This window comes from Pseudorhodoferax sp. Leaf267, assembly GCF_001422405.1.
GTDB lineage: Bacteria > Pseudomonadota > Gammaproteobacteria > Burkholderiales > Burkholderiaceae_C > Pseudorhodoferax.
In genome coordinates, this window is record NZ_LMMV01000012.1 from 568,236 (window position 1) to 790,481 (window position 222,246).

The following is a 222,246-nucleotide window of genomic DNA, read 5'->3' on the forward strand; positions in this document are numbered from 1 at the left end:
CCCCTGGGGCTTCAACGGCTTCTTCAGCAAGAAGAACGGCGGCGGCTTCCTGACCGAGCACTTTCCGCAGGCGCAGAAGTCGATCTGGGACTTCCACGGCATGTTCACCACTTCGCGCCACATCCCCGGCGTGAAGTACGCGGGCCTGATCCACCCCGGCCTCATCGGCTGCCTGCCCGACCCGGCCATGCTGGAGACCTGGAACACGCGCGAACAGGCGCTGATCGATTCCGACCCCGCCACCAGCGGCCTGGCCAACCCGCCCTTTGCGGGCACGGCACACATGGGCAAGCTGACCGGCGACGCCGCCGCCAAGGCCGCGGCCACGGGCGCGCGCACCGTGCCACCGCGCGAGCACGGCGGCAACTGCGACATCAAGGACTTGTCGCGCGGCTCCAAGATCTTCTTCCCGGTCTACGTGGACGGCGCGGGCCTGTCGGTGGGCGACCTGCACTTCAGCCAGGGCGACGGCGAGATCACCTTCTGCGGCGCGATCGAGATGGCCGGCTGGGTACACATGAAGGTCAGCCTGATCAAGGGCGGCATGGCCATGTACGGCATCAAGAACCCGATCTTCAAGCCCAGCCCCATCGTGCCGACCTACAACGACTACGTGATCTTCGAAGGCATCAGCGTGGACGAGAGCGGCAAGCAGTACTACCTGGATGTGAACGTGGCCTACCGCCAGGCCTGTTTGAATGCCATCGAGTACCTGAAGAAGTTCGGCTACTCGGGCGCGCAGGCTTATTCCATCCTGGGCACTGCGCCCGTGCAGGGCCATATCAGTGGCGTGGTCGACGTGCCCAACGCCTGCGCCACGCTGTGGCTGCCGACGCAGATCTTCGAGTTCGACATCAACCCTAGTGCTGCTGGGCCTACGAAGTTCATCGATGGGTCGGTGCAGATGCCGCTGTCGCCGGATCTGAGCTGACTCCGACCCTGCTCCACGGGCGCCGCTGTCGTGCTCCCCTCCCCCCTCGCGGGGGAGGGGCCGGGGGAGAGGGGGCCGCAGAACAGGCGCAGTGCTTGCGGCCGATGCCGACCCCCCTCTCCCCAACCCTCTCCCGCGAGGGGAGAGGGAGCAAGACAGGCCCGGGTCTCAACCGCCACGGCATGATCTGCGCCCATGCCCCGGCCCCACTACCACGTCTACGTCGTCCAGCTTGCCGACCCGGTGTGGAACAGCGCGCGCTTTCGGCGCGCCAACCCCGGCTACCAGCTCGGCAAACCCTTCGTCTACGTCGGCATGACAGGCCTGGACCCGGACATCCGCTTCGACAAGCACAAGGCCGGCATCCAGGCCAACCGCTTCGTGATGCTGTATGGCGAACGCCTGCTGCCCACGCTGTACGAGCGCTACAACCCCATGGCCTACGAGCCCGCGCGCGAGATGGAGGTGGAGCTCGGCATCCGGCTTCGTGCGCTCGGCTACGGCGTCTGGCAGGGTTGAACTACGTTGTTTGACGTAGTGCCTGTCGCCGCCGTACTGCGCAGAATGTTCCTGACTTCCCCACAGAACTGGACCTGCCGATGCCCACTTACGACTACGACTGCCCCGGCTGTGGCGGCTTCGACGCCATCCGCAGCCTAAGCCAGCGCAATGAGCCTGCCGCCTGCCCGGATTGCGGCGCGGCTTCCCTGCGCGTGTTCGTGAGCGCGCCGCGCCTGGCCCTGATGGACGGCGGCACGCGCGCCGCCATCGGTGTGAACGAGCGCGCGCGCCACGAGCCCAAGAGCTCGCGCGACTACCAGCGCATGCGGCATCCGGCCGGATGTGGCTGCTGCAGCACCAGCGGCAAGCGCTCGGCCACGGTGACGGCGCCGAGCGGGGCCAAGGCGTTCCCGAGCAAGCGGCCCTGGATGATCAGCCACTGAGCGGCTGCGCGGGCCTGGCGGCTTGTCCCTGGCCCGGTAGGGTGCAATGGCGCGTTGCCTATGATGTGCGTCGGGTGGCGTGCCATGTCGGCGGGTCAGGTTCATGCGAAGGTCGGGCCGCCTCGCGGATCGTTGACGCCCGACCCCATGGAACACACCACCATCCAGACCATCGCCGCGACCCTGTTCGCGCTCGCCCTGGTCCACACCTTCGCCGCCAAGCAGTTCGAGCGGCTGTCGCACCGTTACCCCCGCCATGCCGGCCTGTTCCACCTGCTCGGCGAGGTCGAGGTGGTATTTGGCTTCTGGGCCATCGTGCTGGTGCTCGCCATGGCCGTGGTGGCAGGAGGTGGGCCGGCGCTGCAATACGCCGAGTCGCGCAACTACACCGAGCCGCTGTTCGTCTTCGTCGTGATGGTGGTGGCCGCGTCGCGGCCCATTCTGCTGACCGTGGTCGCCGTGGTCGACCGGCTGGCGCGGCTGTCGCCGTTGCCCACGCCGCTGGCCACGGCCTGGCTGGGCCTGGCGGCCGTGCCGCTGCTGGGCTCGCTGATCACCGAGCCGGCGGCCATGACCATCGCTGCGCTGATGCTGGCGCCGCAGATCTTCCGCCCGCAGGTGCCCGAGCCCGTGAAGTACCTGGCGCTCGGCGTGCTGTTCGTGAACGTGTCCATCGGCGGCACGCTGACCTCGTACGCGGCGCCGCCCGTGCTGATGGTGGCCCAGACCTGGAACTGGGACAGCGCCTTCATGTTCGCGCAGTTCGGCTGGAAGGCGGCCATCGCAGTGCTCATCAACGCCACGGTAGCGGCGTGGGCGCTGCGTCAGCACCTGGCCGGTGTGGCGCTGCCCAAGGATTCGTCCCCGGCGAGCGGCATGCCGTTGACGGTGGTGGCGGTGCACATCGCGCTCCTGGCCGGCATCGTGCTCATGGCGCACCACCCGGTCGCGTTCCTGGCGCTGTTCCTGATGTTCATGGGCTACACGCAGGCCTACGACAAGCACCAGAGCCCGCCGATCCTGAAGGAGGCGCTGCTGGTGGCCTTCTTCCTGGCCGGTCTGGTGGTGCTGGGCGGCATGCAGGCGTGGTGGCTGCAGCCGCTGGTCTCCAGCCTGGAGCCGCTGGCGCTGTTCTTCGGCGCGCTGGGGCTGACCGCCATCACAGACAACGCCGCGCTGACCTACCTGGGCTCGCTGATCGTCGGCATTTCCGACGAATCCAAGTACATGCTGGTGGCTGGTGCCGTAGCCGGTGGCGGCCTGACCGTGATCGCCAACGCGCCCAACCCGGCGGGCGTGGCGCTGCTCAAGCGCGGCTTCGCCGACGAAACGGTCAGCGCCGGCGGGCTGCTGCTGGGCGCGCTGGGACCGACGCTGGTGGCGGCGGCGGCGTTCATGTTGCTTTGAAGGCCTGCCAGCCGTACGCCACCTGGCGTATAGGCCCGCCACCGGGTTCTCCCTAGGATCACCCCTGTCCGTCAGACACCGCCCACAGCGCTGTAGGACGAACCAGATCCATCCAACCACCGGGAGCTTTTCCAGATGCAACGTCGCTTCACCCTCAAGGCCGTCACTGCGGCTGCCGTCTTCGCTGGCTTTGCCGCCGTTCCCGCCTTCGCCCAGGACACGATCAAGGTCGGCGTGCTGCACAGCTTGTCGGGCACCATGGCGATCTCCGAGACCGTGCTCAAGGACACGGTGCTGATGGCCATCGACGAGATCAACGCCAAGGGCGGCGTGCTCGGCAAGAAGCTCGAGCCCGTGGTCGTCGACCCCGCCTCCAACTGGCCGCTGTTCGCCGAGAAGACCAAGCAGCTGCTCGGCCAGGACAAGGTGGCCGTGATGTTCGGCTGCTGGACCTCCGTGTCGCGCAAGTCCGTGCTGCCCGTCGTCGAGGAAATGAACGGCCTCTTGTTCTACCCCGTGCAGTACGAGGGCGAAGAGCTGTCCAAGAACGTGTTCTACACGGGCGCAGCCCCCAACCAGCAAGCCATCCCCGCGGTGGACTACCTGATGAGCAAGGCCGGTGGCGGCGCCAAGCGCTGGGTGCTGCTGGGCACCGACTACGTGTACCCCCGCACCACCAACAAGATCCTGCGCGCGTACTTGAAGAGCAAGGGCGTGGCCGACAAGGACATCGACGAGAAGTACACCCCGTTCGGCCACAGCGATTACCAGACCATCGTGGCCGACATCAAGAAGTTCTCTGCCGGCGGCAAGACGGCGGTGGTCTCCACCATCAACGGCGACTCCAACGTGCCGTTCTACAAGGAACTGGGCAACGCGGGCCTGAAGGCCAAGGACGTGCCGGTCGTCGCCTTCTCCGTGGGTGAAGAAGAGCTGCGCGGCGTGGACACCAAGCCGCTGGTGGGCCACCTGGCCGCCTGGAACTACTTCCAGTCGATCAAGAACCCCGAGAACACTGCCTTCATCAAGAAGTGGAGCGACTACGCCAAGGCCAAGAACATCGCCGGCCACAAGGACAAGCCGCTGACCAACGACCCGATGGAAGCCACCTACATCGGCGTCTACATGTGGAAGCAGGCCGTCGAGAAGGCCAAGTCCACCGACGTGGACAAGGTCATCGCCGCCATGGCCGGCCAGACCTTCAAGGCACCGTCGGGCATCGTGTCCAAGATGGACGAGAAGAACCACCACCTGCACAAGTCGGTGTTCATCGGCGAGATCAAGGCCGATGGCCAGTTCAACGTGGTGTGGAAGACGCCCGGCCCTGTGCAGGCCAAGCCCTGGAGCCCGTACATCGAAGGCAACGACAAGAAGAAGGACGAGCCAGAAAAGAAGTAACACCCCCCAGGCGGCTCCGCCGCTCCCCCCTCCTGCTGCGCGAAGGGGGGCACACCCAGCGGCCTGGCAGAGCCAGTTCCGCGGGTGTCCACGAACGGGCTTCGCTGCGCTCGCCTTGGACGGTGTGTTCATGGCAGCTGCTGGCGATTGCGCGTCGCGGAGATGGCATCGCACGGCACGAAAAGGGGCTTTGCGCCCCTTTCTCACAACAGGGAGTACTTCAATTGCGACGCTGGACACGAAAGCTATGCGCCGGGCTGGCGCTGTGGGGGGCGGCCATGCTGCCGGCCCACGCACTGACGGATGCGCAGGCCCATGCGATGGCGGCCGGCGAAGCCGAGACGCGCATCGAGGCCATCGCCAAGGCCGTGACGGCCGCGGTGGAGCAGGCCGACGAGAAGACCGCCGCCTTCCTGCAGGCGCTGTCGGACGACGCGGTCAAGACCACGGCGGACAAGGCCATCGTGCTCAAGGACGACAAGGGCTATGACCCCGTGACCGGTGCCGAAGTGAAGGTGCCCGACGACGCCGAAGACGTCATCAACAACAACCTGATGCGCAGCGAGCTCGAAGTCGCGCTGGCCGCGCTGCAGATCGTGAACCCCGACGAGCAGGTGCGCGGCGACGCCGTGAACGCACTGCTGAAGGCGCCATCCGAGGCGCGCCTGCCGCTCATCGAGAAAGCCCTGGCTGCCGAGAAGAACGCCGCGATCCGCGCCAAGCTGGAACTTGCCCGCTCGGCCTCGCAGCTCGGCAGCGCCGACCCGGCCAAGCGCCTGATCGCTGCCAAGGCCCTGGCCGACAGCAAGACGCCCGACACCAAGCTGCTGCTCAACGAGCGCATGGCCGAGGAAGAGGACGCGGCCGTCAAGAAGCAGCTCGAGGCCTCGATCAGGAGCATCGACGAAGGCCTGGTCTGGGGCGAGCGCCTGGGCCAGGCGTTCACGGGCATCAGCCTGGGCAGCATCCTGCTGCTGGTGGCGCTGGGCCTGGCCATCACCTACGGGCTGATGGGCGTGATCAACATGGCGCATGGCGAGCTCATGATGATCGGCGCCTACGCCACCTACCTCATGCAGGGCGTGTTCCAGCGCTGGCTGCCCGAGTCGGCGTTCGGCTGGTACCTGGTGGCTGCGATCCCGGTGTCGTTCCTCGCGTCGGCCCTGGTGGGCGCGGCGCTGGAGCGCAGCGTGATCCGCTTCCTGTACGGCCGCCCGCTCGAAACACTGCTGGCCACCTGGGGCATCAGCCTGATGCTGATGCAGCTGGTGCGCAACCTGTTCGGCGCGCAGAACGTCGGCGTGGAAAACCCCGCCTGGATGAGCGGCGGCATCCAGCTGCTGCCCAATTTGATGCTGCCCTGGAACCGCGTGCTCATCATCCTGTTCGCGGCCCTGGTGCTGGCCGGCGTGGCCTTCCTGATCGGCAAGACGCGGCTGGGCCTGTTCGTGCGCGGCGTCACGCAGAACCGGCCCATCGCCTCCTGCATGGGCGTGAATACGGCGCGCATCGACACCTATGCGTTCGCGCTGGGCTCGGGCATCGCCGGGCTGGCCGGCTGCGCGCTGAGCCAGGTCGGCAACGTGGGGCCCGACCTGGGCCAGAGCTACATCGTCGACTCGTTCATGGTCGTGGTGGTCGGCGGCGTGGGCCAGCTGGCCGGCACCGTGTACGCGGCCATGGGCCTCGGAATCCTGAACAAACTGTTCGAAGGCTGGGCCGGCGCCGTGCTGGCCAAGATCGCGGTGCTCGTGTTGATCATCGTCTTCATCCAGAAGCGCCCGCAGGGCATCTTCGCGATGAAGGGCCGCAGCGCGGAGGCATGAACACCATGGACACATCGACTTCCTCCCTCGAAAAAGCCATGGCCGCCGAGGCCGGTGCCGAAGTGGCCGTGGCACCACCGGAGCGCATCGAGCGGCCCGCCGGTGTCTCCGGCGCCGCGGCGCGCGCCAACCTGCCGCAGCGGCCCCCGCTGCTGAGCGGCAAGGGCTGGGCCGGCTTCCTGGTGGCGCTGATCGTGATCTGCGCCGTGGCGCCGCTCATGAACCTGGTCGTGCCCGCCGGCAGCCCGCTGCACATGAGCGACTACGCGGTTGCCCTGGTCGGCAAGATCATGTGCTTTGCCATCGCCGCGCTGGCCATGGACCTGATCTGGGGCTACACCGGCATCCTGTCGCTGGGCCATGGGCTGTTCTTCGCGCTGGGCGGCTACATGATGGGCATGTACCTCATGCGCCAGATCGGGCTGGACGGCAACTACAAGAGCGAGCTGCCGGACTTCATGGTCTTCCTGGACTGGAAGGAACTGCCCTGGCACTGGACCTTCAGCGGCTCCTTCGTCGCCCAGATGATCCTGGTGGTGGCGGTGCCGGGCCTGCTGGCCTTCGTGTTCGGCTTCTTCGCGTTCCGCTCGCGCATCAAGGGCGTGTACTTCTCCATCATCACGCAGGCGATGACGTTCGCGGCCATGCTGCTGTTCTTCCGCAACGAGACGGGCTTTGGCGGCAACAACGGCTTCACCGACTTCAAGCGCATCCTCGACGTGCCGATCGCCACGCCCCACATGCGCATGATCCTGTTCGTGACCACGGGGCTGGTGCTGCTGGGCTTCTTCCTGTTCGCGCGCTGGCTGGTGCAGAGCAAGTTCGGCCGCGTGCTGCAGGCCATCCGCGACGCGGAAACGCGCGTGATGTTCTCGGGCTACAACCCGGTGGCCTACAAGCTCACCATCTGGACCATCTCGGCCATGATGTGCGGCGTGGCCGGCGCGCTGTACGTGCCGCAGGTCGGCATCATCAACCCCGGCGAGATGAGCCCGCCCAACTCCATCGAGATCGCCATCTGGGCCGCCGTGGGCGGGCGCGCCACGCTGATCGGCCCCATTCTGGGTGCCTTCATCGTCAACGGCGCCAAGAGCTGGTTCACGGTCGCGTTCCCCGAGTACTGGCTGTACTTCCTGGGCGCGATCTTCATCGGCGTCACGCTGTGGCTGCCGCAGGGCGTGGTGGGCCTGATCCGCAAGATCGCGGCCCGTGGCAAGACGGGAGAGCGCGCATGACGCCGGACCTGATGGAAGAGGGCGCGCGGCGCCTGTCGCGCACCATGGCGCCCGAGCAGGGCAAGACCGAATCGGGCGGCCGCGAGGCCGGCTTCTCGCGCATCGCGGTGCCGGGCGAGGTCGACGTCACGCACGGCCGCATCCTGTACCTGGAAGACGTGCACCGCTCGTTCGACGGCTTCAAGGCCATCAATGGCCTCTCCCTGGACATCGCCCCCGGCGAGCTGCGCTGCATCATCGGCCCCAACGGCGCCGGCAAGACCACGATGATGGACATCATCACTGGCAAGACCCGGCCCGACAAAGGCACGGTGTTCTTCGGCAGCACCATCGACCTGTTGCGCCACAACGAGCCCGAGATCGCTCAGCTGGGCATCGGCCGCAAGTTCCAGAAGCCCACGGTGTTCGAGCAGCTCACGGTGTTCGAGAACCTGGAGCTGGCGCTCAAGACCGACAAGCGCGTGAAGCCCTCGATGCTGCACCGGCTCGACTCGGCGCAGAGCGACCGGCTGGCCGAGATCCTGCACACGATTCACCTGGCCGACAGCGTGCGCCGCATGTCGGGCAATCTCAGCCACGGCCAGAAGCAGTGGCTGGAGATCGGCATGCTGCTGATGCAGGACCCGAAGTTGCTGCTGCTCGACGAGCCCGTGGCCGGCATGACGGATGAGGAAACTGCACGCACGGCCGAGCTGTTCCTCACGCTCAAGGGCAAGCATTCGCTGATGGTGGTGGAGCACGATATGAGCTTCATCCGCACCATCTCGGAGATCGTCACCGTGCTGTGCGACGGCGCGGTGCTGGCGCAGGGCACGCTGGACGAGGTGCAGGCCGATGAGCGTGTGATCGAGGTGTACCTTGGCCGCTGAATTTTCTTGTTCCCTCTCCCGCGAGCGGGAGAGGGCTAGGGTGAGGGCTCTTCCATGCTGAATGTCAACAACGTCAACCAGTACTACGGCGGCTCGCACATCCTGCGCGACGTGAGCCTCAAGGCCGAGCTCGGCAAGGTCACCGTGCTGCTGGGCCGCAACGGCGTGGGCAAGACCACGCTGCTCAAGTCGCTGATGGGCCTGGTGCCCATCAAGACCGGCAGCATCCAGTTCGACGGCAAGTCCATCGAGCGCACCACGCCCTACGAACGCGCGCGCGCCGGCATCGGCTTCGTGCCCCAGGGCCGCGAGATCTTCGCGCGCCTCACGGTCGAGGAAAACCTGCGCATGGGCCTGGCCTACAAGAGCGGCAGCACGCCCGTGCCGGCCGAACTGTACGAGCTGTTCCCGGTCCTGAAGCAGATGCTGAACCGCCGAGGCGGCGACCTCTCGGGCGGCCAGCAGCAGCAACTGGCCATCGCGCGCGCCCTGGCGCCCAAGCCCAAGCTCTTGATCCTGGACGAGCCCACCGAAGGCATCCAGCCCAGCATCATCAAGGACATCGGCCGCGTGATCCGCATGCTGGCCGACTGCGGCGACATGGCCATCCTGCTGGTGGAGCAGTACTACGACTTCGCCGAGGAACTGGCGGACGAGTACCTGGTGATGGAGCGTGGCGTGTTCATCGCGCGTGGGCCGGGGAGTGAGATGCAGGAGAAGGGGATTCGGCAGCTGGTGGCGATTTGAGGGGGTGCTCTGCCAGTTCGTGTCACGGCCCGCGTTCGCGTTTGCCTGGTGACCTGAGCCGACCCGCTTCGGGATTGACCACCACGCACGCGCGATAGCGAAGGCCGACGCATGGCTGTGCAGGGCGGCTCTGCCACACAGCGCTAGTCATGGCCTGCGCGCCTGCTGCCGCGTTGAAGCCACACGCAACTGACGATCTGCTGTCTGTCGGCGGCGCAGGTCGTGCGTGCGCTACGCAGGGAGCTGCGTGCGTTCGAACGCGCGCAAGAACAGCGCGAGGTCTGCCCGCTTCTGCACCGCATAAGAGCCCTCGAAGCGAGCAATTCGAAACGTTGGCTCTGCACGCAGCATTCTTGCGGCCAAGGTGCAGGCCTCCTGCTCTCGACCGCCATGCACAAGAGCCGTGATGAGCATGCGATGCCCGGCAGTGAAGTTCGGGTTGACCTGCAACATCCGTTGCCCCCACTGCACCGCGCTGTCGAACCTTCGCCCGAGCAGGTTCGCCAGCGTCAGTGATGCACAAACATACATGTTGGCGTGCGGATCGGTCGAGCCGACTTTCAGCGCCAGACGGCTGCTCTTCAGCGCTGCTTCGGGGTGCCCGCTGTAGCACTGCGCCAAGCCCATGACACTCCATCCAAGCATCGATGCGGGATTTTTGTGGAGAGCCCGACCCATTAGGTCCATGGCGAGTTTGCTGTCACGGAGCAAAAAGCCGGTCACATGTCCCGAGATCGTCAACGCGAGAGGATTTCCAGGATCGTGATCCAGGGCCTTGTCAATCAACCGACTGGCAGCAGCCGTATCGGCTGCGGGGTTGGGCGACATGCCCTGGCCTACCTTGAGCAAATACCACCAGGCGTGCCATGCATACGCGTCTGCGCAAGCTGGATTCAATTTGTACGCTCGGCGAAGGAAGGTCGGCGCGGACAGGAACTCCCTCGTGGTGAGTTTCTGGATCAGGGGCATGGCTCGGACAATGCAGTCCTTGGGTTCCAGTTCGTCGAAAGGCCGTTGCACCACTCGGGCCCGCTCGGCGCCTTGGATGACTGACTGGATAACGCGTGTCACGCCGCGCACGATCTTGTCCTCCAGGCCGAACGGGTCGTCGAAGTGCCCTTCGAACGTCTCTGCCCAGATGATGCTGAGCGTTCCCGATTCGAAGATTTCCATCGTCACGCGGATGCGTCCGTCGCTGCGCCGCGCAACGCCGCTGATGCCGTACTGGGCGTCCAGACCTTTGAGAAGCGACCAGACATCCGCGGGACTGCTGGGAGCATCGCGCAGCTCCGCCGTGGAGCAGACGCGCAGGTCATGGGCGCGCGACAGCGCAGACGTCAGTTCTGCCACGATGCTCTCGCCGATGGGTTCGAGATCTGCCCCCGCTGCGGCCGATCTGATGCGCACGATCGCAATCCGATGCTTCAGATATTCGTTGGACGCGACACACGAATTCAGTCCAGCATGGACGACTCGCCCGGGCGTGGTTCTGAGTCGAAACACGTGCACGGGACGGGCGAGATTCTTCAGCCGGTGCGGCCCCAGATCTTCGAACCGGAAGGGCAGCAAGCGCTCGGCTTCGTCGCGGACTGGTTTGGAGACCAGCACACCGCCGACCGGCGACAGGGTTTCCAGGCGGAATGCCACGTTCACGCCATGCCCTTCGAACTGCGTGCCAGCCACCAGCGGCACATCGCCCAGATGGATGCCGATCCGCAACTGGATGGAGGGCCCGGTGGAGCGTGTCGCGCTGCCCGCAAATTTCGCCTGGAGGTCAGCCGCACACTGGACCGCATGGACGGCGCTGTCGAACGTGATCAGCAGACCGTCGCCGCGCCGCTCCAGTACCGTGCCGCGGTGTTCGGACACCGAAGCCTCCAGTACTTCGCAGCGCAGCCGGTGCCAGGCTTCGAGCGTGCCCGGCTCGTCAAGTTCGACGAGCTTGCTGTAGCCGGCGACATCGACTGCCATGATGGCGAACAGACGGCGAGGGAAACTCACAATCTTCGCAGCTGTCTCGGGAAGGTTGGCAAGCTGAGTGTTCACCTTTGCATCCCGACAGCTTGACTTTGGGCACATGGTCAACTCTTGAGGCTGGGCCACGGCTTCAAATTCGTCGCCAGGTTGGTTGGCCGGTGGCGCTGAGCCGTGGATCTACACCGGATCGTCGAGCAATTCCTGACGAGCCCGCAGCATGATCTTCGCGATGGCTGGGCATTGCCCAGAATCCGAGATGATCGGCCAAGCTTGACTGGCGAGGTCTTTACCAGCAGTCGTGTCACTTTCGTAGTGCACCCCCGCGACCTGCCTGTTGAAGGCGATCTCCTGTGCTACAGCGAATATTGCCTTCTGCGCATTCGGAAATAGAGAGGTCAAACCATGCGCGATCAGGTGGGACTGCAATGAATGGCCGCTCGGGTAAGCAGGATGCCCGGGCACGGGGATGACGGGCGCAACGCTGGAATCGACGCTGTCGGGACGAGGGCGTTCAAACACGTCCTTGTAGTACATGACGAGGTACCGACCAAGTTCCTTGAGCATGGTCGCCAGTTCATGAACGTTCGTGTGTCGATCTTTCGTGAACGGGACTACGGCTTGAAAAGGAGAAATGATGTCGGTGGCTTGCGCCTTGATGGCATCTAGCCTCGCTGCCCGTTGGGCAAAGAGGCCTTTCATATCGGCAATTTCGGCGCGGGTGTTGTATTTGCGTGGATCAGGCAACCGAAATTTCGTGAAGCCCGCATTCGCTACAAATTGCGAGATGCACAGCCAACGGTATGGTTCCGCTGCCCACGGATATTCTGCGCTTTCGTTCATCGTCATGACATCCTCCTCGAAATTGAACACGGCCCGTCCGCTTTGCGCCAGAGCACAGCCGCGACGGATCGTCCGCCCCCACACGTGTGTCGTCATCATCCGATTTGATGACCAGGTCGCTGGGTACGGCGTCCAGCCGATCGCACGGCGAGTTTTGAGAAGCCGCAGGCCGCCGGCTTGCGCATGCCCAGTCGAAGGTTGCCGGCACGTTCGTTTCGTAACGAGGCCACGGATGCGCCCCGCAGAGCGATGCAGGAAAAGCCATCGTGCAGTCGCTGGCGATCTCACGGCGGCGGTCGCGCCAGCCCTTTACGCCACCGAAAACGCAACCCGGAACAACGCTCTCGCCACCGGATCGAGCGCGGCTGCGCTGCCGATGCGCAGCACCGCGAGCACCGGCTCTGCCGTCGACGCATTCGGCGAACTGCCAGGCAAGCCAGCCCAGGCGGCATCGGCCACCGCCCGCAGGGCCGCCATGTCCGTCGTGCCGTCGCACAGCACGACGACCCGGTCCAGCGGCACCTGCCAGACCAGGTGCGTCAGCTCGAACGCGCAGCCCAGGTTGTCGCGCTGGAAGCCGCGCAGGTCGAGCAGCACGGCGTCCGATCCCTGCGCCAGCTGCATCACCGCCAACGACCACGTGTCGGCGTAGCAGAACACCTCGTTCACCGGGAACCGCAGGTCGCCTTCGAGCCGCGTCCGAAGCCGGGACAAACGGCGTTCAACGTCCGTGGCCGAGCGCAGGAACTCGGCGTCGACCCGCTGCAGCAGGAAGCACTCCAGCATCCAGGAGCCGAGCGTGCGGGTCGCCAGGTCGGTCCCGGCGATGAGGTCCACGCGGCCGATGCGTCGCCACGTGTCGTCCAAGGTGTCCATCACGCGCTCGCTCCTGTTCGTGTTGCCGAACACCCGAAGGAACAGCAGTCGCTTGGGCGCATGGCTTTGTTGCGACATGCGGGCCCGGCGCAGCAAGCCGAACAGCAAGGCAGCGTAAGCCACCATGGCGACCCAGGCCGCGACGCGTGAGCTCGGCTCCAGCAGCCACATGGCATAGAGCGCCAGCACAGCCCAGCACAGATGGAACTGCAGTGCCTGTGTCGACATCCAGCCTCGGCCTTCGGTGGCCACGGTCGTCTTGAACAGGAGCCAGACCACGAAGCACTGCAAAACGGCGCTGGGCAGGGCGTTGGCGAGTGGCCCGAGCGGGAAGCCGGGTTGTGTCCAGTTGTCGATGGCGGCTCCGGCGATGCCGATGGCCGCCAGTGCCCCGATGGCTTCGGGCTTGCGATGGCCGCGCATGATGCGCAGAAAAAGCCAGGCGCCCAGCGGCACCACAGCCAGGCCCAGACCGTACATGACGGGGGCCGGCCAGCGCATGTCGGTCCTGGGCTTGAGCTGATCCAGGTCGGGCGGAAGGATGCCGGCGCCCATCGCCCACATGACGGCAGCGCCTCCGACCGCCAGGAACAGCAGCACCGGCACCACGGCGACGACCAGCGCCCGCAAGCGCGCCTGCATCAGCAGCAGCACGGCGACGGCCGGTGGCAGGTACAGGCTGGCGAGCGACGCGGCTGCGCCCAGCGCCCGCGGGACATCACCGAAGTGCCAGGCCAGCGCCCCCACCGACACGAGGAGGACCACGCCATAGGCCGCCGCGGCCCGCAGCCGGCTGCGCCATGAGCGGGCCACTGCGCTGACCAACACGACCGCGCCGGGCAGCGCCGCCCACAGGGCCCACAGCCACAGGCTGGTGGCGTGCGCGTTGGCCGGGACCGAGAGCACCTGAAGCGCCACCATCGCAGCCCAGAACATGCCGCCGGCCAGCAGGAAGCAACGCTCGTAGCGGCGCGTGGCGTGCAGCGCGTGTTCAAACGCGATCGCGGCTTCGCCCTGCAGCGTGGGGTGGTCGTCAGCGGCCAGCGTCTCGATGCGCAGCAGGGGCCGCGTGTCGGCGCGAAGCGGCTGCACAGGAGCCGGTGCGGGGACCGCAACCGAGGCGCCGCGTCGCATCATCGAGGCCTGGACGGCTCGCCGGTAGCGCCGGCCCAGCAGCGTGACGGCGGCCAACATCGTTGCCGGCAAGCCGAGCAGGTAGAGCCAGAGTGTCCAGTCGGTCATGGTATGGCTCAGAGTAGCCACACTGACGGCCGTTTGGGTATGCGCTTGGCAACCGTCGCCGTGCAGGTATTGTCCGGCGCCGCATGCCTGGCCGTGGCAACTCGCCACGGGTGCATCTTTGCCGAAATGGCAACCCGGTACCTGGGGCCGACGCAGGGATCGATCAGGTCAGATGATCGCGGATGACGACCTGGGCCGGCGCGTTGAACTCTTCTACGGCAAGTCAGTTCAGGGCGCGACAACCGACAGACGCGCGACGTAGCTCTTGTACGGCTTCGGGTCCCGCGTCAGCACGCTCAGGTTTGCCACGGCGGCATGCGCGCCAATGAAGAAGTCCGGCAGCGGCTTCTGTCTCGATCCGCCCTGGCGCCGGTACACCCCATACGCCGCAGCGACCAGTGACGCGGACTTCCAGGGCGCAGCGTCTCGTACACATCGAACAGCGTGTGCCATGCGCCGAGGCCAGGGATCAGCAGTTTTGTGTAGATGACGATGTTGATGTGCAGTGGCGATCGCTCGCTGCATGCCTGCATTGCTCCACGGCCCCAGTCGTGCCACGGGCTGTTGGTATCGATGCAGTCGATCCAGATGTTCGCATCGACCAGCGTGCCGGCCGTGCCGTCGTAACGGGCCAGGCTAGCGGCGGCCACGGCGTACGGGGGCCTTGCGGGGGCTCGTCGCCCCTGATGAACTGCATGATCTCGTCGGCGCCGAGGCCACCTCGCTGCCTGGCGTAACGCCCGCGGCTGTCCGGATGTGCTTGGGGATGGTGACCTGTCTCTTCTCGGTAACGAGCATGGCGGCCTCGCAAATAGGAATTGAAAGTAGGAATCTTGGCGCCGCTGCACACCAGTGCGGTGCCGCTGGCGGCACTCGCGAATGAATGGGGTCTGCGAACAGCGCAGCGTTCCAGCGTGCGTTCAAAGGCTGGACCGGCAGTGCGCCGGGGGCCTACCGGCGCGGCGGTGCGTGACCGCGGCCGGTGGGTGCTGCCATCATGGACGGCAGCACCGGGGGCGGGCGTTACAGCGCCGCGTCCTTCAGCTTCTTGAGCGAACGCACCTTCACACGCACGGTGGCGGGCTTGGCGGCGAACTCGCGCTCGACCTTGGTGAAGGGGTCGATGCCGCGGCGCTTCTTCTTCGCGGGGATGGCCTGCGACGTGACCTTGAGCAGGCCGGGCAGCGTGAACTCGCCCAGGCCCTTCTTGTGCAGCGAGGCGACCATGGTGGCTTCGAGTGCGGTCAGCACGGCCTTGACCGTCTTGGGCTCGGCGCCCGACAGCTCGGCCAGGTGCGCCTGCAGCGAGGTCTTGTTGAACGCGGTCTTGATGGGCTTGAGCGCTGCGGGCGCGGCCTTCACGGGTGCAGCCTTCTTGGCGGGAGCGGCCTTCTTCGCGGGCGCCGCCGTCTTGGCGGTGGAGGCCTTCTTCACGGGAGCAGTTTTCTTGGCAGTTGCCATGTCGGGATACTTCTTTCTAATCGGAGATGCGCAACGTCGCGCCGCGCGATTCTAGGAATGTCGGCGTCGTGGCCCGAGAACCTCGGGTTGGCGAGAGGCTGTTGCGCGGCGCCACTGCGCTAGCATCGCCCCGGGCCGGCCCCATTGCCGGCCACGTCGCTCGGACGGTTCCGGGCGCTTACGTGAGAGTTCAACGATGTCAGCATCTGCTGCAGGCAAGCGCCGTTTCGCGCGCATCGACCGCCTTCCCCCCTACGTGTTCAACATCACGGCCGAGCGCAAGCTGGCGGCGCGGCGCGCGGGCGTCGACGTGATCGACATGAGCATGGGCAACCCCGACGGCGCCACGCCGCCGCACATCGTGGCCAAGCTGGTCGAGGCCGCGCAGCGACCCGACACGCACGGCTATTCGGCCAGCAAGGGCATCCCGCGGCTGCGCCGCGCGATCTGCCACTGGTACCAGGACCGCTACGGCGTCGCGTTCGACGCCGACAGCGAGGCCATCGTGACCATCGGCTCCAAGGAGGGGCTGGCGCACCTGATGCTGGCCACGCTCGACCGCGGCGACACCGTGCTCGTGCCCGACCCGAGCTACCCCATCCACATCTACGGCGCCGTGATCGCGGGCGCCGACATCCGCTCGGTGCCCATGGCGCCCGACATCGACTTCTTCGGCGAGTTGGAGAAGGCGATCCGCGGCAGCTACCCCAAGCCCAAGATGATCGTGCTGGGCTTTCCGTCCAACCCCACGGCGCAGTGCGTGGAGCTGGACTTCTTCGAGCGCGTGGTGGCGCTGGCCAAGAAGCACGACATCTTCGTGGTGCACGACCTGGCCTATGCCGACATCGTGTTCGACGGCTGGAAGGCGCCGTCCATCATGCAGGTGAAGGGCGCGCGCGACATCGCAGTGGAGTTCTTCACGCTGTCCAAGAGCTACAACATGGCGGGCTGGCGCATCGGCTTCATGGTGGGCAACGCCGACCTCGTGGCAGCGCTGGCGCGCATCAAGAGCTACCACGACTACGGCACCTTCACGCCGCTGCAGGTGGCGGCCATCGCCGCGCTGGAGGGCGACCAGCAGTGCGTGAAGGACATCGCCCTGCAGTACCAGCGCCGGCGCGACGTGCTCTACAAGGGGCTGATCGAGGCGGGCTGGCAGGTCGACTGCCCCAAGGCCTCGATGTACATCTGGGCGCGCATTCCGGAGCCTTACCGCAAGCTGGGCTCGCTGGAGTTCACCAGGCAGCTGCTGGACAACGCCAAGGTCAGCGTGTCGCCCGGCATCGGCTTCGGCGACCACGGCGACGAGCATGTGCGCTTTGCGCTCATCGAGAACGAGGCCCGCATCCGCCAGGCGGTGCGCGGCATCAAGACCATGTTCAAGGCCGACGGGCTGATGTAGACCGGCGCTGCCAATAGTGAGCATGCGTTATCATTAGAGGCATCAGGGTGGCCTTGTCCGGGGCTGCCCTCGCTTCTTTCTGATCTCGCATCTCCATGAACCTGCTTGGCATCCTGATCGCCACCCTGGTGGCCGGCGTCGGCAGCGTGTGGCTCGCCGCGCTGGTGCTGCGGCTGGCCACGCGCGGCCCGAAGCTGATCGCCGACCGCCGCTACCTGCTGAGCCTAGCGGCCGGCGCGCTGCTGGCCACGGCCTTCATGCACCTGCTGCCCGAGGCCTTCGAGAGCGGCGCCAGGCCCGCAGCCCTGTTCGCCGTGCTTCTGGGCGGGCTGGTCGTGTTCTTCCTGCTCGACAAGGTGGAGCTGTGGCACCACGGCCACGAGCATGCGCATCCGCATGCCCATGGCGATGCGCACGACCACGGCCACCACCACCACGGGCATGCCCACGCCACGCGCCGCGGCGGCGCCTGGGCCGTGCTGGCGGGCGACAGCCTGCACTGCTTCGGCGACGGCATCGTGATCGCGGCCGCCTTCACGGCCGACCCGGCGCTGGGCGTGGTCGCGGCGCTGGCCGTGCTGGCGCACGAGGTGCCGCACCACATCGGCGACCTGGTGGTGCTGGACGCTGCCGAGCGCGCGCCGCAGGCGGCACTGGTCAAGCTGAGCCTGGCTGGCCTCGTGACCTCGCTGGGTGGGCTCATGGGCTGGTGGTTGACGGGCCAGCTTGCCGAGTGGCTGCCGTACTTCCTCGTGGCGGCCGGCAGCAGCTTCGTGTATGTGGCGCTGGCCGATTTGATCCCGCAGCTGCAGGTGCGCATGACCAAGCGCCAGACTGCGGCGCAGGTGGCCTGGCTGGTGGTCGGCATCGCGGTGGTGACGGTGGTGAGCCAGCTCGCGCATGGCGAGCACGACCATGGGCATGCAGGCCACGCGCACGGCGCCGCCCAGGGCACGGACGCCCACGATGACCATGGCCACGACAAGGACCATGACCATGCGCACACGTCGGCCCCCGCCTTCAAGTAGCTGGAACTCTGCGCCGCGCTGGCGGACCAACCCGGCGCGCGATCGTCGCGCCCACCCATCAGGAGTCATTGCATGCACCGTTCGTTTTTCGCCGGCCTCGCGCTGTCGCTGCTCGCTGCCGCCGCGCCAGCCATGGCCCAGGGCCATGCCCACAGCCACGGCCAGCTGTCGCTGGATGTCGCGGTCGACGCCCAGGACATCACGGTGCGGCTCGACGCGCCGCTGCACGACCTGGTGGGCTTCGAGCGCGCGCCGCGTTCGGTGGCCGAGCGCGGCCGCGTGACGGCGCTGCTCGAGCAGCTCAAGCTCGCCGACAAGCTGTTCGTGCTCGACCCGGCCGGCGGCTGCAAGCTGGGCGATGTGCAGATCGCGTCCGCCGTGCTGGGCCTGGGCAGCGCGCCGGCGCCGGCCAAGGACGAGGCCGCGCCCGAGCATGCCGACCTGGACATGACGGTCACCTTCGCCTGCGACAAGGCCGCGGCGGCGCGCTTCATCGATGTGAAGCTGTTCGACGCCTTCAAGGGCGTGCGCAGCGTGGATGCGCAGGTCGCCACGGCCAAGGGCCAGTCGCGCGTGAGCCTGCGCCGGGCGGCCAGCCGGCTGCCGCTGGACGGCTCGGCCCAGTGAGCGAGCCGGTCCTGTCCGTGAAGGGCCTGCGCTTCGCCTGGCCCGGCAGCCGCAGCGACTGCCTGGACATCGCGGCCTTCGACGTGGCGCCGGGCGAGACCGTGTTCGTGCACGGCCCCAGCGGCTGCGGCAAGAGCAGCCTGCTTGCGCTGCTGGCCGGCGTGCTGCTGCCGCAGCAGGGCCAGGTGGTGCTGGCCGGTCGCGACTGGCAGCGCCTGGGCCGCGCCGGCCGCGACCGCTGGCGCGTGGAGCACGTGGGCTACATCTTCCAGCAGTTCAACCTGCTGCCTTACCTCAGCGTGCGCGACAACGTGCTGCTGCCGTGCCGCTTCTCGGCCACGCGGCGCGCGGCGGCTGCGGCGTCGGCCGGCTCGGCCGAGCACGAGGCCGAGCGCTGGCTGGCTGCGATGGGCCTGGCGCCGGCGCTGTGGCAGCGCACGCCGGGCACGCTGTCGGTGGGCCAGCAGCAGCGCGTGGCCGCGGCGCGCGCGCTGATCGGCGCGCCCGCGCTGGTGATCGCCGACGAGCCGACCTCGGCGCTGGACGAAGACCTGCGCAATGCCTTCGTCGACCTGCTGCTGGACGCCTGCGCCCAGGCCCGCAGCGCGCTGGTGTTCGTGAGCCACGACCGGCGCATCGCCGAGCGCTTCGCGCGCCAGGTGGCGCTGCCGCAGATCAACCGCGCCGCCGGCGTGGCGGAGTCCGTTGCATGAGGGCCTTTTTGCTGACGCTGGCGCTGCGCAGCGCCTGGAACCGTCGCTTCACCCTGAGCCTGACGCTGGTGTCGATCGCGCTGTCCACCTTCATGCTGCTGGGTGTGGACCGCATCCGCGGCGACGTGCGCGACAGCTTCTCGTCGGCCGTGTCGGGCACCGACCTCATCGTCGGCGCGCGCACGGGCTCGGTGCAACTGCTGCTGTACGCGGTGTTTCATGTGGGCGCGGCCAGCAACAACATCCGCTGGTCCAGCGTGCAGGCGCTGCGCCAGCAGCCCTCGGTGGCCTGGGTCGTGCCGCTGTCGCTGGGCGATGCGCACCGCGGCTTCCCGGTCATGGGCACGAGCGCCGAGCTGTTCGAGCGCTTCCGGCATGGCGAGCGCCAGCCGCTGCAGTTCCAGGCCGGCAAGCCCTTCGGCCAGTTGTTCGACGCCGTGCTGGGCGCCGAGGTGGCCCAGCGCCTGGGCTATGGCCTGGGCACGCGCATCACGCTGTCGCACGGCGGCGGCGAGCTGCAGGTGGCCGACCACGCCGACAAGCCCTTCCAGGTCGTCGGCGTGCTGGCGCGCACCGGCACGCCCATGGACCGCAGCGTGCTCGTGAGCCTGGAGGCCATCGAGGCGCTACATGTGGACTGGATCGGTGGCATGCCCATGCCGGGCCAGCGCACCGCGGTCGATGCGCTGACAGCCGCGCAGCTGCAGCCCAAGGCCGTCACGGCCGCGCTGGTGGGGCTCAAGAGCCGGGCCGCCGTGTTCTCGGCGCAGCGCTGGGTCAACGGCTACCGCGACGAGCCGCTGATGGCCATCCTGCCCGGCGTGGCGATGGACGAGCTGTGGAGCGTGATCGGCCCGGGCGAGCAGGCGCTGCTGCTGATGTCAGGCTTGGTCGCGCTGGTCAGCATGGCGGGCCTCATGGCCGTGGTGCTGGCCGGGCTCAACGAACGGCGGCGCGAGCTGGCCGTGCTGCGCAGCGTGGGCGCCAGCCCCTGGCATGTGCTGGCGCTGCTCGCGTTTGAAGGCCTGTGGGTCACGCTGGCCGGCATGGTACTGGGCGTGGTGGCGCTCGTGGCCGTGACAGTGGCGGCTGCGCCCTGGCTGCAATCGGCCATCGGCCTCACGCTGCAGCTGGCCGCGCCCACGGCTTTCCAATGGGCGCTACTGGGCGCGCTGCTGGCCACCGGGCTGCTGGCCAGCGTGCTGCCGGGCTGGCGCGCCTACCGCTTGTCGCTGTCCGATGGACTTTCTCCGAGAATCTGACCATGTCGCACACATCCATTTCCCTCGCCCGGCCCACGCGCCGCACCTGGCTGGCCATGGGCGCGGCCCTGGCCCTGCCGCTGCCGGCCCTGGCTGCGCCGTTCAACGAAATCGCCTGGACCGACCTCGTGCCCCAGGGATGGGACCCGGCCAAGAGCATGCGCGACCAGCCTGGCCTGGCCGGCCTGAGCGACACCGACCCGCGCGCGCAGGAGATGCTCGACGAGCTGCGCAAGATCTGGGACAACGCGCCCACCGTGCCGACCATGGCCGGCCGCTCGGTCAAGCTGCCCGGCTACCTGGTGCCGCTGGAGGAGGGCAAGGACGGCATCCGAGAGTTCCTGCTGGTGCCGTACTTCGGTGCCTGCATCCACACGCCGCCGCCGCCGTCCAACCAGATCGTGCTGGGCCGCGCCGCCAAGCCGTTCAAGGGCCTGCGCACCATGGACGCCGTGTGGGCCAGCGGCACGCTGCAGATCGAGCGCGCCGCCTCGTCCATGGGCGTGGCCAGCTATGTGATGCAGGTCGAGCGCGTGGTGAAGTACCAGGGCAGCTGAGCGATGGAGCGCGCGAGCCGGCAACGCGATGCGATCCGCCAGGCGCTGGAGGCGGCCGGCCGCCCCTTGCTGCCCGGCGAGATCCTGGCTGCCGCGCAACGGGAGGTGCCGGCGCTGGGCATGGCCACCGTCTACCGCAACCTCAAGCAACTGGCCGACGCCGGCGAGATCCAGTCCGTCGAGCTGCCCGGCGAGGCGCCGCGCTTCGAGGTGGCAGGCCACCACCATCACCACCACTTCAGCTGCAGCGTCTGCCAGCGCGTGTTCGACGTGCACGCCTGCCCGGGCGACATGCAGAAACTGGCGCCGGCCGGCTTCATGGTCGAGCGGCACGAACTCACGCTGTACGGCCGCTGCGGCGACTGCAGTGCCGCGCCACCACGCCGCGCGCGCCGGGCTGCCGCAAAGACGTCCGCCTGAGACGGGATCGCCCAGCGGTTCAGCATTTGTCCCACAATGGGCCGACGGGCGGCTCGCGACAATGGCGTTGTCCCACAGCCCCGTCCGTTCCCTGGACTGCGACAGACACAGGAGAACCCCATGAACAGCTTGCGATCGTGTGCCGGCCTTGCCGCCCTGCTGCTGGCGGGGACGGCGATGGCCCAGACTTCCGGCAGCCCTTCGCCCTATGACCTGCGCCGCGGTTCCTGGTTGCCCTACACGACCAACGGCTATGCCGGCCTGAGCCTGGGCCGCCCGAGCTACCGGCTCGATTGCGGTGTGGGCGGCTGCGACCAGCCGCAGCTGGCGGGCCGGGCCTACGTGGGCGGCATGTTCAGCCCCTTCTTTGGGGCCGAGGTCGGCTACCTGCACATGGGCGAGGCCGAGCGCGGCGGTGGTGACACGCGCGCCGAGGGCGTCAACTTCAGCCTGGTCGGCCGCGCCGATGTGGGCGCCGGTTTTGGCGTGTTCGGCCGCCTGGGCACCACCTACGGGCGCACGCGCGTCGCGTCCTCGGCCAGCAGCGGCATCACGCCCGGGCGTGCCAGCGGCTGGGGGCCGGCCTATGGCCTGGGCGTGGACTGGGCATTCAGCGACCACTGGTCGGCCGTGCTCGACTGGCAGCGCCACCGTTTCGATTTCGCGGGCGACGACAACGGCTGGGTGCGGTCCACCAGCGTCGGGCTCAAATACCGTTTCTGACTTCTTCCCAACTGATGACGCCCACCAGCATTCTGTACGTCGAGGACAACGACGACCTGCGCGACTCCATTGCCATGGCCCTGGAATCACCCACCCGGGAAATCACCGTGTGCGCGACCGGCGAGGAAGCCTTGACGGCCCTGGCGCAGCGCGACTGGGACATCCTGATGACCGACGTCGGCCTGCCCGGCATCAACGGCACGGATCTGGCGCGCCAGCTCACCACCAGCAAGCCGCAGCAGTGGGTGGTGCTGTGCTCGGGCTACGACATGGGCGCGCAACTGGCGGCGCTGGGCCCGAACGTGCGGGCGCTGACCAAACCATTCGACCTGGACGCGCTCGAGCGCATCCTGGACACCATCGAGGACGCCTTGAAGGCGCGCTGAGGTGGCGCCGGCCGTGCGCGAGCGCTATGCCGACATCTTCGTCGGCACCAGCGAGATGGCGCAGCTGATGCGCGCCCACGACTGGGCCGCCACACCGCTGGGGCCGCCCGAGCACTGGCCCGAGGGCCTGAAGGTGGCCTTGCGCATCCTGCTGACTTCGCGCTTCGAGATGTGGCTGGGCTGGGGGCCGGACATCTGCTTCTTCTACAACGATGCCTACCGGCCCACGCTGGGCCGCAAGCACCCGCAGGGCCTGGGCCAGCCCTGCCACGTGCTGTGGGCCGAGATCTGGGACGACATCAAGGACCGCATGCAGACGGTCTACCGCGACGGCCAGTCGACCTGGGACCGGGCGCTGCTGCTGATCCTGGAGCGCTCGGGCTACCGCGAGGAGACTTACCACACCTTTTCGTACAGCCCGCTGCTGGGCGACACCGGCCAGGTCGAGGGCTTGTTCTGTGCCGTGTCCGAAGAGACGGAACGCGTGCTCAGCGAGCGCCGCATGGCCGTGCTGAGCCGCCTGTCGGCCGGGCTGGCCGCCAGCGGCACGCGCGCGAGTGCCCTGCAGGCCATCGAGCATGGGCTGGCTGGCGCCGCGCACGACCTGCCGTTCGCCATGGTCTACCTGTTCGATGCCCAGGGCCGGGCGCAGCTGGCCTGCAGCGTGGGCATCGCCGCCAGCCATGGCCTGGCCGACGCCGGGCACTGGGGCGCCGAACGCATCTTGTCCGGCCTGGCCGAAGCCCATGTCGCGCTGGACCCGTCGGCCGATGCACCCACCGGCCCCTGGGCCATGGCGCCGCAGACGGCCATGGTGCGCGCCGTCGGCGGCCGCGGTGGCGTGCGGCCCAGTGGCTTCCTGGTGGCGGCGCTGAACCCGCACCGGCCCGGCGACGTACTGGCGCAGGACTTCGTGCGCCTGCTCGCCGGCCCCATCGGTGCCAGCCTGGACAACGCCGACGCCTACGAGGCCGAGCGCCAGCATGCCGAGTCGCTGGCCGAGGCGGTGCAGACGCGCACGGCCGAGCGTGACCGGCTCCATATGCTGTTCCGCCAGGCGCCCGGCTTCATGTGCGTGCTGCGCGGGCCGACCCACGTGTACGAGCTGTACAACGAGTCCTACCAGCAGCTGGTGGGGCACCGCGTGCTGGCCGGCCAGTCGATCGAGCAGGCTTTGCCCGAGCTGGCGGGCCAGGGCTTTCTGGAGCTGCTGGACAAGGTGCGCCGCAGCGGCGCGCCCTTCGTCGGCCGCGGCGTGCGCGTCATGCTGGAGCGCCGGCCCGGCGCCGCGCTGGAAGAGCGCTTCGTCAACTTCGTCTACCAGCCGATCTTCGACGGCAGCGGCCATGTGGACGGCATCTTCGCCGAGGGCAACGACGTGACCGAGCAAGTGCGGGCCGAGCGCGCGCTCAAGGAGCTCAACGGCCATCTGGAGATGCGCATCGCCGAGCGCACCGAGGAACTCGCCAGCACGCTGGACCGGCTGCGCGCCGAGTCGGCCGAGCGCGCGGCGGCCGAGGAGGCCCTGCGCCATGCGCAGAAGATGGAGGCCGTGGGCCAGCTCACCGGTGGCATCGCGCACGACTTCAACAACTTCCTGCAAGGCATCACCGGCGCGCTGGACCTAATCCAGCGCCGCATCGCGCAGGGCCGCATCGACGAGGTCGGCCGCTTCCTGGGCGACGCCGGCAGCTCGGCCCGGCGCGCGGCCGCGCTGACGCACCGCCTGCTGGCCTTCTCGCGGCGCCAACCCCTGGCCCCGCGCGGCCTGGACGTCAACGCGCTCGTGCTGTCGATGGAGGGGCTGATCCACCGCTCGATGGACGAGCGGCTGCAACTGCGGCTGGACCTGGCACCCGACCTGTGGCCCACGCTGTGCGACCCCAACCAGCTCGAAAGCGCGGTACTGAACCTGTGCATCAATGCGCGCGACGCCATGCCCGACGGCGGCGTGCTGACGGTTGCGACACGCAACCTGGCGGCCGATGGCGTGCACGATGGCGACTACGTGCAGATCTGCGTGCAGGACAACGGCCTGGGCATGGCGCCCGATGTGCTGGAGCGGGCCTTCGAGCCGTTTTTCACGACCAAGCCGCTGGGCCAGGGCACGGGGCTGGGGCTGTCCATGATCTACGGATTTGCGCGCCAGTCCGAGGGCTACGCCAGCATCGACAGCACGCCCGGGCAGGGCACGCGCGTGCAGCTGTGCCTGCCGCGCCACCTGGGTCCGGTGGGCCCGGCCCCTGCAGCGCCGGCACCCGCGCTGGCCCCTGGCGGCGGGCACACCGTGCTGGTGGTGGAGGACGAGGAGGTCGTGCGCCGCATGGTGGTGGAGCTGCTGCAGGAACTGGGCTACCGCACGCTGCAGGCGGCCGATGGGCCGGCGGGCCTGGCCCTGCTGACGGGGCCTGAGACGATCGACCTGCTGGTGACCGACATCGGCCTGCCGGGACTGAACGGGCGCCAGGTGGCGGATGCGGCCCGGCTGCACCGGCCGGGGCTCAAGGTGCTGCTGATGACGGGTTATGCCGAGAGCGCGACGCGGGCCGATGGGGTGCTGGACAGCGGCATGGAGTTGCTGACCAAGCCCTTCGCCGTGGACGACCTGCTGGCGCAGGTGCAGCGCATGCTGCCGGCTGGCTGAACGCACCGCGCGGGCCGTGGCGGCCCGGCGGGCTCAGCGGATGTAGGAGAGGTGTTCGACGCTACCCATGGCCTGGTCGCGCAGCTGCGAAATGCGCGACCAGCTCACGCACATGCGTGCGTAGGCACGCACCATGTCGTCGCTGACTTCCTGCACCTTCAGGTCGGCGGCAAGGGGCTGCTGCGCCACGGTCTGGAACTCGCTCGTGGCACTCAGCCACTGGTCGGCCAGCTCACCGTAGCCGGAGTCCTGCAAGACGGTCTTGATGTCGTCGGGCCGGCTTTCTTCCATGCTGGCCAACGCGTGTGTTTGATTCAGGTCCATGTTCGTGTGCTCCGTTGCGCCTCAGATTCAGGGCTGTGCCGGCCGCAGCCGTTCACAACGCGAGCGAATCATCGATGCACAACGCACGCAGCAGTGTAGGAATGCGGCGCGTGCGGCTGTGCGCAGCATCCGGTTCCGTCCTACAGACGCGTCATCCGAGCTGGAAGTGGGGGCGCACCGAAACCGGCACCTGTCGAAAGCGCAGGGCGACGGCGGCGTGGTAGCGGTGCAGGCCGTGGCGCAGCGTCAGGCGCGGCGCGCCGGCCTCCTGAGAGCACCACAGCGGCGCGAGCGGCTGCCCGGTGGCCATGGCGCGCAACGTGTCGACCATGCGCTGCTCGGCGAACGGCGCCGGCGCCATGCAGCCCGGCGGCAGGCCCACCTGGAAGATGCCGACGGTGGCGGTGGGCCATTGCGGTTCATGCGTGTGCGCGTAGCACAGTCGCCGCGGCATGAAGCGCAGCACGCCAGCGGCCTGCAGCCAGTCGTCGGGGATCTCGAAGCGGTACTGCGCGCCGGGATGGAAGAACATCATGGCGGGGCCGCCTCGTCGTGGCCTATCCCGGCTTGACGGCCGTGTATTCCGAGAACAAGCCCTGTTCGGTGTGGCGCTGCATCCGGTCGAAGCCGGCCGTGCGCAACGCGGCGCGCACGCGCTCATGGTCGGGCGTGGTGTCGTCGAAGAAGCGGCGCAGGGTGCGCTGGTGCTCGGCCTCGTATGCGTCGTCGTCGGGTTGCGGCGTGAGGGGTGCCAGCACCTCGGCGCTGGCGGGGCGGGTCTCCTGCATGCCGGCATTATCACGACCCCGCGTCGGGTGGGGCGGGCAGCCAGCGCAGCAGTGTTTCGTACAGCGCCAGCGGGTTGACCGGCTTGGCGAGATGGTCGTCCAGGCCGCTGTCCACGCTGTCGGCGGCGGCATGGCCGGTCATGGCGACCAAGGGAATGCGCAGGCCCTGGGCGCGTAGCGCGCGCGCGGCGGCCAGCCCGTCCATGCGTGGCATTTCGAGGTCCATCAGCACCAGGTCGTAGCCGCCCGCGGCGGCCATGCGCACGGCGTGCTCGCCGTCCTCGGCGACATCGACGCGCAGGCCGGCCAGCGCCAGCAGGTTCCGGGCCACTTCCTGGTTGACCGGGTTGTCCTCGGCCAGCAGCACGCACTGGCCGGCGTGCCGGCGGCGCAGCTGCGCGATGGCTTGATCCAGTGGGTCTGGCGCCGGTGCCGGGGCGGTGGGCAGGGCGGTGGCGTGGTCGGTGGACGTCAGCCAGGCCGTGACCCAGAACGTGCTGCCGCGCGTGGCGTTCGGGCGGTAGCCGGCTTCGCCGCCCATGGCCTGGGCCAGCTGCCGTGTCAATGCCAGGCCCAGGCCGGTGCCGCCGTGCACGCGCGTGGTCGAGCCGTCGCCTTGCTCGAAGTTGTTGAACAAGGTGGCGCGGCGCTCGGGCGCCACGCCCACGCCCGTGTCGTCGACCTCGAAGCGCAGCTGCACACGCGCACCGTCGGTGGCGGCCACGCTGGCGTGCAGCCGGATGCGGCCGGCTTCGGTGAACTTGATCGCGTTGGACAGCAGGTTGCTCAGCATCTGCGACAGCCGTGTTGCATCGCCCTGTACGCGGTCCGGCAACTGCGCGGCCTGCACCTGCATGTCCAGGCCCTTGTGGTGCACGCTGGCCTCCAGCAGCTCGGTCGCCTGGCGCACCACGGCGTGCAGCGAGAACGGCTCGTCATCCAGCCGCAGCGTGCCGGCCTCGATCTTGGACAGGTCCAGGATGTCGTTGAGGATGCGCAGCAGGTGCCGGGCCGCTGTGTCGACCGTGGCCAGCCGGTCGCGCTGGCGGCCGGGGGCGGCGTCCATGGCCATCAAGTGCGTCATGCCGATCACGGCGTTGAGCGGCGTGCGGATCTCGTGGCTCATGTTGGCCAGGAACACGCTCTTGGCGCGGCTGGCGGCCTCGGCGCGGTCGCGCGAGGCCTGCAGCTGCGCGTTGCTGCAGGTCAGGGCGCGCTCGGTCTGCTTGAGCTCCGTGATGTCGAACGACATCAGCAGCGCGCCATGCACCTCACCCTGCGCATCGATGTCGGGCACGATGTGCACCTGCTGGCAGTGCAGTGAGCCATCCGGCAGCACGGTGTCGCGTTCGTAGGACTGCGGCTCGCCGGCCAGGGCGGCGTGCAGCGGGCCACGCAGGCGCTCGTGGTGCGGGCCTGCGATCTCCTGCGTGCTGAGACCGACGACGCTCTCGACCGTGTGGCCGAACCATTCGGCGTACAGACGGTTGGCGAACAGGCAATGCCGGCTGCGATCGAAGTAGGCCACGCGGCCCGGCAAGGCGTCGGTGATCGTCCGGTTGAAGCGCACGGCCCGCTCCAGCGCCTCGTTCGCCATCGTCAGCTGCAGCGTGCGTGCGCTGACCTTGCTCTCGAGTTGCTGCCGGTGGGTCTGCAGGTCCGCCTGCAGGCGCCGCTTTTCGCTCACGTCGCGCGCCACCATCAGCAGGCCGATGAGCTGGCCCGCCTCGTCGAACAGCGGGCTCTTCGTGTATTGCAGCGTGACGCTGCCGTCCGGTGTCGGCATTTCCTCGTCAAATACGGTGGGCTGCAGCGTGCGCAGCACCTGCGCGTCGTCACGCCCCAGGCGCGCGCCCATCTCCGGGCCGAAGATGTCGATGTTGGTGCGCCCCAGGATCTCGTCGGCCTTGCGCCCGAAGGTCTTGGCCGCGGCGTGGTTGTAGAAGGTGTAGCGGCCCTCCATGTCCTTAGCGACCATGAGCTCCGTCGTGCACTGGGCAATGGCCTCCAGCAGGCCCAGCGTGCGCAGCCGTGCGGCCTGAGCCTCCTGCGCCCGGGCGCGCCGGGCCGCGGCCGCGCGCCGCAGGCCCTGGCAGTACAGCAGCAGGGCCGCGGCCAGCGCGCAGGCGCCGGCCAGCGCCAGTGCCGAGAGCGGCGGCGCGGCATCGCCGATGGGTGTCGTCGTCACCTCCACCGTCACCCAGCGGTGCGCGATCAGCATCGCGCAGGGCAGGGCGCCGAGGCACAGCAGTGCAGCGACCAGCCAGGGCTGGGCGCTGCAGGGCAGGCACACGGATTTTCTGCGGGAGGTGGTCACGGGTGGACTCCATTGGGGCGGCCGGCAGCGTGCCGGCACGCGGGAATTATCAGAACGCCGTCAGGGGCGATTGCGTCGCGAGTGTGTCGTTGTGCGCTAGCGGGCGCTGCGGTCGTGAACGGCTTCACGCCGAGGGGCGTCAGGCTGCCGCCGAAGGAGCTGCCTGGCCTGCAGCGGGCGGCACCATGCGCGGGGCGGTCAGCGTCATGAGGATGTCGGCGTACCAGGCCGAGTTCAGGCCCAGCGACTCGTCGAGCACCAGGTCGCGCCCGCCCATGTCCATGCGTGCCGAGTGGACGCCCAGCAGGCGCCAGGGCAGGGTCTTGCCCATGGATTCGTCGCGCCGCACGACGCAGGCGCCGCTGGTGCCGCGGTGCGTGCGCCCGTCCGTCAGGAAGATGCCTTGCCCCTGGAAGCGCACCCCGAACGAGGATGCGATGACGGCATGCCGCACCACCGGCAGGTGGTGCGTGGTGTCGTGGAATCCGAGTGGAAAGCCGATGATCAGCAGCTTGCTGCCGACTTCGACGGCATCGAACGAGGCCTGCAGATGCGCCGGCGTGAAGCAGCGCAGGTCCGCGCCGGCAGGCAGCAACGCGCGCGGGATTTCGATCGCCGCGACGTCGATGTCGCCGCCGGAATCGCCGCCCTGGCGCCATTGGCTCTTGCCGTCCTCGTAAAGCGCCAGCGTGATCTGCTCGGAGCGTGTCAGGTTCACGGCGTCCGTGTGCACCTCGATCGCGATATGCGTGGGGTGGTGCCCCGTGGGCGCGTCGATCACCACATGGCGGCTGGTCACGAAGAACAGCTGCGCGTCGCGCTCGAAGAAGAAGCCACTGGCGCCGGTCAGCAGGCGCCCGCCGTCGAAGGTGGTCACCCGCGCGGTCGTCAAGAGAATCGATTCGGCCATGGGGTTCCCTGGTGATGTGCTGGAGCCCCACTGTAGGCGCCAGCGGGCCGGCAGACCGGATGGATCAGGCCGGCGCGAGCGCGGGGGCCGGCTCGGCCAGCTGGAAGTTCATCGGCGCTTCGCCGCGGCGCGCGGCCTGCACCACGCGGTGGATGAAGTCCAGCTTGCTGACGACGGGCGCGATCACGATGAAGGGGTAGCTGTCGTGCGAGCCCAGGCTGCGGTCCATCGCGTTGATGAACTGCGAGACCGGCAGCCATTGCTCGATCACGGTCGCGCCGATCTGGCTGGCCTGCAGGTCGAGCGGCTGGGCCACCAGGCTCGGGCCCGAGGGAATGGCATGGTCCAGATGCAGACCCCACGCGGCTGCGGTCTCCAGCCCGTCGACCATGTGCAGGTAGTGCGCCCAGGTTTCGGCCCAGTCCTCCCAGGGATGGGAGCTTGCGTAGACGCTGATGAAATTCTGCGGCCAGTCGGCCGGCGGGTTGGCGTAGTGGCGCTGTAGCGATTGCGCGTAGTCGATGGATTCATCGCCGAACAGTGCGCGGCATTCCTGGATCCAGTTCGTGCCGCGGATCAGGCGGTCCCAGTAGTAGTGGCCGATCTCGTGGCGGAAATGGCCCAACAACGTGCGGTAGGGCTCGTGCATGGACAAGCGGATCTGCTCGCGCCGCGCGTCGTCGGCCTCGGCGATGTTGAGCGTGATCACGCCCTCGTCATGGCCCGTGAGCACGCGCGCCTCGGTGCTGGTGTCTTCCAGGAATTCAAACGACAGGCCGTTGGCCGGGTCCTCCAGCTTGTTCGGCACCGGCAGGCCCAGTTCCAGCAGCGTGAAGAACAGCCGGCGCTTGGCCTGCTCCAACTGGCCCCAGTACAGCCGGTTCTCGGGCTTGCTCAGGGCGGGAATGGTGTGCGTGGTACGGCAGGAGACGCAATGCTGGTGCGCGCTGTCGACGGGCACGAGCCAATTGCACACCCCTTCCGCGGTGTTGATGCAGGGGCGGTAGGCCAGCCCATCGGAGCCGGCGCGATTCCAGATGCCTTCCGGTGTGACCTGGAACGCAACCATGGCGCGCTCCTCGGTCGAATAACCCAGCGTGCTCTTGCAGGCCTCGCAGCTCAGGTTTTCGAAAAAGACGCGGTTGCCGCAATTCGTGCAGTTGAAGAGTTTCATGGTGGCGATCGGGATGGGCGGGCTGCGCGCGCTGGCAGCCCCGGGATGTGAGGTGACGATTCTTCCTGCTGGCGCCCCGAGCGATGTCATGTAGTCGCCAGACTTGGCGTAGGCCATGGCGCGCACCTTGTGTTGGTCGCACCGTAGCAAAACATTGCATGGATAGGCCCGTATTGCACACAGATACAAGTTTGCACCATGGATGTGCCGAAAGGCATGCAGACATCGGGCCGCCGGTGTCGAGCTGGCTTACACACCCGAAGCCATACCCATGGTTGAGCCGCCAAACGCTTGTTTAGTAAGGGAAAAGCTGGATGGCGCAGATCGTGCTTGGTGTTACGGATTCAAAGGAACCGGCCATGCACAAAACATATCGTTCGACCCATGCCGCAGCTCTCGCGGGCTTGCTGCTCGCCGCAGCTTTCCTCTGCCAGGGCGCTCAGGCGTCCGTCATCTCTCTCGGTGGCGCGGAGCGCGATCCGATTCCCATGGGCCTGAACTACCAACCTCTGGCACAGCTGGAGGCCCTGCACGGCCAGTTCCAGCGTTCGGCCGCGCAGTGGACCACGGTGCCGACCGCGTTTGTCCAGACGCCTTACGGCAACGCGGGCCGGTCCAACATCTGGACCAGCCAGGATCGCCAGACCACACCAGCGTGGACATCGAACAGCACGGCGCTCCAGGTGCTCATGGGCCTGGCGCTGTGTGCGGTGGTCGTGCGCCGCCGACGCCACCGCATCTGATCCTGCCGGGCGCCTCAGTGCGCTGGATACACGCGGTTGCGGCCGTTCTTCTTGGCTTGGTACAGCGCAGCGTCCGCGGCCTTCAGTAGCGCATTGGGCGTGTCTGCAGGCCCGGGCATGCAGGCCGCCACCCCCAGGCTGACCGACACCTTGCCAAGCGCGGTGGCCACATGGGGAATGTTCTGGTCCACCACGGCACGCCGGGCGGCCTGCGCGAGCAGCACCGCGCCGGCTGCATCGGTTCCTGGCAGCAGCAGCACCATCTCCTCGCCACCGTAGCGTGCGACCAGGTCGATCGGCCGTTGGGCCGTTGCACTGAGGGCCTCGGCGACGCGCTTGAGGCATTGGTCGCCCTCCACGTGGCCGTAGTGGTCGTTGTATTTCTTGAACTCGTCCACATCCACCATCACGACGGCAATGCAGCTGCGCTCGCGCTGCGCCTGTTTGAAATACTTGATCAGGCGTGAGTCGAAGTAGCGCCGGTTGGGCAGGCCGGTCAGTCCGTCGTACTGCGCCATGTGGGCCAGCCGCGCATTGGCCTGCGCCAGCGCGTCGCGCGTCGCGCGCAACCCGGATTCGGCCTTGAGGCGGCGGCGCATGGAGCGGTTGACGTAAAGCCCTGCCAGCCCGAGGACCAGGCACAGGAACAGCGCCCAGCCGGTCTGCAACATGGACGCTGTCCGCCAGCTGCGCAGCACCTCTTCCTTGCTGACGGCCACCGTCACGAGGATCGGATAGTTGCGCGTGCGTTCGAAGCTGATCAGTCGCCACACGCCATCCAGCGTCGAACGTGCGTCCGCCGTGCCGGCCGGGGTGGCGTCGAGCAGCGCCTTGAGCGGCGTCTGCGGCAGGGGGCTGCCCAGGTCGGTCTCCTTGAATGGCCGGCGCACCATGATGCGGTCGGCCAGGAACAGCGCGATGGCACCTTCGCCGCCCACATCGAACTTGTCCAGCAGGTTGCGCAGGTACTGCAGCCGCAATGTGACCAGGGCCACACCCACAAAGTCGCCATCGGGATCGTTGAGCCGGCGCGAGACTGGCACGACCCATTCGCCGGAGGATCGGCTCACGATGGGCGCGCCGATCAGCGCCTTGGCGCTGGGGTTGCTCCGGTGGTGCTTGAAGTAGGGGCGGTCCGCATTGTTGGCGGCGGGGTCCCAGGTGGGCTCGGAGCTTGCGATCCATTTGCCCTGGGCGTCGTAGATGAAGATGCCCTTGATCTGCTCGACGGCGGCTACGTGGTGCACCAGGATGGGCTGCATACGTTCGAGCACCCTGGGCGTGAGGTCGGAGCGCTCCAGTTCGAACACGATGCCATCGAGGATGTGCTCAATCTCGGAGACCGTTCCCTCCACGCGTTCGGTCACGGCACGCGCCAGATTAGTGCTCGCCAGCGCGGCCTGGGCGATCGCGTGCGCCCGCGCGTCGACGATCAGCCAAGCATTCGTCGCGAGCAAGGCGAGGCAGACGAACACCACCAGCCACCGGGCCCTGCGGATCGCATCGGCCTTGGGCCGCCTGTCCGGTGGACTCTGCGACAGGGCCACGTAGTCGCTAAACGAGACGGACAGCGCCGACTCGGCCGCGCCACCGGGGCGTTCTGGCGGTTGGTCTTCAGGGCTGCCACTGCTGCGCATGCCCGATTCTGAACTGCACGCTCGCAGAGGATGGCGATGCACGTGGCATTCCACGGTCAAGCGCGTGGAGCAGCCGGACTGGGCGTGGTCCTTGTCCCACAGTGCAATGGCATGAATGGACCCTTGGTCGCCCATGGCTGGCACGCAGAATGCTGCATTGCAACATTTCTGGAGTTCGGTGCATGAAGCCCAACGACATCCCTGACTTCATCGCCCGCGCCCTCGAGGCCTCGGGCTTGTTCGGGTCGAGCGCTGCCGCACCCGCTCGGCGCGACACCCTGCCACCTGCGCCGGCCAGTGCCGCGTTGTTGCTTCTCGAACCGCTGGGCGCCTTCGTCGAGGAGACCTTCGAAAGCGCGGCCGGGTCGCGCAACTACAAGCTGTACGTGCCGCAGCGTACGGCCGATAGGCCGTTGCCACTGGTGCTCATGTTGCACGGGTGCAAGCAGGACCCCGAAGACTTCGCCGTGGCAACGCGCATGAATGCGCTGGCCGAAACGCACGGCTTCCTGGTGGCGTATCCGGAGCAGACCTTCCGCTCGAACGGCGCCAATTGCTGGAACTGGTTCGAGTCCGGCCAACAGGTGCGCGAGGGCCAGGAGCCGTCGATCCTGGCGGGCATCGCGCTGGCTATCGCCGGCCGCTACGCAGTCGACACGACGCGCATCTTCGTGGCCGGGCTGTCGGCCGGTGCCTCGATGGCGGTGATCCTCGGGCAGGCCTACCCGGATGTCTTCGCCGGCGTGGCGGCGCATTCCGGCCTGGCGCGTGGCGCGGCGCATGACATGTCGAGCGCGTTCGACGCCATGCAGGGCAGGACGCGAGTTGACGGGCGCTCCAGGGCCTCGCGCGCTGAGACCGCCGTGCGCACGCTGGTGATCCATGGTGATGCCGACAGCACCGTGCACGTGGACAACGGGCGGGCCGTGACGCGGCAGGCCGTCAGTGCGTTCAAGCGCGCCGGCATATCCTTGGCGCGCGGCCCCAAGCGCACGCCTGCCGTCACCGAGTTCCGCGACGCGAGTGGGCGCGTGATGGTGCGTGAATGCATCGTCTCCGGCGGCGCGCACGCCTGGCTCGGGGGCAGCGAGAAGGGCTCGTTCACGGAGCCCGCCGGCATCGATGCCAGCGCCGAGGTCGTCCGCTTCTTCCTGGCGAGCTGAGCGGCCGCGCCAAAAAGAAAACCCCCGCCATCTTGCGATGGCAGGGGTTGACTGGTTTTGGTGCCGGAGAGATGAATCGAACACCCGACCTTCTCATTACGAATGAGCTGCTCTACCGACTGAGCTACACCGGCGTAAGCCCGCGATTATAGCGCGGCGTAATAGCTCGTCACGCGCTCCACCTCATTTTTTGAGCCCAGTACCACGCTCACACGTTCGTGCAGCTTGGTCGGCTGCAGATCGAGGATGCGCTCGCGGCCATTGGTGGCGGCGCCGCCGGCCTGTTCGATGAGCCAGCTCATGGGGTTGGCCTCGTACATCAGGCGCAGCTTGCCGGGCTTGTTCGGCTCGCGCTTGTCCCAGGGGTACAGGAAGATGCCGCCGCGCGTCAGGATGCGGTGCACATCGGCCACCATGCTGGCCACCCAGCGCATGTTGAAGTCCTTGCCGCGCGGGCCTTCCTGGCCGGCCAGGCATTCGTCGATGTAGCGGCGCACGGGTTCGTCCCAGTGCCGCATGTTGCTCATGTTGATCGCGAATTCCTTGGTGTCGGCCGGCACCCTCACGTGCTCCTGCGTCAGCACGAAGGAGCCCTGTTCGCGGTCCAGCGTGAACATGGCCACGCCGTCGCCCACCGTCAGCACGAGCGTGGTCTGCGGGCCATACACGCAGTAGCCGGCCGCGACCTGCCTGGCGCCGGCCTGCAGGAAGTCCTGCTCGCTCACGCCAGCGCTGTTATCGGGCTTCTTGAGCACGCTGAAGATGGTGCCGATGCTCACGTTCACGTCGATGTTGGACGAGCCGTCCAGCGGATCGAACAGCAGCAGGTATTCGCCTTGCGGGTAGCGGTTGGGCACCACGTAGATGCTGTCCATCTCCTCGGAGGCCATGGCCGCCAGGTGGCCGCCCCATTCGTTGGCCTCGATCAACACCTCGTTGGCGATGATGTCCAGGCGCTTTTGCAGTTCGCCCTGCACGTTCTCGGTCTGGGCAGCGCCGAGGATGTCGCCCAGTGCGCCCTTGTTGACGGACTGGCTGATGTGCTTGCACGCGCGGGCCACGACCTCAAGCAGCAGCCGCAGCTGCGCCGGGATCAGGCCGTCGACGCGCTGCTGCTCGACCAGGTAGCGCGTCAGTGAAACTTTCTGGGACATGGGTTTCCTTGGAAGTGAGAAATCAGTCCAGCGCACGCGTGACGACTTCGCGCACGTCGTTGCTGAGGTCGGGTTTGGCCGCTACGCGGGCCAGCGCTTCGCGCGCCGCCGTGCGGTAGGGCTCGGCCAGCTTCTTCCAGCGGTCCAGCGCACGCGCCAGCCTCGCCGCGACCTGTGGGTTGATGCCGTCCAGCTCGATGACGCGCTCGCTCCAGAACCGGTAGCCGGCCGCGTCCGCGCGGTGGAAGCCGCCCGGGTTGCCGCTGCAGTAGCTGAAGATCACGCTGCGCGCGCGGTTCGGGTTGCGCAGGTTGAAGTCCGGGTGCTGCATGAGCTGCTTGACGGCGGGCAGCACGTTGCCGTTGCGGTCGGTGCGGCCGGCCTGCAGCGCGAACCACTTGTCCAGCACCAGCGCCTCGTCTTTGAACAGCGCGTGGAAGCGCTGCAGCGCCTGTGCGGCCAGCGCGTGCTCGCTCGACACCAGGGCCGACAGCGCGTTGAAGCGGTCGGTCATGTTGCCGGCGTCCTTGAAGCGCTGGTAGGCCTTGCCGGGCCACACGGCGTCGCCGCTCGCGCGCGCTGCCAGGCACAGCTGCGACAGCGCCAGGCCTGCCAGCGCGCGCCGGCCGGACGAGGTCGGGTCGGGCTGGTAGGCGCCGTTGTCCTCGTGCGTGTCGAAGGCCCATTCCCAGTCGGCGGCCAGCGCCGTGGCCAGTTGCGCGCGCATGGCCTCGCGCACGGCGTGGATGCGCTGCGGGTCGACCACCTCGAGCTGCTCGGCCAGGTAGGTCTCCGACGGCAGCGTCAGGACCAGGTCCTTGAAGGCCGCGTCCAGCGTCGGGTGGCGCAGCACGCTGCGCATGGCGTCGATGAAGGCCTCGTCCAGCGGCGGCTGTTCGGGCGTGAAGCCCGCGTCGCCGATGGCCTTCAGCGCACGGCGCAATGCCAGGCGTTGGCCTGCTTCCCAGCGGTTGAACGGGTCGGTGTCGTGTGCCAGCAGGGTCAGCAGCTGCGCATCGGTGTAGTCGATGTCCAGCACCACCGGTGCAGAGAAGCCGCGCAGCAGCGATGGCACGGGCTCGGCGGCCAGGCCATCGAAGTGCAGCTGGTGCGAGGGCTCGGTCATGACGAACAGGGGCGGTACCTGCGTCTCGACCGCGCTGCCATCGGTGGCCAGCAGGCCCAGCGCGACCGGGATCACGAAGGGCTCCTTGTAGCCCTGGTCGGGCGTCGGCGCGCAGCTTTGCGTGAGCGTCAGCGTGTAGCGGCCGGTGCCCGCGTCGAACTGGCCGGCGGCCTGCACGCGCGGCGTGCCGGCCTGGCTGTACCAGCGCTTGAACTGCGGCAACAGGCGCGCCAGTTCCGAGTCGGGGTTCGCGTCGGCGATGGCCTGTGCGAAGTCGTCGCACGTCACGGCCTGGCCATCGTGGCGCTCGAAGTACAGCGTCATGCCCCTGGCAAAGCCCGCGCGGCCGACCAGCGTCTGCATCATGCGCACGACCTCCGCACCCTTCTCGTAGATCGTGACGGTGTAGAAGTTGTTGATCTCGACGTAGCTGTCGGGCCGCACCGGGTGCGCCATGGGGCCGGCGTCTTCGGGGAACTGCGCGGTGCGCAGCACACGCACGTCCTCGATGCGCTTGACGGCACGGGCGGAAGGCTCGGCGCACAGGTCCTGGCTGAACTCCTGGTCGCGGAACACCGTGAGGCCTTCCTTGAGCGACAGCTGAAACCAGTCGCGGCAGGTCACGCGGTTGCCGGTCCAGTTGTGGAAGTACTCGTGGCCGACCACGCTCTCGATGTTCGAGAAATCGGTGTCGGTGGCCGTGGCCTGGTTGGCCAGCACGTACTTGGTGTTGAAGATGTTGAGGCCCTTGTTCTCCATGGCCCCCATGTTGAAGTCGCTGGTCGCCACGATCATGAAGCGCTCCAGGTCCAGTGGCAGGCCGAAGCGGGCTTCGTCCCACGCCACGGACGCCATTAGCGACTGCATGGCGTGCTCGGTCTTGTCCAGGTCGCCCGGGCGCACGTAGACCTGCAGCAAATGGTCGCCGCCCAGGCGCGAGCGGATGCGCTGCTCGCGCGCCACCAGCTTGCCGGCCACCAGCGCGAAAAGATAGCTGGGCTTGCGAAACGGGTCCACCCACTTGGCGAAGTGGCGGTTCTCGTTGCCCTCGCCCGTCAGCGGCCCGTGCTCGACCAGGTTGCCGTTGGACAGCAGCACCGGGTACTTGGACTTGTCGGCGCGCAAGGTGACGGTGAAGCTGGCCATCACGTCGGGACGGTCCAGGTAGTACGTGATGCGGCGAAAGCCTTCGGCTTCGCACTGGGTGAAGAAGGAGTCGTTGCTGACGTACAGGCCCATCAGCTTGGTGTTCTTGGCCGGCGCGCAGGTGGTGAAGATCTCCAGCGAGAACGGGCCGTCTTCCGCCGAGGGTAGGCTCTCCAGGACGAGCTGGCCGCCATCGATGCGGAACGATGCCCCCTGGCCGTTGACCAGCACGCGGGCCAGGTTCAGCTCCTCGCCGTCCAGCCGCAGCGCCTGGGCCGGCACGTCCGGGTTGCGGCGCAGCACCATCTTGTTCAGTACCCGCGTCTTGGCCGGGTCCAGGTCGAAGCACAGGTCGACCGTGTCGATCCAGAACGCTGGCGCCTGGTAGTCCTGGCGGCGCACGGTCACCGGCGGGGCCAGCGCATCACGCGATTGCAACATCGAGCTTCTCCAGAAAATTTGATTGGGCGAGTTCGTGGTAATCGCGCACGGCGGCGACCACGTGCGGGCCGGCGAGTTCTTCAACGGAATGCGTGCTGCACACGGCCACGGCCCGCATGCCACCGCGGCGTGCGGCCTCGATGCCGAAGGGTGCGTCCTCGAAAACGATGCAGCGCTCGGGCGCCACGCCGATGCGGCGCGCCGCCTCCAGGAAGATGGCCGGCGTGGGCTTCCCCGTGAGGCCCTCGTCACCTCCGACGATGGCCAGCGGCAGCGGATCCATGGACAGGCGCGACATCACGAATTCGATGTTGTGCCTGTCGCCGGCCGTGCCCACGGCCAGCTTCAGGCCGTGCGCGGCGGCCTGGCGCGCAAAGGCCGTGAAGCCGGCGACCTCGCTGAAGCGCTCGGCGAACAGCGCGCGGTAGATCTCTTCCTTCTCGTGCACGAAGGCCAGCGCTTCAGCCTCGCCCAGCGTGCGGCCGAACACCTCGGCCATGCATTCGGTGCCGGTGCGCCCCGTAGTGCGCGCCAGGATCTCGGAAGCCTCCATCTGGATGCCGTACTTGCGGCAGAACGCAACCCAGGATTGGGCGTGCCAGGGCATGGAGTCGACCATGGTGCCGTCCATGTCGAAGATGAGAGCTTCTGTTTTCATACGCCTTGCTTCAGGGATGCTTCGATGAATGCGTCCAGGTCGCCGTCCAGCACCTTTTGCGTGGCCGAGATCTCGACGTTGGTGCGCAGGTCCTTGATGCGGCTGTTGTCCAGCACGTAGCTGCGGATCTGGTGGCCCCAGCCCACGTCGGTCTTGCTGTCTTCGAGCTTTTGCTGCTCTTCCTGGCGCTTGCGCATCTCGTGGTCGTACAGGCGCGAGCGCAGCCGCTTCCACGCCACGTCGCGGTTGCTGTGCTGGCTGCGGCCGTCCTGGCATTGCACGACGATGCCGGTCGGGATGTGCGTGAGCCGCACGGCCGAGTCGGTCTTGTTGATGTGCTGGCCGCCGGCGCCGGATGCGCGGAAGGTGTCGGTGCGCACGTCGGACGGATTGATCTCGATCTCGATGGAGTCGTCGATCTCCGGGTACACGAAGATGCTGGCAAAGCTGGTGTGGCGCCCGCCCGAGCTGTCGAACGGCGACTTGCGCACCAGGCGGTGCACCCCGGTCTCGGTGCGCAGCAGGCCGAATGCGTATTCGCCCTCGACCTTGATGGTCGCGCCCTTGATGCCGGCGGTGTCGCCCGGCGACTCGTCTTCCACCGTGGTCTTGAAGCCCTTGCGCTCGGCGTACTTGAGGTACTGGCGCAGCAGCATGCTGGCCCAATCGCAGGCCTCGGTGCCGCCGGCGCCGGCCTGGATGTCGACGAAGGCGTTCAGCGGGTCGGCCGGGTTGTTGAACATGCGGCGGAACTCCAGCGCCTCGACTTCCTTGGCCAGCTTGGCGCCTTCGGCCGCGATGGTCTCGAGGCCGGCGACGTCGCCTTCCTCCTTGCTCATCTCGAACAGCTCGGAGTTGTCCGCCAGTTCACGCTCCAGGCGCTGCAGCGTCAGCACGACGTCGTCCAGCGCCTTCTTTTCCTTGCCCAGTTCCTGGGCCTTCTTCGGGTCGTTCCAGACCGTCGGGTCTTCCAGCGAGGCGTTGACCGTCCTCAGGCGCTCGGCTTTGGCATCGTAGTCAAAGATACCCCCGTAACTCGAGGCTGCGCGCGGACAGGTCCGTCAATTGGGCGCCGATCTGGTTGATGCGTTCTGCTTCCATGGTGTTCTCGATTCAAAAAAGAGGGGCCTTGCGGCGAGCCGGCGATTTTCTCACGCGTTCCCGCGGGCAGCCCGAAGGCGCGCGCCTGGCCCTGGCGCGGCAGGGTGTTGGCTCGCTCAATGAAAAAACTTCTCCAGAAGCTGTGCCACGGCCAGCGGCTGGTCGTGCTGCAGCATGTGGCCGGCATCCTCCACCCGCGCCACCGTGCACTGGGCGATGCTTTCCAGGCGCTCGTGGTATTCGTCCAGGCTGTAGCGGCCCTTCCACCAGCCGGCCAGGCTGTCGTCGGATGCTTCGACGGCGAGCACCGGCGCCGTGATCGCGCCGTACAGCGCCAGCACCTCGTCCACGCGCATGGCCTGGGCGAACACGATCTTGTGCGCCGGGTCGCCCTGGATGCGCCATTCGGTCGTGCCGTCGGCGCGCGTGGTGGCTTGCGCCCAGTGCCGGGCCAGCCAGTCGGCCTTGTCCTGCGCCAAGCGCCTGTTGGTCTTCATGAGCCGGCGCGCGACGCCGTCGGCAGAGTCGTAGGGCGCCAGCCCCATCTCGCCGCGGTGGAACTGCTTGAGCTCGGCCATCCACTTGGCATAGCGGCCCGGCGCTTCGTCGGCCCGGCTGCGCGGCGAGCCGAAGCCTTCCAGGTTGACCAGGCGCCGGATGCGCGCCGGTTGGACGCCGGCATACATCATGGCCACGTTGCCGCCCATGCTGTGGCCGACCAGGTCGACGGGCTGGTCCTTCGCGTAGTGGTCGAGCAGGAAGTCCAGGTCGGCCAGGTAGTCGGCAAACCAGTAGTTGTCCACCGGGTCGGCCGTCGTCTGGCCGTAGCCGCGCCAGTCGGGTGCGATCACGTAACGGTCGCGGGCCAGCGCGTCCACCACGAACTGCCAGGAAGCCGACACGTCCATCCAGCCATGGACCATGACCAGCGGCACCTGGCCCGGACTGGGCTCGCCCCAGACGCGCACGTGGTAGCGCAGGTTGCGGATGGGCACGTATTCGCTGCGTGAGGCGCGGATGGGCTGGTACATGCGGGCGATGGTAGCGAGCGGGCAGGGCGCAGGCCGTCCAGCCGGCGACATGAAAACTGCGAAACTCGTCCGCCTTCCATCTCCCATCCCGACGAACCACATGCGTACTGTTCCCCTGGGCCGCAGCGGCCTGCACGTGACGCCCCTTTGCCTGGGCACCATGACCTTCGGCGAGCAGGTCGATGCCGCCAGCGCCCACGCCATCCTGGACCGCTCGCTGGAGCTCGGCATCAACTTCATCGACACGGCCGAGATGTACGCCGTGCCGGCGCGCGCCGAGACGTATGGCGCGACCGAGACCATCCTGGGCGACTGGTTCGCGGCCAGGCCCGGCGTGCGCCAGCGCGTGCTGCTGGCGACCAAGGCCGCCGGCCCGCCGCGCGGCATGCCGTGGATCCGCCACGGTCGCGACGAGTTCAAGGCCAGCGACATCGTCGAGTCCTGCGAGATGAGCTTGAAGCGCCTGCGCACCGACGTGATCGACCTCTACCAGCTGCACTGGCCGGCACGCAACCTGCCGGCCTTCGGCGCCCGCTATTTCGACCCGACGCAGGACAAGCCCGCGCCCGCCATCGAGGAGCAACTGCGCGCGCTGGACAGCCTGGTGCGGGCGGGCAAGGTGCGCGCCATCGGCCTGTCCAACGAAACGCCGTACGGCGTGCACGAGTTCGTGCGCCTGGCCGAGGCCCATGGCCTGGCGCGCGTGGCGACGGTGCAGAACGCCTACTGCCTGATCAACCGCAGCGTCGAAGAAGCCCTGGACGAGACGCTGCACCGGCTGGACGTGGCGTTGCTGGCCTATTCGCCGCTGGGCTTCGGCCTGCTGACCGGCAAATACGACGCGGGCGGCACGAGCGGTCCGCAGGCGCCGGAGCAGGCCCGCATCGCGCGCTATGCCTCCGTGCGCTCGGGTCGCTGGGGCCGCGAAGCGGCTCTGGCCGCGGCGCGGCGCTACAACGCGCTGGCGCGGCAGCACGGCCTGACGCCGGTGCAGCTGGCGCTCGCCTTTTGCCGCAGCAAATGGCAGGTGGCCAGCACCATCGTGGGCGTGACCAGCGTTGCGCAGCTGGAGGAAGACGTGGCTGCGTTCTCGACCGAGCTGCCGGCCGGTGTGCTGGCCGAGCTGGACGCGATGCACCAGGCGCTGGGCAACCCGGCGCAGTAGGGCGGCCCATGGCCAAGCATGTCTCGGAGACGCCGGCCACGCAGCTGCTGCGCGCGCACAAAGTGGCGTTCACCGAGCATCCCTACGACTACCTGGAACATGGCGGTGCCCAGCACAGCGCCGAGGTGCTGGGCCTGGACCCGTTCACGGTCGTCAAGACCCTGGTGATGCAGGACCAGGACGCCAGGCCGCTGATCGTGCTGATGCACGGCAACCGCAAGGTGTCGACCAAGAACCTGGCGCGCCAGATCGGCGCCAAGTCGGTCGAGGCTTGCACGCCCGAGGTGGCGAACCGGCACAGCGGCTACCTGGTCGGCGGCACCTCGCCGTTCGGCACGAAAAAGCGCATGCCGGTCTACATCGAGGAAACCGTGCTGGCCCTGCCGCGCATCGCCATCAACGGCGGGCGGCGTGGCTACCTGGTCGGCATCGCGCCCGATGTGTGCGTGAAGCTGCTGGGCGCCACACCCGTGCAGTGCGGCCTGCCGCTCTAGCCTCGCAGGCGCGCTGGCACAATGCGCCCGCCCACGGGAGACACCTTGCAGAACCTGAACCCCCTCATCGCCACCGTGCTCGCCTACCTGCTGGGCTCGCTGTCGTTTGCCGTGATCGTGAGCCGCGTGATGGGCCTGTCCGACCCGCGCACCTACGGCAGCAAGAACCCGGGTGCAACCAACGTGCTGCGCTCGGGCAGCAAGCCGGCCGCGCTGGTGACGCTGCTGCTGGACGGGCTCAAGGGCTGGCTTCCCGTGGCGCTGGTCGGCTGGTACGGCAGGCCCATTGGCATGGAGGAGGGCACGGTGGCCCTGGTCGGCCTGGCCGCGTTCCTGGGCCATCTGTACCCGGTCTTCTTCCGCTTCCAGGGCGGCAAGGGCGTGGCCACCGCGCTGGGCGTCCTGTTTGGCGTGGACTGGGTGCTGGGCCTGGCCTGCGCCGCCACCTGGCTGATCATCGCCTTCTTCTTCCGCTACTCGTCGCTGGCCTCGTTGGTCGCTGCCGTGTTCGCGCCGGTTTACTACGTGTTCGGCAACGGCCTGGCCTGGTACATGGACAAGCGCATCGCGCTGATGCTGGTGGTGATGGCCATGCTGCTGTTCATGCGGCACCGCGAGAACGTCACGCGGCTGCTGCAGGGCCGCGAGTCCAGGCTCGGGCAGGGCAAGAAGAAGTAGTCAAGACCCGCGGTGCATGCGCTCGGCGTGCAGGCCCAGGCGCACCAGGGCCTGGTGGTTGAAGCGCCCGTGGTTGCGCACCAGGTCATGGGTCAGCGCGGACTGGATGGTCGGGCTGCCGCTGGCCGTGCGGTGCAGGCGCGGTGCCGACAGCTTGCCGCCCACGCGGTTGGTCACCATGGCCACCAGCGGGTGGTTGGGCTTGGCGCCGCGGCGCAGCACCACGGCCATCTCTCCCGTCTCCATGCGCACGAAGGTTCCGGGCGGGCACAGGCCCACGGCGCGCACGAGAGCGAAGCCGACCGGGTCGCGCAGCCCTTCGGAGCGGGTCATCATCGCGCGCACCGTGTCGGTCACGCTGCGCCCGGCGCGGGTGCGGCGCGGGCTGATCATCGCGGCGTAGCGGTCCACCACCTGCAGGATGTGGGCCAGGCGCAGGGCGGTGGGCAAAGCATCCAGCGCCGCCGATGCCGGCGCCGCCTCGTGGTGCCTGGCGACCACGTCCAGCCAGAGCCGGTCGGCCACGCCGACCTCGGCCAGCAGCCGCTCGCCGTCTGCGGCATGCATCAGCACGCTGTGCCGTTGCACTGCGTCGAGCTTGTCGGGTTGGTCGGCCAACTGGTTCTGCAGTTCGGTCATGGCCGTGTTCATGGTCATGGCCGCGCCCACCAGGCTGTCGCGCTCCGGCTCGGGCAGGGCCAACTCCTGCGCCAGCACATGGCACAGCACGGCGCAGATCAGCGCATGGGCGCTGCTGTAGCCCAGCGAGCGGTCGGCGGCGAGCTGGAACAGCACGTACAGGCCGATGTCGGTGTCCTGGCGCAGCAGGTCCTGCATCCAGCGGTCGTACTGGCGCACCTTGGCCATGAAGTCAGGGATGCGGTGGGGTCGCCGCAGCACGGTGTCCAACCCGGCTTCGAGGTCGGACCACAGGCCCAGCAGGTCCTCGTAGTCCGCGTCCTGCGGTGGGGGGAGGGCGGTCTGCATCGGCGGCCTGCCGTTCAAGGGCGCCGTTCCAGCACCATCTGCTCGTTGCTGCGCGTCATCTGGAAACGGCCCAGGAAGTTGTTGCCCAGCAGCACATAGGGCAGCGGCATCGGCACGACCACGGCTTCCAGGCCGCTCAGTTCGACGTCGCCCACGCGCACGGTGTCCAGCTGCACGCGCCAGCCCTGGGCCACGCCGTTCGCCGTGCTCATGTTCACCGGCTGGCCGTTCCTGTAGGCGATGCCCATGCGTTCGGCCTCCGGTGCGCTGATGGCCAGCGTGGTCGCGCCGGTGTCCACCATGAACTGCATGAGCTTGCCGTTGATACGGCCCTGGCTGATGAAGTGGCCGCGGCTGTCGGAGGTCAGCACGATGCGCGTGGTGCCTGCCGTGCCGCGCGCGCCGACACTGGCCGGCGACTCGCCCATGCGCAGCGTGAGGCGCTTGCCGCCGATCTCCAGATCCGCCTGGTCGCCTCGAAGCGCCACGACCTTGATGCCCTGGTAGCTGTCGCCCACGGCCACGCTGCGCGGGGTGCCGCCATCGACCATCAGCAGCGCGCGCTGGCCCATGACACCGGCCAGCCCCACGGTCTGCGCGGATGCCTGGCCCCACAGCGCCGCCGCCAGCAGGGCCGCGGTGGTAGGGGGCAGGCGCAGAGCCATCAGTCCCGGAAGTTGTTGAACGACAGCGGGACGTCGGCCACGTCCTTGCGAATCAGCGCCATCGCGCCCTGCAGGTCGTCGCGCTTGGCACCGGTCACGCGCACGGCGTCGCCCTGGATGGCGGCCTGCACCTTCATCTTGCTGTCCTTGATCAGGCGCTGGATCTTCTTGGCCAGCTCGGCTTCGATGCCGTTGCGCACCTTGATCACGCGCTTGACCTTGTCGCCGCCGATCTTCTGCAGGTCGCCGAATTCGAGGAAGCGCACGTCCACCTCTTGCTTGGTCAGCTTGTTGCGCAGCACGTCGGCGATCTGGTCGAGCTGGAAATCGGCGTCGCCGATGACTGTGATCTCCTTGTCCTTGAGCTCGATCGAGGCGGACGTGCCCTTGAAATCGAAGCGCGTGCCGATTTCCTTGGCGCTGTTGTCCACGGCGTTCTTGACCTTCACGAGGTCGGCTTCACAGACGGTATCGAAAGAGGGCATGTATGAGTTCCTGGGGTTGTGCTGGCCCGCTGGGGGACCCCTCGGCGCGGACTGCAGGGGCGCCATGGCCAGCATGCGATGCGACAATTCCCGGATGTTAGTCGAGAAGAATGTCCCCTTGCGGGCCTACAACGCCTTCGGCATCGTCGCGCGCGCGCAGACGCTGGTGCGCGTGGCCAGCGAGGCCGACGTAGCCGCGCTGCTGGCCGATCCGGTGCTGGCCGCCGCGCCCAAATTCGTGCTGGGCGGGGGCAGCAACATCGTGCTGACCGGCGACGTGCGGCCCGTGGTGCTCAAGGTCGAGGTCATGGGCCGGCGCCTGGTTCAGGAAACCGACCGGGCCTGGATCGTGGAAGCCGGCGCCGGCGAGAACTGGCACGACTTCGTGGCCTGGACGCTCGCCAATGGGCACCCCGGCCTGGAGAACCTGGCGCTGATCCCGGGCACGGTCGGCGCCTCGCCGGTGCAGAACATCGGCGCCTACGGCGTGGAGTTGCAGGACCGCTTCGAGTCGCTGGATGCAATCGATCTGGCGACCGGCAAGACCTTCACGCTGGACGCCGCCCAGTGCGCGTTCGGTTACCGCGACTCGGTCTTCAAGCATGCTGCAGCCGAGCTGTCGGATTTCGGCCTGGCCGGCCGCGCGTTGATCACGCGGGTTCGCATGCGCCTGCCCAAGCCCTGGAAGCCGGTGCTGGGCTACCTGGACCTGGAGCGCAAGCGCCATGAGACCGGCATCGCCGAGCCGACGGCGCAGCAGATCTACCACTGGGTCTGCGACATCCGGCGCCACAAGCTGCCCGACCCGCGTGTGCTGGGCAACGCCGGCAGCTTCTTCAAGAACCCCACGGTCACGCCCGAGCAGTGCGCCGACATCATTGCGCGCGATCCACGCGTGGTGCACTACCTGCTGCCCAACGGCACCGTGAAGCTGGCGGCCGGTTGGCTCATCGACGCCTGCGGCTGGAAGGGCAAGACGGTCGGCAACGCCGGCGTTTACGACAAGCAGGCGCTGGTGCTGGTCAACCGTGGCGGCGACACCGACCCGGTAACCGGCGGTGAGGTGATGACTCTGGCGCGTGCGATCCAGACCAGCGTCTACGAGCGCTTCGGCATCCGGCTCGAACCAGAGCCAGTCGTCGTCTAGCTGTGAAGTTCCAATAGGTTGTTGCGGGTGTTCACCCGGAGAGGTTCTGAGAGACTGGAAATCGCCAAACCCCCAGTCAACTCAAATTTCCAAACCGAATGAACACCCATAAGAATGCCCGATTGACCTACCTGCGTCGCCTGGAGATGGTCCAAGACCTCATAGAACGTGGCTTGAGCGCATCAGAGGCGGGCGCCAAGCATGGCGTCAGCGCCGTGACTGCACGCAAGTTGCAGGCGCGCTACCTGGCGGACGGGGCCGATGGTCTGCTGGACAAGTCCTCGCGGCCCGAGAAGTCACCGCGCACCATCGAGCCGCATGTCGCGCTTGCCATCGAGGAGCTGCGGCGCAAGCTGTACCTGCAAGCCCATATCGCCGCGTACATGGGCGTGTCCAAGGCAACGGTCAGCCGTGTTCTGCGTCGTGCAGGACTGTCGCGGCTGAGCGATCTGCGGCCCAACGAGCCCGTGCAACGCTACGAGCGCGAGAACCCCGGTGAGCTGCTGCACATCGACATCAAGAAGCTGGGGCGCTTCGAGCAGGTCGGCCACCGCATCACCGGCGATCGGACCCAGCGCGGGCGAAACGTCGGCTGGGACTACGTCTTCGTGGCCGTGGACGATCACAACCGGCTGGCCTTTACGCAGGTCTACCCCGACGAGACGAAGATCAGCGCCGAAGCGTTCCTGCGGGCCGCGGTGGGCTACTTCACCAGCTTGCGTGTGCCCATCCAACGCGTACTGACGGACAACGGCATGTCGTTCCGATCGGCGCTGTTCGGCCAGGCGTGCCTGGAGCTGGGCATCACCCAAAAGTTCACACGGGCCTATCGTCCGCAGACCAATGGGAAAGCCGAGAGGTTCATTCAGTCTGCCCTGCGCGAGTGGGCTTATGGGCACACGTACGAGACCTCACAGCAGCGCTGTGCGGCCTTGCCGCTTTGGACTCATTTCTATAACTGGCACCGACCGCACCACGGGATTGATCTCGTGGCGCCCATTTCGCGTCTCTCGATGCCTCGAAAGAACCTCTTGACACTTCACATCTAGCCGAAGTGGCAGACGTAGTGGTAGGGGCCGGACTCGGCCGTCACGCGGATGTCGAACGTCGTGTTACCCGGCACGCTGAACTTTTCGCCTTCGCCTGACTTCACCCAGGCCTCGCTGCCTGCCAGCCGGTATTCGCAGCTGCCGCCCACGCCTTCCATGATCTCGGGCGCACCGGTGCTGAAGGTCAGCTCGGCCGGCAGGATCACGCCCACACTCTTCCTGGTGCCATCGGGAAAGGTGATGCCGTGGCTCACACATTTGCCGTCGAAGTAGACACTGGCCTTGGTGGTGACGGCCACGCCGTCGATGCTGTTGGTGGTCATGGAAAGTTTGGAGTGAGAGAAGGGAAAGGGTCAGTCGCGCAGCCCGGCCCAGGTGTCGGGCGCGAAGCCGACCGTGAGCTGGCGGCCGTTCCAGTCGACGACGGGGCGCTTGATCACGCTGGGCTGAGCGCGCATCAGCGCGGCAGCGCTGGCGGCGTCGGTCACGCCGGCCTGGTCGTCGGGCGGCAGCTTGCGCCAGGTCGTGCCCTTGCGGTTCAGCAAGGCCTCCCAGCCGGCTTGCGCGATCCAGTCGTCCAACACAGGGGGCACGCCCGACTTCTTGAAGTCATGGAAGGCGTGGTCCACGCCGTGCTCGGCCAGCCAGTTGCGTGCCTTCTTGACCGTGTCGCAGTTCGCAATACCGTACATCGTGATCATGCGGGCGATTATGGCGAGGGCTTTGCGACAATCCGTCGATGCACAGTCTTGCCGAATGGCTCGCGCACTGCGAGCAACTGCACACCAGCGCCATCGCGCTTGGCCTGGACCGCGTCCGCACGGTGGCCGAGCGCATGGGCCTGCGCTTCGAATGCCCCGTCATCACGGTGGCGGGCACCAACGGCAAGGGCTCGACCTGCGCCATGCTGGAATCCATCGCCGGGCATGCGGGTTGGCGCACTGGCGTCTACACCTCGCCCCACCTCGTGCGCTTCGAGGAGCGCTGCCGCATCGCGGGCACGGTGGTGACCGAGGCAGAACTGCTGCCGCACTTCGCCGCGGTCGAGGCCTCGCGTGGCGATGTCGCGCTCACCTATTTCGAGTTCACGACCCTGGCCATCCTGCGCTGCATGGCCGCTGCCGGTCTGGACGTGGCGATCCTGGAAGTCGGCCTCGGAGGCCGGCTGGACGCCGTCAACATCATCGATGCCGACTGCGCCATCGTGACCAGCATCGACCTGGACCACATGGAGTTCCTGGGCCCCGACCGCGAAGCCATCGGCTTCGAGAAGGCCGGCATCATGCGCGCCGGCCGGCCGGCCATCGTCAGCGACCCCATGCCACCTGCCAGCGTCGTGCAGCACGCAGAGACCATCGGCGCCGACCTGTGGCGCTCGGGCGTGGATTTCAACTTCACGGGCGACCAGCAGCAATGGTCTTGGGCCGGCCGTGGCAAGCGTTACAGCGGCCTGGCCTACCCCGCGCTGCGCGGTGCGAACCAGCTCGTCAATGCGGCCGGCGTGCTGGCCGCGCTCACCGCGCTGCGCGAGCGTCTGCCGATCACGGCCCAGGCTGTGCGCACGGGCCTGGCGATGGTCGAGTTGCCGGGCCGCTTCCAGATCGTGCCGGGCCAGCCCGCGCTGGTGCTGGACGTGGCACATAACCCGCATGCCGTCGCCGCGCTGGCCGCGAACCTGGATGCCATGGGCTTCTTCCCGGCCACGCATGCCGTGTTCGGTGCCATGGCCGACAAGGACATCGCAGGCATCCTGCAGCGCATGGCGCCCTTGGTGGAGCATTGGTACTTCTGCGACCTGCCGACGCCGCGCGCGGCGCGCGCCGACGATCTGATGCATGCCTGGCACGAAATCAACACCCGCAAAGACGTGGTCGCCGGCACATATCCCGGCCCCACGCAGGCCATGGAGGCAGCGGTCGCCCAGGCGGCCCCCGCTGATAGAATCCTCGCCTTCGGGTCGTTTCTGACCGTAGGTGGCGTGCTGGAGCAAGGCCTCCCCAAATTGCACGCCAAACACCTCGGTCCCTGAGCTCACTCCATGGCTTTTTTCAAGTTTCGCGCGCGTGGCCAGAAGGGCGAAGACCAAGCGCCGACGCCCGCGGAAACCATCGACGACATGCGCCGCCGCGCGCGGCACCGGCTCATCGGCGCCACGGTGCTGGTGCTGATCGGCGTGCTCGGCTTCCCCCTGCTGTTTGACACCCAGCCGCGGCCGATCCAGGTCGATATCCCGATCGAGATCCCCGACCGCGAAAAGACGCGCCCTTTGGGCGCGGGCGGCAAGATCGGTACGGCGGAGCCCGCGCCGGCAGCCTCGGCAGCGGCCGCGGCTCCTGTGCAGGACAAGGTCACGGCCGATGCCAGCCTGGCCGCCAAGGAGGAAGTGGTGGCCGACAAGAGCGCACGCCATGCGCCGCCCAAGGAAGACAAGCAGCCGGCGCCCGAACACAGGGCAGAACCGAAGGTCGAGCGCAAGGTGGAAGCCAAGGCCGCTGCCAGCACGCCCGCATCGGCCGACGATGGCGCCAAGGCCCGTGCGCTGCTCGACGGCAAGTCTCCCGCGGCCGAGGGGCAGGAGCGTTTCATCCTGCAGGTCGGCGCGTTCGCCGATGCCGAGAAAGCCCGCGAGACCCGCACCAAGCTGGAGCGTGCCGGCCTCAAAACCTACACCCAGGTGGTCGAAACCAAGGAAGGCAAGCGCATCCGCGTGCGCGTGGGGCCGTATGCGCAGCGCGCCGAAGCCGACAAGGCCGCGGCGCAGATCAAGAGCCTGAGCCTGCCCGTATCGGTGCTCACGCTCTGATCGCCGTGCATGCCGACCTTCGACTGGGTACTGCTGGCTGTTCTGGTCTGCTCCATGGTGCTGGGCGCCTGGCGCGGCCTGGTGTTCGAGGTCTTGTCGGTGCTGGGCTGGGTGGTCGCCTTCGTGCTGGCGCAGCGATTTGCCCCCGATGTGGGGCCGCATCTGCCGATCGGGGATGCGTCGGCGACGATCCGGTATGTGGCGGCATTCGCTCTGATCTTCGTGTTGGTCGCCTTTGCCTGCGGGTTGGTCACGGCGCTCGTGAAGCGGCTCGTGCAGGCTGTGGGCCTGCGGCCCGTGGACCGCGTGCTGGGCATGGTCTTCGGCCTGTTGCGCGGCGCCATCTTGATTCTGGCGGCCGGCGTCATCATCTCCAGTACGCCGCTGCAGCGCCAGGCGTGGTGGCAGGAGTCCGCGGGTGCGGACGTCGTGGTCTCGGCGCTGCATGCACTCCGGCAGGCACTGCCTGTCGAGTACGCCAGGTTTCTACCCTGACCTTCGTGGCCTGACGGCCGCGCCAATCTTGCAGGAACAATCCTATGTGTGGAATCGTCGGTGTCGTCAGCAATGCACCTGTCAATCAGCTGATCTATGACGCGCTGCTGCTGCTGCAGCACCGCGGCCAGGACGCGGCAGGCATCGTCACGCAGCAGGAGCGCAAGTTCTTCATGCACAAGGCCAAGGGCATGGTGCGCGACGTGTTCCGCACGCGCAACATGCGCTCGCTGCCGGGCAATTGCGGCCTGGGCCAGGTGCGCTATCCCACGGCCGGAAACGCCTACAGCGAGGAAGAGGCCCAGCCCTTCTATGTGAACGCGCCTTTCGGCATCGTGCTGGTGCACAACGGCAACCTCACCAACGCGCATGCGCTCAAGGCTGAGCTGTTCAGCACCGACCACCGGCACATCAATACCGAGAGCGATTCGGAAGTGCTGCTGAACATCCTGGCCAACGAACTGGAGGGCTCCACGCGCGGGGGGGTGCTCAAGCCGGCCGAGGTGTTCGCCGCCGTGCGCAGCGTGCACAAGCGCCTGCGCGGCTCGTACGCCGTCATCGCCTCGATCGCCGGCCATGGCTTGTTGGCGTTCCGCGACCCCTACGGCATCCGCCCGCTGAGCCTGGGCCGCAATGGCGACACCGTGATGGTGGCCAGCGAGTCCGTCACATTGGAAGGCACGGGCCATGAGTTCGAGCGCAACCTGCAGCCCGGCGAGGCCGTGTTCATCGACCTGGAAGGCCAAGTGCATGCCGAGCAGTGCGCCGACAAGCCTGCCCTGCATCCCTGCATCTTCGAGTTCGTCTACCTGGCGCGGCCCGATTCCGTCATGGACGGTATCTCGGTCTACCAGGCCCGGTTGAACCTGGGCGAGGCCCTGGCCAAGCGCGTGATTTCCACCGTGCCGCCCAAGGACATCGACGTGGTGATTCCGATCCCCGAATCCAGCCGCCCGAGCGCGATGCAGCTGGCGCACCTGCTCGGCATCTCCTACCGCGAAGGCTTCGTGAAAAACCGCTATGTCGGTCGCACGTTCATCATGCCCGGGCAGGAAGTGCGCAAGAAGTCGGTGCGGCAAAAGCTCAATGTGATCGGCAGCGAATTCAAGGGCCGCAATGTGCTGCTGGTGGACGACTCCATCGTGCGCGGCACGACCAGCCGCGAGATCGTGCAGATGGCGCGCGATGCCGGCGCCCGCAAGGTGTACCTGGCCAGCGCCGCGCCGCCGGTGCGTTACCCCAACGTCTACGGCATCGACATGCCGACCAAGGACGAGCTGGTCGCGCATGGCCGCAGCGTGGACGAGATCCGCGCCATCATCGGCTGCGATGCGCTGATCTACCAGGACGTGGACGGCATGAAGAAGGCCATCGGCTCGCTGAACCCGGCCATCGTCGGCTTCGATGCGTCCTGCTTCGACGGTGTCTACGTAACCGGCGACATCTCGGACGGCGACATCGCGCGCCTGAACGAGCGCCGCGTCGGTGGCAGCGAAGAGAACCAGGAAGACAGTTCCCGCCTGGCCTTACCCAACGCCGAAGCCGCCTGACCCCCTGACCTGTCCGATCCGCACCATGTCCACGCCAACCATCCGCACGCGCTTCGCGCCATCGCCGACCGGCTTCATCCACCTGGGCAACATCCGCTCGGCCCTGTACCCCTGGGCGTTCGCACGCGCCACTGGCGGTGTGTTCGTGTTGCGCATCGAGGACACCGACGTGGAGCGCTCCTCGCAGCAGGCTGTCGATGTGATCGTCGAGGGCATGCGCTGGCTGGGCCTGGACCACGACGAAGGACCGTTCTTCCAGATGCAGCGCATGGAGCGCTACAAGCAGGTGCTGGCCGATCTGGTCGCCGCCGGCAGCGTTTACCCCTGTTACATGAGCATGGCCGAGCTCGATGCGCTGCGCGAGCGGCAGACGCAGGCCAAGGAAAAGCCGCGCTACGACGGCACCTGGCGGCCCGAGCCCGGCAAGACCTTGCCGCCTGTGCCTGAAGGCGTGCAGCCCGTGCTGCGCTTTCGCAACCCGCAGACCGGTTCCGTTGTCTGGGAGGACAAGGTCAAGGGCCGCATCGAGATCAGCAACGACGAGCTGGACGATCTGGTCATCGCGCGACCTGACGGAACGCCGACATACAACTTCTGCGTCGTGGTCGACGACATCGACATGGGGATCACGCACGTCATCCGCGGTGACGACCATGTGAACAACACGCCGCGCCAGATCAACATCTTCCGCGCGCTCGGCAAGGAGCCGCCGGTCTATGCCCATCTGCCCACCGTGCTGAACGAGCTGGGCGAGAAGATGAGCAAGCGCAACGGTGCCAAGGCCGTGACGCAATACGCCGTCGAGGGCTACTTGCCCGATGCCATGGTGAACTACCTGGCACGCCTGGGCTGGAGCCACGGCGATGACGAGATCTTCAGCCGCGCGCAGTTCCTGGAGTGGTTCAACCTGGACCACCTGGGCCGCAGCGCCGCGCAGTTCGACGAAGCAAAGCTACGCTGGGTGAATGCCCAGCATCTGAAGGCTATGCCCGACGAGCAGTTGGCACCGCTCGTGGCCGCGCAACTGGAGCGCCGTGGCTTGGTGGCAGACGAGCGGCTGCCGGCGATCTGTGGCTTGTTCAAGGACCGCTGCGACACGACGGTCGCGCTGGCCGAATGGGCTGCAGCTTTCTACGCCGATGTGCAGCCCCGGCCCGAGGAGGTCGCGCAGCACGTGACGGACTCCGTACGACCCGCGATTGCCGCATTGGCCGGCAAGCTTGCCGACACGGCATGGGACAAGCCATCCATTGCAGCAGCCATCAAGGAGACTTTGTCCCAGCACGGCCTCAAGATGCCGCAACTGGCGATGCCCGTGCGCGTCCTGGTGATGGGCACGGCCCAGACGCCATCGCTGGATGCTGTGCTGGCACTGTTCTCTAAAAAAGTTGTGCTCGGAAGATTGAAAACGGACTGAAATTCGTTCTATAATTCGAGGCTCGATGCAGCGCAGGCTAGAGTTGAAAAACGAAAGCCTGACGTAACACCCAAGGGGGTATAGCTCAGCTGGGAGAGCGCTTGCATGGCATGCAAGAGGTCAGCGGTTCGATCCCGCTTACCTCCACCAAGTGAGCATCGAGATGGGAAGTACCAAGGTTTTGACCCTATCGTCTAGAGGCCTAGGACACTACCCTTTCACGGTAGGTACCGGGGTTCGAATCCCCGTAGGGTCGCCAAGTTTGTAGCGCTTGGATCGTCGCAAGACGGTCGAAGCTACCTACCAGGAGTGGTAGTTCAGTTGGTTAGAATACCGGCCTGTCACGCCGGGGGTCGCGGGTTCGAGTCCCGTCCACTCCGCCAAAAAGTCAACGGGTTACGCAAGAAGTTGCGTAACCCGTTTTCCGTTGTGCGTCCGCTTGTGAGCAGCTTTGCTACCGCCCGCTCAGCGGCGGCGCTTGCGGTTGCTGGCTGGCGCCAGCGTCCACAGATCCAACAGGTTGCGCGTGGCCTTGGTGGTAGCGGTCTTGCTGGCACGCTTGACCTGGGCGGTGGCATGGCCGCGTGCCGAGCCGGCAACCGAGTTGGCGGCGCTCAGCCACATGCTCATCAACGGGTTTTTCTTGAGCCAGGGGTTGGACATGGGTTTCCTTTCGTGGCCCCTATTGTTTCGCCGGCTGGTGCGCGGCGGTGTGCAAGTCCAGGGTGTCCTGCTGTCAGCCGAGGCGCTGCGGGCCCAGCGCGGCGCACATAACACCGCTGCAAGCCCACAGCCGTGTAGCACGTGCGCCGACACCGGGCGGCTCCGCGCTTCCGATACTGGTTGCGCGGCCTGCATGGTGCCAAGGCCGACGAGCAACCCAGTAGCGCACCCGGTATAGGAGACGAGATGCGAACAGCCTTGTGGATCGTGGTGTTGGCGCTGACGGGATGCGGCACCTGGACCAAGCCGGGCGTGACCGATGCGCAGGCCAGCGCCGACCAGAAGGAATGCGGGCTGCGCGCGGCCGAGGCGCACCCGCCGCAGATGCTCAATGCACCGGAAATACCGCTAGCGACGGACACGCAATGCGCCAGCATTTACGGCCAGGCCCAATGCGCGCCGCTGGGCCGGCGTGACCGTGCGGCCCAGACCGACATGAACGACGGTGCGCGGCATGTCGCCTTCGAGCAATGTCTGCAGGCCAAAGGCTACCGCTACACGGCCAAGTGAGCGACCCGACCGTCTCGGCCCCGCGTTGCACAGCCGCAGGACCACTCGAGACGGGCACCCGTTGGATTCCAGCACAGGCTGTGGGTTGAGCGGCACCACCGCCACCCGCCCGAAATTTGGCAACCGGCGTCCATGCGACTGCATGTCTGGCGCGTCGGCCGATGTGGTCAACGGCTCGCGCGACGAAGCCGTGTGCGCTTCAATCGCCAGCGGGTGGCGCGCCCCACCGCCGCGACGTCCCGGTGCTCCTGCTCCTCGATGGCGTCACCGCCAGTGTCCTCATCGGGTCACGCCGAAGCGCGCAGCCAGCCCTCATGGCCGGTGGAGGGCGCAGCGCGATGGGCGGACGGTGCCGTGACCACGATCGCGCAGTACTGCTGCCAGACGGGGCCGTCGCTCGTCTCCAGCCAGGCGACGACACGCGCCCAAAGCTTGAAGCGATAAGGGCCAAGTTCGTAGACGGCGAACTCTTGGCCATGGAGAGTACGGACTGCGCGAACGGTCCATTGGTTTGCTTTCATGGCGGCGAGTATCCCGGGACGTATCAATTTGTATGTGTGCAGAAACACGTATGCGCGCGGATTTGGGCGGCTTCAGTGCGGAAGTTGTCAGTCAGACCTGGGCGGTTATTCCTGGGCTGTTGTTTGCCCACCAAAGTCTGCGTGACGTGGGCGCTTTCGGGCCGGGGTAACAATGTTGCTTTTCCGTGGCGCGGCCCCTGTTGCCGCGCCCGTCTTGCAGGAGAAGCCGCCATGAGCACACCCATTCCCGCCACCCTGATCCCGGGCGACGGCATCGGCCCGGAAATCGTCGACGCCACGCTGGCTGCATTCGACGCGCTGGGTGCACCCTTCGCATGGGACCGCCAGATCGCCGGTCTGGGCGGCGTGCAGGCCGCCGGCGACCCCTTGCCCCAAGCCACGCTGGACAGCATCCGCCGCACGCGCCTGGCCCTGAAGGGCCCGCTGGAGACGCCTTCGGGCGGCGGCTACCGTTCCTCCAACGTGCGCCTGCGCGAGGAATTCCAGCTCTACGCCAACCTGCGCCCGGCGCGCACCGTGATCCCGGGCGGCCGCTTCGACAAGATCGACCTGGTCGTCGTGCGCGAGAACCTCGAGGGTTTGTACATCGGCCATGAGCACTACGTGAAGATTGACGAGGACCCGCATGCGGTCGCCATGGCCACGGGCATCAACACCCGGGCCGGCAGCCGGCGCATCCTCGAGTACGCGTTCGAGACGGCGGTGGCAACTGGCCGCAAGAAGGTCACGATCGTGCACAAGGCCAACATCATGAAGGCGCTGACCGGCATCTTCCTGGAGACTGGGCTGGACATCTACGAGCGTAAGTACAAGGGCCGCTTCGAACTGGAGACCATCATCGTGGACGCCTGCGCGATGAAGCTGGTGCTCAATCCCTGGCAGTTCGACATGCTGGTCACGACCAACCTGTTCGGCGACATCCTGTCCGACCTGGTGGCCGGCCTGGTCGGAGGGCTGGGCATGGCGCCGGGCGCCAACATCGGCGCCGACGCGGCCATCTTCGAGGCCGTGCACGGCTCGGCGCCCGACATCGCGGGCAAAGGCGTCGCCAACCCCACGGCGCTGCTGCTGGCCGGCGCGCTGATGCTGGAGCATGTGCAACGGCCCGAGCTGGCACGGCGCCTGCGGCAGGCCATCGACGACACGCTGAACGTTGACAACGTGCGCACCGGCGACCTGGGCGGCAAGGCCGGCACGGCGGCGTTCACGCAGGCGCTGGTGGCGCGGATCCAGGGCGGCGCATGAGCCTGCCGATCCTGTCGCTGGCAGAGACCCGCGTGCTCGGCGTGCTGGTCGAGAAGCAGCGCACCGTGCCCGACACCTATCCGCTGACGCTGAACGCGCTGCTGTCCGGCTGCAACCAGAAAACCAGCCGCAACCCGGTGCTGGAACTGGGTGAGGCGCAGGTCCAGGACGCGCTGGACAACCTGCGCGCGCGCAGCCTGGTGGCCGAAAGCAGCGGCGGCCGCGTCATGCGCTATGCCCACAACGCGGATGGCGTGTTGCGCGTGCCTTCGCAGTCGCTGGCACTGCTCACGGTGCTGATGCTGCGGGGCCCGCAAACCGCCGGCGAGTTGCGCATCGCCAGCGAGCGCATGCACAACTTCGCCGACACCTCCTCGGTCGAGGCCTTCCTGGACGAGCTCGCGGCGCGCCCGGCCGGTGCCCTGGTGGCGCGGCTGGAGCGCCTGCCCGGCGCGCGCGAGCACCGCTGGATGCACCTGCTGTCGGGCGAGGCGCCGCAGGCCGTGGCTGCGCTGGAGGCGTCTGCCGTGGCCAGCGACCCGATGGGCGAGGTGCCGGCGCTACGCGCGCAGGTCGGCCGGCTGCAGGGCGAGGTGGCCGCGCTCAAGGCCACGGTGGCGCGGCTGTGCGCGGAGCTGGGGCTGCCGGCGGATTGAACCTGCGCGTCAGGTCACCGGTCTGTGCGGCGTGCCTGGCCGGTGCAGCCCGTCACCGCCCATGTCCGGCGCCAGAACGACCCGGTCGCGGCCTGCCGACTTCGCCTGGTAGAGCAACTGGTCGGCGCGCTTGTAGAGCGAGGCCGCAGTCTCGCCGCCAAGCAGTAGCGCACAGCCCGCGCTGACGCTCAGGCCGGCGCTGGCCGGCGATGCGGCGTGCTCGATGCCCAGCGACTGCACCGCAAGCGGCAGGCGCGCGAGCAGTTCCTGCACATCGGCTGCCGTGGCGTCGTGCAGGACCAGGGCCATCTCCTCTCCGCCGGTCCGGAACGCCCGGCCGCCGTGCGCGGCGGCCAGATGCTCCAGCGTGTGCGCCACGCGCTGCAGCGCCAGGTCGCCGGCCTGGTGGCCGTAGCTGTCGTTGTAGAGCTTGAAGTGGTCCACATCCACCAGAACCAGGGCGACCGGCTGCCCTGACTGGTGCGCCAGGGGGATCGCGGCGTCCAGCTGCCTGTTGAACTCGCGCCGGTTGAACAGCCCCGTCAAGGCGTCGCGACTGGCCTGCCATTGCAGTTCATGCCGCAGCAGGAACTGCTCGCGCTGGGCGTACTCGCGAATGTAGGCGCCCATCGCGCTCACCGCTGCCGTGGCCAGCAGCACGACCGGCACGGGCAGCACGGTGGCCCGCTGCGGCATCACCGTGCCGAGCAGGACCACCAGGCCGATACAGACCACCGCGAGCGCCAGCATCTGCGCGTACACCAGCCCCAGCGGCAGGAAGATGGCCATCACGACCAGCGCCAGCACGAAGCTGTCATGCGGCACGCCGAGTTCGCGGTAGACCGAGATGGCCACGGTGCCGGCGATGGTCAGCAACAGGAACAGGCCCGGGATCAGCGTCCACTGGCGGTAGGGGCGCGTGCCGGACCACAGCACCAGCGCGCTGACCGCGAGCGCCAGCAGCACCACCACGCGCGCCACCACCAGCTGCCACAGGCTGGGCGACCAATCCGGGAACTGCTGCAGCAAGTCCAGCCGCAGAACGTCGATGGCACAGAACATGAGCCAGATCACGGTGCCGGTCAGCAGCGCAACCAGGGTGGGGTAGGTGCTCGCCTGCAGGGTGGCGGCTCGGAATTCCTGCTCCAGCGCCGGCTCGAAGCGCAGGCGCTTGAAGCCGGCGTGCAGCTGCTGGCCGTAGCGCGTGTCGGTGGCCGCGGGCGGGGTGACTGGCAAGCGCATCGCTCTGGGATGGTAGGCCAGATGGACCGGCTGAAAAAGCCCGCCGGTACAGCGCGGTGCGCCACTGGTCGGGGGCGGGCCGGTCGCGTGCGGGACATGGCCCGCGCAGGCCCGCGGCAGACTGCGGGCCTTCACCGATGCGCCCACCGGGCCGCCCACTTAGGCTCGCCGCTTTACAGGAGACACCGCACCCATGCCCGCTTCTCGCCCGCATCACAAGTTCTGGCCCGCACGGCTGCCGCACGCCATCACCGTGCCGGCCACCTCGCTGTGGCACAACCTGGCCACCAGCGCTGCGCGCTATCCGGACAAGCCGGCCCTGGTGTTCTTCGACCGCGTGCTGTCCTACCGCGACGTGCTGGCGCAGGCCGAGGCCCTGGCCGGCGCGCTGCATGCGCTGGGCGTGCAGCGCGGCGACCGCGTGGTGCTGGACATGCAGAACACGCCGCAGCTGGTCATCGCGCATTTCGCGATCCTGCGCGCCAACGCCGTCGTGGTGCCCGTCAATCCCATGAACAAGGCCGAAGAGCTCAAGCACGCCATCAGCGACTCCGACGCGCGCGTGGCCATCACCACGGGCGACCTGGCGCCCGAGATGGCCAAGGCCAGCGACGCATTGCCGGCCGGCCAGCGGCTGGCGCACCTGGTCGTCACGCAGTTCACCGACGCCTTCGATGTCGCGGCGGCCGACACGCCCGCCATGGCCGCGGCCTGGCGCGACTGGCTGCTCACGCGCCATGCGCTGCCTGCGCTAGAGGGCGGCGAAGTCCATGCGTGGACAGACGTGCTGGCGCGCGGCACGCCCGCGCCCGCGCATGTGGTCGGTGCGCAGGACATGGCGCTGCTGCCCTACACCAGCGGCACCACCGGCCTGCCCAAGGGCTGCATCCATCCGCATGCCACGCTGATGCACAACGCCGTGGCCGGCGCGCTGTGGGGCAGCGCCAGCGCCGACAGCGTGGTGCTGGCCGTGGTGCCGATGTTCCACATCACCGGCATCGTGAGCATGATGCACACCGCCATCATGGCTGGCGCCGCGCTGGTGGTGATGCCGCGCTGGGACCGCGACGTGGCCGGCCACCTGATCTCCAAATGGCAGGTGACGAGCTGGACCAACATTCCCACCATGGTCATCGACCTCATGGCCAGCCCGAAGTTCGCCGAGTACGACCTGTCCAGCCTGAACTACATCGGCGGTGGCGGCGCGGCCATGCCGCAGGCCGTGGCGCAGCGGCTGCTGGAGCAGTTCGGCCTGTCCTACCAGGAGGGTTACGGCCTGACGGAGACGGCCGCGCCCTCGCACAGCAACCCGGCCGTGCACGCCAAGCAGCAATGCCTGGGCATGCCCTTCATGGGCGTGGACGCGCGCGTGGTCGACCCCGACACGCTGCAGGAGCTGCCCGTGGGCGAATCGGGTGAGATCATCATCTGCGGCCCGCAGGTCTTCCAGGGCTACTGGAAGCGGCCCGACGCCACGGCCGCCGCGTTCATCGAATTCGAGGGCAAGCGCTTCTTCCGCACCGGCGACATGGGCCGCATGGACGAGGAAGGCTACTTCTTCATCACCGACCGCTTGAAGCGCATGATCAACGCCAGCGGCTTCAAGGTCTGGCCGGCCGAGGTGGAGCTGCTGATGTACAAGCACCCCGCCATCCAGGAGGCCTGCATCATCGGCACGCAGGACGCCTACCGCGGCGAGTCCGTCAAGGCCGTGGTGGTGCTGCGGCCCACGCACCAGCACACCACGCCCGAGGAGATCATCGCGTGGTGCCGCGACAACATGGCCACCTACAAGGTGCCGCGCCAGGTGCAGTTCGTGCATGCGCTTCCCAAGAGCGGCAGCGGCAAGGTGATGTGGCGGCTGCTGCAGGAGGCCGAGGAAGCGCCGGCGAAGTAGGGCGCCGGCGCGCGGCTCAAGCGGCCCGGCGCGCTTTCAGGTTGGCGACATAGCTCTCGCGCGTGCCGGCCACGTGCACGCGCATCAGGGCGTCGAAGGCCGCGAAGTCGCCATCGCTGAAGTACGCCAGCATCTGCTGATGCTGCTCGTAGCCGGCCGGCCGCAGCACATCGGCCGGCGCCGACAAATGGGTGCGTAGCGCCGCGATCTTGGCGCCGGCCGTGGCATAGGCCGCCTGCAGGTAGCTGTTGCCGCAGTGGGCCACGAACGCCTCGTGCAGGCGCGTGTCGGCGCGGCTGTAGCGCACGCCGTCCTTGCCCTTGCGCGCGGCCGCCATCTCGGCAATGGCCGCCTTGATGTCGGCGATCGCAGCGTCGCGCGCGTGCCGGTAGGCGAGCTCGGCCGCACGCGGCTCGATCAGGCTGCGGAACTCGCACAACGCCTCGACGTCGGTCTCGGTCGCCTCGAACACATAGCTGCCGCGCTGCGGCTTGATGGCCACCAGGCCCAGCAGCTGCAGCTGGTTCAAGGCCTCGCGCACCGGCGTGCGGCTGACACCGAACGAGCTGGCGAGCTGCTCTTCCGGGATCATCTCGCCCAACGCGAACTGGCCATCGACGATGGCATCGCGCAGCCGCTGCGCGACCTGCGTGGCCAGCGAACGGGGGGTCTCGATCTTGAAGCTGGTGCCGTTCACGGCGCGGTCTCCTGTGGATATGCCCGGCAGGGCAGGGCAGCCCGAGTCTCGCAGATCGATCCAAGCGCGCACGGTGCCCGGCTGTATTCTGCCATTGGTATTAGTACTAGTGCCTCAGTACCTTACATACAAGGATACTGCGGCCCATGAACATGACCCCTACGGCGGGAGCCCTCGACGTGCTTTCGGCCCTGCGTGACGAGCTCGGTGCGGCCGCGGTGCTGATCGGTAACCACGTGCCCGAGCGCAACCGCAACGACTGGAGCACCCAGTCGCCCACGAACCCGCTGGCCGTGGTCCGCCCGGTGGACGCGGCCGGTGTGTCGGCCGCGCTGCGCGCCTGCCGCGAGGCGGGCCTGCCCGTCGTGCCCCAGGGCGGCCTGACCGGCCTGTGCGGCGGCGCGCGGCCCGAGGACGGCTGGGTCGCGCTGTCGCTGGAGCGACTGGTGGGCGTGGAGGAGATCGACCCCGACAGCGCCACCATGACGGTGCGCGCCGGCACCCCGCTGGAGGTGGTCCAGCGCGCCGCCACCGAGGCCGGCCTGTACTTTGCGCTGGACCTGGGCTCGCGCGGCTCCTGCGCGATCGGCGGCAACCTGTCGACCAACGCCGGCGGCAACCGCGTGATCCGCTATGGCATGGCGCGCGAACTGGTACTGGGCCTCGAATGGGTGCTGCCCGACGGCACCATCGTGACCAGCCTGAACAAGATGATGAAGAACAACGCGGGCTACGACCTTAAGCAGTTGTTCATCGGCAGCGAAGGCACGCTGGGCATCATCACGCGCATCGTGCTGCGCCTGCACCCGCAGCCGGGCTGCACCATGTCGGCGCTGTGCGCGCTGCCGGACTATCCGTCGGTGGTGCGGCTGCTGGGCGCCGCGCGGCGCGGCCTGGGGCCGCTGCTGTCGGCCTTCGAGGTCATGTGGCCCGACTACTGGGAGGTCGTGACCCAGCGCGTGGGCGTGCGCCCGCCCGTGGCCGGCCAGCACGGCTTCTATGTTCTGGTGGAAGCCCAGGGCACGGACGAGGCGGTCGACGGTCCGCGCTTCGCGGCCTGGCTGGAGCAGTTCGCCGATGGCGGCGGGCTGGCCGATGCGGCGCTGGCCCAGTCCGTGGCCGACACCCAATCGTTCTGGGCCCTGCGCGACGCCTGCTCCGAGTTCTTCCAGGCCCTCGGCCCCCACGTCTCGTACGACGTGGCGCTCGCGGTGCGCGACATGGACGCCTTCGCCGCCCAGTGCAAGGCCGCGCTGCTGGCGCAGATCCCGGGTTGCCAGAGCGTCTACTACGGCCACATCGGCGACGGCAACGTGCACCTGGTGGCCTGGGTCGAAGGCCTGTCCATCGAGCAGCAGCCCAAGAAGCGCATGGACGAGGTGATCTACGGCACCGTGCGTGATTTCAAGGGCAGCATCTCGGCCGAACACGGCATCGGCACGGCCAAGAAGCCCTACCTGTCGTACGCGCGCAGCCCCGAAGAGATCGCGCTGATGCGCACGCTGAAGGCCGCGCTCGATCCACAGAACCTGCTCAATCCCGGCAAGGTGATCTGAATGCACAGACCCCCACGCTCATCGCTCCGTGTATCGCTGCCCCCCGAGGGGACGCATCAACGCCTTCGGGCGGCCGGGCGGCATTGATGAATCGCCTCTTCAAGGCCATCGAGTTCGTGCTGGCCATGCTGCTGCTGGGCATGGTGCTCATGGTGTTCAGCAACGTGCTGCTGCGCTACGCCTTCAATTCCGGCATCCAGGTGTCGGAGGAACTGTCGCGCTTCTTCTTCATCTGGCTCACCTTCATCGGCGCCATCGTCGCCATGCGCGAAGGCGCGCACCTGGGCATGGACAACTTCGTCACCAAGCTTTCGCGCCGCGGCAAGCTGGTCTGCCTGGCGCTGTGCCAGGGCCTGACCCTGCTGTGTTGCGTGATGATGTTCCGCGGCACCTGGGTGCAGCACGAGATCAACGCGACCACGGCCGCGCCGGTGACGGGCATGTCGATGATCTGGGTGTTTGGCGTGGCCTACCTCACCGCCATTGCCATCGGTGCGATGGCATTGCGAACGCTGTGGCGCATCGCGCGCAACGAGATCGCCGACGACGAGCTGGTGGCCATCAGCGAGAGCGAAGAGAACCTGCATCCCACCACCCCGGTGGAGGCCCGCCCATGACGATTGCCGTCTTCACCTTCTCGCTGCTCGGCGCCATGATGCTGGGCCTGCCGATCGCGTTCGCGCTGCTGGTCTGCGGCGCTGCACTGATGGTGGCCCAGGGCCAGATCGACACCACCATCCTGTCGCAAAAGCTGGTGGAAGGTGCCGACAGCTTCCCGCTGCTGGCGATCCCTTTCTTCATGCTGGCCGGCGAGCTCATGAACGCCGGTGGCATCTCCAAGCGCATCGTGAATTTCGCGTTGGCCTGGGTCGGCCACATCCGCGGCGGCCTGGGCGTGGTGGCAATCTTCGCCTCGGTGCTGATGGCCGCAATCTCGGGAAGCGCCGCGGCCGATGCGGCGGCCATCGGCGCCCTGCTGATCCCGATGATGCGCAAGGCCGGTTACAACGTGCCGCGCGCGGCCGGGCTGATCGCCGCCGGCGGCGTGATCGCGCCCGTGATCCCGCCGTCCATCGGCCTCATCGTGTTCGGCGTGATCGCCAACGTGTCCATCGGCAAGCTGTTCCTGGCCGGCATCTTCCCGGGCCTGATGATGGGCCTGGCCCTGCTGCTGACCTGGCAGTGGGTGGCGCGGCGCGACCAGGTGTCCGTGCTGCCGCGCCAGAGCATGGCGGCGCGCGGCCGGGCCGCGTTCGACGGCATCTGGGCACTGCTGATGCCGCTGGGCATCATCGGCGGCCTGAAGTTCGGCGTGTTCACGCCCACCGAGGCCGGCGTGGTGGCCTGCATCTACGCCTTCGTGCTGGGCACCTTCGTCTACCGCGAACTGCCGCTGCGCGGGCTCTACCCGCTGCTGGTGTCGGCGGCCAAGAGCACGGCCGTGGTGGTGTTCCTGATCGCCGCCGCGCTGGTCTCGGCCTGGCTCATCACCACGTCGGAGGTGCCGCAGCAGGTCTCGGCCATGTTGCAGCCCTTCATGTTCAACAAGATCGTGCTGATGTTCGTGATCATGGCGCTGGTGGTCGTCGTCGGCACGGCGCTGGACTTCGCGCCCACGCTGATGATCCTCACGCCGGTGCTGATGCCCGTGATCAAGGAGGCCGGCATCGACCCGGTGTACTTCGGTGTGCTGTTCATCATGAACAACGCCATCGGCCTCATCACGCCACCGGTGGGCATCGTGCTCAACGTGATGTGCGGCGTGGCCAGGATCTCGATGAAAGACCTCATGCAGGGCCTGTGGCCCTTCCTGTGGGCCGAGCTGGCGGTGCTGTTCCTGCTCGTGCTGTTCCCCGACCTCGTGCTCGTGCCGCTCAAGTGGCTGAGCTGACCCATTTCCCCTTTTCCCCTGGAGACATGACCATGCACAAGACTTCCCGCGCTGCCGTGACGGCGGTGGCCGCCGCCACGCTGGCCTTCGCCGCAGGCAGCGCCAACGCCCAGTTCCAGAGCCGCAACTTCCGCGTCTCCAACGGCGTCAGCAAGGAACACCCCATGGGCAACGGCCTGGCCGCCATGGGCGCCTGCACGCTGGAGAAGTCCGGCGGCAAGATGAAGATCCAGGCCTTCTGGGACGGCTCGCTGGGCAGCGACCTGACCAGCACGCAGAGCGTGCGCACCGGCTCCATCGACATGGTGCTGACCTCCACCGCGCCGGTGGTCTCCATCGTGCCGGCGCTGGGCGTGTTCGACCTGCCGTTCCTGTTCAACACCGCCACCGAGGCCGACCAGCTGCTGGACGGCAAGGTGGGCGACTGGTTCTCGGCCAAGATGCCGGCCGTGGGCCTGGTCAACCTGGCCTGGTGGGAAAACGGCTTTCGCCACACCACCAACTCCAAGCGCCCGATCACGAAGTTCGAGGATTTCGACGGCGTGAAGATGCGCGTCATGCAGAACAACGTCTACCTGGACACGTTCAAGACCCTGGGCAGCAACGCCGTGCCCATGGCCTTCACCGAGGTCTACTCGGCGCTGGAGACCAGGACCGTCGATGGCCAGGAGAACCCGTTCACCAACATCGAGAACATGAAGTTCTATGAGGTGCAGAAGTACCTGACCTTGAGCAAGCACGCCTACAGCCCCACGCTGGTGTTGTTCTCCAAGAAGATCTGGGACGGCCTGTCGCCGCAGGAGCAGGGCGTGCTGAAGGACTGCGCCGTGGTCGGCCGTGCAGAGCAGCGCAAGGCCAACCGTGCGATGGAAGCCAAGAGCGTGGACAACCTGCGCAGCAAGGGCATGGCCGTCAACGAGATCAGCCCGGCCGAGACGGCGCGCATCCGCGAGAAGACCAAGGTGATCTACGAGCGCCACGCCAAGGCCATCGGCGAGGAGCCGATCGCGCTGGTCAGCGAGGAACTCAAGCGGATCCGCGGGCAATGAGCGGTTTGCTTGAAGAGCAGGTCGCCTGGGTCACGGGCGGCGGCAGCGGCATCGGCCTGGCCGGTGCGGTGGACCTGGCCAAGGCCGGCGCACGGGTCGTGATCTCGGGCCGCGACGCGGCCAAGCTCGACGCAGCCATCGCCGAGGCCACATCGCGCGGCGCGCCAGCGGGCAGCATCACGGCCAGGCCGCTGGACGTGGCCGATGCCAAGGCCGTCAACGCCGTGGCGAATGCGATCCAGGCCGAGCTGGGCCGCGTCGACATCCTCGTCAACAGCGCCGGGCTCAACTACCCCAAGCGCTATTGGTGCGACACCGACGCCGAGACCTTCGCCGATGTGGTGGGCATCAACCTGAACGGTGCGACCTACTGCACGCTGGCGGTGGTGAAAGGCATGCGCGCGCGCGGGCAGGGCACGGTGATCAACGTGGCCTCGTTCGCGGGCTTCCATTACGAGTACATGACGGGCCCGGCCTACACGGCCAGCAAGGCCGCGATGATGGCGCTCACGCATTCCTTCAACATCGAGGAGTGCGTGAACGGCCTGCGCGCCACGTCGTTGTGCCCGGGCGAGGTGGCCACGCCCATCCTCAAGAAGCGGCCGGTGCAGCCGACCGAAGCCGACAAGGCCCGCATGCTGCAGGAGGCCGACCTGGGCCGCACCATCCGCTTCATCGCCGAGGCGCCCGCGCATGTGTGCGTCAACGAGCTGGTGATCTCGCCGGTGTGGAACCGCACCTATGTGCAGGACCAGCCGCTGGTCCGCAAGAAGCCCGTCGCATGACTGCACCCTTGGTCGTGGCCGTCACCGGCTCGGGCCAGGGCATCGGCTTGGCCGTGGCGCGCAGGTTCGCCGCGCGTGGCGGGCGCGTGGTGGTCTCGGACATCGATGCCGCACGCTGCCAGAACGCGGCCGAGGACATCGGCGCCCTGGGCGTGCCGGCGGACGTGACCGACGCCGCCCAGTGCCACCACCTGGTCGACCGCATCGTCGCCGCGCATGGCCGGCTCGATGTGATGGTCTGCAACGCCGGCATCATGCAGCTCAAGCCCTTCCTCGAACTGGATGGAACCGACTGGGACCGCATGCTGGGGGTCAACGTGAAGGGCTGCTTCCTGAGCCTGCAGGCCGCCGCACGCCAGATGCTGCAGCAGGCGCCGCAGGCCGAGGGGCGGCCGCGCGGCAAGATCATCACCATGGCGTCCATCGCCGGGCGCCCTGGCGCGGGGCCCATTGCCGCCGTGATCCCGCACTACCGCGCGAGCAAGGCCGCGGTGCTGAGCCTCACGCAGTCGGCCGCCGTCGCACTGGCGCCGCAGCTCACCGTCAATGCGATCTGCCCGGGCCTGGTGGAAAGCGAGATGTGGCGCGGCATGGACCGCGACTGGGGCGCGCTGCAAGGCCTGGGCGAAGGCCAGGTGTGGCAACAGCGCATCGCCGGCATCCCTCTGGGCCGGCCGCAGCGGCCCGAGGACGTGGCCGATGTCGCGACCTTTCTCGCGGCGCCGGAATCCGACTACATGACCGGCCAGGCCATCAACGTCGATGGCGGCCTGATGATGAGCTGAACCGATGACACATCCTGCAATCTCCCTGAAACGACTGCTCTCGGCGGGCACCATCGTCCAGGCGCCCGGCGCATACGACGGCCTGAGCGCCCGCCTGGTCGAGCGCGCGGGCTTTGCCGCGGTCTACATGACGGGCTTCGGCGCCACCGCCACGCGGCTGGGCCAGCCCGACATCGGCCTGTTGACGCAGACCGAGATGACCACGCACGCACGCGACATGGTGCGCGCCGTCGGTATCCCCGTGATCGCAGACGCCGATACCGGCTACGGCGGCCCGTCCAACATCGAGCGCACGGTGCGCGAATACGTGCAGGCCGGTGTCGCGGCCATCCACCTGGAAGACCAGGTGGCACCCAAGCGCTGCGGCCAGATGTCCGGCATCCGCCTGATCGACGCGGCCGAGAACGCGCGCCGCCTGCGCTGTGCCGTGCAGTCGCGTGGTGAGGATGCGCTGCTCTTGATCGGCCGCACCGACGCGCTGCCGGCCGCCGGCATCGACGAGGCCGTGTCGCGCGCCCAGCGCTACCAGGACGCGGGCGTGGACCTGGTCTTCGTCGACGGCATCAAGACCGTGGCCGAGGTGGAGGCCGTGGCGCGCCGCGTGGCCGGCCCCAAGGTCGTCTCCATCGTGGACGGCACGCCGGCCGTGGCCCTGACGGCGCCCGAGCTGCAGGCCCTGGGGTTTTCCATCGTGTTCTACGCCGTCACGGCGCTCTTCAGTGCCGCGCGCGCCGTGCAGGAAGCCCTGGCCGCCCTGCATGCCGGCGGCACGCCCGCAGCGCTGGCGCAGCCCGGCCTGTCGTACGCCGCCTTTGCCGACACCGTGGGCCTGCCGCACCACCAGCAGCTGGACGAGCAGTACGGCGCAAGCACATGACTCTCCCCCGTTTGGATGTCTCACTGCGTGTAGACATCCCATACCCCCCAGGGGGCACACCCAGCGGCCTGGCAGAGCCAGTTCCGCGGGTGTCCTGGCACGGCCTGCTTCCCGGCTTTCGGAGCTGTAGACCACTACCCCAACAACAGTTCACCCCAAGGACATTGCCATGACGACCACTGTTCCCCATGCCGGCATCTGGCCCGCACTGCTGACACCCTTGAACGCCGACCTCGGCATCGACATTGCCAAGTTCGCCAAGCATTCCAAGGCGCTGATCGACGGCGGCTGCACCGGCGTCACGCCCTTCGGCACCACGGGCGAGGGCCCGTCGTTCACGGTGGCCGAGCGCCGCGCCGCGCTCGAAGGCCTGATCGCCGGTGGTGTGCCCGCCGAGCGCATCCTGGTCTCGACCAGTTGCGCGGCATTGCCGGACACGCTGGAACTCACGCGCCACGCGCTTTCGGTGGGCGTCACGCGCTGCCTGATCCTGCCGCCGTTCTTCTTGAAGGGCGTGCCCGACCAGGGCGTGATCGACTCCTATCGCTATGTGATCGACGGCGTGGCCGATGCGCGCCTGCGCGTGGTGCTCTACCACATCCCCCAGGTCTCGGGCGTGCGCCTGTCGCACCAGGTCATCGCCACGCTGCGCCTGCTGTACCCCGACACCATCGTCGGCCTGAAAGACAGCGGCTGCACACGCACCGACTCGGTGGCCTACGCCGAGGCCTTCATGCCCGGCATGCAGGTGTGGGTCGGCAACGAACCCGACCTGCCCACCATGGGCGCGCGCGGCAGCCTGGGCGCGGTGAGCGGCATCGCCAACGTGATGCCGCACCTGGTCGGCCGCCTGGCGCTGGCCCAGGGCGAGGAGGCGGCGCAGCGCGACCTGCAACGCGTGCGCGCCTTCCTGGACATCCTGGGGGGCTATGGCATGACGGCTGCGTTCAAGGCCATCATGGCCATCCTGGACGGGGACGCCGGCTGGCGCCGCGTGCGGCCACCGTTGGTGGCGCTGGATGACGCCGAGCTGGCGCGCATCGAGGCGCAGATGGCCAGCTTCGCGCTGGATCGTAGCCAGGATTGAGCATCTGCGCTCTGCTGGCTCAGGGGGCATCACCTTGGCGGGAGCGGGCCTGGATTTGTACAATCGACTTGTACGTTTTTGAGTTCAGGAGCCGACCATGCACACGATCCCCTTCAGCGAAGCACGTGCCCATCTGGCCGAAGCCCTCAGCAGCTTGGATCAAGGTGGTGAACCGGTGTTGATCTCGCGCCGCGGCCAGGCCGCGGCCGTGCTGATGTCGGTGGCCCAGTACCAGCGGCTGGTGGCCGCTGGCGACGGCGCTGCGGCGCGGCTGCGGGACTGGCGCACCGAGCATGCCGGTGTGCTGGCCGAGCAGGGCGACATGTCCGATCCCTGGGCCGATGTGCGTGATCGTCAGCCGACGCGCGCAGTCGATTGGACGCAATCCCCCGCGACCAGGCGTGCCAGGCGCTGACCATGGCCACGCGCCCCATACCGCGCTGGTTACTGGACACCAACATCGTGTCGGAACTGGCGCGCCCGGATCCCTCTATGAACGTGCTGGATGCCTTCGCGGCGCACGCCGACGCGTCGGCGTTGCCGATGATCGTCTGGCACGAATTGCTATTTGGTGTGCTGCGGCTGCCCGACGGGCAGCGCAAGGACGCACTCACCCGCTTCGTCCACGCCGTGCCCGGCGCGTTACCCAAATTGGCGTATGACGAGGCTGCCGCCCGGCGCCATGCCGAACTGCGGGCCGCGCAACAGGCACGCGGTCGGCCGCTTGCAGAACCTGATGCGCAGATCGCTGCGACGGCCCTGGCGCAAGGGCTGACCCTGGTGACCCGCAACACGCGCGACTTTCGCGGCATCGACGGGCTGAAGTTGGCGAACTGGTTCGACGTGCGTGAGGGCTGGCGCGGTTCCTGCTGAGCTTGCTGCATTCGCAGCGAACCAGACCCTCGCCCCAATTCGCGCACCAAGCAGACTCATTCTTTGACTCCATTTGGTGCACCGATGGGGTTAGTCTGTATATACAGGTCTGCTCAAGCGAATGAGACTGCGCGGCGTGCGACCCGTCCCTGGGTTGCCGTCGGCGAAACCCAAGCGTTCAAACCCAACCCCAGGAGTGCCGGATGGCCAAGACTGTTTTCTCCAAGCTCGCAACCCTGTTGGCCGCCAGCGCATGCCTGGCCGGCTTCGCCCAGGGCGCGGCGGCCCAGACCAAGGTGGTGATCGGCATGTCCGGCTGGACCGGCTTTGCGCCGCTCACGCTGGCCGACCGCGCCGGCATCTTCAAGAAGAACGGCCTGGACGTGGAGATCAAGATGATCCCGCAGAAGGACCGCCACCTGGCGCTGGCCTCCAAGTCCATCCAGTGCGCCGCCACGACGGTGGAGACGCATGTGTCCTGGAACACCAACGGCGTGCCCATCACACAGATCGTGCAGCTCGACAAGTCCTACGGCGCCGACGGCATCGCCGTGCGCGGCGACATCAAGTCCTTCGCCGACCTCAAGGGCAAGACCGTGGCGGTGGACGCACCCGGCACGGCCCCGTACTTCACGCTGGCCTGGCTGCTCAGCAAGAACGGCATGAGCGTGAAGGACGTGAAGACCGTCACGCTGGCGCCGCAGCCGGCCGCACAGTCGTTCGTGACCGGCCAGAACGACGCGGCCGTGACCTACGAGCCCTACCTGTCCACCGTGCGCGACAACCCGGCCGCCGGCAAGATCCTGGCGACCACGCTGGACTTCCCGCACATCCAGGACACGCTGGGCTGCGCGCCCGACTGGCTCAAGGCCAACCCGGCCGCGGCCAAGGCGCTGGTGGACTCGTACTTCCAGGCGCTGGAGATGATCAAGTCCGACACTGCCAAGTCCAACGAGATCATGGGCGGCGCGGTCAAGCAGACCGGCGAGGCCTTCGCCAAGTCCGCCAGCTTCCTGCGCTGGCAGGACAAGGCGGCCAACCAGAAGTTCTTCGCCGGTGAGCTGGAGACTTTCATGAAGGAAGCCGCAGTCATCCTGCAGGACGCTGGCGTGATCCGCAAGCAGCCCGACAACTGGGCCGCGATGTACGACGCCAGCTTCATCAAGTAAAGCGCCATGGCCAGCAACACCTCCCACGTCGTGGCGCCGGCCGCGCCCGCCATGTCTGCGCCGCCAGCGCCCGTGCGCCGGCGCCGCGGCATGGCGCCGCTGGAGCCTGTCGGCCCGACCGCCCGCTGGGTGCTGGGCCTGGCCTTCTTCGTGCTGTTCGTGGCCGTCTGGGCGTTCTTCACGCTCGGCGGCTTCGTCTCGCCGACCTTCCTGGCCAGCCCCATCACCATGGTGAAGGAAGCCTGGCTGCTGTTCACCGAATACAACTTCATCCACGACATCGGCATGACGGTGTGGCGCGTGCTGGGCGGCTTCATCCTGGCGGCCGTGATCGCCGTGCCGCTAGGCATCGCGATGGGTGCATACAAGCCCGTCGAGGCCTTCCTCGAGCCCTTCGTCTCGTTCTGCCGCTATCTGCCGGCGTCGGCCTTCATCCCGCTGCTGATCCTGTGGGCCGGCATCGGCGAGACGCAGAAGCTGCTGGTGATCTTCATCGGCTCGGTGTTCCAGATCATCCTGATGGTGGCCGTGACCGTGGGCGGTGCGCGCAAGGACCTGGTGGAGGCCGCCTACACGCTGGGCGCCGACAGCCGCGGCATCGTGCGCCGCGTGCTGATCCCGGGCGCCGCGCCGGGCATCGCAGAGACGCTGCGCCTGGTGCTGGGCTGGGCCTGGACCTATGTGATCGTGGCCGAGCTGATCGGCTCGTCCTCGGGCATCGGCCACATGATCACCGACAGCCAGGCGCTGCTGAACACCGGGCAGATCATCTTCGGCATCATCGTCATCGGCCTGATCGGGCTGGTGTCGGACTTCGTGTTCAAGGCGATCAACAAGCGCCTCTTTGGATGGGCATCGCTGTGAGCAATCAACTTTCCATCCGCGGTGTCTCGCGCACCTTCACCAGCCCTGGTGGCCAATCCACCCAGGCGCTGCAGCCGGTGGATTTCGAAGTGCGCAAGAACGACTTCGTGACCATCCTCGGCCCCTCGGGCTGTGGCAAATCCACACTGCTGCGCATCGTGGCCGGCCTGGACTTCCCGAGCACGGGCCAGGTGCTGCTGGACGGGCAGGGCGTGGACGGCCCCGGCGCAGACCGCGGCATGGTGTTCCAGAGCTACACGCTGTTCCCCTGGCTCAACATCGAGCAGAACATCCGCTTCGGCCTGCGCGAGCGCGGCCTGCCCGAGGCGCAGCAGAAAGAGCGCGCCGATTACTTCATCGCCAAGGTGGGGCTGCGCGGCTTCGAGCAGCATTTCCCGAAGCAGCTCTCGGGCGGCATGCAGCAGCGCACGGCGATCGCGCGCGCGCTGGCCAACGACCCCAAGATCCTGCTCATGGACGAGCCCTTCGGCGCGCTCGACAACCAGACCCGCGTGCTCATGCAGGAGCTGCTGCTGGGCATCTGGGAGGCCGAGCAGAAGACCGTGCTGTTCGTCACGCACGACATCGACGAAGCCATCTTCATGGCCAGCCGCGTGGCCGTGTTCAGCGCGCGGCCGGGCCGCATCAAGACCGAGATCGCCGTGGACCTGCCGCACCCGCGGCACTACACGATCAAGACCACGCCCGCGTTCATGGAACTCAAGGCGCTGCTGACCGAGGAGATCCGCGCCGAGTCGATGGCGGCTGCGGAGCATTGAGATGACGCTGCGCAGCCCCCGCCGTTCTGCTTCCCCTCTCCCGCTGGATGAGGATGGGGTGGAGGGCACGCGCAACGGTCGCGCCCGCAGCGCCGCCGGCCCCTCACCCCAACCCTCTCCCCAGAGGGGCGAGGGAGCCAGTCCAGGCCCGGCCATGGCGCTGTACGAGCAGGTCAAGGAACACATCACGCGCCGCATCCAGAGCGGCGAATGGCCGGCCGGCCACCGCCTGCCGTCCGAGCACGAGCTCGTCGCCCAGTTCGGCATTTCGCGCATGACGGCCAACCGTGCGCTGCGCGAGTTGATGGACCAGGGCCGCGTGGTGCGCGTGGCCGGCGTGGGCAGCTTCGTCGCCGAAGACAAGCCGCAGTCCACGCTGCTGCAGATCGCCAACATCGCCAGCGAGATCCGCGGCCGCGGCCACGACTACGGCTTCCAGCTCATCGCGTCCGAGCGCGTGGCGGCCTCGCCCGACGTGGCTGTGTGGATGGACGTGCGCATGGGCGAGTCGCTCGTGCACTGCGTGTGCCTGCACCTGGAAGACGGCGTGCCCGTGCAGCTGGAAGACCGCTACGTGAACCCGCGCCTGGTGCCGGCCTTTCTGGAGCAGGACTTCTCCAGCGTGCCGCCCAGCGAATACCTGGTGCGCAACGTGCCGTTCGACCAGATCGAGCACCTGGTCGATGCCGTGCTGCCGACGGCCGAGCAGGCCGAGCGCCTGGCCATGGACCCGGCCGAGCCCTGCCTGCTGCTCACGCGCCGCACCTGGACGCGGGGCCAGACGATCACGCTGGTGCGCTGCCTGCATCCCGCGTCGCGCTACCGCCTGGGCAGCCGTTTGCGCAACGACGGCAACCAGGGCCTGGGCTGAGTTTTTTGCGCCCGTACTTGTATAGACAGGAAATGCGATGACCGCTGATTTCGAATCCATCACTCTCTCGCCCGGCCACGTCGGGCTGGCGCAGCTGCGCCACATCCACCAGGGCGGTGTGCGACTGACCTTGGACGATGCCGCCCGCACCGGCCTGCTGGCCGCCCAAGCCACGGTGCAACACATTCTGGACAGCGGGGACGTGGTCTACGGCATCAACACCGGCTTCGGCAAGCTGGCGCAGACCGTGATCCCGCCCGGCCGGCTGGCCGAGCTGCAGCGCAACCTGGTGCTGTCGCACGCGGTCGGCACGGGCGCGCCGCTGGCGGCCGGCGTCGTGCGGCTGGTGCTGGCGACCAAGGCCGTGAGCCTGGCGCGCGGCCACTCGGGCATCCGGCCCGAAATCGTGGACGCGCTGTTGGCGCTGTTCAATGCCGGCGTCGTGCCGCGCATCCCGGCCAAGGGTTCGGTGGGCGCCTCGGGCGACCTGGCACCGCTGGCGCACCTGGCCTGCGTGCTGATCGGGGAGGGCGAGGCCACGCTGGCAGACGGCCGCACGGTGCCAGGCGCCGAAGCCATGCGCAGCATCGGCCTGCAACCCTTCGTGCTCGGCCCTAAGGAAGGCCTGGCGCTGCTGAACGGCACGCAGGTGTCCACCGCGCTGGCGCTGGCCGGCCTGTTCGGCGCCGAGAACGTGTTCGCGGGCGGGCTCATGGCCGGCGCGCTGTCGCTAGAAGCCATCCAGGGCTCGATCAAGCCCTTCGATGCGCGCATCCACGCCGCACGCGGCCAGCCCGGGCAGATGGCCGTGGCGGGCGCCGTGCGTGCCTTGCTGGAGGGCAGCGAGATCATCCCCGGCCACGCCCACTGCGGCCGCGTGCAGGACCCGTATTCGATCCGCTGCATCCCCCAGGTCATGGGCGCGTGCCTCGACAACCTGGCCCACGCCTCGCGCGTGCTCGTCATCGAGGCCAATGCCGCGTCCGACAATCCGCTGGTCTTCACCGACACGGGCGAGGTCATCTCGGGCGGCAACTTCCACGCCGAGCCGGTCGCCTTCGCGGCCGACATCATTGCGCTGGCCGTCGCCGAGATCGGCGCGATCTCCGAACGCCGCATGGCGCTGCTGCTGGACTCGGGCCTGTCCAACCTGCCGCCGTTCCTGGTGCGCGATGGCGGCGTGAACTCCGGCTTCATGATTGCCCAGGTCACGGCCGCGGCGTTGGCGTCCGAAAACAAGTCGCTCGCCCACCCGGCCAGTGTGGACAGCCTGCCCACCTCCGCCAACCAGGAAGACCATGTGTCCATGGCCACCTTCGCCGCGCGCCGGCTCGGCGACATGGTGGACAACACGGCCGTGGTCGTGGGCATCGAGGCCATGGCCGCCTGCCAGGGCATCGAGCTCAAGCATGAACTCAAGTCGAGCCCGCTGATGGAGGCCGAGTTCAACGCGATCCGCGAACACGTGGCCTTCATCGAGCAGGACCGCTACCTCGCGCCCGATGTGGAATCCATGCGGCTGTGGGGCCTGGGCGCCCAAGGCCGCGCCTGGCCAACCGCCGTCACCGCCATCCTGCCCAGCCACGCCTGAACACCGACAAGGAGAACCCCATGAACGCACCCGAGAAGTTCGTCGCCTCGCCCGCCAATGTCGGCACCCGCCACGACCCCAGCCGCAAGATCGCCGCGCCCACGGGCAGCACGCTCACCTGCAAGAGCTGGCTCACCGAAGCGCCGTTCCGCATGATCCAGAACAACCTGCACCCCGACGTGGCCGAGCGGCCCGAAGACCTGGTGGTCTACGGCGGCATCGGCCGCGCGGCGCGCAACTGGGAATGTTTCGACCAGATCCTGGCGTCGTTGAAAGACCTGGACGAGGACGAGACCTTGCTGGTGCAGTCCGGCAAGCCCGTCGGCGTGTTCAAGACGCATGCCGATGCGCCGCGCGTGCTGCTGGCCAATTCCAACCTGGTGCCGCAGTGGGCCAACTGGGAGCACTTCAACGAGCTGGACCGCAAGGGCCTATTCATGTACGGCCAGATGACCGCTGGCAGCTGGATCTACATCGGCGCCCAGGGCATCGTGCAAGGCACCTTCGAGACCTTCGTCGAAGCCGGCCGCCAGCACTACAACAACAGTCTCACCGGCAAGTGGATCCTCACCGCCGGCCTGGGCGGCATGGGTGGCGCGCAGCCGCTGGCCGGCGTGCTGGCCGGCGCCTGCGTGCTGGCCATCGAATGCCAGCAGAGCAGCATCGACTTCCGCCTGCGCACGCGCTACCTGGACAAGCAGGCCAGGGACATCGACGACGCGCTCGCGCTGATCCAGCAACACACGTCGGCGGGCGAGGCCATCTCCATCGGCCTGCTCGGCAACGCGGCCGAGATCCTGCCCGAGCTGGTGCGCCGCGCGAAAGCCGGCGGCATCCGGCCCGACCTCGTGACCGACCAGACCTCGGCCCACGACCTGATCCACGGCTACCTGCCCGCCGGCTGGACGGTGTCGCAATGGCAGGCCGCCATGAAGGACCCGGCCCAGCACGCCACGCTCAAGGCCGCTGCCGCCAAGGGCTGCGCCATGCACGTGCAGGCCATGCTGGACTTCCAGGGCATGGGCGTGCCCACGGTGGACTACGGGAACAACATCCGCCAGGTCGCCAAGGACGAGGGCGTGGCCAATGCCTTCGACTTCCCCGGTTTCGTGCCGGCCTACATCCGCCCGCTGTTCTGCGAGGGCAAGGGCCCGTTCCGCTGGGTCGCACTCTCGGGCGATCCGGAAGACATCTACAAGACCGACGCCAAGATCAAGGAGCTGTTCCCCGACAACCACCACACGCACCGCTGGCTGGACATGGCGCGCGAGCGCATCGCGTTCCAGGGCCTGCCCGCGCGTATCTGCTGGCTGGGCCTGGGCGAACGGCACCTGGCGGGCCTGGCTTTCAACGAGATGGTGCGCACCGGCGAGCTCAAGGCCCCGATCGTGATCGGGCGCGACCACCTGGACACGGGCTCGGTCGCCAGCCCCAACCGTGAGACCGAAGGCATGCGCGACGGCACGGACGCCGTGAGCGACTGGCCGCTGCTCAACGCGCTGCTCAACACCGCGGGTGGCGCCACCTGGGTCAGCCTGCACCACGGCGGCGGCGTGGGCATGGGCTACTCGCAGCATGCCGGCATGGTGATCGTGTGCGACGGCACGGAGGCAGCAGACAAGCGCCTGGCGCGCGTGCTCATCAACGACTGCGGCTCGGGGGTGATGCGCCATGCCGACGCGGGCTACGAGTTGGCCGTGGCCACGGCCAGGAAGTTCGGCCTCAAGCTGCCCATGGTGAAGTAAGGCCATGGCCGCGCTGCCCGACACCCCCACGCTGCGCGCGCGTGTGAACGAGCGCGTGGACGCGGCCACCATCGCGCAGTTCCAGCGCGACGGCGCCTGCGTGATCCGCCAGTTGCTGACGCCCGAAGAACTCGCGCTGCTGGCTGACGGCATCGAGCAAAACCTGGCCGCGCCGAGCCCGCGCGGCAAGGTCGCAAGCCGGCCCGACGACCCGGGCCGCTTCTTCGAAGACTTCTGCAACTGGCAGCACATCGACGCCTACCGCCGCTTCATCCACGAGACGCCGCTGGCCCTGCTCGCGCAACGCCTCATGGGTGCGCAGACCGTGCGCCTGTACCACGACCACCTGCTGGTCAAGGAGCCCGGCACGCGGCAGAAGACACCCTGGCACCAGGACCAGCCCTACTACAACATCGACGGCCTGCAGAACGTGAGCATGTGGATCCCGGTCGACCCCGTGCCACGCGCGTCCACCCTGGAGTTCGTGGCCGGCTCGCACCGGGGGCCCTGGCTCATGCCGCGCACCTTCATGGACCACCAGGCCAAGTGGTTCCCTGAGGGCAGCCTCGCGGACCTGCCCGACATCGAGGGTGCGCGCGACAAGTTCGACATCCTGGGCTGGGACATCGCAGCCGGTGACTTCGTGTGCTTCCACATGCTCACCTTGCACGCTGCCGCGGGCGTGCAGGGCACGCAGCGCCGCCGCGTGTTCTCGGTGCGCTTCCTGGGCGACGACATCCGCCATGCGCCGCGGCGCTGGAAGACTTCGCCCGACTTTCCGGGCCTGGCCGATGCGTTACCGGCCGGAGCGCCCATGGACCATGCGCTGTTCCCGCGGCTGGTCGGGTAGGAGCCCGGCCCCGATCCTGCTAGACCACGCCTCCTCACTTCTCAACGGAACACCCCCATGCTTCTTCGCCGTCACCTCATCGCCGTGGCCCTGCTGTCTGCCGCCGTCGGCGCCCACGCCCAGGCCGTGCTCAAGGTCGCCACCGACGCCACCTTCCCGCCCATGGAGTTCTTCGAGAACAACCAGCGCACGGGCTTCGACACCGAACTCGTGGAAGCCATCGGCAAGCAGATGGGCCGCAAGATCGAGTGGGTGGACATCGACTTCAAGGGCCTGATCCCGGCGCTGGTTTCCAAGCGCGTGGACATGGCCGTGTCGGCCATCTACATCACCGACGAGCGCAAGAAGGTCGTCGACTTCACCGTGCCCTACTACGCGGGTGGCTTGGTCGCCATGGTCAAGGCCGACAACAGCAGCATCAAGTCGCCCGCCGACCTGGCCGGCAAGAAGGTCAGCGTGCAGGTGGGCACCAAGTCCGTGGGCTACCTCAAGGAAGCACACCCCAAGGCGCAACTGGTCGAGGTCGAGAAGAACCAGGAGATGTTCAACCTCGTCGACGTGGGCCGCAGCGACGCCGCCGTCACCGGCAAGCCCGCCGCCTACCAGTACGTGCGCACGCGGCCGGGCCTGAAGGTGCTGCCCGAGCAACTGACCACCGAGGAGTACGGCATGGCCACGCGCAAGGATTCGCCCGAACTCACCAAAGCTGTGAACGATGCATTGGCTCAACTGAAGACGAACGGCGGCTACGACGCCATCGTCAAAAAGTGGTTCCCGGCGCAATGAGACATCCCCCCAAGCCGCTTCGCGCCTCCCCCCTTCTGCTGCGCGAAGGGGGGCACATCCAGCGGTCTGGCAAAGCCAGCCCCGCGGATGTCGCTGGCATGGCCTGCTCCGCGGCCTTCGGTCTCGTGGCGTGCCTGCCGCTGCTGGTCGTAAGCGGCGCGAGCTGGATGACGAGCAACTGACATGGAACTGGACTTCTCCCCGGTCTGGAGCGGCTGGCAGCAGCTCGTGCAGGGCACGTTGGTCACGGTCGAGATCACCGTGTGCGCACTGCTGCTGGGATGCGTGCTGGGCCTCCTGGTCGGCATCGGCCGGCTCGATCCGCGACGGCGCTGGCTCTACAGCGCGTGCACCGCCTACGTGACCGTGATCCGCGGCACGCCGCTGCTGGTGCAGCTCTTCATCCTGTTCTTCGGCCTGCCGCATTTCGGGCTGCTGCTGCCGGCCTTCGTGTGCGGCGTGCTGGGCCTGGGCGTGTACTCGGGCGCCTATGTGTCGGAGATCGTGCGCGGTGCGATCCAGTCCGTCGCGCAGGGGCAGACGATGGCCGCGCAGTCGCTGGGCATGACGGCGCCCACCGCCATGCGCCACATCATCCTGCCGCAAGCCGTGGTGCGCATGATTCCGCCGCTGGGCAATGAGTTCATCGCGCTGATCAAGAACTCGGCGCTGGTCTCGCTGTTGACCATCCACGACGTGATGCACGAGGGGCAGAAGATCATCAGCGTGTCCTACCGTTCGCTGGAGGTGTACCTGGCGATCGCCGCCGTGTACTTCGCGCTCACGGGCACGGTGATGCTGGTGCTGCGCCATGTCGAGCGGCGGCTGAGCCAGGGAGGGCTGGTGCGATGACGGCAACAGTCCAGCGTTTCGATGTGGCCGCGCTGCCAGCCACGCCGTGGAAGAACGGCGGTGGCAGCACGCGTGAGGTCGCCTGCTGGCCGGCCGGCGCGGGCTTCGACGAATTCCTCTGGCGCGTGTCCATCGCCAGCATCGCGGCCAGCGGCCCGTTCTCGCGCTTTGCGGGCGTGGACCGTGTGATCACGCTGCTCGATGGCGACGGCGTGCTGCTGCAGGGGCAGGGCGTGGACCACCGCCTCGACCGGCCGCTGGCGCCCTTCGCGTTCCGTGGCGACGTCGCGCTCGACTGCACGCTGCTGGGCGGTGCGTGCAGCGACTTCAACGTGATGACGCGGCGCGGCCGGCTGCGCGCGGAGCTTCAGGTGCTGCATGCTGGTGCCGCGTTGCCCGCCGCACCGCATGGCCTGCTGCTGGCCTGGCGCGGTGCCTGGCGCGGTGCCTGGCGGGCGTCGGGCCAACTGTTGGCGAGTGGCCGGGGCCTGTGGTGGGCCGATGCCCCACAGGCGTGGACCCTGTCCACGAACGACACCGATGCCGCGCTGCTCGCTGTGCTGTGGCATCAGGAGACCCCATGACATTCGATGCATCACCGTCCGCCGACGGCCTGTGGACGAACCTGCGCAGCCTGGACGGTCAGCCCTGCGCCATCGCCGTCGTGGACGGCCGCATCGCCTGGACCGGCGCGCCCGATGCCGCGCCCGCGCACACCACGCGCCACGACGGCCAGGGCGCCCTGGTCACGCCCGGCCTCGTCGACTGCCACACCCACCTGGTCTACGGCGGCCAGCGCGCCAACGAGTTCGCCATGCGACTGGCCGGCGCCACCTACGAAGAGGTCGCCAGGGCCGGCGGCGGCATCGTCTCCAGCGTGCGCGCTACGCGCGAGGCCAGTGAAGACGACCTGTTCACCAGCGCCTCGGCGCGCCTGCAGAGCCTGCTCGCCGAAGGCGTCTGCGCCATCGAGATCAAGTCCGGCTACGGCCTGTCACTCGAACACGAGCGCAAGCAACTGCGTGTGGCGCGCCGTCTCGGCGAAGCCCATGGCGTGACCGTGCGCACCACCTTCCTCGGCGCGCACGCACTGCCACCCGAGTACGCCGGCCGCAGCCAGGACTACACCGACCTCGTGTGCCGCGAGATGCTGCCCGCGCTGCATGCCGAGGGCCTGGTCGATGCGGTCGACGTGTTCTGCGAGCGCATCGCCTTCTCGCTGGCCGAGACCGAGCAGGTGTTCCAGGCCGCGCAGGTGCTGGGCATCCCGGTCAAGCTGCATGCCGAGCAGTTGAGCGACATGGGCGGCGCCGCGCTGGCTGCGCGCTACGGTGCGCTGTCGTGCGACCACATCGAGCACCTGTCGCAAGAGGGCGTGGATGCGATGGCCGCTGGCTGCACCGTCGCCGTGCTGCTGCCCGGCGCCTACTACACGCTGCGCGACACGCATCTGCCGCCCATCGCGGCGCTGCGCGCGGCCGGCGTGCCCATGGCCGTCTCCACCGACCACAACCCCGGCACCTCGCCCGCGCTGAGCCTGCTGCTGATGGCCAACATGGCCTGCACGTTGTTCCGCCTGACCGTGCCCGAGGCCATCGCCGGCATCACCACGCATGCCGCGCGCGCGCTGGGGCTGCAGGCCACGCACGGCGCCATCGCTGTGGGCATGCCGGCCAACTTCGTGCTGTGGACGCTGCAGGATGCGGCCGAGCTGGCCTACTGGTTCGGCCAGAGACCTGTGCGCTGCGTGGTGCGGCAGGGGCGCATCGCGGAGGGCGCGGTGTGACCAATTTGTTCGCCACCGATGCACTGCTTGCCAGTGGCTGGGCCCGCGAGGTGCTGCTGCAATGGGACGACGCGGGCCGCCTCACGGCGGTGCAGGCCGGCGCGGCCCGGCCCGCCGGCGTGGAGGCCGCTGCCGGCCCCGTGGTCCCCGGCACCCCCAACCTGCACTCGCACGCGTTCCAGCGCGCCATCGCCGGCCTGACCGAATACCGCGGCGCGGCAGAGGACAGCTTCTGGAGCTGGCGCACGCTGATGTACCGCTTCGCGCTCAAGCTCGACCCGGCGCAACTCGAAGCCATCGCCTTCGGCCTGTACGTGGAGATGCTGGAGGCCGGCTACACCAGCGTCTGCGAGTTCCACTATGTGCACCACGACCAGGACGGCCGGCCCTATGCGGACGACGCCGAACTCGCACTGGCGCTGCTGCGTGCCGCACGGCGCGCCGGCATCGGCCTGACGCTGCTGCCCGTGCTGTACCAGACCAGCGGTTTTGGTGCCAAGCCACCGGGCGAGGGACAGCGCCGCTTCGTCCTCTCCACCGACTCCATGCTGCGCCTGCTCGAGTGCCTGCAGCCCGCGTGCGCCGCGCAGGGCGCGCGCCTGGGCCTGGCCCCGCACTCGCTGCGCGCCGTGCCGCCAGACGCCTTGCGCGAGGCGCTGGCCGGCCTGACGGCGCTGGACGCGTCCGCTCCCATCCACATCCACATCGCCGAGCAGACGCAGGAGGTGGACGACTGCATCGCCTGGAGCGGCCAGCGCCCCGTGGCCTGGCTGCTGGACCACACGCCGGTCGACGGCCGCTGGTGCCTCGTGCATGCCACGCACATGGAGCCCGACGAGTACCGGCGCGCGGCGGCCAGCGGCGCCGTGGCCGGCCTGTGCCCGAGCACCGAGGCCAACCTGGGCGACGGCATCTTCGACCTGTCTGCCTGGTGCGCCGGGGGCGGCGTGTGGGGCGTGGGCTCGGACAGCCATGTCTGCGTGAACGCTGCCGAGGAACTCATGCTGCTGGAGTACAGCCAGCGCCTGGCGACGCGCCGGCGCAACGTGGCGGCCAACGCCGCGCAGCCGCAGGTGGCGACAGCCATGACGCTGGCCGCGGTGCGGGGTGGGGCGCAGGCCGCGGGCCGGCCGGTTGCCGGGCTGGCCGTGGGGCAGCAGGCGGACTTCGTGGTGCTGGATGCGGCACATGCCTCGCTGGCCGGTCTGGAGCCATCGCAGATGCTCGCTGGCCATGTGTTCGCGAGCCATCGCACGAGTGCGGTGCAGGGCGTGTATGTGGGCGGAAATCCGCGCGTTGTGGCAGGCCGCCATGCCGAGCATGCGCAGGCCGTCGCGGGCTTCATCGACGCACGCAAGCAGTTGCTTCGAGACGGCGCATGAAACACCACCTTGACATGCCCTCGACTTCGTTTTTCCTGTGAGTACATCCCCATGAACTTCACCACCACCGAACCCCCCTTCCGCTTCCGCCAGGGCACCCGCCCTTTGCTGATCTCCATGCCCCACGTCGGCACCCACGTGCCGCCGGCCCTGGCCGCACGCCTGACCGACGAGGCCCGCCACGTGCCCGACACCGACTGGCACCTGGAGCGCCTCTACGCCTTCGCCGACACCCTCGGTGCCTCGGTGCTGGTCGCCACCCACAGCCGCTACGTCATCGACCTGAACCGCCCGCCGGACGGCGCCAGCCTCTACCCTGGCCAGAGCGTCACCGGCCTGTGCCCGGTCGACACCTTCGACGACACGCCGCTCTACGCCCACGGCGACGTGCCGGGTGAGGCCGAGATCGCCGCGCGCCGCAACGCCATCTGGCACCCGTACCACGCCCAGCTGGCCGAAGAGCTGGCACGCATCCGGGCGCAACACGGCATCGCCATGCTGTGGGACGCGCACTCCATCCGGTCCGAGCTGCCGCGCTTCTTCGACGGCAAGCTGCCGGACCTGAACCTGGGCACCGGCAAGGGCATGAGCTGCGACCCGGCGCTGGCCGACCGGCTGCTGTCCATCGCGCGCGAGGCCGAGGGCTACACCAGCGTGCTGAACGGCCGCTTCACGGGCGGCTACATCACGCGCCACCATGGCCAGCCGGGGCAGGGCGTGCACGCCGTGCAGCTGGAGATGACGCAGTCCAGCTACATGCAGGAGGCACTGCCGTTCGACTACCTGCCCGAAGTGGCCGCTGGCGTGCAGCCGCATTTGCAGCGCATGCTGCAAGCCGTGCTCGCATTCGCCGAAGCGCGCGCGTGAGCCTCGCCCGGCCGCCCGAAGAGGCCCAGCACCGCAGCACGCAGTGCGAAGGTGGTCCTGTGCGCAACCTGCTCGCCGACCTGCGCGCCGCGCTCGGCGCCGATGCCGTGGCGAGCGGCGATGCGATCCCCGAGCGCTGCCTGACGGATTGGAGCGGCGTCACCCCCGTGTGGCCGCTGGCCCTGGTGCGCCCGCGCAGCACGGAGGAAGTCAGCGCCACGCTGCGCCTGTGCACCCGACACCGCGTGCCCGTGGTGCCGCAAGGCGGGCTCACCGGCCTGGCCGGCGCGGCCGTGCCCTTGGCCGATGCCATCGCGCTGTCTCTGGACCGCATGCAGGCCATCGAGTCGGTCGACGCCGCCACGCGCACGCTGACGGCGCAAGCCGGTGCGACGGTGCTGGCAGTGCAGCAAGCGGCCGCGGCCCAGGGCCTGCTCTTCGGCGTCGATTTCGGCGCGCGTGGCTCGGCCCAGGTCGGCGGCGCGCTGGCCACCAACGCCGGTGGCAACGGCGTGCTGCGCTTCGGCATGATGCGCGAGCAGACGCTGGGGCTGGAGGTGGTGCTGGCCGACGGCACCGTGTTGCCCATGCTGCGCCCCATGCAGAAGAACAACACGGGCTACGACCTCAAGCAGTTCTTCATCGGCGCCGAGGGCACGTTGGGCGTGATCACGCGCGCGCTCTTCAGGCTGCACCCCGCGCCCGTGGCGCGCGCCACCATGCTGGTCGCCGTCGCGGACTTCGATGCCGCGCTCGCGCTGCTGGGCCGGCTGCAGGCGCGCTGCGGCGCGGGCCTGGCGGCGTTCGAGCTGATGTGGCGCGACTTCATCGAGGCGTCCATGGCCTGGCAGCAGCTGCGCGAGCCCTTCGACCAGCCGCACGCGCTGCTGGCCTTGGTCGATCTCGACGGGCCCGACGAGGCCCTGCTGCGCGCCGCGCTCGAAGACGTGCTGGGCCAGGCCCTGGAGGCCGGCCTGGTGCTGGACGCGGCCATCGCCCAGTCGCAGGCCCAGGCCAGCGCGTTCTGGAAGTACCGCGAAGCCACGGCCGAGCTGCCGGCCCACATGCACCCGCCCGTCAACTTCGACGTGAGCCTGCCCATGGCCGAGATCGGCCGCTTCGCCGCCGCGTGCCGTGCCGCGCTGGACGCGCGCTGGCCCGGCCACACCAGCGTCTTCTTCGGCCATGTGGGCGACAGCAACCTGCATGTGTCCACCGACGCCGCCACGGTCGGCGGCGATGTCCCAGGCCTGGAACACCTGGTCTACGAACTGGTGCGCGACTTCGACGGCAGCATCTCGGCCGAGCACGGCATCGGCCTGCACAAGAAGCCTTACCTGCACGTGAGCCGCACGCCCGGCGAGCTGGCGGCCATGCGGGCCATCAAGGCTGCACTGGATCCCCTGTTCCTCATGAATCCTGGAAAGATCTTCGACCGATGAGCGCCGACATCCTGGCCCTGGCCCGCCCCGAAGTGCCACCGCTGCCCGCCTACAACGCCGGCCTGTCCTCGCAGGCGGTACGCGCCCGTTACGGCGTGGACCACATCGCCCGCCTGGGCAGCAACGAGAACCCCTATGGCCCCAGCCCGCGCGTGGCCGAGGCCCTGGCCGGGCTGGCCGGACAGGTGCTGCATTACTCCGATGCCGACAGCACGGCACTGCGCGAGGCCATCGCCGCGCGCAGCGGCACACAGGCCGGCCACATCGTCATCGGCAACGGCTCCGAGTCCATCCTGCAGATGCTCAGCCTGGCGCTGCTGTCGCCGGGCGACCGCGTGCTCACGCAGCGCCCGGCCTTCGGCCTGCATGAGATCTACCCGCGCATGATGGGCGCCCAGGTCGAGCTGCTGGAGCTCACGCCCGCGCTCGGCTTCGACGTCGACGCCTGGTGCGCGGCACTGGCCCGCGGCCCCAAGATCGCGATGCTGGCCAACCCGTCGAACCCGGTGAGCTGCATGTTCGAGACCGCGGCCTTCGCGCGGCTGCTGGCCGCCACGCCGGCCGGCACGCTGCTGGTCGTCGATGAGGCCTACGTCGAATATGCGCGGCTCACGCCGGGCTTCCCCGACGCCTTGCCCATGCTGCGCGACTGGGGCGGTGCCTGGATCGTGCTGCGCACCTTCTCCAAGGCCTGGGGCCTGGCCGGCTTGCGCGTGGGCTACGGCATCGCCAGCGATGCGGCACTGGTGCAGCTGCTCGACCGCGTGCGCACGCCCTTCGGCGTGAACCTGGCGGCCCAGCTGGCCGCCTGCGCGGCGCTGGCCGACGAGGCCCACATGCGCCAGGGTGTGGCGCGGACCGTGCTGCAGCGCGATGCCATGGCGGCGCAGCTGCAGGCCCTGGGCCTGCGCGTGGCGCCCTCGGCCACCAACTTCCTGTTCGTCGACCTGGGCCGGCCCAACGGCCCGGTGAACGAAGCGCTGCTGGCGCGCGGCGTGATCGTCAAGCCGTGGAAGGAGGCGGGCTTCACGCAATTCCTGCGCATCAGCATCGGCACGGACGACGACAACGCGCGGTGCCTGGCGGCGCTGCGCACGGCGCTCGCCAGCTGACCAGGCCGACGTGCAGCAGGCCACGGCGTTGGCCGGGCTCGAAGGCGGCGGTTGTCGTCGATGCGCAGGATGCGCGCGGCGCGCACATGGGCGCCTCGGCGGCAACGCGCGCGTGCTGCCGTAGCCCCCGTGGATCTGCAGCGTGAGGCCCCAGGTGGACTCGAGCCGCACCTGCGTGTGGGCCACCATCCACTGATGCCCGCCTGTTGGCCAGCGGCGCGCCGCGATGTGGACGTGCTGTGGGCCGAGCCGTTGTTCGAGCGCCTGCTCGCGCGCGCAGAGTGACAACAGCGCGGTTGCGCCGTCATCCTCAGCGTGCACGCCGCGAATACGTAGCGCAGGGGCAACAAGATACAAACGCGCGCTGCCGCGGTGCTAATGTCCCTGCGGCGCGTTCGTTCGAGGGGCCCGTACACGCAACACACCGCCCTGGCTCCTCCCCATCCCAACCTCAAGAAAACCAACATGAAAGCGAACACCAACGCCGCGCTGGCAGCAGCTTGCGGTCTCTTCTTCATCGGAGCGCCTGCGTCCGCGGGCGAGGATTTCCAGATTCGCTACAGCCTGGCCGGGACGCTGGGCGGCGAGATCTTCGCGTCGCCTGATCTGAAAGGGCTGACGGGCGGCATCGCGCTCACGCGCGTCGACGTCCACCGGCTCACGGGCGACGATGGCAACAAGCTGACCCAGACCACGCCCGGCGGCACCGTGCCGCTGCCCGCACCGACGCCCTCGGCCCTGTACCCGACCTACGGGGCCAACCGCGTGCTGGTGCATGGCACCGGCTCGCTGGTGCAATGGAACCTGGGCCTGCTGTATCTGACCGAGACCACGTACAACGGCGGGCGCATCGCGGTCGGCCTCAATCTGCCGTATGGCATCAAGAAGCAAGCCTTTCGCGCCGAAGGTGCGACGCCGGCCTTGCGCTGGAACCCGGCTGTGCCGGCGCCGACGCAGGCCGCTGTCGGTGCCCGTTTCGGCGCGCAGTACCAGTCCACGCTCGCCGCCACGGCAGATGCGGCCAGCGGCGACGTGTCGGGCATCGGCGATGTCGAGCTGAGCCTGGGCTGGCGTCAGGCGACCGAGCAACTGCGCGTGACCGTCGGCGCTTCGCTGGTATTGCCGACCGGCAAGTACAACGACGAGGCCGGCCCGGACATCGGCTTCGGCAATTTCTACACGCTGCGGCCCGCGGCGCAGGTGGTCTATCTGCCCGTCCCTGAAGTCGCTCTGGCCGGCAGGCTGACCCTGGGCTTCAACACCACCAACCGCGACAACGACTTGCGCAGCGGCAACTGGGCCACGCTGGAGACGGCGGCAGGCTACAAGTCCAGGGTGGGCGTGTTCGGCGTGCACCTGCTGCATGCCCAGCAGTACCAGGACGACCGAAACAGCCCCTGGGGCAGCAGCCGCTACCGCTCCACCAACGGCGGCTTTTTCTACACGGCCCGCTTCCCGGACCGGGACGATGGCTTCGTGATTACGCTGCAACGCATGGCGTCGCTGAGTTCGCGCAACGCCAAGCACGGCAGCTACTCGCAGATACGCGTCAGCAAGAGCTTCTGAGCGCTCCCGCCGGCCGCCCAGCGTGGCCAGGCGCGCAGGCCCGTGAACCGTTCCCCATGGGGGCGGCCACGGGCTTCGTTTTTTGGCGACCTAGGGTAAGCACGGGGGCAAGCCCACCCAATGGCGCTTGATCGCGTTCATTTTTTGTATCCAAATAACGAACTCAAAAAAACGACGCAAAAAATCAGCGTTGCACCCGGCTCCACCACCACCTGACCCGAGGAGACACACCATGAGCACAGCCGTCAGTCCCGCCCCCGCCGGGGTCGCCACAGGCCATGCGCCGCACGCGGAATCCAACGCCCTCATCAAGCCGGGCTACCACCCGCGCCTGACCAACGAGGACCTGGCCCCGCTCAAGAAGCAGACCTGGGGCCAATACAACATCTTTGCGTTCTGGATGGCCGACGTGCACAGCGTGGGCGGCTACATCACGGCCGGAAGCCTGTTTGCGCTGGGCCTGACGAGCTGGCAGGTGCTGATCGCCCTGCTCGTGGGCATCTTGATCGTGCAGTTCTTCTGCAACCTGGTGGCCAAGCCCAGCCAGCAGACCGGCACGCCGTACCCGGTGATCTGCCGCGCTTCGTTCGGCGTGCTGGGCGCCAACATCCCGGCCATCATCCGTGGGCTGATCGCGGTGGCCTGGTACGGCATCCAGACCTATCTGGCGTCCAGCGCCGTGATGATCCTGGCGCTGCACTTCTTCCCGCAGTGGGCGCCGTACGCCGATGTCGCGCAGCACGGCTTCGTCGGCCTGTCGGCGCTCGGCTGGGCCGCGTTCATGGTCATGTGGGTGCTGCAAGCCTTCGTGTTCTGGCACGGCATGGAAGCCATCCGCAAGTTCATCGACTGGGCCGGCCCGGGCGTCTACGTGGTCATGGCCATCCTGTGCGGCTGGCTGGTCTGGAAGGCCGGCTGGAGCAACATCGACTTGAACCTGGGCGGCGTGAAGTTCCAGGGCTGGGACGCGGTGCCGGTGATGCTGTCGGCCATCGCGCTGGTGGTCAGCTACTTCAGCGGCCCGATGCTGAACTTCGGCGACTTCTCGCGCTACGGCAAGAGCTTCGACGCGGTGAAGAAGGGCAACTTCTGGGGCCTGCCGATCAACTTCGTGTTCTTCTCGCTGCTGACGGTCGTGACGACCGCGGCCACGCTGCCGGTGTTCGGCGAACTCATCACCGACCCGGTGCACACGGTCGGCAAGATCGACAGCACGACGGCCGTGGTGCTGGGCGCGCTGACCTTCATGATCGCCACGGTGGGCATCAACATCGTGGCCAACTTCGTGTCGCCCGCGTTCGACTTCTCCAACGTAGCACCGCAGCACATCAGCTGGCGCACGGGCGGCATGATCGCGGCCGTGGGCTCGATCTTTCTGACGCCCTGGAACCTGTACAACAACCCGCAGGTGATCCACTACACGCTGGATGTGCTGGGCTCCTTCATCGGCCCGCTGTTCGGCATCCTCATCGCCGACTTCTACATCGTGCGCAAGCAGCGCGTGGACGTGGACGCGCTCTACACCATGAGCGAGCAGGGCGAGTACTGGTACCAGAACGGCTACAACATGAAGGCGGTGTGGACCATGATCCCCGCGGCGCTGGTGCCCATCCTGTGCGTGATCGTGCCGGGGCTGCGCGGCGGTGCCAACTACGCGTGGTTCATTGGCATGGGCCTGGGTTTCATCATCTACACCGCGTTGAACCGCAAGAGCTGAGCCGTGCGCATCCAGGTCATCAACCCCAACACCACGGCCAGCATGACGGCCAAGATTTTTGATGCCGCGCGCGCCGTGGCGCGGCCGGGCTGCGAGATCCTGGCCGTGAGCCCGGCCATGGGGCCGGTGTCCATCGAGAGCCACTACGACGAGGCACTGGCCGTGCCCGGCCTGCTGCAGGAGATCGCGGCCGGCGAGCGCGCGGGCGTGGACGGCACCGTGATCGCCTGCTTCGGCGACCCGGGCCTGAAGGCCGCGCGCGAGCTGGCGCGCGGGCCGGTGGTCGGCATCGCCGAGGCGGCCATGCACCTGGCCAGCATGGTGGGCACGCGCTTTACGGTGGTGACCACGCTGGCCCGCACCATCGGCCAGGCCCGGCACCTGGCAGAGGCCTATGGCATGGACCGCTTCTGCGCCAACGTGCGGGCCTGCGAGCTGCCCGTGCTCGAGCTGGAAGAGCCCGGCTCGAACGCGCGCGAGCGTATCGTCGACGAGTGCCGCCGCGCGCTGGCCGAAGACGGCGCCGACTGCATCGTGCTGGGCTGCGCCGGCATGGCGGACCTGTGCGCGCACATCGGCAGCGTGCTGCAGGTGCCCGTGATCGACGGCGTGGCGGCGGGCGTGCAGCTGGTGGAGTCGCTGGTGACGCTGGGGCTCAAGACCAGCAAACGCGGCGAGCTGGCGCATCCGCTGCCCAAGACCATGGTGGGCCTGCTGGAAGGTTTCACGCTCGCGCGGTGAGGGCATGCAGCGCGGCGCGGGTCATCTGCTAAGCCACAATCTGCGCATGCCCCGCGCGAGCGCCACCACGACCGAAGCCGCCCCGGCCACTGCGAAAGCTAGCTCCATCGAGAGCATTGCGCAGAGCATCGCGCTGGCCATCCTGGAAAGGCGCCTGCCGCCCGGCACCTGGCTGCGTGAAGAAGCCCTGGGCCGCGTCTACGGCGTGAGCCGCACCAAGGTGCGCGCGGCGCTGATCACGCTGTCCAAGGACAAGCTGATCGAGATGATCCCGGACAAGGGCGCCTTCGTCTGCAAGCCCTCGGTGCAGGAGGCGCGCGAGGTGTTCGCCGTGCGCCGCATCCTGGAGAGCGAGGTCGTGCGGCTGTTCATCGCTCAGGCCAGCCCGGCCGACTACGACGTGCTGGAGCAGCACATCCAGATGGAGCGCAAGTCATCGGGCCACAAGACGACGGGCGTGCGCGAGGAGCTGCTGGGCGACTTCCACGTCGCGCTCGCCAAGGCCACGGGCAACCGCACGCTGACCGAGTTGCTGCACGAGCTGGTCGCGCGCAGCTCGCTCATTGCCATGCTGTACCAGTCGTCCAACGACGCGCACTGCTCGACCGACGAGCACTCCGATTTCCTGCGCATCTGCCGCCGCGGCGATGCCGACGCGGCCGTGGCCTGCATGGTCGATCACCTGAACCGCATCGAGAGCAGCCTGGAGCTGGGGGCGGACAAGCCGGCCGGGCAGCTGGATCTGGTGAAGGCGTTGTTGGCTTGAGGGCGGGCCTCAACGCAGTTGCACGATCTGGTTCAAGACAGCCAGTACTTCGACAAAGGCCGTATCCGCAAGACGTTTCATAGGGTGGGGCTTGCCCGTGCGCGTGCGCCAGTCGAAGGATTTGGGTTGATGGCAGAGTACGTAGCTGGTCTTGCCAGTTTTCTGTCCGCCGGCCGCGCCCGCAACGACGGCGAAGGGATTGTCAGCGTTGTAGTCGGCGGTCGTCATGGGCAGGCCGATGACCAGCGAGGTGTGGTCGTTGAAGGCCTTGGGAGACAGCACCAGAAATGGGTGAATGTCGCGCATTTCACGCCCTGCCTGCGGGGTGCAGTCGATCCAGATGATCTCCTGACGATCCGGCACCCAGCGGGTTCGCGCGGCGGCGGGGCGCCGCTGCGTCTTGGCCGTCACCATTTCTCGGCGCCCAGCGGTGTGGTTACCACCATCGCCTCTCCGCCATGGCGGAGAGGGTCGAAGCGCGCCAGCCGTTGCTCCAGCGTCAGCGGCGCATCACGGATCGGCGTGATGACCACGCGCTCGCCTTCGACGGAAATACTGACGCGCTGGTCGACACGCAACCCGGCAGCCCGCGCCACGGCCGCCGGCAGGCGCACGCCGAGGTTGTTGCCCCAGTGCTTGATGTCGAGAACGGTTTCGGACATGGTGTTTTCCAATGAATGTTTATACGGAGTCTAAACATCTTTGAAAAACCTTGTCCAAGGCGCTCAGGAATCGAGAACCAGGTGCGTGAGCAACTGCTGGGCCAAAGCTCCCGTGTCCGTGCAATGGATCGCCCGCCACCCCAGCGCGCGCGCCGCTTCCACGTTCGCGAGCAGATCGTCGATGAACACCGAGCGCGCCGCCTCCAGGCCGTGCCGCGCTGCGAGCAATTGGAAGATCTCGGGCTGCGGCTTGGCCAGCCGCACGTCGCCCGAGAAGATGCCGCCGTCGAACCACTGCAGGAACTCATGCCGGCGCTGCAGCACCCGCGCATACGGCTCGGGCATGTTGGACAGGTAGAACAGGCGCAGCGGTGGCTCGCCTTGCGCCTGCGCGTCGCGGCGGTCGCGCAACTGGCGCAGCAGCGCCACGGTCTCGGGGATGGGCTCCAGGTGCTCGCCCAGCGGCATGACCAGCGCGTGCACGGCCTCGTGCGGCAGGCCCAGGCGTGCGGCCGACAGCGCCACGATTTCTTCGGCCGTATGCAGGCCGCCGTCGAAGCCATGCCAGTCGGCGTGCGAGAACAACCGCCGCGCCAGCTCGGCGCCGGCCTGTGCGTCGGGCGCGTGCTCTGGAAAGTGCTGCTGCACGATCAGCGCGGGCTCCCAGCGGATCAGCACCGCGCCCAGGTCGAAGACCAGATCGATACCGGGCGGCATTACGCTTGCGGCACCACCGACACCCCATGCTGGCCAAGCGCCAGCACGGTCTCGGCGCCCGGCGCCAGCGGCCGCGACAGGTCGGACGACACCACGAACACCGGCCCCAGTGCCGTGTCGAAGCCGTACTCGTAGAAGCTTCCCAGGTAGGAGGCCTTGCGCAGCGTGGCCGGCAGGCCGGCGGGTGCGCCGATCTGCCAGGCCTCGGGCCGCACCGCGACCTTGACGGGGCCGGGCGCGACCGCATAGCGCGGCGTGAGCGTCAGCGGCCCCAGGCCGACTTGGCCGTCCGCATGCGCGACGGCCGGAAAGACCATGGCCTCGCCCATGAAGCCGGCGACGAATTCGCTCTGCGGCCGGCCGTACAGGTCCTCGGGCGCGCCGCGCTGCGCGATCACGCCGTGGTCCATCACGATGATCTGGTCGCTCACGGCCAGGGCCTCGCTCTGGTCGTGCGTGACGTACGCCACGGTGAGCTTCAGGCGCTGCTGGATCGCGCGGATCTCCTCGCGCATCTCGCGGCGCAGCCGCGCGTCCAGGTTGGACAGCGGCTCGTCGAAGAGGAGCACGGCCGGCTCCAGCACCAGCGCCCGCGCCAGCGCCACGCGCTGCTGCTGGCCGCCCGACAGTTCGCTCGGAAGCCGCTCGTTGAAGCCGACCAGGCCCACGCCCTTGAGCGCCTCGGTCGCCCGTTGCGCCGCCTCGGGCTTGGCCACACCGCTCATGCGCAGGCCGTAGGAGACGTTCTCCACCACGTTCATGTGCGGGAAGAGGGCGTAGCTCTGGAACATCATCGAGACATTGCGCTCGCCCGGGCCCAGCGTGGTCACGTCGCGCCCGCCCATGAGGATCTGGCCGGAGGTCGGCGACTCCAGCCCCGCGATCATGCGCAGCGTGGTCGTCTTGCCGCAGCCCGAAGGCCCCAGGATGGTGGTCAGCGTGCCCTGCGGCACCTCGAAGCTGATGCCCTTGACGGCCAGCGGGGCGCTGGCGTCCGTGCCGTAGCGCTTGGTGATGTTGCGAAATTCGATGCCGTTGCTCATGTCGTTCTTTCTCAATGCGCCGCCACGGGGGCGGTGGCCGCGCCGGCCTTGCGCCGCCCCAGCTTGCGTTCGCCGACCAGGAACTGGATCAGCGCGATGGCGGCCGACATCAGCACGATGAGCACCGTGCAGTAGGCCAGCGCCACGCCGTAGTCGCCGTTGCCGACGCGGCCGATGATGTAGGTGGTGGCCAGCTCGTTCTCGGCCGTGACCAGGAAGATCACCGCGCTCACCGTGGTCATGGCGCGCACGAAGCTGTAGACCAGCGCCGCCACCAGCGCGGGCTTCAGCAGCGGCAGCACCACGCGGAACAGCGTCTGCGTGGTGGAGGCGCGCAGCATCAGCGAGGCTTCGTCGAGCGAGCGGTCCAGCTGCTTGAACGCGGCCGTGCCGGCCCGCACGCCCACCGGCAAATTGCGGAACATGAAGCACAGGATGATGATCAGCCCGGTGCCGGTGAGCTCCAGCGGTGGCACGTTGAAGGCCAGGATGTAGCTCACGCCCAGCACCGTGCCGGGAATGGCGAACGCCAGCAGCGCGGCGAATTCGAACGGCCCCTGGCCCTTGAACTCATTGCGCGCCAGCAGCCAGGCGATCAAGAGGCCCAGCGAGGCCGTGATCGGCGCCGAGATGCCGGCCAGCTTCACCGTGGTGATCAGCGAGTTCCAGGCCGTGCCGGCCCAGACCAGGCCGAACTGCCCCCACTCCAGCGCGAACGCGGTGTGGAAGTGCTTGAGGGTGAGCGTGTAGTCGCGGCCCCAGGTCTGCACGAAGCCGCCCGCGAACGCGAACAGGTAGACCACCACCGTGAACAGGATCCACGGGAAGGCCACCGCGTAGATGGTGCGGCGCACGCCGTCGGGCAGGGCCATGGCGATGCCGGCATCGCCCTTGCCGCTGACGGTGGTGTAGTTCTGCTTGCCCAGCACGCCGCGCTGCAGTGCGAACACCGCCAGCGCGAAGATCGTGAGCACCCAGGCCAGCGATGCCGCGCGGCCCGCGTCGTACTGCGCGCCCACGATGGCGAAGAAGATGTCGGTGGACAGCACGCTGTACTGGCCGCCCACGATGACCGGGTTGCCGAAGTCCGCGATGCTCTCGATGAAGCCGACCAGGAAGGCATTGGCCAGCCCGGGCTTGAGCAAGGGCAGCGTGACCGTCATGAACGTGCGGCGCCGGTCGGCGCGCAGCATCTGCGCGGCTTCCTCCAGGCTGGGCGCGATGCCCTGCACCACGCCGCGCATGATCATGAACGCGATCGGCGTGAACGCGAACAGCTGCGCCGTCAGGATGCCGGGCAGGCCATAGAACCAGCGCGTGGGCGCGATGCCGAACCAGCTCTCCAGCACTTGGTTGACCACGCCCGCCCGGCCGAACAGCAGGATCAGCCCCAGGCCCACCACGAAGGGCGGCGTGATGATGGGCAGCAGCGCCATCACGCGCAGCGGGCCCTGCCAGCGCTTGGCGCCACGCTCGGCCATCAGCGCCATCATGGTGCCCAGAATGGTGGTGCCGGTGGCCGTCAGCAACGCCAGCACCAGCGTGTTCCAGGCCACGCCGCAGCTGGTGCCGCCGGTGAGACAGCCGACGCCCCAGATGCGGGCCGTGAACACGCGCTCGAAGAAGGCGGTGAGGGACCAGCCGTCCTCCGTCATGAAGGCACCGGCCAGCGCCTTGCCCACCGGGTAGGCGATGAACAAGGCCAGCAGCACGCCGCAGCCGATCACCGCGCCCGAGACGAACAGGTCGCCACGGAAGAATCCCAGCCGCGCCAGGCCAAAGGCGGCCAGCAGCACCAGCGCCACCAGCGCGACGAAGCCGCCCGCGCCGATGCCGAACTGGTTGACGGCCAGTTCACCGAAGGTTGTGTTGAGCGCTGCCACGCTCCAGCCGCGCGCGCCGATCGTGAAGCCGGCCACCGCCAGCCCCAACGCGCCGATGAGGCCACCGGCCAGCAGCCAGCGGCCCTGGGTGCGGCCCGGCCGCTGCAGCGCGCCGACCGCGCACAGCGCCAGGCCGACGAGGCCGATCAGCAGCCAACTGCGGCCCTGCTGGAAGGCCTGGACCACGCCGTTGGCCGCATCGCCCTCGGCAAAGATGCCGGGCAGGGCCTGGTACCAGCTGGTGTCTTGAATGGCGTACCAGGGCAACAGCAGGTACGCGAGAAAGCCGGCGACGGTGCAGAGCCGCACCGCGCCATTCGGATGACGGACCACGGTGGATTACCGTGGGAGGGAGTTGACGTCCTTCTCCCAGCGCGCGATCAGGCGGCGCCGCTCGGCGCTCGCGCCGTACTTCTTGTAGTCGTAGTCGATCATCTTGATCTTCTTGAAGTCCGGCACGTTCGGGTCGACCACGGTGCCCTTGTTCGACGGCAGCTGGTACTGCTTGGCCGCGGCGCCGAAGGCCTGGGCCGCGGGCGTCAGCGCCCATTCGTAGAACTTCTTGGCCTGCTCCAGGTTGCGCGCGCCCTTGATGATGCTCATGGAGCCGATTTCCGAGCCCGTGCCCTCGCTGGGCGTAGCGGTCTCGACCGGGAAGCCCTGCATGCGCTCTTGCGGTGCATCGTGCACGAAGCTGATCGACACCGCCGTCTCGCCGCGCGCCACGGCCTTGATCGGGCCGGTGCCCGAGCGCGTGTACTGGCCTACGTTCTTGTGCAGGCTCTTCAGATAATCAAACGCTTTGTCTTCGCCCATCAGCTGCACCAGCGTGGCGATCATGGTGTAGGCCGTGCCGCTGGACGCGGGGTTGGCCACCTGGATGTCGCCCTTGTACTCGGGCTTGAGCAGGTCGGCCCAGGCCTTGGGCGGGGCCAGCTTCTTCTTGGCCAGCAGTTCGGTGTTGTAGCCAAAGCCGAGGGGGCCGGAATAGATGCCCACGGTCTTGAAGCCCGACTGCTGCGCCTGCTGCTGCGCCCAGGGGTAGAGCTGCGGCAGGCTGGGCGACTTGTATTCCAGCGACAGGCCCTGCTCGGCCGCCTGCAGGTGCGGGTCGCCGGTGCCGCCGAACCAGACGTCGGTCTTGGGGTTGTCCTTCTCGGCGATCAGCTGGGCCAGGGCCTCGCCCGAGCCCTTCATGGCCACGTTGATCTTGACGCCGGTGGTGCGCGCGTACACCGTGGCGAGCATGTTGCACCAGTCGGCCTGCACGGAACAGATGACATTGACCTGCTGGGCGGATGCGCCGAAGGCGGCTGCCAGCGCGGCGCCGGCGATGAAGGTTTTTGTGGTGAATTTCATGGTGCTCTCACGCCTGCTATCGAAAAAAAGGGCCCTGACGGGCCGGGCGCGGAGCATAACCGTGTGTCAGTTGTGTGACAACGGTGGAACTACTCTCATGGAGTGCATGCAACATGAACGATCGGTCAGCCCCTCGAATGCCGCTTCGTGGCCTGCGGAGCGTCTGGCTCCAGCGGCTGCATGTTGCTGTTGGCCAGCCATTCCCTGTAGGCGCGGCTGGCCCTGGCCTTTTCCTCGCGGCGGCGGCGGCGCTTCAACACCCGCGAGCGGACCGCCAACACCACCATCAGGATGGTGACCGAGACCACCACCACGATGAACGACCAATCCATCTCGAACAGATCCTGCACGGGGAAATCCTTGTACGTTTTCTAGCGCTATTTTTAGCGTATTTGAGCCCATTTTGGGCCGCCGTGTGTACGGGTCGGGCGCTCGACGATGCGGCATCGGCCTACAAACAGGCGGGGGGCAGTCCGCTCGTGGTGCACAAACCACGCCAGGACACTGCCCAGTCAGCCTGGAGCCGTGGGTTTTCCACTTTGGTTCGGGTTGCCTCCGCCATGACCCATCTCGCCGAACAAGACATCCACTTTTTTCGAGAAGGCACGCACACGCAACTGGCCGGAAAGCTCGGCGCTGCCCTGCAGCCCGGTGGTGAGGGTGCCACGTTCGCCGTCTGGGCACCCAACGCCGAAGCCGTCAGCGTGATCGGTGACTGGAACGGCTGGGACCCGGGCGCCGACCGGCTGACCCCGCGCGCCGATGGCAGCGGCATCTGGGAAGGCCTTTGCGCCCAGGCGCGCCATGGCCAGGTCTACAAGTACCGCGTCTTCGCGAGCGGCGGCCATTCCACCGACAAGGCCGACCCCTACGCACTCGCCAGCGAGCTGCCGCCGGCCACCGGCTCGCGCCTGTGGTCCTTGGAACACGAGTGGACAGACGAAGCCTGGATGGCGCAGCGCGCCGCCACCGATGCCAGCCAGTCTGCGATGTCGGTCTACGAGGTCCACCCAGGCTCCTGGCGCCGCGACAACGGCGAGTTTTTGGGCTGGCGTGCGCTGGCCCATGCGCTGGGCGAGCATGTGACCAACATGGGCTTCACGCATGTGGAGCTGATGCCCGTCACCGAACACCCGTTCTACGGCTCCTGGGGCTACCAGACCACGGGTTACTTCGCGCCGACCGCGCGCTATGGCACGCCGCAGGACCTGAAGTATCTCGTCGACCACCTGCACGGCCTGGGCATCGGCGTGCTGCTGGACTGGGTGCCCTCGCACTTCCCGACCGACGCGCACGGCCTGCAGGATTTCGATGGCACGCACTTGTACGAGCATGCCGATCCGCGCCAGGGTTTCCACCCCGAGTGGAATTCCAGCATCTTCAACTACGGGCGCAACGAGGTGCGCAGCTTCCTGCTGTCGTCGGCGCTGTTCTGGCTGCGCGAATACCACTTCGACGGCCTGCGCGTGGACGCCGTGGCCTCCATGCTCTACCTGGACTACGCGCGCAAGCACGGCGAGTGGATCCCCAACATCCACGGCGGCCGCGAGAACCTGGAGGCCGTGCACTTCCTGCGCGTGCTGACCGAAGCCGTGGCGCGCGAGGTGCCCGGCGCCGTCACCATCGCCGAGGAGTCGACCGCCTGGCCCGGCGTGTCGCACCCCGTGGCCGATGGCGGCCTGGGCTTCTCGATGAAGTGGAACATGGGCTGGATGCACGACACGCTGAAGTACTTCGGCCAGGACCCGGTCTACCGCAAGCACCACCAGGGCCAGCTGACCTTCTCCGTGGTCTATGCCTTCAACGAACGCTTCGTGCTGCCGCTCTCGCACGATGAGGTGGTGCACGGCAAGGGCTCGCTGCTCACGCGCATGCCCGGCGACGACTGGCAGCAGTTTGCCAACCTGCGCGCGCTGTTCGGCTACATGTGGACGCACCCGGGCAAGAAGCTGCTGTTCATGGGCGGCGAGTTCGGCCAGCGCCGCGAATGGGCCCACGACGGGGAGCTGGACTGGGCCCAGTCCCGCGAGCCGCGTCATGCCGGCTTGTCGCGCCTGATCGGCGACCTGAACGGCCTGTACCGCGACGAGCCCGCGCTGCACCTGCACGACTTCGACGGCGCAGGCTTCGAGTGGGTCGCCATGGACGACGCCGCCGCCAGCGTGATCGCCTTTCTGCGCAAGGGTGCGCCCGGCGGCCCGCAGTTGCTGGTGGTGTGCAACCTCACGCCGCTGCCGCGCCACGGCTACCGCCTCGGTGTGCCAGCGGCCGGTTACTGGCGCGAAGTGCTGAACACCGACAGCGCCGACTACGGCGGCTCAGGCATCGGTAACCTCGGCGGTGTCGAGGCCGACGACCAGCCCGCGCATGGGCGCCCCTATTCTGTGCCTTTGACGCTGCCGCCCCTGGCCACCCTCATCCTTCGCCTGGAGCCCGATGCCTATGCCGCCTGAGACCACTCCCAAGAAGCGCGCACGCGCAGCCGCAGCGCCCGTCGCGTCCGCGCCGGTCGTGCCGGCCGCTCCAACCGCTTCGGCCGTACCCGTGCTGCCCATGCCCGAGGACGGCCAGATCCGCGCCGTCATCGATGCCGTGCTGCCCCAGGTCGACGCCGGCCGCTTCGCCGTCAAGCGCGTGGTCGGCGAGATGCTGGCCGTCACCGCCCATGTCTTCACCGACGGGCACGACCAGGTGCGTGCGCGCCTGTGCTGGCGGCGCGAGGACGACAGCGCCTGGCAGGAGCTGGAGATGCTGCCGCAGGGCAACGACGTTTGGGGCGCCAGCTTCGCGCCGGAAGCGCAGGGCCGCTGGCGTTACACCGTCGTGGCCTGGGTGGACCACTTCCAGTCCTGGCGTGCCGAACTCAAGCGTCGCATTGACCCGGCCGACCTCCTGCTCGCCGCGCGCGCCGGTGCCGACCTGGCCGACGCCGCAGCCGCCCGCGCCAAGGGCGAGGACCGCAAGCGCCTGACCGCCTGGGCCAAGAACCTGCGCACGCGCGCCGAGGCCGTCGGCAAGACCACCATCGACGCGCTGGACCAGGTGACGAGCGAGATCGCCTCGATCAAGACGCTGGCGCTCAGCGACGACCTGGCCACCGTCGCCGACCTCTACCCCGACCGGCGCCATGCCACACGCTTTGCCGGCGAGCAGGGCCTGCCGCTGGTGGTGGACCGGCTGCGCGCCGCGTTCAGCGCCTGGTACGAGCTGTTCCCGCGCTCGGCCGCTCTGGAGGAGGGCCGCCACGGCACGTTCCAGGACGTGCAGGCGCGCCTGCCGTACGTGGCCGAGATGGGCTTTGACGTGCTGTACTTCCCGCCCATCCACCCGATCGGCCGCCAGCGCCGCAAGGGCCGCAACAACACGCTGACGCCCGAGCCGGGCGACGTGGGCAGCCCCTGGGCCATCGGCGCCGAGGAGGGCGGCCACAAGGACGTGCTGCCGGCCCTGGGCACGCTGGAAGACTTCCGCACCCTGGTGCAGGCCGCCAATGCGCAGGGCATCGAGATCGCCATGGACATCGCCTTCCAGTGCGCACCCGACCACCCCTACGTGCAGCAACACCCGACATGGTTCCGCAAGCGGCCCGACGGCAGCGTGCAGTACGCCGAGAACCCGCCCAAGAAGTACCAGGACATCTACCCCTTCGACTTCGAGACGGAGGACTGGCGCGCGATGTGGGCCGAGCTCAAAAGCGTGTTCGACCACTGGATCGGCTATGGCGTGCGCATCTTCCGCGTGGACAACCCGCACACCAAGGCCTTCGCGTTCTGGGAGTGGTGCATCGCCGCCGTCAAGCGCGAGCACCCCGACGTGCTGTTCCTGGCCGAAGCCTTCACGCGGCCCAAGGTCATGCACCGGCTGGCCAAGCTGGGCTACTCGCAGTCGTACACCTACTTCACGTGGCGCAACACGCGCCACGAGCTCATGGAGTACTTCAACGAACTCGCGCACGGCCCCGGCGCCGACTACTACCGCCCCAACGCCTGGCCCAACACGCCCGACATCCTGAACGAGCACCTGCACGACGCGCCGCGCGCCGTGTTCATGACGCGGCTGGTGCTGGCCGCCACGCTGGCGGCCAGCTACGGCATCTACGGCCCGGCCTACGAGCGCATGGAAGGCCGGCCGCGCGAGCCCGGCAGCGAGGAATACCTGGACTCCGAGAAATACCAGCTGCGCCATTGGGGCGAGTGGCGCGTGGACCGCGAAGACAGCATCGCGGCCTTCATCGCCACCGTGAACCGCATCCGCAACACGCATGCGGCGCTGCAGTCCAACCGCGAGCTGCGCTTCTTCGACACCACCAACCCCTACCTCGTCGCCTACGCCAAGCGCGATGCGGACGGCCGCAACGCCGTGCTGACTGTCGTGAACATCGACGCCACGTTCACGCAGAGCGGCTTTGTGCACGTGGACGCCGGCTGGATGGATGTGGGCGGCGTGGGCAGCTACGTCGCGCATGACCTGCTGACCGACCAGCGCTTCAGCTGGACCGACGGCGCCAATTACGTGAGCCTGGTGCCGTCGCTGATGCCGGCCCATGTGCTCAAGATCCAGCGGAGCGATGCATGAAGAACACCACAAGCGTCGAGACCACGCCCCACCTGCCGGACGCCGGGCAGGGCCCCGTCACACCACGCACCGACGAGGCGCTGTGGTACCAGGACGCGGTCATCTACCAGCTCAACGTCAAGGCCTTCGTCGACTCCAACGCCGATGGCGTGGGCGACTTCAAGGGCGTGACCAGCAAGCTGGACTACGTGAAGGACCTGGGCGTCAACACCATCTGGCTGATGCCGTTCTACCCCTCGCCGCTGCGCGATGACGGCTACGACATCGCCAGCTACATGGACGTGCACCCGCAGTACGGCACGCTGGACGACTTCAAGGAAATGCTGGCCGAGGCGCATCGGCGCGAGCTCAAGGTCATCACCGAGCTGGTCATCAACCACACCTCGGACCAGCACCCCTGGTTCCAGCGCGCGCGCAAAGCGCCACCCGGCTCGCCCGAGCGCGACTTCTACGTGTGGAGCGACACCGAAGCCAAGTACAAGGGCACGCGCATCATCTTCACCGACACGGAGACCAGCAACTGGACCTGGGACCCGGTCGCCAAGGCCTATTTCTGGCACCGCTTCTTCAGCCACCAGCCCGACCTGAACTTCGACAACCCGGCGGTGCTGGAGGCCGTGTTCGAGGTCATGCGCTTCTGGCTCGACCTGGGCGTGGACGGCTTCCGTCTCGACGCCATCCCCTACCTGATCGAGCGCGAAGGCACGAACAACGAGAACCTGCCCGAGACGCACGCCATCCTGAAGCAGCTGCGCGCGGCGGTGGACGCCAACTACCCCAACCGCTTCCTGCTGGCCGAGGCGAACCAGTGGCCCGAAGACGTGCGCGAGTACTTCGGCGACGGTGACGAGTGCCACATGGCCTACCACTTCCCGCTGATGCCCCGGATGTACATGTCCATCGCGCAGGAAGACCGCTTCCCGCTCACGGAGATCATGCAGCAGACGCCGGACATCCCGCAGAGCTGCCAGTGGGCCATCTTCCTGCGCAACCACGACGAGCTGACGCTGGAGATGGTGACCAGCAAGGAGCGCGACTACATGTACAGCACGTACGCGGCCGACCCGCGTGCGCGCATCAACGTGGGCATCCGCCGCCGCCTGGCGCCGCTCATGGAGAACGACACCGACCGCATCAAGCTCATGAACAGCATGCTGCTGTCCATGCGCGGCTCGCCCATCGTCTACTACGGCGACGAGATCGGCATGGGCGACAACGTGTTCGTGGGCGACCGCAACGGCGTGCGCACGCCGATGCAGTGGAGCCCCGACCGCAACGCCGGCTTCTCGCGCGCCGACCCGCAGCGGCTGTACCTGCCGCCCATCATGGACGCGGTCTACGGCTACGAGGCGCTCAACGTGGAGCAGCAGCAACGCGAGCCCGCCTCGCTGCTCAACTGGATGCGCCGCATGCTCGCCACGCGCGGCACCAGCAAGGCCTTCGGCCGCGGCGAGATGCTGTTCCTCAAGCCCGGCAACCGCAAGATCCTGGCCTACCTGCGCGTCTACGAGGACGAGGTGATCCTGTGCGTGGTCAACCTTGCGCGCTCGGCCCAGCCGGCCGAGCTGGACCTGTCCGCCTTCAAGGGCCGCGTGCCTGTGGAGATGCTGGGCCGCACGGCCTTTCCGCCGATCGGCGAGCTGCCCTATCTGATGACGATCGCGGCGCACGGCTTTTACTGGCTGCGCCTGGCGACCGACGTCGCCGCGCCCAGCTGGCACCAGGAGGTGCTGCCCGCCGAAGACCGGCCCGTGCTGGTGCTGTTCGACGGCTGGAACAGCCTGTTCCGCGACCAAGTGGTGCCCTGGCGCATCGGCATGGCCGTCAAGACGCGCCAGCAGTTCGAGAACGAAGTGCTGCCCACGCATGTGCAGGGCCAGCGCTGGTACGCGAGCAAGGGCACGCCCGTGCAGCGCGCGCGCCTGGCCGACCATGCGATGTGGGAGCAGGGTGATGACACCTGGCTGCTGCCGCTGGTCGAGCTGGACGGCCCGGCGGACTCCACCTATTTCGTGCCGCTGGCCATCGCCTGGGAAGACCGCGAGGAAGAGCGCTTTCGCAGCTTCGGCCCCGCCGCCGTCGCCCGCGTGCGCCAGCAGGCCGAGGTCGGCTACATGGCCGACGCCTTCGCCGACGAGCGCTTTTGCCGCGCCGTGATCGCCGCCATCGGCGAGGGCCGCAGCTTCGCGGCCGGCGCCGGGACCATCCGATTCGTGCCCACGAAGCTGTTCAAGGAACTGGCCGGCAGCGATGTCGGCACGCTGGCCATCGAGCGCCCGCAGGCCCAGAGCAGCAACACCATCGTGTCGGTGGACGACCGCCTGTTCCTCAAGGGCTACCGGCGCATCCGCAAGGGCGTGAACCCGGAGTTCGAGGTCGGCCGCTTCCTGACCGAGGTGGCCAACTTCCCGCAGTGCGCGCAGGTGGCAGGGGCCGTCGAATACGTGGCCAAGGACGGCACGAGCAGCACGCTGTGCCTGCTGCAGGCCCATGTCAACAACCAGGGCGACGGCTGGGTCTACGCACTGGGCTACCTGGAGCGCCACCTGGAAGAGCGCCGCACGCCGATTGCCGAGGCCATGCCCGACGACGTGCACGGCGCGCACCTGGAGCTCATGCGCACGCTGGGCCGCCGCACGGCAGAACTGCACCTGGCGCTGGCCACGAGGAGCGGCAACGCCGGCTTCGACCCCGAGCCCCTGAGCGTGGCCGACATCGTGGGCTACCGCCAGCAGACGCTGCAGGAACTGCAGAGCACGCTCACGCAGCTGCAGGCCGCGCTGCCCAAGCTTTCGGGCGCGGCCCAGCAGGACGCCAGGGCCGTGCTGGCCTCCAGCACCGCGCTGTCGCAGCAGATCGAGTCGGCGGGCCTGCCCGAAGGCGAGGGCGTGAAGACGCGCATCCACGGCGACTACCACCTGGGCCAGGTGCTGGTCACGCGCAACGACTTCGTGATCGTCGATTTCGAGGGCGAGCCGGGCCGCGGCTTCGAGGAGCGGCGCGCCAAGCAGTCGCCGCTGCGCGACGTGGCCGGCATGCTGCGCTCGTTCGGCTACGCACGGGCCAGCGCCTTGCGCCATGCCACGCGCAGCCCGGACGAAGCGGCGGCCCTGGCGGCGCCGGCGCAGGAGTGGGAAACGCTCACGCGCAACGCCTTCCTGCGCAGCTACCGCGACACGGTGGCCGGCGGCGCGCTGGCGGTCTCCGACCATGCGATGAGCCTGCTGTCGCTGCTGGAGCTGCAAAAGGCGCTGTACGAGCTGCGCTACGAACTCGACAACCGGCCGGACTGGGTGCAGATCCCGCTGGCCGGCATCCTCGCCTTGCTGGCGCCACCGTCCACCCTGGAGTGACACCATGGAACGAATTGATGTGATGCTCGAGCCCGTACGGGCCTTTCTGATCCAGGTGGGGGCCTTCCTGCCCAAGCTGGCCATCGCGCTGCTGGTGCTGCTGGTCGGCTTCCTGATCGCCAAGGCCGCGCGCTTCGCCGTGGAAAAAGGGCTGCGCGCGATCAACTTCCACATCCTCACGCGGCGCGCCGGGCTGGACGGCTTCCTGCAGCAGGGCGGCACCCACATCGACACCATCGGCGTGCTGGGGCTGCTGAGCTACTGGGTGGTGATCCTGGCCGCGCTCATCGTGGCCTTCAACGGCCTGGGCCTCACGCATGTGACCGAGCTGCTGAGCCGCGTGATGCTGTTCGTGCCGCAGCTCATCGTGGCACTGCTGGTGCTGGCCTTCGGCTCTTACTTCGCGCGCTTCCTGTCCAACGCGATCGCCACCTACTGCAAGGGCGTGGGCATGCGCGACGGCCAGGCGCTGGGCCAGCTGGCCTACTACGCGATCCTGGCCTTCGTGGTCATGATCGCGCTGGACCAGATGGGCATCGGGGGCAGCATCGTGCGCGATGCCTTCCTGCTGATCCTGGGTGGCGTAGTGCTCGCGGTGGCCCTGGCCTTCGGCCTGGGCGGCAAGGACTGGGCCGCCGCCCAGCTCGAACGCTGGTGGCCCTCCAGCGACAAACACGATCGCCTGCCGTGATGCGGTTCGGCGCTGAACTGCAGGAGGCGGGCGGCACGACCTTCCGCCTGTGGGCGCCGGGCGCCTCGTCCGTCATGCTGGCGCTGGAGGGCGGCAGCCAGCACCTGATGCAGGCCTCGCGCGACGGCTGGCACCAGCTGCATGTGCCCGAGGCGGGCGCCGGCACGCGCTACCGCTTCCGGCTGGACGACGGCACGCCGGTGCCCGACCCGGCCTCACGCCGCAACCCCGACGACGTGCACGGCGCCAGCGAGGTCGTGGACCCACGCGGCTACGCTTGGGCAGACGCGGACTGGACCGGCCGCCCCTGGCACGAGGCCGTGCTCTACGAACTGCACGTGGGCACCTTCACGCCCGAGGGCACGTTCGCGGCCGCGCACGCCAGGCTGGCCGAGCTGGCCGACCTGGGCATCACGGCCATCGAACTCATGCCGCTGGCCGACGCGCCGGGCGCGCGCAACTGGGGCTACGACGGTGTGCTGCACTTCGCGCCGGCCGCCCACTACGGCACGCCCGACGACCTCAAGGCGCTGGTGGACCATGCGCACGGGCTGGGCCTCATGGTGTTCATCGACGTGGTCTACAACCACTTCGGCCCCGACGGCAACTACCTGCACGGCTACTGCCCGCCGTTCTTCAACGCCGCGCACCAGACGCCCTGGGGCGCGGCCATCAACTACGACGGCGAGCACAACGAGGCGGTGCGCGCGTTCTACGTGGCCAACGCGCTGTACTGGATCGAGGAATTCCACGCCGACGGCCTGCGGCTGGACGCCGTGCACCAGATCCGCGACGACTCGGCGCTGCACATCGTCGAGGAGATCGCCCAGGCCATCGCCTGCGGCCCGGGCGTGGACCGCTACGTGCACCTGGTGCTGGAGAACGACGCCAACGAGGCGCAGCGCCTGCTGCGCGACGCGGAGGGCGCGCCCATCGCGTCCACCGCGCAGTGGAACGACGACCTGCACCACGCCGCCCACGTGCTGCTGACCGGCGAGACCGACGGCTACTACGCCGACTATGCGCACGAGCCCGCGCAGCAGCTCGCGCGTGCATTCGCCGAGGGCTACATCTTCCAGGGCCAGATGGCCGAGCACCACGGCGCACCGCGCGGCGAGGCCAGTGCCCACCTGCCGCCCGTGGCCTTCATCTCGTTCCTGCAGAACCACGACCAGACCGGCAACCGCGCTATGGGCGAGCGGCTGTCCGCGCTCGCCGAGCCGCACAAGCTCGACGCGCTGTACGCCTGCCTGCTGCTGTCGCCCCACATCCCGATGCTGTTCATGGGCGAGGAGTGGGCGGCGACCACGCCCTTCCTGTACTTCTGCGATTTCGAGGGCGAGCTGGCCGAGGCCGTGTCGAACGGGCGGCGCAACGAATTCAAGCGCTTCGCGGTCTTTGCCGACGAGGCCGCACGCGCCCGCATCCCGGACCCGAACGCCGCCGCCACCTTCGAGCAGTCCCGGCTGCGCTGGGACGAGCGCGAGATGCCGCCGCATGCCGAGCGGCTGGCCCTGGTGCGGCGCCTGCTGGCGCTGCGCCGCCAGCATCTGGCGCCGCACCTGGCCGGGCCGATGCAGGGGGGCCAGTCGCTGGGCAGCGGCGACCTGTTGCGCGTGGTCTGGACGCTGGCCGACGGCATCGGCTGGGAGATCGTCGCCAACCTGGGTGACGGTGCGCAGGTCGCGCCGCTGGGCCGCGACTGGGAATCCGTCTATGCATCGCACCCCCTGGCCAACGACGGCCCCCTGCTGCCATGGTCCGTGCGCGTGGCGGCCAAGCCCGTGCGCGCCTGAGTGCCACCGTCGCCTGCCACCGCATTCCTGAACGAGCCTCCATGACCGCCATCATTCCCCGCGCCACCTACCGTCTTCAACTGCACGAGGAATTCGATCTCGCCGCCGCGCAGGCCATCCTGCCCTATCTGCGCGACCTGGGCGTGAGCCATGTGTACTGCTCGCCGATCACGCGCGCGCGACCCGGCAGCCGACATGGCTACGACGTGGCCGACCCGCGCGAGGTCAACCCCGAACTGGGCGGGCGCGAGGCCTTCGACCGCTTCGCCCAGGCCGCGCGGGCGCTGGGCCTGGGCCTGCTGCTGGACATCGTGCCCAACCACATGGGCGTGATCGGCGCCGACAACCCCTGGTGGTTCGACGTGCTGGAGCATGGCCAGGCCTCGGCCTATGCAGGCTTCTTCGACATCGACTGGACACCTTTCGACGCCGACCTGGCCGGCAAGCTGTTCCTGCCCGTGCTGGGCGAGCCCTATGGCGAAGTCCTGGAGCAGGGCCAGCTGCAGGTGCACTGGGAGGACGGCGGCCGCCTGGTGCTGCGCTACTTCGACCACCGCTTCCCGCTGGACGGTGCGACCTGGGGCGTGGTGCTGCGCCTGGCCGCCGACCAGGCCGAAGATGCCGACACCGCCGAAGGACTGACGCGGCTGGCCGGACAGGCCGATGCGATGCCGGCGCGGGCCGATCTGGGCCCCGCCCGTGCGCGCGAACGCGCGCAGGCCGCCGAGCGCCTGCGCCAGTCTTTCAGCGAACAGGTCGCCGCGCGCAAGGCCACGGCAGGCGCCGTGCAACGCGCCATCGAGCAACTCAACGCCGACACGGACCGCGACACGCTGCACCGGTTGCTGGAGGCACAGGCCTACCGCCTGGGCTTTTGGCGCGTGGCGGCCGACGAGATCAACTACCGCCGCTTTTTCGACATCAACGAGCTGGCGGCCCTGCGCATCGAGGACGAGCAGGTCTTCGAGGCCACCCACGCCCTGGCGCTGGAGCTGACGGCCAGCGGCGTGGTCGACGGCCTGCGCATCGACCACCCCGACGGGCTGCGCGACCCGGCCCAGTACTTCGCGCGTCTGCAGGACGGCCATGCGCGCCGCGTCGGCCAGCGGCGGCCGGGCGAGGCCGCAGCGCACGACGATGCGCTGCCGCTGTACGTCGTGGCCGAGAAGATCACCGCCGCCCATGCCGACCAGCCCGACGACTGGCGCCTGCACGGCACGACTGGCTACCGCTTCGGCGCGCTGCTGAACGGCCTGTTCGTCGACCGCACCCAGGCCGAGCGCATGGAGCGCGTGTGGCGCGGCTTCTCGGGCGTGACCGAGGCCTTCGACGACACGGTCTACGCCGCCAAGCGCGCCGTGGCCATGGGCGCGCTGGGCTCGGAGCTGACGGTGTTGACCACGCGGCTCAAGCGCATCGCGAGTGCCAACCGGCGCACGCGCGACTTCGGCTACAACACCTTGCGCGACGCGATCGCCGAGACCGCGGCCTGCATGCCCGTGTACCGCACCTACGTGGTGGACCGGGCCTCCGACGAGGACCGGCGTTTCGTGGACTGGGCCATCGCCCAGGCGCGCCAGCGCACCGCGATTGCCGACACCAGCGTGTTCGACTTCCTGCGCACCAACCTGCTGGGCGAGCCCGCGCCCGGCAGCGCGCCGGACGCGGCCTTGCCGGTGCTGCGCTTTGCCTGGCGCTTTCAGCAGTTCTGCGCGCCCGTGTCGGCCAAGGGCGTGGAGGACTGCAGCTTCTACCGCTACCTGCGCCTGGTGTCGCTGAACGAGGTGGGCGGCGACCCGGCCACGTTCGGCGTGACCGTGGCGGGCTTTCACGGCGCCAGCGCCGACCGCGCGGCGCGCTGGCCGCACACCATGCTCGCCACGTCCACGCACGACAACAAGCGCAGCGAGGACGTGCGCAACCGCATCGACGTGCTGTCCGAACTGCCCGCGCTGTGGCGCCTGGGGCTCAAGCGCTGGCACCAGCTCACGCGCTCGCTGCAGCGCGAGCTGCCCGAGGGGCCGGCGCCTTCGCGGGCCGACGAGTCGCTGCTCTACCAGACGCTGCTCGGCAGCCTGCCCACGGGCGAGCTGGACGAGGACCAGCTCGCCGAATACCGCGAGCGCATCGTGCAGTACATGACCAAGGCCGCGCGCGAGTCCAAGTCGCGCACCAGCTGGACGCGGCCCGACGCAGCCTACGAGGAGGCCTTGACCGGCTTCGTGCAGGGCGTGCTGGGCCGCCTGTCGCCCAACCCCGTGCTGGCCGACCTGCGCGCGCGCGCGGCCGAGATGGCCTGGTTCGGCGCGCTGAACAGCCTGGCGATGACGGTTATCAAGTACACCTCGCCCGGCGTGCCCGACATGTACCAGGGCAACGAGGTGATCGACCTGAGCCTGGTCGACCCCGACAACCGGCGCCCGGTCGACTACGGTGCGCGCGCGCGGCTGCTGGCCGAGCACCAGGCCCTGCTGGCCCAGCCCGTGGAGCACGACCGCCTGGCCGGCATGGCGCGCATGGCGGCCGACCCGGTGGACGGCCGGCTCAAGCTGTGGGCCACCTGGCGGCTGCTGGCGCTGCGCAGCGAAGACCCGGCGCTGTTCGACGATGGCAGCTACATCCCGCTCAAGACCACGGGCAGGGCCCGCGACCACCTCGTGGCCTATGCACGGCGCACGCGCACCGGGCTGCTGATCGTGGTCGTCGGCCGCCTCTTCGCCCGGCTGCTCAAGCAGACCGACCGCCCGCCGGTCGGCGAAGCCTGCTGGGGCGATGCCAGCGTGGACCTGACGGCCGCGTTCAAGGGCTGGGAGGCCGGCGGCGGCGACATGCTGGCGCTGGACGTGCTGAGCCAGAGCCAGCGCCGCCTGGCCCGCGGCCCGCTGCGTGTGGCCGATGCGTTCCAGATCATGCCGGCCGCGGCGTTCTGGATCGACGGGCGGCTGCCCGCCTCATGACGGCCGCGCCCGGCGTGCCGACAGCTTGAGCAGCAGCCGCTTGAGCGGCTGCTTTTGCCGCTCGGCCCAGTGGCCGGCCAGCAGCACCACCAGCAGCGGCCCCAGCACGATGATGAGGCGCTGCGCGTCCTGTGCCTGCAGACGGTGCGCCATGGCCGCGAAGAACTGCAGCAGCGGGTTGTGGAACAGGTACAGCGCGAACGTGAAGCCGGCCAGGTAGCGCACCGGCGATTCCAGCCAGGCCGGCACCGCCTGCCGCTCGCGCAGCACGCGTCGCGCGCCCACGAAATGCAACGCCACCAGCGCGCCGACCAGGTACTTGCCGAGCAGGTGCTCCGACCAGCCCAGCGCTTCGTTGAGCCCGGGGCCGAACCAGTGCGCGGTCAGCGCGTCCAGCCACGCCTCGGCGTCCAGCAGGCGGTAGGCCAGGTAGGCCGCGAGCGTGGCCACGCACAGCACCAGCGCCGCGCCGGCCGTCAGGCGCTGGGCCAGCGGCGTGCGGTAGGCCCAGACGCCGGCCAGCCACACCGGCAGCAGCAGGGCGATCTTGGGCCCCATGACCAGCGCCACCAACGCCACCGCCAGCGCCCGCCTGCGGCCGGTCAGGTACGTGGCGACGCCGAACAGCAGGTAGTACCAGAACTCGTAGCCGACCGACCAATAGGGCGTGTTGGAGAACGGCTGGATGGAATAGAACCACAGCTCGTTCAGGAACAGCGCGCTGGCCAGCATGCGCGCCACGGGCTGGGAGTATTCGTACAGCGCGAACTCGTACAGGTGCGGCGCCAGCCGCATGCCGATGCCATCGACGAGGGCGGTCAGCAGCAGCGCCGGGATGCAGATGGACCACAGCCGCGACAGGCGCGCGGCCGCGTAGTCCCTGAAATCGTGCTCGCTGCGTGTGGACACGTAGGCGATGACGAAGCCCGACAGCACGAAGAACAGCATCACCGCGTCGTTGCCGAAGATCGAGAAGCGCCACAGCACCGGCAGGCCACCCGTGAAACGGTGGAAGCTGGCATGCAGCACGAACACCGCCAGCGCTGCGAGAAAGCGCAGCAGGTCCAGGTACACCGACAACCCTCGGCTCATCGCAGCCCTGCGTCCGGTGCCACGGCGACGCGCGCGCGGCCCGCCTGCTTGGCCTGGTACAGCGCGGCGTCCGCCGCATGCACCAGCTCTTCGGGCATGCCTTCGGGGTGCGGCACCCGGCTGGCCACGCCGATGCTGACCGTCACCGCGGCGAACGGCGAGGCCGGGTGGGGCAGGGCGGCGGCGGCGATGGCGTCCTCGCAGCGCTGGGCCACGCGCGCGCCGGCCTGCGCGTCGGCGTCGGCTAGCAGCACGGCGAACTCCTCGCCGCCATAGCGCATCAGCCGCTCCACGGGCTGGCGCAGGCAGCCCGACAGGATCTGCGCCACCTGGCGCAGGCAGGCATCGCCCTCGGGATGGCCGAGCTGGTCGTTGTAGCGCTTGAAGTGGTCGATGTCGATCATGAGAAGCGCCAGCGGCTGGCGCTGGCGCAGCCCGCGCGCCCACTCCACGGCCAGGGCCTGGTCGAACTGCCGGCGGTTGGCCACGCCGGTGAGGCCGTCGGTCAGCGACAGGGTTTCCAGCTGGGCGTTCAGCGTCTCCAGTGCGAGCTGCGACTGCTTGGTGGCGGAGATGTCCAGATGCGTGCCAACCACGCGGCGCGGCCGGCCGTGGGCATCGCGCTCCATCACCATGGCGTGGTCCAGCACCCAGATCCAGCGGCCGTCCCGGTGCCGGAAGCGGTGCTCGATGCGGTAGGCCGGCGTCTCGCCGCGCAGGTGCTCGCGCACCACGGCTTCCAGCGCGGGCTGGTCGTCCGGGTGCATCAGCTCGCGCCAGAACGCGGCCGGCAGCGGCTCATGGCGCGGCTCGTAGCCCAGCATCTCCATCTCGCGCGCGTTCGGCGTGACGGTGTCGGTGGCCAGGTCCCACTCCCACAGGCCCAGGTCGGCGCCGCGCAGGCCGAACTCCAACCGGCGCGCGCTTTCGCGTTCGGCCTGGGCGGCGGCCTGTGCGGCGCGCTCGAGCAGGCGGCGCCGGTGCTGGTGCCAGAACAGCCAGGCCGCGCTGGTCGCCGTGCCCAGCGCGAGCAGCAGGGCCTCGAGCAGGGCCTCGGCGCGCCAGGGCTGCAGCACGTCGCTGGTGCGCCGGCTCACGCGCACGACCAGTGCATTGTCCATGCGCAGGTGGGGCGGGGCGATGGTGCGCATGGCCATCAACCGGTGCTCGCCGGTGCCCACCAGCAGCCCGCGCTGCACGCTGCTGGGCTGGCGCGCGTCGACGTGCCGGCGGAACATGGAGCCGGGTTGGTTCAGGTTCAGGCCCGGCGTGGCGTCCTGCAGGGGCGCGCTGACGATGATGGTGCCATCGCCATGCACCATGGTCGCCCGGGCGTCCTGGGCGTAGACGGCCGAGCGCAGCACGGTCTCGAAGTAGTCCGGGTCCAGCGCGGCCACGACCACGCCGGCAAATGCGTCGTCGGCATCGACGATGGCCCGCGCGAGCACGGTGGTGAAGTGGCCCGTGGCGGATTGGAAGGGCGGCGACAGGTACAAAGCCCGGGGGTCGATCGAGGCGCGGGCCGGGGCGATGAAGGCCCGCGTCTGGAAGCTGCTGCCGATGGCGTCGTCGCGGCTGCTGGCGCGCACGGCGCCACGTGCATCGAACACCTGCAGCGCGTAGACGCCCGGCATGGCGTCGGCCAGCAGCTTGAGCCGGGCCGGCAACTGGTCGGCCCGGGCCTGCAGGCCGGCCTGGACCAGCTCGTCGCGCACGCCGGTCAGCGCATTGGCCACGCCTTCGAGCTGGCGCACCAGGTTGTGCTCGATGGCGAGCGTCTGGCCCTGCAGGCGTTCCAGATCCTGCGTGATCAGGCGTTCGCGCTGGCGCCGCAGGTCGTAGGCGGCATAACCCAGCACCGTCAGCCATACCAGGGCCAGCAGCGCCCATTCGCTGATCACGCGGCGGCGCGGCGCGCGGGGCGGTTCGGCAGGGGTGGCAGGATCGACGGTGAACCGCAATGGATGGGCCGGCGGTGGCATGTTGGTGAGGGCGGGCCGGCCAGCAGGCTGCGGCCCGTGCATCCTACCGTCCTGCCGCGTTGCCCCCGGCCCTGGGCGTGACGCCGCGGTGTAACTTTTCTAAAGCCGCAACCAGTCCGGCCCGGTCTCCTCCGCGTCCGTGGCGGCCAGCTCGTCCAGGAAGCTCTTGCACCACCAGTGCACGTCGAACTCGCGGATCTGGGCCATCAGCTCCTGGTGCCGGCGCCGCCGCTCGGCCAGGGGCATCTGCAGTGCGAACTGGATCGCGTCGGCCGTGGCCGTGCTGTCGTAGGGGTTCACGAGCACGGCCTGGGCATGCATCTGCTCGGCAGCACCGGCGAAGCGCGAGAGCACGAGCACACCGGGATCTTCCGGGTCCTGCGCGGCGATGAACTCCTTGGCCACCAGGTTCATGCCGTCGCGCAACGGCGTGACCAGCGCCACGCGCGCGGCGCGGTACAGGCCGGGCAGGCGCTTGCGGGCCATGGTGCGGTGCATGTAGCGCACGGGCATCCAGTCCAGCTCGCCGAAATCGCCGTTCATGGAGCCGGCCAGGCTTTCCAGCTCGCGCAGGATGTCGCCGTAGGCGTTCACGTCCTCGCGGCTGGGTGCGGCGATCTGGATCAGCGTGGCGCTGCGGATGTTGTCCGGGTGCCGGCGCAGCAGCTCACGGAAGGCGCGCAGGCGCTGCGGCAGGCCCTTGGAGTAGTCGAGCCGGTCCACCCCGACCAGCAGCTGGCGGCGCGAGTACTCGTCGCACATGCGGCGGTACATGTCGGTCGCGTCGTGGCCAGTGGCCAGCGCGTCGAACTCGTCCACGTCGATGCCGATCGGGAAGGCCTGCGTGCGCAGTGTGCGGCCGAAGGCGCGCCAGCGCCGGCCGTCGCCGTCGCGGTCCTCGGCGCGCGACTCGGCGGCCGCGTACTGGTTGAAGTGCTGCAGGTCGGCCTTGCTCTGAAAGCCCACCAGGTCATAAGCGAACAGCGCGCGCGCGAGCCAGTCGTGCGCCGGGATGGCGGTGACCATCTGCTGCGGCGGCAGCGGGATGTGCAGGAAGAAGCCGATCTTGTTGCGGCAGCCCAGTGCGCGCAGCTCGCTGGCGAGAGGGATCAGGTGGTAGTCGTGCACCCAGACGATGTCGTCTTCCTTGAGCAGCGGCATGAGCTTTTGCGCGAACAGCTGGTTCACGCGGCGGTAGCCCTCGATGTAGCCGGCCTCGAAGTCGGCCAGGTCGAGCCGGTAGTGGAAGACGGGCCACAGCACGCCGTTGGAATAGCCCAGGTAGTAGGCGTCATGGTCCCACTGCGAGAGGTCGACCGTGGCCAGGGTGACGGGGCCGGCCTGGTGCTGTTGCACCGCAACCGTCTCGGGCGTGGGCCCTTCGCCGTCCAGGATCTTGCCGCTCCAGCCGAACCACATGCCGCCATTGGCCTGCAGGGCGCCCGACAGGGCGACGGCCAGGCCGCCGGCCTCGGTTTTGCGGGGATCGGCAACGCGATTGGAGACACAAACCAGACGGGCCACGCGGTATTCCTTGTTGTTGGAGGTGGAAGGGAAGCGGGAGGCTCAGACAGGGTAGGCGGCGATCCAGTCCAGAAACGCGGCGCGCAGCACGCCAGGGCCGGCCACGCGGTGGTTGGCCAAGGTCGGGCCCTGGCCGACCTTGATGCCGGCCCCGCCCAGGTTCTGTACGACGGAGAAGCCGGGCTCGTCGGTCGTGTCGTCGCCCAGGAACACGGGCCTGCGCCCGGCGAATGGCGGCTCTTCCATGAACGAGGCAATGGCCAGGCCCTTGTTGGCTTGCGAGGACTTGGCCTCGAACACCATCTTGCCGTGCAGCAGGCTCACGCCGGGCGATGCCGCCACGGCCTCCTCCATGGTCTGGCGGCACAGGGCCTCCAGATGCGGCGCCCTGCGGTAGTGCAGCGCCAGCGCACCGCGCTTGGGCTCCACGGCCAGCGCGGGCTGGTCTCGCAACAGCTTGGCGGCTGCGCGCTCCACGGTGTCCAGCGAGGGCGTGGGCAGCAGGACCAGATGGCCGTCCGCGGCGCGGCGCTCACTGCCGTGCACGCCGGCGGCCGGCATGTCCAGCGGATGCAGAAAGGTATCGAGCGCGCTCACGGCCCGGCCCGAGACCACGGCGACGGCGCCGCCCAGCCGCTCGCGCAGCGCCGCCAGCATGGGGACCAGCTCGGGAGGGATCACGATCGCATCGGGCTCCGGCGCCAACTCGACCAGCGTGCCGTCGAAGTCCAGGAACAGTGCGCAGCCGGTGTCCAGCAGACCGTTGAGGTGAAAGTCAGGTGCCTGGGTCATGTGGCTTGGGCTTTTCCTTTGTGGCGGATCTCGAGAACCCCGAACGCCACCACGGCAATGGCCAGTGGCGCGAGGTAGTACAGCACACGATAGGCCAGCAGGGTGCCGATCAAGGTGGCTGGCGCAATTTGCGTGCCCAGCAGCGCCACGAACACGGCCTCCAACACGCCCAGGCCTGCCGGCACGTGGGTCACGACGCCGGCTACGGCCGCCAGCAGCAGCACCGTCAGCACGGTCGGATAGGCCACCTGCTGCTGCAGCAGCACGTAGACGGCACCGGCCATCAGCGACCAGTTCAGGCACGACATGGCCAGCTGCAGCAGCGCCATGCGGCCCGACGCCAGTGTGACGCGGTGCCCGCGAAAATGCAGGCTGCGCCGTTTGGAGAAGGCGCAGGCCAGCACATACCCAACGGCCACGAGGGCCAGCAGGGCGCCAGCGATTTGCAGCACCATGTCGCTGATGTCCCAGTCCGTGGGCAGCGGTAGCGGGAAGAGCAGGAACGCCAGGCCGCCCAGCAAGGCATAGCCCAGCCAGTTGGTCAGCATGCTGAAGGCCATCACGCGCGTGATCGTCAGCTCGCCCAGGCCCAGGCGGCCATACAGCCGGTAACGCGAGGCCACGCCGCCGATCAGCGAGCCCATGTTGAGGTTGAACGCATAGCTGATGAAGGTCACCAGCATCACGGTGGGCGCAGGCAGCTTGTGGCCTGTGGCCTTGCGGCCCAGCAGGTCGAAGGTCGCATACAGCAGATGGCTGGCAAATGCCAGGCCGCCGGCCGCCAGCAGCACGCCCACCGGTAGGGCCAGCATGGTGGCGACGACTGCGTCCCAGTTCAGGGTGCGCGCCTGGTTGAATAGCAGCACGGCCAGCGCCGTAAAGAACGCCGCCCACAGGCCCTTGCGCAGCCAGGGCCACCACGGGCGCGCGGCAAGGCCCTTGGGCGCTGCCGGGGCAGGCGCCATCTCCTGCGGCAGCGCGGGGGCGCTCACTGGGCTGCCCCTTGTGGCGGCGTGGGGCACATCGGCGTCAGCGTGTCGGCGCCGGCGCCGGCAGGCACCAGCTGCGGCACGTGGCGCGGCAGGCCTCCCAGCCAGGCCGGGTAGCGGCGCAGCAAGTGGAACACGAAGTAACTGCGCAGCAGCTGCAGCCGGGTCGGCTCGCCGATCGACTCGCGGTCGATCTGCTTGCAGGCGTGGTCGACCAGGTGGTCCATCTTGGCACGCAAGGTCTGGTTGAACGCGCGGTCGTGGATCAGCACATTGGCCTCCAGGTTCAGCGCCAGGCTCAGCGGATCGAGGTTGCTCGACCCCACCGTGGCCCAGCGGTCGTCCACCAGGGCCACCTTGCCATGCAGCGGGCGCTCGCAATATTCGTAGACCTTCACGCCCGCGCGCACCAGGTGGTGGTAGAGCATCTGCGCGGCGATCTTGACGATGGGCATGTCGGGCTCGCCCTGCAGGATCAGTCGCACCTCGACACCGCGCTGCGCTGCGCGGCGCAGTTCGCGGATCAGCCGGTAGCCGGGGAAGAAGTAGGCATTGGCAATCGTCACGTGCTCGCGTGCGCTGCGGATGGCCAGGCGGTAGTAGCGCTCGATGTCGTTGGTGTGGCGCGTGTTGTCGCGCGTGACCAGCATGCACTGCGCGTCACCGGCCGGCGGCAGGGCCTTGGCGCGCTTGCGCATCAGCGGCCGGTGTCTGAACCAGCGCTTGCCCTGCTGGTGGCGTAGGCCGTCGGCCAGCGCACCGTGGACGAAGCGGTGGATGTCGCCCACCACCGGCCCGCGGATCTGCACCGCGTAGTCCTGCTTGCCCTGCGGGCCGAAGTCGAGCAGGTGGTCGGCCGAGTAGTTGATGCCGCCGACAAAGGCCAGCTTGGCATCGACGACGACGATCTTGCGGTGCATGCGGCGCAGCATGTTGGTGCGCCACTTGAAAATGCGCAGCCCGGGGTCGAACACGTGCACGCGCACACCGGCACGGCACAGCGCGCCGATGTACTCTTCGGAAAGATCGGGCGAGCCGAAGCCGTCGATGGTCAAGTCGATCTGCACACCGCGCTTTGCGGCGGTGAGCAATGCCTCGTTTAACGCCAGGCCTACCTTGTCCTCAAAGAGGATGAAGGTCTCGACGACGACCTCTTGCTCGGCCTGGGCGATGGCCTCAAACACGCGCGGGAAGAACTCCTCGCCGTTTTCCAGCAACTCCAGCTCGTTGCCTGCGGTCCAGCGTGCGTTGTTCATGGTCTTGAGGGCTTCCTGGCGGGTGCTTTTTCGGGACAGACCGAAGGTAGCCCAGGCCTAGGGCCAACCCTGTAGGACAAGGGCGGACGCAGGTGTGTGGCGATGGCGCAACCGGCAGCGCTGCAGCGTCGAGCGCTGGCGCCGGCCCGTGCTGGAACTCAGGCCAGGGCGACCTGCTGCGTGATCCGCAGAAACCGGTCGATGTCTGCCACGCCATGGCAATGCAGCGGCGACACGCGCACGGCGCCGGCCAGGCCAAACGAATCCAGCATGCGCTTGGAGTACAGGCTGGTGGCCACGCGCTCGTAGACGATCACGCCGCGCCGTTCGTACTCGCGCACGGCCTGGGCGTACTCCAGGCCGGCTATGCCGATGGCCAGGATCAGGTCGCGCTTGGCCAGGTCCTCGTAGTCCAGGAACACCTGCACGCGCGGTAGCCGGCGCAGGCCTGGCGTGGCATCGCTGCCGTCCAGCAGGCGCGACAGCAAGGCCCGCTCGTGCAGCTCGATCTTCTCGATGCCGCACACGAACAACGTGCGACGATCGCTGCTGTCGGTGAACTGCCCGCCGATCCAGCACACGTAGTCCACGATCTCGGTCACGACTGCGAACTGCCAGGGCGCAGCGCTGCCCAGGTCCCAAAAGTTGGGCTTCTTGCCGGCCAGCTTGTGGTGCGGCAGCACAGCGGCGCGGTCCGACACCCAGGCCATGCCCGAGCCGCGGCAGCCGAAGAACTTGTAGGGCGCGATGTTGATGCCGTCCACCGGCGTCTGCTGCAGGTCGATCAGCCCGTGCGGCGCGTGCTGCACGGCGTCGACCACGATGTAGAGGTCGGGCTTGATGGCGCGCGCGCGGCGCACGATGGCGGCGATGTCGAGCTTGGCGCCCGAGATGTTGGAGGCGTAGATCACGCTCAAGAGCGTGGTGTCGGCATCGACCAGGTTCACGATGGCGTCCACGTCCACGCCGCCCGTGGCCGGATTGGCGGGCGCCACGCGCAGCTCCTTGCCCAGGCGTTGCGCATAGAGCTGCACGGCGTCGAACGAGGAGGGATGCTCCAGCGCGGTGGTCACCAGGTTGGTGCCGGGCACGTTCTCGGCGATCGCCCGCACCATGTCGAACATGGCGCCGGACGCCGTGAGCGCCGCGTACACGCTGCCGCCTTCGGCGTTGAGGATGGTGCGCAGGTCCTGCGTGCCCCGGGCCTGCACTTCCTGCAGGAACACCGCCACTTCGTGGATGCGCTCGGGGTTGTCGGGCACGGCGTCGATGGCGGCGAAGCGCTCGACCGCGGCCTTCAAGCGGAACGAGCCGCCCGCGTTGTCGAAGAACAGGCGTTCGCGGCCCGTCATGTCGTGGTCCACGTGCAGGAAGCGGGCCTTGATCTGCGCCTGCAGCGCGCCGTCGAACAGTTCACCTTTGGAGGCTGTCATGGTTAGGATTGGTGGAGGAAAAGTGTTGGGTGGAGATGCTGCCGATGATGACCTTCAAGCAACTCGAGGCGCTGTACTGGATCGCCGAGCTCGGCAGCTTCGCGCTGGCCGCGCAGAAGCTGCACACCTCGCAGTCGGCTGTGTCCAAGCGCGTGCATGAGCTGGAGCTGGCCTTCGACACCGCGCTGTTCGACCGCACGCAGCGCTCGGCGCGGCTGACCGACAAAGGCGAGGAGATGTTCATGCTGGCCAAGGGCCTGCTGGACCAGCGCAACGCCGCCATCGAGCAATTCGGCCGTGTCGAGGTCATCGAGCGGCGCGTGCGCATCGGCGTGACCGAGCTCACCGCCATGACCTGGCTGCCGCGCTGGGTCGAGCTGATCCAGGTGCATTACCCCAAGGTCAGCCTGGAGCCCGACGTGGACAGCAGCGTGAACCTGCGCGAGAAGGTGCTGGCTGACGAGCTGGACCTGGTCATCGTGCCCGACGCGTTCGCCGACTCGCGCATCCCGACCCGGCCGGTCGGCCAGGTCGAGAGCGCGTGGATATGCAAGCCCGGCCTGGTGGACGCCAGCCGCCGCATCCGGCTGCACGAACTGGCGGAGCACCAGATGCTGCTGCAGGGCTCGCGCTCGGGCACGGGCCTGTTGTACGACAGCTGGATGAAGAACCTGGGCGTGCAGCCCGCCAGGCCCATCGTGGTCCACAACCTGGTGGCGCTGATCGGCCTGACGATCTCGGGCTTGGGCGTTGCCTACCTGCCCAGGCTGGCCGTGGGCCAGATGCTGGCCGATGGCGCGCTGGCGCAGCTGGACGTGGCACCGGCGCTGCCGGTCGTGCCCTACGTGGCCATGTACAAGGGCGAGCACCGCAGTTCCCTGTTGGCGTCCGTCGTCATGCTGGCGCAGGAGTGCTGCGACTTCTCGCGCATGTTCCAGAGTGACTGATCACACGCCGTCGGCGTTCGGCTTCGCGTAGATCGCCTTCACCGGCTCGGTCATCGGGAAGTTGAGGTTGGCGTTGGTCGGCGGGATGGGGCGCGTGAACCACTTGGCGTAGATCTCGTGGATCGCGCCCGAGGTCAGGATGTCGGTCACCGTCTTGTCGACGAGCGCCTTGAAGGCCGGATCTTCCTTGCGGTACATGATGCCGTAGGGCTCCTGGCGCAGCGACTCCTGCGTGAGGATCTTGAAATCGGCCGCGTTGGGCGAAGTGGCGATGAGCCCGGCGAGCTGCACGTCGTCCAGGATGTAGGCGGCGGTGCGGCCCGAGGCCATCATCAGGAAGCCGTCGGCCGTGTCCTTGGCCGCCAGGTCCTGCACCTCGATGTTGCCGCTCTTGCGGTAGCCGCGCAGCAACTGCACGCCCGTGCTGCCCGCCACGGTGGAGACGGTCTTGCCGTTCAGGTCGGCCAGGGTGTTGATGCCCGAATCCTTCTTGACCGCGGCCGTGATGTTGGTGACGAAGTGGCTGGGCGCGAACGCCACCTGCTGCTGGCGCTGCACCGTGTTGGTGGTGGTTGCGCAGTCCAGGTCGACCGAGCCGTTGGTCAGCAGCGGGATGCGGTTGGTGGACGTGAGGATCATGTAACGCACCTCGATCTTGGGCAGGGCCAGCTGGGCCTTCACCGCATCGACGATCTTCAAGCAGATGTCGTTCGTGAAGCCGGTCGGGTCGCCGCTGCCCGTCGGCTTGTATGAGAACGGGATCTGGCTGTCGCGCGCGCCGATGGTGATCACGCCGCTGGACTTGATCTTCGCCAGCGTGTCGGACTGCGCGGCAGCGGCGGTGCAGACGAGGGCGGCGGCAAGGGCGAGCGTCAGGGAGAGGGGGTGCTGCATGGGGGGCCTTCGGTGGGGTGGAGGGGGCAGGCCATGATTCTGGGAGCAAGCCGTTCGTTCTAAAAGCGATTTAAGTTCATCGAATTGCAATCGGAAAAGAGATGAGTGGCGTGCTGGCGGAGTGCGGGCCGTGAAAGATGGTCATATGGCTAGCTAGCTAGATCCAGGCTTAAAATGCGGTTCCCGACCACAGGAGCGCGCCATGAGCACGATTGCCCTCTTCGACGCCAAGAACCGACTGTCTGAATTAATCGACCGCGTGCAGGCGGGCGAGACATTCGCCATCACGCGGCGTGGCAAGGTGGTCGCGAGCCTGGGCCTGCCCCAGACGGCGCAGGCCAGCCAGGCCGCACTGGACGCCGTGGCCCGCGTCCGGTCGAGCCGGCAGGGCGTGAGCCTCGGGCGTCTCAGCAGCAAGGCCTTGATGACCGAAGGCCGCCGCTGATGGCTGGCGTGGTCGTCGATGCGTCGGTCGCCGCTGCCTGGTTCCTGCCCGACGAAGCGACGCTCTTCACCGAAGCGGCGCTGGAGTTGAGTGTGACTTCCGATGTGTGGGTGCCCGCGCTGTGGATGCTCGAGATCGGCAACCTGTTCATCAGCGCCCAGCGCCGCAAGCGCATCACCGCGGTGCAACGCCAGGAGCTGGTACAGGCCGCTGCCGCGCTGCGCCTGCGGGTGGACCGGGAGCCGGTGGACATGGTGGCATTGGACGCGCTGGCCGCGCAGCATGGCCTCACGACCTACGACGCCACCTATCTGGAACTGGCTGTGCGCCGGTCATTGCCACTTGCCACGCTGGACGCGGCCTTGCTGAAGGCGATGTCCAGCGCTGGCGTACCGCCGTTCAAGCCAGCCGATGGAGCGGCGCGACCGAGCATTGTTGGCGCCGCGCGGCCGGGCCTCTAAGCTGCTCGGCAGGCCGTCACGCGGCGGGCAGGGTCATGACGAACCGGCAGCCAGGTCCCGAGGCCGCCGCGGTGAGTCGCAGGCTTCCACCGTGTTGCCGGGCGATTTCGCGTGCGATCGCCAGGCCCAGACCGCTGCCGCTCTGCCCTTCGGCATGGACCAGACGCCCTCGCTCGAAGCGTTCGAACACGCGCGCCCGGTCGGCGCTCTCGACACCCGGGCCGTCGTCTTCCACCGCACACCAGACCTCGTCCCCGCGCACGCCCCATGCCACGTCGATGCGGCTGCCGGACGGGGTGTAGCGCAAGGCGTTGTCGATCAGGTTGTCCACCGCCGTACGCAGCAACGCGCATTCGCCCGAGACCGATACCGCCGGCCCAGGCACCAGCCCCAGGTTGTGCCCGCTGGCCAATGCACGCGGGGCGTGTTCTGCCACACCATCGGCCAGCAACGCGCCCAGGTCGATGCGCCCTGGTGCATGCCCGGCATGGCCGATGGCGCCTTGGGCGTCCAGGCGGGACAGGGTCAGTACCTTGGACAGCACATCTCCGCCGCGTTGGACACTCTGTTGCAGTTGGGCCAGGGCCTGTGCCTGCCGCCCGGGGTCACGCTCTTGCGACAGCACATGCGCCTGCGCGCCAATGGCCGCCAATGGCGTACGCAATTCATGCGCCGCGTCTGCGAAGAAGCGCTGTTCCTGCTGGCGCAGTGCGGCTTCACGTTCGGCATAGGCATCCAACGCCCATGTGATGGGTTGCAACTCGATGCATTCGTTCTCGCCCTGGCCCACGGGTCGTGCATCACCCGCCTGGCGCTGGCCGATGCGCTCGCCCAGCGCCGCCAAGGGCAGCAACCCGCGCCACGCGGCGATCCACAGCGTCAGCAAGACCACCACCGCGTACACGAGCGGCACGAGCAACGCTTGCCACATCAGCTTGCGGTCCAACTGGCTGTAGAAGCTGCGCGTCTGGCCGGCCACCGCCCAGGCGCGGCGATCGGGGCTGTAGGCTGCCATCAGCAGCCAGTCTCCCCGTTGCTGGCGCACGTGCTCTTCCAATGCGCCAGGTGGAATGGGTGCAAAGGTGTGAGGCAGGCCATCAGCGGACAGCAAGGTGCCATCTGCGCGCCAGATCTGCCAGCCGAAATCACGCTCGGTGCTTTTGAATTCGGTGTTGTCCTTGTTCAGTCGCCTGACCTCCCTGGCACCGCAGTGGCGTGCTCCGGCGTCAGACTGGATGCCGCAAAGCCCGCCAAGGCCCCGACCTGCAGCCGCAAGTCACGGTCGATCCCTCCTGTGCCCGGTGCATACACCTGGCTCCATACGGACCATCCGAAGTTCGCTGCCAGCGCGATGAGCACGATGCCGCACTGCCAGACGAACAGGCGGCGGAACAAGGAGGGGTGCAGCAGTTTGCGGATCATGCCGTGCCGATCACGACTTGGGCAGCAGGTAGCCGACGCCCCGCACCGTGCGGATCAAATCCGCCCCCAGTTTGCGGCGCAGTCCGTGGATCTGGAACTCCAGCGCGCCGGCGCTGGGCTCATCCTCGCCAGGCCAGACCCGTTGCACCAGCTGCGCGCGGCGTACCACCCGGCCCGCCTGACGCGCCAGCTCGTACAGGATGGCGTACTCCTTGGGCGTGACGCCCTGCGCCACGCCGTTCACCGCCACGGCCCGCTGCTGCGGGTCGATCGACAGGCTGCCCACCTGCCAGGCGCTCTAGGCCTGGCCCGCGGCCCGCCGCACCGCGACGTGGATGCGGGCCATCAGCTCGGGCAAGAGAAACGGCTTGATCACGTAGTCATCCGCTCCGCCATTCAACGCGCGCAGCCGGTCGTCCAGGGCGTCGCGGGCGGTCATGACGATCACCGGAACGCTGGAGAACTGGCGGCGCAGCTTCTCCAGGAAGACAAAACCCTCGCCATCGGGCAGGTTGATGTCCAGCAAGACGCAATCGAAATCACCACGCTCCGCCGTCTCGAGGCCATCGCACAGTCGACGCACCCACACGGACTCCAGCCCCGCCTGCTCCAGCGCGCGCTGCAAGGCGGCGCCGAGATCGAGGTCGTCCTCGATGAGCAGGATATTCATGGTCGGTTGCGCCTCCTGGGCTCGATGGATCTGCGCTGCATGCTATCCATCATGAAGTGGCATGGCGGGATTCATCGGCATCTGCCGGCGGCAGCCATGAGCGCAATCAGCGGCACGGCCAGCAACCCTTGCATCTGCTTTTCGTTGGGTTGGCCATAAGCGTCCGGGGTGTCGCGCAGGCAATCCGGGATCACGGCGCTGGCCACGCTTCTCGAAAAGCCTTCGGAAGGCGTCGGTGGTGCGTGGCCGATCTGCGCGCGGGCCACGTCGGCCACGCCCGGTGGTTGGCGGCTTGCCGCTCTGGCAGCGGTGGCCAAGGTGGTTGGCGACAGATCCAACGTCCGGCTGTTCGACTCCAAAGGCGGTTGAGGGGGCATCCCCCTCTCGGGCCCGGCGTTTGTCGTCCATGCGGTCTCGGATGTTTGCTCCGGAACAGTCACAGCATTGCCCATGAGCGCCGTGGCGCGGACAACCGCCCGTGGCCGCGCCGTGTGGCGTCGGGCAGGACGCGGTGGCCTTGGCAACGCATCCAGATGGGAGGGCGGCAACAGTTCGGCGTGCATCACAGGGTGAGAGTCAGCATGGAGCGCGCCGGGCTGCGCGGGAATGGTCCGTGACCAAGGCGAGAAAAATGGCCGTAGCAGCACCGCACCTCCGATGAGGTGCACGACCAAGGAGGCCAGCAACCCTGCCATCACCCGGTACGAACCCATCGTCGTCTTACAGCCGCCGCCTTCTGGCCCGCAATGTTCCGCCAGAGATCATCGTTTGCGCGCCAGGTAGCCGGAATATCGGATCTGCTCCACCCCGTCCACGCGGACCACCCGGAGGCTTTGTCCGCCTTGTGCGAGGTTCTGCAGGACCTCTGCCTGGATGTCGGAGACCGGGTTGACGATGAATGTGCCGTTCTCGCCGCCGCTTTTGCCATTGCTGATTTCCAGCAGCAAACGGCCCCGCGTTTCGAACAAGCGAATTCGGTAGTCCCTGGACAGCGCATCGGCGTTGGTCTGCACATAGTCCCCTAGACGGGCGCGCCAGGCATCGGACAGGGGCGCGGGTGCTCCCAACCGCTCGCCGACCAGCATGTCCTGCCCCGCAGCCGAGCCGACCAGAAGGGCGCGGCCTTCGACGGCGCGCAATGTGAACCCGATATCGCCCAGCACCCCCAGATCGAGCGGCACGAGGCCGAGCAGGGCATAGCGCAAGCCAAACCGGTCGTCTGAACGGCGGCGCAGCGCCAGCGTCTGTCCGGCCACCTCGGCCTGGAGCTTGCCGTTGGCAGCATCTTGCGTGATGCGCACCAATCCGGCAGCGGTGCTGTAGTCGCCCAGCAGGCTTTGCGTGTATTGCGGCGTCGAGGCCGTGTCGTCCCACGGCGGGCGTGTCCAGGGTGCTGGGCGGATGCCCGTCTTGGCCTGCAACTGAAGGCTGAGTGCGGCCAGGGCGATACGGTCCACCGCGCGCGTGGCTGTGCTGGAATTGGCCATCACGATCACGCCCAGCTTGTGGTCGGGCACCATGTACATCTGGCTGCGGTGGTACAGCGTGGCTCCCGCATGGTGCGCCACCGGGCCGGCGCCCTGGATGCGATGGGCGTCCAGGGTGCTGAGCATCCACGCCAATCCGACCTGCAAGCCCAGGTCCAGCGGCACTGCCCCGTTCTGGACCTGCAGCATGCTCGCCACCGATTCGGGCCGCAGCACCTGCAGGCCGCTGCTGCGCCCTTGCGCAAACACCATGCTGATGAAGCGCGCCATGTCGGCTACGCTGGTGTTCAGGCCACCGGCAGGCAGGTCGCGCAGCGCAAGCTCTTCGGCAGGCTGGCGCCCTTCATAAGCCTTCGCCATTGGAGGCGATGTCGAAGGCCCGGCTTCAAAAAGCGAGGTCTGCATCCCTAGCGGGCCCAGCACGGATCGCCGCAAATACTGGGCGAAGGGCATACCGGCCTGCGTCTGCACCAGGTGAGCCAACAGGGAGAACCCCAGGTTGGAGTACGAGAACACTTCGCCAGGCCGAAAGGCCAGACCTTCGTCGTTGAGTAGCGCCACAACGGTACCGAGCGGTTCCACGTGCTCGGCGTACATGCCCTTGAGGCGGTCCCTCGGGAGCCCGGCGTGGTGGGTCATCACCTGGCGCGGTGTGATGTGCGCGGCGTGGGCATCGCTGTCGGTCGAACCCATCGCCTCGCTGGCGGGCCCGGCTGGTTGAAATTCCGGCAGGTCGTTCTGCAAGGGCCGGTCCAGGTCGATGCGGCGCTGTTCGGCGAGCTGAAGCACCGCCGTGGCGGTGAACAGCTTGGAGATGGAGCCTGCCCGGTACAGGGTCGATGGCGTCGCGGCAATGTGCTGCTGCACATCGGACTCACCGAATCCCTGGGTCCAGACCACCTGCTGGTCGTCCACCACCGAGATGCTCAAGCCGGGAATCTTGTTGTGCTGCATCTCGAAGGCGATCAATTTCGAGAGGTAGCTGGAGACGGCCGCGGTGTCTCCGGATGGCAGCACGGTGGGGGGAGACGGCGCGCTGGCGCAGCCTGCGACCAGCGCACCGACGAGCGCCACGGTGCAAAAGCGAGATAGAGATCGCTTCAAGTGATTCAAGTGTTTGTCGTGTGGGTGGAGAAGCCCTTGCATTGAACACAAAGAGGCTTTGGATTGCCTTTGATGCGGCCCCTACAAATCAAGGTGATTGCTGCCTTGCTTCTCCTTGATCAACCGCATCGACTGCAGGTCTGCAAAGAGCGCGATCAATGGCGCAGCTCAACGCCCCTGAAAGCTGCGCGGCGACTGCCCCATCGCCGCCTTGAACATGGCCGAGAAAGCGCTGTCGCTGGCGTAGCCGCTGGCCGCCGCCACCTCGCTCACGGGCGCGCCACCGGCCAGCAACGGCAGTGCATGGGCCAGCGCCACCTGCTGGCGCCACTGCTGGTAGCCCATGCCCAGCTCGTCACGGAAGAGCCGCGCGGCCGTGCGTTCGCTGGCGCCCACGCCGGCTGCCCACTCCGCCAAGGTGGCGCGCTCGCCCGGCGCGCGCAGCACGGCATCACACAGCGCGCGCAATCGCTTGTCGCCGTGCTGGGCATGCGGCAACGGCACGGCCAGGGCCTGTACGTCGGCCTGGGCGATTTCGTCCAGCACCAGCCGGGTCAGCAACTGCTCGCGCGCCGCGTCGGGGCCGGCGTCCAGAGCGCGCACCAGCTCGCGCAGCAGCGGCGAGACCACCAGCATGCGCGAGCCGTCCCAGCCCGGCGGGGTCACGCTGGCGTCCATGTACAGCGTGCGGAACTCAGCCGTCTTGAGCACGTCGATGCAGTGCAGCGCGCCGGGCGCGATCCACACCGCGCGCGAGGGCGGCACGATGTAGGTGACCTCGTCGCGCGCGTCCTCGTGCTGCACGGCGCTCACGCGCACGATGCCGGTCGCGCAGTACGCCAGCTGCGCCCAGGCGTGGCGGTGCGGGTCGAAGTGCGTGTCGGTGGGCATGCTGCGCGCGCGCACGCGCACCGGGCGCGCGGCGCTGGGCGTGAAGGGGTCGGTTTCGCCCAGCGGGGTGGAGATCGGGTGGCGCGTGGCGGGCATGGCGGGTATTCGACGAATCATGGCGCATCCGTGCATTCCGGAAAGGCGGTGCCGATACTACGATGCGCGCCATGACAAATACAACAGCTCCAACGCCCGCAGGCGGCGTGCCCCTGCGTCAGGACGCCGGCGTGATCGGCCTCGTAGGCATCGCGCACATGGTCAGCCACTTCAGCCAGCTGCTGCTGGCGCCGCTGTTCCCCTGGCTCAAGGACGCGTTCAACGTCAGCTATGCGGAACTCGGTTTCCTGATGACGCTGTTCTTCGTGACCTCCTGCGTGGTGCAGGCGACCTCGGGCTTCGTGGTGGACCGCTTCGGCCCGCGGCCCGTCCTGTTCGGTGGGCTGGCGCTGCTAGCAGCGGCGGCGTTCGGCTATGCGGCCAGCACCAGCTACTGGATGCTGGCGATGTTCTCCATCGTGGCGGGCGTGGGCAACGGCGTGTTCCATCCGGTGGACTACACGCTGCTGAACCGCAAGGTCAGCCCCAAGCGCCTGGGCCACGCCTACAGCGTGCACGGCATCACGGGCAGCCTGGGCTGGGCGCTGGCGCCGGCCATGCTCGTGCCGATCACGATCGCCAGTTCCTGGCGTGTGGCGCTGGTCTGCGCGGGCGCGTACGCCGTCGTGGTGCTGGTGGTGCTGCTGGTCAACCGTAGCCAGCTGGCGCTGGGCGCACCGGCGGCCGAGAAGGCGCCTACATCGGGTGCACCAGGGGCCGCGGCCGAGGGCAATTTCGGCTTCCTGCGCATTCCTGCCGTGTGGATGTGCTTCGCGTTCTTCTTTTTCTACGCGATCGCGCTGGGCATCGTGCAGGCCTTCGCGCCGGGCGCCGCGCGCGAGCTACACGCCGTGCTGCTGGCCACGGCAGGGCTGTGCGTGACGGTCTACATGGTCTGCAGCGCGGGCGCCATGGTGCTGGGCGGCTTTCTCGCGGCCGACCCCACGCGCTGCGAGAAGCTGGTGGCCGTCGGCTTCGGCTTCTCGGCCTGCGTGGCGCTGGTGCTGGGCGTGGCCAGCGTGCCGGCCCTGCTGGTGCCGGTCATGTTCGGGCTGATGGGCCTGGGTGCCGGCATCGCCGGGCCGTCGCGCGACATGATCGTCAAGCGCGCCACGCCGCCCAATGCCAGCGGCCGCGTCTACGGCGTGGTGTATTCGGGGCTGGACATCGGCCAGGCGATTGCGCCGCTGATCTTCGGCACGCTGATGGACCACCGGCAGTACAGCGCCATCTTCATCGGCCTGGCACTCGTGCAGGCGGTTCTGATCGGCAGCGCGTTCAACGTGGGCCGCGTGCGGCGCACGGCCCTGGCGCCGATGGCCGCCAGCGCGTGATGCCTGCGCGTTGATTTCGCTCTACCTCTGGGTGGCGGTCGGCGCGGCCGCGGCTGGGTTCGTGCAGGGCCTGTCGGGCTTTGCGTTCAGCATGGTCTCGCTGTCGGTCTGGGCCTGGGCGCTGGACCCGCAGCTCGGCGCCGTGCTCGCCATCTTTGGCGGCTGGGTCGGGCAGGTGATCGCCGCGTTCACGATGCGCCGCCGCGTCGACAAGGGCCTGCTGTGGCCCTTCGTGGCGGGTGGCCTGTGCGGCCTGCCGGTGGGCCTGTGGCTGCTGCCGCTGCTGGACGTGCCGGCTTTCAACGCGGCGCTGGGCCTGGTGCTCGTGGTGTGCTGCCCGGTCATGCTGATGTCGGCCCGACTGCCGCGCGTGCAGCGCGGCGGGCGTGTGGCAGATGCGCTGGCTGGCGCGGCCGGTGGCGTGATGGGCGGCATCGGCGGGCTGTCGGGCGTGGTGCCCACGCTGTGGTGCACCTTGCGCGGCTTCGACCGCGATGCGCAGCGTGCGGTGATCCAGAACTTCAACCTCGCGATGCTGAGCGTGGCGCTGGCGCTGCACGTGGCGGCCGGCCACGTCACGGTGGCCATGCTGCCGCTCTTGGCCATCGTGGCCGCGGCCGTGCTGGTGCCTGTGCTGCTGGGCGCGCGGCTCTATCTCGGCCTGTCGGAACTCGCGTTCCGCAGGCTGGTGCTCAGCCTGCTGACGGTCTCGGGTGTGGCCATCCTGGCGTCGGCACTGCCGGCGCTGCTGCAGCGCTGAGGCGCGTCAGCGCTTCGGCAGCATTCAGGCGGCTGCCAGCGCGTCCACCTGCTGCAGGCTGGCGATGGTCTTCACGCAGGCGTCGGCGGCTTCGGTGCCCTTCACGGCGAAGTGCGCGTGGAAGTACTTGCGGTGCTCCACATGCTCGTGGAAATGGTGCGGCGTGAGGACGGCCGACAGCATGGGCACGCCGGTTTCCAGCTGCAGGCTCATCAGTGTGCTGACGACGGTGTTGGCCACGAACTCATGGCGGTAGATGCCGCCATCGACGACGAGGGCGCAGCAGACCACGGCGGCGTAGCGGCCCGAGACGGCCAAACGCTTGGCGTGCAGCGGGATCTCGAACGCGCCGGGCACGTCGATCACGTCGATGCGCTCGCGCGGCACGCCCTGGCGCTGCATTTCGGCGAGGAAGGCGTCGCGCGCCTGGTGCACGATGTCCGCATGCCACTGCGCCTCGATGAAGGCGATGCGGCGTGCGTCGGTGCCGGCGCGGGAGGTGAGAGGAAGGTCGTTGAGCTGACTCATGGTGTGTCCTTGTGGATCATGAATCAGGGCGCACGAACGCCATGGCCGGCACACATCCTGACCGAATGCATGCGGTTGCGGCGAACGCGCTCTCTTTCATCCGGACTGTGACCGTCGGCTCCGGAATGTCACCGGATCTGCTGACCCTTGCACGCTGCGGTGCAAGGCGCTCGCGGGCTTGTGCGGGTTGCCCCGCCATCACCGCCGGTGGGGAATTGCACCCCGCCCTGAGAACGCTTGTGCGCCGGCCCGTGAAGGCCGGCGCGGGGCGGATTCTAGGTCGGCGCGCTTGACCTTAGGGTGTGGGTGGACGCCTGTGCGACAGGAAGAAGCGCAGCATCTCGGCGCTGGCGTCCACGCCGCCGGGCGCCGTGTAGCTGCCCGCCGCGCTGCCGCCCGACCAGGCGTGGGCGCCGCCATGCAGCTGCCAATACTCGATGGCGGGGCTGCCATCGGCCGCGCGGTGCACGGTGTGTGTGTGGCGCTGGCGGTTCGGCGCCTGGCCTTGCGTGGCCTGGGCGGTGCCTGTCACCTGCTGGGCGCCGCGTGCGGCGTTGACGACGGCTGCGCCGTTGGCATGGTTCACCGTGCTGTCCGCATCGCCATGGAACACGATGACAGGGCGCACGGCCGGGCCGCTCGCCGCGCCGGCCGGCGCGCCACTGCGCATCGCGGCCAGGGCCGAGGGCAGGTCGGCAGCGGCGCCGGCCGCCAGGCCCGAGTGCACCCCCACGGCAGCGAACAGGTCGGGATAGGTGCGGCCCATGATGTCGGCCATGGCGCCGCCGGCCGACAGCCCGGCCACGTAGACACGCGCGGGGTCCACGTCGTGCTCGGCCATCACCTGGCGCGTGAGGCCGGCCAGCAGCGCCGGCTCGCCACGGCCACGCTGCTGGTGCTGGCTCTTGAACCAGTTCCAGCATTTCTGCGCGTTCGCATGCTGGGTCTGCTCGGGGTAGAGCACCAGCACGCCGGCCTCGCGCGCCAGGGTGTTCATGCGCGTGCCCGCGGCGAAGTCGTCCGGTCCCTGCGTGCAGCCGTGCAGCATGAGCACCAGCGGGCGCGGCGCGGTCGTCGCTGTGGTGGTCGGTGGCACGTAGAGCTTGTAGGCGAGCTGGCGGCCCTGGTGCGTGAAGCTGCCGCTGCGCCATTGCTCGGTGGCGCTTGCGGGTGCGGCGCGCGGCGCGGCCGGGGCATCGCCGGCGGCCGGTGCGGCGGGCTCGTCGATCACGCGGGTTTCCGCGTCGATCACGAAGCCGGTGGCGGCGCGCGCGGTTGCAGGGGCTGTGCCTGCTGACGCGGGAGCTGCCTCGCCACGCAGCGCGCGCTGGATCAGCTCGGTGGCGGCCTGCAGGTTGCCGCCTTGGGTGAGGCGCGTGGCCTCGCCGAGCATGTCGTTGAAGAGGGGGTTCATGGTGGGGTTCTCAGGTGATGCGTCCGGCCAGGGCGGCACGGACAGCGGGGCTCGCATGCAGCGCGCCCAGGACGGTGATGGATTCGATGGTGTCCGCCGCAAGCTCGGCAGGAACATCGGGCGCGATGCTGGCCAGCCCCAGCACCCTGATCTGCAGCTTCTCGCCTGCCGCCTGTACCTTGGTGAGGTCTGCCGCCGAGAAGTGCTGTAGTCCGAGCACCAGCATCTTGCGTGCGACCACCTGGCGCAACGCGTCGCCGTGCGTGCCCAGGTGGTTGCGGATGGCGGTGCGGATGAAGTCGCTGCGGTTGGCGTAGAAGCCCTCGGCGACCAGGAGGTCGATCTGCCCGAGGTCGACGTAGCCCAGGTTGATGGTGAGCTTTTCGGACTCGCTGACGCGGGGGAGTGAGGTGGTGGGGGCCATAAAAACATCCTTATGCCATCCATATGGATGGTGGATGGATGTTTTCAAGGGCTGTTGACGTCTTTCTTGTCAGAAACCTGATGCCAGCTGCGGAACGGGCCCACGCAGCGGTGGGCGGCGTTCAGTCTGCCTGCGCAGCCAAGGCGATGGCGCGCGCCCGCGCCACAGTGCGCGCGCGCTCGTGGTGCACCACATACAGCCCAGAGCCCACCAGCAGCGCGATGCCGCACCAGGCCCACAGGTTCGGTACGTCGCCCCACACCACATAGCCCAGCACCACGGCGAACAGCAGGGCCGCGTAGCGGAACGGCGCGGTCAGCGACACCTCGCCCGTGCGCATGCACTGGATGATCAGGAAATAACCGATGGCCAGGAAGACAGCCGCGGCAGCCAGCAGGGCCAGCTCGGCGGCGCCGAAGGGTTGCCAGCCCTGCGCCAGCGACATGGCGCCCGACAGCAGCGTGACGGCAAGCGCGGTCGCCAGCGTGACGACGATGGAGGGGATTGCCGGATCGATGCACCGGGTCATCAGGTCGCGCGTGGCATGCAGCACGGTGCCGCCCAGGCACAGCAGGGCCCAGGCGTTGAAGCCGTCGCTGCGGGGCTGCACCACGCACAGAACGCCGGCAAAGCCCACGGCCACGGCGGCCCAGCGCGCGGCGCCGGGCTGCTCTTTCAGGAACCAGACCGCGAACACCACCATGAACAGAGGTGCGGCCAGGTTGATCGCCGTGGCGTTGGCCAGCGGCAGGTGGAACAGCGACAGCAGATAGATCACCGTGGCGCAGGCATCGACGCACGCGCGCACGGCCACGCGCGGTTGCAGCACCTTGCCCAGTTGCGCGGCGGCGCCCAGCAAGCAGGCCACGCCCAGCACCAGCAGCGTGGCCATGGCGCCGCGCATGAAGATCAGCTGGGCCGAAGGCAGGGTCTGGCTCACGTACTTGACCAGCGCGTCGTTGACGACGAAGCCGGCCATGGCGCCCACCATCATGAGGATGCCGCGGCGGTTGGCGGCTGTTGAGGTGGTGGAGGGTTGCACGGCGCGCGTTATACCGCGCTCTTGTGCCGTTCGATGCAGGTGTCCAGCACTTCGGCGCCGGGGCGCTGCCACCAGTCCAGTTCCGAGAAGATCTCCACTTCAGCGAAGCCCGCGAAGCCGGTCTGCTCGACCCAGCCGCGGATCTTCCTGAGCTCGACCACGCCATCGCCCATCATCCCGCGGTCGTTCAGCAGGTCGCGCGTGGGCGTGAGCCAGTCGCAGACGTGGAAGGCCAGCAGGCGCGACTTCTTCGCGTCGCCCGCGCGGGCGATCTGCTGCTCGAGCTTCGGGTCCCACCAGCAGTGGTACACGTCCATGGCCACGCCCAGCATGCCGGTCTGGCCGGGGTCGAGCTCGTCGCACAGGTCCAGCGCGTGCTCCAGGGTGTTGACGCAGGCGCGCTCGGCCGCCTGCATGGGGTGCAGCGGCTCGATGGCCAGCGGCATGCCGACCTCGCGCGCGTAGTCCAGCGAGGCCGCGATGCCGTCGCGCACTTCGTTGCGGGCGCGGGCGATGTCGGTGTAGGCCGGCTTGCCCTGCAGCGCGCCGGGCAGGGCACCGACCACCAGCACCACGCAGGGCGCATCCAGCATCTTGGCCTCGTCGATGGCGCGGCGGTTGTCGTCCAGCGCGGCGGCCAGGCCGGCCTTGTCGGCGGCTGGGTAGAAGCCGCCGCGGCAGTAGCCGGAGAGGCCCATGCCGTGTGCCTTCAACTGCCTCTGCGTCGCCTCCAGCCCCGCGGCGGCCACCTGGTCGCGCCAGGGGCTGATCGCGCGGATGCCGCGGCGTGCGCACTCGTCGATGATCTGCGGCAGCTGCCATTGCTTGCGCACGGTGGCGGTGTTCATGGAAAGCCACTCGTGGCTGGAGGAGAAATCACGCATGGGAAACCTCAGGAAATCTTGATCTTTTCGCGCCGCAGTTGGCGCACGATGGCGGCGTTGTCGAGTTCGCCGTCGCCGGCTGCCACGGCCGCGCGCATGAGCGCAGCGTGCGTCTGCGACAGCGGCAGGCCCTGGCCGTGCGTGGCAGCGGCGGCCAGCATCAGGTCCACGTCCTTCAGGTGCTGGCGGATGCGCGACTGCGGCGCGAAACGCTCCTCCACCATCATGCGGCCCTTGGCCTCGGCCGCGGCCGAGCGGGCCGGCGTGGCCAGCACCAGTTCCAGGAAGGCTGCGGGCGCGATGCCCAGTCGTTCGGCGAACACCATGCCCTCGGCCAGCACGGCGCGGTTCAGGCCCAGCACCAGGTTGGTGGCCAGCTTGGCGCGCGCGCCCATGCCGGCGCCGCCCACATGCACGCGGGTCTGCGAGATGGCAGAGAGCAGCGGTGTGGCGCGCTCGAAGGTTGCTGCATCGGTGCCGACCAGCATGGTCGCGGTGCCGGCGCCGATCTGTTCGCTGGAGCCGGAGAGCGGTGCTTCGACGAAAGCCACGCCGCGCGCGGCCAGGCGTTCGGACAGCGCTTGCAGCAATTCAGGGTCGCCGGTGGAGCAGTCGATCAGCAGCGAGGTCTGGGGCGCGGGGCCGGCGAGCAGGCTGTCCGCGCCCTCCACACTGTCGATCACACCGGCCGTGTCGAACACGGCCAGCAGGACGGTGGGGGATATGGCGCCGACCTCTTTCGCCGTTGAAGCGATCGCGAAGCCCTGGGCGGCGAAGGCCTCGCGCGCTTCGGCGCGGATGTCGTAGCCCAGCGTGGCGATGCCAGCCGCTTTCAGGCGTTGGGCGATGGCCTGGCCGACGAGGCCGAGGCCGATGAGGCCGACGGGGTGTTGGTCGTGGTCCATGTCATTGATCCCTGGCGCTCAAGGCAGTCGGGCGCGGAGGTCGTGCGTGGGCCGAGGCCACCGGGTAGCTTTCTCCGCGAATGTCCCCCGGCCTGGCGGCCTCCTCCTTGATTTCGCTGCGAAAGCCACCCGATACCCTCGACCCAGGAAGCATCGCGTCGTGCCGGCTGATCAACCGGAGCGCTGAAGGACCGCGACGATGGTGTGCTCTACGCAGCGAAATCAAGGAGGAGGCCGCGCCGGCCGCAGGCCGGCGCGGCCGGGGGACATTCGCTTCGTTCCGTCCACCGTCGGCGTGGTCGCGCCCAAGAGCGTGGCCCGTTGCCATCACAACGAAGCCCCACCGCAAACCCGAATGTCCTGCCCCGTAATGGCCGCCGCAGCAGGCGACAAAAGAAACCCCACCAGCGCCGCAATCTCCTCGGGCTCGATCAAGCGCCCCATGGGAGGCAGCTTGGGCTTCTCAGCCTGGCGAGCGGGGTCGGCCAGCATCCCCGTGCGCGTAGCCGCAGGCGATACCACGTTGACCGTCACGCCACGCGCCACCACCTCGGCCGCCCAGCTGCGCGCCAGCGCGACCATCGCGGCCTTCGTGGCTGCGTACTGGCTGCGGCCTGCGACGCCAGAGGCCACGCGGCTTCCGATCAGCACCACACGGCCCTGACCAGCAGCGGCCATGGCGGGAACCAGATGGTTGGCGATGCGGCTGAGCGCGTCCACGTGCAAGGCCCACATGCGTTGGCCGTCGGCAGCGTCAAGGCCGCCGAGCGGTGCCACGCGCATCACACCGGCTGCGTGGACCAGGGCTTGCGCGCCCACGGCCGCACGGCTTGCCACCTCGGTGGCGTCGGCGTCGGCCAGATCGACAGTGACCGGCGTGAAGCCCGCGTGCACGATGCTGGCCGGCGTGCGATCAAAGCCGGTCACCGCCCAGCCCTGCGCGAGCAAGGTCCTCGCAATCGCCGCGCCGATGCCAGCGCTGCTGCCGGTCACGACCGCGCGCATCTCACTCGGGCTTGATGTTGGCATCGGCGATCGTCTTGAACGCACGTGCCGTGTCGTCCTTCTGGAAGCGCGCGAACTCGTCCGGCGTGCCACCGCCGAGCAGGATGCCCTGCGACGTGAGCCGCTCCTTCATCTCGCCGGCCAGCGCCTTGTTGACCTCGGCGTTGAGTTTCTGCACCACGTCGGCCGGCAGCTTGGCCGGGCCCCACAGCCCATACCAGCTGTAGAACTCGTAGCCCGGGATCGTCTCGCCCACCGTGGGCACTTCGGGCAGCGTGGGCAGCCGCGTCTTGGACGTGACGGCGATGATCTTCAACATGCCGCTCTTGTAGAAGGATGTCGCGCCCAGCACCGGGTCCACGAAGCCGGCAATCTGGCCGCCCACCAGGTCCTGGTAGGCCGGGGCCGAGCCCTTGTACGGCACGATCTGCAGGTTCAGGCCGGCGCTGCTCTTGAGCAGTTCGGTCGAGAAATGCCCGGCCGAGGCGATGGAGCCCACTGCGAAGCTGAGCTTGCCGGGATTGGCCTTGGCATGCGAGACCAGCGACTTCACGTCGGTGATCGGCAGGTCCTTGTTCACCGAGACCGACAGCGGCGCCTTGGCCACCAGCGCGATGGGCGTGAAGTCGGTGAGCGGGTCGTAGGGCGGCGTCTTCAGGAAGTGCGTGGACGTAGTGAACGTGGACGCGTTGAACAGCAGCGTGTAGCCGTCGGCCGGGGCCTTGGCCACGTTGTTCGATCCGATGGTGGCGTTGCCGCCCGGGCGGTTGTCCACGATGAAGCTCTGGCCGGTCTGCTCGCCGAGCTTTTGCGCGAGCAAACGGCCCACGGTGTCCAGCGTGCCGCCGGGCGGAAACGGGATGATGACCCGCACCGGCTTGTTGGGGTAGTCACTGGCCAGCGCGGCCGTGAAGGGAAGGGCCAGGGCAAGGGCCGCCAGGGCCCGGCGCGAAACGTCGTGCATCGTGTGTCTCCTCAAAAGCGGGCCGGTGATGGCCCGCGGGTTTCAATCCAGGCCGTGTACGGCCAGCAGCGCGCGCATGCGCTGCACGGCCAGCTCGGGCTTTTCCAGCACGTTGGCCGCATCGGCCAGGCGGAACAGTTCGGCGAAGTGCTGCAGCGAGCGGGTGCTCTGCTGGCCGCCGACCATGGTGAAGTGCTTCTGGTGGCCGTTGAGCCAGGCCATGAACACCACGCCCGTCTTGTAGAAGCGCGTGGGCGCCGCAAAGATGTGGCGCGACAGCGGCACCGTGGGGCCCAGGATGGCGTGGAACTCGTCGAGCTTGCCCTCGGCCAGCTTGCCCAGGGCGGCGCTGGCGGCCGGCGCGATCGCGTCGAAGATGCCCAGCAGCGCGTCGCTCTGGCCGTGCAGCGGCTGCTCGCCCCAGCCGTCGCCCGCGATCAGCTCGGCGTAGTTGAAGTCGTCGCCCGTGTACATGCGCACGCCCGCGGGCAGGCGCCGGCGCATGGCGATTTCCTTGTCCTTGTCGAGCAGCGAGATCTTGATGCCGTCGACCTTGGTCGGGTTCGCGGCGATGACGGCCAGGGCCGTGTCCATCGCGGCGTCCACGTCGTCGGTGCCCCAGTAGCCGGCGAGGGCCGGGTCGAACATGGGGCCGAGCCAGTGCAGCACCACGGGCTGTTTGACCTGCGACAGGATGCGGCCGTACACGCGCTCGTAGTCGGCCGGGCTCTTGGCCACGCGCGCCAGCGCGCGGCTGGCCATGATGATGAGCTTGCCGCCCAGCTTCTCGATGGCGGCCATCTGCTCTTCGTAGCCGCGGATCACGTCGTCCACGCTTTTCACGGCGTCGATGTCCAGGTGGTCCGTGCCGCAGCCGGAGGCGACGATGGCGCCCGGGTGGTCCTTGGCGGCGTCCAGCGAGCGGCGGATCAGCTCCAGCGAGGTCGGCCAGTCCAGGCCCATGCCGCGCTGCGCCGTGTCCATGGCCTCGGCCACGCCCAGGCCCAGCGACCACAGGTGCTGGCGGTAGGCGATGGTGGTGTCCCAGTCGATGGCGGCGGTCAGCCACGGGTCGACCGCGGCCAGCGGGTCTGCGACCACGTGGGCGGCCGAGTACGCGATGCGGTTGAACTGTGTGCCGGCGGCCGGGCGCGCCAGCGGCGTGCCGCGCAGCGCGTAGGGCGCGATGCCGGTGGCGGTGGGGAGGTTGAGCGACAAGGCCATGGCGCGTTCCTCAGACCGTCAGCGAGGGCACGTCGACCCAGCGGCGTTCCTTGTGCGATTGCAGCGCGGCCTCGACCAGCTGCACACCCTTGGCGCCTTCGGGCAGCGTCCAGGCATAGGGCGCGTCTTCGACCACGTGGCGGATGAAGTGCTCCCACTGGATCTTGAAACCGTTGTCGTAGACCATGGAATCGGGCACTTCCTGCCATTGGTCGAAGAAGTTCATGGTCTGCTTGACGTCGGGGTTCCACACCGGGCGCGGCGTGTTCACGCGGCTTTGCGCGCGGCAGTCCGAGAGGCCCGCCACGGCCGAGCCGTGCGTGCCGTCCACATGGAAGGTCACCAGGTCGTCGCGGCGCACGCGCGTGGCCCAGCTCATGTTGAGTTGCGCGACCACGGGCTCGCCGTTGTGGCCCTTAAGTTCGCAGGTGGCGTAGGCCGCGTCGTCGGCGGTGGCCGTGTAGGGCTTGCCGGCTTCGTCCCAGCGCTTGGGGATGTGGGTGGCGGCCAGGCACGAGACCGACTGCACCTCGCCGAACAGGTTGTCCAGCACATAGCGCCAGTGGCACATCATGTCCAGGATCATGCCGCCGCCGTCTTCGCTGCGGTAATTCCAGCTCGGGCGCTGGATGGGCTGCAGGTCGCCCTCGAACACCCAGTAGCCGAACTCCAGGCGCACGCTGAGCATGCGGCCGAAGAAGTCGGCGCGGCGCAGCATGTCCAGCTTGCGCAGGCCGGGCAGGAACAGCTTGTCCTGCACGGCGCCGTGCTTGAGGCCCGACTTGTTGGCCACCTTGGCGATGTCCAGCGCCTCGGCCAGCGTGGTGGCAATGGGCTTTTCGCAGTAGACATGCTTGCCGGCGCGCAGGGCCTGGGCCAGCAGCGTGGGGCGCATTTGCGTGGTGCCGGCGTCGAAGAACACCGTGTCGTCCTTGTTGGCCAGCGCCGCTTCGAGGTTGGTGCCCCAGCGCTCGATGCCGTGCGCGCGGGCCAGGGCCTCGATCTTCTCGGCGTTGCGGCCGATCAGGATGGGGTCGGGCATGACCTTGTCGCCGTTGGAGAGCGTCACGCCGCCCTGGGCGCGGATCGCGACGATGGAGCGGATCAGGTGCTGGTTCATGCCCATGCGGCCGGTGACACCGTGCATGATCAGGCCGAGACGTTGGGTAGCCATATCAGAAGTCCTGCAAAACGTGGAGGTGGAGGGGTGGCGGCTTACTGCGCGGGCGTGAGGCCGGCGGCTTTCACGAGCTTCGCGTTGGCGGCGATCTCGGTCTTGATGTAGGCGTCGAACTCTTCGGGCTTGAGCGTCCAGGCGTCGGCGCCCAGCTTCAGGAAGCGTTCCTTGACCTCGGGGCTGGCAAGCGCCTTGACGACCTCGTCGTGCAGCCGGTTCACGATGTCGCGCGGCGTCTTGGCTGGGGCCATCATGCCGATCCAGAAGTTGAACTCAGAGCCCGGCACGCCGCCTTCGGCCGTGGTCGGCACGTCGGGCAGCGCGCTGGCGCGCTTGGGCGAGCCCACGGCCAGGGCCAGCAACTGGCCTTCCTTGATCTGGCCGATGACGGGTGCGATCGGCGAGAAGTAGTAGTCCACGCGGCCGGCCAGTACTTCGGTCACGGCCTCGGCCGAGCCCTTGAACGGGATGTTGGTCGCGTCGATGTGCGCGGCCATCTTGAACTTCTCGGCGTTCAGGTGCGTGGCGCTGCCCTGGCCGGCGGAGGCGAAGTTCATCTGACCCGGGTTGGCCTTGGCCTTGGCTACCAGGTCCTGCACCGTCTTGATGCCCTTGGCCGGCGAGATCACCAGCACGTTGGGCGTGCTCGAGATCGGTGTGACGCCGGCGAAATCGGCCACGGTGTCGAACGGCAGCTTGGCGAAGGTGGATGGGCTCACCGTGTGCGACGACGAGTGGATCATGATGGTGTAGCCATCCGGCGCGGCCGTGGCCACGGCCTGCTGGCCGATGGTGCCGCTGGCGCCGCCGCGGTTGTCGACCACCAGCGTCTGGCCGAGGCTCTGGCCCATCTTGTCGGCAATCGCGCGCGCAATGATGTCGGTGGTGCTGCCGGCCGCGAAGGGCACGACCACGCGGATCGGCTTGTTCGGGTAGGCGTTCTGGGCGGCGGCGATCTGGGGCAGCAGGGCCGCGGCGGCCAGCGCGACGGCAAGGCGGGTCAAGGACATGGCAGGTCTCCGGAAGGTGGTTGTTTTCACCATTCGGTGAATTGTCGGATTCTAGGGAGGCTGACGTGCCCGCGTCAACGCGCGCCCGCTTTCAGCTTCTAAGTACATACCCTAGGACGACTTCGCACATGTGGGACAGGCGTTCGTGGAGCGCCTTGGGCGTCATGAGGTCGCGGCCGAACACCGCTGCCAGCGTGTGCTGGTTCGACAGGTAGAAGTACGCCATGCCGGCGATCGACACGTAGAGCTGCAGCGGGTCGACACCGCCGCGAAACAGGCCTTCGGCACGGCCACGCTCCAGGATCTCGGCCAGTGTGTCGATCAGCGGCGAGTTCATCTCGCGCACCTTCCCCGACTGCGCCAGATGCGTGCCGCGGTGCAGGTTTTCGCTGTTGAGCAGCGTCAGGAACTCGGGGTGGGCGAGGTAGTAGTCCCAGGTGAACTCGGTCAGCCGGCGCAGCGCCTGGGCCGGCGGCAGCTCGCTCAAGTGCAACTGCTTCTCGGCCTCGCGGATGTCCAGGTAGCTCTGCTCCAGCACGGCCAGGAACAGGCCGTCCTTGCTGTCGAAGTAGTAGTAGATGAGCCGCTTGTTGACGCCTGCGCGGTCGGCGATGCGGTCCACGCGGGCGCCCGCCAGGCCGTGGCGCGCGAACTCCTCGCGGGCGGAATCCAGGATGATGAGCTGCGAGCGGTCGGCATCGCGGGTGCGCGGCTCCAGGGGGGTGGGGGTGGCGCTCATGGGGCAAATAGTTAACTGAATGGTGAATAAAAGCAAGTGCCAGGGCCTGCGTCAGATAATGGCCGCCGTCTCACAACGCAGCTTCCCACAGGAATTCCATGAGCAAACAGATCGCAGGCCATTTGTTGGTGCAGTGTCTCGTCGAACAAGGTGTCAGCCACGTGTTCGGCGTGCCGGGCGAGAGTTATCTAGCGGCACTGGACGGCTTCCATGCCTATGGCGACCGCATCCAGTTCGTGATCAACCGGCAGGAGGGCGGGGCGGCCTTCATGGCAGAGGCGCATGGCAAGCTGACCGGCCGGCCGGGCGTGTGCTTCGTGACGCGCGGGCCAGGCGCGACCAACGCCTCGATCGGCGTGCACACGGCCTTCCAGGATTCCACGCCCATGGTGCTGTTCGTGGGCGACGTGGCCAGCGACTCGCGCGACCGCGAGGTGTTTCAGGAGGTCGACTACCAGAGCTTCTTCGGCCCCAGCACCAAGGGCTTCGCCAAGCGCGTGGAGCGCATCGACGACGCGCGGCGCATTCCGGAATACGTGGCGCGCGCCTTCGCCACGGCCATGAACGGCCGGCCCGGTCCGGTGGTGCTGGTGCTGCCAGAGGACATGCTGGTGCAGGAGGTCGACGTGGCGCCGCTGGCCCGCGTCGAGCCGGTGCAGGCCTGGAGCGACCCGGGCGCGCTGCGCACGCTGCGCGAGATGCTGCTGGCGTCGAAGCAGCCCTTCGTGATCGCCGGTGGCAGCGGCTGGACGCCGCAGTCGGCCCAGGCGCTGCAGCGCTTCGCCGAGAACTGGAAGCTGCCCGTCGGCAACGCCTTCCGCTTCCAGGACACCTTCGACAACTGGCATCCGCTGTACGCGGGCGACGTGGGCATCGGCCTGAACCCCAAGCTGGCGCAGCGCATCAAGGACAGCGATCTCGTGATTGCCATCGGCCCGCGCCTGGGCGAGATGACCACGGGCGGCTACACGCTGCTGCAGGCGCCCAAGGCGAAGCAGAAGCTGGTGCACATCCATTCCAGCGCCGAGGAGCTGAACCGCGTCTACCAAGCCGACCTGGCGATCAACGCCACGATGAATGCGGCCGCGCGTTCGCTGGAGGTGCTGACCGCGCCGACCGAACTGCCCTGGGAGGAGTGGGCGCGCGCCGCCAACGCCGACTACGTGGAGAACCTGCAGCCGCAGGCGCTGCCGGGCGACATCGACATGCCGGCCATCATCGGCCTGCTGCAAAAGCACCTGCCAGACGACGCAGTGGTGACCAACGGCGCAGGCAACTTCGCAAGCTGGATGCACCGCTTCTTCCGCCACCACGGCCTGGCCAAGGGCCACAAGACGCAGTTGGCGCCGACCAATGGCGCCATGGGCTACGGCGTGCCGGCGGCCATCGCGGCGGCGATCACGACCGGCCGTACGGCGTTCACGATTGCGGGCGACGGCGATTTCATGATGAACGGGCAGGAGCTGGCCACGGCTATGCAATGCGGCGCCAAGAGCATCGTGCTGCTGCTCAACAACGGCATGTTCGGCACCATCCGCATGCACCAGGAGCGCGAGTACCCGCGCAAGGTCAGCGGCACGGCGTTGGCCAACCCCGATTTCGTGAAGCTGGCCCAGGCCTACGGCTATGCGGGCGTGCGCATCACGGCGACGGCCGAGTTCGAGGCGCAACTGCTGGCAGCGCTGGAGCGGCCCGAGGGCACGCTGATCGAGGTGGTGCTGGACCCGGAGGTCATCACCACGCGCGGCACGCTCACGGCCATCACGCAAGCTGCGTTGAACAAGGCCGGCCAGGCATAGCGCAGACGTGAAAAAGGCCGGGAGTGCCGGCCTTTGGATCGACAGCTGGTGCCGTCTTACTTCAGGTGCTTGCCGATCAGGCCAGCCATTTCGAACATGGACACCTGGGCCTTGCCGAAGACTTCCTTCAGCTTGGGGTCGGCGTTGATCATGCGCTTGTTGACGGCGTCCTGCAGCTTGTTCTTCTTGATGTAGACCCACAGCTTGCTGACCACTTCGGTGCGCGGCAGGGGCGTTGCGCCCACGACGGCAGCCAGGGGGCCGCTGGGGGTCAGTGCCTTCATGAAGGCGGCGTTGACGGCGCGCTTCTTGGCGGGCGCTGCCTTCTTGGCCGGAGCTGCAGCCTTCTTTGCAGGTGCTGCCGTCTTTGCAGGTGCAGCGGCCTTCTTGGCCGGGGCTGCCTTCTTTGCCGGAGCGGCAGCCGCCTTCTTGGCCGGAGCCGCCTTCTTTGCCGGTGCCGCTTTCGCCGGCGCTTTCTTCGCAGTTGCCATGATGAATTTCCTTTTTTGGTGTTGACTCTTCACCAGCGAAAGATTGCTTCCTCACTGGCAGAGCGGATGCTAATGGAGAAGAAACGCGTTTCCAAGGGGAAACGGAGCTTTTTTCTCTCTGGAGACACGCTGTTTCTCCTCTGGAGCGCGCCCCTTAGTGCCATGTGTTGCGGGGCCTGTGCATCGCGCGTACCCATGCACGCCGCGACCTGGTGTGAAGACGCCAGGCGCGCAAGGTGGACGGCGAGCGCGCTTTGGCACCAGGAGGATCTTCGTGCGCAAAAGGGATCAGTCTGAAATATCTTGATCCATCGATTTAAACTTGCCAGCTGCTTTGATCCATGAAAGCCGTTTGAATGTTCGCAGAAGCCCATGCGCTCGATGACTATGACGACAGGATCCTCGCGGAACTGCAGCGTGATGCCCGCATGACCATGGCCGAGCTCGGGCGACGTGTGCATCTGAGCCAGCCTGCGGTGACGGAGCGCGTGCGAAAGCTTGAGATCGCCGGCGTGATCAAAGCCTACCGTGCCGAGATCGATCTGTCGCGTCTTGGCTACGGAATCCGCGCGCTGGTGCGCGTTGGGCGCGCCGAGTACGCCCGCGTGGTCAAGCTGATCGAGCAGACGCCGGAGGTCATCAACGCGTTCAACGTCACCGGTGAAGACAGCTGGGTGCTGGAGATCGCGGTGATCGACGTCGCGCATCTGGACGCAGTCGTCAGCAAGTTCTGCCTGCTGGCCGACACCTCGACCTCGATCGTGCTCAATGCGCCGCGCGAGAACGCGCCCGTGCTACCGGCGCGGCAGGAGAACGTGCGGCCGGCGGCGCACCGGCTCACAGCGCGTTGATGTCGCGCCGGCCAGGCATGGTGGCCAGCGCCACGCCCACGAGAGCAAAAGCGAGTGCGAGGATCTGCAGCAAGCCCATGGTCTCGCCGAGCGCCATCACCCCGACCAGTGCTGCACTCACTGGCAGCAAGACGGTGAAGACGCCAGCCTGGGCTGCCGGGATGGACTTCAGGCCTGTCATCCAGAGCCATACCGTCCAGACGCTGGCCGCCAGCGCATAGAAGACCAGCAGCATCCAGGAGCTCGGCGACACGGCGCCGAAGTCGAATGACGCAGCCAGGTACAGGCCGAAGGGCGTAGCCAGCACGAGGCCCCACAGGTTGATCAAGGCGCTGATGCGCTTGGGGCCGAGAGTGCCGGTCAGCTTCTTGCCGATCACGGCATAGGCGGCCTCGCACAGCACGGCGCCGAACAGTAGCAGGTGCCCCAGTACGGCATGGGTTTGCGCGGCCTCGGATGGCCTATGCGCGGGAGCGGACAGACCCAGCAGCCCGATGCCGGACACGGCGCAGGCGACCGCCGCCCAGACGCGTGGGCCGATGCGCTCGCGCAGCAGGGCCCAGCTCGCCACGGCGACCGCGGCGGGGATCGCGGCCATGACAACGCCAGCCGACACGGCGCTGGTCATGCTGACGCCGTAGACCATGCAGATGGAGAACAGGAAGTTGCCCAGGAAAGACTCGAGGAACACCAGGCGGCGCACCGACGAGGCCATGGGCGGCTCGCCAGCCGGCTTGCGCAGCCAGGGCAGCATGGCGATGGCCGCGATGCCGAAGCGCAGCCAGGCCAGCAGCAGAACGGGAAACGCTGCGGCCAATGGCTTGGACAGCGCCACGTACGAGCCGACCAGGGCCATGCTCAGGCCCAGGCAGGCACAGGCGGCAAGTCGGCTGAGAGCGGGGTTCAATAGACTCATGTTTTGTCTTGCAGGGAGCCGACCATCATGCCCCACGCCAATGCAGGCCCAGACGAGGCCGAGCGCCACGTGTTCGTCTACGGCACGCTGCGCCGCGGCGGCAGCAACGACATCACGCGGCTGAGGCCGGCACCGCGATTGGTTGGTGCCGCCGTGGTCGCCGGCGCGCTGTACGACTTCGGCGCCTATCCGGGCCTGGTGCTGGGTGGAGAGGGGATGGTGATTGGCGAGGTCTATGCGATCGAGGAGGCGCTGGAGCGCGTGCTCGACGTGATCGAGGGCATCGGTCCAAGGCCAGTCGGCAAGTACATCCGGCGTGAGGTCGCGGTTGTGGTCGATGGGCGTCGCCTGCGCTGCCTGGTCTACGAAGTCGACCCGCTCTATCTGTCAGTGCAGCAGGTGCCTCGGATCGCGCGGGGCGATTGGCTGGCGTGGAGTGCGTAAAGCTTGTGTTGGGACTTGCTGCACTGCACTGCGCTATCGAAAAAGTGTTTTCGCATGATGGAAGGTTGGAGGGGTTGCGCTGCAGCCCCACATTTTGCGATGCCGATTTTGCTCCTGTATTGTGAAAACAGATGCATATATTATTGATTTAGAAGTAAAAAATTTTTGTCTTATATAAGACTGTTGAAGGCTCTCATGTCTTATAGAAGACTTAGAATTTGGCCATCCAAGCGCTCGCTGCAATGCAGCACAAGCTGCTGGAGCCCCTTCAATCACCAACGGAGTAGTCCATGCCCCAATCCTTGTCCGAACAATTGAGCCGTGAACAGCAGATCGCCGCCCTCGAAAAAGACTGGGCCACCAATCCCCGCTGGAAGGGTGTGAAGCGCGGTTACAGCGCTGCCGATGTCGTGCGTCTGCGCGGCTCGTTCCCGATCGAGCACACGCTCGCACGCCGCGGCGCAGAAAAGCTCTGGGACAAGATCAACGGTGGCGCCAAGAAGGGCTATGTGAACGCCTTCGGTGCGATCTCCGCAGGCCAGGCCATGCAGCAGGCCAAAGCCGGCCTGGAAGCCGTGTACCTGTCGGGCTGGCAAGTCGCCGCCGACGGAAACACCTCCGAGAACATGTACCCCGACCAGTCGCTGTACGCCTACGACTCGGTGCCCACCATGGTCCGCCGCATCAACAACACGTTCAAGCGCGCCGACGAAATCCAGTGGGGCCGTGGCATCGAGCCGGGCAGCAAGGAGTTCATCGATTACTTCCTGCCTGTGGTCGCAGACGCGGAGGCAGGATTCGGCGGCGTGCTGAACGCCTTCGAACTCATGAAGAACATGATTGCCGCCGGCGCGGCCGGTGTGCATTTCGAAGACCAGCTGGCTGCCGTGAAGAAGTGTGGCCACATGGGCGGCAAGGTGCTAGTGCCCACGCATGAAGCCTGCGAGAAACTGATCTCGGCGCGCTTTGCTGCCGACGTCATGGGTGTCTCCACCATCGTGCTGGCTCGCACCGATGCGGAAGCCGCCAACCTGATCACGTCCGACCACGACGCAAACGACAAGCCCTTCCTGACCGGCGAGCGTACGCAGGAAGGCTTTTACCGCGTCAAGAACGGCTTGGAGCAAGCCATCAGCCGCGGCGTGGCCTACGCGCCGTACGCTGACCTGGTGTGGTGCGAAACAGGCGTGCCTGACATCGGCTTTGCCCGCGAGTTCGCGCAAGCCGTGCACGCCGCCTGCCCTGGCAAGCTGCTGTCGTACAACTGCTCGCCCTCCTTCAACTGGAAAAAGAACCTGGACGACAAGCAGATCGCCTCGTTCCAGGAAGACCTGTCGGCCCTGGGCTACAAGTACCAGTTCATCACGCTGGCGGGCATCCACATCAACTGGTTCAACACGTTCCAGTTCGCTCACGCCTATGCTCGCGGCGAAGGCATGAAGCACTATGTCGACATGGTGCAAGAGCCCGAGTTCGCGGCCCGCGACAAGGGCTACACCTTCGTGTCGCACCAGCAGGAAGTCGGCGCCGGCTACTTCGACGATGTGACCACCGTGATCCAGGGCGGCTCGTCCAGCGTCAAGGCGCTGACCGGTTCGACCGAGGAAGAGCAATTCCACTGATCGGTTGAGTGCAAGGCCCCGGCAGTTCTTCTGCTGGGGCCTTTTTCTTTTGCGAAGCTAAAATGCGGGCTTTGCTGCAACGAACAAGGGCGAGAAAGGCATGCTGGTTATGACACCGCGAACTACCAGGGGGATCCCCACCGGCCGCTGAGGCCGCATGTTCGCGCCTGCCTGCATCTCTCCAGACCAAAAGCGCGGACACCTCCGCGCTTTTGTTTTTCTGGCACACCTTTCATCCGCTCTCCACGGGTTCCCACATGATCCACATCACGCTTCCGGACGGCTCGCAGCGCGAGTTTCCCGGCCCGGTCTCGGTCGCCGAGGTCGCGGCCTCCATTGGCTCCGGCCTAGCCAAGGCGGCACTGGCCGGCAAGATCGACGGCAAGGTCGTCGACACCAGCCATGTCATCGCGGCCGACAGCCCGCTGTCCATCGTGACGGCCAAGGACGCCGACGGCCTGGACGTGATCCGGCATTCGACGGCGCATTTGCTGGCCTATGCGGTGAAAGAGCTGTTCCCAGAGGCGCAGGTGACGATCGGCCCGGTGATCGAGCACGGCTTCTATTACGACTTCTCGTACAAGCGCCCGTTCACGCCGGAAGATCTGGCCGCAATCGAGAAGAAGATGGCCGAACTCGCGGCCAAGGACGAGACCGTGACGCGCCGCGTGCTTCCGCGCGACGAGGCCGTGGCGTACTTCAAAAGCCTGGGCGAGCACTACAAGGCGGAGATCATCGCCAGCATCCCGGCCAACGAAGATGTGTCGCTGTACCGCGAAGGCAAATTCGAAGACCTGTGCCGTGGCCCGCATGTCCCCAGCACGGGCAAGCTGCGTTTCTTCAAGCTGATGAAAGTTGCGGGAGCCTACTGGCGCGGCGACCACCGCAACGAGATGCTGCAACGCATTTACGGCACGGCCTGGGCCAGCAAGGACGAACTGCAGCAGTACCTGACGATGCTGGAAGAAGCCGAGAAGCGTGACCACCGTAAGCTGGGCCGCGAGCTGGACCTGTTCCATCTCGACGAATACGCGCCCGGCATGGTGTTCTGGCACCCCAAGGGCTGGACGCTGTGGCAGGAGGTCGAGCAGTACATGCGCCGCGTGTACCGCGACAACGGCTACCAGGAGGTCAAGGGGCCGCAGATCCTCGACAAGGCCTTGTGGGAGAAGACGGGTCACTGGGATAAGTACCGCGAGAACATGTTCATCACGGAATCGGAAAAGCGCGACTACGCGCTCAAGCCGATGAATTGCCCCGGACACATTTTGATCTTCAAGCAGGGCATCAAGAGCTACCGCGACCTACCGCTGCGGTTCGGCGAGTTCGGCCAGTGCCATCGCAACGAGCCCACGGGAGGGCTGCACGGCATCATGCGTGTGCGCGGCTTTACGCAGGACGACGGCCACATCTTCTGCACTGAAAACATGATCCAGAGTGAAGTGGCGGCCTTCACGACGCTGCTGCAAAAGGTCTACAAGGACTTCGGCTTCACGGAAATCCTCTACAAGCTGTCCACGCGCCCCGAGAAACGCATCGGCACCGAGGAAAGCTGGGACAAGGCCGAAGCCGCGTTGGCCGAAGGCCTGCGCGCATCGGGCTGCGAGTTCGAATATCTGCCGGGGGAGGGCGCGTTTTACGGCCCCAAGATCGAATACGTGCTGAAGGACGCGCTTGGGCGCCAATGGCAGTGCGGCACGATGCAGGTCGATCCGAACTTGCCGGAGCGTCTGGATGCCGAGTTCGTCGGCGAAGATGGCGCGCGCCATCGCCCCGTGATGCTGCACCGCGCGATCGTCGGCAGCCTGGAGCGTTTTATCGGGATTCTGATCGAGCAGCATGCCGGCGCACTGCCTGCCTGGCTCGCGCCAAAGCAGGTTGCTGTGCTCTGTATCACCGACGCGCAGGCGGAATACTGTCGCGAACTTGCCAAAACGCTGGTGGATCAAGGGCTTAGGGTGGAGCTTGATCTGCGCAACGAGAAGATTACCCGTAAAATACGCGAGCATTCGATGCAAAAGCTTCCCTATATCCTCGTCGTTGGTGACAAGGAGCGCGAAGCAGGTGCCGTCGCAGTGCGTGCCCGAGGCAATGTCGATCTCGGTGTGATGCCGCTTCAAGACTTCCAGTCGAGAATTGCCAGCGACATCGCTTCCAAGGCTTGAAGTTCGGATCTCCAAAGATCTTGATCCTGCCGTGGCCCGCGCGCATGTTGCGGTTTTAGCTATTTAATGGATAGCGCTTGATGTTGAAGGATTTGAGCCATCGCTACTGATTTTCGTGACCGTCGTCACCGCGAAGAACGCAAACACCGCCTGAACCGTGAAATCATGGCGCCCGAAGTCCGTTTGTCGGGCCCGGAGAATGAGCCTTTGGGCATCGTCAGCCTGATGGAGGCTCTGCGCATGGCCGGGGAGTTGGACGTCGACTTGGTGGAGATCGTGGCCACGGCCAATCCGCCGGTGTGCCGTCTGATGGACTACGGCAAGTTCAAGTACCAGGAACAGAAGAAGGCGGCCGACGCGAAGGCGAAGCAGACGGTCATCGAAATCAAGGAAGTCAAATTCCGGCCTGGTACTGACGACGGCGACTACAACATCAAGATGCGCAACATCAAGCGTTTCCTGGCGGACGGCGACAAGTGCAAGATCACCTTGCGTTTCCGCGGCCGCGAGATCACGCACCAGGAAATCGGCATGGCGCTGCTGCAGCGCATCCGCAATGACCTGCAGGATCTGATCATCGTCGAGCAGTTTCCGAAGCTGGAAGGTCGGCAGATGATCATGATGATCGCGCCGGCCAAGAAGAAGCCGGCTGCGAAGCCGGCAGCGGAGGCCGCGCCGGCAGCAGCTTCCTGATGCAGGCGGTTTGAGATTTGCGAAGCACGGGTCGGTCACCTGTGCGTCGTGATGGCGAGGGGCGCAAGCCCTTCGCCGATTGGGAGCCTGAGAGGCTTCCATGACAGAAGTGGCTCGGGGCCAACAAGTCCGGGATCGGTTTCCGGCGCCTCACGAGCACAAACAAGAAGGAGCATGCACATGCCCAAAATGAAGACCAAGAGCAGCGCGAAGAAACGCTTTCGCGTTCGTCCCGGTGGCACCGTCAAGCGGGGTCAAGCCTTCAAGCGTCACATCCTGACCAAGAAGACCACCAAGAACAAGCGCCATCTGCGTGGTGCGGTTGCTGTGCACGAGACCAACATGGCCTCGGTTGCGCAAATGCTGCCCGGCCGTGGTATCTGATCTCAAGACGAACAAGGAGTAATACATGCCTCGCGTCAAACGTGGTGTAACCGCCCGTGCCCGTCACAAGAAAGTTCTGACCCTCGCCAAGGGTTTCCGCGGTCGTCGCGGCAATGTCTTCCGCATCGCCAAGCAGGCGGTGATGAAGGCCGGCCAATACGCCTACCGGGACCGTCGGACCCGCAAGCGGGTGTTCCGTCAGCTGTGGATCGCCCGTATCAACGCGGCTGCACGTGAACTGGGCCTGACCTACAGCCAGTTCGCCAACGGCCTCAAGAAGGCGTCGATCGAGATCGACCGCAAGGTGCTGGCCGATATCGCCGTGCACGACAAGCTGGCTTTTGCCGGCATCGTCGAGCAGGTCAAGGCCAAGCTGGCGGCCTGAGTTAGCAAGCGCTTCGACCTGCGAGGGTCGAAGCTGCTTCGCATCGGCTCAGGACATCGGAGGCCGAGACTTCCCACGAAGTCTCGGCCTTTTTTCTTTTGCCACGAGTTTCTATGAACGATTTGGATGCCATCGTCGCGCAGGCGCAAGCTGAGCTGAGCACTGCAGCCACGCCGGCCGACCTCGAGAACGCCAAGGCCCGTTTCCTCGGCAAGTCCGGCCGCATCACCGAGTTGATGAAGGGCATGGGCGCGCTCAGCGTGGACGAGAAGAAGACGCGTGGCGCTGCGATCAACCAGGCCAAGCAGGCCATCGAAGCTGCACTGAATGCATCGCGGCAGGCCCTGGCCAATGCCGAACTGGCACTGCAGCTGAAGGCCGAGGCGCTGGACGTGAGCCTGCCGGGTCGCCAGCGCGGCGCAGGCGGCCTGCACCCGGTCTCGCGCACGCTGGAGCGCATCGAGGCCATCTTCGCCAGCATGGGTTTCGATGTGGCCGACGGGCCTGAGATCGAGAGCGACTGGCACAGCTTCACCTCGCTGAACAACCCGCCGAACCACCCCGCGCGTTCGATGCAGGACACGTTCTACGTGGACATCCAGGGCGAGGACGGCATCGCCTACAACCTGCGGCCCCACACCAGCCCCATGCAGGTGCGTTATGCACATCAGCACGTGGCCCGGCACGCGGCAGCGTTTGCGGCCGCGGCAGCCGACACTACCGGCACGCTGAAGGCGCCGGAGATTCGCGTGATCGCGCCCGGCCGTACCTACCGCATCGACAGCGATGCCACGCACTCGCCGATGTTCCATCAATGCGAAGGCCTGTGGCTGGGCGAGAACGTGAGCTTCAAGGACCTGAAGGTCGTGTTCACCGATTTCTGCCGCCGCTTCTTCGAGAGCGATGACCTCGTGCTGCGGTTCCGGCCGAGCTTCTTTCCATTCACCGAGCCCAGCGCCGAAGTCGACATCCAGTTCCAGAGCGGCCCGCTGGCTGGCCGTTGGCTTGAAGTCGCCGGTTCCGGCCAGGTGCACCCGAACGTCGTGCGCAACATGGGGCTGGACCCTGAGCGCGTGATCGGCTTTGCCTTTGGCATGGGCCCCGACCGACTGACCATGCTGCGCTACGGTGTGAGCGACCTGCGCCAGTTCTTCGACGGGGACCTGCGCTTCCTGTCGCAGTTCCAGTAATCCGCCGTCAGCCGATCGAATAGACGAGACCCAAGAGATGCAATTCCCCGAGTCCTGGTTGCGCAGCTTCTGCAACCCGCCGCTCAGCAGCACTGAATTGGCCGAGACCCTGACCATGGGTGGCCTGGAAGTCGAAGAGCGGCGCCCCGTCGCGCCGCCGTTTTCCAAGATCGTCGTCGGCGAGATCAAGGAGGCCGTGCAGCATCCCAATGCCGACCGCCTGCGCGTCTGCCAAGTCGATGCCGGGCAGGGCGCCTTGCTGAACATCGTGTGCGGCGCGCCGAACGCGCGGGTGGGCATCAAGGTTCCGTGTGCGTTGGTGGGCGCCGAATTGCCGCCCGGCGAGGACGGCCAGCCGTTCAGGATCAAGCTCGGCAAACTACGCGGCGTCGAGAGCCAGGGCATGCTGTGCTCGGCACGCGAGCTCAAGCTCAGCGAGGACCACGGCGGGCTGCTGGAGCTGGCGGCCGATGCACCGGTGGGCACGGACATCCGCACTTGGCTTGCGCTGGACGACGCGCTGCTGACACTCAAGCTCACGCCCAACCTGGCCCATGGCCTGAGCGTGTTCGGTGTGGCGCGCGAGCTGTCGGCGCTGACGGGCGCGCCCTTGGCCATGCCGGCAATCGCTGCCGTCACGCCCAGCCTGACGGATCGCTTGCCGGTGACGGTCGAAGCGCCCGACCTGTGCGGGCGCTTCTCCGGTCGCATCGTGCGCGGTGTGAACACCCAGGTGGCTACGCCGGCCTGGATGGTGGAGCGCCTGGCGCGATGCGGCCAGCGCAGCGTGACGCCGCTGGTCGACATCTCCAACTACGTGATGTTCGAATACGGCCAACCCTCGCACATCTTCGACCTGGACAAGATCCACGGCGGCCTGGTCGTGCGCTGGGGCCGCGAGGGCGAGCAGCTCAAGCTGCTGAACGGCAACACCGTCACGGTGGACGCCAAGGTCGGCGTCATTGCCGATGCGCAGCATGTCGAATCGCTCGCCGGCATCATGGGCGGTGACGCCACGGCCGTGTCCGACGCCACGCGCAACATCTACATCGAGGCTGCCTTCTGGTGGCCCGAGTCCATCCAGGGCCGCTCGCGCCGCTTCAATTTCTCCACCGATGCCGGCCACCGCTACGAGCGTGGCGTGGACCCCAGCCGCACCGTCGAGATCATCGAACGCATCACGAAATTGGTGCTGGACATCTGCGGCGGCGCAGCCGGCCCGATCGACGACCAGACACTGCAGTTGCCGGAGCGCAAGCCGGTCACGCTGCGTGTGGCACGTGCCGCGCGCGTCATCGGCATGCCGTTGACGCAGGCCTCATGCGCCGCTGCCCTGCGCCGTCTGGACTTCCCGGTGCAAGAAGGCGAAGGCGTGCTGACCGTCACGCCGCCCGCGCACCGGTTCGACCTGCTGATCGAGGAAGACCTGATCGAAGAGATCGCGCGTCTGATCGGCTACCAGCAGTTGCCGACCACGCCGGCGCTGGCGCCCGTGGCGGCGCGCCTGCGGCCCGAAGCGCAGCGCAGCCGTTTTGCTGTGTGCCACCGCATCGCTGCGCTGGGCTACCAGGAAACCATCAACTTCAGCTTCGTCCAGGCGCAGTGGGAGCATGCGCTGCACGGCAACGCGAACCCGATCACGCTGCTCAATCCCATCGCGAGCCAGATGAGCGTCATGCGCTCTTCGTTGATCGGCTCTCTGTTGCAGGTGCTCAAGTTCAACCTCGACCGCCGCGCGCCGCGCGTGCGTGTGTTCGAGATCGGACGAGTCTTTCTGCGCGACGAAGCAGTGGCCGCGACCGACGCCACCGTCAAGGGCATTCATCAGCCGATGCGCGTGGGCGGCCTGGCGTTCGGCGATGCCGACGACTTGAACTGGTCGCACAAGGGCCAGCGCGCCGATTTCTTCGACGTCAAGGGCGATGTCGAGGCGCTGCTCGCGCCTCTGCAGGCGAGCTTCGAACCCGTCGAACACCCGGCTTTGCACCCCGGCCGCGCTGCGCGCGTCGTGCTGGACGGACGTGCCATCGGCGTCATCGGCGAACTGCATCCGCGCTGGCGCCAGAGCTGGGAGCTGCCGCAGGCACCCGTGCTGTTCGAACTCGATCTGGACGCTGTGCTGGCACGGCCGGTGCCCCAGGCTCAGCCCATACCGCGCTTCCAGGGCGTGGAGCGCGACATCGCCGTCGTGGTCAAGGAGTCCGTCGCGCACGACGCGCTGATGAGTGCGATCCACGCGGCCGACACCGGTGGCGTGCTGCGCGATGCCGTGCTGTTCGACGTGTACCGTTCCAAGCCCGGCGCTGCACCCAGTGCCGCACTGGCATCGGACGAGAAAAGTCTGGCGGTGCGCCTGCTGCTCAATGCCGACGATGCGACACTCACGGAAGAGCAGATCGCGGCGGCGGTGCAAGCCATCCTCGCGCAGCTGACGGCACGAGTGGGGGCGCGCCTGCGCGCATGACGCCCGCGGGGGCGACAGTACAACGTAGCGATGGACGGAGGAACGCGGTGAAGATTGCAGTGGAAAGCTTGGAGACCCCGGCGTTGACCAAAGCGCAACTGGCCGATCTGCTGTTCGAGCAGATCGGGCTCAACAAGCGTGAGTCCAAGGACATGATCGATGCCTTCTTCGACCTGATCACGACCAGCCTCGTGGACGGGACGGACGTCAAGATCTCCAGCTTCGGCAACTTCCAGATTCGCGTGAAGGCGCCACGCCCGGGGCGCAATCCGCGCACGGGCGAGTCGATCCCGATCAAGGCCCGCCGTGTCGTGACCTTTCACGCCAGCCACAAGCTCAAAGAGCAGATCCAGGGCTGAGTTTGCGGCTTGAAAAAGCAGCCCGCGGCGGGCGGTGTTGGCTTGGCGCATTGAGGCTCTTGGGGTAACCTGCCGGACCCTTTCGCAGCCCACTCCCGACCCCCATGGGAAATTCCCTCCCTTCGATCCCCGCCAAGCGCTACTTCACCATCGGTGAAGTCGGCGACCTGTGCGGTGTGAAGCCGCATGTGTTGCGGTATTGGGAGCAGGAGTTCACACAGCTGCGCCCCATGAAGCGCCGCGGCAACCGGCGCTACTACCAGCACCACGAAGTGCTGATGATCCGCCGGATCCGCGACTTGCTGTACGACCAGGGTTTCACGATCAGCGGTGCGCGCAACAAGCTGCAGGAACTGGTACAGATCGAGCGTGACAAGCGCCGCAATGGTGAGGTCATGTTGGATGGCGTCGATGCCATCGAGGCCATTGATGACCACGAGGACATCGCCTTCGACGAGTTCGAACACATGCTGATCGGCGACGACGATGCCAGCGCGGCGCAGAAGCTGGTGCATGTCCGGCGCGAGCTCCACGCAATTCGTTTGCTACTTTCCGATAACGCGTAAACCGCACGCTATAATTGCGGGCTTCGGTGTGTGGCGCAGCCTGGTAGCGCACTTGCATGGGGTGCAAGGGGTCGAAGGTTCGAATCCTTTCACACCGACCAAAAACAAGAAGCAGATCAACGGGTCAGGACCACAAGTCCTGACCCGTTTTTCGTTGGCGAGGCTGCAAGCGCAGGCGCTGGGCCGAGCCCGGTTTCAACAGGTCACGCCTCCGTCGATCACCAGGCTTTGGCCGGTCATGAAGGCGCCAGCCTGCGAGGCCAGGAACACGGCGGCGCCGGCGATCTCGTCGGGCTCACCGATGCGGCGCAGGGGTGTCGTTTCGGTGCGGCGCTTCAGGTTGTCGGCGTCTTCCCAGAGCGCACGCGCGAAGTCGGTCTTGATCAGGCCCGGGGCGATGCAGTTCACGCGGATGTTGTGCGGCCCGTATTCGACGGCCAGGTTGCGCGCGAGCTGGAAGTCAGCCGCCTTGGACACGTTGTAGGCGCCGATCACGGGCGAGCCGCGCAGACCGCCGATGGATGACACGATGATGATGGCGCCGTCCCTGCGCTCGATCATCTGCGGCGCGGCGAAGTTGATCAGCCAGTGGTTGGCGATCACGTTGTTCTCCAGGATCTTGCGGAATTGCTCGTCCGCGATGCCCGCCAGCGGGCCATAGTACGGGTTCGACGCCGCGTTGCAGACCACGATGTCGACGCGGCCCAGCTGCCGCGTGGTCTCGGCCACCAGGTGCTGCAATTCGTCCTTGGACGAGATGTTGGCCGGGATCGCGATCGCCGCGCCCTCGCCATGCTGACGGTTGATCGCGTCGCGGACCTCGGCGCAGGGCTCGGGCTTGCGCGACGAGATCACGACCCTTGCACCGTGTTCGGCCATGCGTTGCGCGATGGCCCGGCCAATGCCGCGCGAAGAGCCCGTGATGATGGCCACTTTGCCGGCCAGCGAGAACAAGGACATGGAAGTCTCCTTTGGATGTTGTGTGCGAATCCGGCGCCGGTGCTGGCGCCGGGCGCCGCGCACGATAGCAGGTGGACCCCGCATCGCGCTGGCCAGGCACGCGCATTCGATCGCGCTCCATGCAAGATCTTGTGGTGTTGGTGTTCATTTCGTGCGCAGGCCAGGAGGCACAGTCGCCCGGTGGATGGGCGCGGTTTGCGGACTAAGATGCCGGCACCTGCGTTCCACCATGCGTCTTGCAGCCGTCAGCGCGGCCGTCGGCCTGCAGGGCTTTCTTCCCCCGTTTCCTCCAGGAGAACCCTCATGAAGTCAGAACTTGGAACCGCCACCTTGCTGGGCCTTGCGGCCCTGATGCTCGCCGGCCAGGCCAGCGCGCAGGAGCAGGTCATCAAGATCGGCCACAGCGGCCCGCTGTCCGGCGCCAATGCCTATGCCGGCAAGGACAACGAGAACGGCGTGCGCCTGGCCACGGAAGACCTGAACGCCAAGAAGATCGTGGTCGGTGGCAAGACGCTGAAGTTCGAGGTTGTGTCCGAAGACGACCAGTGCGACCCCAAGCAGGGCGTCAGCGTCGCGCAGAAGATGGTGGACAGCAACATCAAGTACGTGATGGGCCCGTACTGCTCGGGCGTCGCGATCCCGGCCTCGCGCATCTACGACAGTGGCGATGTGGTGATGTCCACGGTCGGTACCAATCCCAAGGTCACGCAGGGCGGCTTCAAGAACCTGTTCCGCATCATCGCCAGCGACAACCAGATCGGCTCGTCCATGGCGGTCTACGCGGCCCAGGTGCTCAAGGTCAAGAAGGTCGGTGTGATCGACGACCGGACGGCCTTCGGCCAGGGCGTGGCGGACGAGTTCGTCAAGGAGGCCACCAAGCAGGGCCTGACCATCGTGGGCAAGGAGTTCACGACCGACAAGGCCACCGACTTCTCGGCCATCCTGACCAACCTGAAGGGCAAGGCGCCCGAGGCCATCTTCTATGGCGGCTACGCGCCCCAGGCCGCGCCCATGACGCAGCAGATGAAGCGCCTGGCCTTCAATGCCAAGCTGTTGGGCGGCGACACGTTGTGCAGCCCCGAGATGGGCAAGATCGGCGGCGACGCCGTGAACGACACGGTGTTCTGTGCGCAGGCCGGCGCCATGGCTAAGGAAGGCAGTCCCGCAGCGGCATTCAAGGCCAAGTACAAGGCCCGCTTCAACCAGGACCCGGACGCCTATGCAGCCGCGTACTACGACCAGGTCATGCTGATCGGCGACGCCATGCAGAAGGCTGCGTCGACCGACTCCACCAAGGTCGGCGCCCAGATCCACAAGTCCAACTACACCGGCGTGGCCGCGACCTATGCGTACGACGCGCAGGGCAACATGCAAAAGGCCCCCGTCACGGTGTCGACCTTCAAGAACGCCACGCTGACGCCGCTGGCCAGCTACTGAGCAGGCAGGGAGCCGCAGCATGCAGCGCATCCAGGTCATCGATTCGCACACCGGCGGCGAGCCCACGCGGCTCGTGGTCGCCGGCTTTCCCGACCTGGGCCGCGGCAGCATGGCCGAGCGCCGCGCCGTGCTGGCTGCCCAGCACGATGCCTGGCGCGCCGCCACCGTGCTGGAGCCGCGCGGCAGCGATGTCGTCGTCGGCGCCCTGCTGTGCGAGCCGCAGGCCGCCGATGCGGCGGCCGGGGTGATCTTCTTCAACAACACCGGCTACCTGGGCATGTGCGGCCACGGCACCATCGGCCTGGTCGCCACGCTGGCCTACATGGGCCGCATTGCCGCCGGCACGCACCGCGTCGAGACGCCCGTGGGCACGGTCCAGGCCACACTGCACGAGGACGGCGCGGTCAGCGTGCGCAACGTGCCGGCGTATCGCCTGCACCGGCAAGTGGCGGTCGATGTGCCGGGCCATGGCCGCGTGCTGGGGGATGTGGCCTGGGGCGGCAACTGGTTCTTCCTGATCGGCGAGCATGGCCAGCGCGTGGACGGCGGCAACCTGCCCGCGCTCACCGCCTACACCGGTGCCGTGCGCCTGGCGCTGGCCGCGCAGGGCGTGACCGGCGCCGATGGTGCCGAGATCGACCACATCGAGCTCTTCGCCGACGATGCCGTGGCCGACAGCCGCAATTTCGTGCTGTGCCCCGGTAATGCCTACGACCGCTCGCCCTGCGGCACGGGCACCAGCGCCAAGGTCGCCTGCCTGGCGGCCGACGGCAAACTGCAGCCCGGCCAGGTCTGGCGCCAGGCCAGTGTGATCGGCAGCCAGTTCGAGGCCAGCTTCGAGCCCGGCGAGGCAGGCCAGGTGATCCCCACGATCCGCGGGCGCGCGCACATGAGTGCCGAGGCCACGCTGCTGATCGAGGCCGATGACCCGTTCGCCTGGGGCATCCGGCTTTGAGTGTCACGCGCTCACGTGCGGGCCTGGGCGTGCACCCGTGACCATGGACGCCGACGTGCTGGTCATCGGCGCCGGCATCGTCGGTGCCGCCTGCGCCCACGCGCTGGCGCAGGCCGGCCTGGACGTGCTGGTGCTGGACGACCGGCGCGGCGGCGCCACAGGTGCCGGCATGGGCCACCTGGTCGTGATGGACGACAACCCGGCTGAACTGGCGCTGAGCGGTGCCTCGCTGGCGCTCTGGCGCGAACTGGCGCCCCAGATGTCCACGGCCTGCGACCACCACCCTTGCGGCACCTTGTGGATCGCCGCCAACGACGCCGAGATGGACGAGGCGCAGCACAAGCAGCAGCGCCTGCAGGCGGCCGGTGTGGCCAGCCAATGGCGCGATGCGCCGGCGCTGCACGCGGCGGAACCGGCGTTGCGGCCGGGCCTGGCCGGCGCACTGGAAGTGGCCAGCGACGGCGTGGTCTACGCGCCGGCTGCCGCCGAATGGCTGCTGTCGCGCGGTGGCGCCCGCGTGCGCGTGGAGCAGGCCCGCGTCGTCGCGATCGAGGGCACGGCCTTGCGCCTGTCCGACGGCGGCCTGCGCCGTGCACCGCAGGTGGTGCTGGCCAGCGGACTCGGCGCCACGGCGCTGTGCCCTGGACTGCCGCTGCGCCCCAAGAAAGGCCATCTGCTGATCACCGACCGCTACCCCGGCACGGTGCGGCACCAGCTCGTGGAGCTGGGCTATGTGACCAGCGCGCACCACAGCGAAGGGGACTCGGTCGCCTTCAACGTGCAGCCCCGGCCAACCGGGCAGCTGCTGGTCGGCTCGTCGCGCCAGTTCGACACGGTGGACCCGCAGGTCGAGCCAGCCATGCTGGCGCGCATGCTGCGCCGTGCCGTGGAGTACCTGCCGGCGCTGGGCCAGCTCCAGGCGATCCGCAGCTGGACCGGGTTCCGCGCCGCGACACCGGACGGCCTGCCGCTGTTGGGCCCGCATCCCACGCAGCCAGGCCTGTGGCTGGCGCTCGGGCACGAGGGTCTGGGGGTGACCACCGCACCCGGCAGCGCCGAACTGATCGCCGCCCAGCTGCTGGGCCGTGCGCCGCCCATCGACCCTGCGCCGTATCTGCCGGCGCGCCTGCTGCAGGCCGCATGACGACGCATCTGAACCTGACCGTCGACGGCACGGCCGTGCAGGTGCCGGCCGGCATCACCGTCGCGGCTGCGCTGCGCCATGCAGGCACAGGGCACACGCGTCAGGCCGTCGGCGGCGCGCCCCGCGCACCGCTGTGCGGCATGGGCGTCTGCCACGAGTGCCGTGTGTTGGTGCACCAGCGCCGCGTGCTGGCCTGCCAGACGCTGTGCCAGGACGGCATGGTGGTGCAGACCGGCCTCGAGCCGCGCGCAGGGGGCAGCCCATGACGCCCCCGCCCGCAAGCGAATCCTGCGACCTGGTGATCGTTGGGGCAGGCCCTGCGGGCCTGGCGGCGGCCCAGGCGGCGGCGGCCAGCGGCGCGTCCATCGTTGTCATCGACGACAACATCGCCCCCGGCGGGCAGATCTGGCGCGACGGGCCGGGCGTGGCCCTGGCGCCCGCAGCCCGTCGCCTGCGTGATGCCGTCGCCGCGTGCGCCAACGTGCGGGTGTGCAGCGGCACGCGCGTGGTGGCCGCGCCGGGGCCGCGGCAGCTGTTGCTCGAAGACGCGCAGCGCGGCTGGCTGCTGCGCTGGGACACGCTGATCCTGTGCACCGGCGCACGCGAGCTGCTGCTGCCGTTCCCGGGTTGGACCCTGCCCGGCGTGACCGGTGCCGGCGGCCTGCAGGCCCTTATCAAGGGCGGCATGCCCGTGGCCGGCGAGCGCATCGTGATCGCCGGCAGCGGCCCGCTGTTGCTGGCCGCGGCGGCCACGGCGACCCAGGCAGGCGCGACGGTCGTGCGCATTGCCGAGCAGGCTGCGTGGCGCAACGTGGCACGCTTCGCCGCGCAGCTGGGCCGCTGGCCGGCCAAGGCAGCGCAGGCCCTGGCGCTCGGCCATGCCGCGTACCGCGCTGGCAGCCACGTGCTGTCTGCGCAGGGCGATGGCGGCGTACGGACGGTATGGCTGCACCGTGGCCAGCGCAGGGTGGAAGACATCGCGTGCGATCGCCTGGCCTGCGGGTTCGGCCTGGTGCCGAATACGGAACTGGGCTGGCTGCTGGGCTGCGAGGTCGCGGCGCGCGACGGCAGCCTGGCCCTGGCCATCGACGCAGGGCAGGCCACCAGCGTGGCAAACGTGTACGCCGCCGGCGAATGTACGGGCATCGGGGGCAGCGAGCGCGCGTTGCTGCAAGGCGCGATGGCGGGCCATGCCGCGGTCGGCCAGGCAGCGCAGGCGGCGGCCTTGCGCAGACCCTTGGCGCGCTGGGATCGGTTCGCCGCGCTGGTGCAGCGGCATTTCGCGCTAGCGCCGGGAGTCCGGCAATTGACGGCGCCCGACACACTGGTCTGCCGTTGCGAAGACGTGCCGTGCAGCGCATTGGTCGGGCGCGCTGGGTGGGTCGATGCCAAGCTGCACACGCGCTGTGGCATGGGCGCGTGCCAGGGCCGCATCTGTGGCGCAGCCACGCAGCAGCTGTTCGGCTGGACACCGACGACGCCCCGGCCGCCGCTGTCGCCCGTGCGCATCGAAACGTTGGCGGCGCTGGCGGCGGACGCGGCTGAAAACTGAAAAAGGCTGCCGAAGCAGCCTTGGGAGGAGCGGGTGGGATCAGCCTGCGCTCTTGTCCTTGAGCTTTTCACCGCCGCGGCGGACGGCGTCACCGGTCTTTTCCATGCCCGTGCCGACGGCATCGCCTGCCTTCTGCGCGCCGTGCTTGATGGCCTGGCCGGTGCGCTGCGCACCGTGCTTGACGGCCTCACCGGTGCGGTGGGCGCCATGGCGCACCGAGTCACCGGCATGGCGCGCGCCGCGCTTCATCGATTCCTCGGCACGTGCCGCCGGGCCGGGCTGCGGGTTGCGCGCCGTGCCGTCGCGGTAGGTCTGCAGTGCCTCGTTCATGCGCTGCTCGCGTGGGGGTGTGTTGTCCTGCGCCATCGCGACCGAGCCGGCGGCGAGCGCAGCGGCGATGACGATGAGCTTGAGAGAGTGGTGTGGCATGTGGTGCTCCTGGATCGATGACGGGAGACCAGACCTTATGCCGTTGGCTGCTTTGAGTCGGCCGGCGTTCGTGCCGACCGCGTGTGCGCCGCGTCCCACGGGGAGTGAGGCGCCAGGTTGCGCCGGCACGCCGAGTTCTCCCTGCCCCTTGGGGACAACTTTGGGGAAAACCCAGGGGGCATCTGCGGGGATCGTTGCTGGGCGCGGCCTGCGTCACGATGCCTGCGAAAGAGGCATGTGCAAAGCTTGCACGCGCTAACTGAGAAAATGCACGTAATTCGCTCGCTCCTGGACCCCTGATGGCTGAAAAAAGTCAATCCGCTGTGGTAAGTGCAGAGCTCCACGTCAGCGTCGCACCGATGCTGGACTGGAGTGACCGCCACTGCCGCTACTTCCACCGTCTGCTGTCGCGCCGCGCCCGCCTGTACACCGAGATGGTGACCACCGGCGCGCTGCTGCATGGCGACGTGGCGCGGCACCTGCGCTTCGATGACACCGAGCATCCCGTGGCCCTGCAGCTGGGCGGCAGCGAGCCCGGCGACCTGGCCCATTGCGCCAGGCTGGGCGAGGCGTGGGGCTACGACGAGATCAATTTGAACTGCGGCTGCCCGTCCGAGCGCGTGCAGCGTGGCGCGTTCGGCGCCTGCCTGATGGCCGAGCCGCACCTGGTGGCCGACGGTGTCAAGGCCATGGTCGACGCGGTCAGCGTGCCGGTCACCGTCAAGCACCGCATCGGCATCGACCGTGGCGAAGACTACGGCTTCGTGCGCGACTTCGTCGGCACCGTCAGCCAGGCCGGCTGCAACACTTTCATCGTGCATGCGCGCAATGCCTGGCTCAAGGGCCTGTCGCCCAAGGAGAACCGCGAGATCCCGCCGCTGCGCTACGCGCTCGTGCACCAGCTCAAGCGCGACTTCCCGCACCTGCAGATTGTGATCAACGGAGGCCTGAAGACCACGGCACAAGTGGGCGAGCAACTCGCATTGCTGGACGGCGCCATGCTGGGCCGCGAGGCCTACCACAACCCCTGGTGGCTGGCCGAATGGGACAGCGCCTTCTTCGGCCTGCCCGAAGAGCCAGCGCGCACGCGCGAATCCGTCGAGGAGCAGATGCTGCGCTACATGGAGCGCGAGGCGCGCGAGCACGGCACGCACTGGCATGCGATCGCGCGCCACATGATGGGCCTGCGCCATGGCCTGCCTGGCGCGCGGCGCTGGCGCCAGGTGTGGAGCGACCACCGCATGAAGAGCCTGCCGGCGGCCGAGGTGGCCGCGCTCGCGCACGCGAACGAAACCGCCGTTGCGCTCTGAGGCGGCCACGCCGTTCACAATCGATGGCGCTCCGCCGTCCTTCGTTCCATCCAACCTTCGCACCATGACCCAACCTCGCATCCTCCAACTCGGCCGACTCCTTCCCTACCTCGAGCAGACCCTGGCGCAGCGTTATGACGTGCACCTGCTGGCCAACGAAGCGGACCCCAAGGCCTTCCTCGCGCGCGAGGGCGCAAGCTTCAGTGGCGCGGTGACCAACGCCGGCCTGGGCATCGATGGCGACACCATTGCGGCGCTGACGAACCTCAAGGTGATCTCCAGCTTCGGCGTGGGCTTTGACAAGGTCGACCTGCCGGCCGCCCGCGCGCGCGGCATTCCCGTGGGCTACACGCCCGACGTGCTGAACGACTGCGTGGCCGACACCGCTTTCTCGCTGGTGATGGACGTGGGCCGCGGGTTCACCGCGTCCGACCGCTACCTGCGCCGCGGCGACTGGCTCAAGGCCCCGTTCCCGCTGGCCACGCGCATCAGCGGCAAGAAGCTGGGCATCCTGGGCCTGGGGCGCATCGGCAACGTGATCGCGCGCCGCGCCAGCGGCTTCGACATGGAGGTGCGCTACCACAACCGCCGCCCGGTCGAAGGCAGCCCCTACGGGTACGAGGCCTCGCTGGAAGGCCTGGCGCGCTGGGCCGACTTCCTCGTGATCGCCGCGGCCGGCGGTGCCGATACCAAGCATCTGGTGTCGCGCGAGATCCTGGCCGCGCTGGGCCCCAAGAGCTTCATCGTCAACATCGCGCGCGGCTCGGTGATCGACGAAGAGGCCCTGATCGAAGCGCTGGAGAACAAGACCATCGGCGGCGCCGGCCTGGACGTCTACCAGGACGAGCCCCGTGTGCCCGAGCGCCTGATCGCCTGCGAGAACGCCGTGCTGTACCCGCACCTGGCCAGCGCCACCCACGAGACGCGCAAGGCCATGGCCGACCAGGTGCTGGCCAACCTGGCGAGCTTCTTCGAGACGGGCAAGGTCGCGGTCGCCGTGCCCTGAGCCTGTGACCGGCTAAGCTGCGGGAAGCGGGCGCTCGGCGCCCGCATTGCATTGCCCTTCAGGAGATCCCGCAGATGCCCAACAACAAATTCCCCGGCGCGCTCGCGGCCGCCGCTCTGGTTGCGCTGGCCGGTTGCGCCAGCACCGGTGGCGCGCCCTCGGCCACCACGCTCAAGAAGGCCGAGCTCGACCAGCTCGCCGCCAGCCTGCAAGGCCGCGCGCCCGGCAGCTTCAGCGCCTTCCTCGACCATGCCGCCCTGCAGCGGCCCACGCTGGCGCCGCTGGTGCAGCGCTACAAGGCCAGGCAGCCCCTGGCCGGCGACGAGCTCGCCACCCTGAGCCGGCTGCTCGGCCTGCACAACCGGCTGTCCAATCAGGCCGGCGTGATCGACGCCACCGCGAAGATGGTGGCGCTCCCCACCGTGCGCGGCAGCGGCCCGCCGCATGAGGATGCGAACATCATCGCGCTGGGCCGATTGGTCGCCGGCATGGCCAGGGACTTCGGCCTGCAGTACCGCAACGTCGACAACCGCGTGTTCGAGGTCAAGCTGCCCGGCACGGGCAAGGACGAGTTCGGTATCCTGACCCACGGCGACGTGGTGCCCGCCGTCGCCAGCGAATGGGTGCTGGACGACGGCACCAAACTCGACCCGTTCAAGCTCACGCGCGTGGGCGGCCTGCTGTACGGGCGCGGCAGCATTGACGACAAGGGCTCGATCGCCACCGTGCTCTACGCCATGAAGGCCGTGAAGGACAGCGGCCTGCCGCTGGACCGCACGATCCGCCTCATGATCGACACCACCGAGGAGACGGGCGGCGATGCGATCCGCTACTACCAGCAGCAGACCACGCTGCCGGCCTACAACATCGTGCTGGACAGCAAGTACCCCGCCGTCGTGGCCGAGAAGGGCACGGGCGCGCTGCGCGCGGCCTTCATGCTGGCGCCGCGTTCGGCCGCGGCGCCCGGTGCCGTGACCATCGGCGCGATGACGGGCGCAGCCTCTGCCAATGCGATCCCCCAGACGGCCACGGCGCGGCTGCAGGCGGCAGACCCCGCGGCACTGGCTGCGCGGCTCAACGCTGCCAAGGACGCGTTCGTGCGCCAGCACAGCGCGCAGGGCGGCCCCTTCACGATCGACGTGGCCAACGGCGCGGCGGGCGTGGACGTGAAGGTCACCGGCTCCTCGGCCCACGGCTCGCGGCCCGAGGAGGGCGTGAACCCGGTGCCGCGTCTCGCGCTGTTCCTGCAGAGTGCAGGCCTGCCGCTGACCGACAACGGCTACGCCCAGCTCACGCGCTACGTCGTCGACCTGTTCGGGCTGGACTACCTGGGCAATGCCATGGGCCTGGCCTACGCGGACGCCTTCATGGGCCCGCTGACCGCATCGCCCACGCTGATCCGCGAAAACGCCGGCAAGGTGGAGATCACGGCCAACGTGCGCATGCCGCGCGGCAACACGCCCGAGGCGCTGAGCGCGGCCACGCAGGCCAGGGTGCGAGCCTGGGGCGCGGCCGCCGGCATCCCGGTGGAGGTCGCCCACACGCAGGGCAACTGGATGGCGCGCGACCCCAAGGGCGCCTGGCTGGCCACGCTGCTCAACATCTTCGGCGACACCACCGGCCTGCCGGCCGAGCCCGTGTCCACCGCCGGCAGCACCACGGCCAAGCAGATGCCCAACGCCATCAACTTCGGCCCCGCGATGCCAGGCAAGAAGTACACGGCGCACAACGCCAAGGAGTTCAAGGAAGTCGCCGATCTGGATGCCGACATGCAGATGTTCACCGAGATGCTGGTGCGCATCGGCAACCTGCCGCAGATGCAGTAAGGACGGCGCTTGTCACGGTCGGGACGGCCGCGCGCGGGTGCGGCTGCGAACATGGTTTCCATCACAGGGAGGTTCCAAGCGACATGAGCATCCAACGCAAGGCCTGCATCGTCGGCGCCTACGAGCACCCGACGCGCAAGGCGCCCGACAAGACCGTGGCCCAGCTCCACGCCGAATGCGCGCGCGGCGCGCTGCTGGACGCGGGGCTCACGCTGGCCGACGTGGACGGCTACTTCTGCGCCGGCGATGCGCCCGGCCTGGGCGCGCTGAACATCGCCGACCACATCGGCCTGCACCCGCGCCATGTGGATTCGACCGACATGGGCGGCTCGTCCTACCTCGCGCACGTGGGCCATGCCGCGCAGGCGATTGCGGCCGGCAAGTGCAACGTGGCGCTGATCACGCTGGCCGGGCGTCCGCGCTCGGAAGCCTCCAGCGGCACGCAGCCGCGCAACTGGGGGCCCAACCTGCCGGACCAGCCCTTCGAGGCGCCGTTCGGCCCGGTCACGGTCAACATGTACGCCATGGTCGCCATGCGCCACATGCACGACTGGGGCACGACGCCCGAGCAGCTGGCCTGGATCAAGGTCGCCATGTCGCACCACGCGCAGCACAACCCGCATGCCATGTTGCGCGACGTGGTGACGGTGGAGGATGTCATCCACTCGCCCATGATTTCCGATCCGCTGCACAAGCTCGATTGCTGCGTGGTCAGCGACGGCGGCGGTGCCCTGGTCGTCGCGCGGCCCGAGATCGCGCGCAGCTTGAAGCGCCCCATCGTCAACGTGCTGGGCGCGGGCGAGGCGCTGAAGGGGCAGGAGGGCGGCAACATCGACCTGTCGTACTCCGGCGCCGTGTGGTCCGGCCCGCGCGCGTTCGAAGAGGCGGGCGTGGCGCCGGCCGACATCCAGTACGCCTCGATCTACGACAGCTTCACGATCACGGTGCTGATGCAGCTCGAAGACCTGGGCTTTTGCGCGCGCGGGCAGGGTGGGCGTTTCGTGGCCGATGGCAACCTGATCTCGGGCAGCGGCAGGCTGCCCGTCAACACCGACGGTGGCGGGCTGTGCAACAACCACCCCGCCAACCGTGGCGGCATCACCAAGGTGATCGAGGCCGTGCGCCAGTTGCGCGGCGAGGCGCACCCTGCGGTGCAGGTGAAAAATTGCGGCCTGGCGCTCGCGCAGGGCACGGGCGGTCTGCTGGGCTCGCGCCACGGCAGTGCCACGCTGATCATGGAAAGGGCCTGAGAAATGAAATCCCCACGCTCATCGCTTCGCGTATCGCTGCCCCCCCAGGGGGCGCGTCAGCAGCTTCGGAACGGGCGGGCGCTGCTGACATGACGACGCTTGCACAAGACCGCGCCTGGCCGGCGCCCGTGGTCTACCCCGACAACACGGAGTTCTGGGCTGGCACCGCTGCGGGCCAGCTGCTGGTGAAGCATTGCGAGGAATGCGGCAAGCCGCACTGGTATCCGCGCACGCAGTGCCCGTTCTGCATGTCGGACCGCACGGTGTTCAAGCCGTCGGCGGGCAAGGGCGAGATCTACAGCTTCACGGTGTGCCGCCGTGTGGGGCTTGTTCCGTTTGCGATGGCTTACGTGCGGCTGGATGAGGGCGTGACGGTGATGACCAACATTGTGGATTGCGACCTGGATGGGTTGGCGATCGGGCAGCGGGTGGAGGTGGTGTTCAAGGCTGCCGAGGGTGGTGCGATGCTGCCGATGTTTCGGCCTGCTTGAAGGCTCTGGCTCGTGCGGGGGCGCCCGGCCTGGGGCACCCGCCGCGGCCGCCCGGTGTACGCGCCCCTGCGCTGGCGTTGGCTTAGACGCTCTAGAGATCCAGCACCAACACCGCGCTTTTCGCGCGTGAGCAGCAGGGGGTGAACTGGTCGTTGGCGGCCTTTTCCTCGTCGGTGAAATACAGGTCACGGTGCTCGCACTCGCCCTCCAGCACGCGCGTGATGCAGGTGCCGCATACGCCTTGCTCGCATGAGGTCAGGATCTCGATGCCGTGCGGCAGCAGGGCCTGCACCACGCTCTGGTCCTTGGGCACGGTGTAGGTCTTGCCGCTGCTGGCGATGCGTACTTCGAAAGAGCCGTCGCTGGCCGTGTCCTGCGGGGCGGCGCCGAAGTATTCGAGGTGGACGTTGTCCTTGTCCCAGCCCTGGGCCTGGGTGGTGCGCACCACGTGGTCGATGAAGCCGGTCGGGCCGCAGATGTAGACGTGCGTGCCGGCGTCGGGCGTGGCCAGCAGGCGGGCGGCGTCGAGCTTTTGCGCGGCGTCGCCGTCATCGAAGTGGAAGTGCACGCGGTTGGCGAAGGGCGAGGCCGCGATCTCTTCACGGAACGCCGTGCGCTCGGGCGAGCGCGTGCAGTAGTGCAGTTCGAAGTCCGCGCCCACGGCTGCGAGGCGCTGGGCCATGCACAGCAAGGGCGTCACGCCGATGCCGCCTGCCAGCAGCAGCGTGCGTTCGGCGCGAGCCAGGGGAAAGTGGTTGCGCGGCGTGCTGATGGTCAGCACGTCGCCCGCGTGGACCTGCTCGTGCATGCCCTGCGAGCCACCGCGCGAGGCCGCGTCGCGCAGCACGGCGATGCGGTAGCGGTGCGACTCGTTGTCGTCGTTGCACAGCGAGTACTGGCGCGTGATGTTGCCCGGCACGTGCACGTCGATGTGCGAGCCGGCACTGAACGCGGGCAGCGGCGCGCCGTCCACACGGGCGAGTTCGAAGCTGGTGATGTCCTGCGCTTCGACGGTCTTGCGCACGACCTTGACGGCCATCGTGTCCATCGTCATGCCGCCTGCGCCACGGGTGCCGCAGCCTGCTCGGCCGCCAGCATCTTGTCCAGCAGCTTGCGCGACTGCACGCCGCCGGCGTCGATGTTGAGCAGCAGCAGCTTGCGTGTGGGGTGCAGCGACAGGTTGCGCTGCTGCGCTTCCAGCACGGCCGTGTCTTCGGCGAACACCTTGGCCTGGCCGTCGCGGATCTGCGCCGTGAGCGCCTTGTCCTTCACGTTGAAGTTGCGCGCCATGCCCCAGAAGTACCACATCGAGGTCTCGGTCTCGGGCGTGAGGAAGTCCACCACGATGCTGTAGACCTTCTGGTCGGCCGGCGCGTCGATGCCGCCCTTGCCGGCCAGCGCCACGCCCACCTCGATCATGATGTGGCCGGGCGGCGTGAAGCGGCACACCTGCCAGCGGTCCACCGGCTGGTCGTCGGGCAGGTGGTTGCCGCGCAGGTTGGCGCGCCAGAAGGGCGGGGCCATCACGTTCTCCATGGTGCGGCGCGTGACGACCTGCTCGCCTTCGGTCTTGGTGGACACGGGCGTCTCGTCGATCTCCTTCTGGCCGATGCTGGTGCTGTGCACGTAGGTCTCGTGCGTGAGGTCCATCAGGTTGTCGACCATGAGCCGGTAGTCGCAATCGACGTGGTACAGGCCGCCGCCGTAGGCCCACTCGGGGTTGTCGGCCCATTCCAGGTGGTGGATGGCGGCCGGGTCGGCCAGGGCCGCGTCGCCCGTCCAGACCCAGATGAAGCCGTAGCGCTCGACCACGGGGAAGCTGCGGATCTTGGGGAAGCCGCCCACGCGCTGGCCGGGCATGGAGATGGTCTTGCCGTCGCAGCCCATCGTGAGCCCGTGGTAGCCGCAGACCAGCTTGCCTTCGCACACGCTGCCCAGCGACAGGCGGGCGCCGCGGTGCGGGCAGAAATCTTCCAGCGCGGCCACCTGTCCATCATCCGCCCGGTAGAACACGATGTGCTCGCCGCAGATCTGGCGGCCCAGGGGTTTCTCGTCGATTTCGTCGGGCGTGCAGGCGACGTACCAGGTGTTGCGCGGGAACATGGATGGGGCTCCGTGGGGTGTCTTTTGGCCTTGAATGTATACCAAGGGCCGTGTTTTTGGCTCAGAAGTGCCCCTGATTGCGCCATTCAGGCCGTTTGATGTATACATCGACCATGGTCAAGGAACTGGAATTGCTGGACTCGGGTGGCTCGCAGGCCGTCAAGGCGCAGCTGCGCTTGCGCGAGCTGATTCTGGCGGGCGAGCTGCCCGCGGGCAGCCGCATCGCCGAGCTGGCGATCGTCGAGAAGGTGGGCGTCTCGCGCACGCCGATCCGCGCCGCGCTGATGCGGCTGGAGCAGGAGGGCCTGCTGCAGGGCCTGCCCGGCGGCGGCTATGCCGTGCGTGTGTTCTCCGAGCGCGAAGTCGCCGACGCCATCGAGCTGCGCGGCACGCTGGAGGGCCTCGCCGCACGGCTGGCAGCCGAGCGGGGCGTGCCCGAGGATCTGCTCGCCCAGGCGCGTGACTGCCTCGCCCCCATCGACGAACTGCTGCGCGCGCCGGCGCTGGACGACGAGGCCTTCCAGCGCTATGTGGAGTGGAACGGCCGCTTCCACCACCTGCTGCATGCGCTGGCCGGCAGCGAGGTGATCGCGCGCGAGCTGGAGCGCGTGGTGCGCCTGCCTTTCGCCTCGCCCTCCGGCTTCGTGGTGCAGCAGGCCAACTCGCCGCAGGCGCGCGACATGCTGATCGTGGCGCAGGACCAGCACCGCCAGGTGCTCGATGCCATGGCGCAGCGCGAGGGCGCGCGGGCCGAGGCCATCATGCGCGAGCACTCGCGGCTGGCGCAGCGCAACCTGCGCGAGGCCATGGCCGCGCCGGACGCCGAGCGCATGCCTGGCGTGCGGCTGATCCGGGGCCGCGGATGACCGTGGCGTCCCCAACGACCGCCATGCCGAAGTGCGCGAGCGCCTAAGCCCAACTACGCATAGGCGCAGGGTGCGACCCGCATTACAGTGGCGCGCCTGCGGCGGTCCACCAGCCGGTGCACCAGCGAAAGAACACAACCCTAGGAGATGATCCCCATGACTTTCACCCTTCCCCGACGCGCCGCACTGGCCGCACTGGCCACCCTGGCGGCCTGGCAGCCCGCGCTGGCACAGGACAACGTGTTCAAGATCGGCCTGGTGCTGCCCATGACGGGCCAGCAGGCCACCACCGGCCGCCAGGTCGAGGCCGCCGCGCGGCTCTACATGGCGCAGCACGGCGACACCGTGGCCGGCAAGAAGGTGCAGCTCATCGTCAAGGACGACACCAGCCTGCCGGACCAGACGCGCCGCCTGGCGCAGGAGCTGATCGTGAACGACAAGGTCAACGTGCTGGCCGGCATGGGCATCACGCCCTCGGCCATGGCCGTGGCGCCGCTCGCGACGCAGAGCAAGACGCCGCTGGTGGTGATGGCCGCGGCCACGTCCAGCATCACCGAGGCCTCGCCCTACATCGTGCGCTCCAGCTTCACGCTGCCGCAGGTGTCGGTGGCGCTGGCCGACTGGGCGCCCAAGAACGGCATCAAGACCGTGGTGACGCTGGTGTCCGACTACGGCCCCGGCATCGACGCCGAGAAGTTCTTCAACCAGCGCCTCACGTTCAACGGCGGCAAGGTCACCGAGTCGCTGCGCGTGCCGCTGCGCAACCCGGACTTCGCGCCCTTCCTGCAGAAGGTGCGTGACCTGAAGCCCGACGCGCTGTTCGTCTTCGTGCCCTCGGGCGCGGGCGCGGCCGTGATGAAGCAGTTCGTCGAGCGCGGCATGGACAAGGCCGGCATCAAGCTCATCGCCACGGGCGACGTGACCGACGACGACCAGCTCAACGACATGGGCGACGGCGCGCTGGGCGTGGTCACATCGCACCACTATTCGGCCGCGCACCCGTCCGAGCTCAACAAGAAGTTCGTCGACGCCTTCCAGAAGGCCAACAAGAACCTGCGCCCCAACTTCATGGCCGTGGGCGGCTACGACGGCATGCGCGTGATCTACGAGGCGCTCAAGGCCAGCAAGGGCCAGGGCGGTGGCGACGCGCTGCTGGCCGCGATGAAGGGCCAGATCTTCGAGAGCCCGCGCGGCCCGGTGTTCATCGACGCGCAGACGCGCGACATCGTGCAGAACGTCTACCTGCGCAAGGTGGAGCGCAAGGACGGGCAGCTATACAACGTGGAGTTCGATGTGATCAAGGACGTGAAGGATCCTGGCAAAACCAAGTGACCTGACAGAACCCTCTCCCCCGCGGGGGAGAGGGCAGGGTGAGGGGTCTCTGCGGACGCGCGCAGCCCTCACCCCAACCCTCTCCCCGCAAAGGGAGAGGGAGCCAAGACCAACGCACTACCCATGCTCACCATCCTCTTCGACGGCATCGCCTACGGCATGCTGCTGTTTATCCTGGCCGTGGGCCTGGCCGTGACCATGGGGTTGATGAACTTCATCAACCTGGCGCACGGCGCCTTCGCCATGGTGGGCGGCTACACCACGGTGCTGTTGATGCAGCGTGCCGACTGGCCCTTCCTCGCCGCGCTACCCATGGCCTTCGTGGTCTCGGCGCTGCTGGGCGCGGTACTCGAGCGCACGCTGTACCGCCCGCTGTACCACCGCCCGCACCTGGACCAGGTGCTGTTCTCCATCGGCCTGGTGTTCATGGCCGTGGCCGCGGTGGACTACTTCGTCGGCTCCACGCAGCAGAACATGCAGCTGCCCGAATGGCTCAAGGGCCGCACCGAGATCGGCAGCGGCGCCTGGACGCTGGGCATGGGCCACTACCGGCTGTTCATCATCGCCGTGTGCGCCGCGCTCACGCTGGCGCTGCAGTTCATCCTGGCGCGCACACGCTTCGGCAGCCGGCTGCGCGCGAGCGTGGACGACCAGCGCGTGGCCGCCGGGCTGGGCATCAATGTGAACGTGGTGTTCCTGTCGACCTTCGCCGTGGGCTCGGGCCTGGCGGGCCTGGGCGGTGCGCTGGGGGCCGAGGTGCTGGGGCTGGACCCGCAGTTCCCGCTCAAGTTCATGGTGTACTTTTTGATCGTCGTGGCCGTGGGTGGCACCTCGTCCATCACCGGGCCGCTGCTGGCCGCGCTGCTGCTGGGCGTGGCCGACGTGGCGGGCAAGTACTACATCCCCAAGATGGGGGCCTTCATCGTCTACAGCCTCATGATCGTGATCCTGATCTGGCGGCCGCAGGGCTTGTTCGTGCGGAAAGGCGGAAAGTGATGGACACGCGCGCTTCGATCCTCAACCTCAGCCGCTGGAAGCCATGGGAGCCCGTGCTCTGGCTCGCGGCCTTCGCCGTGCCCTGGCTGCTGCCCGGCCATGCGCTGATCGCCAACGAGATCGCCATCGTGGCGCTGTTCGCCATTTCGCTCGACCTGGTGCTGGGCTACACCGGCATCGTGTCGCTGGGCCACGCGGCGTTCTTCGGCATGGGTGCGTATGCGGCGGCGCTGTTCGCCAAGCATGTGATGCCCGACCCGCTGGTGGGCCTGGCCGTGGGCACCGCCGCCGCCACCTTGGTGGGCGCCATCGCCTCCCTGACCGTGATGCGCGGCACCGACCTCACGCGGCTCATGGTCACGCTGGGCGTGGGCCTGATCCTCATGGAGCTGGCCAACAAGCTCGACTGGCTGACGGGCGGCGCCGATGGCCTGCAGGGCGTGATGATGGGCCCGCTGCTGGGCCGCTTCGAGTTCGACCTGTACGGGCAGACGGCCGCGTGGTATTCGCTCGCCGTGCTGTTCCTGTGCTTCCTGCTCGCGCGCCGCCTCGTGTTTTCGCCGCTGGGCGCTACCTTCAAGGCGATTCGCGACAACCGTCAGCGCGCGGGCGCCATCGGCATCCCCGTCACTTCGCGCATCGCCGTGGCCTACACCATCGCCGCGGCGCTGGCCGGAGCGGCGGGTGCGCTGCTGGCGCAGACGACAGGATTCGCCTCGCTCGACGTGTTCGAGTTCCACCGCTCGGCTGACGTGATGCTGATCCTCATCATCGGCGGCACGGGCTGGCTGTATGGCGGCGTGGCGGGGGCCATCGTCTTCAAGCTCATGCACGACCTGCTGTCGTCCATCACGCCGCAGTACTGGACGTTCTGGCTCGGCCTGTTCCTCGTGGTGCTGGTGCTGGTGGGGCGCGAGCGGCTGCTCAAGCCCTGGACCTGGTTCGGCAAGAGGAGCGCACCATGACCAAGGTCGTGCTCTCCGCGCAGAACCTGGTCAAGCGCTTCGGCGGCATCACGGCCACGAGCAACGTCACGCTGAACCTGGCGCATGGCGCGCGCCACGCGCTGATCGGCCCCAACGGGGCCGGCAAGACCACGCTCATCAACCTGCTCACCGGCATGCTGGAGCCCTCCGAGGGCCGCATCGTGTTGCAGGGCGAAGACATCACGCGCCTGGCGCCGCACCAGCGTGTGTGCCGCGGCATGGTGCGCACCTTCCAGATCAACCAGCTGTTCAACAGCATGACGCCGCTGGAGACGCTGGCGCTGGTGGTTTCGCAGCAGCGCGGCCTGGGCGCACGCTGGTGGCAGCGCCTGGGCGCGCAGGGTGGCGTGGCCGAGCGCTGCGACCAGTTGCTCGAGCAGTTCCACCTGACCGACGTGATGCGCCAGCGCACCGAGCATCTGCCCTACGGCAAGCGCCGCCTGCTGGAGATCGCCATCGCACTGGCCTGCGAGCCGCGCGTGCTGCTGCTGGACGAGCCCGTGGCCGGCGTGCCGCCCGGCGAGCGCGAGGAGCTGCTGCAGACGGTAGCCGCGCTGCCGGCCGATGTGTCGGTGCTGCTGATCGAGCACGACATGGACCTGGTGTTCGACTTCGCCAAACGCATCACCGTGCTGGTGAACGGTGCGCTGCTGACCGAGGGCACGCCGGACGAGATCGCCCGCGATCCGCAGGTCAAGGCCGTCTACCTGGGGCATGGAGAAGAAGCACATGGCTGAGCTGTTGACGGTCGAGAACCTGAGCGCCGGCTACGGCGAAGCGGTCGTGCTGAACGGCGTGAACCTGTCCTTGCCCGAAGGCCAGACGCTGGCCCTGCTGGGCCGCAACGGCACCGGCAAGACCACGCTCATGAACACGCTGGCCGGCGCCACGCGCCAGCATGGCGGCAGCATCCAGCTCGGCGGTATCACATTGCACAAGCTGCCCGCGCACGAGCGCGCCGGCGCGGGTATCGGCTGGGTGCCGCAGGAGCGCAACATTTTCAAGTCGCTCACCGTGCACGAGAACCTCACGGCCGTGGCCCGGCCGGCGCGCGCCGGCAAGCCGGCCTGGACGCCCGAGCGCGTCTACCAGATGTTCCCGCGCCTGGCCGAGCGCAAGACCAACCTGGGCACGCAGTTGTCGGGGGGCGAGCAGCAGATGCTCGCGGTAGGCCGCGCGCTGGTGCTGAACCCGCGCCTCTTGCTGCTCGACGAGCCGCTGGAGGGCCTGGCGCCCATCATCGTGGAGGAGCTGCTGAGGGCCATCCGCCGCGTGACCCGCGAGGAGGGCCTGTCGGCCATCATCGTGGAGCAGCATCCTCAGGCCATCCTGGCCATCTCCGACCTGGCGGCCGTGCTCGACCGTGGGACGGTGGTGCACAGCGGCACGGCGCCCGAGCTGCGGGCACAGCCGGCCGTGCTGGACCAGCTGCTGGGCGTGGTGCGCTGACCGGGTGAGGTGCGCGCTGGCGCAGCCGTTGCCCGTGCGCGTGTCAGCGTCTGCCGACGCCGCTTCAGCCTGCAGGCCGGCAGCGCAAAAAGACCGCCGCGGCAACGCTCTCGTCGGCCCGACGGCACCCCGCCGCACCTTACCAAGAACGACATCGATGAACGACCACAAGCCTGCGGGCAGCCTTGCCTCTCCTTCCGATCTCACACCCGAGGCCGAGCTGTCGCGCAGACGTTTCATGCGCGGCGCCATGCGCCTGGCCATGGCGGTCGGCGCCGGTGGCGCCTTGTCGGCATGCGGCGGCGGTGGCGGCGACGACGCGGGCGACGCCCCGCCACCCTCGGAAACGGCGAGCGAAGCCTTCGTGCACGGAGTGGCCAGCGGCGACCCGCTGTCCGACCGCGTGATCCTGTGGACGCGCGTCACGCCCAGCGCTCCCGGCAACTTCTCCGTGGGTTGGGAAGTGGCGAGTGACGCCAGCTTCGGCGCCATCCTGGGCCGCGGTACCGCGACGACCGGGCCCGCGCAGGATTACACCGTCAAGGTCGATGTGGCCGGGCTGCTGCCAGCCACCGTGTACCACTACCGGTTCACCTATGGGGCGGAGCGCTCGGCCATCGGCCGCACCAAGACGCTGCCCACCGGCAGCGTCAGCCAGGTCAAGCTGGCCGTGCTGTCGTGCGCCAACTTCCCTGCCGGCTACTTCAATGTCTACGCAGACGTCGCCAAGCGCGGCGACATCGACGCGGCATTGCACCTGGGCGACTACATCTACGAGTACGGCCTGCTGGGCTATGCCTCGCAGACGGCGTTCATCACCGACCGGGAGTCCAGCCCGCGGCAGGAGATCCTCACCCTGGCCGACTACCGGCAGCGCCATGCGCAGTACAAGAGCGATCCCGACCTGCGCGCGCTGCATGCGGCCATGCCGCTGATCGCCGTGTGGGACGACCACGACGTGGCCGACAACACGTGGTCGGGCGGCGCAGGCAACCACGATGCGTCCAGCGAGGGGAGCTTTGCGGCGCGCCGTGCCGCTGCGGTGCAGGCCTGGCAGGAGTGGCTGCCGGTCCGCGTGCCCGATGCGGCCAACCCCTTGAAGATTTACCGCAGCTTCGACTTCGGCACGCTGGCGTCGCTGCACATGCTCGACACGCGCCTGATCGGGCGCGACGAGCAGCTCAAGCTGCCCGATTACCTGGAAGGCGTGGGCCTGGGCGAGGGGCGGCAACTGCTGGGCCTGGAGCAGTCGGCATGGCTGACTGCGCAGATGACCGCTTCGACGGCCACCTGGCAGGTGCTGGGGCAGCAGGTCTTGATGGCGCGGATGGAGATCCCCCTGTCGATCGCCTCGTCGTTCACCCTGGAGACCCTGGCCGAATACACGCTGGCGAAGTCCACGCCGGAACCGCTGCGCAGCGATGCGCAGCGCGCGCTGGTGGACCAGCGCCGCGCGCCGTACAACCTGGACGCGTGGGACGGCTACCCCGCGGCGCGCGAATCGGTGCTGGCCACGGCACGCAGCCTGGACAAGAACCTGATCTCGCTGGCCGGCGACACGCACAACGCCTGGGCCAGCGACCTGACGGATGCCGCCGGCAGCCCGGTGGGCGTGGAGTTCGCCACCGCGTCGGTCAGCTCGCCCGGCTTCGAGCGCGTGCTGCCGCTGATCTCCAGCGCCGTGCTCGAGGACGCGTTTCCCGACATGGTCCCTGACCTGCGCTATGCGGAATGCAGCCACCGTGGCTATGTGGTGCTCACGCTCACGCCCAGCGAGGCACGCGGCGAATGGGTGCAGATCGACACCGTCTGGAGCCGTGACTACCAGGCGCGGACGGTCAAGACGCTGCGCACGCTGCCAGGCGGCAGCAACAGAAAGATCCTCGACGCCTGAGGGCGCGCAGGCCGGCCCTGCGCCAGTCGTCGGGCAGGCCTGCGCGTGGCATTGCACTGCGGCGCGGCGCCCGCGCGGCACAGTTCGGCGCAGTTGCGTGCGCCACAATCCCCGGGCTTGGCGCAAGGAGACGGCGCGCCACCACCACGAAAGGGATTCATGGCCATGTGGACCAAACGAGAACTTCTGGCGGCCGGGGCCGCAGGCGCTGCGGCGATCCTGCTGCCCGGCCCTGCGAGCGCGCAACGCTTTCCCAGCAAGCCGCTGCGCCTGGTCGTGCCCAATGCCGCGGGCGGCGCGGCCGACCTCACGGCGCGCACCGTGGGCGAAAAGCTGGCCGCCACGTTGGGCCAGGCCGTGGTCATCGACAACCGGCCCAGCGCGGGCGGCGTGGTGGCCGGCGAGATGGTCGCGCGCGCCCCGGCCGACGGGCACACACTGCTGCTGGTCTCCAGCGGGACGGCGGTCAGCGCGGCGCTGTTCGCGTCGCAGCCCTTCGACGCAGCCAGGGATTTCACGCCCGTCTCCACGCTCGCCACGTTCGACCTGGGCATCGTGGTAGCCGAGAACAGCCGCTTCAAGACACTCGGGGAGCTGGTGGCCTACGGCAAGGCCAACCCGGGCAAGCTGAACATCGGCACGCCCAACATCGGCACCACGCAGAACCTAGCGGCCGAGCTGTTCAAGAGCACGGCCGGCATCGACGCGCAGGTCGTGCCCTTCAACGGCACGCCGCCCGTGATCACGGCGCTGCGCGGTGGGCAGCTCGACGCCATGGTCGACATCCTGGGCCCGCTCATGACGCAGATCACCGGCAAGGCGCTGCGACCGCTGGCCGTGCTGGGCGGCAAGCGTGCGCCGCAACTGCCAGCCGTGCCGACGGTGCGCGAGACCGGTGGCAGCCTGGCGGGTTTCGACGTCGCGTCATGGAACGGCCTGGCCGTGCCGGCGGGCACGCCCAAGGAGGTGGTGGCGCGGTTGAACAAGGACATCAACGCCGCGCTGGCGCTGCCGGAGGTGAAGCACAAGCTGCTGGAACTGAACCTTGTCGCGCAGGGCAGCACACCAGAGCAGCTGGCCACGCAGCTGGCAGGCGAGATCAAGCGCTGGGGCGAGGTGATTGCCAAGGCGAATATTCCAAAGCAGTGACTTCGAACCCATGACGATTTCCATCCGCCCCGCCAGCGCCGGCGACGCCGCGCTGATCCTGCATTTCATCCGCGAACTGGCCATCTACGAGAAGGCCGAGGACCAGGTCGAGGCCACGGTCGAGACGATCGGCAGCAGCCTGTTCGGCCCGGGCAGCCCGTCGCGCGCGCTGATCTGCGAACAGGACGGCCAGGCGGTTGGCTTCGCGGTCTACTTCTTCAACTACTCGACCTGGCAGGCGAAAAAGGGCCTGTACCTGGAAGACCTGTTCGTGCTGCCCACGGCGCGCGGGCAGGGCGCCGGCAAACGGCTGCTGCAGCACCTGGCCGGCATCGCGGTGCAAGAGGGCTGCGGACGCTTCGAGTGGAGCGTGCTGGACTGGAACCAGCCGGCCATCGATTTCTACGACTCGATCGGCGCCAAGCCGCAGGCCGAGTGGGTGCGCTACCGCATGACGGGCGCGGCGCTGCGGGACTTCGTGGCCTGAGCCGCTGCGCCACGGGCCGCAGTGCCCGTCGCATCGGTGGCAAGGGCTGCCCTCACTTGGTCTCGTAGGCCTCCAGTGGCTTGTCGCTGGGGTTGGCCCAGGCGGCCTGCGTCAGCGCATTGGCGGGCAGGCCCACGGTCTGGCCACTCGGCGGGATGGGCTGTGTGAACCACTTGGCGTAGAGGCTGGCGGCCTCGCCACTGCGCGCCAGCCTCTGCACGCTCTGGTCGACCAGGGTCTTCAAGGCGGCGTCGCCCTTGGGGATCATGATGGCGATGGGCTCCACGCTCAGCACCTTGTCCAGCAGCGTGTACTGCGCCGGCTCGCGGCTGCGCGAGATCAGCGTGGCCAGGATCTGGCCGTCCGCCACGAACGCGTCCACGCGGCCCGACTCCAGAAGCAGGAAGCCTTCGCTGTTGTCCTTGGCCAGCACCTCGCTCATGCCGGTGACGCCCTCCCGCTGCAGCTTGCGCAACTGCTGCACGGCCGTGCTGCCGGTCGTGGCCGCGACGGCCTTGCTGGCCAGTTGCGCCGGGCTGGCGATGCCGGAGGCCGTCTTCACGGCCACGCGTACGCCTTCCACATACAGCGTGGGCGCAAAGGCCACGTCCTTCTGGCGCGCCGCGTTGTTCGTGGTCGTGCCGCACTCCAGGTCGACGGTGCCGTTCTGCACCAGCGCGATGCGGTTCTGCGGCGTGACCAACTGGTACTTGACGGCCAGCTTGTCCAGCTTCAGGGCCTGCTGGATGTCGGCCACGATGCGCTCGCACACCTCGACATGAAAGCCTGTGTACTGGTTGCCGCGCACCGTGAACGACATGGCGCCCGAGGCATCGCGCACACCCATGGTGATCGTGCCGGTGTCCTTGATCTTCCTGAGCGTGTCGGTCTGGGCATGGGCCGGGCCGGTGAACACGCCGAGGGTGGCGGCTGCGCCCAGTGCCGCGAGCACGCGGACCTTGAAGGCTGCGCGCTTCATTTGGCGAACAACGAAGACAGGTCGGCGAAAGACTTCATCTCGATGGCGTTGCCCGATGGGTCCAGGAAGAACATCGTCGCCTGCTCGCCGGGCTCGCCCTTGAAGCGGATGTAGGGCTCGATGATGAAGTCGGTCTTGTGCGCCACGAGCGCGTCGGCCATCTTCTGCCACTGGTCCATGGGCAAGATGGCGCCGAAGTGGCGCACCGGCACGTCGTGGCCGTCGACGGCGCTGCTCTGCTTGTGGCCACATTCGTCGGGCGCCAGGTGCGCCACGATCTGATGGCCATAGAAGTCGAAGTCGACCCACTCGGGTGCGCTGCGGCCTTCGGGGCAGCCGAGCAGTTCGCCGTAGAAGGCGCGCGCTTCGGCGATGTCGCGGACGGGGAAGGCCAGGTGGAACGGGATGCGTGGGGTGGCGGTCATGGGGTGTTGCCTTGGGTCGATGGGGTACGCAAACTTTAGCCATGGCATCCATCAAAGAAAATCAATTTATATTGGAGTCATTCATCACCATTGGTTGTCATTGGTGAGCACTTGCCTGGAGGACGGCAATGATCCGTGAGTTGAAAACCTTGATTGCCGTGGCGCGCGAAGGCACCTTTGCCGCGGCCGGTCAGAAGATCGGCTTGACGCAGGCCGCGGTCAGCGCGCAGATGCAAAGGTTGCAGGAAGAGCTGGGGTTTGCGCTGTTCGACCGAACGGGGCGCACGGCGCAGCTCAACGCGCGCGGGCACCAGACCTTGCAGCAGGCGCAGGAGCTGGTCAGCCTGTATGGCGAGCTGGGCTCACGCCGCGGCGGCAAGAACGAGGCGGTGTTCCTGACGCTGGGCGCCATCGCGTCCGCGCAACGGTCGTGGCTGCCCAAGGCCATCGCCAGGTTCCACCGCGCCTGCCCCGGTGCGCGCACGCGCATCCTGCCCGGGCTGTCGATGGACTTCGTGAACCAGGTGGATGCGGGCGAAATCGACATGGCCATCGTCATCAAGCCGCCGTTCGGCCTGCATGCCGACCTGCGCTGGACCACGCTGGCGCGCGAACCCTTCAGGCTGCTCGTGCCGCGCGATGCGCCGCAGCTGAGCTGGGCCGAGTTGATCGGCAGCCAGCCCTTCGTGCGCTACGACCGCGCGTCCTTCGGGGGGCGGCAGGCGGACCGGTTCCTGCGTTCCATGCACATCGCCGTGCAGCAGGTGTGCGAGGTGGACGAGCTGGACGCGATCGTGCAGCTGGTGGCGCATGGCGTGGGCGTAGCCCTGGTTCCACAGACTGTGAACCATCGTCGCTGGCCGGCGGCGGTGCGGGCCGTCGGCCTGGGAGAGCACACCTTCTACCGCGACATCGGCCTGATCCACCGCCGCGCGCGGACCATGAGCGAGCATGGCCGCCAGCTGGCCGGCTTGATCGTCGATGCGCATGCGGCCGCATCGCAAGGTGCGGCGGATGCAACCGCGTGAGCCTTAGCCTGCGATGTTGCATTCCCGGCGCAGCAGCGCCAGCGCGTCTTCGTAGGCCTGCACGCGGTCGCTGCGCAAGACAGGCTCGGCCTCCGCCATGAAGGCGTTCCACAGACGCAGGTAATCGCTGCGCAGTGCGACGGGCGCGTGTTGCGCGATGAACTGCCGGGGCAGCTCGGCATCCAGGCCCGACTTGCGGATCTTGCGGACCAGGCTGGCGGCGGCTTTCTCGGTCAGCAGCGTGGCGTGCGTGCCCTGCGTCGCGATGCGCAGGAACAGCGTGAGCAGCGAACTGTCGTCGCTGTGGCCCTCGGTGGCCTTCTCCCAAAGGGCGCTGTTGCTGCGCTCGAAATGCTCCAGGTCGGCCATGGCATCTTCAGTCCAGAAATAGCGGCCCAGGAAGGCCGGCGTCTGGTCGAAGAGCTTGCGCACGCTGATCGTGGCGTCCAGGATCCTGGGCAGGTCCTGCACGACGGAGGCCTGCACGGTCTGTACCGCGTCCACGAACTCTGCCGGTAGGTCCCTGGGCAAGTCCAGCGGGACGTGCGCGGCCTGGCCAACGGCGGGCTGCGCGTACTTCTTGCGCAGGCCCAGCACCATCTTCTCGAAGCCTTGCCAGTCCGGCATGGCGCTGCGCCGGCTGGCGCGCACCAGCAAGGCCGTGCGCACGACGGACTCCGCGTCCTTGCCGGCATCTTCCAGATCGTCGGCATCCAGCCCCAGCTGCGCCGCCATCCATACGGCTGCGTCCACCAGGGTCGTGGCATGGCTGCGCGCGGCGCGCTCGGTCTGATATTCGGGCAGGCTGCGCAGGGACCACTTGGCCAGCAAGGGGATGTGCTTGTCCTCGAACACACCGTGCTCCTGCATGCCGAAGTGGCTGCTCTGCGGCATGGCGATCAACGCCTTGAGCATGTCCGAGCCGCCCTTGGAGCGCGACAGCAGGCTATGGTCGCGCAGAGCCTGGGCGGCCAGGTCCAGGTCACCACCGCAGGAGTGCTCCAGGTACAGGCTCACGAGGTTGACCAGGCGCGCCCGCGCCATCTCCAGGTCGGGGCGCAGGTACTCGGTGCCGAAGTAGCGCGCGATCTGCACCATGCCCTTGGGCGCCTCCACGCGCATCGCGGCCAGCTTCTCGGGTGGAATGATCCCGTGGCGCACGCCATGCTGCAGGGCCTTCTCAAAAAAGGGCCGCTCGTCGAACAGCGCGACGGCCTGGGCGCCCTGGTCGGGGTGGTCCATCAAATCGCCGACTCTTCGTCGTCCTCGCGCGCGGCGGGGGTGCTGCGGCCACGGTCGGTGTCGCTGGTCTCCACGCGCACATCTTCCTCGACCTCTTCTTCCTCGTCCTGCACGCCCAGGTGGTGGGCGCGCGCCTGGGCCCGCATGACCAGCAAGGTTTCGGTGAACAGGTCCGGGCACTCGTAGCGCATGCGCCAGGCCAGCTCCATCCAGTCCTGGTCGGCCACTTCCTCCAAGTCGATCCGGGGGCTGGCGTAGGCCGAGGCCAGCAGCGCCGTCTCCGACAGCATCTCGCCGTCTTCCTCGACGGTATCGAAGGTGCCGCTGCGCGCGAAGGCTTCGATGCGGGCCCACTTGTCGGCGAAGTAGTTGGCCATGGCTTCGCTGCCGCCTTCCATGTCGCCCACGGCGTTCAGGAATTCCACCGGGTCGGCGTCCTCACGGAAGACGATGGCGTTCACCATGCCACGCAGGTGCGTGTGGGTGAGGTCCTTGTAGCGCTTCTCGATGACGATGGCGTGCGCGAATTGCTGCGGGGTGACCAGCAGGCTCACGACCGATTCGCGCGATGGGTCGTACTCGCGCATCACGGCCAGGATGTCCTTGGGCGCCAACTGGTCCAGCACCACCATGAGCGCGCGGTCGCCCTCGGTGTCCGCCAGTTCGGTGAGGGCGGACTCGGCGCCGGCGATGTCGCCTGCGGCAATCAGGCTTTGGGTCTTCGCGATCAGGGCGAGGTGGTTCATGGCGTCAGGTCCTTTGCCCGTTCAGTCTTTGCGGTCGAAGCCTTGCTCGGCCATCCAATCGGCGCGGGCGTCCTCGCGGCTCTGGGCATCGGCGTCGTCCAGGTCGTCGGCCGAGAGGGTTGGTTCGTGGTCGTCGCTGTCGCGGTCGGCATCGGCGTCTTCCGATTCGTCGCCGTCATCCACGCCTGCGCTGGCATGCCGGGCGCTGCCGGCCATGTACTCCAGCGCGGCGGCCACGCAGAGGAAGTGATCGCCGGCCGCTTGCTGGCGCAGCATCTGCACCGTGGCCTGGGCCCAGGGCGCCACCGTGATGCTGTGCTGCAGGCTGTCCCACGCGGGCAGGTTGTCGGGCTCGCAGGCCAGCAATTGGTCAATGGCCGGCGCGGACGTGAAGTGGAAGGCCTTGTGCAGCACCACCGCCACCATCTCGGGGCTGAGCTCCAGCATGTGCACCAGGAAGCCGAGCTCACTGCGCCGCTCGGCCAGCCGCCGGTCCAGCACGAACTGGCCCTCCGAGTCGTGGCGCATGTCGTCGAGCTCGGCCATGTAGGCGGTGCGCAGGTTGTGGAAGAAGGGGGATACGTGCATCGGAGCCTAAATCAGCTTGCGGAAATAGTCGCCCCAGATCTCGCGCGCCGTTTCCAGCGGGTCGTCGAGCAGGTTGCGCTTGCGGTTGTGGTCGTAGGCCTCGCGCCTGGCCGCGTCGCCCAGGATGTCGTAGGCCTCCTGGATGGCGCGAAACCGCGTGGCGGCGTCGGGCGCGGGGTTGCGGTCCGGGTGGTGCAGGGCCGCCTGGTGGCGGTAGGCCTTCTTGATGTCCGCCAGGCTGGCGCCACTGCTGACACCCAGGGCGAGATAGTGGTTTTGCATGCGCTGCCTTGCTGCGGTTCGCGTGGGTCACGGCGAACCGCGAAAGGCGGCGATTGTAGGAGGCGGCGCGTGAATCCCGCGCCTGCGGCCCGCAAGGCCTCGGCTGCCGCCAGGGCGATCAGACCGGCGTCAGCACCGGCCGGCCGTTGAAGAACGCGTCCAGGTTGCCCAGCACCAGCGTGACCGAGGCCTGCACGGCCTCGGGCGAGCGCCCCGCGATGTGCGGCGTGATGACCACGTTGGGCAGGTCCAGCAGTTCGGCCGGCGGCGCGGGCTCGCTCTCGTAGACGTCGATGCCGGCCGAGGCGATGCGGCCCTCGCGCAGCGCCGCGGCCAGCGCGGCCGTGTCCACCACGCTGCCGCGTGCGATGTTGACCAGCGTGCCCTGGGGGCCCAGCGCGTCCAGCACCTGGGCGTCGACCAGGTGCTTCGTCTCGGCACCGCCCGGGGTGGCGACGACCAGGCAGTCGCACCACGCGGCCAGGGCGCGCGCGCTGTCGAAGTATTCGAACGGCAGGTCGGCCTTGCGGCTGCGGCTGTGGTAGCCCACGGGCATGTCGAAGCCGGCCGCGCGCTTGGCGATCTGCTTGCCGATGCCGCCCATGCCGAGCAGGCCGATGCGCTTCCCGCTCACGGTGGGCGTGTAGAACTGCAGCTGGTCGCGCCACAGGCCTTTGCGCACGCCGGTGTCCAACTGCACGATGCCGCGCACGGCCGCCAGCAGCAGGCCGAAGGCGTGGTCGGCCACGCAGGTTTCGTTGCTGCCGGCCGCGTTGGCCACGGCGATGCCGCGCGCCTTGGCCGCGGCCACGTCCACCAGCTCGTAACCCACGCCCAGCGTGTGCACCAGCTCCAGCGCGGGCAGGGCCGAGATCTCGGTGGCCGTCAGCCCGATGGTGCCGATCGTCAGCACGGCGCGGATGCGCGGGCCGTGCTCGGCGATGGCCTGGGCGCGGCGCGCATCGTTGTCGCCGACGATGACGTCGAAGCGGTCGCGGAACTGCTGCAGGTAAGCAGCTTGCAGCGGGCACAGCACGAGCAGGGGGATGGAGGCGGTCATCTGTTGAGGAGGGTAGGCGCGAAGCGGGCCAGTCTAGCAAGCACCCCTGCAGGCTTCAGGCGTAGGGAGCGATGGCGCGCAGCACCACGTCCTGCACCAGCTGGCGCGCGATCTTCTGCGTCTCGGTGGCGGGCCGGCGCGATGAGCGCACCAGCATGAGCTGGCTCATCAATCGCGGCTGGTGGATGCTGCGCACCTCGAACGGCTCGGCGTTCTCGAAATTGCTGAGCGTGTAGGCCGGCAGCACGGCATGGCCGAAGCCTTCCTTGACCAGGTTCAGGATGCCGTTCAGCCCGTCTACCTCCAGCGTGACGCGCAGCGCGCAGCCGATGCGCATGGCCTCGTCGTCGATGAGCAGGCGAAACGCGTTGGGCCGGCTGGGCAGGATCAGCGGCAGCGCGGTGACCTCCTTCAGCGTGATGCGCTCGCGGCCTTTGGCCGGTGTCTTGGTCCCCGGCCTGGCCGCGGCCTTGCGCGCTGGCCTGGCCGCGTCGCTGGGCGAGATCAGCACCAGCTCTTCCTCGTGCAGCGTGGCCAGTTCCATGTCGGGCGAGCGCTCGGGGTTGTACAGCACGGCCATGTCCAGCTTGCCCAGCCGCAGCCCGTCCACCATGCTGACCGAGAAGCCCTCGGTCAGCGTCACCTGCGCCTGCGGCAGCTGCGCGCGAAAGGCCTGCGTCAGCGGCACCGTGATCAGCCGGGACAGGCTGGGCGGCAGGCCGATGGACACGCGCCCGGCCAGCGCGCCGCGCGCCACGCCCAGTTCCTCGCGCGCCACATCCACCTGGTGCAGGATGCCGCGGCCGTGTTCCAGCAGCAGCTTGCCGGCCTCCGTGGGCGTGGCGCCACGCCCGTTGCGGGCCAGCAGGTTCTGCCGCAACTCCACCTCCAGCAGGCGGATCTGGCGCGACAGCGCGGGCTGCGCCACGTTCAGCGCGATGGCCGCGCGCGTGAAGCTGCCGAGCTCGGCCACACGCACGAAATACTCGAGTTGCTTGAGGTCCATGGGCTGCAAGTGTATTGAATAGCGCGCCGCGCGATATGCCGATGTGTTCTAACTGCTAGAGGGTGTTCCGGCTGGAACTTTGCAGGCTTACCGCGCAGAATTCCGCCGGTCAGTTGAGACCTGTAACCCGAGGAACGACATGAGCCAAAGCAACCCCCTGATCATCGACGTGCACGGCCACTACACGACCGCGCCCAAGGCCCTGGAGACCTGGCGCAACCAGCAGATCGCCGGCATCCAGGACCCGGCCCTCATGCCCAAGGTGGCGGATCTCAAGATCAGCGACGACGAGCTGCGCGAGAGCATCGAGCTGAACCAGCTGGCCAAGATGCGCGAGCGCGGCAGCGACATCACCATCTTCAGCCCGCGCGCCAGCTTCATGGCGCACCACATCGGCGACTTCAATGTGTCGTCGACCTGGGCGGCGATTTGTAACGAGCTGTGCTACCGCGTCTCGCAGCTGTTCCCCGACCACTTCATTCCTGCGGCCATGCTGCCGCAAAGCCCCGGCGTCGACCCCAAGACCTGCATCCCCGAGCTGGAGAAGTGCGTCAAGGAGTACGGCAACGTCGGCATCAACCTGAACCCGGACCCGTCCGGCGGCCACTGGACGAGCCCGCCGCTGTCCGACCGCAGCTGGTACCCGATCTACGAGAAGATGGTCGAGTACGACATCCCGGCCATGGTGCACGTCAGCACGAGCTGCAATGCCTGCTTCCACACCACCGGCGCGCATTACCTGAATGCCGACACCACGGCCTTCATGCAGTGCCTGACGTCCGATCTTTTCAAGGACTTCCCGACGCTGAAGTTCCTGATTCCGCACGGCGGCGGTGCCGTGCCCTACCACTGGGGCCGTTTCCGCGGGCTGGCGCAGGAGCTCAAGAAGCCGCTGCTGACCGAGCACCTGCTGAACAACATCTACTTCGACACCTGCGTCTACCACCAGCCCGGCATCGACCTCTTGACCAAGGTGATCCCGACCAAGAACGTGCTGTTCGCCAGCGAGATGATCGGCGCCGTGCGTGGCATCGACCCGGAGACCGGCCACTACTACGACGACACCAAGCGCTACGTGCTGAACACGCCCAACCTCACGGATGAAGACCGCTACCAGGTCTTCGAAGGCAATGCGCGCCGCGTGTTCAGCCGCCTGGACACGGCCCTCAAGGCCAAAAACAAGTAACCCGCAGGAGCATCACCATGTACGAACTCGGAGTCGTCTACCGCAACATCCAGCGCACGGACGCTGCCACCGCCGACGGGCTCGCCGCGCTGGGCTCGGCCACCGTGCACGAGGCCATGGGCCGCGTGGGCCTGCTCAAGCCCTACATGCGCCCGATCTACCCGGGCGCCCAGGTGTCCGGCACGGCCGTGACGGTGCTGCTGCACCCGGGCGACAACTGGATGATGCACGTGGTCGCGGAGCAAATTAAGCCCGGCGACATCGTGGTCGCCGCCATCACGGCCGAGTGCACCGACGGCTACTTCGGCGACCTGCTGGCCACCAGCTTCCAGGCGCGCGGCGCGCGTGCGCTGATCATCGACGCCGGCGTGCGCGACGTGAAGACGCTGAAAGAGATGAACTTCCCGGTGTGGAGCAAGGCCATCAGCAGCAAGGGCACGATCAAGGCCACCATCGGCTCGGTCAACATCCCCGTGGTCTGCGCCGGCATGCTGGTCACGCCGGGCGACGTGATCGTGGCGGACGACGATGGCGTGGTCTGCGTGCCGCGCGCCATCGCGGCCAAGACGCTGGAGGCTGCGCAGAAGCGTGAGAGCTTCGAGGGCGAAAAGCGTGACAAGCTGGCCAGCGGCGTGCTGGGCCTGGACATGTACAAGATGCGCGAGCCGTTGGCGGCAGCGGGCTTGAAGTACATCGATTGAGCGCGATGTTCAAACGCCTCGTGCTGGCCTGCGTGGCCACTGCGCTGTTGGCCGGTGCCGCATACGCGCAGACCTACCCGAACAAGCCGATCAAGCTCGTGGTCGGCTACTCGGCCGGCGGCGCGGTCGACATCGTTGCGCGCACCGTGGGCCAGGCCATGTCGGCCAGCATGGGCCAGCCCATAGTCGTGGAGAACAAGCCCGGCGCCGGCACGAACATCGCCGTCAAGTCGGTCATCGACGCCGCGCCGGACGGCTACACGCTGATGCTGGCTGCCAACGCACTGGCGGCCAACATGGCGCTGTACCAGCCCGCACCGTTCGACGCCGAGCGCGACTTGGCGCTGATCGCGCAGGTGGGCCGCGTGCCGGTGGTGATCGCGGCGAACCCGGCCGTGCCGTACAACACGGTGGCCGAGTTGATCGCCGCCGCCAAGGGCAAGCCCGATTCCATCGCATTCGCCAGCCCCGGCAACGGCGCCACGCCGCACATGGCGGTCGAGCTCTTTGCCAAGGCCGCCGGCATCGCGCTGCAGCACGTGCCCTACCGCGGCGGCGCGCAGGCCATCACCGACACCATCGGCGGCCAGGTGCCGCTGGTGGCGGTGAACGCGCTGGAGGCCTTGCCCCATGTGAAGAGCGGCAAGCTCAAGGTGCTGGCCGCGCTGAGCGCCAAGCGCACCAGCATCTTCCCGGACACGCCGACGATCGCCGAATCCGGCTACCCGGGCTTCGAGGCCTCGGTCTGGTACGGCTTCGTCGCACCGGCCGCCACGCCCAAGGCCGTGGTCGACAAGCTGTACGCCGAGGTGCAAAAGGCCCTGGCCACGCCCGAGGTGCAGGCGCGCATGAGCGGCGTGGGCGGCGAGGTCACGCCCGGCCCCGCCACGCAGTTCGCCACGCTGGTGCGCGCGGAGCGCCAGCGCTACGAGAAGCTGGTGCGTGAGACCGGCATCAAGCCTGATTGAAACGACAACCCGAGAGAGACGACATGCAAGCAACCCCACGCCGCACCCTGGTGCGCTTCGCTATCGCCGCCGGTGCACTGGCCGCGGCCCTGCCGTTCGCGGCCCAGGCCCAGCAGTTCCCGACCAAGCCCGTGCGCATCATCACGCCGTTCCCCGTGGGCGGCGGCCCGGACGGCGTGGCCCGCCTGGTGGCCGACAAACTATCGCGCACCTGGGGCCAGAGCGTGATCGTGGAAAACCGCCCGGGCGGCAACGGCTTCATCGCCATCGACGCGTGGAAGCGCGGCGCCAAGGACGGCCACGACATCCTGGTGCTGGACAACGTGCACCTGGCCGCCTACCCGGCGCTGTTCAAGAAGCTGCCCTACGACCCGGTGAAGGACTTCGACACGCTGCTGCCGCTGTTCAAGACGCACTTCTTCTTCACGGTGTCGACCACCAGCAAGTACAAGACGGTGGGAGACATCATCGCGGACGCCAAGGCCAACCCGGGCAAGCTGAACTACGGCTCCTGGTCCATCGGCAACCCGGTGCACCTGGGCTCGGAGCTGTTCGAGAGCGCCACCGGCACGCAGATGGAGCACGTGATCTACAAGGAGACCACGCAGCTCTACACCGGCGTCTCCACGGGCGAGCTGGCGTTTGCGCTGGGCAGCGCCGCCACGGCCGGCCCGCTGCAGCGCGCAGGCAAGCTGCGCTTTCTGGCGATCACGGCGCCCAAGCGCTCGGCCGACTTCCCGGACGTGCCCACGGTGGCCGAATCCGGAGGCCCCAAGGACTTCGTCGTGACCGGCTGGAACGCGTTCGCCGTGCCGCCCGGCCTGCCGGCCGCCACCACCGACAAGATCAAGGCCGATGTCGAAGCCGCGCTGTCGGGAGCCGACGTGCAGGAGAAGTTCAAGAGCTTCGGCTACGAACCCTTCCCGACCACGCGCGCGCAGTTCACGCAGTTCGTGAAAGACGAATCGCAGCGCTTCGGCGATGTGATCCGCAAGGCCAATGTCACGCTGGATTGACGACACACCCACCCGAGGAGACAAATTCATGAAGCCATCTGTTTTGCCACGCCGCGCTGCACTTTTCGCGCTGTCGGCGCTCGCCGCAACCGCCGCCACCTGGGGCACGGCCGCCCACGCGCAGGACGCCGCCAAGTGGCCCACGCGCACCGTGCGCCTGATCACGCCGTACCCCACCGGCGGCGCGCCCGACGCCATCGGCCGTGTGATCGCCGACAAGCTCTCGCGCAAGTGGGGCCAGCCGGTGGTGGTGGAGAACCGCCCGGGCGGCAACGGCTTCATCGCCATCGACGCGTGGAAGCGCGGCGCCAAGGACGGGCACGACCTGATCCAGCTCGACAGCGTGCACCTGGCCGCCTATCCCTACCTGTTCAAGAAGCTGCCGTACGACCCGGCCAAGGACTTCGACGTGCAGGCCACGCTGTGGAAGGCCTACATGATGGTGGTGGTGCCGACCAACAGCAAGTACAAGAACGTGGCCGACGTGATCGCCGACGCCAAGGCCAACCCCGGCAAGATCGACTACGGCTCCTGGTCCATCGGCAACCCGGTGCACCTGGGCATGGAAGACCTGCAGCAGCTGACCGGCACCAGCATGCAGCACATCATCTACAAGGAAACCTCGCAGCTGTACACGGCGGTGGCCAACGGCGAACTGCCCGTGACGCAGGGCACGGCCGGCACCACGGGGCCGCTGTACAAGGCCGGCAAGGTGCGTTTCCTGGCCGTGGCGGCGCCGCAGCGGCTGAAGGCCTACCCCGACGTGCCGACGGTGGCCGAGGCCGGTGGCCCGAAGGACTACGAGGTCAGCGGCTGGAACATCATCGCCGCGCCCAAGGGCCTGCCGCAGGCTGTGGCCGACAAGATCCGCGCCGACATCAACGAGGCCGTGCTCAGCAGCGACGTGCAGGACCGCTATGCCAACTTCGGCTACGTGCCCATGTCGCTGGACCGCGCCCAGACCGAGGCCTTCATCGCCTCGGAGACCAAGCGGCACGAAGCCATCATCAAGCGCGCCAAGATCGAACTGCAGTGAGACCCACACCATGAGCAAACCCACCACAGGACCCTTCGAGAAAACCGCCGGCTGGATGGACTGGTACGCCGGCCCCAGCAAGCCCCGGTTCCAGCTGCCCACAGGCGCCGTCGATGCGCATTGCCACGTGTTCGGCCCGGGCGGCGAGTTTCCGTACGCCCCCGAGCGCAAGTACACGCCGTGCGACGCCAGCAAGGCGCAGCTCTACGCGCTGCGCGACCACCTGGGCTTTGCGCGCAACGTGGTCGTGCAGGCCACCTGCCACGGCGCGGACAACCGCGCCATGGTCGATGCCTGCAAGTCCTCGGGCGGCAAGGCGCGCGGCGTGGCCACGGTCAAGCGCAGCATCAGCGATGCCGAGCTGCAGGAGTTGCACGATGCCGGTGTGCGCGGCGTGCGCTTCAACTTCGTCAAGCGCCTGGTCGACTTCACGCCCAAGGACGAGCTGCTGGAGATCGCCGGCCGCATCCACAAGCTGGGTTGGCACGTCGTCATCTACTTCGAGGCGGTGGACCTGCCCGAACTGTGGGACTTCTTCACCGCGCTGCCGACCACCGTGGTGGTGGACCACATGGGCCGCCCCGACGTGAGCAAGCCGATCGACGGCCCCGAGTTCGCGCTGTTCGAGAAGTTCATGCGCGAGCACACCAATGTGTGGAGCAAGGTGAGCTGCCCCGAGCGGCTGTCCGTCACCGGCCCCAAGGCCTTGAATGGCGAGCAGAACGCCTACCAGGACGTGATCCCCTTCGCGCGCCGCATCGTCGAGCAGTTCCCCGACCGCGTGCTGTGGGGCACCGACTGGCCGCACCCCAACCTGAAGGACCACATGCCCGACGACGGCCTGCTGGTCGACTTCATCCCGCATATCGCGCCGACCGCCGAGCTGCAGAAGAAGCTGCTCGTCGACAACCCGATGCGCCTGTATTGGCCGGAAGAGGTCTGACATGGCTTTGAACAAACCTTATCTGGATGTGCCCGGCACGACCATCTTCGACGCCGACCAAAGCCGCAAGGGCTACTGGCTCAACCAGTTCTGCATGAGCCTCATGAAGGCCGAGAACCGCACGCGCTTCAAGGCCGACGAAGACGCCTACCTGGCCGAGTGGCCGATGACGGAAGAGCAGCGCGCCGCAGTGCGCGCACGCGACCTGAACTGGGCCATGCGCACGGGCGGCAACATCTACTTCCTGGCCAAGCTGGGCGCGACCGATGGCCTGTCGTTCCAGCAGATGGCGGGCTCCATGACCGGCATGACCGAGCACGCCTACCGCGACATGATGATTGGCGGCGGCCGCAGCGCCGAAGGCAACCGCGTGCTGGGCGAGGGCGGCAACGCCCAGGGCCCTGCCTCGCAGTCCGCGGCCTGGAAGGAATGGGAGCTCACGCACCAGGAAGCCCTGGCCGCGGAGATCATGGGTGAGCATGCGGCACGCCAGACCGGCGCTGGCGCATCCGAAGGCCATGCACGCATCACGGCCTCGGTCTACACCTCGCACGTGCCTGCCATCGGCGCGGCCATCGACCTGGGCAAGACCGAGGAGCCGTACTGGAAGCCGCTGTTCGCAGGCTACGAGCCTTCCAAGCAGTGGATGCGCGAGAACAAGCCCGACGTGGTGTTCCTGGTCTACAACGACCACGCGACCAGCTTCGATCTGGGCATGATCCCGACCTTTGCCATCGGCACCGCGGCCGAGTTCGAGCCCGGCGACGAAGGCTACGGCCCGCGGCCCGTGCCCAAGGTCATCGGCCACCCCGAGCTGGCCTCGCATATCGCGCAGTCGGTGATCCAGCAGGACTTCGACCTCACCATCGTGAACGACCTGAAGGTGGACCACGGCCTCACGGTGCCGATGAATTTGCTGTTCGGCTCGCCCGAGGCCTGGCCGGTCAAGGTCATCCCGTTCCATGTGAACGTGGTGCAGTACCCCGTGCCCTCGGGTGCGCGCTGCTTCGCGCTGGGCCAGGCGATCCGCCGCGCCATCGAGTCCTATGACGCGCCGCTCAAGGTGCAGATCTGGGGCACGGGCGGCATGAGCCACCAGCTGCAGGGCCCGCGCGCCGGCCTCATCAACAAGGAGTGGGACAACAAGTTCCTGGACCGTTTGATCGCCGAGCCGGCCGAGCTGGCCAAGGTCTCGCACATCGAATACGTGCGCGAGGCCGGCAGCGAGGGCATCGAGCTCGTGATGTGGCTGATCGCGCGCGGCGCGATGAGCGACGTCGACGGTGGCCCGGCCCCGACGCTCAAGCACCGCTTCTTCCACGTGCCGGCGTCGAACACCGCTGTCGGCCACCTCATCATGGAAAACAACTGATCATGACCAAGACCATCAAAGTCGCACTCGCGGGCGCCGGCGCCTTCGGCATCAAGCACCTGGACGGCATCAAGAACATCGATGGCGTCGAAGTCGTCTCGCTGATCAGCCGCGACCTGGAGAAGACCCGGGAAGTGGCCGACAAGTACGGCATCCAGCATGTCACGACGGATCTGGCCGACAGCCTGGCCCTCCAGGAAGTGGACGCCGTGATCCTGTGCACGCCCACGCAGATGCACGCGTCGCAGACGATCGCCTGCCTGAAGGCCGGCAAGCACGTGCAGGTCGAGATCCCGCTGGCCGACAGCCTGAAGGACGCCGACGAAGTCGTGGCCCTGGCCAAGCAGAGCGGCCTGGTCGCGATGTGCGGCCACACGCGGCGCTTCAACCCCAGCCACCAGTACGTGCACAACAAGATCAAGGCTGGCGAGTTCAACATCCAGCAGATGGATGTGCAGACCTACTTCTTCCGACGCACCAACATGAACGCGCTGGGCCAGGCCCGCAGCTGGACCGACCACCTGCTGTGGCACCACGCCGCGCACACCGTGGACCTGTTCGCCTACCAGGCCGGCAGCCCCATCGTGAAAGCGAATGCCGTGCAAGGCCCGATCCACAAGGACCTGGGCATCGCCATGGACATGAGCATCCAGCTCAAGGCCGAGAACGGCGCGATCTGCACGCTGTCGCTCAGCTTCAACAACGACGGCCCGCTGGGCACTTTCTTCCGCTACATCGGCGACACCGCGACCTACATCGCGCGCTACGACGACCTGTTCAACGGCAAGGAGGAGAAGATCGACGTCTCCAAGGTGGACGTGTCCATGAACGGCATCGAGCTGCAGGACCGCGAGTTCTTCGCCGCGATCCGCGAAGGGCGCGAGCCGAACAGCAGCGTGGCACAGGTGCTGGCCTGCTATCGCGTGCTGCAGGATCTGGAAAAGCAGCTGGAAGGCTGATCGCGCCACCATCACGCAAAGGCCGCCTGCTCGTGCACCGAGCCGGCGGCTTTTTGCATCGTGCCAGCGCCGCGTAGGATGGCACGACCCCATCAATCTCTGGACCATCTTGCCCATGCAACAACGCACCATCGGACCCTTCACCGTCTCGGCCATCGGCCTGGGCTGCATGAACCTCAGCCATGCCTATGGCCAGCCGCCGTCGCCCGAGCAGGGCGAGCGCCTGCTGCTCGCTGCGCTGGACGCCGGGGTCACGCTGTTCGACACGGCTGCGCTGTACGGCTTCGGCGCCAACGAAGAGCTGGTCGGCCGCGTGCTGGCGCCGCACCGCGGCAAGTTCACCTTGGCCAGCAAGGGTGGCATGGCCGGTGTGCGTGGTGACGACGGCCAACTGCGCCGCGTGATCGACGGCAGCCCCGAGGCCGTGCGCCGCAACTGCGAAGACAGCCTGCGCCGGCTCAAGACCGATGTGATCGACCTGTATTACCTGCACCGCTGGGACAAGCAGGTGCCGATCGAGGACAGCGTGGGCGCACTGGCCGACCTCGTGCGCGCGGGCAAGGTGCGCACCATCGGCCTGTCGGAGGTGTCGGCCGCGACGCTGCGCAGGGCGCATGCCGTGCATCCCATCACGGCGGTGCAGACCGAGTACTCGCTGTGGACGCGCAACCCCGAGATCGCCGTGCTCGACGCCTGCCGCGAGATCGGCGCCGCCTTCGTCGCGTTCAGCCCACTGGCGCGCGCGTTCCTGACCGGCAAGCTGATGGACGTGACCGGGCTGGACGCCAAGGACATCCGCCGGCCCATGCCGCGCTTCGCGCCCGACAACTACGCGGCCAACCTGCAGTTGCTCAAACCCTACGCCGCGCTGGCGCAGGAACTGGGCTGCACGCCGGCCCAGCTGGCGCTGGCCTGGCTGCTGCACAAGGCCCCGCACATCGTGCCGATCCCGGGCACGACGAACCTGGACCATCTGCACGAAGACCTTGGCGCCGCCGATGTGCGTCTGTCGGCCGAAGCGATGGCGCGCGTCGACGCGCTGATCCACCAGCGCAACGTGGTCGGGCCGCGCTACACGCCGCAGGCGACCGGCGAGGTCGATACCGAGAACTTCTGACGGCGCTCAGCGGGCCGGCACGCCGGCCTGCCATTGCGGCCAGTTCACGACGATGTCGTCGACCACGCGGGTGCCGACCAGGGCGATGTTCTGCACCGTTTCGGCGAAGCCGCCTGCCGTCTCGCCCGGGGCCGGGTCCAGGTGCTGCAGCGTGGTTTCTTGGGGGTTGCCCTGGTCGAAGTTGACGGCGCCGCGCAGGCTCATGATGCGGTCCGTGCCGTGCGTGCGCTGGATCACCAGCGCGATGGCGGCTGCCTCCATCTCGGTGATCACGTAGTCGTCGGCGCCGTAGAGCTTGGCGATGTACTGCGCCTGCTTCGACATGCCGGGCCCGTGGAAGAAGGTGTCGCCCGTCATGTGCGTGCCGGTGGTCACCTTGGGGGCGCGCCGCGCCTCGGTGTCTGGGTAGCGCTGGCGGTATTTGGCTGCGCTGTCCGAGTCCCGCAGCGGTGTGGACGCCGACAGCTGCATGGCACGGGCCACGAGCGCCGGGTTGAGCTGGAAGCGGCGGTAGGCCTCGTAGCCCTTGCGCGGCATGAAGGTCGGCGCGCCCGGTGTGTTTTCTTCGGGTGCCCAGCGGTGGCCCAGGTCGTAGTCCACGAGCCAGGTCGCCCAGCTGACATCGGCGATCGTGCCGCGCGAGGGCGGCGTGCCGGCCACGCCAGAGACCACGTAGTAGGCCTTGGAGAAGTCGAATGCCGGGTTCAGCACGATGGCCTGCATGGACGCGGACGAGTTGACCTTGCCCATGCCCAGCACGGCGCCGCAGACACCGTCGGCATTGCAGTACACGGGCTGCAGGGCGCCGGGCACGGTGACCGGCGTCGCGCTCTTCCAGTAGCGTTCGTACCAATGCTGGAACTCGCCAGCGCGGTCGCCGGTGTTCTGGCCGATCTCGAACATCGCGGCGATGAAGACCTTGACCTGCACGGGTTGCGCAGCCGTCTGCCGGGGCGCTGTCGTGGCGCAACCTGCCAGCAGGGCGCAGGCCAATAGGGCCGCGAGGTGGAGGGGGCGAGGGTGCAGGCGCATGGACGTCTTTCGAGGATGGGCGAAGGCGTGGAGTCTAAGAGCCGCGCCCCGCGCGCGACATGAAACGAAACAAACCGAAACCGCGGCGAGACCCCCGTGCCAGCGTGCAGCACGACCATACGGGCCATGTTCAACATCTGCCTGAAAGGCACGACACCATGAAATCCTGGATCAAACGCAGCCTGGCTGGCCTGGCCGGCGCCGCCCTCGTCGTCGGCAGCCTGGGCGCCTGCAGCCACCGCATGGAGGGCGCACGCTGGAACGCCAGCCCCGAGGAATCGGCCGCCATGCGCGCCAGGATGGTCGACCGCGTGAGCGGCAAGCTGGACCTGGACGCCGCGCAGAAGGCCAAGCTCGAGGTGCTGGCCGGCAAGCTGCACGAGCAGCGCATCGCGCTGGTCGGCTCCATGCAGAACCCGCGCGCCGAGATGCAGGCGCTGGTGGCGGGCGAGAAGTTCGACCGCACGCGCGCGCAGTCGCTGGTGGCCGAGAAGACCGCCGCGCTGAACGCCAAGAGCCCCGAGGTCGTGGCCGCGCTGGGCGACTTCTACGACAGCCTGAACGCCACGCAGCAGCAGAAGGTGCGCGACTTCCTGCAGCGGCGCGGCGGCTGGCGCCGGGGCTGACCGCGTGCGGGTCGGCAAGCTGACAATGGGTGCATGCCCCGCATCCTGCTGATCGACGACGACGCGCAACTGGGCGCGCCGCTGGCCACCTACTTCGCGCGCTTCGACCTCGAACTGGCGCATGCGCTGCACCCGGACCAGGGCCTGGCGCTGCTGCGCGCAGGCGGCTTCGATGCGGCGATCCTGGACGTGATGCTGCCTGGCATGGACGGCTTCGCGCTGTGCCGCGCGATCCGCAAGGACAGCGACATCCCGATCCTGATGCTGACCGCGCGCGGCGAGGTCATGGACCGCGTGGTCGGCCTGGAGCTGGGCGCGGACGATTACGTGCCCAAGCCCTTCGAGCCGCGGGAACTGGTCGCGCGCGTGCAGACCGTGCTGCGCCGGCGGCCCGCCGTGGTGCCGGCGGGCGGCAGGCTGCGTTTCGACGGCCTGGAGATCGACCCGGTGACGCGCAGCGCGTGGCGCCAGGGCGAGTTGGTCGACCTGACGGGCACCGAGTTCGAGCTGCTGCATTTGCTGGCGCGCGAGCCGGGCCGCGTCTGGAGCCGCGACGACATCTTGAACCAGCTGCGTGGCCACGAGGCCGAGCTCTACACACGCGCGGTCGACATCGTGGTCAGCCGCCTGCGCAAGAAGCTGGAGCCGCTGGACGCGATCAAGACGCTGCGCAATGCCGGCTATGCGCTGGGGTTGGCCCCCGTGGTGGCCGGCCGTGGCTGACACGCCCCGCCCACGCGCGCGCTGGCACCGGCGCGCCCGCACGGCGTTGCGGCACTCGCTGCGCTTGCGGCTGGTGGCGCTGTTCCTGCTGCTGGCGCTGGCGATGACCGTGATCTTCATCGCCGGCATGCAGCGTGCGCTGTCGGTGGGCTGGCGCGATGCGGCGCGCCCGCTGGTGGCCGACTACGTGGACCGCCTGATGGCCGAGATCGGCAGCCCGCCCGACATCGCCAAGGCCCAGGCCCTGGCGCAGCGCCTGCCCATCGGCATCCAGATCAGCGGGCCGGTGGTGAACTGGTCGACCGAGGCCGCGCGGCCTGCCTGGCGCGGCCGCTTCGGCGATGGCGACGGGCCGGCCGAGTCCCTGCTGCGCCACACCACGGCCGATGGTCACCGCATCGTGCTGGGCATCCGCATGTCGGAGTGGCACAGCAAGCCGCGCCGCGTCGGCTGGATGACGCTGGCCGCGCTGCTGTTGCTGACCGCGCTGGCCTATGCCTACGTGCACCGGCTGCTGCGGCCGCTGCAGGACATCCGGGCGGGCGCGCAGCGCTTCGGCGGCGGCGACTTCGCACAGCCCATTGCGGTGCGGCGGCACGACGAGCTGGGCGAGCTGTCCGGTGACATCAACGCCATGGCGCAGGACCTGCACCAGATGCTGGAGGCCAAGCGCGCCTTGCTGCTGGCGATCAGCCACGAGTTGCGCAGCCCGCTCACGCGCGCGCGCCTGCACACCGAGCTGCTGCCGGACCAGGCCGAGCTGGCATCGTCCAAGGCCGCGTTGCTGCGCGACCTGGGCGAGATGCGCGACCTGGTCACCGACCTGCTGGAAAGCGAGCGCCTGGCCACACGGCATGCTGCGCTGCAGTTGGAGCCGACCGACCTGGCGGCCCTGGCGCACGAGGTGATCGAGGGGCTGGCCACTCAGGAGAGCGGGGCACCGCTGCCAGTCCTGCATGCCGCTCCCGGCTTGCCGCAACCCATGCTGGATCGCACGCGCATGCGCCTGCTGCTGCGCAACCTGCTGGGCAACGCGCTGCGCCACAGCGCCGGTGCGGCCTTGGCGCCCGAACTGCATCTGGAACAAGCCCAGGGCGGCATCACGCTGCGCGTGCGCGACCATGGCCCGGGCGTGGACGACGCCGTGTTGCCGCACCTGGCCGAGCCCTTCTACCGGCCGGATGCGTCTCGCGAGCGCGGCAGCGGTGGCGTCGGCCTGGGCCTGTACCTGTGCAAGCTCGTGGCGCAGGCACACGGCGCGCGCTGGCGCGTACGCAATGCGCACCCAGGTCTGGAAGTGCGCGTCGATCTTCCAGCCCCATAGAAAAAGCCCGCTCAAGAGCGGGCTTCGAGGCTTGGGCGCCGGAGACGCTTACAGCGTGTCGATGAAGCTGCGCAGCTTGTCGCTGCGGCTCGGATGCTTGAGCTTGCGCAGCGCCTTGGCTTCGATCTGGCGGATGCGCTCACGCGTCACGTCGAACTGCTTGCCGACTTCTTCCAGCGTGTGGTCGGTCGACATTTCGATGCCGAAGCGCATGCGCAGCACCTTGGCTTCGCGCGGGGTCAGCGAATCGAGGATGTCCTTGACCACGTCGCGCAGGCCGGCCTGCATGGCCGCATCGATGGGCGCGGTGTTGGCGCTGTCTTCGATGAAATCGCCCAGGTGGCTGTCGTCGTCGTCGCCGATGGGCGTTTCCATGGAGATCGGCTCCTTGGCGATCTTCATGATCTTGCGGATCTTGTCTTCCGGGATCTCCATGCGCTCGGCCAGGATGGACGCATCGGGCTCGAAGCCGAATTCCTGCAAGTGCTGGCGGCTGATGCGGTTCATCTTGTTGATCGTCTCGATCATGTGCACCGGGATGCGGATCGTGCGCGCCTGGTCCGCGATCGAGCGCGTGATGGCCTGGCGGATCCACCACGTGGCATAGGTCGAGAACTTGTAGCCGCGGCGATATTCGAACTTGTCGACCGCCTTCATGAGGCCGATATTGCCTTCCTGGATCAGGTCCAGGAACTGCAGGCCGCGGTTGGTGTACTTCTTGGCAATCGAGATCACGAGGCGCAGGTTGGCCTCGATCATTTCCTTCTTGGCATCGCGCGACGAGGCTTCGCCTTCGTTCATGCGCTTGTTGATGTCCTTGAGCTCGTCCAGAGGCACGACCACGCGCGACTGGATGTCCATCAGCTTTTGCTGCAGGTCCTGCACCGGCGGAATGTTGCGGCCCATGATGGCAGCCCAGGGCTTGTTGGAGTGCGCCTGCTTTTCGATCCACTTGAGGTCGAGCAGGTGCGAGGGCACCTTGTTGCCCATCTTGTCGCGGCCGCTGAAGTCGGCGATGAACTGTTCCTGGGGGTAGCCGCACTTGTCCACGATGATGCGGCGCAGCTCGCGTTCCTTCTTGCGCACGTCGTCCACCTGCGTGCGCAGCAGGTCGCACAGCTTCTCGATGGTCTTGGCCGTGAAGCGGATGGTCATCAGCTCTTCGCTCAGCGCCTGCTGGGCCTTGACGTAGACCGGCGTGCCGTAGCCGTCGCGGTCGTAGGCCTTGTGCACCTTCTCGAACAGGTCGCGCAGCGTGTCGATGCGCGACAGCGCCTCGTTCTTGAGCTCTTCGAGCTTCTTGGTCAGCGCCTTGGAGCCGCCCTTGCCGTCGTCGTCATCGGCGGCGTCGAACTCGTCGAAGTCTTCCTCGGCCACATAGTCGTCGGCCTCGTTGGGGTCGGTGAAGCCGTCCACCACGGTGGAGATCACGACCTTGCCTTCGCGGATTTCCTCGCCCAGGCGGAACACCTCGGCCAGCGTCGCCGGGCTGGCGCTGATGGCCTCCATCATGCGCATCAGGCCGCCTTCGATGCGCTTGGCGATCTCGATTTCGCCTTCGCGCGTCAGCAGCTCGACCGTGCCCATTTCGCGCATGTACATGCGCACCGGGTCGGTGGTGCGGCCGAATTCGCTGTCCACGGTGGACAGCGCGGCCTCGGCGGCTTCCTCGGCCTCTTCTTCGGTCGAGCCGGTGGGCGCGTTGTCGGTGATGATCATCGACTCGGCGTCCGGCGTCTGCTCATAGACAGCCACGCCCAGGTCGTTCAGCGTCGCGATCACCACTTCCAGCGTCTCGGCGTCGACCAGCTTGTCGGGCAGGTGGTCGGAGATCTCGCCGTGCGTCAGATAGCCGCGCGTCTTGCCCAGCTTGATCAGCGCCTTCAGGCGTTGGCGGCGCTTGGCCATGTCTTCTTCGGACAGGACGGTTTCGTCCAGGCCGAATTCCTTCATCAAGGCCCGCTCCTTGGCCTTGCTGATCTTCATGCGCAGCGGCTTGACCTTCTCGGTCGTGGCAGCGGCTGCAGCCGGCGTGGCCTCCGCGGGCTCCTCGGCGAACTCGGCCTCGATGTCGGACATGTCCTCGCCGACGTCGTCGTCCAGATCGGCCTTGGCGGTCTTCTTGCTGGCCTTCTTGGCGGGCGCGTCGGCCGCGGCGGCCTTGGGCGGGCGTCCAGGCTTCTTCTTGGTCACGGTTTCATCGGCGGCGGCGGCAGTGGCCTTCTTGGCGACGGCGGGTTTTTCCGAGGCGGGGGTCTTGGATGCGGGCAATGTCTTGGCTTTCGTAGGGGACTTGGCAGCCGGCTGCGCTTTGGGCGCGGGCTTGGCTACAGCTTTCGCAGCGGGCTTGGCGGCGGGTTTGACGGCTGGCTTCTCGGACTTCTGACTAGGCATGGGTGACCTCGAACATCGGAACAAACGTGAAACATGCGCCGCAACAAGCCCGGCGCGAGGGCGAGCGGAACGGCTCTCGGAGAAAAGCGTTCCATTGGCAAGATGGGTGGGCGAACATTTGGAGTGCAGCCCTTGCGATAGGGGAGGCCTGTCGTGCGCGCGTTGGCATCGGTCGGCCGGTCTCGGAGGTACTGCTGTCGCTCTTGCCGGAGATAGCCCTACATTATAGCGTCCGGCCCCAATTTCAAGAGAGCGAGGCCTTGCGCACCGCGAACTGGCGCAGGATCAGCTCGCGTTCCTGGCCGATGCGGGCCGGGTCGGAGGGCGGCAAGGTCCGCAGCCGCTTCAATTCCTCGTTGATCACGTCCAGATGGAGCTTGACCAGCGTGGCCCGCACATCGGCCAGCGGCACATCCTCGATTTCGATCACGCGGCCCATGGGCTGCAGGCCGTCCTGGGCCACCAGCCTGCGTGCGATCGCCTCAAACGGCTGCTCCTGGATGCCGATGTCCAGCGCCGCCCAGGGTTGCGGGCCATGCTCGTGCACCTGCTGGTCCGTCCAGCGAAACAGATCGCCGTAGGGCCCTTCGAGCGAGCAGAGCAGGTCGTGGTCGGCGCCGTTCAATCCTTCCCATAGGCTGGTGTTGCGCAGCACCAGCGTGGCGACATGGCTGGCGTAGGCGTCGATCGACGGCCGGGCCGCCAGGCGGGTGCGTGAGCCATAGGCGCGCTCGCCGCCGGTGTCCTTGCGACTGGGCTTGCGCCGCGGCCTGGCCTCGGCGGGGGCAGCCTTGGGCTCCCACAGTTCGCCGAGTTCGCGCGGGTCGAGCTGCACGAGTTCCGCGATGTCGCCCAGCAGCTGGCGCTTCAGCGCGCCGTCCGGCAGCTGGGACCACAGCGGCTTGGCATTGCTGGCCAGGTGCGCACGGCCCTCGGCGGATTGCAGGTCGCAGCCTTCGCGCGCGACGTCGATCAGGAAACGCGACAGCGGCACGGCGTCGCCCACGCACAGCGCAAACGCGTCCTGGCCGTGCGCGCGGATGTAGCTGTCGGGGTCGTGCTCGGCCGGCAGGAACAGGAACTTCACGCTGCGCACGTCGGTCGCGTAGGGCAGGGCACCTTCCAGCGCCTTGCGCGCTGCGCGCCGGCCGGCGGCGTCACCGTCGAAGCTGAAGACGACCGTGTCCGTGAAGCGGAACAGCTTGTGCACGTGGTCCGGCGTGCAGGCCGTTCCCAGGGTGGCCACTGCATTCGGGAAACCCAGCTGCGCCAGCGCAACCACGTCCATGTAGCCCTCGGTGACCAGCACGTAGCCCGCCTCGCGCAGGGCGTCGCGCGCTTCGTACAGGCCGTACAGCTCCCGGCCCTTGCTGAACACGGGCGTTTCCGGTGAGTTCAGGTATTTGGGCTTCTCGTCGCCCAGCACCCGGCCGCCGAAGCCGATGCACTCGCCCTTGACGTTGCGGATGGGGAACATCAGCCGGTCGCGGAAGCGGTCGTAGCGCTTCTCGTCGGCCGCGTCCTCGGTGTTCAGGATCACCAGGCCGCTGTCGACCAGCAGCGGGTCGTCGTAGTGCGGGAACACACTGGCCAGGTTGCGCCAGCCCTCGGGCGCATAGCCCAGGCCGAAGCGCTTGGCGACCTGGCCCGACAGGCCGCGGCGCTTGCAGTAGTCGATGGCGCGGCTCGACTGCTTGAGCTGCTGGCGCCAGGATTCGCCGGCCTTCTCCAGCACGTCGTTCAGCGTGGCCTGCCGCTGGCGCTGCTCGCTGGCGCGCTGGCGTTCCTCGGGCGAGCTGTCGTCGTCTGGAACGGTCAGTCCGACCTGCTGGGCCAGGTCCTGCACGGCTTCGCGAAAGCCCGCGCCCGTGTGTTCCATCAGGAAGCTCACGGCATTGCCGTTCTTGCCGCAGCCGAAGCAGTGGTAGAACTGCTTGCTGGGGCTGACGGAGAACGACGGCGACTTCTCGCCGTGGAAGGGGCACAGCCCCATGAAGTTGGCGCCGCCCTTTTTCAACTGCACATAGCGGCCGACCACCTCGACCACGTCGACGCGGGCGAGGAGTTCCTGGACGAAGGACTGGGGGATGGCCACGGGGCGAGCTTAGCCGGCCGGGCGACGGCGCCGGGGTCGAAGGGTCAACGCGGCGCCAGGCGGATCGCGCCGTCCAGGCGGATGACCTCGCCGTTCAACATGTCGTTCTCGAAGATGTGCACGGCCAACCGGGCGTAGTCCTCGGGCGTGCCCAGGCGCGAAGGGAAGGGCACGCTGGCGGCTAGCGCGTCCTGCACCTCTTGCGGCATGCCGAACAGCATCGGTGTGCCGAAGATGCCGGGCGCGATGGTCATGTTGCGGATGCCGGTCTTGGCCAGGTCGCGTGCGATCGGCAGCGTCATGCCGACGATGCCGCCCTTGGACGCGCTGTAGGCAGCTTGGCCGATTTGGCCGTCGTAGGCCGCGACCGAGGCCGTGGAAATCAGCACACCGCGCTCGCCGGTGGCTTCTGGCACGTTCTTGCCCATGGCCTCGGCAGCCAGCCGGATCATGTTGAAGCTGCCGAGCAGGTTGACCGTCAGCGTCTTGTGGAAAACCCCCAGGCTGTGCGCACCGTTCTTGCCCACCGTCTTCTCGGCCGGCGCGATGCCGGCGCAGTTGACCAGACCCATGAGCTTGCCCAAGGCAACGGCCTGCGCCACGGCGGCCTGGCCGTCGGCCTCCTGGCTCACGTCGCAGCGCACGAAGGCGCCGCCGATGTCCCGCGCCACAGCCTCGCCCTTGTCCGCCTGCATGTCGGCGATGACGACCTTGCCGCCCTTGGCGGCCAGCATGCGCGCCGTGCCTTCGCCCAGGCCCGATGCGCCGCCGGTGACGATGAAGACCTTGCCTGCGATGTCCATGTGTGCTCCTTCAGTTGACGTTGACGTAAACGTCAATTATGAATCGTGGCAATCCTGCCGCCCAAACGAAATCGCCGCCCGGGCAGGGCGGCGATCGTGAGGCGAGAGCGGCTTACTGGAAACCGACCCGGTCCAGCATCTGCTGCACCTTCAGCTGGTGCGCGCCGACCGCGCCGATCGGGATGGTCTCGCTCTTGAACGGCCCGCCGGACATGGCGGTCAGCGCCGGGTTGTTGAACTGCACACCCTTGGCCGCCGGCCACTCGTTGTTGCCATTGGCGAAGTAGTTCTGCGCCTCCGGGCTGGCCAGGTATTCCAGCAGCTTGATGGCGTTGTCGCGGTTCTTCGCGTGCTTGGCGACGGCGCCGCCGGCGATGTTCAGGTGGGTGCCCCAGGAGTCCTGGTTCGGGAACACGACGCCTACGCGCTCCGCGACCTTGCGGTCTTCTGGGTTCGACGAGCGGATCAGGCGTGCCAGGTAGTAGCTGTTGGTCACTCCGACGGCGCATTCGCCGGACGCGACAGCCTTGATCTGGTCGGTGTCGCCGCCCTTGGGGGGGCGCGCCAGGTTGGCGTTCACGCCGCGCAACCATTCCTCGGCACGCGTCTCGCCCATGTGCTCGGTCACGGCGCCGAAGAGGCTCAGGTTGTAGGGGTGTGAACCCGAACGGATGCAGATCTTGCCCTTGAGTTGGGGCGAGGCCAGCTTCTCGTAGGTGTCGACATCGCCCTTCTTGATGCTGGTCTTGTCGTAGACGATGACCCGTGCGCGTGTGGAAAAGCCGAACCACGGGATGCCGCCGTCGGCCGTGGGCTGGGCGCGCAGGTTGGCGGGGATGGCGTCTTCGAGCAGCTTGGAGCGGATCGGCTGGAACAGCCCGTCGGCCTCGCCGCGGTACAGCCGCGCGGCGTCGACCAGCAGGATCACGTCGGCAGGCGATGCCGTGCCTTCGGCCTTCAGGCGCGCAATGATGCCGGCGTCGTCGGCGTCCACGCGGTTGATCTTGATGCCGGTGGCCTTGGTGAAGCCCGTGTAGAGCGCTTCATCGGTGTTGTAGTGGCGGGCGGAATACAGGTTGACGACTTGGTCCTGTGCCAGCGCCGTGCCGGCCGCGAGCACCAGTGCCATCGCGGAGAGGGCATGTTTCAGCATGAAGAGGGTCCTTGAGCGTTAGAGCCGGCGATGTTAAGGCCAAACGCGAATCATTCTTGTGCAACCTGTCGGCGCGCGGGGCATTGCGGAGAACAAAAAAAGGCCCCGTGCAAACGGGGCCCTTGAAGGGATCCCTGAATTCCGATGAATTCGAAGAGACCCGAGGAGACAACTCGCGGGAGCGGCAGTGGCCGCTTCCCTGTAGAGCAATTTAGCGCTTCTTGGCAGCAGCGGTAGCGGTCTTGCCGGCGTTCAGGGCCGAGGTCGACACGGCGTTGAAGTTGGCTTCAGCGACGTCGCTGGCTTGCTTCACGGCCTTTTGCACGGATTCCAGGGCGTTCGTGCCAGCGGCAACGGCGCTCTTGAAGACGGCGACGGCGGTTTCGGAACCGGCGGGGGCGTTCTTGGCAGCGCTGTCCACAACGGACAGGAACTTCTTCTGGGCTTCGGTGGCTTGGGCTTCCAGAGCCTTGCTCAGTTCAGCGCCAGTGCCTTGGGCGATTTCGTACACGTGACGGCTGTAGGCAGCGGTCTTTTCAGCCAGGGGTTGCAGCATGGAAGCTTGCAGGGCCAGCAGCTCTTGCGCGTCCTTGACGGACAGGGCAGCTTGCGTGTGGTCAGCAGCTTCGGCCAGGGCAGCCTTGGAAGCGGTGACGTTCAGTTCGACCAGCTTTTCCACGCCTTCGAAGGCCTTGGTGGTCAGACCGAACAGGATGTCGAAGTTGGCTTTGTGCGTGGCCAGGATTTGTTCAGCGTTCAGCATATGAATCTCCAATAGAGTGTTGATGAAGTTTCTGCTTTGCCGCCCCATCCTGAGGAATGTTGCAGTGCAGCATGGAACGAATTATAGGGATGGCGAGACTGCTGGCAAGCCCTTTTTGTTGCGACGCAGCAATCTAGAGGGCGGCTTCTAATTCGCTCGCGAATCGCGCGAACGATGCGCGCTGGCAGAATTTGCCGATGCCTGCCTCAGCACCCCATTCCGCAGTTCCGGCCCCAGTCCGCGCGCAGGCCCGCCCGCGCGACGACTTCCGGGTGTTCCGCAGCATCCCGACCCGTTGGGCGGACAACGATGCCTATGGGCACGTCAACAACGTCGTCTACTACAGCTGGTTCGACACGGCGGTCAATGCGCACCTCATCGAGCAGGGTGCGCTGGACATCGAACGCAGCACCACCATCGGCCTCGTGGTGGAGACCCAATGCCAGTACTTCGCGCCGCTGGCTTTTCCACAAGTGGTCGAGGCCGGCCTGCGCGTTGCGCGCCTGGGTGCCACCAGCGTGCGCTACGAAGTAGGCCTGTTCGCCCAAGGTGCACCGATGAGCGCGGCGCACGGCCATTTCGTTCACGTCTATGTAGACCGGGCGACGCGCCGGCCCGTGTCGCTTCCTGCCGCCTTGCTAGCTGTACTGGAGCGCCTGCTCTGAACGGCGTTCGGGCCGGACGGGTTCTCACCCGATCCGGCCCGAACTGGCCTGCCCTGCGCCATCGCGCAGCAACCAGGCCTCACCCGGTCAGACGCAATCAGCTGCGCTTGGCCTGGCCCTTGGCGGCCACGTGGGCAGCCTTGGCGTCCTTCATGCAAACGTCCTTCGTATTGCCAGCCAGTGCATCGCACTTTTGCTTGGCCGTGTCGTAGGCCGCGTCGGCCTTGGCTTCGATCACCTCGGCGCGGTGCTTGGCGGTAGGCTTGTACTGGGCTTCCAGCTCAGCCTTGGCGACCTTTTCCGTGCCCTTGGCTTCGCTGGTGCACACGTCCTTGGCGTTGCCAGCCAAGCCGTCGCAGCGTTCCTTGGCCGCCTTGTACTCGGCTTCCACGCGGTCCTTGGCAGCGCTGTATTCCTCGCGGGTCATGGCGCTGGCCTGCGTGGCGATGCCGAACGACATTGCGATGCACATGGCCATGAGTGGCTTCTTGAATTGGGAGACTTGCATGGTGTTCCTCTCGTCTGGGTTCGTGATGCGCTTGTGGACATCGCTTATTGCGACTTCTCGAAGAAGAAGTCAGGGTTGCGGCTGTGCCACTCATCGACCTCGCGTTCGGCGGCGTCACGCGCAATGCCGTGACGTTCCTGGATGCGTCCGAGAAGCTGCTCACGGCGGCCCTCGATGATGTCCAGGTCGTCGTTGGTCAACTTGCCCCATTGCTCCTGGACCTTGCCCTTGAACTGCTTCCAGTTGCCGGCAACCTTGTCTTCGTTCATACCGATCTCCTTGTTGTTGAGCGCCCGGCATCTGGTGTGCCGAACGTGGAATGACTGTACGCGGCGGCGTGTTGCATGGGGGTAGGACGTGCCGGCCAGCGCCCGTAGGCCGGCGCCCCAGCACGCTGACGTGCAATCGCCGTGACAGCGGGCCGAGGCGCGCCAACGCCCTGCGACAATGCGCGCACACCCAACACCAGCGCCGGATCGGCGCGGAGACAAACCTCAGACCGGCCTGCACACCATGATCCTGAACAGCCTTCTCGATACCGATCTCTACAAGTTCACGATGATGCAGGTCGTGTTGCACCAGTTCCCCGGCGCGCAGGTCGAATACCGCTTCAAGTGCCGCAACGCCATCGCGCTGGCGCCCTATGTCGACGAGATCCGCGAGGAGATCCGCGGCCTGTGCAGCCTGAGCTTCCAGGACGACGAGCTGGCCTACCTGCGCTCCATGCGCTTCATCAAGAGCGATTTCGTGGACTTCCTGGGCCTGTTCCGGCTCAACGAGAAATACATCGAGGTCACGGCCTTGCCGTCCGGCGACATCGACATCACGATCCGCGGCCCCTGGCTGCACACCATCCTGTTCGAGATTCCGGTGCTGGCCATCGTCAACGAGGTCTACTTCCGCAACGTCGCGAAAGACGCCGACCTGGCCCCGGGCCGCGAGCGGCTTCAGCGCAAGATCGCCCAGCTGCACGCGCCAGGCCTGGCCGACTTGAAGATCGCCGATTACGGCACGCGCCGGCGCTTCTCCAAGGCCTGGCATGAAGAGGTGCTGCGCCGCCTGAGCGACGGCCTGGGCTGCGGCCCCAGCGGCCAGCTCGCCGGCACCAGCAACGTGCTGTACGCGATGAAGCTGGGCATGACGCCGCTGGGCACCGTCGCGCACGAATACCTGCAGGCCTGCCAGGCGCTGGGCCCGCGGCTGCGCGACAGCCAGGTCTTCGCGTTCGATTCCTGGGCCAAGGAATACCGCGGCGACCTGGGCATCGCGCTGTCCGACGTCTATGGCATGAGCGCCTTCCTGCGCGACTTCGACCTGTTCTTCTGCAAGCTGTTCGACGGTGCGCGCCACGACAGCGGCGACCCCTTCGCCTGGGGCGAACGACTGATCGAGCATTACCGCAAGAACCGCGTCGACCCGCACACCAAGACGCTGATCTTCAGCGACGGCCTGACGGTGCCGCGCACCGTCGAGCTGTACCAGCAGTTCCGCGGCCGCTGCCTGCTGGCCTTTGGCATCGGCACCAACCTCACGAACGACATGGGCGACCCGCCGGACCACGTGCCGCTGCAGATCGTCATCAAGATGGTGCGCTGCAACGGACAGCCCGTGGCCAAGCTGTCCGACACGCCTTCCAAGAACATGTGCGACGACGAGAAATACCTGGCCTATCTGCGACAGGTGTTCGAGATCGAGCAGCCGGCGGCATGAGCGTGGTGCCAGCGGCCAGCGCGCGCATGGCACGCCGTGCAGCCGTCGCCGCCGCCGGGTTCGGCGCGCCGCTGGCCGGGTTCGCAGCCGAGCTGGATGGCCGCACGCTCTCGGCCTGGTGGGCGCTGCCGTTTGCCGGCGTGCTGCTGTCGATCGCGCTGTTCCCGCTGGTCGCGATGCGCATCTGGCACCACCACTACGGCAAGATCACGGCGGCCTGGACGCTGGCCTTCTTCGTGCCGTTCACGGTGCTGCACGGCACGTCGCTGGCCGGTGCCAGCCTGGTGCATGCGCTGGTGGCCGAGTACATCCCCTTCATCGTGCTGCTGACCGCCCTGTTCACGGTGGCTGGCGGCATCTACATCCGCGGCAACCTGCATGGCAGCCCGCTGCTGAACACCGCTCTGCTGGCCATCGGTGCCGTGCTGGCCAGCTTCATGGGCACGACCGGGGCCTCCATGCTGCTGATCCGCCCGCTGGTGCGTGCCAACGACAACCGCCGTCACAGGGCGCATGTGGTCGTTTTCTTCATCTTCATCGTCTCCAACATCGGCGGCTCGTTGACGCCGCTGGGCGATCCGCCGCTGTTCCTGGGGTTCCTCAAGGGCGTGGAGTTCTTCTGGACCCTGCGCAACATCCTGCCCGAGACCGCCTTCATGCTGGCCTGCCTGCTGGCGATCTTCTTCGTGCTGGACAGCTGGTTCTACCGGCGCGAAGGCGTGCTGCCGCGCGACCCGACGCCCGACACGTCTCGCATCGGCTTCGACGGCGGGATCAACTTCGTGCTGCTGCTGCTCGTCGTGGCGCTGGTGCTCATGAGCGGCCTGTGGCGCTCGCCCGTGGTGTTCGATGTGTTCGGCACGCCGCTGCCCCTTCCTTCGCTCGCGCGCGACATCGGCCTGGTCGCGGTGACGCTGCTGTCGCTCAAGCTCACGGCCGCACAGGTGCATGCGGACAACCAGTTCTCCTGGGGCCCCATGGTGGAGGTCGCCAAGCTGTTCGCCGGCATCTTCCTGACCATCATCCCCGTGATCGCCATGCTGCGCGCCGGCGTGGACGGCCCCTTCGGCGCCGTGGTGGCGGCCGTGACCCGGCCCGACGGCCAGCCCGACCCGGCCATGTACTTCTGGGCCACGGGCCTGCTGAGCTCTTTCCTGGACAACGCGCCGACCTACCTGGTGTTCTTCAACACGGCCGGGGGCGACGCGCAGCAGCTCATGACCACGCTGGCGCCCACGCTGGCCGCGATCTCGGCCGGCGCCGTGTTCATGGGCGCCAACTCGTACATCGGCAACGCACCCAACCTCATGGTCAAGGCCATCGCCGAAGAGCGCGGTGTCGCCATGCCGAGCTTCTTCGGCTACATGGCGTGGTCGTGCGCGGTGCTGGTGCCGCTGTTCGTCGTCCTCACCTTCCTGTTCTTCGTCTGAAAGGTTTCCATGTCCAAGCCCGCCGTCCTTGTCGCCCGTGCCGTGTTCCCCGAAGTGCTGGAGCGTCTGTCGCAGCACTTCGAGGTCAGCAGCAACCAGGCCGATGACACCTGGTCGGCCGACGAGCTGGCGGCGCGGCTGGCCGGCCAGCAGGGCGTGTTCACCACCGCCAGCGAGCGCATCGACGCGGCCCTGCTGGCGCGCTGCCCGGAACTCAAGATCGCCGCCAACATGGCGGTCGGCTACAACAATTTCGACCTGGACGCCATGACCGCGCGTGGCGTGCTGGCCACCAACGCGCCCGATGTGCTGACCGAGACCACGGCCGACTTCGGCTTCGCCCTGCTGATGGCCACGGCCCGTCGCATCGCCGAGAGCGAACACTACCTGCGCGCCGGCCAGTGGACCAAGTGGAGCTACGACCTCTTCGCCGGCAGCGACATCCATGGCGCCACGCTGGGCATCCTGGGCATGGGCCGCATCGGCCAGGGCATCGCCCGGCGCGGCGCGCATGGCTTCGGCATGGACGTGATCTACCACAACCGTTCGCGCCTCACACCTGCGCTGGAAGCCGAGTGCAAGGCCCGCTACGTGAGCAAGGAGGAGCTGCTGCGCCAGGCCGACCACCTGGTGCTGGTGCTGCCGTACTCCGCCGCATCGCACCACGCCATCGGCGCGGCCGAGCTCGCACAGATGAAGCCCACGGCCACGCTGGTCAACATCGCGCGTGGCGGCATCGTGGACGACGCGGCCCTGGCTGCAGCCCTGCGCGGCAAACGCATCGCTGCAGCCGGCCTGGACGTCTTCGAGGGCGAGCCCGCCGTGCATCCCGGGCTGCTGACCGTGCCCAACGTGGTGCTGACGCCGCACATCGCCAGTGCCAGCGTGCCGACCCGCCTGGCCATGGCCAACCTCGCAGCCGACAACCTGATCGGCTACCTGACGCAGGGCAAGCCGCTGACCCCGCTGAACGACGCCGTGCTGGCCAAGGGCTGATCCGGCGGATGCCCCCATTGCCCCTGGAGACCTGGCTGCTGCTGGCCCTGGCAGCGCTGAACGTGCTCGTGCTGCTGGTGCTGGTGCTGCGCCGGCCCGACCACGGCGCCCTGGCCGAGCTCGTGCGCGACACGGCCGCGCGCGGCGAGCGCGGCCTGCGCCAGGACATCGCCGACAGCGCGCGCGCCGGCCGGCAGGAAAGCGCGCAGGCGCTGGCCGGCTTCCAGCAGACCCTGCTGGCCCAGGCCGCCGAAGCCACGCGTACGCAGAACGCGCAGATCGACGCGTTTGCACAGCAGCTGGCACTGCTGCAGAAGACGTTGGGCGACACCTTGCACCAGCAACTGCAGAGCCTGTCCGAATCCAATGCGCGGCGCCTGGCCGAGGTGCGTGCCACCCTCGAAACCCAGCTGGCCCAGCTGCAGGCCGGCAACGCCGCCAAGCTGGACGAGATGCGCCGCACCGTCGACGAGAAGCTGCAGGCCACGCTGGAGACGCGGCTGGGCGAGAGCTTCCGCCAGGTCGCCGAGCGGCTGGAGCAGGTCTACAAGGGCCTGGGCGAGATGCAGACGCTGGCGCAGGGCGTGGGCGATCTCAAGCACTTGTTGACCAACGTGAAGACGCGCGGCATGTTCGGCGAGGCCCAGCTCGCGGCCCTGCTGGAGCAGGTGTTCTCGCCCGAGCAGTTCGCCGCCCAGGTCATGACGCGGCCAGACTCGCGCAATGCCGTGGACTTCGCGATCCGCCTGCCCGGCCGCGGCGAGGACGGCACGCAGGTCTGGCTGCCGATCGATGCCAAGTTCCCGAACGAAGACTACGAGCGCCTGCTCGACGCGCAGCAACGCGCCGACGCGCCGGCCGCGGAGCTGGCGGCGCGCGCGCTTGAGGCGCGTATCCGGCTGGAGGCGCGCGGCATCGCCGACAAGTATGTCGAGCCGCCGTACACCACCGATTTCGCGATCCTGTTCCTGCCCACCGAGGGCCTGTACGCGGAGGTGCTGCGCCGCCCCGGCCTGCTGGAGGCGCTGCAGCGCGAGCACCGCATCACGATCGCCGGCCCCACCACCTTGCTGGCCATGCTGAACGCACTGCAGATGGGCTTTCGCACGCTGGCGCTGGAAAAGCGCAGCAGCGAGGTCTGGCAGGTGCTGGGCGCGGTGAAGACCGAGTTCCTCAAGTTCGGCGGCGTGCTGGCCGACGTGAAGCGCCAGACCCAGACCGTGCTGAACACACTGGACAAGGCGCAGACCCGCAGCAACGTGCTGCAGCGCCGGCTGCGCACGGTCGAGGCCCTGCCGGACACGCCCGGCGTGGCCTTGCCGCAGCCGCCCAGCGCGGCCCTGGACGAGCCCGAGCACGAGGATGGACCAGACGCCTGATCCCGCAGCCCAGGCGCCCGTGCCGGCCATGGGGGGCAGGGGTTTGCTGCGCCTGATCGCCGCGCAGGTCTGCCTGTACGCCACCATGGCCGGCATGCGCCTGGCGACGCCGCTGCTGGCCCTGCAGCAGGGCTACAGCCCGGCGGCGGTCGGTGTGCTGATCGCGCTGTTCGCGTTGACCCAGGTGTTCCTCGCGCTGCCCGCGGGCCGCTACGCCGACCGCCATGGGCTCAGGCGGCCCATGGCCTGGGCGGTGCTGGCGGCGTCGTCGGGCACGGCCCTGGCGCTGTTGGTGCCCACGTTTGCGGCCCTGTGCGTGGCGGCGCTGATGACCGGCGGGGCGACGGGTGCCACCGTGATCGCGCTGCAGCGCCACGTGGGCCGCGCGGCCACCGACACCAGCCAGCTCAAGCGCATGTTCAGCTGGCTGGCGATCGCGCCGGCTGCGGCCAACTTCCTCGGTCCGTTCGCCGCCGGCCTGCTGATCGACCACGCCGGGCGCGCGCCAGCCGACATGCTGGCGTTCCGCGTCTGCTTCGGCGTGCTGGCCCTGCTGCCGCTGGTGTGCTGGCTGCTCGTGCGGCGCGCGCCGGAGCAGCCGACCGTGCTGCCCACGCCCGGCGCGGCGCCCACGCGGGCCTGGGACCTCCTGCGCGAGCCCATGTTCCGCCGCCTGCTGTTCGTGAACTGGCTGCAGTCGTCGAGCTGGGACGTGCATGCCTTCGTGCTGCCGGTGCTGGGCCACGAGCGGGGCATGAGCGCGGCCGTGATCGGCAGCCTGCTGGGTGCCTTCGCCATCGCGGCGGCCGTGGTGCGCATGCTGCTGCCACTGGTTGCCGCGCGGACCACCGAGCGCGGTGTGATCCAGGCTTCGACCGTGGTCACGGCCAGCGTGTTCTGCATCTACCCGCTGCTGCACTCGCCCTGGCTCATGGGCGCATGCTCGGTGGTGCTGGGCTTCGCGCTGGGCTCGGTGCAGCCCATGATCATGAGCATGCTGCACCAGCTGACGCCCGCGCATCGCCATGGCGAGGCGCTGGGCCTGCGCCTCATGACGATCAACGCGTCCAGCGTGGCCATGCCCATGCTGTTCGGCTCGCTCGGTGCCGTGGTCGGCATCGGCGGCGTGTTCTGGGTCGTCGGCGCGGTCGTCGCGGCGGGCTCGCGCGCGGTGCGCGGGCTGGCGCTGCCCGCGCGCTGATCAGAGCTGGTAGAAGGCCTGGATCGCCGCCCAGGCGTCCTCGGGCGTGTCCACGTAGCTGAACAGCGCCATGTCGTGCGGCGAGATCGCACCTTCCTCGATCAGCACGTCGAAGTTCAGCAGCCGCTTCCAGTAGTCCGAGCCGAACAGCACGATGGGCACGGCCTTGGCCTTGCCGGTCTGCACCAGGGTCATGACCTCGAACAGCTCGTCCAGCGTGCCGAAGCCGCCGGGGAAGGCCACCAGCGCCTTCGCACGCATCATGAAATGCATCTTGCGCAGGGCGAAGTAGTGGAACTTGAAGCTCAGGCTGGGCGTGATGAAACGGTTGCCACTTTGCTCGTGCGGCAGGGCGATGTTCAGGCCCACGTTCAGTGCGCCTTCCTCGTGCGCGCCGCGGTTGGCCGCTTCCATGATGCCGGGGCCGCCGCCCGTGCAGATGTACAGGCGCTCGGCCTCCGTGCGCGCTGCGCTGTAGCGTGCGACCAGGGTCGCGAAGCGGCGCGCCCCGTCGTAATAGACGGCGTTGCGCGTGCGCCGCTCGGCGATGCGCAGGGCGGCTTCGTCTCCACTATCGCGCGCTGCCTTGAGTTCCAACTCGGCCTGCTCGGGCGCAGGGAAGCGCGCGCTGCCGAACACGACGATGGTGTTGTGGATGCCCAGGGCCTGCTGCTCCAGGTCGGGCTTGAGCATTTCGAGCTGGAAGCGGATGCCGCGCGTCTCGCGGCGTAGCAGGAATTCGGGGTCGGCGAATGCCAGCCGGTAAGCATCGGCCTGCAGCGGCTCGCCCTTGTCGGCATAGGCCTGCAGTTGCGCCCAGGCGTCGGCAACGTTCACGTTGAGCTTGTCGAGGGTGTCGGTGTTTTCCATGTTGCGCTGATTGTGGCGGGAAATTGTGGCCGGCCGGCCTGCGCCGTCCTGGGCGCTTGCCCTTGTCCTACGTGTGCTTCGGTCGGTGCCGACACCCCGGCGGTGCGCTGCGACGCATAGTTCATCCAGGCCCCGGCACGAGTGTTTGGTGGCCAGCACACAGTCCATTTCTGATGAAAGGAAGCAACATGAACAAGAGCCAAATTTCTGGCCGTGTCGAGGAAGCCAAGGGCAAGGTCAAGGAAGTCGCTGGCAAGGCGGTGGGCAACGCCAGCCTGGAGGCCGAAGGCACGATGCAGAAGCACACGGGCAAGGCCGAAAAGAACTTTGGCGACGCACGTGAGCATGCCAAGGACAAAGCCAAAGACGCCATTGACAAGCTTTGAGGAGATGAACATGAACACGATGCAACAACACCCCCGACAGCCCTTGCTGCGCACCGTTGGCCTGGTCTCTGCCCTGGCGCTTACTCTGGGCTTGGCCGCTTGTAACCGCCAGACCGACACGACCGTGGGCCAGAAGATGGATTCCGCCATGGCCAAGACGGAGCAGGCTGCTGCCGACACCAAGCAGGCCGCCGGCAACATGGTCGACAAGGTGGAAGCCAAGCTCGATGACGCCGGCATCACCGCTGCCGTCAACACCGAGCTGGCCAAGGACCCGGACCTGAGCGCTATGAAGATCAACGTGGACACCAAGTCCAGCGTGGTCACGCTGACCGGCCCCGCGCCGAGCGCGGACGCGAAGAACCGGGCTACGACCATCGCCCAGGGCGTCAAGGGTGTGGCCGGCGTGAACAACAACCTGGAAGTGCGGGCCAGCTGAGCCATCGCTTGAGCGCAACATGTTGCGCTCCAGGCATGCCGCCCGATGAGGCGGCATTTTTTCGCCTGCACGCATTAGAGTCGGCGCATGCGCATCCTGCTGGCGTCCGACCTGCACTACAAGCTGCGCCAGTACGACTGGCTGATGGGCGCAGCGCCGCATTTCGATGCGGTGGTGGTCGCTGGCGATCATGTGGACGACATCAGTGGCTTGCCGGTCGATGTGCAGATCGCCGCACTGTCGGCGAGCCTGGCGGCCCTGGCGCGCCAGGCGCCGTTGCTGGTGTGCTCGGGCAACCACGACCTGAATGCGCGCAACGCAGCCGGCGAGAAGACGGCCGATTGGCTGGCAGGTCTGCGTGCGGACGGCCTTGCGGTGGACGGCGACACCGTGCAGGTCGGTGACACGCTGTTCACGGTGTGCCCCTGGTGGGACGGGCCACACGCGCAACGCGAGGTCGAGCGCCTGCTGGATGATGCGGCCGCGCGGCGTGCCACCGTGCCGGGCGGGCGCTGGGTGTGGGTCTACCACGCGCCGCCCGAAGGCCTGCTGAGCTGGACCGGCAAGCGCCACTACGGCGATGCGACGCTGGCCGCGCTCGTCGCACGCCACGGCCCCACCGCCGTGTTATGCGGCCACATCCACGAGGCGCCGTTTCGCGCCGGCGGTTCCTGGGTCGAGCGCGTGGGCACCACCTGGCTATTCAATGCGGGCCGCCAGATCGGGGATGTGCCGGCACGCGTCGAGATCGATTTCTTGCAGCAGACCGCGACCTGGATCTCGCTGGCCGGCGTCGAGCAGCGCAGCCTGGCGCCCGCAGCTCAGTAGTCGGGCACGTCCGCGCGTTCCGAGCCCGGTGGCAGGCCTCGGCCTGGCTGCATCTCCATCAGCCGCGCCAGGACTTGGTCCATCAATGCCAGGTGCGTGTTGGTGTCAGCGTACTGCTGGCGAATGTCGACCAGATACGCGGTCACGGCCTGCAGGCGCCGCGCCAGCAGCTGGGCGATCAGCAATGTGAGGGCCGGGTCGCGTTGCACGGCGGCCTCGGCCTGCTCGATGACGTGCACGCTGCTGTCCTCAGTGGCCACCACGCTGGCGCTGGGCCCCGAGCCCAGCACGGCGGAGATCTCGCCCAGGAACGCGCCAGGCTCGCCGATGCGCACGACGCGCACGCCGTGGCGCACCACGGCGAAGCTGCCGGTGCGCAGCACGTAGAGCCGGTCCGTGCGCACCCCTTCTTCGAGCAGCGTCTGCCCGTTGGCAACCTGCTGGACAGGCAGGCCATGGCACAGTTCCAGGGCGCTGGTCATGCGGGCTCTTGCGTGGCGGTGTCCACGCCAGTCGAGTAGGCAGGTGCAGCGGCCACTTGGACGGGCTGGGCCTCGCCATCGTTTGCGGGCGCAGGATCGGCCTTGGCGCGTGCCGCATGCGCAGCGATCATTTCGTGCACGAAGCGCAGCTTGTGCAGCGCGCGCTCGCTCAGCGCGAACGGGTAGGCATCCTCTTGGCCCAGGCTCCGGTTCAGGCTGTTGAGCAGCAGGGTCACGGGCACCCATTGCGCGATCCACTCGTCAAAGCTGCTGTGCTTGTCGCCGAACGGGTCGGCCGGGCGGCTGGGCTGGGCGCCGTCGGCACTCGGCAGCACGATGCGCGTGCGATAGGAGGCTGCCGTCTCCAGCAGATCCACCATGTGTAGGTAGTGCGCCCAGGTCTCCGCCCAGTCCTCCCAGGGATGTGCAGCGGCGTAGGCGCTCACGAAGTTCGGCTTCCAGTCGGCCCGCTGGTCGCCGGCCGCGTAATGGGCCTGCAGCGACTGCATGTAATCCACGGTCTCGTCGCCGAACAGCTGGCGGAAGGCCGCCAAGCGCTGCGGCTCGTCGCGGACCAGATGGTCCCAGTAATAGTGGCCCGACTCATGGCGCAGATGGCCCAGCAGCGTGCGGTAGGGCTCGAACAGCTGCACGCGCCGCCGCATGCGCTCATCGTCGTCGGCCTCCGCCACGTTGAGCGTGATGATGCCGTTCGCATGCCCGGTCATGACCGGCGGCTCGCCGGGCAAGTCTGCCAAAAACTGGTAAACAGGCCCCTCGCTGCCATGCGCATCGGCCAGGCCCAGGCGCAACAACGTGTAGAGCAGGCGGCGCTTGGCGGTCTCGATGCGGATCCAGCGCGGCCGGTTCGCGGCGATCGACAGGTCGGGCAGGATGCTGGTCTGCCGGCAGGAAATGCACAGCGGGTTGGGGTCGTCGGCCGACACGGTGAAATTGCAGGCTTGGTGCAGCGCGTGCGTCTGGCACATGCGGTAGCGCTGGGCTTGCCCATCAGTTGGCGTGCCCCGTGCCTGCCACAGCGCAGGAGGCGGATCACCCGAGCCGCCGCCCTCCGCCAGCGCCTGTGCCTCGCCCGGTGGTACGGGCTCGATGGCCGTCACCGCCACGCGTTCGGGCACGAAAGCCAATGAGCTGCCGCAGTGCAGGCACTGCACGTTCTCGAAGAAGACCGGATGGCCGCATTGGTCGCAACTGAAGATCTGCATGGTGCATCGCCCACAACAACAACGCAAAAAGGCAGGCCCGCACCTTGGTGCGAGGCCTGCCTCATGGAGTGGCCACGAGGGCCGCGGCCTTAGCGGACAGCCAGCGTGTTGCGCACGTCGCGCACGCCCTTGACGGTCTTGGCGATGGCCTCTGCCTTGCTGCGTTCGGCGGTGGACTTGGCAAAGCCGGAGAGGTTCACGGTGCCATTCAACGTCTGCACGTTGATGGCGCCAGCGTCCACCGTCTTGTCTTCCACGAACTTGGCCTTCACGGCCGTGGTGATGGCGGCGTCGTCGACATAGGCGCCGACGCTTTGCTGGTCACGCGCGACGGCGCAACCGGTGATGACGGCCACGTTCAAGGCGGCAGCGAGGGCGAATGCAATGGGGCGGATGTAGCGCATGGGGAGGGCTCCTGAGGTATTGGATTGTTGTAGTGCGGTGTATTGGAGAGACCGCCGGGTTGCACGAGGCCCGTCGATCTCCTTGGCATGGGCGAGCGACTTACTGGTGCAACCAGTCCTTCAGCTCGTCCGCATGCTCTTCCTCCTCCGCGAGGATGGATTCGAGGATGCGTCGTGTCGTCGTGTCCTTGTCGCCGATGAGCTGGATCATCTGGTGATAGGCCTCGACGGCGATGCGTTCGGCCACCAGGTTGGAGCGCACCATGGCCTGGATGTCCTTGGATTCGTCGTACTGTGCATGGCTGCGTGCCAACAGCGAGTCGGGCGCGAAATTGGGCTCTCCACCCAATTGCACGATGCGCTCGGCCAGTTTGTCGGCATGCGCCGCTTCCTGGTTCGCGTGGACCAGGAACTCTTCCTTGATCTGCGACGCGCTGATGCCGTCCGCCGTGAAATGGTGGCGCTTGTAGCGCAGTACGCAGACCAGTTCGGTGGCCAGCGCGTCGTTGAGCAGCTTCACGATGGCGTCGCGGTGCGGGCCATAGCTGGGCGTCACGGCGCCGTCTTCGAGACTGCGGCCGGCAGCGTCGATGCGCTGCTGGTCCAGTTCCAGAGTGTCCGAAGGGGGGGTCTTGTTCATTTGTTGGGTCTTCATGTGGGTGGTGGAGCGATCAGGCTTCGGGCGGCAAGGCAGCTGTCGTCTCAGGCACGCCCTGCCGGCCCATGAAGTAGCGTGCTGTCGACTTGATATCCGACGTCTTCACCAGGGCCAGTGCGACGCCGGTGAGCGACAGCACACGCCAGGATTTGAGCAGCGTGAGCGCCGCACCGGTGCCCGCGGCGAGGCCGACGAGTTGCAGGGGGCGGTGCTGCGCATAGTCCTCTAGCAGCGGTTGCGCCAGGTCCACCGCCTTGTGCACGGGGTGCGCATGCCACCAGGCGCGCGCCGCGCGACGTGCCGAACTGAAGATGCCAGCATCAGGGCTTGGCGGTGCGGCGAAGAACTCTTCTTCCTCGGTCTGGATGCTCCCGCCGCGCTTGCGGGCCAACTCCCCGGCGATCGCGCGACGCGTGCTTTCCAGACGCTCCTTGGCTGACAGGTTGGACATGTCAACGTGCATGGCGTTCTCCAGCTGCGCGCAGCAGGCCGATGTCCGCAGCCATCTGGCGGCGCAGCTCGGCAAAACGCTGCCCAGGTGGTGGCCGGCGCGTACCGAACATGGTGATCAAGGCCAGCAGCAGCGTGCCGCCCGGGACGGCGGCCAGCGCCCAGTGGAATTGGCCGTGCACGGCGCCGAGCATGAGCGCAACACCTGCAAACACGACGAACAACAAGGCCAGCACACCAGTGAGAGCCAGGCCGATGGCCCGCACCTTGAGGTCATTGCCGCTGGAGGCGGCTTCCTCTGCCGCGAGCGCGGCGTAGGCAGACAAATGGTCCGCCACGAGATCGGGCCGGCTGATGACGGTCGAATAGATCGGATGCAGCATGGGCGGTCCTGAACGGCTTCGCCTGCGCTCAATACTGGTCGCGTTCGCGGCGCTTGCGTGCCGACAGCAGCAATGCCGCGATCACGGCACCGGCGGCGGCGGCGATCAATACGGCCTTGACCGGTTGGTCGGCGACGTAGCGTTCGGTGACGGCAGCGTAGCGATTCAAGGACTGCTGCGCGCGCGCGCTGGTGTCAGCCGCGATGTCGATGCCGCGCCGGGCCAGGCGCTGTGCGCTGGAGGCGAATTCCTCTATGGCCGGGTCGACCATGCCGCGCACGTGGCGCAGCTTGCTGTCGGCCTGGTTGAGTGCATGGTTGGCATAGTCGCGCGTCGTCTCCACGGCCTCGTGCGCCGATTGCATGACCTTGTCCGACAGCTGGCGGCTCGCGTCGCTGGCTTCGCGGGCAAGCTTGCTCGTGTTCAGGGGGGCGTTCATGGTGTGGCCTTTCTTGGTGCTGGGAATGATGGGGAAGACATCTGCGCTGGCGCCATCAGGCACCGTCGATGCGCAACTAGTTTTTTCGTACCAGGCTCATCACGAACCCGACGATGGCCATGATGGCGAAGATGAAAAACAGAATCTTGGCGATCTCCACGGCGCCAGCGGCGATGCCGCCGAAGCCGAACACCGCGGCGATCAGCGCGATGACGAGAAAGACGACCGAGTAGTGCAACATGACAAGCTCCTTGTGGCGTGGCCCTGTGGGAGGGTGGACCATCGAATTGGTCTGCACGTAGCTTACGGAGAGTGGTGTCGCAAGCCGATCGGCTTGCGGCGGGTCGCACCGTCAGCAGCAGTGCGCTCGGTGCGTAGGAGGCTGCCGACCTCTGCCGCACATGCGGTCGATTACGGCGTGGGATGCGGCACCGGGGGAACTGCCGGCAGCATGGCCGAGATGCGTGCGCCCTCGTTGGGCGCGGACGTGATCGTGAGCCGCCCCCCCGCCGCCTCGACCCGGTGGCGCATGCCGGCCAGGCCATGGCTGGCGCCGGCAATGTGCTGCGTGTCGAAGCCCTTGCCGTCGTCCTGCACCTCGACCGTCACGTGGCTGCCGTAGTTCTGCAGGCTGACGTTGACCTGGGTCGCATGGGCGTACTTGCCGATGTTCGTCAGCGACTCCTGCACCAGCCGGTAGACCGTGAGCTGCGAGGCTTCGTCCAGCTCCACGGGCTCCAGGCTGGTGGCCAGGGCCAGGCCCGAGCGCTCGCCGAACTCGCGCGCCAGGATCTCCAGCGACGTGACCAGCCCCAGGTTGGTCAGCGAAGAGGGCCGCAGGTCTTCGATGATGCGGCGCTTGAGCGCGATGCCGCTGTT

At 68.0% G+C, this 222,246-nt stretch carries 219 protein-coding genes, 5 tRNA genes, 3 pseudogenes and 1 riboswitch (2 of these 228 running past the window's edge); of the genes and pseudogenes, 133 read left to right on the plus strand and 94 right to left on the minus strand.

The features are described from left to right. The 9 genes from fmdA to urtE all read left to right on the plus strand — a co-directional run. On the plus strand, positions 1-931 hold the 3' portion of the coding sequence (gene fmdA / locus ASF43_RS14440; RefSeq protein ID WP_056182198.1) for a formamidase. It extends 299 nt beyond the left edge of the window; the window shows 931 of its 1,230 coding nt (coding positions 300-1,230); its start codon lies off the left edge, out of view; its stop codon occupies positions 929-931. Between the two features lie 195 nt (positions 932-1,126). Beyond that, positions 1,127-1,450: a hypothetical protein gene (locus tag ASF43_RS14445; protein WP_056182202.1), complete on the plus strand. Its 324-nt coding sequence runs from the start codon at positions 1,127-1,129 to the stop codon at positions 1,448-1,450. An 80-nt stretch (positions 1,451-1,530) separates the two neighbouring features. Beyond that, entirely contained in the window at positions 1,531-1,875 is a 345-nt protein-coding gene (locus ASF43_RS14450; RefSeq protein ID WP_056182205.1) for a zinc ribbon domain-containing protein, read from the plus strand. A 147-nt stretch (positions 1,876-2,022) separates the two neighbouring features. Continuing rightward, positions 2,023-3,282, plus strand: coding sequence for a putative Na+/H+ antiporter (locus ASF43_RS14455; protein WP_056183417.1), 1,260 nt, complete (start codon positions 2,023-2,025; stop codon positions 3,280-3,282). A gap of 135 nt (positions 3,283-3,417) precedes the next feature. Then, a complete protein-coding gene (gene urtA, locus ASF43_RS14460; RefSeq protein WP_056182208.1) occupies positions 3,418-4,680 on the plus strand; it encodes an urea ABC transporter substrate-binding protein in 1,263 nt (420 codons plus the stop codon). Positions 4,681-4,958: 278 nt separating this feature from the next. Continuing rightward, the gene (urtB, locus tag ASF43_RS14465; RefSeq protein ID WP_056182211.1) at positions 4,959-6,506 is read left to right on the plus strand and encodes an urea ABC transporter permease subunit UrtB; all 1,548 of its coding nucleotides are present in this window, start codon (positions 4,959-4,961) and stop codon (positions 6,504-6,506) included. A 5-nt stretch (positions 6,507-6,511) separates the two neighbouring features. Next, complete coding sequence (gene urtC, locus ASF43_RS14470; RefSeq protein WP_235578253.1) at positions 6,512-7,741, plus strand: urea ABC transporter permease subunit UrtC; 1,230 nt, start codon at positions 6,512-6,514, stop codon at positions 7,739-7,741. Then, positions 7,738-8,610: an urea ABC transporter ATP-binding protein UrtD gene (gene urtD, locus ASF43_RS14475; RefSeq protein ID WP_056182214.1), complete on the plus strand. Its 873-nt coding sequence runs from the start codon at positions 7,738-7,740 to the stop codon at positions 8,608-8,610. The genes urtC and urtD overlap by 4 nt, the downstream gene beginning before the upstream one ends. A 54-nt stretch (positions 8,611-8,664) precedes the next feature. Beyond that, the gene (urtE, locus tag ASF43_RS14480) at positions 8,665-9,357 is read left to right on the plus strand and encodes an urea ABC transporter ATP-binding subunit UrtE (protein ID WP_056182218.1); all 693 of its coding nucleotides are present in this window, start codon (positions 8,665-8,667) and stop codon (positions 9,355-9,357) included. Positions 9,358-9,588: 231 nt separating this feature from the next. Here urtE and ASF43_RS14485 read toward each other — a convergent pair whose 3' ends face one another. The 6 genes from ASF43_RS14485 to ASF43_RS14500 form a co-directional block, all read right to left on the minus strand. Then, complete coding sequence (locus tag ASF43_RS14485) at positions 9,589-11,403, minus strand: adenylate/guanylate cyclase domain-containing protein (RefSeq protein WP_056182221.1); 1,815 nt, start codon at positions 11,401-11,403, stop codon at positions 9,589-9,591. Between the two features lie 108 nt (positions 11,404-11,511). Beyond that, on the minus strand, positions 11,512-12,180 hold the full coding sequence (locus tag ASF43_RS29860) for a phosphatase PAP2 family protein (RefSeq protein ID WP_162241806.1): 669 nt from the start codon (positions 12,178-12,180) through the stop codon (positions 11,512-11,514). Between the two features lie 303 nt (positions 12,181-12,483). Beyond that, a complete protein-coding gene (locus ASF43_RS14495; protein ID WP_156373313.1) occupies positions 12,484-14,400 on the minus strand; it encodes a hypothetical protein in 1,917 nt (638 codons plus the stop codon). Positions 14,401-14,588: 188 nt separating this feature from the next. After that, positions 14,589-14,942 (minus strand): hypothetical protein, encoded by a 354-nt coding sequence (locus tag ASF43_RS29865; RefSeq protein ID WP_200932531.1) that lies wholly within the window; start codon positions 14,940-14,942, stop codon positions 14,589-14,591. Next, positions 14,929-15,090 carry an AbrB/MazE/SpoVT family DNA-binding domain-containing protein gene (locus ASF43_RS32280; RefSeq protein WP_369803265.1) on the minus strand — a complete coding sequence of 54 codons (162 nt, stop codon included), beginning with the start codon at positions 15,088-15,090 and terminating at the stop codon, positions 14,929-14,931. The genes ASF43_RS29865 and ASF43_RS32280 overlap by 14 nt, the downstream gene beginning before the upstream one ends. A gap of 225 nt (positions 15,091-15,315) precedes the next feature. Further along, entirely contained in the window at positions 15,316-15,753 is a 438-nt protein-coding gene (locus ASF43_RS14500; protein ID WP_056182230.1) for an HU family DNA-binding protein, read from the minus strand. A 196-nt stretch (positions 15,754-15,949) separates the two neighbouring features. Here ASF43_RS14500 and alaC point away from each other — a divergent pair, with 196 nt between their 5' ends. The 10 genes from alaC to ASF43_RS14550 all read left to right on the plus strand — a co-directional run bounded on the left by alaC (position 15,950) and on the right by ASF43_RS14550 (position 25,515). After that, the gene (alaC, locus tag ASF43_RS14505) at positions 15,950-17,155 is read left to right on the plus strand and encodes an alanine transaminase (protein ID WP_056182233.1); all 1,206 of its coding nucleotides are present in this window, start codon (positions 15,950-15,952) and stop codon (positions 17,153-17,155) included. Between the two features lie 95 nt (positions 17,156-17,250). Continuing rightward, on the plus strand, positions 17,251-18,183 hold the full coding sequence (locus ASF43_RS14510) for a ZIP family metal transporter (protein WP_056182235.1): 933 nt from the start codon (positions 17,251-17,253) through the stop codon (positions 18,181-18,183). A gap of 72 nt (positions 18,184-18,255) precedes the next feature. Next, entirely contained in the window at positions 18,256-18,810 is a 555-nt protein-coding gene (locus ASF43_RS14515) for a DUF2796 domain-containing protein (RefSeq protein ID WP_056182238.1), read from the plus strand. Continuing rightward, complete coding sequence (locus ASF43_RS14520; protein ID WP_056182240.1) at positions 18,807-19,523, plus strand: ATP-binding cassette domain-containing protein; 717 nt, start codon at positions 18,807-18,809, stop codon at positions 19,521-19,523. The genes ASF43_RS14515 and ASF43_RS14520 overlap by 4 nt, the downstream gene beginning before the upstream one ends. After that, positions 19,520-20,785, plus strand: a complete 1,266-nt coding sequence (locus tag ASF43_RS14525) for an ABC transporter permease (protein WP_056182242.1) — start codon at positions 19,520-19,522, stop codon at positions 20,783-20,785. Before ASF43_RS14520 ends, ASF43_RS14525 begins: the two co-directional genes overlap by 4 nt. A 2-nt stretch (positions 20,786-20,787) precedes the next feature. Beyond that, on the plus strand, positions 20,788-21,342 hold the full coding sequence (locus tag ASF43_RS14530; RefSeq protein ID WP_056182244.1) for a DUF3299 domain-containing protein: 555 nt from the start codon (positions 20,788-20,790) through the stop codon (positions 21,340-21,342). Between the two features lie 3 nt (positions 21,343-21,345). After that, positions 21,346-21,762, plus strand: coding sequence for a transcriptional repressor (locus tag ASF43_RS14535; protein WP_056182247.1), 417 nt, complete (start codon positions 21,346-21,348; stop codon positions 21,760-21,762). 120 nt (positions 21,763-21,882) lie between these two features. Further along, positions 21,883-22,485: an outer membrane beta-barrel protein gene (locus ASF43_RS14540; RefSeq protein ID WP_056182250.1), complete on the plus strand. Its 603-nt coding sequence runs from the start codon at positions 21,883-21,885 to the stop codon at positions 22,483-22,485. Positions 22,486-22,499: 14 nt separating this feature from the next. Continuing rightward, positions 22,500-22,871, plus strand: coding sequence for a response regulator (locus ASF43_RS14545; RefSeq protein ID WP_056182252.1), 372 nt, complete (start codon positions 22,500-22,502; stop codon positions 22,869-22,871). Between the two features lies 1 nt (position 22,872). Further along, positions 22,873-25,515, plus strand: a complete 2,643-nt coding sequence (locus tag ASF43_RS14550) for an ATP-binding protein (RefSeq protein ID WP_056182256.1) — start codon at positions 22,873-22,875, stop codon at positions 25,513-25,515. Between the two features lie 33 nt (positions 25,516-25,548). Here the strand turns inward: ASF43_RS14550 and ASF43_RS14555 are convergent, their stop codons facing one another. The 6 genes from ASF43_RS14555 to ASF43_RS14580 form a co-directional block, all read right to left on the minus strand. Continuing rightward, entirely contained in the window at positions 25,549-25,839 is a 291-nt protein-coding gene (locus ASF43_RS14555; RefSeq protein ID WP_156373314.1) for a hypothetical protein, read from the minus strand. A 151-nt stretch (positions 25,840-25,990) separates the two neighbouring features. Next, positions 25,991-26,374 (minus strand): hypothetical protein, encoded by a 384-nt coding sequence (locus ASF43_RS14560; RefSeq protein ID WP_056182262.1) that lies wholly within the window; start codon positions 26,372-26,374, stop codon positions 25,991-25,993. Positions 26,375-26,396: 22 nt separating this feature from the next. Further along, on the minus strand, positions 26,397-26,627 hold the full coding sequence (locus tag ASF43_RS14565; RefSeq protein WP_056182265.1) for a hypothetical protein: 231 nt from the start codon (positions 26,625-26,627) through the stop codon (positions 26,397-26,399). Between the two features lie 10 nt (positions 26,628-26,637). Further along, entirely contained in the window at positions 26,638-28,944 is a 2,307-nt protein-coding gene (locus tag ASF43_RS14570; protein ID WP_156373315.1) for a PAS domain-containing sensor histidine kinase, read from the minus strand. A gap of 139 nt (positions 28,945-29,083) precedes the next feature. Further along, entirely contained in the window at positions 29,084-29,854 is a 771-nt protein-coding gene (locus ASF43_RS14575) for a trypsin-like peptidase domain-containing protein (RefSeq protein WP_056182271.1), read from the minus strand. A gap of 64 nt (positions 29,855-29,918) precedes the next feature. After that, on the minus strand, positions 29,919-31,028 hold the full coding sequence (locus ASF43_RS14580; RefSeq protein WP_056182273.1) for a putative zinc-binding metallopeptidase: 1,110 nt from the start codon (positions 31,026-31,028) through the stop codon (positions 29,919-29,921). A gap of 314 nt (positions 31,029-31,342) precedes the next feature. On the opposite strand from ASF43_RS14580, the gene ASF43_RS30735 reads away from it, so the two are divergent. Then, positions 31,343-31,771, plus strand: a complete 429-nt coding sequence (locus ASF43_RS30735) for a hypothetical protein (protein ID WP_156373316.1) — start codon at positions 31,343-31,345, stop codon at positions 31,769-31,771. Between the two features lie 14 nt (positions 31,772-31,785). Here the strand turns inward: ASF43_RS30735 and ASF43_RS14590 are convergent, their stop codons facing one another. Beyond that, entirely contained in the window at positions 31,786-33,408 is a 1,623-nt protein-coding gene (locus ASF43_RS14590; RefSeq protein ID WP_082497862.1) for a GGDEF domain-containing protein, read from the minus strand. 182 nt (positions 33,409-33,590) lie between these two features. Between ASF43_RS14590 and ASF43_RS14595 the strand changes: the two genes are divergently transcribed. Further along, on the plus strand, positions 33,591-34,571 hold the full coding sequence (locus tag ASF43_RS14595) for a PHB depolymerase family esterase (protein WP_056182279.1): 981 nt from the start codon (positions 33,591-33,593) through the stop codon (positions 34,569-34,571). A gap of 58 nt (positions 34,572-34,629) precedes the next feature. Here the strand turns inward: ASF43_RS14595 and ASF43_RS14600 are convergent. From ASF43_RS14600 to ASF43_RS14625, 6 genes are all read right to left on the minus strand, one after another. After that, positions 34,630-34,705: transfer RNA gene (locus tag ASF43_RS14600), tRNA-Thr, on the minus strand. 12 nt (positions 34,706-34,717) lie between these two features. Continuing rightward, a complete protein-coding gene (locus ASF43_RS14605; protein ID WP_056182282.1) occupies positions 34,718-35,725 on the minus strand; it encodes a class 1 fructose-bisphosphatase in 1,008 nt (335 codons plus the stop codon). Between the two features lie 22 nt (positions 35,726-35,747). Then, complete coding sequence (pepN, locus tag ASF43_RS14610) at positions 35,748-38,438, minus strand: aminopeptidase N (RefSeq protein ID WP_056182285.1); 2,691 nt, start codon at positions 38,436-38,438, stop codon at positions 35,748-35,750. After that, positions 38,422-39,096, minus strand: a complete 675-nt coding sequence (locus ASF43_RS14615; RefSeq protein ID WP_056182287.1) for an HAD family phosphatase — start codon at positions 39,094-39,096, stop codon at positions 38,422-38,424. Before ASF43_RS14615 ends, pepN begins: the two co-directional genes overlap by 17 nt. After that, a protein-coding gene (gene prfB / locus ASF43_RS14620) for a peptide chain release factor 2 (RefSeq protein ID WP_156373317.1) occupies positions 39,093-40,197 on the minus strand; the annotation gives its coding sequence in 2 pieces (ribosomal slippage) (positions 39,093-40,115 and positions 40,117-40,197; 1,104 coding nt in all). Before prfB ends, ASF43_RS14615 begins: the two co-directional genes overlap by 4 nt. 116 nt (positions 40,198-40,313) lie before the next feature. Continuing rightward, entirely contained in the window at positions 40,314-41,228 is a 915-nt protein-coding gene (locus ASF43_RS14625; protein WP_056182292.1) for an alpha/beta fold hydrolase, read from the minus strand. Between the two features lie 100 nt (positions 41,229-41,328). Here ASF43_RS14625 and ASF43_RS14630 point away from each other — a divergent pair, with 100 nt between their 5' ends. From ASF43_RS14630 to plsY, 3 genes are read left to right on the plus strand one after another with little or no spacing between them, the layout of a single operon-like run. Then, the gene (locus ASF43_RS14630) at positions 41,329-42,393 is read left to right on the plus strand and encodes an aldo/keto reductase (RefSeq protein WP_056182295.1); all 1,065 of its coding nucleotides are present in this window, start codon (positions 41,329-41,331) and stop codon (positions 42,391-42,393) included. Between the two features lie 8 nt (positions 42,394-42,401). Continuing rightward, entirely contained in the window at positions 42,402-42,887 is a 486-nt protein-coding gene (gene ybaK, locus ASF43_RS14635; RefSeq protein ID WP_056182298.1) for a Cys-tRNA(Pro) deacylase, read from the plus strand. 45 nt (positions 42,888-42,932) lie between these two features. Continuing rightward, a complete protein-coding gene (plsY, locus tag ASF43_RS14640) occupies positions 42,933-43,565 on the plus strand; it encodes a glycerol-3-phosphate 1-O-acyltransferase PlsY (RefSeq protein WP_369803268.1) in 633 nt (210 codons plus the stop codon). Here the strand turns inward: plsY and ASF43_RS14645 are convergent, their stop codons facing one another. From ASF43_RS14645 to ASF43_RS14655, 3 genes are read right to left on the minus strand one after another with little or no spacing between them, the layout of a single operon-like run. After that, a complete protein-coding gene (locus ASF43_RS14645; protein ID WP_056182306.1) occupies positions 43,566-44,552 on the minus strand; it encodes an HD-GYP domain-containing protein in 987 nt (328 codons plus the stop codon). It lies immediately after the preceding gene. Between the two features lie 14 nt (positions 44,553-44,566). Further along, positions 44,567-45,217, minus strand: coding sequence for a TIGR02281 family clan AA aspartic protease (locus ASF43_RS14650; RefSeq protein WP_056182308.1), 651 nt, complete (start codon positions 45,215-45,217; stop codon positions 44,567-44,569). After that, positions 45,217-45,702: a YajQ family cyclic di-GMP-binding protein gene (locus ASF43_RS14655; RefSeq protein WP_056182312.1), complete on the minus strand. Its 486-nt coding sequence runs from the start codon at positions 45,700-45,702 to the stop codon at positions 45,217-45,219. The genes ASF43_RS14650 and ASF43_RS14655 overlap by 1 nt, the downstream gene beginning before the upstream one ends. 94 nt (positions 45,703-45,796) lie before the next feature. Here ASF43_RS14655 and murB point away from each other — a divergent pair, with 94 nt between their 5' ends. Continuing rightward, entirely contained in the window at positions 45,797-46,849 is a 1,053-nt protein-coding gene (gene murB / locus ASF43_RS14660; protein WP_056182316.1) for a UDP-N-acetylmuramate dehydrogenase, read from the plus strand. A 98-nt stretch (positions 46,850-46,947) separates the two neighbouring features. Continuing rightward, positions 46,948-47,898: an IS481 family transposase gene (locus tag ASF43_RS14665; RefSeq protein WP_056182319.1), complete on the plus strand. Its 951-nt coding sequence runs from the start codon at positions 46,948-46,950 to the stop codon at positions 47,896-47,898. Here the strand turns inward: ASF43_RS14665 and ASF43_RS14670 are convergent. Both ASF43_RS14670 and ASF43_RS14675 read right to left on the minus strand, forming a co-directional pair. Then, positions 47,895-48,221 (minus strand): pyrimidine/purine nucleoside phosphorylase, encoded by a 327-nt coding sequence (locus ASF43_RS14670; protein WP_056182323.1) that lies wholly within the window; start codon positions 48,219-48,221, stop codon positions 47,895-47,897. The two genes, ASF43_RS14665 and ASF43_RS14670, sit on opposite strands and share 4 nt — an antisense overlap. Positions 48,222-48,251: 30 nt before the next feature. Then, positions 48,252-48,599, minus strand: a complete 348-nt coding sequence (locus ASF43_RS14675; RefSeq protein ID WP_056182324.1) for an ArsC family reductase — start codon at positions 48,597-48,599, stop codon at positions 48,252-48,254. Positions 48,600-48,637: 38 nt separating this feature from the next. On the opposite strand from ASF43_RS14675, the gene folC reads away from it, so the two are divergent. From folC to ASF43_RS14715, 8 genes are all read left to right on the plus strand, one after another. After that, entirely contained in the window at positions 48,638-49,927 is a 1,290-nt protein-coding gene (gene folC / locus ASF43_RS14680; RefSeq protein ID WP_056182327.1) for a bifunctional tetrahydrofolate synthase/dihydrofolate synthase, read from the plus strand. 9 nt (positions 49,928-49,936) lie between these two features. Beyond that, entirely contained in the window at positions 49,937-50,701 is a 765-nt protein-coding gene (locus tag ASF43_RS14685) for an SPOR domain-containing protein (protein ID WP_056182329.1), read from the plus strand. Between the two features lie 9 nt (positions 50,702-50,710). Continuing rightward, positions 50,711-51,196 (plus strand): CvpA family protein, encoded by a 486-nt coding sequence (locus tag ASF43_RS14690; RefSeq protein ID WP_056182332.1) that lies wholly within the window; start codon positions 50,711-50,713, stop codon positions 51,194-51,196. A gap of 44 nt (positions 51,197-51,240) precedes the next feature. Continuing rightward, positions 51,241-52,746 carry an amidophosphoribosyltransferase gene (purF, locus tag ASF43_RS14695; RefSeq protein WP_056182334.1) on the plus strand — a complete coding sequence of 502 codons (1,506 nt, stop codon included), beginning with the start codon at positions 51,241-51,243 and terminating at the stop codon, positions 52,744-52,746. Positions 52,747-52,771: 25 nt separating this feature from the next. Next, positions 52,772-54,163, plus strand: coding sequence for a glutamate--tRNA ligase (gene gltX / locus ASF43_RS14700; protein WP_056182338.1), 1,392 nt, complete (start codon positions 52,772-52,774; stop codon positions 54,161-54,163). Positions 54,164-54,237: 74 nt separating this feature from the next. Further along, positions 54,238-54,313 (plus strand) — tRNA-Ala (locus tag ASF43_RS14705). Between the two features lie 33 nt (positions 54,314-54,346). Further along, a tRNA-Glu gene (locus ASF43_RS14710) sits at positions 54,347-54,422 on the plus strand. Between the two features lie 47 nt (positions 54,423-54,469). Further along, positions 54,470-54,546, plus strand: a tRNA-Asp gene (locus ASF43_RS14715). A gap of 82 nt (positions 54,547-54,628) precedes the next feature. Here ASF43_RS14715 and ASF43_RS14720 read toward each other — a convergent pair. Continuing rightward, positions 54,629-54,826, minus strand: coding sequence for a hypothetical protein (locus tag ASF43_RS14720; RefSeq protein ID WP_056182341.1), 198 nt, complete (start codon positions 54,824-54,826; stop codon positions 54,629-54,631). A 246-nt stretch (positions 54,827-55,072) separates the two neighbouring features. On the opposite strand from ASF43_RS14720, the gene ASF43_RS14725 reads away from it, so the two are divergent. Further along, positions 55,073-55,396, plus strand: coding sequence for a hypothetical protein (locus tag ASF43_RS14725; protein ID WP_156373318.1), 324 nt, complete (start codon positions 55,073-55,075; stop codon positions 55,394-55,396). A gap of 287 nt (positions 55,397-55,683) precedes the next feature. On the opposite strand, the gene ASF43_RS30740 is transcribed toward ASF43_RS14725, so the two are convergent. Further along, positions 55,684-55,917, minus strand: a complete 234-nt coding sequence (locus ASF43_RS30740) for a hypothetical protein (protein ID WP_156373319.1) — start codon at positions 55,915-55,917, stop codon at positions 55,684-55,686. Positions 55,918-56,148: 231 nt separating this feature from the next. Here ASF43_RS30740 and ASF43_RS14730 point away from each other — a divergent pair, with 231 nt between their 5' ends. After that, on the plus strand, positions 56,149-57,183 hold the full coding sequence (locus tag ASF43_RS14730) for an isocitrate/isopropylmalate dehydrogenase family protein (RefSeq protein WP_056182346.1): 1,035 nt from the start codon (positions 56,149-56,151) through the stop codon (positions 57,181-57,183). Beyond that, positions 57,180-57,839: a YceH family protein gene (locus ASF43_RS14735; RefSeq protein WP_056182348.1), complete on the plus strand. Its 660-nt coding sequence runs from the start codon at positions 57,180-57,182 to the stop codon at positions 57,837-57,839. Before ASF43_RS14730 ends, ASF43_RS14735 begins: the two co-directional genes overlap by 4 nt. A gap of 9 nt (positions 57,840-57,848) precedes the next feature. Here the strand turns inward: ASF43_RS14735 and ASF43_RS14740 are convergent, their stop codons facing one another. Further along, on the minus strand, positions 57,849-59,081 hold the full coding sequence (locus tag ASF43_RS14740; protein WP_056182352.1) for a GGDEF domain-containing protein: 1,233 nt from the start codon (positions 59,079-59,081) through the stop codon (positions 57,849-57,851). A 193-nt stretch (positions 59,082-59,274) separates the two neighbouring features. On the opposite strand from ASF43_RS14740, the gene ASF43_RS14745 reads away from it, so the two are divergent. Next, positions 59,275-60,978 (plus strand): long-chain fatty acid--CoA ligase, encoded by a 1,704-nt coding sequence (locus ASF43_RS14745; RefSeq protein ID WP_056182354.1) that lies wholly within the window; start codon positions 59,275-59,277, stop codon positions 60,976-60,978. A 16-nt stretch (positions 60,979-60,994) separates the two neighbouring features. Here the strand turns inward: ASF43_RS14745 and ASF43_RS14750 are convergent, their stop codons facing one another. After that, positions 60,995-61,675: a GntR family transcriptional regulator gene (locus ASF43_RS14750; protein WP_156373320.1), complete on the minus strand. Its 681-nt coding sequence runs from the start codon at positions 61,673-61,675 to the stop codon at positions 60,995-60,997. A 146-nt stretch (positions 61,676-61,821) separates the two neighbouring features. On the opposite strand from ASF43_RS14750, the gene ASF43_RS14755 reads away from it, so the two are divergent. The 29 genes from ASF43_RS14755 (at position 61,822) to ASF43_RS14895 (ending at position 91,464) form a co-directional block, all read left to right on the plus strand. Further along, positions 61,822-63,231 (plus strand): FAD-binding oxidoreductase, encoded by a 1,410-nt coding sequence (locus ASF43_RS14755; protein WP_056182357.1) that lies wholly within the window; start codon positions 61,822-61,824, stop codon positions 63,229-63,231. A gap of 86 nt (positions 63,232-63,317) precedes the next feature. Then, positions 63,318-63,848 carry a TRAP transporter small permease gene (locus ASF43_RS14760; RefSeq protein WP_056182361.1) on the plus strand — a complete coding sequence of 177 codons (531 nt, stop codon included), beginning with the start codon at positions 63,318-63,320 and terminating at the stop codon, positions 63,846-63,848. Beyond that, on the plus strand, positions 63,845-65,122 hold the full coding sequence (locus tag ASF43_RS14765; RefSeq protein WP_056182364.1) for a TRAP transporter large permease: 1,278 nt from the start codon (positions 63,845-63,847) through the stop codon (positions 65,120-65,122). The genes ASF43_RS14760 and ASF43_RS14765 overlap by 4 nt, the downstream gene beginning before the upstream one ends. A 32-nt stretch (positions 65,123-65,154) precedes the next feature. Then, positions 65,155-66,171, plus strand: a complete 1,017-nt coding sequence (locus ASF43_RS14770) for a TRAP transporter substrate-binding protein (RefSeq protein WP_156373321.1) — start codon at positions 65,155-65,157, stop codon at positions 66,169-66,171. Next, positions 66,168-66,956 carry an SDR family oxidoreductase gene (locus ASF43_RS14775; protein ID WP_056182369.1) on the plus strand — a complete coding sequence of 263 codons (789 nt, stop codon included), beginning with the start codon at positions 66,168-66,170 and terminating at the stop codon, positions 66,954-66,956. The genes ASF43_RS14770 and ASF43_RS14775 overlap by 4 nt, the downstream gene beginning before the upstream one ends. Then, entirely contained in the window at positions 66,953-67,741 is a 789-nt protein-coding gene (locus ASF43_RS14780; RefSeq protein WP_082497864.1) for an SDR family NAD(P)-dependent oxidoreductase, read from the plus strand. Before ASF43_RS14775 ends, ASF43_RS14780 begins: the two co-directional genes overlap by 4 nt. 4 nt (positions 67,742-67,745) lie before the next feature. Beyond that, positions 67,746-68,618, plus strand: coding sequence for an oxaloacetate decarboxylase (locus ASF43_RS14785; protein WP_056182374.1), 873 nt, complete (start codon positions 67,746-67,748; stop codon positions 68,616-68,618). Positions 68,619-68,787: 169 nt separating this feature from the next. Continuing rightward, positions 68,788-69,705, plus strand: a complete 918-nt coding sequence (locus ASF43_RS14790) for a dihydrodipicolinate synthase family protein (protein ID WP_056182378.1) — start codon at positions 68,788-68,790, stop codon at positions 69,703-69,705. 97 nt (positions 69,706-69,802) lie between these two features. Further along, entirely contained in the window at positions 69,803-70,120 is a 318-nt protein-coding gene (locus tag ASF43_RS14795; RefSeq protein ID WP_056182381.1) for a type II toxin-antitoxin system Phd/YefM family antitoxin, read from the plus strand. Positions 70,121-70,122: 2 nt separating this feature from the next. Then, entirely contained in the window at positions 70,123-70,578 is a 456-nt protein-coding gene (locus ASF43_RS14800) for a type II toxin-antitoxin system VapC family toxin (RefSeq protein ID WP_056182383.1), read from the plus strand. Positions 70,579-70,781: 203 nt separating this feature from the next. Beyond that, positions 70,782-71,747, plus strand: a complete 966-nt coding sequence (locus ASF43_RS14805; protein WP_056182386.1) for an ABC transporter substrate-binding protein — start codon at positions 70,782-70,784, stop codon at positions 71,745-71,747. Between the two features lie 6 nt (positions 71,748-71,753). Next, positions 71,754-72,611, plus strand: a complete 858-nt coding sequence (locus ASF43_RS14810; protein ID WP_056182389.1) for an ABC transporter permease — start codon at positions 71,754-71,756, stop codon at positions 72,609-72,611. Then, positions 72,596-73,390 (plus strand): ABC transporter ATP-binding protein, encoded by a 795-nt coding sequence (locus ASF43_RS14815; RefSeq protein WP_056182391.1) that lies wholly within the window; start codon positions 72,596-72,598, stop codon positions 73,388-73,390. The genes ASF43_RS14810 and ASF43_RS14815 overlap by 16 nt, the downstream gene beginning before the upstream one ends. Before the next feature lie 154 nt (positions 73,391-73,544). Then, on the plus strand, positions 73,545-74,261 hold the full coding sequence (gene hutC, locus ASF43_RS14820) for a histidine utilization repressor (protein ID WP_056182396.1): 717 nt from the start codon (positions 73,545-73,547) through the stop codon (positions 74,259-74,261). Positions 74,262-74,298: 37 nt separating this feature from the next. Then, a complete protein-coding gene (hutH, locus tag ASF43_RS14825; protein WP_056182401.1) occupies positions 74,299-75,852 on the plus strand; it encodes a histidine ammonia-lyase in 1,554 nt (517 codons plus the stop codon). 20 nt (positions 75,853-75,872) lie between these two features. Next, entirely contained in the window at positions 75,873-77,597 is a 1,725-nt protein-coding gene (gene hutU, locus ASF43_RS14830; protein WP_056182404.1) for a urocanate hydratase, read from the plus strand. Positions 77,598-77,601: 4 nt separating this feature from the next. Then, positions 77,602-78,447 (plus strand): phytanoyl-CoA dioxygenase family protein, encoded by an 846-nt coding sequence (locus tag ASF43_RS14835; protein ID WP_056182407.1) that lies wholly within the window; start codon positions 77,602-77,604, stop codon positions 78,445-78,447. Between the two features lie 57 nt (positions 78,448-78,504). Further along, the gene (locus ASF43_RS14840; protein WP_056182410.1) at positions 78,505-79,233 is read left to right on the plus strand and encodes a transporter substrate-binding domain-containing protein; all 729 of its coding nucleotides are present in this window, start codon (positions 78,505-78,507) and stop codon (positions 79,231-79,233) included. Between the two features lie 183 nt (positions 79,234-79,416). Beyond that, positions 79,417-80,085 (plus strand): amino acid ABC transporter permease, encoded by a 669-nt coding sequence (locus tag ASF43_RS14845; protein ID WP_056182413.1) that lies wholly within the window; start codon positions 79,417-79,419, stop codon positions 80,083-80,085. Further along, a complete protein-coding gene (locus ASF43_RS14850; protein WP_056182416.1) occupies positions 80,082-80,669 on the plus strand; it encodes a HutD family protein in 588 nt (195 codons plus the stop codon). The genes ASF43_RS14845 and ASF43_RS14850 overlap by 4 nt, the downstream gene beginning before the upstream one ends. Continuing rightward, positions 80,666-81,871: an imidazolonepropionase gene (gene hutI, locus ASF43_RS14855; protein WP_056182419.1), complete on the plus strand. Its 1,206-nt coding sequence runs from the start codon at positions 80,666-80,668 to the stop codon at positions 81,869-81,871. Before ASF43_RS14850 ends, hutI begins: the two co-directional genes overlap by 4 nt. Then, entirely contained in the window at positions 81,868-83,253 is a 1,386-nt protein-coding gene (locus ASF43_RS14860; RefSeq protein WP_056182421.1) for a formimidoylglutamate deiminase, read from the plus strand. Before hutI ends, ASF43_RS14860 begins: the two co-directional genes overlap by 4 nt. A 51-nt stretch (positions 83,254-83,304) precedes the next feature. After that, the gene (gene hutG, locus ASF43_RS14865) at positions 83,305-84,120 is read left to right on the plus strand and encodes an N-formylglutamate deformylase (RefSeq protein ID WP_056182424.1); all 816 of its coding nucleotides are present in this window, start codon (positions 83,305-83,307) and stop codon (positions 84,118-84,120) included. 59 nt (positions 84,121-84,179) lie between these two features. Beyond that, complete coding sequence (locus tag ASF43_RS14870; protein WP_056183428.1) at positions 84,180-85,562, plus strand: FAD-binding oxidoreductase; 1,383 nt, start codon at positions 84,180-84,182, stop codon at positions 85,560-85,562. Continuing rightward, positions 85,559-86,674 carry a histidinol-phosphate transaminase gene (locus ASF43_RS14875; protein ID WP_056182426.1) on the plus strand — a complete coding sequence of 372 codons (1,116 nt, stop codon included), beginning with the start codon at positions 85,559-85,561 and terminating at the stop codon, positions 86,672-86,674. The genes ASF43_RS14870 and ASF43_RS14875 overlap by 4 nt, the downstream gene beginning before the upstream one ends. A 465-nt stretch (positions 86,675-87,139) precedes the next feature. Continuing rightward, entirely contained in the window at positions 87,140-88,240 is a 1,101-nt protein-coding gene (locus tag ASF43_RS14880) for a transporter (protein WP_056182428.1), read from the plus strand. A gap of 232 nt (positions 88,241-88,472) precedes the next feature. Continuing rightward, positions 88,473-89,957, plus strand: coding sequence for an NCS1 family nucleobase:cation symporter-1 (locus tag ASF43_RS14885; protein WP_056182430.1), 1,485 nt, complete (start codon positions 88,473-88,475; stop codon positions 89,955-89,957). Positions 89,958-89,960: 3 nt separating this feature from the next. Beyond that, positions 89,961-90,698: an aspartate/glutamate racemase family protein gene (locus tag ASF43_RS14890; protein ID WP_056182432.1), complete on the plus strand. Its 738-nt coding sequence runs from the start codon at positions 89,961-89,963 to the stop codon at positions 90,696-90,698. 46 nt (positions 90,699-90,744) lie between these two features. Then, positions 90,745-91,464, plus strand: a complete 720-nt coding sequence (locus ASF43_RS14895; protein WP_056182435.1) for a GntR family transcriptional regulator — start codon at positions 90,745-90,747, stop codon at positions 91,462-91,464. Between the two features lie 9 nt (positions 91,465-91,473). On the opposite strand, the gene ASF43_RS14900 is transcribed toward ASF43_RS14895, so the two are convergent. The 7 genes from ASF43_RS14900 to ASF43_RS14930 form a co-directional block, all read right to left on the minus strand. Beyond that, positions 91,474-91,878, minus strand: coding sequence for a type II toxin-antitoxin system PemK/MazF family toxin (locus ASF43_RS14900; RefSeq protein WP_056182438.1), 405 nt, complete (start codon positions 91,876-91,878; stop codon positions 91,474-91,476). After that, positions 91,872-92,126 (minus strand): AbrB/MazE/SpoVT family DNA-binding domain-containing protein, encoded by a 255-nt coding sequence (locus tag ASF43_RS14905; protein ID WP_056183430.1) that lies wholly within the window; start codon positions 92,124-92,126, stop codon positions 91,872-91,874. The genes ASF43_RS14900 and ASF43_RS14905 overlap by 7 nt, the downstream gene beginning before the upstream one ends. 63 nt (positions 92,127-92,189) lie before the next feature. Further along, positions 92,190-92,843: an HAD family phosphatase gene (locus ASF43_RS14910; RefSeq protein ID WP_235578254.1), complete on the minus strand. Its 654-nt coding sequence runs from the start codon at positions 92,841-92,843 to the stop codon at positions 92,190-92,192. Further along, positions 92,843-93,886 (minus strand): ABC transporter ATP-binding protein, encoded by a 1,044-nt coding sequence (locus tag ASF43_RS14915; RefSeq protein WP_056182441.1) that lies wholly within the window; start codon positions 93,884-93,886, stop codon positions 92,843-92,845. Before ASF43_RS14915 ends, ASF43_RS14910 begins: the two co-directional genes overlap by 1 nt. 11 nt (positions 93,887-93,897) lie before the next feature. Continuing rightward, positions 93,898-96,102, minus strand: coding sequence for an iron ABC transporter permease (locus ASF43_RS14920; RefSeq protein WP_056182444.1), 2,205 nt, complete (start codon positions 96,100-96,102; stop codon positions 93,898-93,900). Positions 96,103-96,108: 6 nt separating this feature from the next. Further along, positions 96,109-97,128, minus strand: coding sequence for an ABC transporter substrate-binding protein (locus ASF43_RS14925; protein WP_056182447.1), 1,020 nt, complete (start codon positions 97,126-97,128; stop codon positions 96,109-96,111). A 125-nt stretch (positions 97,129-97,253) separates the two neighbouring features. Further along, positions 97,254-97,478: a hypothetical protein gene (locus tag ASF43_RS14930; protein WP_056182450.1), complete on the minus strand. Its 225-nt coding sequence runs from the start codon at positions 97,476-97,478 to the stop codon at positions 97,254-97,256. Between the two features lie 210 nt (positions 97,479-97,688). On the opposite strand from ASF43_RS14930, the gene glgB reads away from it, so the two are divergent. From glgB to treY, 6 genes are read left to right on the plus strand one after another with little or no spacing between them, the layout of a single operon-like run. Beyond that, positions 97,689-99,581 carry a 1,4-alpha-glucan branching protein GlgB gene (gene glgB / locus ASF43_RS14935; protein WP_056182453.1) on the plus strand — a complete coding sequence of 631 codons (1,893 nt, stop codon included), beginning with the start codon at positions 97,689-97,691 and terminating at the stop codon, positions 99,579-99,581. Next, positions 99,565-101,703 (plus strand): alpha-1,4-glucan--maltose-1-phosphate maltosyltransferase, encoded by a 2,139-nt coding sequence (locus ASF43_RS14940; protein WP_082497865.1) that lies wholly within the window; start codon positions 99,565-99,567, stop codon positions 101,701-101,703. The genes glgB and ASF43_RS14940 overlap by 17 nt, the downstream gene beginning before the upstream one ends. Continuing rightward, the gene (treS, locus tag ASF43_RS14945; RefSeq protein ID WP_082497866.1) at positions 101,700-105,056 is read left to right on the plus strand and encodes a maltose alpha-D-glucosyltransferase; all 3,357 of its coding nucleotides are present in this window, start codon (positions 101,700-101,702) and stop codon (positions 105,054-105,056) included. Before ASF43_RS14940 ends, treS begins: the two co-directional genes overlap by 4 nt. A gap of 4 nt (positions 105,057-105,060) precedes the next feature. Then, entirely contained in the window at positions 105,061-105,747 is a 687-nt protein-coding gene (locus ASF43_RS14950; RefSeq protein ID WP_056182456.1) for a hypothetical protein, read from the plus strand. After that, positions 105,747-107,543: a malto-oligosyltrehalose trehalohydrolase gene (treZ, locus tag ASF43_RS14955; RefSeq protein WP_056182459.1), complete on the plus strand. Its 1,797-nt coding sequence runs from the start codon at positions 105,747-105,749 to the stop codon at positions 107,541-107,543. The genes ASF43_RS14950 and treZ overlap by 1 nt, the downstream gene beginning before the upstream one ends. Positions 107,544-107,584: 41 nt before the next feature. After that, complete coding sequence (gene treY / locus ASF43_RS14960) at positions 107,585-110,500, plus strand: malto-oligosyltrehalose synthase (protein WP_162241808.1); 2,916 nt, start codon at positions 107,585-107,587, stop codon at positions 110,498-110,500. Here treY and ASF43_RS14965 read toward each other — a convergent pair. The 7 genes and pseudogenes from ASF43_RS14965 to ASF43_RS14995 all read right to left on the minus strand — a co-directional run bounded on the left by ASF43_RS14965 (position 110,495) and on the right by ASF43_RS14995 (position 119,568). Further along, positions 110,495-111,592: an acyltransferase gene (locus ASF43_RS14965; RefSeq protein WP_082497867.1), complete on the minus strand. Its 1,098-nt coding sequence runs from the start codon at positions 111,590-111,592 to the stop codon at positions 110,495-110,497. The two genes, treY and ASF43_RS14965, sit on opposite strands and share 6 nt — an antisense overlap. Next, positions 111,589-113,493 (minus strand): diguanylate cyclase, encoded by a 1,905-nt coding sequence (locus ASF43_RS14970; protein WP_162241809.1) that lies wholly within the window; start codon positions 113,491-113,493, stop codon positions 111,589-111,591. The genes ASF43_RS14965 and ASF43_RS14970 overlap by 4 nt, the downstream gene beginning before the upstream one ends. A 180-nt stretch (positions 113,494-113,673) precedes the next feature. Beyond that, positions 113,674-115,107, minus strand: a pseudogene (locus ASF43_RS14975) (trehalose-6-phosphate synthase); the annotation flags it as partial. Between the two features lie 33 nt (positions 115,108-115,140). Continuing rightward, positions 115,141-115,890, minus strand: coding sequence for a trehalose-phosphatase (gene otsB, locus ASF43_RS14980; RefSeq protein ID WP_056182473.1), 750 nt, complete (start codon positions 115,888-115,890; stop codon positions 115,141-115,143). Continuing rightward, positions 115,887-116,882 (minus strand): lysylphosphatidylglycerol synthase domain-containing protein, encoded by a 996-nt coding sequence (locus ASF43_RS14985; RefSeq protein WP_369803269.1) that lies wholly within the window; start codon positions 116,880-116,882, stop codon positions 115,887-115,889. Before ASF43_RS14985 ends, otsB begins: the two co-directional genes overlap by 4 nt. Then, entirely contained in the window at positions 116,879-118,135 is a 1,257-nt protein-coding gene (gene clsB, locus ASF43_RS14990) for a cardiolipin synthase ClsB (protein ID WP_056182476.1), read from the minus strand. Before clsB ends, ASF43_RS14985 begins: the two co-directional genes overlap by 4 nt. Positions 118,136-118,293: 158 nt before the next feature. Continuing rightward, the gene (locus ASF43_RS14995; RefSeq protein ID WP_056182478.1) at positions 118,294-119,568 is read right to left on the minus strand and encodes an aminotransferase class V-fold PLP-dependent enzyme; all 1,275 of its coding nucleotides are present in this window, start codon (positions 119,566-119,568) and stop codon (positions 118,294-118,296) included. 47 nt (positions 119,569-119,615) lie between these two features. On the opposite strand from ASF43_RS14995, the gene ASF43_RS15000 reads away from it, so the two are divergent. After that, complete coding sequence (locus ASF43_RS15000) at positions 119,616-120,515, plus strand: LysR family transcriptional regulator (RefSeq protein WP_056183439.1); 900 nt, start codon at positions 119,616-119,618, stop codon at positions 120,513-120,515. On the opposite strand, the gene ASF43_RS15005 is transcribed toward ASF43_RS15000, so the two are convergent. Beyond that, positions 120,516-121,409, minus strand: coding sequence for an amino acid ABC transporter substrate-binding protein (locus tag ASF43_RS15005; RefSeq protein WP_056182481.1), 894 nt, complete (start codon positions 121,407-121,409; stop codon positions 120,516-120,518). Positions 121,410-121,611: 202 nt separating this feature from the next. Here ASF43_RS15005 and ASF43_RS15010 point away from each other — a divergent pair, with 202 nt between their 5' ends. After that, complete coding sequence (locus ASF43_RS15010) at positions 121,612-121,854, plus strand: type II toxin-antitoxin system Phd/YefM family antitoxin (RefSeq protein WP_056182484.1); 243 nt, start codon at positions 121,612-121,614, stop codon at positions 121,852-121,854. Continuing rightward, complete coding sequence (locus ASF43_RS15015; protein WP_056182487.1) at positions 121,854-122,315, plus strand: type II toxin-antitoxin system VapC family toxin; 462 nt, start codon at positions 121,854-121,856, stop codon at positions 122,313-122,315. The genes ASF43_RS15010 and ASF43_RS15015 overlap by 1 nt, the downstream gene beginning before the upstream one ends. A gap of 16 nt (positions 122,316-122,331) precedes the next feature. Here ASF43_RS15015 and ASF43_RS15020 read toward each other — a convergent pair whose 3' ends face one another. The 7 genes from ASF43_RS15020 to ASF43_RS15045 all read right to left on the minus strand — a co-directional run bounded on the left by ASF43_RS15020 (position 122,332) and on the right by ASF43_RS15045 (position 127,985). Then, positions 122,332-123,330 (minus strand): HAMP domain-containing sensor histidine kinase, encoded by a 999-nt coding sequence (locus tag ASF43_RS15020; RefSeq protein ID WP_156373323.1) that lies wholly within the window; start codon positions 123,328-123,330, stop codon positions 122,332-122,334. A 167-nt stretch (positions 123,331-123,497) separates the two neighbouring features. Next, positions 123,498-123,737 (minus strand): hypothetical protein, encoded by a 240-nt coding sequence (locus ASF43_RS15025; RefSeq protein WP_056182493.1) that lies wholly within the window; start codon positions 123,735-123,737, stop codon positions 123,498-123,500. Positions 123,738-123,747: 10 nt separating this feature from the next. Further along, a complete protein-coding gene (locus ASF43_RS32285) occupies positions 123,748-124,023 on the minus strand; it encodes a winged helix-turn-helix domain-containing protein (protein WP_369803270.1) in 276 nt (91 codons plus the stop codon). A 12-nt stretch (positions 124,024-124,035) separates the two neighbouring features. Next, positions 124,036-124,407 carry a response regulator gene (locus ASF43_RS32290; RefSeq protein ID WP_369803271.1) on the minus strand — a complete coding sequence of 124 codons (372 nt, stop codon included), beginning with the start codon at positions 124,405-124,407 and terminating at the stop codon, positions 124,036-124,038. 71 nt (positions 124,408-124,478) lie between these two features. Next, a complete protein-coding gene (locus ASF43_RS15035) occupies positions 124,479-124,724 on the minus strand; it encodes a hypothetical protein (protein WP_162241811.1) in 246 nt (81 codons plus the stop codon). Positions 124,725-125,168: 444 nt separating this feature from the next. Further along, complete coding sequence (locus ASF43_RS15040) at positions 125,169-127,007, minus strand: serine hydrolase (RefSeq protein WP_162241812.1); 1,839 nt, start codon at positions 127,005-127,007, stop codon at positions 125,169-125,171. A 159-nt stretch (positions 127,008-127,166) separates the two neighbouring features. Further along, positions 127,167-127,985: a helix-turn-helix domain-containing protein gene (locus ASF43_RS15045; RefSeq protein ID WP_082497870.1), complete on the minus strand. Its 819-nt coding sequence runs from the start codon at positions 127,983-127,985 to the stop codon at positions 127,167-127,169. 71 nt (positions 127,986-128,056) lie between these two features. Here ASF43_RS15045 and ASF43_RS15050 point away from each other — a divergent pair, with 71 nt between their 5' ends. Beyond that, positions 128,057-129,319, plus strand: a complete 1,263-nt coding sequence (locus ASF43_RS15050) for an MFS transporter (protein WP_056183443.1) — start codon at positions 128,057-128,059, stop codon at positions 129,317-129,319. Between the two features lie 10 nt (positions 129,320-129,329). Next, a complete protein-coding gene (locus ASF43_RS15055) occupies positions 129,330-130,079 on the plus strand; it encodes a sulfite exporter TauE/SafE family protein (RefSeq protein WP_056182502.1) in 750 nt (249 codons plus the stop codon). A 24-nt stretch (positions 130,080-130,103) separates the two neighbouring features. Here the strand turns inward: ASF43_RS15055 and ASF43_RS15060 are convergent, their stop codons facing one another. The 12 genes from ASF43_RS15060 to ASF43_RS15115 all read right to left on the minus strand — a co-directional run bounded on the left by ASF43_RS15060 (position 130,104) and on the right by ASF43_RS15115 (position 141,395). After that, positions 130,104-130,607: a 6,7-dimethyl-8-ribityllumazine synthase gene (locus ASF43_RS15060; protein WP_056182504.1), complete on the minus strand. Its 504-nt coding sequence runs from the start codon at positions 130,605-130,607 to the stop codon at positions 130,104-130,106. Between the two features lie 84 nt (positions 130,608-130,691). Continuing rightward, a riboswitch (FMN riboswitch) is annotated at positions 130,692-130,846 on the minus strand. A gap of 56 nt (positions 130,847-130,902) precedes the next feature. Continuing rightward, complete coding sequence (locus tag ASF43_RS15065) at positions 130,903-132,021, minus strand: PHB depolymerase family esterase (RefSeq protein ID WP_056182507.1); 1,119 nt, start codon at positions 132,019-132,021, stop codon at positions 130,903-130,905. A 10-nt stretch (positions 132,022-132,031) separates the two neighbouring features. Next, positions 132,032-132,445 (minus strand): hypothetical protein, encoded by a 414-nt coding sequence (locus ASF43_RS15070; protein WP_056182509.1) that lies wholly within the window; start codon positions 132,443-132,445, stop codon positions 132,032-132,034. A 121-nt stretch (positions 132,446-132,566) separates the two neighbouring features. Further along, positions 132,567-133,487: a DMT family transporter gene (locus tag ASF43_RS15075; protein WP_156373324.1), complete on the minus strand. Its 921-nt coding sequence runs from the start codon at positions 133,485-133,487 to the stop codon at positions 132,567-132,569. An 8-nt stretch (positions 133,488-133,495) separates the two neighbouring features. Further along, positions 133,496-134,371: a sugar phosphate isomerase/epimerase gene (locus ASF43_RS15080; protein WP_056182516.1), complete on the minus strand. Its 876-nt coding sequence runs from the start codon at positions 134,369-134,371 to the stop codon at positions 133,496-133,498. Between the two features lie 8 nt (positions 134,372-134,379). After that, entirely contained in the window at positions 134,380-135,276 is an 897-nt protein-coding gene (locus tag ASF43_RS15085) for an NAD(P)-dependent oxidoreductase (RefSeq protein ID WP_056182518.1), read from the minus strand. Between the two features lie 327 nt (positions 135,277-135,603). After that, on the minus strand, positions 135,604-136,305 hold the full coding sequence (locus ASF43_RS15090) for an SDR family NAD(P)-dependent oxidoreductase (protein WP_056182521.1): 702 nt from the start codon (positions 136,303-136,305) through the stop codon (positions 135,604-135,606). Beyond that, positions 136,283-137,245, minus strand: coding sequence for a tripartite tricarboxylate transporter substrate binding protein (locus tag ASF43_RS15095; RefSeq protein ID WP_056182523.1), 963 nt, complete (start codon positions 137,243-137,245; stop codon positions 136,283-136,285). The genes ASF43_RS15090 and ASF43_RS15095 overlap by 23 nt, the downstream gene beginning before the upstream one ends. 42 nt (positions 137,246-137,287) lie before the next feature. Continuing rightward, entirely contained in the window at positions 137,288-138,469 is a 1,182-nt protein-coding gene (locus tag ASF43_RS15100) for a dihydrodipicolinate synthase family protein (protein WP_056182526.1), read from the minus strand. A gap of 10 nt (positions 138,470-138,479) precedes the next feature. Beyond that, positions 138,480-139,643: a Gfo/Idh/MocA family protein gene (locus ASF43_RS15105; protein WP_056182529.1), complete on the minus strand. Its 1,164-nt coding sequence runs from the start codon at positions 139,641-139,643 to the stop codon at positions 138,480-138,482. 41 nt (positions 139,644-139,684) lie between these two features. Beyond that, complete coding sequence (locus ASF43_RS15110; RefSeq protein WP_056182532.1) at positions 139,685-140,656, minus strand: tripartite tricarboxylate transporter substrate binding protein; 972 nt, start codon at positions 140,654-140,656, stop codon at positions 139,685-139,687. A 91-nt stretch (positions 140,657-140,747) separates the two neighbouring features. Beyond that, the gene (locus tag ASF43_RS15115) at positions 140,748-141,395 is read right to left on the minus strand and encodes a TetR/AcrR family transcriptional regulator (RefSeq protein ID WP_056182535.1); all 648 of its coding nucleotides are present in this window, start codon (positions 141,393-141,395) and stop codon (positions 140,748-140,750) included. A gap of 98 nt (positions 141,396-141,493) precedes the next feature. Between ASF43_RS15115 and ASF43_RS15120 the strand changes: the two genes are divergently transcribed. Beyond that, the gene (locus tag ASF43_RS15120) at positions 141,494-143,194 is read left to right on the plus strand and encodes a thiamine pyrophosphate-binding protein (RefSeq protein WP_056182539.1); all 1,701 of its coding nucleotides are present in this window, start codon (positions 141,494-141,496) and stop codon (positions 143,192-143,194) included. 56 nt (positions 143,195-143,250) lie between these two features. On the opposite strand, the gene ASF43_RS15125 is transcribed toward ASF43_RS15120, so the two are convergent. After that, positions 143,251-143,685 carry an SWIB/MDM2 domain-containing protein gene (locus tag ASF43_RS15125; protein ID WP_056182542.1) on the minus strand — a complete coding sequence of 145 codons (435 nt, stop codon included), beginning with the start codon at positions 143,683-143,685 and terminating at the stop codon, positions 143,251-143,253. Between the two features lie 356 nt (positions 143,686-144,041). Here ASF43_RS15125 and ASF43_RS15130 point away from each other — a divergent pair, with 356 nt between their 5' ends. After that, entirely contained in the window at positions 144,042-144,536 is a 495-nt protein-coding gene (locus tag ASF43_RS15130) for an Lrp/AsnC family transcriptional regulator (protein WP_056182544.1), read from the plus strand. Here the strand turns inward: ASF43_RS15130 and ASF43_RS15135 are convergent. Continuing rightward, positions 144,523-145,452: a DMT family transporter gene (locus ASF43_RS15135; protein WP_056182547.1), complete on the minus strand. Its 930-nt coding sequence runs from the start codon at positions 145,450-145,452 to the stop codon at positions 144,523-144,525. The genes ASF43_RS15130 and ASF43_RS15135 overlap by 14 nt on opposite strands. Positions 145,453-145,479: 27 nt before the next feature. On the opposite strand from ASF43_RS15135, the gene ASF43_RS15140 reads away from it, so the two are divergent. The 11 genes from ASF43_RS15140 (at position 145,480) to ASF43_RS15190 (ending at position 155,825) form a co-directional block, all read left to right on the plus strand. Further along, positions 145,480-145,896 carry a gamma-glutamylcyclotransferase gene (locus ASF43_RS15140; protein WP_056182550.1) on the plus strand — a complete coding sequence of 139 codons (417 nt, stop codon included), beginning with the start codon at positions 145,480-145,482 and terminating at the stop codon, positions 145,894-145,896. Between the two features lie 290 nt (positions 145,897-146,186). After that, positions 146,187-147,518, plus strand: a complete 1,332-nt coding sequence (aceA, locus tag ASF43_RS15145; RefSeq protein WP_056182553.1) for an isocitrate lyase — start codon at positions 146,187-146,189, stop codon at positions 147,516-147,518. Between the two features lie 257 nt (positions 147,519-147,775). Next, complete coding sequence (gene thrS, locus ASF43_RS15150; protein WP_056182555.1) at positions 147,776-149,683, plus strand: threonine--tRNA ligase; 1,908 nt, start codon at positions 147,776-147,778, stop codon at positions 149,681-149,683. A gap of 99 nt (positions 149,684-149,782) precedes the next feature. Then, positions 149,783-150,376 (plus strand): translation initiation factor IF-3, encoded by a 594-nt coding sequence (gene infC / locus ASF43_RS15155; protein WP_082497871.1) that lies wholly within the window; start codon positions 149,783-149,785, stop codon positions 150,374-150,376. 180 nt (positions 150,377-150,556) lie between these two features. Continuing rightward, the gene (gene rpmI / locus ASF43_RS15160) at positions 150,557-150,760 is read left to right on the plus strand and encodes a 50S ribosomal protein L35 (RefSeq protein ID WP_056183445.1); all 204 of its coding nucleotides are present in this window, start codon (positions 150,557-150,559) and stop codon (positions 150,758-150,760) included. Between the two features lie 25 nt (positions 150,761-150,785). Beyond that, positions 150,786-151,145, plus strand: a complete 360-nt coding sequence (gene rplT, locus ASF43_RS15165; protein WP_056182563.1) for a 50S ribosomal protein L20 — start codon at positions 150,786-150,788, stop codon at positions 151,143-151,145. A gap of 113 nt (positions 151,146-151,258) precedes the next feature. Then, positions 151,259-152,335, plus strand: a complete 1,077-nt coding sequence (gene pheS / locus ASF43_RS15170) for a phenylalanine--tRNA ligase subunit alpha (RefSeq protein ID WP_056182567.1) — start codon at positions 151,259-151,261, stop codon at positions 152,333-152,335. A 37-nt stretch (positions 152,336-152,372) separates the two neighbouring features. Further along, positions 152,373-154,799, plus strand: coding sequence for a phenylalanine--tRNA ligase subunit beta (gene pheT, locus ASF43_RS15175; protein ID WP_056182569.1), 2,427 nt, complete (start codon positions 152,373-152,375; stop codon positions 154,797-154,799). Further along, entirely contained in the window at positions 154,796-155,158 is a 363-nt protein-coding gene (locus ASF43_RS15180) for an integration host factor subunit alpha (RefSeq protein ID WP_056182571.1), read from the plus strand. Before pheT ends, ASF43_RS15180 begins: the two co-directional genes overlap by 4 nt. A gap of 104 nt (positions 155,159-155,262) precedes the next feature. Beyond that, on the plus strand, positions 155,263-155,724 hold the full coding sequence (locus ASF43_RS15185; RefSeq protein WP_056182573.1) for a MerR family transcriptional regulator: 462 nt from the start codon (positions 155,263-155,265) through the stop codon (positions 155,722-155,724). 24 nt (positions 155,725-155,748) lie between these two features. Beyond that, a tRNA-Pro gene (locus ASF43_RS15190) sits at positions 155,749-155,825 on the plus strand. A 94-nt stretch (positions 155,826-155,919) separates the two neighbouring features. Here the strand turns inward: ASF43_RS15190 and ASF43_RS15195 are convergent. After that, positions 155,920-156,684 (minus strand): SDR family oxidoreductase, encoded by a 765-nt coding sequence (locus tag ASF43_RS15195; protein ID WP_056182576.1) that lies wholly within the window; start codon positions 156,682-156,684, stop codon positions 155,920-155,922. A 303-nt stretch (positions 156,685-156,987) separates the two neighbouring features. On the opposite strand from ASF43_RS15195, the gene ASF43_RS15200 reads away from it, so the two are divergent. Genes ASF43_RS15200 through ASF43_RS15220 form a run of 5 tightly spaced genes read left to right on the plus strand, consistent with a single transcriptional unit; the run spans position 156,988 to position 161,772 of the window. Next, positions 156,988-158,121 (plus strand): branched-chain amino acid ABC transporter substrate-binding protein, encoded by a 1,134-nt coding sequence (locus tag ASF43_RS15200; RefSeq protein ID WP_056182579.1) that lies wholly within the window; start codon positions 156,988-156,990, stop codon positions 158,119-158,121. 19 nt (positions 158,122-158,140) lie between these two features. Continuing rightward, positions 158,141-159,076 carry a 4-hydroxyproline epimerase gene (locus ASF43_RS15205; RefSeq protein WP_056182582.1) on the plus strand — a complete coding sequence of 312 codons (936 nt, stop codon included), beginning with the start codon at positions 158,141-158,143 and terminating at the stop codon, positions 159,074-159,076. A gap of 43 nt (positions 159,077-159,119) precedes the next feature. Then, positions 159,120-160,220 carry an FAD-binding oxidoreductase gene (locus ASF43_RS15210; RefSeq protein WP_056182584.1) on the plus strand — a complete coding sequence of 367 codons (1,101 nt, stop codon included), beginning with the start codon at positions 159,120-159,122 and terminating at the stop codon, positions 160,218-160,220. Beyond that, a complete protein-coding gene (locus tag ASF43_RS15215; RefSeq protein WP_056182587.1) occupies positions 160,217-160,486 on the plus strand; it encodes a (2Fe-2S)-binding protein in 270 nt (89 codons plus the stop codon). Before ASF43_RS15210 ends, ASF43_RS15215 begins: the two co-directional genes overlap by 4 nt. After that, entirely contained in the window at positions 160,483-161,772 is a 1,290-nt protein-coding gene (locus ASF43_RS15220) for an FAD/NAD(P)-binding oxidoreductase (RefSeq protein ID WP_056182589.1), read from the plus strand. The genes ASF43_RS15215 and ASF43_RS15220 overlap by 4 nt, the downstream gene beginning before the upstream one ends. A 39-nt stretch (positions 161,773-161,811) precedes the next feature. On the opposite strand, the gene ASF43_RS15225 is transcribed toward ASF43_RS15220, so the two are convergent. Then, positions 161,812-162,201 (minus strand): hypothetical protein, encoded by a 390-nt coding sequence (locus ASF43_RS15225; RefSeq protein WP_056182592.1) that lies wholly within the window; start codon positions 162,199-162,201, stop codon positions 161,812-161,814. Positions 162,202-162,500: 299 nt separating this feature from the next. Here ASF43_RS15225 and dusA point away from each other — a divergent pair, with 299 nt between their 5' ends. The 5 genes from dusA to ASF43_RS15250 all read left to right on the plus strand — a co-directional run bounded on the left by dusA (position 162,501) and on the right by ASF43_RS15250 (position 168,084). Further along, positions 162,501-163,511, plus strand: a complete 1,011-nt coding sequence (dusA, locus tag ASF43_RS15230; RefSeq protein WP_056182595.1) for a tRNA dihydrouridine(20/20a) synthase DusA — start codon at positions 162,501-162,503, stop codon at positions 163,509-163,511. A gap of 64 nt (positions 163,512-163,575) precedes the next feature. After that, positions 163,576-164,517 carry a 2-hydroxyacid dehydrogenase gene (locus tag ASF43_RS15235; RefSeq protein WP_056182598.1) on the plus strand — a complete coding sequence of 314 codons (942 nt, stop codon included), beginning with the start codon at positions 163,576-163,578 and terminating at the stop codon, positions 164,515-164,517. Positions 164,518-164,591: 74 nt separating this feature from the next. Then, complete coding sequence (locus tag ASF43_RS15240; RefSeq protein ID WP_056182601.1) at positions 164,592-166,343, plus strand: dipeptidase; 1,752 nt, start codon at positions 164,592-164,594, stop codon at positions 166,341-166,343. Positions 166,344-166,426: 83 nt separating this feature from the next. Further along, on the plus strand, positions 166,427-167,593 hold the full coding sequence (locus ASF43_RS15245; RefSeq protein ID WP_056182604.1) for a thiolase domain-containing protein: 1,167 nt from the start codon (positions 166,427-166,429) through the stop codon (positions 167,591-167,593). A gap of 89 nt (positions 167,594-167,682) precedes the next feature. Then, entirely contained in the window at positions 167,683-168,084 is a 402-nt protein-coding gene (locus tag ASF43_RS15250; protein WP_056182607.1) for a Zn-ribbon domain-containing OB-fold protein, read from the plus strand. Positions 168,085-168,175: 91 nt separating this feature from the next. On the opposite strand, the gene ASF43_RS15255 is transcribed toward ASF43_RS15250, so the two are convergent. Next, positions 168,176-169,132, minus strand: coding sequence for a 2Fe-2S iron-sulfur cluster-binding protein (locus tag ASF43_RS15255; protein WP_369803279.1), 957 nt, complete (start codon positions 169,130-169,132; stop codon positions 168,176-168,178). A gap of 2 nt (positions 169,133-169,134) precedes the next feature. Then, positions 169,135-170,187, minus strand: a complete 1,053-nt coding sequence (locus ASF43_RS15260; RefSeq protein WP_056182612.1) for an aromatic ring-hydroxylating dioxygenase subunit alpha — start codon at positions 170,185-170,187, stop codon at positions 169,135-169,137. 98 nt (positions 170,188-170,285) lie between these two features. Between ASF43_RS15260 and ASF43_RS15265 the strand changes: the two genes are divergently transcribed. From ASF43_RS15265 to ASF43_RS15305, 9 genes are all read left to right on the plus strand, one after another. Next, positions 170,286-171,053: a GntR family transcriptional regulator gene (locus tag ASF43_RS15265; protein ID WP_082497872.1), complete on the plus strand. Its 768-nt coding sequence runs from the start codon at positions 170,286-170,288 to the stop codon at positions 171,051-171,053. 156 nt (positions 171,054-171,209) lie between these two features. Continuing rightward, a complete protein-coding gene (locus ASF43_RS15270) occupies positions 171,210-172,385 on the plus strand; it encodes an ABC transporter substrate-binding protein (RefSeq protein WP_056183447.1) in 1,176 nt (391 codons plus the stop codon). 123 nt (positions 172,386-172,508) lie between these two features. Continuing rightward, a complete protein-coding gene (locus ASF43_RS15275; protein WP_056182619.1) occupies positions 172,509-173,381 on the plus strand; it encodes a branched-chain amino acid ABC transporter permease in 873 nt (290 codons plus the stop codon). Continuing rightward, entirely contained in the window at positions 173,381-174,346 is a 966-nt protein-coding gene (locus ASF43_RS15280; protein ID WP_056182620.1) for a branched-chain amino acid ABC transporter permease, read from the plus strand. The genes ASF43_RS15275 and ASF43_RS15280 overlap by 1 nt, the downstream gene beginning before the upstream one ends. Continuing rightward, positions 174,343-175,104, plus strand: coding sequence for an ABC transporter ATP-binding protein (locus tag ASF43_RS15285; protein ID WP_056182623.1), 762 nt, complete (start codon positions 174,343-174,345; stop codon positions 175,102-175,104). Before ASF43_RS15280 ends, ASF43_RS15285 begins: the two co-directional genes overlap by 4 nt. Further along, positions 175,097-175,816 (plus strand): ABC transporter ATP-binding protein, encoded by a 720-nt coding sequence (locus tag ASF43_RS15290; protein WP_056182626.1) that lies wholly within the window; start codon positions 175,097-175,099, stop codon positions 175,814-175,816. Before ASF43_RS15285 ends, ASF43_RS15290 begins: the two co-directional genes overlap by 8 nt. 157 nt (positions 175,817-175,973) lie before the next feature. After that, a complete protein-coding gene (locus ASF43_RS15295) occupies positions 175,974-177,710 on the plus strand; it encodes an alkaline phosphatase (RefSeq protein ID WP_056182629.1) in 1,737 nt (578 codons plus the stop codon). A 165-nt stretch (positions 177,711-177,875) separates the two neighbouring features. Further along, on the plus strand, positions 177,876-178,859 hold the full coding sequence (locus ASF43_RS15300; protein WP_156373325.1) for a tripartite tricarboxylate transporter substrate binding protein: 984 nt from the start codon (positions 177,876-177,878) through the stop codon (positions 178,857-178,859). A gap of 10 nt (positions 178,860-178,869) precedes the next feature. Beyond that, positions 178,870-179,346, plus strand: a complete 477-nt coding sequence (locus ASF43_RS15305) for a GNAT family N-acetyltransferase (protein ID WP_056182637.1) — start codon at positions 178,870-178,872, stop codon at positions 179,344-179,346. 52 nt (positions 179,347-179,398) lie between these two features. Here the strand turns inward: ASF43_RS15305 and ASF43_RS15310 are convergent, their stop codons facing one another. Both ASF43_RS15310 and ASF43_RS15315 read right to left on the minus strand, forming a co-directional pair. Then, positions 179,399-180,325, minus strand: coding sequence for an amino acid ABC transporter substrate-binding protein (locus ASF43_RS15310; RefSeq protein WP_082497873.1), 927 nt, complete (start codon positions 180,323-180,325; stop codon positions 179,399-179,401). Then, positions 180,322-180,750 carry a VOC family protein gene (locus tag ASF43_RS15315; RefSeq protein WP_056182640.1) on the minus strand — a complete coding sequence of 143 codons (429 nt, stop codon included), beginning with the start codon at positions 180,748-180,750 and terminating at the stop codon, positions 180,322-180,324. Before ASF43_RS15315 ends, ASF43_RS15310 begins: the two co-directional genes overlap by 4 nt. Positions 180,751-180,878: 128 nt before the next feature. Between ASF43_RS15315 and ASF43_RS15320 the strand changes: the two genes are divergently transcribed. After that, on the plus strand, positions 180,879-181,778 hold the full coding sequence (locus ASF43_RS15320; protein ID WP_056182643.1) for a LysR family transcriptional regulator: 900 nt from the start codon (positions 180,879-180,881) through the stop codon (positions 181,776-181,778). Between the two features lie 3 nt (positions 181,779-181,781). Here the strand turns inward: ASF43_RS15320 and ASF43_RS15325 are convergent, their stop codons facing one another. From ASF43_RS15325 to ASF43_RS15350, 6 genes are all read right to left on the minus strand, one after another. Further along, positions 181,782-183,020 carry a hypothetical protein gene (locus ASF43_RS15325; RefSeq protein WP_056182646.1) on the minus strand — a complete coding sequence of 413 codons (1,239 nt, stop codon included), beginning with the start codon at positions 183,018-183,020 and terminating at the stop codon, positions 181,782-181,784. Then, the gene (locus ASF43_RS15330) at positions 183,020-183,766 is read right to left on the minus strand and encodes a hypothetical protein (protein ID WP_056182649.1); all 747 of its coding nucleotides are present in this window, start codon (positions 183,764-183,766) and stop codon (positions 183,020-183,022) included. The genes ASF43_RS15325 and ASF43_RS15330 overlap by 1 nt, the downstream gene beginning before the upstream one ends. Positions 183,767-183,787: 21 nt before the next feature. Further along, a complete protein-coding gene (locus ASF43_RS15335) occupies positions 183,788-184,354 on the minus strand; it encodes a hypothetical protein (RefSeq protein ID WP_056182652.1) in 567 nt (188 codons plus the stop codon). Positions 184,355-184,360: 6 nt separating this feature from the next. Then, on the minus strand, positions 184,361-184,636 hold the full coding sequence (locus tag ASF43_RS15340; protein WP_056182656.1) for a DnaJ domain-containing protein: 276 nt from the start codon (positions 184,634-184,636) through the stop codon (positions 184,361-184,363). 118 nt (positions 184,637-184,754) lie between these two features. Beyond that, positions 184,755-185,696 carry a 2-hydroxyacid dehydrogenase gene (locus ASF43_RS15345; protein ID WP_056182659.1) on the minus strand — a complete coding sequence of 314 codons (942 nt, stop codon included), beginning with the start codon at positions 185,694-185,696 and terminating at the stop codon, positions 184,755-184,757. A 55-nt stretch (positions 185,697-185,751) separates the two neighbouring features. Then, entirely contained in the window at positions 185,752-186,702 is a 951-nt protein-coding gene (locus ASF43_RS15350) for a LysR substrate-binding domain-containing protein (RefSeq protein ID WP_056182662.1), read from the minus strand. Positions 186,703-186,859: 157 nt separating this feature from the next. Between ASF43_RS15350 and ASF43_RS15355 the strand changes: the two genes are divergently transcribed. The 10 genes and pseudogenes from ASF43_RS15355 to ASF43_RS15395 all read left to right on the plus strand — a co-directional run bounded on the left by ASF43_RS15355 (position 186,860) and on the right by ASF43_RS15395 (position 196,000). Continuing rightward, positions 186,860-187,888: an amidohydrolase family protein gene (locus ASF43_RS15355; RefSeq protein ID WP_056183451.1), complete on the plus strand. Its 1,029-nt coding sequence runs from the start codon at positions 186,860-186,862 to the stop codon at positions 187,886-187,888. Between the two features lie 17 nt (positions 187,889-187,905). Continuing rightward, the gene (gene ligK / locus ASF43_RS15360) at positions 187,906-188,589 is read left to right on the plus strand and encodes a 4-carboxy-4-hydroxy-2-oxoadipate aldolase/oxaloacetate decarboxylase (protein WP_056182666.1); all 684 of its coding nucleotides are present in this window, start codon (positions 187,906-187,908) and stop codon (positions 188,587-188,589) included. A gap of 5 nt (positions 188,590-188,594) precedes the next feature. Further along, positions 188,595-189,557 carry a tripartite tricarboxylate transporter substrate binding protein gene (locus ASF43_RS15365; RefSeq protein ID WP_056182669.1) on the plus strand — a complete coding sequence of 321 codons (963 nt, stop codon included), beginning with the start codon at positions 188,595-188,597 and terminating at the stop codon, positions 189,555-189,557. Between the two features lie 23 nt (positions 189,558-189,580). Then, on the plus strand, positions 189,581-190,573 hold the full coding sequence (locus ASF43_RS15370; RefSeq protein ID WP_056182671.1) for a tripartite tricarboxylate transporter substrate binding protein: 993 nt from the start codon (positions 189,581-189,583) through the stop codon (positions 190,571-190,573). A gap of 28 nt (positions 190,574-190,601) precedes the next feature. Next, positions 190,602-191,609 (plus strand): tripartite tricarboxylate transporter substrate binding protein, encoded by a 1,008-nt coding sequence (locus ASF43_RS15375; protein ID WP_056182674.1) that lies wholly within the window; start codon positions 190,602-190,604, stop codon positions 191,607-191,609. Between the two features lie 10 nt (positions 191,610-191,619). After that, complete coding sequence (locus ASF43_RS15380; protein WP_056182676.1) at positions 191,620-192,552, plus strand: amidohydrolase family protein; 933 nt, start codon at positions 191,620-191,622, stop codon at positions 192,550-192,552. Position 192,553: 1 nt separating this feature from the next. Further along, positions 192,554-192,922, plus strand: a pseudogene (gene ligA / locus ASF43_RS31745) (protocatechuate 4,5-dioxygenase subunit alpha); the annotation flags it as partial. Positions 192,923-193,021: 99 nt separating this feature from the next. Beyond that, positions 193,022-193,924: a class III extradiol dioxygenase subunit beta gene (locus ASF43_RS15385; RefSeq protein ID WP_056183453.1), complete on the plus strand. Its 903-nt coding sequence runs from the start codon at positions 193,022-193,024 to the stop codon at positions 193,922-193,924. A gap of 2 nt (positions 193,925-193,926) precedes the next feature. Beyond that, the gene (locus ASF43_RS15390) at positions 193,927-194,883 is read left to right on the plus strand and encodes a Gfo/Idh/MocA family oxidoreductase (protein WP_056182679.1); all 957 of its coding nucleotides are present in this window, start codon (positions 193,927-193,929) and stop codon (positions 194,881-194,883) included. A gap of 115 nt (positions 194,884-194,998) precedes the next feature. Further along, the gene (locus tag ASF43_RS15395) at positions 194,999-196,000 is read left to right on the plus strand and encodes an aldo/keto reductase (RefSeq protein ID WP_056182683.1); all 1,002 of its coding nucleotides are present in this window, start codon (positions 194,999-195,001) and stop codon (positions 195,998-196,000) included. A 6-nt stretch (positions 196,001-196,006) separates the two neighbouring features. Here ASF43_RS15395 and ASF43_RS15400 read toward each other — a convergent pair whose 3' ends face one another. Continuing rightward, a complete protein-coding gene (locus ASF43_RS15400) occupies positions 196,007-196,930 on the minus strand; it encodes a purine nucleoside permease (protein ID WP_235578255.1) in 924 nt (307 codons plus the stop codon). A 260-nt stretch (positions 196,931-197,190) separates the two neighbouring features. Here ASF43_RS15400 and ASF43_RS15405 point away from each other — a divergent pair, with 260 nt between their 5' ends. From ASF43_RS15405 to ASF43_RS15415, 3 genes are read left to right on the plus strand one after another with little or no spacing between them, the layout of a single operon-like run. Next, entirely contained in the window at positions 197,191-197,658 is a 468-nt protein-coding gene (locus ASF43_RS15405) for a Spy/CpxP family protein refolding chaperone (RefSeq protein WP_056182687.1), read from the plus strand. A 33-nt stretch (positions 197,659-197,691) separates the two neighbouring features. Beyond that, on the plus strand, positions 197,692-198,381 hold the full coding sequence (locus ASF43_RS15410) for a response regulator transcription factor (RefSeq protein ID WP_056182690.1): 690 nt from the start codon (positions 197,692-197,694) through the stop codon (positions 198,379-198,381). After that, positions 198,374-199,705: a HAMP domain-containing sensor histidine kinase gene (locus ASF43_RS15415; RefSeq protein WP_056183455.1), complete on the plus strand. Its 1,332-nt coding sequence runs from the start codon at positions 198,374-198,376 to the stop codon at positions 199,703-199,705. The genes ASF43_RS15410 and ASF43_RS15415 overlap by 8 nt, the downstream gene beginning before the upstream one ends. Positions 199,706-199,753: 48 nt before the next feature. On the opposite strand, the gene rpoD is transcribed toward ASF43_RS15415, so the two are convergent. The 5 genes from rpoD to ASF43_RS15440 all read right to left on the minus strand — a co-directional run bounded on the left by rpoD (position 199,754) and on the right by ASF43_RS15440 (position 206,913). Next, positions 199,754-202,099, minus strand: a complete 2,346-nt coding sequence (rpoD, locus tag ASF43_RS15420) for an RNA polymerase sigma factor RpoD (protein WP_056182693.1) — start codon at positions 202,097-202,099, stop codon at positions 199,754-199,756. 244 nt (positions 202,100-202,343) lie between these two features. Continuing rightward, positions 202,344-204,194, minus strand: a complete 1,851-nt coding sequence (gene dnaG / locus ASF43_RS15425) for a DNA primase (RefSeq protein ID WP_056182695.1) — start codon at positions 204,192-204,194, stop codon at positions 202,344-202,346. A 44-nt stretch (positions 204,195-204,238) separates the two neighbouring features. Next, complete coding sequence (locus ASF43_RS15430; protein WP_056182697.1) at positions 204,239-204,997, minus strand: 3-hydroxyacyl-CoA dehydrogenase; 759 nt, start codon at positions 204,995-204,997, stop codon at positions 204,239-204,241. Between the two features lie 112 nt (positions 204,998-205,109). Continuing rightward, on the minus strand, positions 205,110-206,150 hold the full coding sequence (locus tag ASF43_RS15435; RefSeq protein WP_056182700.1) for an extracellular solute-binding protein: 1,041 nt from the start codon (positions 206,148-206,150) through the stop codon (positions 205,110-205,112). Between the two features lie 211 nt (positions 206,151-206,361). Continuing rightward, the gene (locus ASF43_RS15440) at positions 206,362-206,913 is read right to left on the minus strand and encodes a phasin family protein (RefSeq protein WP_056182703.1); all 552 of its coding nucleotides are present in this window, start codon (positions 206,911-206,913) and stop codon (positions 206,362-206,364) included. Positions 206,914-207,110: 197 nt separating this feature from the next. Here ASF43_RS15440 and ASF43_RS15445 point away from each other — a divergent pair, with 197 nt between their 5' ends. Next, positions 207,111-207,578 carry a thioesterase family protein gene (locus ASF43_RS15445; RefSeq protein WP_056182706.1) on the plus strand — a complete coding sequence of 156 codons (468 nt, stop codon included), beginning with the start codon at positions 207,111-207,113 and terminating at the stop codon, positions 207,576-207,578. A gap of 106 nt (positions 207,579-207,684) precedes the next feature. On the opposite strand, the pseudogene ASF43_RS15450 reads toward ASF43_RS15445, so the two are convergent. Continuing rightward, a pseudogene (locus ASF43_RS15450) lies at positions 207,685-208,056 on the minus strand (hypothetical protein); the annotation flags it as partial. 74 nt (positions 208,057-208,130) lie between these two features. After that, on the minus strand, positions 208,131-208,355 hold the full coding sequence (locus ASF43_RS15455; protein WP_056182712.1) for a CsbD family protein: 225 nt from the start codon (positions 208,353-208,355) through the stop codon (positions 208,131-208,133). A 244-nt stretch (positions 208,356-208,599) separates the two neighbouring features. Here ASF43_RS15455 and pncB point away from each other — a divergent pair, with 244 nt between their 5' ends. The 5 genes from pncB to ASF43_RS15480 are packed head-to-tail and all read left to right on the plus strand — an operon-like array spanning position 208,600 to position 214,802. Then, positions 208,600-209,796 (plus strand): nicotinate phosphoribosyltransferase, encoded by a 1,197-nt coding sequence (gene pncB, locus ASF43_RS15460; RefSeq protein ID WP_056182715.1) that lies wholly within the window; start codon positions 208,600-208,602, stop codon positions 209,794-209,796. A gap of 26 nt (positions 209,797-209,822) precedes the next feature. Next, a complete protein-coding gene (locus tag ASF43_RS15465) occupies positions 209,823-211,226 on the plus strand; it encodes a sodium:proton antiporter (protein WP_056183456.1) in 1,404 nt (467 codons plus the stop codon). Between the two features lie 9 nt (positions 211,227-211,235). Continuing rightward, the gene (locus ASF43_RS15470) at positions 211,236-212,222 is read left to right on the plus strand and encodes a D-glycerate dehydrogenase (protein WP_056182716.1); all 987 of its coding nucleotides are present in this window, start codon (positions 211,236-211,238) and stop codon (positions 212,220-212,222) included. Between the two features lie 8 nt (positions 212,223-212,230). Then, a complete protein-coding gene (gene rmuC / locus ASF43_RS15475) occupies positions 212,231-213,601 on the plus strand; it encodes a DNA recombination protein RmuC (RefSeq protein ID WP_056182719.1) in 1,371 nt (456 codons plus the stop codon). Positions 213,602-213,629: 28 nt separating this feature from the next. After that, positions 213,630-214,802: an MFS transporter gene (locus tag ASF43_RS15480; RefSeq protein WP_056183459.1), complete on the plus strand. Its 1,173-nt coding sequence runs from the start codon at positions 213,630-213,632 to the stop codon at positions 214,800-214,802. On the opposite strand, the gene ASF43_RS15485 is transcribed toward ASF43_RS15480, so the two are convergent. Then, the gene (locus tag ASF43_RS15485) at positions 214,803-215,672 is read right to left on the minus strand and encodes a TIGR00730 family Rossman fold protein (RefSeq protein ID WP_056182721.1); all 870 of its coding nucleotides are present in this window, start codon (positions 215,670-215,672) and stop codon (positions 214,803-214,805) included. A 188-nt stretch (positions 215,673-215,860) separates the two neighbouring features. On the opposite strand from ASF43_RS15485, the gene ASF43_RS15490 reads away from it, so the two are divergent. The 3 genes from ASF43_RS15490 to ASF43_RS15500 all read left to right on the plus strand — a co-directional run bounded on the left by ASF43_RS15490 (position 215,861) and on the right by ASF43_RS15500 (position 217,325). After that, the gene (locus ASF43_RS15490) at positions 215,861-216,058 is read left to right on the plus strand and encodes a CsbD family protein (RefSeq protein WP_056182725.1); all 198 of its coding nucleotides are present in this window, start codon (positions 215,861-215,863) and stop codon (positions 216,056-216,058) included. 10 nt (positions 216,059-216,068) lie between these two features. Then, positions 216,069-216,497 carry a BON domain-containing protein gene (locus ASF43_RS15495; RefSeq protein WP_082497913.1) on the plus strand — a complete coding sequence of 143 codons (429 nt, stop codon included), beginning with the start codon at positions 216,069-216,071 and terminating at the stop codon, positions 216,495-216,497. 87 nt (positions 216,498-216,584) lie between these two features. Further along, positions 216,585-217,325, plus strand: coding sequence for a metallophosphoesterase (locus ASF43_RS15500; RefSeq protein WP_056182728.1), 741 nt, complete (start codon positions 216,585-216,587; stop codon positions 217,323-217,325). Here the strand turns inward: ASF43_RS15500 and ASF43_RS15505 are convergent. From ASF43_RS15505 to ASF43_RS15540, 9 genes are all read right to left on the minus strand, one after another. Next, entirely contained in the window at positions 217,319-217,807 is a 489-nt protein-coding gene (locus ASF43_RS15505) for a Crp/Fnr family transcriptional regulator (protein ID WP_056182731.1), read from the minus strand. The two genes, ASF43_RS15500 and ASF43_RS15505, sit on opposite strands and share 7 nt — an antisense overlap. Continuing rightward, positions 217,804-219,033 carry a putative zinc-binding metallopeptidase gene (locus tag ASF43_RS15510; RefSeq protein WP_082497876.1) on the minus strand — a complete coding sequence of 410 codons (1,230 nt, stop codon included), beginning with the start codon at positions 219,031-219,033 and terminating at the stop codon, positions 217,804-217,806. Before ASF43_RS15510 ends, ASF43_RS15505 begins: the two co-directional genes overlap by 4 nt. An 89-nt stretch (positions 219,034-219,122) precedes the next feature. Further along, a complete protein-coding gene (locus ASF43_RS15515; RefSeq protein ID WP_056182734.1) occupies positions 219,123-219,437 on the minus strand; it encodes a BON domain-containing protein in 315 nt (104 codons plus the stop codon). 100 nt (positions 219,438-219,537) lie between these two features. Continuing rightward, positions 219,538-220,077 carry a bacterioferritin gene (locus ASF43_RS15520; protein WP_156373327.1) on the minus strand — a complete coding sequence of 180 codons (540 nt, stop codon included), beginning with the start codon at positions 220,075-220,077 and terminating at the stop codon, positions 219,538-219,540. A gap of 31 nt (positions 220,078-220,108) precedes the next feature. Further along, positions 220,109-220,558, minus strand: a complete 450-nt coding sequence (locus tag ASF43_RS15525) for a hypothetical protein (RefSeq protein WP_156373328.1) — start codon at positions 220,556-220,558, stop codon at positions 220,109-220,111. After that, on the minus strand, positions 220,548-220,928 hold the full coding sequence (locus ASF43_RS15530) for a hypothetical protein (RefSeq protein ID WP_056182743.1): 381 nt from the start codon (positions 220,926-220,928) through the stop codon (positions 220,548-220,550). Before ASF43_RS15530 ends, ASF43_RS15525 begins: the two co-directional genes overlap by 11 nt. 28 nt (positions 220,929-220,956) lie before the next feature. Next, positions 220,957-221,367: a hypothetical protein gene (locus ASF43_RS15535; RefSeq protein WP_056183463.1), complete on the minus strand. Its 411-nt coding sequence runs from the start codon at positions 221,365-221,367 to the stop codon at positions 220,957-220,959. A gap of 76 nt (positions 221,368-221,443) precedes the next feature. Further along, the gene (locus ASF43_RS29870) at positions 221,444-221,608 is read right to left on the minus strand and encodes a DUF1328 domain-containing protein (RefSeq protein ID WP_082497877.1); all 165 of its coding nucleotides are present in this window, start codon (positions 221,606-221,608) and stop codon (positions 221,444-221,446) included. A 170-nt stretch (positions 221,609-221,778) separates the two neighbouring features. Continuing rightward, a protein-coding gene (locus ASF43_RS15540) for a CHASE3 domain-containing protein (protein ID WP_056182746.1) crosses the window boundary here: on the minus strand, positions 221,779-222,246 show its 3' portion. 870 nt of this gene lie beyond the right edge of the window; the window shows 468 of its 1,338 coding nt (coding positions 871-1,338); its start codon lies off the right edge, out of view — the gene reads right to left on this strand; it ends in the stop codon at positions 221,779-221,781.

Excerpts from the sequence above, each read along its gene's own strand:
- ASF43_RS15260 (WP_056182612.1), bottom strand. The coding sequence starts at position 170,187 with ATGTTCCCGCGCAACACCTGGTACGTCGCCTGCACGCCCGACGAAATC.
- ASF43_RS15250 (WP_056182607.1), top strand. The coding sequence starts at position 167,683 with ATGACGACGCTTGCACAAGACCGCGCCTGGCCGGCGCCCGTGGTCTAC.
- ASF43_RS15295 (WP_056182629.1), top strand. The coding sequence starts at position 175,974 with ATGAACGACCACAAGCCTGCGGGCAGCCTTGCCTCTCCTTCCGATCTC.
- ASF43_RS15095 (WP_056182523.1), bottom strand. The coding sequence starts at position 137,245 with ATGCACGACGTTTCGCGCCGGGCCCTGGCGGCCCTTGCCCTGGCCCTT.
- ASF43_RS15205 (WP_056182582.1), top strand. The coding sequence starts at position 158,141 with ATGCAGCGCATCCAGGTCATCGATTCGCACACCGGCGGCGAGCCCACG.
- ASF43_RS14815 (WP_056182391.1), top strand. The coding sequence starts at position 72,596 with ATGGGCATCGCTGTGAGCAATCAACTTTCCATCCGCGGTGTCTCGCGC.
- ybaK (WP_056182298.1), top strand. The coding sequence starts at position 42,402 with ATGGCCAAGCATGTCTCGGAGACGCCGGCCACGCAGCTGCTGCGCGCG.
- ASF43_RS14685 (WP_056182329.1), top strand. The coding sequence starts at position 49,937 with ATGGCTTTTTTCAAGTTTCGCGCGCGTGGCCAGAAGGGCGAAGACCAA.
- ASF43_RS32280 (WP_369803265.1), bottom strand. The coding sequence starts at position 15,090 with ATGCTCGTTACCGAGAAGAGACAGGTCACCATCCCCAAGCACATCCGG.
- ASF43_RS15315 (WP_056182640.1), bottom strand. The coding sequence starts at position 180,750 with ATGACCGCCACCCCACGCATCCCGTTCCACCTGGCCTTCCCCGTCCGC.
- ASF43_RS14885 (WP_056182430.1), top strand. The coding sequence starts at position 88,473 with ATGAGCACAGCCGTCAGTCCCGCCCCCGCCGGGGTCGCCACAGGCCAT.
- ASF43_RS14950 (WP_056182456.1), top strand. The coding sequence starts at position 105,061 with ATGGAACGAATTGATGTGATGCTCGAGCCCGTACGGGCCTTTCTGATC.
- ASF43_RS15025 (WP_056182493.1), bottom strand. The coding sequence starts at position 123,737 with ATGATCCGCAAACTGCTGCACCCCTCCTTGTTCCGCCGCCTGTTCGTC.
- ASF43_RS15480 (WP_056183459.1), top strand. The coding sequence starts at position 213,630 with ATGGGGGGCAGGGGTTTGCTGCGCCTGATCGCCGCGCAGGTCTGCCTG.
- ASF43_RS15100 (WP_056182526.1), bottom strand. The coding sequence starts at position 138,469 with ATGGCCTTGTCGCTCAACCTCCCCACCGCCACCGGCATCGCGCCCTAC.
- ASF43_RS32290 (WP_369803271.1), bottom strand. The coding sequence starts at position 124,407 with ATGAATATCCTGCTCATCGAGGACGACCTCGATCTCGGCGCCGCCTTG.
- ASF43_RS15200 (WP_056182579.1), top strand. The coding sequence starts at position 156,988 with ATGAAGTCAGAACTTGGAACCGCCACCTTGCTGGGCCTTGCGGCCCTG.
- ASF43_RS14940 (WP_082497865.1), top strand. The coding sequence starts at position 99,565 with ATGCCTATGCCGCCTGAGACCACTCCCAAGAAGCGCGCACGCGCAGCC.
- ASF43_RS15050 (WP_056183443.1), top strand. The coding sequence starts at position 128,057 with ATGACAAATACAACAGCTCCAACGCCCGCAGGCGGCGTGCCCCTGCGT.
- ASF43_RS14875 (WP_056182426.1), top strand. The coding sequence starts at position 85,559 with ATGAGCGCCGACATCCTGGCCCTGGCCCGCCCCGAAGTGCCACCGCTG.
- ASF43_RS14675 (WP_056182324.1), bottom strand. The coding sequence starts at position 48,599 with ATGATCACGATGTACGGTATTGCGAACTGCGACACGGTCAAGAAGGCA.
- pheS (WP_056182567.1), top strand. The coding sequence starts at position 151,259 with ATGAACGATTTGGATGCCATCGTCGCGCAGGCGCAAGCTGAGCTGAGC.
- gltX (WP_056182338.1), top strand. The coding sequence starts at position 52,772 with ATGTCCACGCCAACCATCCGCACGCGCTTCGCGCCATCGCCGACCGGC.
- ASF43_RS14540 (WP_056182250.1), top strand. The coding sequence starts at position 21,883 with ATGAACAGCTTGCGATCGTGTGCCGGCCTTGCCGCCCTGCTGCTGGCG.
- ASF43_RS14785 (WP_056182374.1), top strand. The coding sequence starts at position 67,746 with ATGACACATCCTGCAATCTCCCTGAAACGACTGCTCTCGGCGGGCACC.
- ASF43_RS15005 (WP_056182481.1), bottom strand. The coding sequence starts at position 121,409 with ATGCAGCACCCCCTCTCCCTGACGCTCGCCCTTGCCGCCGCCCTCGTC.
- ASF43_RS15125 (WP_056182542.1), bottom strand. The coding sequence starts at position 143,685 with ATGGCAACTGCGAAGAAAGCGCCGGCGAAAGCGGCACCGGCAAAGAAG.
- ASF43_RS15105 (WP_056182529.1), bottom strand. The coding sequence starts at position 139,643 with ATGGCTACCCAACGTCTCGGCCTGATCATGCACGGTGTCACCGGCCGC.
- ASF43_RS14925 (WP_056182447.1), bottom strand. The coding sequence starts at position 97,128 with ATGAAATTCACCACAAAAACCTTCATCGCCGGCGCCGCGCTGGCAGCC.
- ASF43_RS15180 (WP_056182571.1), top strand. The coding sequence starts at position 154,796 with ATGACGCCCGCGGGGGCGACAGTACAACGTAGCGATGGACGGAGGAAC.
- ASF43_RS14895 (WP_056182435.1), top strand. The coding sequence starts at position 90,745 with ATGCCCCGCGCGAGCGCCACCACGACCGAAGCCGCCCCGGCCACTGCG.
- ASF43_RS15335 (WP_056182652.1), bottom strand. The coding sequence starts at position 184,354 with ATGCACGTATCCCCCTTCTTCCACAACCTGCGCACCGCCTACATGGCC.
- ASF43_RS15440 (WP_056182703.1), bottom strand. The coding sequence starts at position 206,913 with ATGCTGAACGCTGAACAAATCCTGGCCACGCACAAAGCCAACTTCGAC.
- ASF43_RS15320 (WP_056182643.1), top strand. The coding sequence starts at position 180,879 with ATGATCCGTGAGTTGAAAACCTTGATTGCCGTGGCGCGCGAAGGCACC.
- ASF43_RS15120 (WP_056182539.1), top strand. The coding sequence starts at position 141,494 with ATGAGCAAACAGATCGCAGGCCATTTGTTGGTGCAGTGTCTCGTCGAA.
- ASF43_RS15210 (WP_056182584.1), top strand. The coding sequence starts at position 159,120 with ATGGACGCCGACGTGCTGGTCATCGGCGCCGGCATCGTCGGTGCCGCC.
- urtA (WP_056182208.1), top strand. The coding sequence starts at position 3,418 with ATGCAACGTCGCTTCACCCTCAAGGCCGTCACTGCGGCTGCCGTCTTC.
- ASF43_RS15530 (WP_056182743.1), bottom strand. The coding sequence starts at position 220,928 with ATGCTGCATCCGATCTATTCGACCGTCATCAGCCGGCCCGATCTCGTG.
- ASF43_RS14835 (WP_056182407.1), top strand. The coding sequence starts at position 77,602 with ATGGCCGCGCTGCCCGACACCCCCACGCTGCGCGCGCGTGTGAACGAG.
- ASF43_RS14580 (WP_056182273.1), bottom strand. The coding sequence starts at position 31,028 with ATGAAACTCTTCAACTGCACGAATTGCGGCAACCGCGTCTTTTTCGAA.
- ASF43_RS15410 (WP_056182690.1), top strand. The coding sequence starts at position 197,692 with ATGCCCCGCATCCTGCTGATCGACGACGACGCGCAACTGGGCGCGCCG.
- ASF43_RS15370 (WP_056182671.1), top strand. The coding sequence starts at position 189,581 with ATGCAAGCAACCCCACGCCGCACCCTGGTGCGCTTCGCTATCGCCGCC.
- ligK (WP_056182666.1), top strand. The coding sequence starts at position 187,906 with ATGTACGAACTCGGAGTCGTCTACCGCAACATCCAGCGCACGGACGCT.
- ASF43_RS15325 (WP_056182646.1), bottom strand. The coding sequence starts at position 183,020 with ATGGACCACCCCGACCAGGGCGCCCAGGCCGTCGCGCTGTTCGACGAG.
- ASF43_RS15110 (WP_056182532.1), bottom strand. The coding sequence starts at position 140,656 with ATGTCCTTGACCCGCCTTGCCGTCGCGCTGGCCGCCGCGGCCCTGCTG.
- aceA (WP_056182553.1), top strand. The coding sequence starts at position 146,187 with ATGCCCCAATCCTTGTCCGAACAATTGAGCCGTGAACAGCAGATCGCC.
- ASF43_RS15225 (WP_056182592.1), bottom strand. The coding sequence starts at position 162,201 with ATGCCACACCACTCTCTCAAGCTCATCGTCATCGCCGCTGCGCTCGCC.
- ASF43_RS15510 (WP_082497876.1), bottom strand. The coding sequence starts at position 219,033 with ATGCAGATCTTCAGTTGCGACCAATGCGGCCATCCGGTCTTCTTCGAG.
- ASF43_RS15215 (WP_056182587.1), top strand. The coding sequence starts at position 160,217 with ATGACGACGCATCTGAACCTGACCGTCGACGGCACGGCCGTGCAGGTG.
- ASF43_RS14450 (WP_056182205.1), top strand. The coding sequence starts at position 1,531 with ATGCCCACTTACGACTACGACTGCCCCGGCTGTGGCGGCTTCGACGCC.
- ASF43_RS15430 (WP_056182697.1), bottom strand. The coding sequence starts at position 204,997 with ATGGACATCGCAGGCAAGGTCTTCATCGTCACCGGCGGCGCATCGGGC.
- ASF43_RS14595 (WP_056182279.1), top strand. The coding sequence starts at position 33,591 with ATGAAGCCCAACGACATCCCTGACTTCATCGCCCGCGCCCTCGAGGCC.
- ASF43_RS15195 (WP_056182576.1), bottom strand. The coding sequence starts at position 156,684 with ATGTCCTTGTTCTCGCTGGCCGGCAAAGTGGCCATCATCACGGGCTCT.
- ASF43_RS15455 (WP_056182712.1), bottom strand. The coding sequence starts at position 208,355 with ATGAACGAAGACAAGGTTGCCGGCAACTGGAAGCAGTTCAAGGGCAAG.
- ASF43_RS14755 (WP_056182357.1), top strand. The coding sequence starts at position 61,822 with ATGAACATGACCCCTACGGCGGGAGCCCTCGACGTGCTTTCGGCCCTG.
- ASF43_RS15115 (WP_056182535.1), bottom strand. The coding sequence starts at position 141,395 with ATGAGCGCCACCCCCACCCCCCTGGAGCCGCGCACCCGCGATGCCGAC.
- ASF43_RS14760 (WP_056182361.1), top strand. The coding sequence starts at position 63,318 with ATGAATCGCCTCTTCAAGGCCATCGAGTTCGTGCTGGCCATGCTGCTG.
- ASF43_RS14555 (WP_156373314.1), bottom strand. The coding sequence starts at position 25,839 with ATGGACCTGAATCAAACACACGCGTTGGCCAGCATGGAAGAAAGCCGG.
- ASF43_RS14630 (WP_056182295.1), top strand. The coding sequence starts at position 41,329 with ATGCGTACTGTTCCCCTGGGCCGCAGCGGCCTGCACGTGACGCCCCTT.
- ASF43_RS14535 (WP_056182247.1), top strand. The coding sequence starts at position 21,346 with ATGGAGCGCGCGAGCCGGCAACGCGATGCGATCCGCCAGGCGCTGGAG.
- ASF43_RS15245 (WP_056182604.1), top strand. The coding sequence starts at position 166,427 with ATGAGCATCCAACGCAAGGCCTGCATCGTCGGCGCCTACGAGCACCCG.
- pncB (WP_056182715.1), top strand. The coding sequence starts at position 208,600 with ATGATCCTGAACAGCCTTCTCGATACCGATCTCTACAAGTTCACGATG.
- urtC (WP_235578253.1), top strand. The coding sequence starts at position 6,512 with ATGGACACATCGACTTCCTCCCTCGAAAAAGCCATGGCCGCCGAGGCC.
- ASF43_RS14645 (WP_056182306.1), bottom strand. The coding sequence starts at position 44,552 with ATGCAGACCGCCCTCCCCCCACCGCAGGACGCGGACTACGAGGACCTG.
- ASF43_RS14880 (WP_056182428.1), top strand. The coding sequence starts at position 87,140 with ATGAAAGCGAACACCAACGCCGCGCTGGCAGCAGCTTGCGGTCTCTTC.
- ASF43_RS15330 (WP_056182649.1), bottom strand. The coding sequence starts at position 183,766 with ATGAACCACCTCGCCCTGATCGCGAAGACCCAAAGCCTGATTGCCGCA.
- murB (WP_056182316.1), top strand. The coding sequence starts at position 45,797 with ATGTTAGTCGAGAAGAATGTCCCCTTGCGGGCCTACAACGCCTTCGGC.
- ASF43_RS14780 (WP_082497864.1), top strand. The coding sequence starts at position 66,953 with ATGACTGCACCCTTGGTCGTGGCCGTCACCGGCTCGGGCCAGGGCATC.
- folC (WP_056182327.1), top strand. The coding sequence starts at position 48,638 with ATGCACAGTCTTGCCGAATGGCTCGCGCACTGCGAGCAACTGCACACC.
- ASF43_RS15395 (WP_056182683.1), top strand. The coding sequence starts at position 194,999 with ATGCAACAACGCACCATCGGACCCTTCACCGTCTCGGCCATCGGCCTG.
- ASF43_RS14510 (WP_056182235.1), top strand. The coding sequence starts at position 17,251 with ATGAACCTGCTTGGCATCCTGATCGCCACCCTGGTGGCCGGCGTCGGC.
- ASF43_RS15265 (WP_082497872.1), top strand. The coding sequence starts at position 170,286 with ATGTATACATCGACCATGGTCAAGGAACTGGAATTGCTGGACTCGGGT.
- ASF43_RS15275 (WP_056182619.1), top strand. The coding sequence starts at position 172,509 with ATGCTCACCATCCTCTTCGACGGCATCGCCTACGGCATGCTGCTGTTT.
- hutG (WP_056182424.1), top strand. The coding sequence starts at position 83,305 with ATGAACTTCACCACCACCGAACCCCCCTTCCGCTTCCGCCAGGGCACC.
- urtE (WP_056182218.1), top strand. The coding sequence starts at position 8,665 with ATGCTGAATGTCAACAACGTCAACCAGTACTACGGCGGCTCGCACATC.
- ASF43_RS14910 (WP_235578254.1), bottom strand. The coding sequence starts at position 92,843 with ATGCCGCCCGGTATCGATCTGGTCTTCGACCTGGGCGCGGTGCTGATC.
- ASF43_RS15235 (WP_056182598.1), top strand. The coding sequence starts at position 163,576 with ATGACCCAACCTCGCATCCTCCAACTCGGCCGACTCCTTCCCTACCTC.
- ASF43_RS14745 (WP_056182354.1), top strand. The coding sequence starts at position 59,275 with ATGCCCGCTTCTCGCCCGCATCACAAGTTCTGGCCCGCACGGCTGCCG.
- ASF43_RS15060 (WP_056182504.1), bottom strand. The coding sequence starts at position 130,607 with ATGAGTCAGCTCAACGACCTTCCTCTCACCTCCCGCGCCGGCACCGAC.
- ASF43_RS14740 (WP_056182352.1), bottom strand. The coding sequence starts at position 59,081 with ATGCGCTTGCCAGTCACCCCGCCCGCGGCCACCGACACGCGCTACGGC.
- ASF43_RS15525 (WP_156373328.1), bottom strand. The coding sequence starts at position 220,558 with ATGCACGTTGACATGTCCAACCTGTCAGCCAAGGAGCGTCTGGAAAGC.
- ASF43_RS14900 (WP_056182438.1), bottom strand. The coding sequence starts at position 91,878 with ATGGTGACGGCCAAGACGCAGCGGCGCCCCGCCGCCGCGCGAACCCGC.
- ASF43_RS15070 (WP_056182509.1), bottom strand. The coding sequence starts at position 132,445 with ATGGCCCCCACCACCTCACTCCCCCGCGTCAGCGAGTCCGAAAAGCTC.
- urtB (WP_056182211.1), top strand. The coding sequence starts at position 4,959 with ATGCTGCCGGCCCACGCACTGACGGATGCGCAGGCCCATGCGATGGCG.
- ASF43_RS14770 (WP_156373321.1), top strand. The coding sequence starts at position 65,155 with ATGCACAAGACTTCCCGCGCTGCCGTGACGGCGGTGGCCGCCGCCACG.
- ASF43_RS14850 (WP_056182416.1), top strand. The coding sequence starts at position 80,082 with ATGACGGCAACAGTCCAGCGTTTCGATGTGGCCGCGCTGCCAGCCACG.
- treZ (WP_056182459.1), top strand. The coding sequence starts at position 105,747 with ATGCGGTTCGGCGCTGAACTGCAGGAGGCGGGCGGCACGACCTTCCGC.
- hutU (WP_056182404.1), top strand. The coding sequence starts at position 75,873 with ATGAACGCACCCGAGAAGTTCGTCGCCTCGCCCGCCAATGTCGGCACC.
- ASF43_RS14575 (WP_056182271.1), bottom strand. The coding sequence starts at position 29,854 with ATGGCCGAATCGATTCTCTTGACGACCGCGCGGGTGACCACCTTCGAC.
- ASF43_RS14995 (WP_056182478.1), bottom strand. The coding sequence starts at position 119,568 with ATGACAGCCTCCAAAGGTGAACTGTTCGACGGCGCGCTGCAGGCGCAG.
- otsB (WP_056182473.1), bottom strand. The coding sequence starts at position 115,890 with ATGACCCAGGCACCTGACTTTCACCTCAACGGTCTGCTGGACACCGGC.
- ASF43_RS15240 (WP_056182601.1), top strand. The coding sequence starts at position 164,592 with ATGCCCAACAACAAATTCCCCGGCGCGCTCGCGGCCGCCGCTCTGGTT.
- ASF43_RS14665 (WP_056182319.1), top strand. The coding sequence starts at position 46,948 with ATGAACACCCATAAGAATGCCCGATTGACCTACCTGCGTCGCCTGGAG.
- ASF43_RS15365 (WP_056182669.1), top strand. The coding sequence starts at position 188,595 with ATGTTCAAACGCCTCGTGCTGGCCTGCGTGGCCACTGCGCTGTTGGCC.
- rplT (WP_056182563.1), top strand. The coding sequence starts at position 150,786 with ATGCCTCGCGTCAAACGTGGTGTAACCGCCCGTGCCCGTCACAAGAAA.
- ASF43_RS15390 (WP_056182679.1), top strand. The coding sequence starts at position 193,927 with ATGACCAAGACCATCAAAGTCGCACTCGCGGGCGCCGGCGCCTTCGGC.
- ASF43_RS15010 (WP_056182484.1), top strand. The coding sequence starts at position 121,612 with ATGAGCACGATTGCCCTCTTCGACGCCAAGAACCGACTGTCTGAATTA.
- ASF43_RS15310 (WP_082497873.1), bottom strand. The coding sequence starts at position 180,325 with ATGAAGCGCGCAGCCTTCAAGGTCCGCGTGCTCGCGGCACTGGGCGCA.
- ASF43_RS14565 (WP_056182265.1), bottom strand. The coding sequence starts at position 26,627 with ATGCAGGAGACCCGCCCCGCCAGCGCCGAGGTGCTGGCACCCCTCACG.
- ASF43_RS15185 (WP_056182573.1), top strand. The coding sequence starts at position 155,263 with ATGGGAAATTCCCTCCCTTCGATCCCCGCCAAGCGCTACTTCACCATC.
- ASF43_RS15015 (WP_056182487.1), top strand. The coding sequence starts at position 121,854 with ATGGCTGGCGTGGTCGTCGATGCGTCGGTCGCCGCTGCCTGGTTCCTG.
- ASF43_RS15135 (WP_056182547.1), bottom strand. The coding sequence starts at position 145,452 with ATGAGTCTATTGAACCCCGCTCTCAGCCGACTTGCCGCCTGTGCCTGC.
- ASF43_RS14545 (WP_056182252.1), top strand. The coding sequence starts at position 22,500 with ATGACGCCCACCAGCATTCTGTACGTCGAGGACAACGACGACCTGCGC.
- ASF43_RS15085 (WP_056182518.1), bottom strand. The coding sequence starts at position 135,276 with ATGGACCACGACCAACACCCCGTCGGCCTCATCGGCCTCGGCCTCGTC.
- ASF43_RS14730 (WP_056182346.1), top strand. The coding sequence starts at position 56,149 with ATGAGCACACCCATTCCCGCCACCCTGATCCCGGGCGACGGCATCGGC.
- ASF43_RS15220 (WP_056182589.1), top strand. The coding sequence starts at position 160,483 with ATGACGCCCCCGCCCGCAAGCGAATCCTGCGACCTGGTGATCGTTGGG.
- ASF43_RS15255 (WP_369803279.1), bottom strand. The coding sequence starts at position 169,132 with ATGGACACGATGGCCGTCAAGGTCGTGCGCAAGACCGTCGAAGCGCAG.
- rmuC (WP_056182719.1), top strand. The coding sequence starts at position 212,231 with ATGCCCCCATTGCCCCTGGAGACCTGGCTGCTGCTGGCCCTGGCAGCG.
- treY (WP_162241808.1), top strand. The coding sequence starts at position 107,585 with ATGACCGCCATCATTCCCCGCGCCACCTACCGTCTTCAACTGCACGAG.
- ASF43_RS15380 (WP_056182676.1), top strand. The coding sequence starts at position 191,620 with ATGAGCAAACCCACCACAGGACCCTTCGAGAAAACCGCCGGCTGGATG.
- ASF43_RS15090 (WP_056182521.1), bottom strand. The coding sequence starts at position 136,305 with ATGCCAACATCAAGCCCGAGTGAGATGCGCGCGGTCGTGACCGGCAGC.
- ASF43_RS15350 (WP_056182662.1), bottom strand. The coding sequence starts at position 186,702 with ATGGACCTCAAGCAACTCGAGTATTTCGTGCGTGTGGCCGAGCTCGGC.
- ASF43_RS14445 (WP_056182202.1), top strand. The coding sequence starts at position 1,127 with ATGCCCCGGCCCCACTACCACGTCTACGTCGTCCAGCTTGCCGACCCG.
- ASF43_RS15045 (WP_082497870.1), bottom strand. The coding sequence starts at position 127,985 with ATGCCCGCCACGCGCCACCCGATCTCCACCCCGCTGGGCGAAACCGAC.
- ASF43_RS15020 (WP_156373323.1), bottom strand. The coding sequence starts at position 123,330 with ATGGCAGCCTACAGCCCCGATCGCCGCGCCTGGGCGGTGGCCGGCCAG.
- ASF43_RS29860 (WP_162241806.1), bottom strand. The coding sequence starts at position 12,180 with ATGACGATGAACGAAAGCGCAGAATATCCGTGGGCAGCGGAACCATAC.
- pepN (WP_056182285.1), bottom strand. The coding sequence starts at position 38,438 with ATGTTGCAATCGCGTGATGCGCTGGCCCCGCCGGTGACCGTGCGCCGC.
- ASF43_RS15375 (WP_056182674.1), top strand. The coding sequence starts at position 190,602 with ATGAAGCCATCTGTTTTGCCACGCCGCGCTGCACTTTTCGCGCTGTCG.
- ASF43_RS14735 (WP_056182348.1), top strand. The coding sequence starts at position 57,180 with ATGAGCCTGCCGATCCTGTCGCTGGCAGAGACCCGCGTGCTCGGCGTG.
- ASF43_RS14650 (WP_056182308.1), bottom strand. The coding sequence starts at position 45,217 with ATGGCTCTGCGCCTGCCCCCTACCACCGCGGCCCTGCTGGCGGCGGCG.
- ASF43_RS14670 (WP_056182323.1), bottom strand. The coding sequence starts at position 48,221 with ATGACCACCAACAGCATCGACGGCGTGGCCGTCACCACCAAGGCCAGT.
- ASF43_RS15000 (WP_056183439.1), top strand. The coding sequence starts at position 119,616 with ATGACCTTCAAGCAACTCGAGGCGCTGTACTGGATCGCCGAGCTCGGC.
- ASF43_RS15280 (WP_056182620.1), top strand. The coding sequence starts at position 173,381 with ATGGACACGCGCGCTTCGATCCTCAACCTCAGCCGCTGGAAGCCATGG.
- ASF43_RS14725 (WP_156373318.1), top strand. The coding sequence starts at position 55,073 with ATGCGAACAGCCTTGTGGATCGTGGTGTTGGCGCTGACGGGATGCGGC.
- urtD (WP_056182214.1), top strand. The coding sequence starts at position 7,738 with ATGACGCCGGACCTGATGGAAGAGGGCGCGCGGCGCCTGTCGCGCACC.
- ASF43_RS14720 (WP_056182341.1), bottom strand. The coding sequence starts at position 54,826 with ATGTCCAACCCCTGGCTCAAGAAAAACCCGTTGATGAGCATGTGGCTG.
- ASF43_RS15285 (WP_056182623.1), top strand. The coding sequence starts at position 174,343 with ATGACCAAGGTCGTGCTCTCCGCGCAGAACCTGGTCAAGCGCTTCGGC.
- hutH (WP_056182401.1), top strand. The coding sequence starts at position 74,299 with ATGACCGCTGATTTCGAATCCATCACTCTCTCGCCCGGCCACGTCGGG.
- ASF43_RS15340 (WP_056182656.1), bottom strand. The coding sequence starts at position 184,636 with ATGCAAAACCACTATCTCGCCCTGGGTGTCAGCAGTGGCGCCAGCCTG.
- dusA (WP_056182595.1), top strand. The coding sequence starts at position 162,501 with ATGGCTGAAAAAAGTCAATCCGCTGTGGTAAGTGCAGAGCTCCACGTC.
- ASF43_RS14590 (WP_082497862.1), bottom strand. The coding sequence starts at position 33,408 with ATGCGCAGCAGTGGCAGCCCTGAAGACCAACCGCCAGAACGCCCCGGT.
- thrS (WP_056182555.1), top strand. The coding sequence starts at position 147,776 with ATGATCCACATCACGCTTCCGGACGGCTCGCAGCGCGAGTTTCCCGGC.
- ASF43_RS15445 (WP_056182706.1), top strand. The coding sequence starts at position 207,111 with ATGCCTGCCTCAGCACCCCATTCCGCAGTTCCGGCCCCAGTCCGCGCG.
- ASF43_RS15520 (WP_156373327.1), bottom strand. The coding sequence starts at position 220,077 with ATGAACAAGACCCCCCCTTCGGACACTCTGGAACTGGACCAGCAGCGC.
- rpoD (WP_056182693.1), bottom strand. The coding sequence starts at position 202,099 with ATGCCTAGTCAGAAGTCCGAGAAGCCAGCCGTCAAACCCGCCGCCAAG.
- pheT (WP_056182569.1), top strand. The coding sequence starts at position 152,373 with ATGCAATTCCCCGAGTCCTGGTTGCGCAGCTTCTGCAACCCGCCGCTC.
- ASF43_RS15485 (WP_056182721.1), bottom strand. The coding sequence starts at position 215,672 with ATGGAAAACACCGACACCCTCGACAAGCTCAACGTGAACGTTGCCGAC.
- glgB (WP_056182453.1), top strand. The coding sequence starts at position 97,689 with ATGACCCATCTCGCCGAACAAGACATCCACTTTTTTCGAGAAGGCACG.
- ASF43_RS14455 (WP_056183417.1), top strand. The coding sequence starts at position 2,023 with ATGGAACACACCACCATCCAGACCATCGCCGCGACCCTGTTCGCGCTC.
- ASF43_RS14905 (WP_056183430.1), bottom strand. The coding sequence starts at position 92,126 with ATGTCCGAAACCGTTCTCGACATCAAGCACTGGGGCAACAACCTCGGC.
- ASF43_RS14525 (WP_056182242.1), top strand. The coding sequence starts at position 19,520 with ATGAGGGCCTTTTTGCTGACGCTGGCGCTGCGCAGCGCCTGGAACCGT.
- ASF43_RS15465 (WP_056183456.1), top strand. The coding sequence starts at position 209,823 with ATGGCACGCCGTGCAGCCGTCGCCGCCGCCGGGTTCGGCGCGCCGCTG.
- ASF43_RS15270 (WP_056183447.1), top strand. The coding sequence starts at position 171,210 with ATGACTTTCACCCTTCCCCGACGCGCCGCACTGGCCGCACTGGCCACC.
- ASF43_RS30740 (WP_156373319.1), bottom strand. The coding sequence starts at position 55,917 with ATGAAAGCAAACCAATGGACCGTTCGCGCAGTCCGTACTCTCCATGGC.
- ASF43_RS14560 (WP_056182262.1), bottom strand. The coding sequence starts at position 26,374 with ATGATGTTCTTCCATCCCGGCGCGCAGTACCGCTTCGAGATCCCCGAC.
- ASF43_RS29870 (WP_082497877.1), bottom strand. The coding sequence starts at position 221,608 with ATGTTGCACTACTCGGTCGTCTTTCTCGTCATCGCGCTGATCGCCGCG.
- ASF43_RS15435 (WP_056182700.1), bottom strand. The coding sequence starts at position 206,150 with ATGCTGAAACATGCCCTCTCCGCGATGGCACTGGTGCTCGCGGCCGGC.
- ASF43_RS14775 (WP_056182369.1), top strand. The coding sequence starts at position 66,168 with ATGAGCGGTTTGCTTGAAGAGCAGGTCGCCTGGGTCACGGGCGGCGGC.
- ASF43_RS14765 (WP_056182364.1), top strand. The coding sequence starts at position 63,845 with ATGACGATTGCCGTCTTCACCTTCTCGCTGCTCGGCGCCATGATGCTG.
- ASF43_RS30735 (WP_156373316.1), top strand. The coding sequence starts at position 31,343 with ATGGCGCAGATCGTGCTTGGTGTTACGGATTCAAAGGAACCGGCCATG.
- ASF43_RS14800 (WP_056182383.1), top strand. The coding sequence starts at position 70,123 with ATGGCCACGCGCCCCATACCGCGCTGGTTACTGGACACCAACATCGTG.
- ASF43_RS14530 (WP_056182244.1), top strand. The coding sequence starts at position 20,788 with ATGTCGCACACATCCATTTCCCTCGCCCGGCCCACGCGCCGCACCTGG.
- ASF43_RS15080 (WP_056182516.1), bottom strand. The coding sequence starts at position 134,371 with ATGCGTGATTTCTCCTCCAGCCACGAGTGGCTTTCCATGAACACCGCC.
- ASF43_RS15065 (WP_056182507.1), bottom strand. The coding sequence starts at position 132,021 with ATGAACCCCCTCTTCAACGACATGCTCGGCGAGGCCACGCGCCTCACC.
- ASF43_RS15305 (WP_056182637.1), top strand. The coding sequence starts at position 178,870 with ATGACGATTTCCATCCGCCCCGCCAGCGCCGGCGACGCCGCGCTGATC.
- ASF43_RS15490 (WP_056182725.1), top strand. The coding sequence starts at position 215,861 with ATGAACAAGAGCCAAATTTCTGGCCGTGTCGAGGAAGCCAAGGGCAAG.
- ASF43_RS15140 (WP_056182550.1), top strand. The coding sequence starts at position 145,480 with ATGCCCCACGCCAATGCAGGCCCAGACGAGGCCGAGCGCCACGTGTTC.
- ASF43_RS14845 (WP_056182413.1), top strand. The coding sequence starts at position 79,417 with ATGGAACTGGACTTCTCCCCGGTCTGGAGCGGCTGGCAGCAGCTCGTG.
- ASF43_RS15345 (WP_056182659.1), bottom strand. The coding sequence starts at position 185,696 with ATGACCGCCTCCATCCCCCTGCTCGTGCTGTGCCCGCTGCAAGCTGCT.
- ASF43_RS15385 (WP_056183453.1), top strand. The coding sequence starts at position 193,022 with ATGGGTGAGCATGCGGCACGCCAGACCGGCGCTGGCGCATCCGAAGGC.
- ASF43_RS14690 (WP_056182332.1), top strand. The coding sequence starts at position 50,711 with ATGCCGACCTTCGACTGGGTACTGCTGGCTGTTCTGGTCTGCTCCATG.
- ASF43_RS15495 (WP_082497913.1), top strand. The coding sequence starts at position 216,069 with ATGAACACGATGCAACAACACCCCCGACAGCCCTTGCTGCGCACCGTT.
- ASF43_RS14790 (WP_056182378.1), top strand. The coding sequence starts at position 68,788 with ATGACGACCACTGTTCCCCATGCCGGCATCTGGCCCGCACTGCTGACA.
- ASF43_RS15535 (WP_056183463.1), bottom strand. The coding sequence starts at position 221,367 with ATGAACGCCCCCCTGAACACGAGCAAGCTTGCCCGCGAAGCCAGCGAC.
- hutI (WP_056182419.1), top strand. The coding sequence starts at position 80,666 with ATGACATTCGATGCATCACCGTCCGCCGACGGCCTGTGGACGAACCTG.
- ASF43_RS14840 (WP_056182410.1), top strand. The coding sequence starts at position 78,505 with ATGCTTCTTCGCCGTCACCTCATCGCCGTGGCCCTGCTGTCTGCCGCC.
- ASF43_RS14795 (WP_056182381.1), top strand. The coding sequence starts at position 69,803 with ATGCACACGATCCCCTTCAGCGAAGCACGTGCCCATCTGGCCGAAGCC.
- ASF43_RS14605 (WP_056182282.1), bottom strand. The coding sequence starts at position 35,725 with ATGTCCCAGAAAGTTTCACTGACGCGCTACCTGGTCGAGCAGCAGCGC.
- ASF43_RS15470 (WP_056182716.1), top strand. The coding sequence starts at position 211,236 with ATGTCCAAGCCCGCCGTCCTTGTCGCCCGTGCCGTGTTCCCCGAAGTG.
- ASF43_RS14515 (WP_056182238.1), top strand. The coding sequence starts at position 18,256 with ATGCACCGTTCGTTTTTCGCCGGCCTCGCGCTGTCGCTGCTCGCTGCC.
- ASF43_RS15290 (WP_056182626.1), top strand. The coding sequence starts at position 175,097 with ATGGCTGAGCTGTTGACGGTCGAGAACCTGAGCGCCGGCTACGGCGAA.
- ASF43_RS14615 (WP_056182287.1), bottom strand. The coding sequence starts at position 39,096 with ATGAAAACAGAAGCTCTCATCTTCGACATGGACGGCACCATGGTCGAC.
- ASF43_RS14625 (WP_056182292.1), bottom strand. The coding sequence starts at position 41,228 with ATGTACCAGCCCATCCGCGCCTCACGCAGCGAATACGTGCCCATCCGC.
- ASF43_RS14965 (WP_082497867.1), bottom strand. The coding sequence starts at position 111,592 with ATGAGCCGAGGGTTGTCGGTGTACCTGGACCTGCTGCGCTTTCTCGCA.
- ASF43_RS14915 (WP_056182441.1), bottom strand. The coding sequence starts at position 93,886 with ATGAGCAACGGCATCGAATTTCGCAACATCACCAAGCGCTACGGCACG.
- ASF43_RS14805 (WP_056182386.1), top strand. The coding sequence starts at position 70,782 with ATGGCCAAGACTGTTTTCTCCAAGCTCGCAACCCTGTTGGCCGCCAGC.
- ASF43_RS15130 (WP_056182544.1), top strand. The coding sequence starts at position 144,042 with ATGTTCGCAGAAGCCCATGCGCTCGATGACTATGACGACAGGATCCTC.
- ASF43_RS14655 (WP_056182312.1), bottom strand. The coding sequence starts at position 45,702 with ATGCCCTCTTTCGATACCGTCTGTGAAGCCGACCTCGTGAAGGTCAAG.
- treS (WP_082497866.1), top strand. The coding sequence starts at position 101,700 with ATGAAGAACACCACAAGCGTCGAGACCACGCCCCACCTGCCGGACGCC.
- purF (WP_056182334.1), top strand. The coding sequence starts at position 51,241 with ATGTGTGGAATCGTCGGTGTCGTCAGCAATGCACCTGTCAATCAGCTG.
- clsB (WP_056182476.1), bottom strand. The coding sequence starts at position 118,135 with ATGAACAACGCACGCTGGACCGCAGGCAACGAGCTGGAGTTGCTGGAA.
- hutC (WP_056182396.1), top strand. The coding sequence starts at position 73,545 with ATGGCGCTGTACGAGCAGGTCAAGGAACACATCACGCGCCGCATCCAG.
- ASF43_RS15300 (WP_156373325.1), top strand. The coding sequence starts at position 177,876 with ATGTGGACCAAACGAGAACTTCTGGCGGCCGGGGCCGCAGGCGCTGCG.
- ASF43_RS14810 (WP_056182389.1), top strand. The coding sequence starts at position 71,754 with ATGGCCAGCAACACCTCCCACGTCGTGGCGCCGGCCGCGCCCGCCATG.
- ASF43_RS15405 (WP_056182687.1), top strand. The coding sequence starts at position 197,191 with ATGAAATCCTGGATCAAACGCAGCCTGGCTGGCCTGGCCGGCGCCGCC.
- rpmI (WP_056183445.1), top strand. The coding sequence starts at position 150,557 with ATGCCCAAAATGAAGACCAAGAGCAGCGCGAAGAAACGCTTTCGCGTT.
- ASF43_RS15505 (WP_056182731.1), bottom strand. The coding sequence starts at position 217,807 with ATGACCAGCGCCCTGGAACTGTGCCATGGCCTGCCTGTCCAGCAGGTT.
- ASF43_RS15515 (WP_056182734.1), bottom strand. The coding sequence starts at position 219,437 with ATGCGCTACATCCGCCCCATTGCATTCGCCCTCGCTGCCGCCTTGAAC.
- ASF43_RS14500 (WP_056182230.1), bottom strand. The coding sequence starts at position 15,753 with ATGGCAACTGCCAAGAAAACTGCTCCCGTGAAGAAGGCCTCCACCGCC.
- alaC (WP_056182233.1), top strand. The coding sequence starts at position 15,950 with ATGTCAGCATCTGCTGCAGGCAAGCGCCGTTTCGCGCGCATCGACCGC.
- ASF43_RS15500 (WP_056182728.1), top strand. The coding sequence starts at position 216,585 with ATGCGCATCCTGCTGGCGTCCGACCTGCACTACAAGCTGCGCCAGTAC.